The organism is Stenotrophomonas sp. YJH_SMC_130, assembly GCF_059369035.1.
In genome coordinates, this window is the sequence record NZ_JCAFSH010000001.1 from 1 (window position 1) to 221,688 (window position 221,688).

At 66.2% G+C, this 221,688-nt stretch carries 216 protein-coding genes, 14 tRNA genes, 1 pseudogene and 1 riboswitch (1 of these 232 only partly in view); of the genes and pseudogenes, 72 read left to right on the forward strand and 159 right to left on the reverse strand.

Annotated elements, in window-relative coordinates:
- From AC5P5V_RS00005 to AC5P5V_RS00040, 8 genes are all read right to left on the reverse strand, one after another.
- Positions 1-933: Clp protease N-terminal domain-containing protein (locus tag AC5P5V_RS00005; RefSeq protein ID WP_495215783.1), on the reverse strand; the 933-nt coding region annotated here is incomplete at its 3' end.
- A gap of 93 nt (positions 934-1,026) precedes the next feature.
- Positions 1,027-1,596, reverse strand: coding sequence for an Hsp20/alpha crystallin family protein (locus tag AC5P5V_RS00010; RefSeq protein ID WP_236213254.1), 570 nt, complete (start codon positions 1,594-1,596; stop codon positions 1,027-1,029).
- A 32-nt stretch (positions 1,597-1,628) separates the two neighbouring features.
- The gene (locus AC5P5V_RS00015; RefSeq protein WP_236213255.1) at positions 1,629-1,907 is read right to left on the reverse strand and encodes a helix-turn-helix domain-containing protein; all 279 of its coding nucleotides are present in this window, start codon (positions 1,905-1,907) and stop codon (positions 1,629-1,631) included.
- 227 nt (positions 1,908-2,134) lie between these two features.
- Positions 2,135-3,487, reverse strand: coding sequence for a phospholipase D family protein (locus AC5P5V_RS00020; protein WP_150084177.1), 1,353 nt, complete (start codon positions 3,485-3,487; stop codon positions 2,135-2,137).
- Between the two features lie 28 nt (positions 3,488-3,515).
- Positions 3,516-3,878: a M48 metallopeptidase family protein gene (locus AC5P5V_RS00025; RefSeq protein ID WP_011479396.1), complete on the reverse strand. Its 363-nt coding sequence runs from the start codon at positions 3,876-3,878 to the stop codon at positions 3,516-3,518.
- Entirely contained in the window at positions 3,875-6,817 is a 2,943-nt protein-coding gene (locus AC5P5V_RS00030) for a type I restriction endonuclease subunit R (RefSeq protein WP_236213256.1), read from the reverse strand. Before AC5P5V_RS00030 ends, AC5P5V_RS00025 begins: the two co-directional genes overlap by 4 nt.
- Positions 6,814-8,103, reverse strand: coding sequence for a restriction endonuclease subunit S (locus AC5P5V_RS00035; RefSeq protein WP_276574480.1), 1,290 nt, complete (start codon positions 8,101-8,103; stop codon positions 6,814-6,816). Before AC5P5V_RS00035 ends, AC5P5V_RS00030 begins: the two co-directional genes overlap by 4 nt.
- On the reverse strand, positions 8,100-9,923 hold the full coding sequence (locus tag AC5P5V_RS00040; RefSeq protein ID WP_495215786.1) for an N-6 DNA methylase: 1,824 nt from the start codon (positions 9,921-9,923) through the stop codon (positions 8,100-8,102). The genes AC5P5V_RS00035 and AC5P5V_RS00040 overlap by 4 nt, the downstream gene beginning before the upstream one ends.
- A gap of 88 nt (positions 9,924-10,011) precedes the next feature.
- Between AC5P5V_RS00040 and AC5P5V_RS00045 the strand changes: the two genes are divergently transcribed.
- Both AC5P5V_RS00045 and AC5P5V_RS00050 read left to right on the forward strand, forming a co-directional pair.
- Positions 10,012-10,521 carry a hypothetical protein gene (locus tag AC5P5V_RS00045; protein WP_011479400.1) on the forward strand — a complete coding sequence of 170 codons (510 nt, stop codon included), beginning with the start codon at positions 10,012-10,014 and terminating at the stop codon, positions 10,519-10,521.
- Between the two features lie 358 nt (positions 10,522-10,879).
- Positions 10,880-11,362 (forward strand): hypothetical protein, encoded by a 483-nt coding sequence (locus AC5P5V_RS00050; RefSeq protein ID WP_134968055.1) that lies wholly within the window; start codon positions 10,880-10,882, stop codon positions 11,360-11,362.
- 14 nt (positions 11,363-11,376) lie between these two features.
- Here the strand turns inward: AC5P5V_RS00050 and AC5P5V_RS00055 are convergent, their stop codons facing one another.
- A complete protein-coding gene (locus AC5P5V_RS00055) occupies positions 11,377-11,838 on the reverse strand; it encodes a methyltransferase family protein (protein WP_061477972.1) in 462 nt (153 codons plus the stop codon).
- Between the two features lie 146 nt (positions 11,839-11,984).
- Here AC5P5V_RS00055 and AC5P5V_RS00060 point away from each other — a divergent pair, with 146 nt between their 5' ends.
- Entirely contained in the window at positions 11,985-14,006 is a 2,022-nt protein-coding gene (locus tag AC5P5V_RS00060; protein ID WP_134968056.1) for an esterase/lipase family protein, read from the forward strand.
- Between the two features lie 17 nt (positions 14,007-14,023).
- On the opposite strand, the gene AC5P5V_RS00065 is transcribed toward AC5P5V_RS00060, so the two are convergent.
- Positions 14,024-15,247 (reverse strand): cytochrome P450, encoded by a 1,224-nt coding sequence (locus AC5P5V_RS00065; protein WP_229298538.1) that lies wholly within the window; start codon positions 15,245-15,247, stop codon positions 14,024-14,026.
- A 379-nt stretch (positions 15,248-15,626) separates the two neighbouring features.
- On the opposite strand from AC5P5V_RS00065, the gene hchA reads away from it, so the two are divergent.
- The 3 genes from hchA (at position 15,627) to AC5P5V_RS00080 (ending at position 18,306) form a co-directional block, all read left to right on the forward strand.
- Complete coding sequence (gene hchA, locus AC5P5V_RS00070) at positions 15,627-16,499, forward strand: glyoxalase III HchA (protein WP_134968057.1); 873 nt, start codon at positions 15,627-15,629, stop codon at positions 16,497-16,499.
- Between the two features lie 4 nt (positions 16,500-16,503).
- Positions 16,504-17,208, forward strand: coding sequence for a PA1136 family autoinducer-binding transcriptional regulator (locus AC5P5V_RS00075; RefSeq protein ID WP_231352669.1), 705 nt, complete (start codon positions 16,504-16,506; stop codon positions 17,206-17,208).
- Between the two features lie 240 nt (positions 17,209-17,448).
- Entirely contained in the window at positions 17,449-18,306 is an 858-nt protein-coding gene (locus tag AC5P5V_RS00080) for an endonuclease/exonuclease/phosphatase family protein (protein WP_061477948.1), read from the forward strand.
- A 19-nt stretch (positions 18,307-18,325) separates the two neighbouring features.
- Here AC5P5V_RS00080 and AC5P5V_RS00085 read toward each other — a convergent pair whose 3' ends face one another.
- Positions 18,326-18,589, reverse strand: a complete 264-nt coding sequence (locus AC5P5V_RS00085) for a hypothetical protein (protein ID WP_032959134.1) — start codon at positions 18,587-18,589, stop codon at positions 18,326-18,328.
- A gap of 142 nt (positions 18,590-18,731) precedes the next feature.
- Between AC5P5V_RS00085 and AC5P5V_RS00090 the strand changes: the two genes are divergently transcribed.
- Positions 18,732-19,109: a VOC family protein gene (locus AC5P5V_RS00090; RefSeq protein ID WP_134968058.1), complete on the forward strand. Its 378-nt coding sequence runs from the start codon at positions 18,732-18,734 to the stop codon at positions 19,107-19,109.
- Positions 19,110-19,151: 42 nt separating this feature from the next.
- Here the strand turns inward: AC5P5V_RS00090 and AC5P5V_RS00095 are convergent, their stop codons facing one another.
- From AC5P5V_RS00095 to AC5P5V_RS00120, 6 genes are all read right to left on the reverse strand, one after another.
- Positions 19,152-20,573: an efflux transporter outer membrane subunit gene (locus AC5P5V_RS00095; RefSeq protein WP_134968059.1), complete on the reverse strand. Its 1,422-nt coding sequence runs from the start codon at positions 20,571-20,573 to the stop codon at positions 19,152-19,154.
- Entirely contained in the window at positions 20,567-21,304 is a 738-nt protein-coding gene (locus AC5P5V_RS00100) for an SDR family oxidoreductase (protein ID WP_049470334.1), read from the reverse strand. Before AC5P5V_RS00100 ends, AC5P5V_RS00095 begins: the two co-directional genes overlap by 7 nt.
- 63 nt (positions 21,305-21,367) lie before the next feature.
- The gene (locus AC5P5V_RS00105) at positions 21,368-24,538 is read right to left on the reverse strand and encodes an efflux RND transporter permease subunit (RefSeq protein WP_111201968.1); all 3,171 of its coding nucleotides are present in this window, start codon (positions 24,536-24,538) and stop codon (positions 21,368-21,370) included.
- A gap of 127 nt (positions 24,539-24,665) precedes the next feature.
- Positions 24,666-25,889: an efflux RND transporter periplasmic adaptor subunit gene (locus AC5P5V_RS00110; protein WP_049414417.1), complete on the reverse strand. Its 1,224-nt coding sequence runs from the start codon at positions 25,887-25,889 to the stop codon at positions 24,666-24,668.
- Positions 25,890-25,980: 91 nt separating this feature from the next.
- Positions 25,981-26,751: an SDR family NAD(P)-dependent oxidoreductase gene (locus AC5P5V_RS00115; protein WP_053499154.1), complete on the reverse strand. Its 771-nt coding sequence runs from the start codon at positions 26,749-26,751 to the stop codon at positions 25,981-25,983.
- Positions 26,748-26,975, reverse strand: coding sequence for a hypothetical protein (locus AC5P5V_RS00120; protein ID WP_049414419.1), 228 nt, complete (start codon positions 26,973-26,975; stop codon positions 26,748-26,750). The genes AC5P5V_RS00115 and AC5P5V_RS00120 overlap by 4 nt, the downstream gene beginning before the upstream one ends.
- Positions 26,976-27,122: 147 nt before the next feature.
- Between AC5P5V_RS00120 and AC5P5V_RS00125 the strand changes: the two genes are divergently transcribed.
- On the forward strand, positions 27,123-28,154 hold the full coding sequence (locus tag AC5P5V_RS00125; protein WP_061477953.1) for a LysR family transcriptional regulator: 1,032 nt from the start codon (positions 27,123-27,125) through the stop codon (positions 28,152-28,154).
- A 256-nt stretch (positions 28,155-28,410) separates the two neighbouring features.
- On the opposite strand, the gene AC5P5V_RS00130 is transcribed toward AC5P5V_RS00125, so the two are convergent.
- The 6 genes from AC5P5V_RS00130 to AC5P5V_RS00155 all read right to left on the reverse strand — a co-directional run bounded on the left by AC5P5V_RS00130 (position 28,411) and on the right by AC5P5V_RS00155 (position 36,416).
- Positions 28,411-29,106: a YiaD family glycine zipper/OmpA-like lipoprotein gene (locus tag AC5P5V_RS00130; protein ID WP_014646784.1), complete on the reverse strand. Its 696-nt coding sequence runs from the start codon at positions 29,104-29,106 to the stop codon at positions 28,411-28,413.
- Between the two features lie 139 nt (positions 29,107-29,245).
- Positions 29,246-30,661, reverse strand: coding sequence for a cryptochrome/photolyase family protein (locus AC5P5V_RS00135; RefSeq protein ID WP_134969272.1), 1,416 nt, complete (start codon positions 30,659-30,661; stop codon positions 29,246-29,248).
- Between the two features lie 89 nt (positions 30,662-30,750).
- On the reverse strand, positions 30,751-31,365 hold the full coding sequence (locus tag AC5P5V_RS00140; RefSeq protein WP_134969271.1) for an inorganic diphosphatase: 615 nt from the start codon (positions 31,363-31,365) through the stop codon (positions 30,751-30,753).
- A gap of 10 nt (positions 31,366-31,375) precedes the next feature.
- Positions 31,376-32,725 (reverse strand): purple acid phosphatase family protein, encoded by a 1,350-nt coding sequence (locus AC5P5V_RS00145; protein ID WP_229298558.1) that lies wholly within the window; start codon positions 32,723-32,725, stop codon positions 31,376-31,378.
- 14 nt (positions 32,726-32,739) lie between these two features.
- The gene (locus AC5P5V_RS00150) at positions 32,740-33,855 is read right to left on the reverse strand and encodes a phytase (protein WP_495215789.1); all 1,116 of its coding nucleotides are present in this window, start codon (positions 33,853-33,855) and stop codon (positions 32,740-32,742) included.
- Positions 33,855-36,416: a TonB-dependent receptor gene (locus AC5P5V_RS00155; protein ID WP_231352667.1), complete on the reverse strand. Its 2,562-nt coding sequence runs from the start codon at positions 36,414-36,416 to the stop codon at positions 33,855-33,857. Before AC5P5V_RS00155 ends, AC5P5V_RS00150 begins: the two co-directional genes overlap by 1 nt.
- Positions 36,417-36,585: 169 nt before the next feature.
- Between AC5P5V_RS00155 and upp the strand changes: the two genes are divergently transcribed.
- Positions 36,586-37,218 (forward strand): uracil phosphoribosyltransferase, encoded by a 633-nt coding sequence (gene upp / locus AC5P5V_RS00160; protein ID WP_005416149.1) that lies wholly within the window; start codon positions 36,586-36,588, stop codon positions 37,216-37,218.
- Positions 37,219-37,403: 185 nt separating this feature from the next.
- Positions 37,404-37,697 (forward strand): PsiF family protein, encoded by a 294-nt coding sequence (locus AC5P5V_RS00165; RefSeq protein WP_061477959.1) that lies wholly within the window; start codon positions 37,404-37,406, stop codon positions 37,695-37,697.
- A gap of 41 nt (positions 37,698-37,738) precedes the next feature.
- On the opposite strand, the gene AC5P5V_RS00170 is transcribed toward AC5P5V_RS00165, so the two are convergent.
- The 6 genes from AC5P5V_RS00170 to rsmD all read right to left on the reverse strand — a co-directional run bounded on the left by AC5P5V_RS00170 (position 37,739) and on the right by rsmD (position 42,550).
- Positions 37,739-38,626, reverse strand: coding sequence for an MBL fold metallo-hydrolase (locus AC5P5V_RS00170; RefSeq protein WP_134969009.1), 888 nt, complete (start codon positions 38,624-38,626; stop codon positions 37,739-37,741).
- Positions 38,627-38,743: 117 nt separating this feature from the next.
- A complete protein-coding gene (gene ggt, locus AC5P5V_RS00175) occupies positions 38,744-40,474 on the reverse strand; it encodes a gamma-glutamyltransferase (protein WP_134969010.1) in 1,731 nt (576 codons plus the stop codon).
- Complete coding sequence (locus tag AC5P5V_RS00180) at positions 40,471-40,752, reverse strand: YfhL family 4Fe-4S dicluster ferredoxin (protein ID WP_004153175.1); 282 nt, start codon at positions 40,750-40,752, stop codon at positions 40,471-40,473. The genes ggt and AC5P5V_RS00180 overlap by 4 nt, the downstream gene beginning before the upstream one ends.
- 132 nt (positions 40,753-40,884) lie before the next feature.
- On the reverse strand, positions 40,885-41,376 hold the full coding sequence (locus AC5P5V_RS00185) for a hypothetical protein (RefSeq protein ID WP_004153167.1): 492 nt from the start codon (positions 41,374-41,376) through the stop codon (positions 40,885-40,887).
- Positions 41,377-41,435: 59 nt separating this feature from the next.
- Positions 41,436-41,945, reverse strand: coding sequence for a pantetheine-phosphate adenylyltransferase (coaD, locus tag AC5P5V_RS00190; protein WP_005416145.1), 510 nt, complete (start codon positions 41,943-41,945; stop codon positions 41,436-41,438).
- Positions 41,946-41,971: 26 nt separating this feature from the next.
- A complete protein-coding gene (gene rsmD / locus AC5P5V_RS00195) occupies positions 41,972-42,550 on the reverse strand; it encodes a 16S rRNA (guanine(966)-N(2))-methyltransferase RsmD (protein ID WP_231352665.1) in 579 nt (192 codons plus the stop codon).
- Positions 42,551-43,160: 610 nt separating this feature from the next.
- Here rsmD and htpG point away from each other — a divergent pair.
- Complete coding sequence (htpG, locus tag AC5P5V_RS00200) at positions 43,161-45,050, forward strand: molecular chaperone HtpG (RefSeq protein ID WP_495215790.1); 1,890 nt, start codon at positions 43,161-43,163, stop codon at positions 45,048-45,050.
- A 129-nt stretch (positions 45,051-45,179) separates the two neighbouring features.
- Here htpG and AC5P5V_RS00205 read toward each other — a convergent pair whose 3' ends face one another.
- Positions 45,180-45,479 (reverse strand): hypothetical protein, encoded by a 300-nt coding sequence (locus AC5P5V_RS00205; RefSeq protein WP_061477965.1) that lies wholly within the window; start codon positions 45,477-45,479, stop codon positions 45,180-45,182.
- A 129-nt stretch (positions 45,480-45,608) separates the two neighbouring features.
- On the opposite strand from AC5P5V_RS00205, the gene ftsY reads away from it, so the two are divergent.
- The 3 genes from ftsY (at position 45,609) to AC5P5V_RS00220 (ending at position 48,397) form a co-directional block, all read left to right on the forward strand.
- Complete coding sequence (gene ftsY / locus AC5P5V_RS00210; RefSeq protein ID WP_061477966.1) at positions 45,609-46,895, forward strand: signal recognition particle-docking protein FtsY; 1,287 nt, start codon at positions 45,609-45,611, stop codon at positions 46,893-46,895.
- A gap of 102 nt (positions 46,896-46,997) precedes the next feature.
- Positions 46,998-48,122 (forward strand): A/G-specific adenine glycosylase, encoded by a 1,125-nt coding sequence (gene mutY / locus AC5P5V_RS00215; protein ID WP_134967726.1) that lies wholly within the window; start codon positions 46,998-47,000, stop codon positions 48,120-48,122.
- Positions 48,123-48,127: 5 nt separating this feature from the next.
- Positions 48,128-48,397, forward strand: coding sequence for an oxidative damage protection protein (locus tag AC5P5V_RS00220; protein WP_019661206.1), 270 nt, complete (start codon positions 48,128-48,130; stop codon positions 48,395-48,397).
- 67 nt (positions 48,398-48,464) lie between these two features.
- Here AC5P5V_RS00220 and AC5P5V_RS00225 read toward each other — a convergent pair whose 3' ends face one another.
- From AC5P5V_RS00225 to AC5P5V_RS00270, 10 genes are all read right to left on the reverse strand, one after another.
- Entirely contained in the window at positions 48,465-48,914 is a 450-nt protein-coding gene (locus tag AC5P5V_RS00225) for a DUF6491 family protein (protein ID WP_053500546.1), read from the reverse strand.
- A 187-nt stretch (positions 48,915-49,101) separates the two neighbouring features.
- On the reverse strand, positions 49,102-49,815 hold the full coding sequence (gene lolD, locus AC5P5V_RS00230) for a lipoprotein-releasing ABC transporter ATP-binding protein LolD (protein ID WP_032954095.1): 714 nt from the start codon (positions 49,813-49,815) through the stop codon (positions 49,102-49,104).
- Positions 49,808-51,049, reverse strand: coding sequence for a lipoprotein-releasing ABC transporter permease subunit (locus tag AC5P5V_RS00235; RefSeq protein ID WP_005416136.1), 1,242 nt, complete (start codon positions 51,047-51,049; stop codon positions 49,808-49,810). The genes lolD and AC5P5V_RS00235 overlap by 8 nt, the downstream gene beginning before the upstream one ends.
- Before the next feature lie 23 nt (positions 51,050-51,072).
- A complete protein-coding gene (locus tag AC5P5V_RS00240) occupies positions 51,073-51,522 on the reverse strand; it encodes a hypothetical protein (RefSeq protein WP_061480279.1) in 450 nt (149 codons plus the stop codon).
- Positions 51,473-51,721, reverse strand: coding sequence for an FAD assembly factor SdhE (locus AC5P5V_RS00245; protein WP_049413478.1), 249 nt, complete (start codon positions 51,719-51,721; stop codon positions 51,473-51,475). Before AC5P5V_RS00245 ends, AC5P5V_RS00240 begins: the two co-directional genes overlap by 50 nt.
- A gap of 98 nt (positions 51,722-51,819) precedes the next feature.
- Positions 51,820-52,605, reverse strand: coding sequence for a succinate dehydrogenase iron-sulfur subunit (locus tag AC5P5V_RS00250; RefSeq protein WP_005409079.1), 786 nt, complete (start codon positions 52,603-52,605; stop codon positions 51,820-51,822).
- 66 nt (positions 52,606-52,671) lie between these two features.
- A complete protein-coding gene (sdhA, locus tag AC5P5V_RS00255; protein WP_014036803.1) occupies positions 52,672-54,462 on the reverse strand; it encodes a succinate dehydrogenase flavoprotein subunit in 1,791 nt (596 codons plus the stop codon).
- 31 nt (positions 54,463-54,493) lie between these two features.
- A complete protein-coding gene (gene sdhD / locus AC5P5V_RS00260; protein WP_005409077.1) occupies positions 54,494-54,880 on the reverse strand; it encodes a succinate dehydrogenase, hydrophobic membrane anchor protein in 387 nt (128 codons plus the stop codon).
- A complete protein-coding gene (sdhC, locus tag AC5P5V_RS00265) occupies positions 54,877-55,269 on the reverse strand; it encodes a succinate dehydrogenase, cytochrome b556 subunit (RefSeq protein WP_005416132.1) in 393 nt (130 codons plus the stop codon). The genes sdhD and sdhC overlap by 4 nt, the downstream gene beginning before the upstream one ends.
- Before the next feature lie 56 nt (positions 55,270-55,325).
- Positions 55,326-55,496, reverse strand: coding sequence for a DUF1674 domain-containing protein (locus AC5P5V_RS00270; RefSeq protein WP_005409075.1), 171 nt, complete (start codon positions 55,494-55,496; stop codon positions 55,326-55,328).
- A gap of 39 nt (positions 55,497-55,535) precedes the next feature.
- Here AC5P5V_RS00270 and ygfZ point away from each other — a divergent pair, with 39 nt between their 5' ends.
- A complete protein-coding gene (gene ygfZ / locus AC5P5V_RS00275) occupies positions 55,536-56,411 on the forward strand; it encodes a CAF17-like 4Fe-4S cluster assembly/insertion protein YgfZ (protein WP_231352664.1) in 876 nt (291 codons plus the stop codon).
- Between the two features lie 103 nt (positions 56,412-56,514).
- Here the strand turns inward: ygfZ and AC5P5V_RS00280 are convergent, their stop codons facing one another.
- Positions 56,515-57,597: an ABC transporter ATP-binding protein gene (locus AC5P5V_RS00280; RefSeq protein WP_134967727.1), complete on the reverse strand. Its 1,083-nt coding sequence runs from the start codon at positions 57,595-57,597 to the stop codon at positions 56,515-56,517.
- Between the two features lie 352 nt (positions 57,598-57,949).
- Between AC5P5V_RS00280 and zwf the strand changes: the two genes are divergently transcribed.
- The 5 genes from zwf to eda all read left to right on the forward strand — a co-directional run bounded on the left by zwf (position 57,950) and on the right by eda (position 63,949).
- The gene (zwf, locus tag AC5P5V_RS00285) at positions 57,950-59,386 is read left to right on the forward strand and encodes a glucose-6-phosphate dehydrogenase (RefSeq protein WP_061480282.1); all 1,437 of its coding nucleotides are present in this window, start codon (positions 57,950-57,952) and stop codon (positions 59,384-59,386) included.
- Positions 59,383-60,390, forward strand: coding sequence for a glucokinase (glk, locus tag AC5P5V_RS00290; protein WP_061480283.1), 1,008 nt, complete (start codon positions 59,383-59,385; stop codon positions 60,388-60,390). The genes zwf and glk overlap by 4 nt, the downstream gene beginning before the upstream one ends.
- A complete protein-coding gene (gene pgl / locus AC5P5V_RS00295; RefSeq protein ID WP_495215791.1) occupies positions 60,387-61,109 on the forward strand; it encodes a 6-phosphogluconolactonase in 723 nt (240 codons plus the stop codon). Before glk ends, pgl begins: the two co-directional genes overlap by 4 nt.
- A 58-nt stretch (positions 61,110-61,167) precedes the next feature.
- Entirely contained in the window at positions 61,168-63,084 is a 1,917-nt protein-coding gene (gene edd / locus AC5P5V_RS00300; protein WP_061480284.1) for a phosphogluconate dehydratase, read from the forward strand.
- A 205-nt stretch (positions 63,085-63,289) separates the two neighbouring features.
- A complete protein-coding gene (eda, locus tag AC5P5V_RS00305; RefSeq protein ID WP_231352662.1) occupies positions 63,290-63,949 on the forward strand; it encodes a bifunctional 4-hydroxy-2-oxoglutarate aldolase/2-dehydro-3-deoxy-phosphogluconate aldolase in 660 nt (219 codons plus the stop codon).
- Between the two features lie 98 nt (positions 63,950-64,047).
- On the opposite strand, the gene AC5P5V_RS00310 is transcribed toward eda, so the two are convergent.
- From AC5P5V_RS00310 to ispG, 3 genes are all read right to left on the reverse strand, one after another.
- Positions 64,048-64,695: a response regulator gene (locus tag AC5P5V_RS00310; protein ID WP_005416124.1), complete on the reverse strand. Its 648-nt coding sequence runs from the start codon at positions 64,693-64,695 to the stop codon at positions 64,048-64,050.
- Between the two features lie 170 nt (positions 64,696-64,865).
- Complete coding sequence (locus AC5P5V_RS00315; protein ID WP_061480287.1) at positions 64,866-65,645, reverse strand: phosphatase PAP2 family protein; 780 nt, start codon at positions 65,643-65,645, stop codon at positions 64,866-64,868.
- The gene (gene ispG, locus AC5P5V_RS00320) at positions 65,626-66,891 is read right to left on the reverse strand and encodes a flavodoxin-dependent (E)-4-hydroxy-3-methylbut-2-enyl-diphosphate synthase (RefSeq protein ID WP_061480288.1); all 1,266 of its coding nucleotides are present in this window, start codon (positions 66,889-66,891) and stop codon (positions 65,626-65,628) included. Before ispG ends, AC5P5V_RS00315 begins: the two co-directional genes overlap by 20 nt.
- 114 nt (positions 66,892-67,005) lie before the next feature.
- On the opposite strand from ispG, the gene AC5P5V_RS00325 reads away from it, so the two are divergent.
- Entirely contained in the window at positions 67,006-68,232 is a 1,227-nt protein-coding gene (locus tag AC5P5V_RS00325) for an ATP-binding protein (RefSeq protein ID WP_049414674.1), read from the forward strand.
- A complete protein-coding gene (locus tag AC5P5V_RS00330; protein WP_005409063.1) occupies positions 68,229-68,792 on the forward strand; it encodes a response regulator transcription factor in 564 nt (187 codons plus the stop codon). Before AC5P5V_RS00325 ends, AC5P5V_RS00330 begins: the two co-directional genes overlap by 4 nt.
- 32 nt (positions 68,793-68,824) lie before the next feature.
- Here the strand turns inward: AC5P5V_RS00330 and pgi are convergent, their stop codons facing one another.
- From pgi to pcnB, 6 genes are all read right to left on the reverse strand, one after another.
- On the reverse strand, positions 68,825-70,339 hold the full coding sequence (gene pgi, locus AC5P5V_RS00335) for a glucose-6-phosphate isomerase (RefSeq protein WP_049439728.1): 1,515 nt from the start codon (positions 70,337-70,339) through the stop codon (positions 68,825-68,827).
- Positions 70,336-70,716, reverse strand: coding sequence for an aspartate 1-decarboxylase (panD, locus tag AC5P5V_RS00340; protein ID WP_006432456.1), 381 nt, complete (start codon positions 70,714-70,716; stop codon positions 70,336-70,338). The genes pgi and panD overlap by 4 nt, the downstream gene beginning before the upstream one ends.
- 161 nt (positions 70,717-70,877) lie before the next feature.
- A complete protein-coding gene (gene panC, locus AC5P5V_RS00345) occupies positions 70,878-71,717 on the reverse strand; it encodes a pantoate--beta-alanine ligase (RefSeq protein WP_061480289.1) in 840 nt (279 codons plus the stop codon).
- A complete protein-coding gene (gene panB / locus AC5P5V_RS00350; RefSeq protein WP_014646749.1) occupies positions 71,714-72,529 on the reverse strand; it encodes a 3-methyl-2-oxobutanoate hydroxymethyltransferase in 816 nt (271 codons plus the stop codon). The genes panC and panB overlap by 4 nt, the downstream gene beginning before the upstream one ends.
- Positions 72,530-72,563: 34 nt before the next feature.
- Positions 72,564-73,049, reverse strand: a complete 486-nt coding sequence (gene folK / locus AC5P5V_RS00355; protein WP_061480291.1) for a 2-amino-4-hydroxy-6-hydroxymethyldihydropteridine diphosphokinase — start codon at positions 73,047-73,049, stop codon at positions 72,564-72,566.
- Between the two features lie 3 nt (positions 73,050-73,052).
- Entirely contained in the window at positions 73,053-74,426 is a 1,374-nt protein-coding gene (pcnB, locus tag AC5P5V_RS00360) for a polynucleotide adenylyltransferase PcnB (RefSeq protein ID WP_061480298.1), read from the reverse strand.
- Positions 74,427-74,478: 52 nt separating this feature from the next.
- On the opposite strand from pcnB, the gene AC5P5V_RS00365 reads away from it, so the two are divergent.
- Positions 74,479-74,553: transfer RNA gene (locus tag AC5P5V_RS00365), tRNA-Glu, on the forward strand.
- A gap of 537 nt (positions 74,554-75,090) precedes the next feature.
- Here AC5P5V_RS00365 and AC5P5V_RS00370 read toward each other — a convergent pair.
- Complete coding sequence (locus tag AC5P5V_RS00370; RefSeq protein WP_134967728.1) at positions 75,091-76,515, reverse strand: sugar porter family MFS transporter; 1,425 nt, start codon at positions 76,513-76,515, stop codon at positions 75,091-75,093.
- 194 nt (positions 76,516-76,709) lie between these two features.
- Between AC5P5V_RS00370 and fdxA the strand changes: the two genes are divergently transcribed.
- Positions 76,710-77,033, forward strand: a complete 324-nt coding sequence (fdxA, locus tag AC5P5V_RS00375; RefSeq protein ID WP_005409054.1) for a ferredoxin FdxA — start codon at positions 76,710-76,712, stop codon at positions 77,031-77,033.
- A gap of 169 nt (positions 77,034-77,202) precedes the next feature.
- On the opposite strand, the gene AC5P5V_RS00380 is transcribed toward fdxA, so the two are convergent.
- Both AC5P5V_RS00380 and dapA read right to left on the reverse strand, forming a co-directional pair.
- Positions 77,203-77,718 (reverse strand): hypothetical protein, encoded by a 516-nt coding sequence (locus AC5P5V_RS00380; RefSeq protein ID WP_005416115.1) that lies wholly within the window; start codon positions 77,716-77,718, stop codon positions 77,203-77,205.
- A 32-nt stretch (positions 77,719-77,750) separates the two neighbouring features.
- On the reverse strand, positions 77,751-78,644 hold the full coding sequence (gene dapA, locus AC5P5V_RS00385; protein WP_061480294.1) for a 4-hydroxy-tetrahydrodipicolinate synthase: 894 nt from the start codon (positions 78,642-78,644) through the stop codon (positions 77,751-77,753).
- A 164-nt stretch (positions 78,645-78,808) separates the two neighbouring features.
- Here dapA and AC5P5V_RS00390 point away from each other — a divergent pair, with 164 nt between their 5' ends.
- From AC5P5V_RS00390 to AC5P5V_RS00435, 10 genes are all read left to right on the forward strand, one after another.
- Complete coding sequence (locus tag AC5P5V_RS00390) at positions 78,809-79,369, forward strand: glycine cleavage system transcriptional repressor (protein WP_005409051.1); 561 nt, start codon at positions 78,809-78,811, stop codon at positions 79,367-79,369.
- A gap of 79 nt (positions 79,370-79,448) precedes the next feature.
- Positions 79,449-79,928: a peroxiredoxin gene (locus tag AC5P5V_RS00395; protein ID WP_005416113.1), complete on the forward strand. Its 480-nt coding sequence runs from the start codon at positions 79,449-79,451 to the stop codon at positions 79,926-79,928.
- Between the two features lie 84 nt (positions 79,929-80,012).
- A complete protein-coding gene (locus AC5P5V_RS00400) occupies positions 80,013-81,413 on the forward strand; it encodes a PhoH family protein (RefSeq protein ID WP_005409049.1) in 1,401 nt (466 codons plus the stop codon).
- Positions 81,410-81,916: a hypothetical protein gene (locus AC5P5V_RS00405; RefSeq protein ID WP_111201579.1), complete on the forward strand. Its 507-nt coding sequence runs from the start codon at positions 81,410-81,412 to the stop codon at positions 81,914-81,916. The genes AC5P5V_RS00400 and AC5P5V_RS00405 overlap by 4 nt, the downstream gene beginning before the upstream one ends.
- A 12-nt stretch (positions 81,917-81,928) precedes the next feature.
- Positions 81,929-82,597, forward strand: a complete 669-nt coding sequence (locus AC5P5V_RS00410) for a YoaK family protein (RefSeq protein ID WP_134967729.1) — start codon at positions 81,929-81,931, stop codon at positions 82,595-82,597.
- A gap of 107 nt (positions 82,598-82,704) precedes the next feature.
- On the forward strand, positions 82,705-83,514 hold the full coding sequence (gene thiD, locus AC5P5V_RS00415) for a bifunctional hydroxymethylpyrimidine kinase/phosphomethylpyrimidine kinase (protein WP_049412883.1): 810 nt from the start codon (positions 82,705-82,707) through the stop codon (positions 83,512-83,514).
- Positions 83,511-84,437 carry an alpha/beta hydrolase family protein gene (locus tag AC5P5V_RS00420; RefSeq protein WP_061480297.1) on the forward strand — a complete coding sequence of 309 codons (927 nt, stop codon included), beginning with the start codon at positions 83,511-83,513 and terminating at the stop codon, positions 84,435-84,437. Before thiD ends, AC5P5V_RS00420 begins: the two co-directional genes overlap by 4 nt.
- Positions 84,428-84,504: transfer RNA gene (locus AC5P5V_RS00425), tRNA-Arg, on the forward strand. Before AC5P5V_RS00420 ends, AC5P5V_RS00425 begins: the two co-directional genes overlap by 10 nt.
- A gap of 58 nt (positions 84,505-84,562) precedes the next feature.
- A tRNA-Arg gene (locus AC5P5V_RS00430) sits at positions 84,563-84,639 on the forward strand.
- Between the two features lie 32 nt (positions 84,640-84,671).
- Positions 84,672-84,748 (forward strand) — tRNA-Arg (locus AC5P5V_RS00435).
- Between the two features lie 620 nt (positions 84,749-85,368).
- Here AC5P5V_RS00435 and AC5P5V_RS00440 read toward each other — a convergent pair.
- Positions 85,369-86,289 carry a LysR substrate-binding domain-containing protein gene (locus AC5P5V_RS00440; RefSeq protein WP_061480137.1) on the reverse strand — a complete coding sequence of 307 codons (921 nt, stop codon included), beginning with the start codon at positions 86,287-86,289 and terminating at the stop codon, positions 85,369-85,371.
- Positions 86,290-86,429: 140 nt separating this feature from the next.
- Here AC5P5V_RS00440 and AC5P5V_RS00445 point away from each other — a divergent pair, with 140 nt between their 5' ends.
- On the forward strand, positions 86,430-87,131 hold the full coding sequence (locus AC5P5V_RS00445) for a pirin family protein (protein ID WP_061480138.1): 702 nt from the start codon (positions 86,430-86,432) through the stop codon (positions 87,129-87,131).
- Positions 87,132-87,300: 169 nt separating this feature from the next.
- Positions 87,301-88,440, forward strand: coding sequence for an MFS transporter (locus AC5P5V_RS00450; RefSeq protein ID WP_134967730.1), 1,140 nt, complete (start codon positions 87,301-87,303; stop codon positions 88,438-88,440).
- An 81-nt stretch (positions 88,441-88,521) separates the two neighbouring features.
- Here the strand turns inward: AC5P5V_RS00450 and AC5P5V_RS00455 are convergent, their stop codons facing one another.
- Entirely contained in the window at positions 88,522-89,640 is a 1,119-nt protein-coding gene (locus tag AC5P5V_RS00455) for an alpha/beta fold hydrolase (protein WP_231352661.1), read from the reverse strand.
- Between the two features lie 185 nt (positions 89,641-89,825).
- Between AC5P5V_RS00455 and AC5P5V_RS00460 the strand changes: the two genes are divergently transcribed.
- The 4 genes from AC5P5V_RS00460 to AC5P5V_RS00475 all read left to right on the forward strand — a co-directional run bounded on the left by AC5P5V_RS00460 (position 89,826) and on the right by AC5P5V_RS00475 (position 96,706).
- Entirely contained in the window at positions 89,826-91,172 is a 1,347-nt protein-coding gene (locus tag AC5P5V_RS00460; RefSeq protein WP_134967745.1) for a c-type cytochrome, read from the forward strand.
- On the forward strand, positions 91,169-92,095 hold the full coding sequence (locus tag AC5P5V_RS00465; RefSeq protein ID WP_134967731.1) for a c-type cytochrome: 927 nt from the start codon (positions 91,169-91,171) through the stop codon (positions 92,093-92,095). The genes AC5P5V_RS00460 and AC5P5V_RS00465 overlap by 4 nt, the downstream gene beginning before the upstream one ends.
- Positions 92,096-92,210: 115 nt before the next feature.
- Positions 92,211-94,589, forward strand: coding sequence for a TonB-dependent receptor domain-containing protein (locus tag AC5P5V_RS00470; RefSeq protein WP_134967732.1), 2,379 nt, complete (start codon positions 92,211-92,213; stop codon positions 94,587-94,589).
- Between the two features lie 8 nt (positions 94,590-94,597).
- A complete protein-coding gene (locus AC5P5V_RS00475) occupies positions 94,598-96,706 on the forward strand; it encodes a phosphocholine-specific phospholipase C (RefSeq protein ID WP_134967733.1) in 2,109 nt (702 codons plus the stop codon).
- A gap of 109 nt (positions 96,707-96,815) precedes the next feature.
- Here AC5P5V_RS00475 and AC5P5V_RS00480 read toward each other — a convergent pair whose 3' ends face one another.
- From AC5P5V_RS00480 to AC5P5V_RS00495, 4 genes are all read right to left on the reverse strand, one after another.
- The gene (locus AC5P5V_RS00480; RefSeq protein ID WP_134967734.1) at positions 96,816-98,411 is read right to left on the reverse strand and encodes an alkaline phosphatase D family protein; all 1,596 of its coding nucleotides are present in this window, start codon (positions 98,409-98,411) and stop codon (positions 96,816-96,818) included.
- Positions 98,412-98,421: 10 nt separating this feature from the next.
- On the reverse strand, positions 98,422-101,355 hold the full coding sequence (locus tag AC5P5V_RS00485) for a TonB-dependent receptor (RefSeq protein WP_495215792.1): 2,934 nt from the start codon (positions 101,353-101,355) through the stop codon (positions 98,422-98,424).
- Between the two features lie 140 nt (positions 101,356-101,495).
- Positions 101,496-102,518: a FecR family protein gene (locus AC5P5V_RS00490; protein WP_134967736.1), complete on the reverse strand. Its 1,023-nt coding sequence runs from the start codon at positions 102,516-102,518 to the stop codon at positions 101,496-101,498.
- Positions 102,515-103,030 carry an RNA polymerase sigma factor gene (locus AC5P5V_RS00495; protein ID WP_134967737.1) on the reverse strand — a complete coding sequence of 172 codons (516 nt, stop codon included), beginning with the start codon at positions 103,028-103,030 and terminating at the stop codon, positions 102,515-102,517. The genes AC5P5V_RS00490 and AC5P5V_RS00495 overlap by 4 nt, the downstream gene beginning before the upstream one ends.
- Positions 103,031-103,068: 38 nt before the next feature.
- On the opposite strand from AC5P5V_RS00495, the gene AC5P5V_RS00500 reads away from it, so the two are divergent.
- Positions 103,069-103,467: a hypothetical protein gene (locus AC5P5V_RS00500; protein ID WP_134967738.1), complete on the forward strand. Its 399-nt coding sequence runs from the start codon at positions 103,069-103,071 to the stop codon at positions 103,465-103,467.
- Positions 103,468-103,712: 245 nt separating this feature from the next.
- Positions 103,713-104,010, forward strand: a pseudogene (aceE, locus tag AC5P5V_RS00505) (pyruvate dehydrogenase (acetyl-transferring), homodimeric type); the annotation flags it as partial.
- 68 nt (positions 104,011-104,078) lie between these two features.
- Here the strand turns inward: aceE and AC5P5V_RS00510 are convergent.
- Positions 104,079-104,561, reverse strand: coding sequence for a hypothetical protein (locus tag AC5P5V_RS00510; protein WP_061480151.1), 483 nt, complete (start codon positions 104,559-104,561; stop codon positions 104,079-104,081).
- 223 nt (positions 104,562-104,784) lie between these two features.
- Here AC5P5V_RS00510 and AC5P5V_RS00515 point away from each other — a divergent pair, with 223 nt between their 5' ends.
- Complete coding sequence (locus tag AC5P5V_RS00515; RefSeq protein WP_134967739.1) at positions 104,785-107,115, forward strand: TonB-dependent receptor; 2,331 nt, start codon at positions 104,785-104,787, stop codon at positions 107,113-107,115.
- Between the two features lie 119 nt (positions 107,116-107,234).
- Here the strand turns inward: AC5P5V_RS00515 and AC5P5V_RS00520 are convergent.
- The 15 genes from AC5P5V_RS00520 to rlmE all read right to left on the reverse strand — a co-directional run bounded on the left by AC5P5V_RS00520 (position 107,235) and on the right by rlmE (position 122,510).
- Positions 107,235-107,327, reverse strand: a tRNA-Ser gene (locus tag AC5P5V_RS00520).
- Positions 107,328-107,405: 78 nt separating this feature from the next.
- The gene (gene csrA / locus AC5P5V_RS00525) at positions 107,406-107,609 is read right to left on the reverse strand and encodes a carbon storage regulator CsrA (RefSeq protein WP_004152909.1); all 204 of its coding nucleotides are present in this window, start codon (positions 107,607-107,609) and stop codon (positions 107,406-107,408) included.
- A gap of 147 nt (positions 107,610-107,756) precedes the next feature.
- Positions 107,757-110,405 (reverse strand): alanine--tRNA ligase, encoded by a 2,649-nt coding sequence (gene alaS / locus AC5P5V_RS00530; RefSeq protein ID WP_061480153.1) that lies wholly within the window; start codon positions 110,403-110,405, stop codon positions 107,757-107,759.
- A 109-nt stretch (positions 110,406-110,514) separates the two neighbouring features.
- Positions 110,515-111,006, reverse strand: coding sequence for a recombination regulator RecX (recX, locus tag AC5P5V_RS00535; protein ID WP_061480154.1), 492 nt, complete (start codon positions 111,004-111,006; stop codon positions 110,515-110,517).
- Between the two features lie 110 nt (positions 111,007-111,116).
- Entirely contained in the window at positions 111,117-112,154 is a 1,038-nt protein-coding gene (gene recA, locus AC5P5V_RS00540) for a recombinase RecA (protein WP_005416046.1), read from the reverse strand.
- 204 nt (positions 112,155-112,358) lie between these two features.
- Positions 112,359-112,994, reverse strand: a complete 636-nt coding sequence (lexA, locus tag AC5P5V_RS00545; protein WP_005416045.1) for a transcriptional repressor LexA — start codon at positions 112,992-112,994, stop codon at positions 112,359-112,361.
- Positions 112,995-113,176: 182 nt separating this feature from the next.
- Positions 113,177-114,859, reverse strand: coding sequence for a 2-polyprenylphenol 6-hydroxylase (ubiB, locus tag AC5P5V_RS00550; RefSeq protein ID WP_061480168.1), 1,683 nt, complete (start codon positions 114,857-114,859; stop codon positions 113,177-113,179).
- Positions 114,860-114,893: 34 nt separating this feature from the next.
- Positions 114,894-115,388, reverse strand: coding sequence for a CinA family protein (locus AC5P5V_RS00555; RefSeq protein WP_134967744.1), 495 nt, complete (start codon positions 115,386-115,388; stop codon positions 114,894-114,896).
- Between the two features lie 122 nt (positions 115,389-115,510).
- Positions 115,511-116,821, reverse strand: a complete 1,311-nt coding sequence (gene hflX, locus AC5P5V_RS00560; protein ID WP_154350533.1) for a ribosome rescue GTPase HflX — start codon at positions 116,819-116,821, stop codon at positions 115,511-115,513.
- A gap of 14 nt (positions 116,822-116,835) precedes the next feature.
- Positions 116,836-117,111 carry an RNA chaperone Hfq gene (gene hfq, locus AC5P5V_RS00565; RefSeq protein WP_004152891.1) on the reverse strand — a complete coding sequence of 92 codons (276 nt, stop codon included), beginning with the start codon at positions 117,109-117,111 and terminating at the stop codon, positions 116,836-116,838.
- A 97-nt stretch (positions 117,112-117,208) separates the two neighbouring features.
- A complete protein-coding gene (gene miaA, locus AC5P5V_RS00570; RefSeq protein ID WP_154350532.1) occupies positions 117,209-118,162 on the reverse strand; it encodes a tRNA (adenosine(37)-N6)-dimethylallyltransferase MiaA in 954 nt (317 codons plus the stop codon).
- Entirely contained in the window at positions 118,162-119,058 is an 897-nt protein-coding gene (gene folP / locus AC5P5V_RS00575) for a dihydropteroate synthase (RefSeq protein ID WP_134969534.1), read from the reverse strand. The genes miaA and folP overlap by 1 nt, the downstream gene beginning before the upstream one ends.
- A 527-nt stretch (positions 119,059-119,585) precedes the next feature.
- A complete protein-coding gene (locus AC5P5V_RS00580) occupies positions 119,586-119,771 on the reverse strand; it encodes a hypothetical protein (protein ID WP_061480158.1) in 186 nt (61 codons plus the stop codon).
- A 102-nt stretch (positions 119,772-119,873) separates the two neighbouring features.
- The gene (ftsH, locus tag AC5P5V_RS00585) at positions 119,874-121,808 is read right to left on the reverse strand and encodes an ATP-dependent zinc metalloprotease FtsH (RefSeq protein ID WP_005416038.1); all 1,935 of its coding nucleotides are present in this window, start codon (positions 121,806-121,808) and stop codon (positions 119,874-119,876) included.
- 69 nt (positions 121,809-121,877) lie between these two features.
- A complete protein-coding gene (gene rlmE / locus AC5P5V_RS00590; RefSeq protein WP_006431652.1) occupies positions 121,878-122,510 on the reverse strand; it encodes a 23S rRNA (uridine(2552)-2'-O)-methyltransferase RlmE in 633 nt (210 codons plus the stop codon).
- A 65-nt stretch (positions 122,511-122,575) separates the two neighbouring features.
- Here rlmE and yhbY point away from each other — a divergent pair, with 65 nt between their 5' ends.
- Both yhbY and AC5P5V_RS00600 read left to right on the forward strand, forming a co-directional pair.
- Positions 122,576-122,881, forward strand: a complete 306-nt coding sequence (yhbY, locus tag AC5P5V_RS00595) for a ribosome assembly RNA-binding protein YhbY (RefSeq protein ID WP_057495897.1) — start codon at positions 122,576-122,578, stop codon at positions 122,879-122,881.
- Between the two features lie 13 nt (positions 122,882-122,894).
- Positions 122,895-123,269 (forward strand): Mth938-like domain-containing protein, encoded by a 375-nt coding sequence (locus tag AC5P5V_RS00600; protein ID WP_061480160.1) that lies wholly within the window; start codon positions 122,895-122,897, stop codon positions 123,267-123,269.
- A gap of 138 nt (positions 123,270-123,407) precedes the next feature.
- Here the strand turns inward: AC5P5V_RS00600 and AC5P5V_RS00605 are convergent, their stop codons facing one another.
- The 4 genes from AC5P5V_RS00605 to surE are packed head-to-tail and all read right to left on the reverse strand — an operon-like array spanning position 123,408 to position 126,273.
- Positions 123,408-124,190 carry a peptidoglycan DD-metalloendopeptidase family protein gene (locus AC5P5V_RS00605; RefSeq protein WP_005416034.1) on the reverse strand — a complete coding sequence of 261 codons (783 nt, stop codon included), beginning with the start codon at positions 124,188-124,190 and terminating at the stop codon, positions 123,408-123,410.
- Positions 124,187-124,801, reverse strand: a complete 615-nt coding sequence (locus tag AC5P5V_RS00610) for a YqaA family protein (RefSeq protein WP_005416033.1) — start codon at positions 124,799-124,801, stop codon at positions 124,187-124,189. Before AC5P5V_RS00610 ends, AC5P5V_RS00605 begins: the two co-directional genes overlap by 4 nt.
- Positions 124,802-124,819: 18 nt before the next feature.
- The gene (locus tag AC5P5V_RS00615) at positions 124,820-125,497 is read right to left on the reverse strand and encodes a protein-L-isoaspartate(D-aspartate) O-methyltransferase (protein ID WP_134968049.1); all 678 of its coding nucleotides are present in this window, start codon (positions 125,495-125,497) and stop codon (positions 124,820-124,822) included.
- Positions 125,494-126,273, reverse strand: a complete 780-nt coding sequence (surE, locus tag AC5P5V_RS00620) for a 5'/3'-nucleotidase SurE (protein ID WP_061480162.1) — start codon at positions 126,271-126,273, stop codon at positions 125,494-125,496. Before surE ends, AC5P5V_RS00615 begins: the two co-directional genes overlap by 4 nt.
- A 209-nt stretch (positions 126,274-126,482) precedes the next feature.
- On the opposite strand from surE, the gene AC5P5V_RS00625 reads away from it, so the two are divergent.
- The gene (locus tag AC5P5V_RS00625) at positions 126,483-127,022 is read left to right on the forward strand and encodes a Smr/MutS family protein (RefSeq protein WP_134968048.1); all 540 of its coding nucleotides are present in this window, start codon (positions 126,483-126,485) and stop codon (positions 127,020-127,022) included.
- Between the two features lie 70 nt (positions 127,023-127,092).
- Here AC5P5V_RS00625 and truD read toward each other — a convergent pair whose 3' ends face one another.
- The 10 genes from truD to AC5P5V_RS00675 form a co-directional block, all read right to left on the reverse strand.
- Positions 127,093-128,124, reverse strand: a complete 1,032-nt coding sequence (truD, locus tag AC5P5V_RS00630) for a tRNA pseudouridine(13) synthase TruD (protein ID WP_072166692.1) — start codon at positions 128,122-128,124, stop codon at positions 127,093-127,095.
- A complete protein-coding gene (gene ispF / locus AC5P5V_RS00635) occupies positions 128,121-128,618 on the reverse strand; it encodes a 2-C-methyl-D-erythritol 2,4-cyclodiphosphate synthase (protein ID WP_061480165.1) in 498 nt (165 codons plus the stop codon). The genes truD and ispF overlap by 4 nt, the downstream gene beginning before the upstream one ends.
- 34 nt (positions 128,619-128,652) lie before the next feature.
- Positions 128,653-129,351 (reverse strand): 2-C-methyl-D-erythritol 4-phosphate cytidylyltransferase, encoded by a 699-nt coding sequence (ispD, locus tag AC5P5V_RS00640; RefSeq protein ID WP_005416029.1) that lies wholly within the window; start codon positions 129,349-129,351, stop codon positions 128,653-128,655.
- Positions 129,348-129,701: a cell division protein FtsB gene (ftsB, locus tag AC5P5V_RS00645; RefSeq protein ID WP_005416028.1), complete on the reverse strand. Its 354-nt coding sequence runs from the start codon at positions 129,699-129,701 to the stop codon at positions 129,348-129,350. The genes ispD and ftsB overlap by 4 nt, the downstream gene beginning before the upstream one ends.
- A 4-nt stretch (positions 129,702-129,705) precedes the next feature.
- Complete coding sequence (gene eno, locus AC5P5V_RS00650; protein WP_134968047.1) at positions 129,706-130,998, reverse strand: phosphopyruvate hydratase; 1,293 nt, start codon at positions 130,996-130,998, stop codon at positions 129,706-129,708.
- A gap of 96 nt (positions 130,999-131,094) precedes the next feature.
- Positions 131,095-131,424: a hypothetical protein gene (locus tag AC5P5V_RS00655; RefSeq protein ID WP_061480167.1), complete on the reverse strand. Its 330-nt coding sequence runs from the start codon at positions 131,422-131,424 to the stop codon at positions 131,095-131,097.
- On the reverse strand, positions 131,424-131,771 hold the full coding sequence (locus AC5P5V_RS00660) for a hypothetical protein (RefSeq protein WP_134968046.1): 348 nt from the start codon (positions 131,769-131,771) through the stop codon (positions 131,424-131,426). The genes AC5P5V_RS00655 and AC5P5V_RS00660 overlap by 1 nt, the downstream gene beginning before the upstream one ends.
- Entirely contained in the window at positions 131,768-132,598 is an 831-nt protein-coding gene (gene kdsA, locus AC5P5V_RS00665) for a 3-deoxy-8-phosphooctulonate synthase (RefSeq protein ID WP_049412800.1), read from the reverse strand. The genes AC5P5V_RS00660 and kdsA overlap by 4 nt, the downstream gene beginning before the upstream one ends.
- An 89-nt stretch (positions 132,599-132,687) precedes the next feature.
- Positions 132,688-134,352 (reverse strand): CTP synthase, encoded by a 1,665-nt coding sequence (pyrG, locus tag AC5P5V_RS00670; RefSeq protein ID WP_005416023.1) that lies wholly within the window; start codon positions 134,350-134,352, stop codon positions 132,688-132,690.
- A 400-nt stretch (positions 134,353-134,752) separates the two neighbouring features.
- Complete coding sequence (locus AC5P5V_RS00675) at positions 134,753-134,986, reverse strand: hypothetical protein (protein ID WP_019658885.1); 234 nt, start codon at positions 134,984-134,986, stop codon at positions 134,753-134,755.
- Positions 134,987-135,156: 170 nt separating this feature from the next.
- Between AC5P5V_RS00675 and parE the strand changes: the two genes are divergently transcribed.
- The 3 genes from parE to AC5P5V_RS00690 all read left to right on the forward strand — a co-directional run bounded on the left by parE (position 135,157) and on the right by AC5P5V_RS00690 (position 139,359).
- Complete coding sequence (gene parE / locus AC5P5V_RS00680; RefSeq protein ID WP_061478449.1) at positions 135,157-137,046, forward strand: DNA topoisomerase IV subunit B; 1,890 nt, start codon at positions 135,157-135,159, stop codon at positions 137,044-137,046.
- Positions 137,047-137,172: 126 nt separating this feature from the next.
- Positions 137,173-137,751 carry a GNAT family N-acetyltransferase gene (locus tag AC5P5V_RS00685; protein WP_061478450.1) on the forward strand — a complete coding sequence of 193 codons (579 nt, stop codon included), beginning with the start codon at positions 137,173-137,175 and terminating at the stop codon, positions 137,749-137,751.
- Positions 137,752-137,862: 111 nt separating this feature from the next.
- The gene (locus tag AC5P5V_RS00690; protein ID WP_134968045.1) at positions 137,863-139,359 is read left to right on the forward strand and encodes a S10 family peptidase; all 1,497 of its coding nucleotides are present in this window, start codon (positions 137,863-137,865) and stop codon (positions 139,357-139,359) included.
- 312 nt (positions 139,360-139,671) lie between these two features.
- On the opposite strand, the gene AC5P5V_RS00695 is transcribed toward AC5P5V_RS00690, so the two are convergent.
- The gene (locus tag AC5P5V_RS00695; RefSeq protein WP_014646691.1) at positions 139,672-140,793 is read right to left on the reverse strand and encodes an inorganic phosphate transporter; all 1,122 of its coding nucleotides are present in this window, start codon (positions 140,791-140,793) and stop codon (positions 139,672-139,674) included.
- A gap of 13 nt (positions 140,794-140,806) precedes the next feature.
- Positions 140,807-141,433: a DUF47 domain-containing protein gene (locus AC5P5V_RS00700; protein WP_004152833.1), complete on the reverse strand. Its 627-nt coding sequence runs from the start codon at positions 141,431-141,433 to the stop codon at positions 140,807-140,809.
- Positions 141,434-141,725: 292 nt separating this feature from the next.
- Here AC5P5V_RS00700 and AC5P5V_RS00705 point away from each other — a divergent pair, with 292 nt between their 5' ends.
- Together AC5P5V_RS00705 and AC5P5V_RS00710 are read left to right on the forward strand one after the other, a co-directional pair.
- Positions 141,726-143,030: a hemolysin family protein gene (locus AC5P5V_RS00705; protein WP_005416017.1), complete on the forward strand. Its 1,305-nt coding sequence runs from the start codon at positions 141,726-141,728 to the stop codon at positions 143,028-143,030.
- Complete coding sequence (locus AC5P5V_RS00710) at positions 143,014-143,673, forward strand: exopolysaccharide biosynthesis protein (protein WP_053501113.1); 660 nt, start codon at positions 143,014-143,016, stop codon at positions 143,671-143,673. Before AC5P5V_RS00705 ends, AC5P5V_RS00710 begins: the two co-directional genes overlap by 17 nt.
- Positions 143,674-143,785: 112 nt before the next feature.
- Here the strand turns inward: AC5P5V_RS00710 and AC5P5V_RS00715 are convergent, their stop codons facing one another.
- From AC5P5V_RS00715 to AC5P5V_RS00730, 4 genes are all read right to left on the reverse strand, one after another.
- Positions 143,786-144,283, reverse strand: a complete 498-nt coding sequence (locus AC5P5V_RS00715; protein ID WP_134968043.1) for a pyridoxamine 5'-phosphate oxidase family protein — start codon at positions 144,281-144,283, stop codon at positions 143,786-143,788.
- Positions 144,284-144,352: 69 nt separating this feature from the next.
- On the reverse strand, positions 144,353-145,348 hold the full coding sequence (locus tag AC5P5V_RS00720) for an LLM class flavin-dependent oxidoreductase (protein WP_111127140.1): 996 nt from the start codon (positions 145,346-145,348) through the stop codon (positions 144,353-144,355).
- Between the two features lie 190 nt (positions 145,349-145,538).
- The gene (locus AC5P5V_RS00725; RefSeq protein WP_231352657.1) at positions 145,539-146,306 is read right to left on the reverse strand and encodes a sulfurtransferase; all 768 of its coding nucleotides are present in this window, start codon (positions 146,304-146,306) and stop codon (positions 145,539-145,541) included.
- Between the two features lie 252 nt (positions 146,307-146,558).
- Positions 146,559-146,924: a DUF6164 family protein gene (locus tag AC5P5V_RS00730; RefSeq protein ID WP_231352656.1), complete on the reverse strand. Its 366-nt coding sequence runs from the start codon at positions 146,922-146,924 to the stop codon at positions 146,559-146,561.
- 70 nt (positions 146,925-146,994) lie between these two features.
- Here AC5P5V_RS00730 and AC5P5V_RS00735 point away from each other — a divergent pair, with 70 nt between their 5' ends.
- Both AC5P5V_RS00735 and AC5P5V_RS00740 read left to right on the forward strand, forming a co-directional pair.
- Entirely contained in the window at positions 146,995-147,429 is a 435-nt protein-coding gene (locus AC5P5V_RS00735; protein WP_049414258.1) for an FKBP-type peptidyl-prolyl cis-trans isomerase, read from the forward strand.
- Positions 147,416-148,663: a TIGR03862 family flavoprotein gene (locus tag AC5P5V_RS00740; RefSeq protein WP_134968042.1), complete on the forward strand. Its 1,248-nt coding sequence runs from the start codon at positions 147,416-147,418 to the stop codon at positions 148,661-148,663. The genes AC5P5V_RS00735 and AC5P5V_RS00740 overlap by 14 nt, the downstream gene beginning before the upstream one ends.
- Before the next feature lie 39 nt (positions 148,664-148,702).
- On the opposite strand, the gene AC5P5V_RS00745 is transcribed toward AC5P5V_RS00740, so the two are convergent.
- The 4 genes from AC5P5V_RS00745 to AC5P5V_RS00760 form a co-directional block, all read right to left on the reverse strand.
- Complete coding sequence (locus tag AC5P5V_RS00745) at positions 148,703-149,164, reverse strand: GNAT family N-acetyltransferase (RefSeq protein ID WP_134968041.1); 462 nt, start codon at positions 149,162-149,164, stop codon at positions 148,703-148,705.
- Positions 149,165-149,301: 137 nt separating this feature from the next.
- Entirely contained in the window at positions 149,302-150,924 is a 1,623-nt protein-coding gene (locus AC5P5V_RS00750) for an FMN-binding glutamate synthase family protein (protein ID WP_134968040.1), read from the reverse strand.
- A 55-nt stretch (positions 150,925-150,979) separates the two neighbouring features.
- Complete coding sequence (locus AC5P5V_RS00755) at positions 150,980-152,266, reverse strand: nucleotide sugar dehydrogenase (RefSeq protein WP_134968039.1); 1,287 nt, start codon at positions 152,264-152,266, stop codon at positions 150,980-150,982.
- A gap of 143 nt (positions 152,267-152,409) precedes the next feature.
- The gene (locus tag AC5P5V_RS00760; RefSeq protein ID WP_088497736.1) at positions 152,410-152,844 is read right to left on the reverse strand and encodes a BLUF domain-containing protein; all 435 of its coding nucleotides are present in this window, start codon (positions 152,842-152,844) and stop codon (positions 152,410-152,412) included.
- Between the two features lie 131 nt (positions 152,845-152,975).
- On the opposite strand from AC5P5V_RS00760, the gene AC5P5V_RS00765 reads away from it, so the two are divergent.
- A tRNA-Leu gene (locus AC5P5V_RS00765) sits at positions 152,976-153,062 on the forward strand.
- A 21-nt stretch (positions 153,063-153,083) separates the two neighbouring features.
- Here the strand turns inward: AC5P5V_RS00765 and hemN are convergent.
- Complete coding sequence (hemN, locus tag AC5P5V_RS00770) at positions 153,084-154,493, reverse strand: oxygen-independent coproporphyrinogen III oxidase (protein WP_134968038.1); 1,410 nt, start codon at positions 154,491-154,493, stop codon at positions 153,084-153,086.
- Positions 154,494-154,537: 44 nt separating this feature from the next.
- Positions 154,538-154,978: a group III truncated hemoglobin gene (locus AC5P5V_RS00775; protein WP_061478461.1), complete on the reverse strand. Its 441-nt coding sequence runs from the start codon at positions 154,976-154,978 to the stop codon at positions 154,538-154,540.
- A gap of 179 nt (positions 154,979-155,157) precedes the next feature.
- Between AC5P5V_RS00775 and AC5P5V_RS00780 the strand changes: the two genes are divergently transcribed.
- Entirely contained in the window at positions 155,158-155,445 is a 288-nt protein-coding gene (locus AC5P5V_RS00780; RefSeq protein ID WP_061478462.1) for a hypothetical protein, read from the forward strand.
- Positions 155,442-156,491 (forward strand): 4Fe-4S dicluster domain-containing protein, encoded by a 1,050-nt coding sequence (locus tag AC5P5V_RS00785; protein ID WP_134968037.1) that lies wholly within the window; start codon positions 155,442-155,444, stop codon positions 156,489-156,491. The genes AC5P5V_RS00780 and AC5P5V_RS00785 overlap by 4 nt, the downstream gene beginning before the upstream one ends.
- 9 nt (positions 156,492-156,500) lie before the next feature.
- On the opposite strand, the gene AC5P5V_RS00790 is transcribed toward AC5P5V_RS00785, so the two are convergent.
- The gene (locus AC5P5V_RS00790) at positions 156,501-156,737 is read right to left on the reverse strand and encodes a hypothetical protein (RefSeq protein WP_061478464.1); all 237 of its coding nucleotides are present in this window, start codon (positions 156,735-156,737) and stop codon (positions 156,501-156,503) included.
- Positions 156,738-157,095: 358 nt separating this feature from the next.
- Positions 157,096-157,299, reverse strand: coding sequence for a helix-turn-helix domain-containing protein (locus AC5P5V_RS00795; RefSeq protein WP_061478465.1), 204 nt, complete (start codon positions 157,297-157,299; stop codon positions 157,096-157,098).
- Between the two features lie 111 nt (positions 157,300-157,410).
- Here AC5P5V_RS00795 and AC5P5V_RS00800 point away from each other — a divergent pair, with 111 nt between their 5' ends.
- Together AC5P5V_RS00800 and crcB are read left to right on the forward strand one after the other, a co-directional pair.
- Entirely contained in the window at positions 157,411-157,812 is a 402-nt protein-coding gene (locus tag AC5P5V_RS00800) for a helix-turn-helix domain-containing protein (protein ID WP_061478466.1), read from the forward strand.
- Positions 157,813-157,834: 22 nt separating this feature from the next.
- Positions 157,835-157,898: riboswitch (Fluoride riboswitch) on the forward strand.
- Positions 157,899-157,979: 81 nt separating this feature from the next.
- Complete coding sequence (crcB, locus tag AC5P5V_RS00805) at positions 157,980-158,372, forward strand: fluoride efflux transporter CrcB (protein ID WP_061478548.1); 393 nt, start codon at positions 157,980-157,982, stop codon at positions 158,370-158,372.
- Between the two features lie 3 nt (positions 158,373-158,375).
- Here the strand turns inward: crcB and AC5P5V_RS00810 are convergent, their stop codons facing one another.
- Positions 158,376-159,209, reverse strand: a complete 834-nt coding sequence (locus tag AC5P5V_RS00810; protein ID WP_005415997.1) for an AraC family transcriptional regulator — start codon at positions 159,207-159,209, stop codon at positions 158,376-158,378.
- A gap of 182 nt (positions 159,210-159,391) precedes the next feature.
- On the opposite strand from AC5P5V_RS00810, the gene AC5P5V_RS00815 reads away from it, so the two are divergent.
- Entirely contained in the window at positions 159,392-160,468 is a 1,077-nt protein-coding gene (locus AC5P5V_RS00815) for an alpha/beta hydrolase family protein (protein ID WP_134968036.1), read from the forward strand.
- Positions 160,469-160,490: 22 nt separating this feature from the next.
- Here the strand turns inward: AC5P5V_RS00815 and AC5P5V_RS00820 are convergent, their stop codons facing one another.
- The 5 genes from AC5P5V_RS00820 to AC5P5V_RS00840 form a co-directional block, all read right to left on the reverse strand.
- Positions 160,491-160,760 carry a hypothetical protein gene (locus tag AC5P5V_RS00820; protein WP_005415995.1) on the reverse strand — a complete coding sequence of 90 codons (270 nt, stop codon included), beginning with the start codon at positions 160,758-160,760 and terminating at the stop codon, positions 160,491-160,493.
- 218 nt (positions 160,761-160,978) lie between these two features.
- Positions 160,979-161,893 carry an ADP-ribosylglycohydrolase family protein gene (locus AC5P5V_RS00825; RefSeq protein ID WP_134968035.1) on the reverse strand — a complete coding sequence of 305 codons (915 nt, stop codon included), beginning with the start codon at positions 161,891-161,893 and terminating at the stop codon, positions 160,979-160,981.
- A gap of 120 nt (positions 161,894-162,013) precedes the next feature.
- Positions 162,014-162,087, reverse strand: a tRNA-Cys gene (locus AC5P5V_RS00830).
- Between the two features lie 66 nt (positions 162,088-162,153).
- Positions 162,154-162,229 (reverse strand) — tRNA-Gly (locus tag AC5P5V_RS00835).
- 142 nt (positions 162,230-162,371) lie between these two features.
- Positions 162,372-162,447, reverse strand: a tRNA-Gly gene (locus tag AC5P5V_RS00840).
- A 131-nt stretch (positions 162,448-162,578) separates the two neighbouring features.
- On the opposite strand from AC5P5V_RS00840, the gene AC5P5V_RS00845 reads away from it, so the two are divergent.
- A complete protein-coding gene (locus AC5P5V_RS00845) occupies positions 162,579-163,028 on the forward strand; it encodes a hypothetical protein (RefSeq protein ID WP_134968034.1) in 450 nt (149 codons plus the stop codon).
- A 4-nt stretch (positions 163,029-163,032) separates the two neighbouring features.
- On the opposite strand, the gene AC5P5V_RS00850 is transcribed toward AC5P5V_RS00845, so the two are convergent.
- The 8 genes from AC5P5V_RS00850 to AC5P5V_RS00885 all read right to left on the reverse strand — a co-directional run bounded on the left by AC5P5V_RS00850 (position 163,033) and on the right by AC5P5V_RS00885 (position 170,939).
- Positions 163,033-163,953, reverse strand: coding sequence for an HlyD family secretion protein (locus tag AC5P5V_RS00850; RefSeq protein ID WP_061478470.1), 921 nt, complete (start codon positions 163,951-163,953; stop codon positions 163,033-163,035).
- A complete protein-coding gene (locus AC5P5V_RS00855) occupies positions 163,950-164,678 on the reverse strand; it encodes an ABC transporter ATP-binding protein (RefSeq protein ID WP_134968033.1) in 729 nt (242 codons plus the stop codon). The genes AC5P5V_RS00850 and AC5P5V_RS00855 overlap by 4 nt, the downstream gene beginning before the upstream one ends.
- Before the next feature lie 10 nt (positions 164,679-164,688).
- Positions 164,689-165,828, reverse strand: a complete 1,140-nt coding sequence (locus AC5P5V_RS00860) for an ABC transporter permease (RefSeq protein ID WP_134968032.1) — start codon at positions 165,826-165,828, stop codon at positions 164,689-164,691.
- On the reverse strand, positions 165,825-167,288 hold the full coding sequence (locus AC5P5V_RS00865; protein WP_231352655.1) for an efflux transporter outer membrane subunit: 1,464 nt from the start codon (positions 167,286-167,288) through the stop codon (positions 165,825-165,827). Before AC5P5V_RS00865 ends, AC5P5V_RS00860 begins: the two co-directional genes overlap by 4 nt.
- 605 nt (positions 167,289-167,893) lie before the next feature.
- A tRNA-Gly gene (locus AC5P5V_RS00870) sits at positions 167,894-167,969 on the reverse strand.
- Positions 167,970-168,083: 114 nt separating this feature from the next.
- Positions 168,084-169,367, reverse strand: coding sequence for a type II toxin-antitoxin system HipA family toxin (locus tag AC5P5V_RS00875; RefSeq protein ID WP_134969459.1), 1,284 nt, complete (start codon positions 169,365-169,367; stop codon positions 168,084-168,086).
- Positions 169,360-169,686, reverse strand: a complete 327-nt coding sequence (locus tag AC5P5V_RS00880) for a helix-turn-helix domain-containing protein (RefSeq protein ID WP_227200205.1) — start codon at positions 169,684-169,686, stop codon at positions 169,360-169,362. Before AC5P5V_RS00880 ends, AC5P5V_RS00875 begins: the two co-directional genes overlap by 8 nt.
- A 146-nt stretch (positions 169,687-169,832) precedes the next feature.
- Positions 169,833-170,939 (reverse strand): NAD(P)/FAD-dependent oxidoreductase, encoded by a 1,107-nt coding sequence (locus tag AC5P5V_RS00885; RefSeq protein WP_231352654.1) that lies wholly within the window; start codon positions 170,937-170,939, stop codon positions 169,833-169,835.
- A gap of 343 nt (positions 170,940-171,282) precedes the next feature.
- On the opposite strand from AC5P5V_RS00885, the gene AC5P5V_RS00890 reads away from it, so the two are divergent.
- Positions 171,283-171,960: a hypothetical protein gene (locus AC5P5V_RS00890; protein ID WP_134969364.1), complete on the forward strand. Its 678-nt coding sequence runs from the start codon at positions 171,283-171,285 to the stop codon at positions 171,958-171,960.
- Between the two features lie 1,307 nt (positions 171,961-173,267).
- On the opposite strand, the gene AC5P5V_RS00895 is transcribed toward AC5P5V_RS00890, so the two are convergent.
- Together AC5P5V_RS00895 and AC5P5V_RS00900 are read right to left on the reverse strand one after the other, a co-directional pair.
- Positions 173,268-173,540: an NAD(P)/FAD-dependent oxidoreductase gene (locus AC5P5V_RS00895; protein ID WP_231352653.1), complete on the reverse strand. Its 273-nt coding sequence runs from the start codon at positions 173,538-173,540 to the stop codon at positions 173,268-173,270.
- A 9-nt stretch (positions 173,541-173,549) separates the two neighbouring features.
- Positions 173,550-173,693 (reverse strand): hypothetical protein, encoded by a 144-nt coding sequence (locus AC5P5V_RS00900; protein ID WP_209019970.1) that lies wholly within the window; start codon positions 173,691-173,693, stop codon positions 173,550-173,552.
- A 106-nt stretch (positions 173,694-173,799) separates the two neighbouring features.
- On the opposite strand from AC5P5V_RS00900, the gene AC5P5V_RS00905 reads away from it, so the two are divergent.
- On the forward strand, positions 173,800-173,979 hold the full coding sequence (locus tag AC5P5V_RS00905; RefSeq protein ID WP_134969363.1) for a hypothetical protein: 180 nt from the start codon (positions 173,800-173,802) through the stop codon (positions 173,977-173,979).
- Between the two features lie 38 nt (positions 173,980-174,017).
- Here the strand turns inward: AC5P5V_RS00905 and AC5P5V_RS00910 are convergent.
- From AC5P5V_RS00910 to AC5P5V_RS00970, 13 genes are all read right to left on the reverse strand, one after another.
- Positions 174,018-174,093: transfer RNA gene (locus AC5P5V_RS00910), tRNA-Gly, on the reverse strand.
- A gap of 250 nt (positions 174,094-174,343) precedes the next feature.
- On the reverse strand, positions 174,344-174,970 hold the full coding sequence (pgsA, locus tag AC5P5V_RS00915; protein WP_012510614.1) for a CDP-diacylglycerol--glycerol-3-phosphate 3-phosphatidyltransferase: 627 nt from the start codon (positions 174,968-174,970) through the stop codon (positions 174,344-174,346).
- Between the two features lie 18 nt (positions 174,971-174,988).
- The gene (gene uvrC / locus AC5P5V_RS00920; RefSeq protein ID WP_088497723.1) at positions 174,989-176,833 is read right to left on the reverse strand and encodes an excinuclease ABC subunit UvrC; all 1,845 of its coding nucleotides are present in this window, start codon (positions 176,831-176,833) and stop codon (positions 174,989-174,991) included.
- Positions 176,830-178,242, reverse strand: coding sequence for a hypothetical protein (locus tag AC5P5V_RS00925; protein WP_134969437.1), 1,413 nt, complete (start codon positions 178,240-178,242; stop codon positions 176,830-176,832). The genes uvrC and AC5P5V_RS00925 overlap by 4 nt, the downstream gene beginning before the upstream one ends.
- Positions 178,239-178,727: a low molecular weight protein-tyrosine-phosphatase gene (locus tag AC5P5V_RS00930; RefSeq protein WP_231352652.1), complete on the reverse strand. Its 489-nt coding sequence runs from the start codon at positions 178,725-178,727 to the stop codon at positions 178,239-178,241. Before AC5P5V_RS00930 ends, AC5P5V_RS00925 begins: the two co-directional genes overlap by 4 nt.
- Complete coding sequence (kdsB, locus tag AC5P5V_RS00935; RefSeq protein ID WP_231352651.1) at positions 178,724-179,497, reverse strand: 3-deoxy-manno-octulosonate cytidylyltransferase; 774 nt, start codon at positions 179,495-179,497, stop codon at positions 178,724-178,726. Before kdsB ends, AC5P5V_RS00930 begins: the two co-directional genes overlap by 4 nt.
- 75 nt (positions 179,498-179,572) lie before the next feature.
- Positions 179,573-180,592, reverse strand: coding sequence for a tetraacyldisaccharide 4'-kinase (lpxK, locus tag AC5P5V_RS00940; protein WP_134969417.1), 1,020 nt, complete (start codon positions 180,590-180,592; stop codon positions 179,573-179,575).
- A complete protein-coding gene (gene msbA / locus AC5P5V_RS00945) occupies positions 180,592-182,340 on the reverse strand; it encodes a lipid A export permease/ATP-binding protein MsbA (protein WP_061478481.1) in 1,749 nt (582 codons plus the stop codon). The genes lpxK and msbA overlap by 1 nt, the downstream gene beginning before the upstream one ends.
- Complete coding sequence (locus AC5P5V_RS00950) at positions 182,337-182,759, reverse strand: ExbD/TolR family protein (protein WP_005415977.1); 423 nt, start codon at positions 182,757-182,759, stop codon at positions 182,337-182,339. The genes msbA and AC5P5V_RS00950 overlap by 4 nt, the downstream gene beginning before the upstream one ends.
- 3 nt (positions 182,760-182,762) lie before the next feature.
- Positions 182,763-183,425 carry a MotA/TolQ/ExbB proton channel family protein gene (locus AC5P5V_RS00955; RefSeq protein WP_061478482.1) on the reverse strand — a complete coding sequence of 221 codons (663 nt, stop codon included), beginning with the start codon at positions 183,423-183,425 and terminating at the stop codon, positions 182,763-182,765.
- A gap of 3 nt (positions 183,426-183,428) precedes the next feature.
- The gene (locus AC5P5V_RS00960) at positions 183,429-185,828 is read right to left on the reverse strand and encodes a DNA internalization-related competence protein ComEC/Rec2 (protein ID WP_231352650.1); all 2,400 of its coding nucleotides are present in this window, start codon (positions 185,826-185,828) and stop codon (positions 183,429-183,431) included.
- A 59-nt stretch (positions 185,829-185,887) separates the two neighbouring features.
- Complete coding sequence (locus AC5P5V_RS00965; RefSeq protein WP_061478484.1) at positions 185,888-187,231, reverse strand: sensor histidine kinase; 1,344 nt, start codon at positions 187,229-187,231, stop codon at positions 185,888-185,890.
- A 1-nt stretch (position 187,232) separates the two neighbouring features.
- Positions 187,233-187,904 (reverse strand): response regulator transcription factor, encoded by a 672-nt coding sequence (locus AC5P5V_RS00970; protein WP_049415866.1) that lies wholly within the window; start codon positions 187,902-187,904, stop codon positions 187,233-187,235.
- A 176-nt stretch (positions 187,905-188,080) separates the two neighbouring features.
- On the opposite strand from AC5P5V_RS00970, the gene AC5P5V_RS00975 reads away from it, so the two are divergent.
- Complete coding sequence (locus tag AC5P5V_RS00975; protein ID WP_061478485.1) at positions 188,081-188,365, forward strand: hypothetical protein; 285 nt, start codon at positions 188,081-188,083, stop codon at positions 188,363-188,365.
- A gap of 96 nt (positions 188,366-188,461) precedes the next feature.
- Here the strand turns inward: AC5P5V_RS00975 and AC5P5V_RS00980 are convergent, their stop codons facing one another.
- Positions 188,462-188,602: a hypothetical protein gene (locus AC5P5V_RS00980; protein WP_005415970.1), complete on the reverse strand. Its 141-nt coding sequence runs from the start codon at positions 188,600-188,602 to the stop codon at positions 188,462-188,464.
- 182 nt (positions 188,603-188,784) lie between these two features.
- On the opposite strand from AC5P5V_RS00980, the gene AC5P5V_RS00985 reads away from it, so the two are divergent.
- Positions 188,785-189,087, forward strand: coding sequence for a hypothetical protein (locus AC5P5V_RS00985; protein ID WP_134968949.1), 303 nt, complete (start codon positions 188,785-188,787; stop codon positions 189,085-189,087).
- A 126-nt stretch (positions 189,088-189,213) separates the two neighbouring features.
- On the opposite strand, the gene AC5P5V_RS00990 is transcribed toward AC5P5V_RS00985, so the two are convergent.
- From AC5P5V_RS00990 to uvrB, 3 genes are all read right to left on the reverse strand, one after another.
- Positions 189,214-189,288: transfer RNA gene (locus tag AC5P5V_RS00990), tRNA-Val, on the reverse strand.
- A 98-nt stretch (positions 189,289-189,386) separates the two neighbouring features.
- Positions 189,387-189,461 (reverse strand) — tRNA-Val (locus AC5P5V_RS00995).
- 106 nt (positions 189,462-189,567) lie between these two features.
- Positions 189,568-191,592, reverse strand: coding sequence for an excinuclease ABC subunit UvrB (gene uvrB, locus AC5P5V_RS01000; RefSeq protein ID WP_061478487.1), 2,025 nt, complete (start codon positions 191,590-191,592; stop codon positions 189,568-189,570).
- Between the two features lie 128 nt (positions 191,593-191,720).
- Here uvrB and AC5P5V_RS01005 point away from each other — a divergent pair, with 128 nt between their 5' ends.
- Positions 191,721-192,266, forward strand: a complete 546-nt coding sequence (locus AC5P5V_RS01005; RefSeq protein ID WP_134968948.1) for a GspH/FimT family pseudopilin — start codon at positions 191,721-191,723, stop codon at positions 192,264-192,266.
- 52 nt (positions 192,267-192,318) lie between these two features.
- On the opposite strand, the gene AC5P5V_RS01010 is transcribed toward AC5P5V_RS01005, so the two are convergent.
- From AC5P5V_RS01010 to grxD, 11 genes are all read right to left on the reverse strand, one after another.
- Positions 192,319-192,395, reverse strand: a tRNA-Asn gene (locus tag AC5P5V_RS01010).
- Between the two features lie 47 nt (positions 192,396-192,442).
- On the reverse strand, positions 192,443-192,850 hold the full coding sequence (locus AC5P5V_RS01015) for a type IV pilin protein (protein WP_005415966.1): 408 nt from the start codon (positions 192,848-192,850) through the stop codon (positions 192,443-192,445).
- A 23-nt stretch (positions 192,851-192,873) separates the two neighbouring features.
- Positions 192,874-196,641 (reverse strand): pilus assembly protein, encoded by a 3,768-nt coding sequence (locus tag AC5P5V_RS01020; protein ID WP_231352649.1) that lies wholly within the window; start codon positions 196,639-196,641, stop codon positions 192,874-192,876.
- Positions 196,642-196,654: 13 nt separating this feature from the next.
- A complete protein-coding gene (locus AC5P5V_RS01025; RefSeq protein ID WP_134968947.1) occupies positions 196,655-197,176 on the reverse strand; it encodes a pilus assembly PilX family protein in 522 nt (173 codons plus the stop codon).
- A 5-nt stretch (positions 197,177-197,181) separates the two neighbouring features.
- Positions 197,182-198,339: a PilW family protein gene (locus tag AC5P5V_RS01030; protein ID WP_005415963.1), complete on the reverse strand. Its 1,158-nt coding sequence runs from the start codon at positions 198,337-198,339 to the stop codon at positions 197,182-197,184.
- A gap of 8 nt (positions 198,340-198,347) precedes the next feature.
- On the reverse strand, positions 198,348-198,845 hold the full coding sequence (pilV, locus tag AC5P5V_RS01035; protein ID WP_005415962.1) for a type IV pilus modification protein PilV: 498 nt from the start codon (positions 198,843-198,845) through the stop codon (positions 198,348-198,350).
- Positions 198,842-199,357, reverse strand: coding sequence for a pilus assembly FimT family protein (locus tag AC5P5V_RS01040; RefSeq protein WP_005415961.1), 516 nt, complete (start codon positions 199,355-199,357; stop codon positions 198,842-198,844). The genes pilV and AC5P5V_RS01040 overlap by 4 nt, the downstream gene beginning before the upstream one ends.
- A 161-nt stretch (positions 199,358-199,518) precedes the next feature.
- On the reverse strand, positions 199,519-200,907 hold the full coding sequence (ppnN, locus tag AC5P5V_RS01045) for a nucleotide 5'-monophosphate nucleosidase PpnN (RefSeq protein ID WP_019659018.1): 1,389 nt from the start codon (positions 200,905-200,907) through the stop codon (positions 199,519-199,521).
- 252 nt (positions 200,908-201,159) lie between these two features.
- On the reverse strand, positions 201,160-204,381 hold the full coding sequence (locus tag AC5P5V_RS01050; protein ID WP_082783292.1) for a TonB-dependent receptor: 3,222 nt from the start codon (positions 204,379-204,381) through the stop codon (positions 201,160-201,162).
- 232 nt (positions 204,382-204,613) lie between these two features.
- Positions 204,614-205,390, reverse strand: a complete 777-nt coding sequence (locus AC5P5V_RS01055; protein WP_231352648.1) for an SDR family NAD(P)-dependent oxidoreductase — start codon at positions 205,388-205,390, stop codon at positions 204,614-204,616.
- On the reverse strand, positions 205,387-205,707 hold the full coding sequence (grxD, locus tag AC5P5V_RS01060; protein ID WP_005415957.1) for a Grx4 family monothiol glutaredoxin: 321 nt from the start codon (positions 205,705-205,707) through the stop codon (positions 205,387-205,389). Before grxD ends, AC5P5V_RS01055 begins: the two co-directional genes overlap by 4 nt.
- A 121-nt stretch (positions 205,708-205,828) precedes the next feature.
- Here grxD and AC5P5V_RS01065 point away from each other — a divergent pair, with 121 nt between their 5' ends.
- Positions 205,829-206,407 carry a superoxide dismutase gene (locus AC5P5V_RS01065; RefSeq protein WP_032954072.1) on the forward strand — a complete coding sequence of 193 codons (579 nt, stop codon included), beginning with the start codon at positions 205,829-205,831 and terminating at the stop codon, positions 206,405-206,407.
- 75 nt (positions 206,408-206,482) lie between these two features.
- Here AC5P5V_RS01065 and AC5P5V_RS01070 read toward each other — a convergent pair whose 3' ends face one another.
- The 3 genes from AC5P5V_RS01070 to purE all read right to left on the reverse strand — a co-directional run bounded on the left by AC5P5V_RS01070 (position 206,483) and on the right by purE (position 208,598).
- Complete coding sequence (locus AC5P5V_RS01070; RefSeq protein ID WP_019659022.1) at positions 206,483-206,824, reverse strand: carboxymuconolactone decarboxylase family protein; 342 nt, start codon at positions 206,822-206,824, stop codon at positions 206,483-206,485.
- Between the two features lie 125 nt (positions 206,825-206,949).
- Entirely contained in the window at positions 206,950-208,098 is a 1,149-nt protein-coding gene (locus tag AC5P5V_RS01075) for a 5-(carboxyamino)imidazole ribonucleotide synthase (RefSeq protein ID WP_154350504.1), read from the reverse strand.
- Entirely contained in the window at positions 208,095-208,598 is a 504-nt protein-coding gene (gene purE / locus AC5P5V_RS01080) for a 5-(carboxyamino)imidazole ribonucleotide mutase (protein WP_005412808.1), read from the reverse strand. The genes AC5P5V_RS01075 and purE overlap by 4 nt, the downstream gene beginning before the upstream one ends.
- A 58-nt stretch (positions 208,599-208,656) precedes the next feature.
- On the opposite strand from purE, the gene AC5P5V_RS01085 reads away from it, so the two are divergent.
- From AC5P5V_RS01085 to AC5P5V_RS01100, 4 genes are all read left to right on the forward strand, one after another.
- Positions 208,657-208,926, forward strand: coding sequence for a Trm112 family protein (locus tag AC5P5V_RS01085; RefSeq protein ID WP_061478499.1), 270 nt, complete (start codon positions 208,657-208,659; stop codon positions 208,924-208,926).
- Positions 208,923-209,774: a carboxylating nicotinate-nucleotide diphosphorylase gene (nadC, locus tag AC5P5V_RS01090; RefSeq protein ID WP_134969050.1), complete on the forward strand. Its 852-nt coding sequence runs from the start codon at positions 208,923-208,925 to the stop codon at positions 209,772-209,774. The genes AC5P5V_RS01085 and nadC overlap by 4 nt, the downstream gene beginning before the upstream one ends.
- A gap of 182 nt (positions 209,775-209,956) precedes the next feature.
- Complete coding sequence (locus tag AC5P5V_RS01095) at positions 209,957-210,958, forward strand: DUF2272 domain-containing protein (RefSeq protein WP_134969051.1); 1,002 nt, start codon at positions 209,957-209,959, stop codon at positions 210,956-210,958.
- Between the two features lie 67 nt (positions 210,959-211,025).
- Complete coding sequence (locus AC5P5V_RS01100; protein WP_134969052.1) at positions 211,026-211,385, forward strand: DUF3301 domain-containing protein; 360 nt, start codon at positions 211,026-211,028, stop codon at positions 211,383-211,385.
- 86 nt (positions 211,386-211,471) lie between these two features.
- On the opposite strand, the gene AC5P5V_RS01105 is transcribed toward AC5P5V_RS01100, so the two are convergent.
- The 7 genes from AC5P5V_RS01105 to AC5P5V_RS01135 all read right to left on the reverse strand — a co-directional run bounded on the left by AC5P5V_RS01105 (position 211,472) and on the right by AC5P5V_RS01135 (position 217,519).
- Positions 211,472-211,924, reverse strand: a complete 453-nt coding sequence (locus tag AC5P5V_RS01105) for a ClpXP protease specificity-enhancing factor (RefSeq protein ID WP_019659028.1) — start codon at positions 211,922-211,924, stop codon at positions 211,472-211,474.
- Positions 211,925-212,008: 84 nt separating this feature from the next.
- Positions 212,009-212,644 (reverse strand): glutathione S-transferase N-terminal domain-containing protein, encoded by a 636-nt coding sequence (locus AC5P5V_RS01110; protein ID WP_005415948.1) that lies wholly within the window; start codon positions 212,642-212,644, stop codon positions 212,009-212,011.
- A 134-nt stretch (positions 212,645-212,778) separates the two neighbouring features.
- Complete coding sequence (locus tag AC5P5V_RS01115; RefSeq protein WP_134969053.1) at positions 212,779-213,528, reverse strand: cytochrome c1; 750 nt, start codon at positions 213,526-213,528, stop codon at positions 212,779-212,781.
- The gene (locus tag AC5P5V_RS01120) at positions 213,521-214,780 is read right to left on the reverse strand and encodes a cytochrome b (protein ID WP_005408840.1); all 1,260 of its coding nucleotides are present in this window, start codon (positions 214,778-214,780) and stop codon (positions 213,521-213,523) included. Before AC5P5V_RS01120 ends, AC5P5V_RS01115 begins: the two co-directional genes overlap by 8 nt.
- The gene (gene petA, locus AC5P5V_RS01125; protein WP_004151998.1) at positions 214,780-215,400 is read right to left on the reverse strand and encodes a ubiquinol-cytochrome c reductase iron-sulfur subunit; all 621 of its coding nucleotides are present in this window, start codon (positions 215,398-215,400) and stop codon (positions 214,780-214,782) included. Before petA ends, AC5P5V_RS01120 begins: the two co-directional genes overlap by 1 nt.
- 184 nt (positions 215,401-215,584) lie before the next feature.
- Positions 215,585-216,505, reverse strand: a complete 921-nt coding sequence (locus AC5P5V_RS01130; protein WP_231352647.1) for a lytic transglycosylase domain-containing protein — start codon at positions 216,503-216,505, stop codon at positions 215,585-215,587.
- A gap of 45 nt (positions 216,506-216,550) precedes the next feature.
- Entirely contained in the window at positions 216,551-217,519 is a 969-nt protein-coding gene (locus tag AC5P5V_RS01135) for a helix-turn-helix transcriptional regulator (RefSeq protein ID WP_231352646.1), read from the reverse strand.
- An 80-nt stretch (positions 217,520-217,599) separates the two neighbouring features.
- Between AC5P5V_RS01135 and AC5P5V_RS01140 the strand changes: the two genes are divergently transcribed.
- Both AC5P5V_RS01140 and miaB read left to right on the forward strand, forming a co-directional pair.
- Positions 217,600-218,220, forward strand: coding sequence for a glutathione S-transferase family protein (locus AC5P5V_RS01140; protein WP_134969310.1), 621 nt, complete (start codon positions 217,600-217,602; stop codon positions 218,218-218,220).
- A gap of 206 nt (positions 218,221-218,426) precedes the next feature.
- Positions 218,427-219,845: a tRNA (N6-isopentenyl adenosine(37)-C2)-methylthiotransferase MiaB gene (miaB, locus tag AC5P5V_RS01145; protein WP_138952814.1), complete on the forward strand. Its 1,419-nt coding sequence runs from the start codon at positions 218,427-218,429 to the stop codon at positions 219,843-219,845.
- Positions 219,846-219,918: 73 nt separating this feature from the next.
- Here the strand turns inward: miaB and AC5P5V_RS01150 are convergent, their stop codons facing one another.
- Together AC5P5V_RS01150 and AC5P5V_RS01155 are read right to left on the reverse strand one after the other, a co-directional pair.
- Positions 219,919-221,031, reverse strand: coding sequence for an ABC transporter permease (locus AC5P5V_RS01150; protein WP_134969311.1), 1,113 nt, complete (start codon positions 221,029-221,031; stop codon positions 219,919-219,921).
- Positions 221,028-221,688 carry the 3' portion of an ABC transporter ATP-binding protein gene (locus tag AC5P5V_RS01155; RefSeq protein ID WP_134969312.1) on the reverse strand. The gene runs 263 nt beyond the window's last position, so 661 of the gene's 924 nt are visible here — the last part of the coding sequence; its start codon lies off the right edge, out of view; the stop codon is at positions 221,028-221,030. The genes AC5P5V_RS01150 and AC5P5V_RS01155 overlap by 4 nt, the downstream gene beginning before the upstream one ends.

Below are 221,688 nucleotides of genomic sequence, written 5' to 3' on the forward strand. Positions count from 1 at the left end.
CTCGCCGATCAGCACCGGGTTGTTCTTCTTGCGCCGGGCCAGCACTTCGATGGTCGTCTCGATCTCCTGCGCGCGGCCGATGACCGGATCGAGCTTGCCCTCGCGCGCCATCTTGGTGAGGTCGCGCGAATACTTGTCGAGCTCGGGTGTGTTGGTCGGCGTCTCGGCGCGGCCATCCTCGGCCCCTTTGCCGACCACCTTGCTTACCTGCTGGCGCAGCGCTTGCGGCGTGAGGCCGTAACGGCGCAGCAGGTTGGCCGCCAAACCTTCGCCTTCCTCGGCGAGCCCGATCAGGAAATGCTCCGGCCCGACATAAGAGTGGCCGAGTTCGTTGGAGGCCACGAAAGCACGGCTGAGCGCGTCCTTGACCCGGGGCGACACGCCGATCTCGCCCTCGAACGGCTTATCGCCGCGCTTGGCTTCGGATTCTATCTGGCGCTTGAGGTCATCGACCTTGATCTTGAACTGCCCCAGGATGGTCTTGACCACGTCGCTGTCGGATAGCGCCAGCAGCAGGTGTTCGGTATCGACTTCGGCGCGCCCGAACTCTGCAGCGTGTCGGGCGGCCTCCTGCAATAGGGCCTCGGACTGTTCGCTGATACGGCTGGCGAGCCCACTGCCGCGACGGCGCGCGGTGCCCGTACCGGCCGGGGCGGGTTCGCCGAACGAGGCATCGACCACCTCGTCGGTATCGGCCGCCATGGACGGTGCGTCGTCACCGATGCGGAAGAAGTCGCTGCCAAGGAAGTCTTCGAACAGCCCGCTGCGCGAGCCGAACAAGGCTTCCAGCGGTGAGACGGTGCGCTTTTGCTGGCGCACCAGTTGGCGATAGTGATCGTCACACAACAGCATGGTGCTGCGGCGACCATTGAGATTGGCTTCCACCCGCACCGTGGCGGGCTGGCCGCAGACTTGGCATTGTTTTCTGGCCATGCTGATGCTCCTGTAAAGATTGATCTGACGAGGCACCGCCGATCACGGTGCCTCATCTCTTTGTGGTTTTTGAGAAAAACGCGCTGCCCCGCGTCAGCCGTTGATCGGGATCGAGCGCCCCTGCTTGGGGGCACTGGCCTCGCGCTTTTCCATCGTGATCGTGAGCACGCCGTTCTTGAAAGCGGCCTTGATCGTGTCCTGGTTGGCATCGGCCGGCAGGTTCAGAGCGCGCTGAAAGCTGCCGTAGGAGCGCTCCACCCGGTGGAAACCGCCGTCTTTCGTTTCCTGCTCCTGACGCTTTTCACCGCGCACCAGCAGCACGTCATTGTCGAGCGTGATCTGGATGTCTTTTTCCTCGACGCCGGGTACTTCCAGGGCGATCTTGTACTGCTTGTCGGTCTCCTGGATGTCCAGCGCCGGCTTCAGCATGCCCGGCCAGTCCGACGGCCAGCGTGGCATGGCCAGCGTCGGGAAACCGAAGCCTCGAAACGCGTCGTCGAACAGGCGGTCGATCTCGCGATGCAATTGCAGGATGGGACTAACGGGCCCACCCGCCACCGGCAGGTCATTGCGCTGCACCGGCAGCGAGGCAGTGCTCTGTTGTTCTTCCTGCTCCTTCTTGAACCAGTTCCAGGGAGCCAATTTCTTGAAATCAATGTCCATGTCACACCTCCAGAAATCAATTGAAGACTCACTCAATCCGTTTGCCTGCGGCTATGGATAGCGCGCCCAGGCAACACGGGATGTTTCGCTGACTTCGGCTGCTCATCTGTGCGTATCACCTCCTTCTTTCTGCCTGCTTGGATCTGATCATTGATCCATTGATCGATTTCACTTTGACGAAACCGCCACGTCCCGCCGAGCTTGAAGGCCGGAATTTCCCCGTGCGCGGCGAGCCGGTAAAGCGTCCGCTTGCCGACCTTTAAGTAGGTAGCCAACTCGTCGAGTGTGAAGATCGCCTGGCGCGCTGTCATACCACCCCCACAAGTTCCGTCGTCACGCGGCCTCGCTCGAGGAAATTCTTGCAAGACTTTGCAAGATATTGCGCCTAACATGCCGAAAGTCAAGAGTCAACATCCAGCGACCTGCTGGCCGATTGATGTGACTCAAATCTTCAAGGACGGTATGCCAGGGCGGGCCGGTCCGGCGCAGGGGACGGTGGGTTGATCGGGACCTTGCGGGCGCCGCCCACGGCCGCAGATCAAACACCGATCCTCACGTTGTAACCGAGCGCCCGCAGCCCCTTGCTCGTCCGCATGTTCCTTGGTGGATACTCGTCTGGGCGCGCCCAGCCGACGATTTCCCCGAGACTGCTCAGGCCAATGTGCGGAATGGCCCAGTCGTCGCTGCGGATCGCGTTCCAGAGCCGGGCTGAAACACTTCCGTTGCCCCAGACGACGTAGTTCAACAGCTCAAGCACCGTCCGCCCTTCGCGAGATCGCTGCCGCCAGAGCCACTCGCCGAACTTTTCCACCTTGTCGTCGCCGGCCTGCGGTCGGTCGGGCAAGCCTAAGTGCTCGTTTTCCTGCTTGATGGCGTGGTCTCGGATCGCGTGCACCCGGGAAACGGCATCCACGAACTCCTGCTCGGTCAATTTGAGAATGCGATCGCGTGCCAGCAGCTCACGCAGCCGGGGCGACCACTCGTAAATGGTGCGTTCTTCAAACGAGTGGTCGAAGTCGGCGTCATGCCACCACTCCAGCGCGTCGCGCAGCGCCAGCTCAGGGTTCTTCGAGTTCCTGTCGAAGAACTCCTCGTAAGGATGACGGTTTCCATCCTTGACCTGCTTGTAGTAATAGGCGTGCAGGAACTGATCCGCTTGAACGCCGGGGGCCACCGACGCATCAATCCAGCCCGGTTTGGCGCCGGGCGCCGAAACCCTGGATGCGATCGATCGCATCACCTGCAGCGTGTCGTTCCAATCCTGCTCGAACTTCTGGAAGCGCTTCTCAGACGATCGCTTCGTGTCGACAAACACCAGACCGTGGTTCTTCGGCAGCAAGCGGTCCTTGTCGAACTGCTGCTCAAGTCCGTATTCGCGCTTCGACAACTCAGACCGCCGGTCCGCCAAGCGCAGCTGCTCCTGGTAGATCTCCTTGGTCAGAGGCCGGGCACGGTCATCCACTTCCTCAAAGAAGCGCTGCAGCTCACGCTCCATACCCGTTTCGACGAGTTCGTCGTGGGGCAGAAAGGTGCCCGCTTCGATGTTCGATATCCAGGCCCGGTCAGACAGGTTGGCAGACCCGATGTAGGCACCGGCATCCACCCACCAGATGATCTTGGCGTGCAGGATGTCGGGCACGAGCTTGCAGTCGTAGTTCGGGCTGGCCTTGTCGAGAAACCACTTCAACACGGCGGGATCGACAGCCACCGTGTGGTCGTAGCGGCCAAAGAACTCCAGGGGCTTCAGGTGCTGCGCGCAGGCCTCGAACAACTTCATGTTGTCGCGGCTGGCGTAAGCGACGGCCGCGCGAACGCGCGTGCAGGATTCAATCACCTCGCCCAGCAGGTTTTGTAGCAGTTGTTTGTTGAGCGGGCCGGCGATGAAGCGCATTGCAGCAGATCCTTTTGTTATTGCATCGTCATCGGGCATGACCGCTCGGTTTGCGGGAGAGCCGCTCAACGGATGCGCCATCTGCATCGCCTATCTGGCGTTGCTCGATCGTGCGCCAACCCGGGACATGTGCACTCATCAGCGCCTTGAACATCCTCCCGTGGTTCGCGTAACGCAGATGAAGCAGTTCATGAACGATGACGTAATCCTGGAAAGGCTCATCCTGGTCGAGCAAGTCAGTGGCCAAGGTGACGGTTCCCGCCGATGAACAGGAACCCCACTTCCTGCGCATCTCCTGCACCCGAACCACGCGGGGATTCACCTTCAACTTAACCGCCCAGGCCAGTGCGCGGCGTCGCAAGTCCTGCGCCGGGTACAGGGACGATTTCATTCGCCACCCTCCGTGAGCAGCAAACGCACAACGAGATCGACGACCCGTGCCCGCTCGTCCTGCGCCAGCGCGAGGAGGGGCTTGTAGAGCGACGCACGGAGCCGTCGCTGCTCGTCGGCGTTGACCGAGGCATTCGGGAAACGCCCGAGCAACTCTTCGGCATCCTTGGCCAGTGTCATGGGGTCGATGCCCGCTGCCTTGACGGCCGCATCCTCACGCAGTACCCAGGCGACTGCAAAGGCACGAGCAGACAGGCCGCTGTCGCGCGCCGCCTTCATGGCCGCTTCCTTCTCGGCAGCCAACGCCGCCAGTTGGTCCATCGCCGCCAGACCGGTCGTCTTGCGCTCTTCCAGATCCTTCAGGATGCGCTCGGCACGATCTTTCAGCGGTTGCAGCACCGGTGCTGCGGCAGGGTCCTCGTCAATCTCGTGCTGCAGACCGCGCACAAGGTTGAACACTTTGCCCTCATCGGTCCCATCCTCACTGCGCAATGACTTCAGGGTCGCCACATCAAAGGTCACGGTCTTGGTCAATCGTCCAAGACCATGTTGCTCGGCGCTTTCCTCGATCAGACGCCGCGTCTTGTAGGCCAGGTCAGCCACGAACCCGACTTTTTCGGCGTAAGCATTGCGCACGGCCGCATATAGCTGACTGAGCTGCTTGTAGGTCGCGATGTGGTCACGCAGCGCCGGGTCGGGCGAGAGGATCTCCCACAGCGCCTCGACCTCCTTGTAGCTCTCGAAGAAGGTCTTACGCGCCTCGGGCGTCAGGAAGCGTCCGAACACCAGGCGCTCCAGCCGCTCGTCGGGGGTGCCGCCGGCGTCTGACTCCAGGTAGTCCTTCTTGGCCTGCTCGATGCGTTGCAGGAAGTCCTGCAGCAGCACGTCGAGGTCCTCAATCACGCCGCTGACGTCGCTGGAATCGAACTGCAGCGCCTTTTTTAGCTCGCGCAGCACACCGACAAAGTCGACCACCAAGCCGACGCGCTTCTGCACACCGTTCGCGTCTACATAAGGCCGGTTCACCCGTGCAATCGACTGCAGCAGGACATGGTCGCGCATCGGCTTGTCGAGGTACAAGCAGTAAAGCGGCGGCGCGTCGTAGCCCGTGAGTAGCTTGTCAGTGACGATCAGGATCTTCGGGTTCTCGGTGGGCTTCTTGAACAGCAAGCGCACCTGCTCTTCGGCGTCGTCTGAGAGCTGCAACTCGGCCACCAGCGGCCGATCCACCACATCGGCGGAGTTCTCGGTGTAGACCGGCGCGCTCCACTCGGGTGGCAGATGCTTGTCCAGCGCCTTCTTGTACTTGGCACAGGCCTCGCGGTTCACCGCCACCACGAAGGCCTTGTAGCCCAGGGGCAGCACGTTCTCCTTGAAGTGCTCGGCGATGAAGGCCGACACCTTCTCGATGCGGTCGTCCGCCGTCAGGAAGGTGCGCAGCCCCACCGCGCGGTCGAGTACCTTGTTCAGCTCCTCGACATCGGTCACGCCTTCGCTCTCGGCCAGCGCGAAGAACTCCTTGTCCAGCCGTTCGGCGGGCACCGTCATCTCGCTCGGTGCCATCACGTGCTTGATGGGCAGCGTGGTCTCGTCGGCGATACTCTCGGCGATGGAGTACTTGTCCAGGTAGCCCAGCTCATCCTGCGTGCCGAAGATCTTGAATGTGCCTTCGCCCTGCGCCGTGCGCGCGATGGGCGTGCCTGTGAAGCCGATGATCGTCGCCTTGGGCACAGCCGCCATCAGGTAGGTACCGAGATCCTTGGCCACCGACCGATGCGCCTCGTCGATGAACACGTAGACGTTGTCGCGCAGGCAGCTGTCTTTGCGGATTGCCTCGAACTTGTGGATCATCGAGATGATCAGGCCCCGGAAGTCGGCATCCAGCAGGGACTGCAGCTTGGCCTTGTTGTTGGCCCGTTCGACCGCGATGTCCTGCTGCTGCATCTCGCCCAGCAGGCGCTCCACCCAGCCTTTCAACTGACCTTCCAGTTCGGTGCGATCCACCACGAGGATTACCGTCGCGTTGGCGTAGCGCGCCTTGTCCTCCAGGATCTGACGCGCCGCCGTCAGCAGCGTGAAGGTCTTGCCCGAGCCTTGGGTGTGCCACACCAGGCCGCGCGTCTTGGCCGGGTCGGCGCAGCGGTCGAGGATCGCGTCGATGGCGCGCCGCTGGTGCTGGCGCAGTACCGACTTGCGCGTCTCGCCGTCCTGCACATAGAACAAGATCCAGTGCTGCAGGGTGCGCAGGAACTCGGTCGGCTCGAAGAAGGCTTGCACCGCAAAGCGATAGGTTTCCTCCGGCGCCTGCTTCCAGCGTGCCATGTCGCGCCGGTTGGCGTTCCAGGTCACGCCGTACCAGTAGTCGAGCAGGTGCGTCACGTTGAACAGCTGGGTCGTGGCCAGCAGCTCCGGCGTTTCCAGCTCGTAGCGGCGCAGTTGCTTGATCGCGCGTTCGATGGCGTCGCCGTCCTTCGGGTTCTTGTGCTCGACGATCACCACCGGCACACCGTTGACGACGAACATCACGTCGGCCCGGTTGCCTTTACGCGCGGGCGGCTTGATCTTCCACTCCCAGGTCACGTGGAAAACGTTCTCCGCCACGTGCTCAAAGTCGATCACGGCGACAGGCCGATGGCGCTTCTCGGTCTCGTCGTACCACTGACGTTCGCCGCGCAGCCAGCCCAGCAACTCGCGGTTGCCCTCGATGGTGGCCGGCAGCGCGTCCAGGGTTTCCACCACCGAGCGCACGGCGTCGGCGGACATCCAGGGGTTGAACGCGGTGAGCTTGGCTTCCAGCACGTCGCGGAAGAAGGTACCCGCCTCGCCACCACGCTTGGTGCGTGCGTCCTCGGGCGTAATGGACGTCCAGCCGATCTCCACTGCGTGCTTGACCATCGGGAACTGCACTGTGCCGGCTTCGCTGATCTTGAGTGTGCTCACGCCGTGGCCTCCTCGGGTTGCGTCGAGGCCGGGGACAGCGCCGACAGATCCAGATCCGACACGGCGACTTCGCCGGTCATCAGCTTGTGAAGCAGGGACTCAAAGAGTTCCTCCAGCACTTCGCGCTTCGTCCGGTGCAGGTCAATCTTGCGGTCGATAGCGTCGAGGATGGTGACGATTTCGTCTTGCTCGTCCTTCGACTGTGGATACACCACAGGCAAGTCACGGACGATTTCGAGATTGAGGTTCTGCTGCTGTCCACCGTGGGCGAGAGAGCGAATGGCCTCATAGCGCCAAGTGAGGAAGTGGTACAGATAGCGCGGCAACACGGCATCGTCTTTCGGCGTGATGGCTGCGCAGGCTTGATTGCAGGTCGCCTCAATACCCAGGATCGCGACCTTACCTCGAGTGATGCCTTGTCCATACATCGCCATCAGCAACGTGCCAGCGGGTAGCATCTTGGCGGCCGAGCTTTCAAGGCCAAGTGGTGTGATGTGTTCTTCGGTTTCGGTGATGACGCAGTAGTCCACTTCCGTGGTCTTGGCCCAGGGAATCGTGCCGCCCGACCAGAACGCAGGATTGCCACGCGACGGCGTGCCGCCGGAAACGACTGAGTGATGCGCGCCAATAGTCGCAAGCTCCCAACTTTCCGGCACCGGCCCGATCTCGATGTCCTTCTGGGGCTCTCCCCGCAGACCGCGCATGAATAGCTCGCGCATGGCGGCGCGTTTGAGTTCTTGCGCGGTTGCGGCAGCTTTGTCATGAACGGCGATGCTCTCGCGCACCTTGGCGAGCGCCTGTGCAACTGACCGCTGTTCGGGCTTGGGCGGATGGGGTACATCCAAGGCCGCCAGTCGATTGCGAGAAAGATTCGGGATCGTCGTCTTGTTGCCTGCACCCTCGAAGATGCCAAGCTGAGTGAACGCGCTCTGCAGAAAGTACACATAGAAGTGCGCATCAACGTCGTCCTGAATGGGGCGCAGGCGATGAAGGTGGTTTTGGAACGACATTACCGGTACGCGACCATCCCAGACCGCCGATCGTCCAATGTCGCCCCCCTCGCAGACCAACAGATCACCGGCCTTGAGGCTCTTGTCGACCAACTCGTTCGGAGAGATCGACATTTCGTCGACCTGGGTGAGATCGATCTCGTCCCATAGGACATTCGATGTGCGCAGAAACGGTATTTTGTCGGCCCCCGCTCGCGCCGCTGCGGACATCGTCTTTCCGGCACCGATGTCAAACAGTTCGCCCAAGGGGCGCCAATTCCAGTGCGGATTTGTCATAGCGGTGCAAGCAACTTGGCGAGGGTTTGATCGATCTCGTGGGCTTTCTCGTCGAGCAACAGCATGTCCGCGACGATGGCCTTGATGGGGCGGTGGTCAGCATTGCCGCCTTGCGCGACCCAACGGCCAGGGCTGAGGTTGTAGTCGGCTTCTTCCGCTTGCTGCCTGGTGATGACAGCGAGCTCACCCTCGACCGGCTCCCCCTTGACGTACATTGCGGCGAGCGGGCGCAGATCTTCCTCGGGCAGGTAGTTCTTCGGCCTGCCTTTGCTGAAGTGGCGGCTGGCGTTGAGCAGGACGATCTTGCCCTTGCGAGTCGCAGGCTTGCGCTTGTTCAGCACCACAATCACGCCCGCCGCCGTGGTGTTGTAGAAGAGGTTCTCGGGCAGCAGGATCACCCCATCGATCAGGTCCTGATCGACAAACCACTTGCGGATGTTGCGCTCCTTGTCCTCGTTCTTGGAGCCAGAGCCACGTGTCACTGCGCCGGTGTCGAGCACCACGGCGGCACGACCGTGGTCATCCAGGCATGCCAGCGTGTGCTGCAGCCACGCCCAGTCCCCCTTGCCGGTGGTGATGCCGCCCGCCGTGCGGAAACGGTCGAACGGATCGTTGGCAAACAGATCGGCCGCAAACGGCTGATTCCACATGGGGTTGGCCACCACGATGTCGTGCCCGCGAATCTTGCCGCTGGCATCGCGGAATTTCGGGTTGATCATGGTGTCGCCGCGCGCCAGCTCCACCTCCATGTCGTGGATGATGGCGTTCATCTGTGCCACGGCATAACTCTCGGCCTGCAACTCCTGGCCAGAAAGCTTGAGCGGCACGCGACTGGTGGGGTCGAGTTCGCGGGCGACAAGCTGGAGCTTGATCAGCAGCCCCGCCGAGCCGCAGGCGTAGTCGTGGCAGGTCTCACCGGGCTTGGGCCGCAGGATGTGCGCCATCAAGAAGCCGACCTCAGTCGGCGTGAAGAACTCGCCCGCACTCTGACCGGAGCCTTCGGCGAACTTGCGCAGCAGGTATTCGTAGGCGCGGCCCAGGAAGTCGGGCTGCACGTCGGCGAGGCCAAGGCGGTAACGCGGGTCAGAGAAGGTTTCGACCACGCCACGCAGCTTGGCCGGGTTGATGTCGCGCTCGCCATTGCGTTCGGCGGCGAAGTCCACCACGTCGATCACGCCGGACAGCGTCGGGTTCTGCTTGACCACGGCACGCACGGCCTTGGTCAGGTGCTCGCCGATGTCCCGGGGTGCGGTCGGGCGGCCACGGTCGTCGAGCGGCCAGTCGAACGATTCACGCCCGCTGATCACCGCCCAACGGGCTTCCGGGGGCAGGTAGAAACGCAGCAGCGAGTGGTCCGACTCGGCAATCTCCAGGGCGGTGGTGCGGTCGCCATACTCCTCGGCCAGCCGCTCGATCTCATCATCGAAAACGTCGGACAGGCGCTTCAGGAAGAGCAGCGGCAGCAAGTAATCCTTGAACTTGGCCGCATCCTTCTCGCCCCGGATGGAGCAGGCGGCGTCCCACAGCATCTGCTCCATCGGCTTGGTGGTGGGCGCTGCCGCCGCCCGCCCGGTGCGACGCCGGGTCACCTGAGCAGCCGCTTCAGCGGGCGGGGGGCTTTCAGCACCCTCGACCCCGGCCTCTCGCGCCAGCGCGAGGATGGTCTCCTGCGCGGCACGCTGCGGCTTATTACCGCCACCTTCCCATCGGTTGACCGTGGCAAAGGAGACGCCCAGGCGCTCGGCAAGCTGCTCCTGAGTCAGGTTGAGGGCCGCGCGGGTGGCGCGGAGTATCGCTGGAAAGTCGTTTTGTTTTGTCATGTCTGCTATGTTTGTTATATTCTACTTGCTTGTCAAGCAGAATTTGGCGATGGAGTGCACCACCGCCTCCCGGAATAGGAGAGCAGGCATGAGCGGGAACCGATGGGACACGGCTGGCGTGCCGCACAAGGGGTGGACGTGCGTTGACGTCGTCGACTTGCGAGCCGATGGCGGTCCGGCAGACGAAACCGATTACGCCACCTGCCAGATGTGCGGCAACGAGAAGATCCGCTACGTCCACATCATGGAGCATCCGGATCTGGACGAGCACTTCGACGTCGGGTGCGTCTGCGCCGGGAAGATGAGCGACGACTACGAGGGACCGAGGCGCCGCGAGGCAAGGCTGCGTAACCGGGCGGCGCGCCGGACCCGCTGGCTGCAGCGCAAGTGGCGGGTCTCCGCCAAGGGGAACAGCTTCCTCAACCTCGAAGGCTACAACCTGGTGGTCTATCCGACGAAGACGAAGCGCTGGGGCTTCAAGATCGGGGACCGATTCGGTCCGAGGACATACCCGACAGCCAACGAAGCCAAGCTGGCGCTGTTCGATGACTTCTGGGCGGCGACCCAGGATGATGACCGACTGTGGTCATCTGACTGATCTGCGGACGCGGGTTCAATTCCGCAAACGGGAATCGAACTGGCGTCCTGCACGATGCACTTGTCTGGTGACCCCGGCCGGGCAGAACTGGTAGGATTGTTGGCAGTTGGGGCTGGATTCCGCACCTTTCCGCAGGAGTTCGCAGCGGTTCTAAGGCGCTGAGTTACACAGGTTTGGCGCAGGGTTCCACCCCACCACCATCTGTAAGGCCTGTCGAGGCCGCAAGAAGCCGGATCTCCCGTCAACTGGGGTTCCGGCTTTTTTGTGCCTGCACGTCGCGCAGGACGTGTGGCGCATAATCGGGATGACACCTCCAACACAGCAGTCCCTCCATCCGCGACCGCCAGAAGGATCTGCCATGAAAGCCCCCCTCGCGATGTCCCTGCTCCTCACCGCGCTCGCCGCAGCCCCAGCCACGCACGCCGCAGCCCCGGCCATCGCGCCGCCCGGCATCGCCACGCTGGAGGCGCTGCTGGCCTGCAAGGCAGGCTCGGATTTCAGTGCGGCCGACGCCATCGATGCGCTGCAGGCGGCCGGCCTGGCCAAGCAGCCGGGCGGCACGTTCGAGCCGGAGGACAAGCCGGTCGCGCTGTTTGGCGGCACGGTCAGCAGTGCCGATGTGAATGTGGCCGAAGGCGAGAAAGGCCTCTTCGTGTACTTGAACGGCGTCGATCCCAAGCGCCTGGCCAGGGCTTGGTCGGTGACCGAGGTCAACGAGCATGCCAATACCGAGGAACCTTCCTACGTGAAGCGCATCGACAAGCGCCACACCCTGCACGTGATCGCGGGTGACGACTACGAGGGCTATTCGGCGGCGGTGAAGTGCCAGATCAGCCGCTGATGGCGTAGCCGATGCTACAGCCAGCGTGGCACGCGATGACGGTACTGCGCGTACGCCTCGGGAAAGCGGGCCATCAGTGCCCGCTCCTCCGGCAGGATCTGCAGCCAAGTGATGTACGCCAGGAACAGCGGCACCACCAGCAGCGCGATCAGGTTCTGCAGGTACACCATGGCACCAAACAGGACCAGCGCCTGGCCGAGATACATCGGGTTTCGGGTGCGGCGATAGATTCCGCTGGTAACCAGCGCGCTCGACGCCGAAGGTCGCAGAGGATTGACGGTGGTACCGGCGCGTCGGAAAGAGATCTTGGGCAGCAAGTTGAGCACGACACCCAGCGTCACCGTCACCCCTGCCAGCAGAACCGGCACCGGCACCCGAAGGTGCAAACCCGGCCACAGCCAGCGTGCTGCAAAGCCCATAGCGGCGAACAGCAGCATTACCACGGGCGGGGGAATACGGGTTTCCAGCCAGACCATCGCGATCACCGTGTCCTTTCCATTGGCCGCAGTGTCACACGGGAATGGCTGAATCACCCAAGGCGGCCAGGCCCAAACCGACCGTCCGGTCTATTCCGCTTTGACAGGCCCACCGCTAGAGTGGCGCCACCGCGCAGGAGGATCGCATGGCTACCACGGGCTTGGGCTTCATCGGCCGCACGACCCTCATCATCACCGTGCTGCTCACCCTGGGCGGCTGCGCGACGCTGCGCCAGTTCGGGCCGTCGGTGCAGGTCGCTTCGGTTACGCCCGGCCAGTACATCGCGCTCAAGCGCGGTGACATCCTGACCTCCGGCAAGCTCAGCGCGGCGACCATTGAGACCCTGCGCGTGGCCGGGCTCGATGAGGGCGTCTGTGCCAAGCCCGGCCTGCCCTGCATCGAGGCGATGGAAGGCAGCATCGTGGTGCGCGAGGAAGACAAGCGCTCCAGCCTGGCCGAGTTGTGGCTGCAGTATGCGATGACCCTGCCGGCGCCAAAGCGCGAGTACTCGGCATCCGGCCGTGCCAAGACCGCCGTCACCGAGCTGGATGCCGACTTCCAGCCGCGCCTGGATGCCTGGATGCAGGTTGCGCGGCAGGCCTATGCCTATCTGTTCTTCACCGAGCGCACGGCGAACCAGCGCGGCTTCGAAGACCGCCAGACCCAGGTGCGCGATTACTACAACCTGGCGGTGCAGGAAGCCTCGGTGCAGCTTTACAACGCCTATGCCACCGGGCGCGTGCACGGCCAGGCCAGCCATTTCCAGCTGGGCCGCTGGACCTTCGTGCTGGCCCCTTCAGACGAAGCATCGGCGCTGGACCAGCGTACCCCCAGCGAGCTGGTACCCGCCGCCTCGCTGTCGTTCACCGGCACGCTGCGAAGCGTGCATCGCCGCGATGGCTTCGGTGCCGAACTGGTGGCAGTGATGGATGACCCGGCCGGCAGCACGACCACCACGCCTCCGGCGGCGGCGCAGGCGGCGCAGGCAAGACGTTCTGCCACGCAGAGCTGGAGCGAGATGCCCTCGCCATCGATGACGGTGCTATTGCGCTTCTCGGGGAAAAACCTGTGGGAGGTGCTGCACGATGACGAGCCGGAGCTGGAGATCCACGATCCCTACCAGGTTTCGGAAGTGACCCTGCACGGCCAGCAGGTGCCACTGGCGGCCAACTTCACTGCCGGCTATGCTCTGTGGCTGGCCCGCTCCAACTTCAGCCGACAGTCGCTGCGCACGCTGTTCGGCGGCAAGGGTGGCATCGACACGCCGCATCTGTACATGATGCAGCCCTACGACCCGAACCGCCGCGTGCTGCTGATGATCCATGGCCTGGCCAGCAGTCCGGAAGCCTGGGTCAACGTGGCCAACGAACTGCTGCGCGACGACGAGATCCGCCGGGACTTCCAGGTCTGGCAGTTCTATTACCCGACCAACATGCCCATCGCGATGAGCCACGATGCGATGCGCCACACGCTGGCTGAAGTATTCAAGCACTTCGACCCCAGCGGCAAGGCGCAGGCCTCGCATGACATGGTGCTGGTGGGGCACAGCATGGGCGGGGTGATCGCACGGTTGATGATCTCCTCCTCCGGCGACCACCTGGTCGACACCCTGCTGGCCACCGCGCAGATGACGCCCGCCCAGCGCGAACTGCTGCGCACCAAAGGCGCACCGGTGCTGACCTTCCTGCCGGAACCGGAAGTGTCCCGCGTGGTGTTCATCGCCACGCCGCATCGCGGCACCGACGTGGCGGGCACCCGCCTCGGCCGGTGGATCGGCCGGCTGGTGCGGTTGCCACTGACCGTGCTGGAAGACGTCGCCACCATTGCCAACGACGGCCAGATCGACCGCAATGACGGCAAGCACGGCTACCAGATGAACAGCATCCAGAACCTGGACAAGGACGACCCGTTCGTCCGCGCCGTGGCTGACCTGCCGATGTCACCGAAGGTGCACTACCACTCGATCATCGCCCGCGCCAAGGCCGATGGCCCACTTGAGAAGACCGATGACGGGCTGGTGCCCTACTGGAGTTCGCACCTGCCGCACGCGGATTCGGAGAAGGTGATCGTGTCCGGGCACAGCGTGCAGGAAGCTACGCCGGCCATCGTCGAGCTGCGGCGGATCCTGCATGAGGACATGCAGGCACACGGGCGAACGGGAAAGTAAGCCGCCGTCCCGACAGATCAGGCACCGGCCGTACGCCGCGAGAACGTGCCATGCAGCGCCGCCGGAATCGCAAAGCCCTCCATGCGCACCTCGGGCCGATAGTCGGCGCTGGGGGTGAAGCGGAACTCGCGTGCCAGCAGCGCGCACAGCAATACCAGCTGTGCATTGCCGACCGCCGATCCCACGCAGGAACGCGTGGGGAAGCCGTAAGGCACATAGATGCCGGCGGTACGCTTGCGCCGTTCGGGCAACCAGCGATCAGGATCGAACTGCAGCGGGTCATCCCAGTACTTCGCCGAGCGGTGCTGGATGAACGAACTCAACTCGAACACTGTGCCTTCGGCGATGGCCTGCCCTTCCACCTGCAGATCGCAGGCGGCCACCCGGCGGTTGTTGAAGGGCGTGGAGTACAGCCGCATCACTTCCTTCAGGAAGCGCATCGTGCAGGGAATCCTGGCCATCGGCAGCGCATGGATCTCCTCATCCGAGAGCGGCGCGAACTCCTCCTCGATGCGCTGGCGCCAGTGTGGATGCATCTGCATCGCCAACAGCAGGCAGGCGGCCATCATGCCGGGCACGCCGGAAATGGCGATCAGCTGCACGGTGACCAGGTAGGTGACCTTGTCCAGGCCGATGCGCTCTCGCAGGCTCAGCAATGACTGTGCGTAGTCCAGCGCCGAACGTCCACTGCGGAGCCGGCGCTTGAGTTCGGCGGCGATCGCCCGTGATTCGGCACGGCCGATGAGGAAGTTGCGCAGCAGGTGGCGCCGATGGATGACCTGCTCGACCTGGGTGGTGTAGCGCAGATGCAGGGCGCGTTCGATGGCTGCGGTGCCGCGGGCATCGAGCCCGTCGATCACCAGCGGGATCAAGGGATGGGCCATCACTTTCCACACCGCCGGCGTGGCATCCAGCGCGTGCCCGCATACCCCATCCAGAGCCTGCCTCATGCGCGACTGCAGTGCCTCCAGGGTCTGTGCTCCGGTGAGCTCAGCACTGCAGGCGGCGATCAGGCTGCGCACTTCGGTCCAGCGCACGCGCTCGTGACGGCGGAACAGGTCGGCCAGCGACTCGACGACGTACAGCTGCTCGGAATTTTCCTTGTCGACCTTGCCGGCAAGCTCCGGGCAGAACACCCCGATTCCACCGGTTTCCAGCTTCAGCACAGGCCCTTCGCGCTCCACGCGCGCAGCCAGGCGCTCGGCAGCAATGGCGCTGCCTTCATTCGACATCCCTTGCATGCAGTGCGTCTCCGGCAGGAAGGGACTCGAAAGACGAGTCCCTTCGTCTTGCTACCGCTCGATCGCGGGTTTGGCCCCCAGGATCAGAATTCGACCCACAGCGGCCAGGTATTCCACACGCTGCTCTTTTCGTTCGGATGAATATTCAGAGTGACGCGCAATGCTCGGGCGAATCTTTTCATTTTCATTCCTTTGCTTGCTGTGTGGTTATGCCGGGATTATCCCGGCACTGGCTAGATAGCACGACATAATCCCACTGTCCAACCGGCCGGGTGGCGCGCTGCAGCATCCGGGTTGCGGCCGATTGAGGGGAATCCCTCATCGCGCCTGCGCACGCAGCCTCCTATGCTGGGCTCACTTTCCCCCAACGGAGGTCTGCATGAACACGCAAGAGCCCAGCCGCCAGCCCAGCCCCGATCCGGCCGAGCGCGATGCCTTCTTCCCGTCGCCGTATTCGCTGTCGCAGTTCACCTCGCCCAAGAGCGACCTGTCCGGCGCCGACTATCCGGATGCGCGCCGCGATGGCCGCTGGAAGGTGCTGATGATCGCCGCCGACGAGCGCTATCTGCCGACCGCCAATGGCCACCTGTTCTCCACCGGCAACCATCCGGTGGAAACCCTGCTGCCGATGTACCACCTGGACAAGGCCGGCTTCGACATCGACGTGGCGACACTGTCCGGCAACGCCGTCAAGTTCGAATGGTGGGCCTTTCCACACGAGGACCGCGAGATCGGCGCCCTGTACGAACGCTACCAGGCACGCTTCCGCCAGCCGTTGCAGCTGGACCAGGTGGTGGCCGGCCTGGGCGCCGATTCGGACTACGCCGCCGTCTTCATTCCCGGTGGGCACGGCGCGTTGATCGGCCTGCCGGAGAGCGCGGCGGTGAAGGCCGCGCTGCAATGGGCCATGGCCGAGCAGCGCCACATCATCACCCTCTGCCATGGCCCGGCGGCGCTGCTGGCGGCGGGCGTCGACGAAGCCGCGGGTGCCTCGCTGTTCCGTGGCTACCGCATCTGTGCCTTCCCCGACGCAATGGACCGGCAGACACCGGAGATCGGCTACATGCCGGGGCAGCTGCGTTGGTTCTTCGGCGAACGACTGGCCCAGCAGGGCGTGCAGATCGTCAATGAGGGCATCGATGGCAGCGTGCTGCAGGATCGCCTGCTGCTGACCGGCGACAGTCCGCTGGCCGGCAATGCGTTGGGCAAGCTGGCCGCACGTACGCTGCTCGATGCGCTGGCGGGGCGCTGAGCCAATGCCTGCGCTGGTGCCCGCGCTGCTGGAACTGGAACAGGCGCGGACATTGCCTGCGGTGGGCGGCGTGCTGCGCGCCGCCGCCTCGCCCTTGGGCTACGACCGCCTGTTGGTGTTTGCCACCGGAACCGGGCTGGAGCGCGACGCACAACGTGTTTACTGGATTGAAGGTGACTGGTTTGGCGACGGCAGCGGTAGCGGACTCGCCCGCTACCTGCACGCCTGTCCGGTCAACCGCCATGTGCTGGAAAGCAATGCGCCGTTCTTCTGGAGCAAGCGCCACGGCGTGCGTGGCGAGCGCTACCAGGTGGTGAAGCAGCCTCGCGGCGATGGCCTGCATGGGTTGCAGGTGCCGGTGTTCGGCCCGACCGGTCTGGAGGGTGCGGTCAGTTTCGCCGGCACCTCGATTGATGCGTCCGCCAGCGCGCGCCTGCTGCTTGAAATGGTCGGCACGTCAGTCTTCCGCGCGGCGCGGCGGCTTGCCGAAGCGCCGGCCGACATCCGCGCGGGCGCGCTGAGCGCACGCGAACGCGAGGTGCTGCGCTGGGTCGCCGCTGGACGGCGCCAAGCGGAGATAGCGGCCACGCTGGGGCTGTCTGCGCGCACCGTTGAGAACCACCTGCGGCGAGCACGGCAACGACTTGGCGTGGCCACCACCGCTCAGGCAGTGCGCGCGGCAGGCCGCCGTGGCGAGATTGAAGACTGATCAGGATCGAGGCACTTCCTGCTGCCTGATCAGCGTGCTGCATACGCGCTGTGCATCTGCGCGATTGCAGAAGGCAGGCGACGGGATGAGCTACGACCCGTGATCGCCGGTGCGCGGTCCACCGCGTGGGACGTTCATCGCCCGCCCGGCATCCGCGAGCCACCCATCCCTGCATAACGCTGTCCGCGCATTCGTGGCATGCTCCATGAAACCGTTTTCATGGAATGGAGGGATTCCACGATGTTGTCGCGTTTCCGTCGCCCCGCGCTGTCTGCGCTGCTGGCGCTTGCCCTGCCTCTGACCAGCGCCTGGGCCGCAGCCCCTGCGCCGTTGAAGGTGATGTCGTTCAATGTGCGCACCCCGGCCGATACCGAGCCCGGCAAGCGCTGGCCCGATCGTCGCGATGCGATGGTGAAGGTCATCCTTGATGCGCACCCGGCGGTGATCGGTACCCAGGAGCTGGTGCAGGAGCAGGCCGATTACCTCGCCCAGCACCTGCCCGGCTACCGCTGGTTCGGCGAGGGCCGCCGCGGCGGCAGCGGCGACGAGCACATGGGCGTGTTCTACGACAGCAAGGTGCTGGCGATCGAGGAATCAGGCAACTTCTGGCTGTCTGATACGCCCGATGTGCCCGGCAGCATCACCTGGGGCAACCTGTATCCACGCATGGTCACCTGGGCGCTGTTCCGCCGCATCGATGACGGCCGCCGCTTCTATTTCATGGATACCCACCTGCCCTACCGCGACGAGGACGAACCACGCCGGGTGAAAGGTGCCGAGCTGATCGGCAGGCGCGTGGCCGGCCTGCCGGCCGATCTGCCGGTGGTGCTGACCGGTGACTTCAACAGCGAACCCGGCGGCGACACCTACAAGGCATTCACCCGCGTACTGCACGACACCCGTACCCAGGTGAAGACACCGCAGGGCCCGCGACTGACCTTCCACGATTTCACTGGCAAGGCCACCGCGCAGCTGGACTGGGTGCTGGTGCGCGGTTTCCACGCGCGCAGCTTCCTGACCGATGACCGCCGCATCGATGGCGTGCTGCCATCGGATCATTTCCCGCTGGTGGTCGAACTGGACTGGCCGCAGCACTGACCCCGCACGGCAGCCGCAGCTACGGCGGCGGCTGCCGCGACAGCAGGCGATACAGGGCCTGATGCTGATCGCGCGCCTGGCAGATGCGGGCCCCTATCGCCAGGAACACCGCCACGCCGATCAGGCCCAGTCCCAGCATCGAATCCTGCAGGCGCAGGAAACCGACCGCTGCGGCCATCGTCGCCAGCACCAGCAGCACCACGACTGCCACTGACAGCCCCGCACCCGGTGGACCCGGATCGCCGAACAACATCCGTTGGGTATCCCGCCTTCCGTCCGCCATCACCTGTCCTCCCGAGTGCCTGACCCACTAGTTACACGGCGGGCCCGCAATCCGGCAGAGTCAGAAACGTCACCAAGGTGAAGACGTACGCGAAATGCACCGCGCTACCCTGCCGCGTACCCCTCGAACTGCGGAGCAGCACATGGCACACCAGAGCCGGCTGGCTGGATTCATCATCGACTGCCAGGACCTTCCCGCCGACGAAGGCGCCCGTTTCTGGGCCGCCACGCTCGGCCTGCAGGCACAGGCGGCGCGTGCCGAAGGGGGCGCCGAGTATGCCGACCTGCTGGGCGCACCGGCGGGCCTGGACGTTGAAGTCCAGCGGGTCGATCACCCGTCACGGGTGCATCTGGACATCGAGAGCGACGACATCGATGCCGAGGCCGACCGCCTGGAGAAGCTCGGCGCGCGACGGATAGGCTTCGTCAAGCGCTGGTGGGTGATGGAAGCACCGACCGGCCATCGCTTCTGTATCGTGCGCATGCGCGAGCGCGAGGTGCCGGCCAATCAGTGGCCCTGAAAGAGCAAAGGGACGGAAGCCACGGCCTCCGTCCCCCTGAAGTCACTGCACCTGCGCCACGCTCGGTAGCTGCGGTGATTGCCCCCAGCCGCCCAGCGCCTTGTACACGCCCACCACGCTGACGTTGACCTCGGACTCGGCCGCCGCCAACGCATCATCGGCTGCCAGCTGCGTGCGCTGCGCATCCAGCAGGGTCAGGAAGTCCTCCGAGCCCTCGCGATAGCGGATCTGCGCCAGCGATTCGGCACGCCGTGCCGCCTGCGCCTGCTCGACCACGATCGCCAATCGTGCCTGCTGCTTGGAATAGCGGGTCAGCGCGTTCTCGGTGTCTTCCAGGGCCAGCAGTACCGCCTGCTCATACTGCGCGGCCACGCCTTCGGCTTCAGCCTTGCTGGCACGCAGGCGTGCACGCACGGTGCCGAAGTCGAATGCCGCCCAGCTCAGCGACGGGGTCAGCGACCAGGCCTTGTTGCTGCCATTGACCAGGCCGCTGGCATCGCCACCGAGGAACCCGACGAAGCCGGACAGCGACAACCGCGGGAACAGGTCCGCCGTGGCCACGCCCACGCGTGCGGTCGCAGCCGCCAGGCGACGCTCGGCCACGCGCACGTCGGCACGCTGGCGCAGCAGTTCGCGGGTATCGCCCAGCGGAAGTGCCTTGGCGAAGGCCGGTACGTCGTGCGGCGCGAGCATGTCAGTCAGCACTTCCGGGCGCTGGCCGAGCAGCACGGCCAGCCGGTTGCGCGACTGCGCCTCGGCCACTTCCAGCAACGGGATGTCAGCCTCGATCGCCTTCAGGCGGGCACGGCTGCTCTGCACATCCAGCTCGCTGCCTGCGCCCAGCTCCCAGCGCGCCTCGGTCAGCCTCTGCGTATCGCGCAGGTTTTCCAGCGTGTGCTGGGCCACCGCGATGCGCTTCTGCGTACCACGCAACTCGAAGTAATTGCGTGCCACTTCAGCGGCGACCAGGACCTGCGCATCGGCCAGGTTGGCCTGCTCGGCACCGAGGTCGGCGCGCGCGGCTTCAGCAGCACGGCGCTTGCGGCCGAACAGATCCAGCTCCCAGCCGGCGTCGAAGCCGAGCTGGTAGCTTTCACTGAACACCCGCTGCCCACCCAGCTGCGGATCGGGTTGCTTGCGGCGGTCGTAGCTGCCGCCAGCGGTGACGTGCGGAGCCTGGTCGAGGCGGCTTTCCACGAACACCGCGCGGGCCTGGCTGACGCGGGCCACGGCCACGCGAAGGTCCAGGTTGTCCGACAGTGCGCCGTGCACCAGCTGTTCCAGCACCGGATCATCGAACTGCGCCCACCAGCTGGCGACCGGCGAAGCGGTACTGAACACCGGCTGCTGTGCACCCTGCAGGACCACCGGTTCCTGCACCGGGGCCTTGTAGTTCGGGCCGACGCTGACACAGCCCGCCAGCACCAGGCTGGAGACGGCCATCGCCAACGTGCGGATCACCATGGCAGCACCTCGCCCAGGTAGGTGAAGCTGCCGCTGGCACCGGACTCACCGATCAGCGCCATTTCCACGCTGGAGCGTGCACCTTCGCTGATCTCGATTTCGCCGTTGCCACCGTTCATGTCGGTCTTCACGTAACCCGGATGCACGGTGTTGACCTTGATCGGGGTATTGCGCAGTTCGTAGGCCAGGCTCAGGGTCCAGCTGTTCACTGCGGCCTTGGACGCGTTGTAGGCCGGAATCTTGAAGTCGTAGATGCCCGACGAGGGATCCGCGTGCAGGGTCTGCGAGCCGAGCATGCTGGACACATTGACGATGCGTCCGGACTTGGACTGCTTGACCAGCGGCAGGAATGCCTGGGTTACCGCGACCAGCGCATAGACGTTGGTGTCGAAGGTGCGCTTCCAGGTGTCCAGCGACTGCTCCGACGGCGCCTGCGCCGGGTTCTCGATCATGATGCCGGCATTGTTGACCAGGATGTCGAGGCGACCGTGGCGCTGGCGCACCTGCTCGACCGCTTCGGCGATGCTGGCCGCGTCGGTCACGTCCAGCTGCAGGGCTTCGACCGGCAGGCCTTCAGCCTGCAGCTTCAGTGCCAGCTCCACCGCGGTATCGCGCTTGCGACCGGCCAGCAGCGTGTGCACGCCGGCCTCTGCCAGCTGGCGCACGGTTTCCAGGCCGATGCCACGGGTAGCGCCGGTCACCAGCGCGATCTTGTTCTGATGGGTGTTCATGGATGCATGCCTTGTCTGTGGGGAGAGTGGCCGCCGGCCAACGACCGGCGGCGGAGTTCCGTATCAGTGGTGGATGGTCGGTTCGCCGTGCTGCACCAGCTGGCCACCACCGTTGCGGGTGACGAACTTGCGCAGGGCCACGTAGAACACGGGGGTGAGGAACAGGCCGAACAGCGTCACACCCAGCATGCCAGCAAACACGGTGATGCCGGTCACCGAGCGCACTTCGGCGCCTGCACCGTGAGACAGCACCAGCGGCACCGTGCCGGCGATGAAGGCGATGGAGGTCATCACGATCGGGCGCAGGCGCAGGCGGCAGGCTTCCAGCGCGGCTTCAACGATGCCCTTGCCGCCCATCTCCAGCTCTCTGGCGAATTCGACGATCAGGATCGCGTTCTTGCACGCCAGGCCCATCAGCACCACCAGGCCGACCTGCACGAACACGTTGTTGTCACCTCCGGTCAGCCACACGCCGAACAGCGCGGACAGCAGGGTCATCGGCACGATCAGGATCACCGCCAGCGGCAGCGACCAGCTCTCGTACAGCGCGGCCAGCACCAGGAAGGCCAGCATGATCGCCACCGGGAACACGATGAAGGCGGCCTTGCCCTGGGTTGCCTGCTGGTAGCTCAGGTCGGTCCATTCGGTGGTCATGCCCACCGGCAGCACCTTGCCGGCGATCTCGGTCAGCTTGGTCATCGCTTCGGCCGAGGACAGCAGGCGCGGGTCGGCTTCACCGGCCAGGTCCGCTGCCGGATAGCCGTTGAAGCGCAGCACCGGGTCCGGGCCGAAGGTCTGCTTGATGGTGACCATCGAACCGATCGGCACCATCTCGCCGCGGTCGTTGCGGGTACGCAGCTTGCCGATGTCCTCGACCGTCTCGCGGTACGGACCATCTGCCTGGGCGATCACCTGCCAGGTGCGGCCGAACTGGTTGAAGTCGTTGACGTAGGCCGAACCCAGGTAGGTCTGCAACGTGTCGAACAGCTCGGTGAGCTGCACGCCCTGTGCCTTGGCCTTGACGCGGTCGACCTCGGCATCGAGCTGCGGCACGTTGGCCTGGTAGCTGGAAATCGGGAAGGCCATGCCCGGCGTCTGCGCGACGGTGCCCTGCATGGCCTGAACCGCATTCTGCAGCGCGCCGTAACCCAGATTGCCACGGTCCTCGATGAACATCTGGTAGCCATTGCCATTGCCCAGGCCGAGGATCGGCGGCGGCATCATCGCGAACGCGAAGCCTTCCTGCAGGCCGGCGATCTTCTGGTTGATCTCGGCATTGATCTGCGCGGCGGTGCGGCCATGGCGCTCGGCGAACGGCTTGAGCGGAATGAACGCCACACCGGTGTTCGGCGTATTGGTGAACTGCAGCGCGTTCAGACCGGGGAACGAGATGGTGTGAGCGACGCCATCGGTTTCCTGGGCGATCTTGGCGACCTTGCGCAGCATTTCATCGGTGCGTGCGATCGACGAGCCTTCCGGCAGCTTCACACCGGCGATCAGGTACAGCTTGTCCTGGGTCGGAATGAAGCCCGGCGGTACCAGCTTGAAGATCACGCCGGTACCGACCAGCAGGATCGCGTAGACCACGAACACCGCACCGCGGCGGCCGAGGATGCGGGCCACGCCACGCTCGTACTTCTCCGAGCTGGACTTGAAGAAGCGGTTGAACGGACGGAACACCCAGCCGAACAGGCGGTCGATCAGGCGGCTCGGGCCGTCCTTCGGAGCGCCATGGGCCTTCAGCAGGCGCGCGGCCAGGGCTGGCGACAGGGTCAACGAATTGATCGCCGAGATCACCGTGGAAATGGCGATGGTGACCGCGAACTGCTTGTAGAACTGTCCGGTGACACCGGACAGGAAGGCCATCGGCACGAACACGGCACACAGCACCAGCGCGATCGCCACGATCGGGCCGGATACTTCACGCATGGCCTGGTGTGCAGCCGCAGTAGGCGACAGGCCTTCCTCGATGTTGCGTTCAACGTTCTCCACCACCACGATCGCGTCGTCGACCACGATGCCGATCGCCAGCACCAGGCCGAACAGGCTCAGCGTATTGATCGAGAAGCCCAGCAGGTACAGCGCGGCGAACGTACCCACCACCGACACCGGCACCGCGATCAACGGAATGATCGACGCACGCCAGGTCTGCAGGAACAGGATCACGACCAGCACCACCAGGGCGATCGCTTCCAGCAGCGTGGAGACCACGGCCTTGATCGAGTCGCGCACGAAGATGGTGGTGTCATACACCGCTTCGTACTTCACATCGGCCGGCATGGTCTTCTGCATCTCGTCCATCGTCGAGATGACCTGGTCGCGGATTTCCAGCGCGTTGGCACCCGGCGACTGGAAGATACCGATACCCACCGCGTTCTTGCCGTCCAGCTGCGAGCGCAGGGTATAGTCGCCCGCACCCAGTTCCAGGCGGGCCACGTCGGCCAGGCGCACGATCTCGCCATCGGTGCCGCTCTTGAGCACGATGTCGCCGAATTCCTTTTCGGTCTTCAGACGGCCCTGGGCATTGATCAGGGTCAGGAACTTGCTGTCCGGCAGCGGTTCGGCGCCGAGCTGGCCGGCCGAAACCTGCACGTTCTGCTCGCGCATGGCACGCACCACGTCGCTGGCGGTCAGGCCGCGCGAGGCCACCTTGTCCGGGTCCAGCCAGGCACGCATGGCGTAGTCGCCGCCACCGAAGATCTGCGCGTCACCCACGCCCGGAATACGCGCCAGCGCATCCTTGACGTGCAGGCGCGCGTAGTTGCGCAGGTACAGGGTGTCGTACTTGCCTTGCGGCGAGGTCAGGTGCACCACCATCAGGAAGGTCGGCGACTGCTTCTGCGTGGTCACGCCCTGCCGGCGCACGTCCTCGGGCAGGCGCGCCTGCGCCTGCGCCACGCGGTTCTGCACCTTCACCGCCGCTGCGTCCGGGTCCGTGCCCGGGCGGAAGGTGACGGTCATCTGCAGCACGCCGTCCGAGCCGGCCACCGACTTCAGGTACATCATGCCTTCGACGCCGTTGATCGCCTCTTCAAGCGGCGTGGCGACGGTCTCGGCAATGACCTTGGGGTTGGCGCCCGGATACACCGTGCGTACGACCACCGACGGCGGCACCACTTCGGGGTACTCACTGATCGGCAGGATTGGAATCGTGATCAGGCCTGCGGCGAAGATCACGATCGACAGCACCGCCGCGAAGATCGGCCTGTCGATGAAGAAGCGGGAAAAGTCCATGGAGGAATTCCTGGGAAAGGCATTCGGCGGGCAACAGCCACCCCGCCCCTCGCCGGGATGACGAAGGCAGGGAAGGCTGCCGCTGGCGCCGGCAGCTAAGCGGAAACGCGGATCAGGAGACGGCGGATCAGTGCTTCAGGGCAGCGGTGGCATCGCGGCCCGGTGCCGGCGCCGGCTGTGGCTGCATCGCCACCGCCTTGGCCTGCACCGGCATGCCCGGCATGAAGACCTTCTGCACGCCATCGATGATCACCTTGTCACCGGCGGCCAGGCCGTGCTCGACGATACGCAGGCCGTCGGCGGTGCGGCCGAGCTGGATGTCACGGCGCTGGGCCTTGCCATCCTTGTCGACCACGTACACGTACTTGCGGTCCTGGTCGGTCAGCACGGCCTTGTCGTCGATCAGCAGCGCCTGGAACTGGCCGCTGCCAAGCAGCTGCACGCGGGCGAACAAGCCCGGCGTGAACTGGCGATCGGCGTTGTCCAGCAGCGCACGGACGCGGATGGTCCCGGTACTGCGGGCGACCTGGTTGTCGAGGAAGTCGACCTTGCCCGTGTGCGGGTAGCCTTCTTCACCGGACAGGCCGACCTTCACCGGCAGCGCGCTGTCACGCTCGCTCGGGCGCTCGCCCTTGCGTGCCATCTGGGCGTAGCGCAGGAAGGTGCTTTCGTCGGCATCGAAGTAGACGAACACCGTGTCCAGCGAGACCAGCGTGGTCAGCACGCTGGCGCTGTCGCCGGCGGTGACCAGGTTGCCGGCGGTGACCATCGCGCGGCCGGCACGGCCGTCGATCGGTGCCCGCACCTTGGTGAACTCAAGATTGAGGCGGGCTGCATCCAATGCTGCCTGCGCGGCCTGCACGGCGGCGCCGGACTGGTCGGCAGCCGCACGGCGCTGCTCGGCGGTCTCGGTGGAGATCGCCTGCTGCTCGGACAGCCGCTTGGCGCGCTCGGACTCGCTGCGGGCCAGCGTGGCCTGGGTACGGGCGCGGGCCAGTTCGGCGGCTGCCCGATCGTACTCGGCCTGGTAACTGCGCGCGTCGATGGTGAAGAGCACTTCGCCCTTCTTCACTTCCTGGCCTTCGACGTAGTTGACCTTGTCGATGTAGCCGGACACGCGCGGACGCAGTTCAACGCTCTGCACCGCTTCGACGCGGCCACTGAACTCGTCCCACTGGCTGACCTGCTTGACCAGCACCGGCGCGGCGCTGACCTGCGGCGGCGGCGGTGCACCGCCTTCTTCGGCATGGCCGCCGCTGCAGGCTGCAAGCACGGCCGCGGCGAGGATCGACACGCCGGCCATCGCAATGCGATGGCCGAAACGATGTGGGGTGGTATTGGGGGAAGTCATGGCATGCATCCGTACGGAGGGGTGGTACAGCGATATGAGAACGTGTTGCAAAAATCGGCGGCGAATACTGCGACCTCAACCATGGTCGAGGTCAAGCGATGCCTGCGGTGTCGCGCCACAGCGGAGGAACTTCCAGGTGCAGCAGGCCACGCGGCAATTCGGCATCGCTGCTGTCGCAGCGGACGATGGCGCGGTTGTCGCGGCACCCATCAAGCAGGGAGACCACACGACGACCGACCAGCAGCGAGCTGGGCCACTCGATGCAGGCATTGGCCGCGTTGGCCGGGGTACAGACGGGGCTGCAGACTTCCAGCATCTGCGCGCGCACGCCCAGCGCCTGTGCTTCCTGGTGCACCACCTGCGCGTACATGCGCAGCGCGGCAGTGGTGATCGAGGTCTCGCCGTAGCCCGCCCATGGCTTGGCGTTGGCCGGGCTGCCGATCATCACGTAGCGGCGCGCATGCACGTTGTCCTGCAGCAGCGGCAGCAGGTGGCGCACGGCGTGCACGTGCGGCATCAGGTCGGCCTGCATCGCGCCCAGCAGCTCATCGCCGTTGCGGTCGATCACCCGGCCGCGACGGTAGGGGCCACCCATGGCCGCGATCACGGCGGCCAACGGACGCGGGCGCTGCGCGATGCGTTCGGCCAGCGCGCGTGCCGAGCCGTCATCGCTGAGCGAACCCAGCAGCGTCTCCAGTCCGGGCTCATCCGCGAACTGCTCATGCAGCGCGGCCAGCCGGCCCGGATCGCGGCCCACCACCAGCACCGGGCTGCCGGCTTCCAGCAACGCGCCGACCACGCCCTGGCCGACGGCACCGGTACCACCAAGGACCAGGACTTCGGGCGTCAGTATCCCATTCACGGGACATTTCCTCCCAAATCCGGGATAGTCCCGATTCGACGCAGGCGGTCGCCCTTGTGTGGGACCAGGCGGATGGCACCGCCACGCTGCTGACGCATGGGCGCGGTAAACTCACGAAAGTCCTTGTGTACCAAGGAACTCGGACGGGCTTCGACGGTCATCGCCAGGTCCAGGGTGTTCTGGCCGGCGTTCCGGAGTCGGGCAAGAATGTTGCGCAGGCTCATGGCGGACGGGCTCCAATTAACGAATGGCGCCACGATAGACCTCAAACCTTTACTTGATTAGTCCTGATTAAGGGGAATAATCATCCCGCACCCGGTCCAATCATTCTGTCACGATTGTCCCATCCCCGACGTCCAGGACCCCCGACCATGTCGCACGATCTCAACGAGACGCTGATCTTCGTCAAAGTGGTCGAGCAAGGCAGCTTCATTGCCGCTGCCAAATCGCTCGGCCTGCCCAAGACCACGGTCAGCCGCAAAGTGCAGGAGCTGGAAACGCGCCTGGGCGCGCGCCTGCTGCACCGGACCACGCGCCGCCTCGGCCTGACCGAAGCCGGTTCGATCTATCACGAGCACTGCCAGCGCATCGCGCGCGAGCTGGAAGAAGCCGAGAGCGCGGTGAGCCAGCTGCAGTCCGGCCCGCGCGGCTGGCTGCGCTTCACTGTGCCCTACTCGATCGGCATCACCTGGATTGCGCCGCTGCTGGGCCAGTTCCATGCGCAGTATCCAGAGATCCGCCTGGACATGCACATGGGCAACGAGAAGCTGGACCTGATCGCCGGTGAAGCGGACCTGGCGCTGCGCGTGGGTGCCCTGCCCGATTCCAATCTGGTCGCGCGCAAGCTGGGCAGCCTGCGCACGCAGGTGTTCGCCAGTCCGGCCTACATTGAGCGCTATGGCGAACCGCTGCATCCAGAAGAGCTGCAGTTCCATCGCATCCTGGCGATGCGCAAGCCGTACCATACCGGCAACTCGCCGCGCTTCACCTGGCAGCTGGGCGAGAACGGGGGCGAACTGCGCGACTTCCCGGTCACCCCGCTGATGACCGCCAACGACATGTCTGCGTTGAATGGTGCATTGGTCTGTGGCGAAGGCCTGCTGCTGACCGGTGATGTGATGGCCAAGCCGTTCGTCGAATCGGGCATGGTGCGCCGCGTGCTGGCCGGCTGGACCGGCCCGGAAGTGGACTTCAATGCCGTATTCGCCGGCGGCCGCCTGGTCTCGCCGAAGGTGCGTGCGTTTGTCGACTTCCTGGTCGAGAAGCTCAACTTCGATGCCAACTACATGCTGGCGCAGTGCCCCGGCGCGAAGCTGGCGCAGCAGCAGAAGGCACAGGAAGATGCCGCGCTGGAGAACAGTGGCAAGCGGATACTGGAGAAGGTGGCCGCTTCGGCGGCATGACCGGCTCTACATACGCAATCGGTGTGCCGAGCAGGCTCGGCACCTACAAAAATGCCGCCTGCAAGGGCGGCATTTTCGTTCCGGCTGTGTGGCTTTCGGTAGATGCCGACCTTGGCCGGCGCCGTTCGGAGAAGCCGCGACCGGGAACGCTATCGGTGTGCCGAGCAACGCTCGGCACCCACAAAAATGCCGCCTGCAAGGGCGGCATTTTCGCTCCGGCCGATGGCCGGACCGGCTCAAGCAGTAACGCTACGCGTTATTGCTTGAGCGGAATCACGCGAATCTCGACGCGGCGGTTCTTGGCACGGCCGGCGTCGGTGCTGTTGTCGGCAATCGGGTACGACTTGCCGGCGCCCAGCGTTTCGATACGCACGCTCTGCACGCCCTGGCCGATCAGGTACTGCGCGACCGAGTCGGCGCGTTCCTTCGACAGGCGGTTGTTGACCGCGTCGCTGCCGATGCTGTCGGTGTGGCCAACCACCTCGATCATGGTCTGGTTGTACTCACGCAGCGTACCGGCCACGCCATTGAGCGAGCCATAGAACTGCGGCTTCAGGGTCGCCTTGCCGAAGTCAAAGGTAATGCCGTCCGGGAGGTTCAGCATGATGTTGTCGCCCTGGCGCTGCACATCGATGCCGGTGTTGGCGGTGCGCTCGCGCAGTGCGCGTTCCTGGCGATCCTGGTACTGGCCGACGGCGGCACCGCTGAGTGCGCCGATACCGGCACCTATCAGCGCGTGCTGGCGCCGCTCGGTAGCACTGTCGCCGGTCAGCAGGCCGGCCGCCACGCCGATGGCGGTACCGATCAGCGCGTTGCGGCCGGTCCGGTTCTGCTGTTCGGTCGGGTTGCCGTACTGGTCACTCTGCACATAGGAGCCGCCGGTGGCGCAGGCCGACAGGACGGCCGCACTCATCAGGGCCAGTGCGACGTTGCGGGTGGTGTTGCGGATCATGAGGTTCTCCTTGGTTTCCGGTCGGCCGGCGGCTTGCGGGCGCAGAGAGGATAAACAGCCGAATGCGATGTCGGGATGATGATCCGGTGCGCCGACAGGGCCGCGTTCAGCTAACTGACCGGATCGCTCGGGTCACCCTTTACCCCGCCCCCGACTGGCGGTATGCCGCCAGCGCAGCATCGCGGCCCTCTGCCAGGTCCACCATCGGCGTGCGTGGGTAGTCAGGCGCGTGTGCGGCCAGGAGCAGAGGATGCTGCCACGGCGCAAACCGCGCCTTCACCGGCAGCGCCGCCAGCTCGGGCACCCAGCGGCTGATGTAGCGGGCCTGCGGATCGAACTTCTCGGCCTGGGTGACCGGGTTGAACACCCGGAAGTACGGCGCGGCATCGGCGCCGGTCCCGGCCACCCATTGCCAGCCCATCGTGTTGTTGGCCAGATCGGCATCGACCAGGGTGTCCCAGAACCAGCGCGCGCCATGCAGCCAGTGCGCGCGAAGGTGCTTGCACAGGTAACTGGCCACGATCATCCGAACCCGGTTATGCATGTAGCCGGTGTGCCACAGCTCGCGCAGTCCGGCATCAACGATCGGCACGCCGGTGTTGCCGCGCTGCCAGTCGTGCAGTTGCGCTGCAGTCGGCGCCGCCCAGGGGAAGCGGTCAAAACGCGGATTGAGGTTGTCCGTGGGCGTCTTCGGAAAGTGATGCAACAGGTGGTAGGCGAAATCACGCCAGCCCAGTTGCCGCAGATAGCCGTCGATGTCGGCATCGGTGCCGGCACTGCGCAGTCTTTCCAGCGCATGCGCGATGCGCCACGGTGCGATCTCACCGAAATGCAGGTGCGGCGACATCCGCGAGGTGCCCACGCGATCGGGCAGGTCTCGCTGCTCGCGGTAACCGCGCAAGGCGCCGTCCTCGAACACCGACAGCGTCTCCAGCGCACCGGCTTCGCCCGGCTGCCAGTGCTCCCAGAAGCCGGTATCCCAATCCAGCGTCGGTGCAAGCTGGAGATCATCAAGTGCAAGGCCGTCGACCGCGTGTGTCGCCAGTGCTTCCGGTGCGGCCTGCAGCGCCGGCAGGCGCCAATGACTGAGCACGTTGCGCCAGTACGGCGTGAACACCTTGTACGGCTGTCCCTGCTGGGTGGCGATGTCCCAGGGCTCGAACAACAGGCTGCCATTGCAGCTCTGCGCGTCGACGCCCTGCTCGCGCAGCGTGCGCTTGATGGTGGCGTCGCGAGGCTGGGTGGCCGGCTCGTACTTGCGGTTCCAGTACACCGCCTCGGCGCCGGTCTGCTCGATCAGCAACTGCAGGGCCGGCAGGCTGTCACCACTGCGCAGCACCAGCGACGAGCCGCGCGTACGCAGGTCGGCATCCAAGGCACCCAGTGAACGGTGGCGCCACGCATCGGAGGCGGCACCCGGCGTCCACTCCCCCTCTTCGTGCGGCGCGTGGATGTAGACCGGCACCACATGGTGACCGGCGTCCAGCGCGGCATGCAGGGCCGGATTGTCCTGCAGCCGCAGATCACGGCGGAACCATACCAACGCTACCGACACAGGCACTGCCTTCGTTGTGGAAGGCGCACATGATAGCCAGCGGTGGTGAAGGAGATGCGCGCGCCCGGCCATCCAGGCATGGCGTGGGTCTACTGCTTGAATCGCTCCATCGCTTCACTGATCAGCCCGCGCGCCTCGGCGGCGTTGCCCCAACCGTTGAGCTGCACCGGGTTGCGCCCGGCCGGCAGGTCCTTGTAGACCCGGAAGAACGCTTCGATGCGCTGTCTTTCGATCTCCGGCAGATCGGCCAGGTCGCGGATGTTGGCGTAGGTCGGGTCAACCTTGTCGGTCGGCACGCCGATGATCTTCTCGTCGTGCTCGCCGCCGTCGATCATCTTCAGGTAGCCGATCGGCCGGAAGCGTACGATCACGCCCGGATGCAGGGGTTCACGGGTCAGCACCAGCGCGTCCAGCGGATCGTTGTCGCCAGCCAACGTGCGCGGCATCGAACCGTAGTTGGCCGGATAGGCGACCGGCATCGACTGGAAGCGGTCCACATGCACCAGGCCGTCTTCCTTGATCTCGTACTTGGTGAAGCTGCCGGCCGGAATCTCCACCGCCAGATTCACTTCCTGCGGGGCTTCCCTTGGTTGGGCCACCAGGAACGGATGCAGCACGGTATCGGAAGCGGTCACCGCACTGGTCAGCAACAGCAGAGCGGCGCCAATGGCAGCGAGAGGAAGGATGCGACGGGGCGTGGTCATCGGCGTGTCCTCATTCCCAGCAGCGATCGGCGCGACCCTTGGCGGTCTGCGCACGCGGGCAGTCGCGCGGTGCGATGCGGCCTTCGGTCAGCTCCATGCGCTGTTTTCCCCCCTTGGCATCGCGGCGCAGTTCGAAGGCATCGTAGAGACGGCCGGTCACGGTGCGTGCTTCATAGCGCAGGCGCTGCGGGTCGATGTTCAACACCTGGAACAACTGGGTGTCTTCGGCCACCGGATCCATCGTCTTTCGTGCCTCGTCGGAGAGACGGTACTGCTTCGGCCCCGCCACGGTCACCACGTACTGCGGCGTTGCGGCCTGCCCCTCGCCACGGCGGCCATAGGTGTGGTCGTGGCCCTGCAGCACCAGATCGACGTTGTGGCGGCGTACCACCGGCAACAGCGCGTCACGCAACGCGGCGTTCTCGCGCCCTTCGCGCGGCGAGTAGAACGGCTGGTGCAGCAACACGATGGTCCACGGCTGCGGATTGCCGGTCAGCACCTTGTCCAGCCATTGTGCCTGTGCCTTGGCCGTGCCGAGGTCGAGTGCCGAAGTGCCATCGACCACGGCCACGCGCACGCCCTGCGCATCGAACCAGTAGCTGGTCTGCTGCGCGGCGCTGGCGCCATTGCCCGGCAGCGCAAACGTCACCGGCCAATGCTTGCCCAGCACGCGGCGTTCCTGCGGGGTGTCCTCGAACTCCTCGAAATACTCGTGGTTGCCGATGGCCGGGGCCACCAGGGTTTCCTGCGCCAGCCAGCTGGTCGCAGCAAACCACTCGCCCCACTCACTGTCATCCATGTTGTCGCCGCCGCTGACCAGGTCGCCGGCAAACAGGCTCATGCGCGCCTGCGGTGCGGCCTTCTGCGCGGCGCGCACTACCCGGCTGACATGGCTGACGTTCTTGTTCTGGGTATCACCGAAGTACAGCAGGGTCAGCGGCTGGTCGGCCGCGGCCAGTGTGCGCAACTGGTTCCAGGCGCTCCAGCTGCCGTTGCCCTGCACGCGGTAGACGTACTGGGTATCCGGCTGCAGGCCGCTGATGTCGGCGCGATGATGATGCGACAGACCATTCTCGGTCTGTAGCGAACGGGTCGTTGCGCGCACCTGGCGGATGCCCTCGATGGCCGGCGAATCTCCGGCGAGGGCAATCTCCAGCAGCGGTGCCTGCACGCTGCCGTCGGTACGCCAGGCGACAGCGAATCCATGGCTGGGATCGACCGCCGGCGAGGCGACGATGCGGTCAGGTACCGTCGTTGCTGCGTAGTGGCGGCTGCCCGCCGGCACCTGGGTATTCGGTTCGGCCGCTGCGAACGACAGCGACGGCAGCGCCAGCAGCAAGCTCAGCGCCAGCGTACGCATCACGCAGTGCCCGCTCATGCGCCACACTCCAGCGGCAGCGCCAACTGCTTGGCGATGCTCTCCCAGTCGAACGCAACCACGCCCTGGTCGTCGTGCACGGCATACAGCGCACCGTGCGGGAAGCGCACGCTGGCTTGCTGCATCATCCAGATGCCATCGGTGTTGGCCACGGTATTGCCCTGGAACGCACCGACCGGCTTCAGCGTATGCCGGTCGAACAGGTGGAACACGCTGCGCTGCTTGCCCTGTTCGGTAGTGATCCACCAGCCGTCCTTGCCACAGGTGCGCAGGGTCACGCCTTCGGCCTGGGCCTTGAACACGTCGCGACCGAAGGTGGTACCGGTGAAGCGACCTGACAGGGTGTAGACCTTGAACTCGCTGGCGTAGCTCCCGTCCTCTTCGGCGATCAGCAGGCGGTCGTTCTCGGGATCGCCCCAGATCGACTCGACCACGCGCAGCGCTCCCGCCTCGGTGGTATCGCCGATGCTGGCCACCCGCTTCGCGTCGACCTTCTCACCATTGCGGGTCACGTGATACTGGCGCACGCGCTTGTCCAGCTCGGCCAGCGGCGGCAGGATGTCACGCCCCTGTGCATCCTCGCCGTTGTCCCAGGAGTCGGTGACGTAGACGCTGTAGCCATCGGCACGACGGTCGACCCACAGTCCGTAAGGCTTGCGCAGGTCGTCCGCAGCGAACGTCGCCAACGGCGTGAAGTCCGGCAGGCGCAGTACCTGCACGCGGTGATTGTCGCGCTCCACGATCCACAGCAGGTCGTCGATCACCGCGATACCGTTTGGGCGGTCGAACTGCCCCGGTGCGGTGCCGCTGCTGCCGACGTCACGCAGGTGCTGTCCGGTGCTGCCGTCGTAGACCACCAGCTTGTCGGTAGCCTTGGCGGTGGCGATCAGCCACAGTGCGCCGTCCGGTGCGCGCCAGGCCGCCGGCGAGTCGATGTTGTCAGCCGGGGTCATCGGCGAAAGGAAGGCCTCGGCGATGGTGGTCACCACGCGCTCGCCCCCGGCGGCCGGCGCGGCCGCTCCCGCAACCGGATCGCTGCCGGTGGCCGGCGTGCAGCCGGCGACCAGCGTAGCTGCCAGCGCGGCGGCCAGGACGGTGACGCCACGCCCCATCACAGCGCCACCTTCAGGCCCAGCGCATAGGTGCGGCCGTACTCTTCCATCTGCAGGGTGCGCGAACGGGTGCCCTGGTACAGCTCCAACGGCTTGTCCAGCAGGTTCTGCGCTTCGAAGTAGACGCTCACGCGCGGGGTGAACCTGTAGTCAAGCGAGAAATCGAGCTGGGTATTCGGCGCAACGTAGATATCGAACGCGCGGCCCTTGCCGATGCTGTCCAGGTACTCGCTGCGGTACACGGCCGCCAGGCGCGTGCTCAAGCCGTACTTCTCATAGCCGATGTGCGCGCTGTAGACGTGCTTGGAGGCGCGTGGCAGGGTGAAGTCCTCGCCCGCACGGTCCTTGATGCCGGCATCGAACTTCGTATCCAGCCAGGTGCCACTGGCGCCGACCAGCAGGCCATCCAGGCCGTCCGGCAGGAAGGCCAGCTGCTGCTGCCAGTTGAACTCCGCACCACGCACGGTGGCCTTGCGACCATTGATCGGCTGCGTCACATCGAATCCACCGTAGGCCGGATCATTGGTGCGCACGGTTTCGACAATGTAGCCATCGATCGACTTGTGGAACAGCCCCAGCGAAACGATGCCGCTGCTGCCGATGTACTTCTCCACCGACAGGTCGATGTTCTTCGACTCGTACGGATCCAGTTCCGGGTTGCCCAGGCGTACTTCCTCGTCACCGCGGCTGTAACCCACGCGCGGCGAGACGTCGCCGAAGGACGGGCGCGATACGGTCTTGTTGGCCGAGGCGCGCAGCACCCAGTCATCAGCCGCGTCATAGCGCAGGTGCAGGCCCGGCAGCACGGTGGTGTAGCTGCTGTTGGCCACGCGCGGGGTGACGGTGAAGCTGCGGCCGTTGGCGGCCACGTCCACCTGGTTGCCGATCGCCTTGAAGCGGGTGTTCTCCACGCGCACGCCGCCGATGATGCGCAGCGCACCCACGTCCCAGGTACCCATGGCGTAGCTGGCGAAGATGTCCTCGCTGGCCACGTAATCCTCTTCCAGGGACGTCATCGCATTGCCGCCGACGTCCTGCGGGCGGGCGCTGTACTGGCTGCCATTGGCCGCCCAGAAGGCACGCATCGCAGCCGAATCCATGCCGTCGCCGAAGTTGCCGTGGCGATGTTCGGGCGAGGAGGTGGTCCAGCCCGCCAGCGCCACCTTCGGGCCGACGCGCAGTTCGCGCTCGTCCACATTGACGTCGCGGTCGCGCCAGCGGCCCAGCAGGCCGAATTTGATGCTGCTGCTGTCGCCGTCGAAGCGCACGTTGACCTGCGCGCTGTGCTCCTTGTCGTTCACCTGCTTGGGCGAAAGCACGAAGCGGTCGAACGCGTAGTTGCTGTTGTCCAGCCACTGCGGATTGTCGAAGCTGTAGCTGGGCAGGCGGCTGCTCTGGTCCAGGCTGCCGTTGAACGCCTTGCCGTTGAGCTTGAAACGCGCCTCCATCTCGTCGTTCACGCGCTCTTCGGTACGGGTGTAGCCGATCCGGTAATCGACCACGGCGTTGGTCAACTTGTTCTCGCCGCCCAGGCTGGCCGCGAAGGTGTTTTCCTTCTTGGTGCGGTAGCGCATGCGCTTGTCGATCGAATCCTTCGGCATGCCATCCAGGCGGTACTGGTCGGTGCCGGTCTTGACCATCTTCGCGTCGTCGAAGTTGAAGATCACGCGCTGGCGGGTCTCCGCATCGTCGAACTGGCTGTACAGCGTGCGCAGGTAGTACCGGCTGTCTTCGTCCGGCCGCCAGTCGAGGTTGAGGTTGGCGCCGATGCGCTTGCGCTCGATCTCGTACTTGCGGTGCTGCAGGTTGATCGCGGTCACGTCACCGGGGGCGGCATCGTCCTCGCCGTCGTACTCCACTTCGGTGTTGTCCGACTCGAACCTGCGCTTCTGGTAGTTCACGCCCAGCGCCACGCCGAAGGTGTCGTTGAACACTTCGCTGTAGTTGAAGGCCGCCTTCGGGCTGGTCTCGCCGGACAGCTGCTGGTGACTGCCCTCGATCTTGCCACGCAGGCTGCGACCGTCGCGGTCGAAGGCCGAGGCCGATTCCACCAGCACGGCACCACCGATGGCATCACCGGGCATGTCCGGGGTCGGCGACTTCACCACGCGCAGGCGTTCGGTGGAATCGGACGGGATCACGTCCAGCGGCGCGGCACGGCTGGAATCCTCCGGCGTGCCCACGGCGATGCCATCCACGCTGACGCTGTTGAGATTGGCATCCAGGCCACGGATCACCACGAAGCGGCCCTCGCCCTGGTCGCGGGTGACGCTGATGCCCGGCAGCCGCTGCAGCGACTCGGCCACGTTCTTGTCCGGGTACTGGCCCAGCGCATCGGAGGACACCGCGTCTTCGATGGCGTCGCTGCTGCGCTTGAGGTCGACCGCGCGGATCTGCGATTCGAGCTGGGCGCGCACCTCGATACGGTCAAGGTCGACCGCGTCGGCCGCCACGGCGCCGGTGGCGGCTACCGCCTGCTGCCCGGCGGCCTGCAGCGGTGCCGCAGCCCCCATTGCCAGGGTCAGGGCGATGGCAACGGCCAACGGAGTCTTGTTATGCACTGGGAATCCCCATTCCTGTTAAGAATGGGTCTGCACGGTATGTCCGCAAGATTGCATGGCCGTGACATGCGTCTGCACATTTCATGTACGCCGGCCCCGGGCCCGGTTTGGGCTTCGCCGCGCCAATCCGGCAAAATGGCGGCCTCTCTCCCTATTCCCCTTCCCGACCATGAAGATCGTCGAAGTGCGCCACCCGCTGGTGCAGCACAAGATCGGCCTGATGCGCAACGCTGCGCTCAGCACCAAGGATTTCCGCGAACTGGCCAACGAGCTGGGTACGCTGCTGGCCTACGAGGCCACCGCCGACCTGGATACCGAGCCGCACACCCTGGCCGGCTGGGCCGGCCCGGTGACGGTGCAGCGCATTGCCGGCGCCAAGATCACCGTGGTGCCGATCCTGCGTGCCGGCCTGGGCATGCTCAGCGGCGTGCTGTCGCTGATCCCGGCGGCCCGTGTCAGCGTGGTCGGCCTGCAGCGCGATGAAGAAACCCTGCAGCCGGTGCCCTACTTCGAGCGCCTGACCGGCCGGCTGGAAGAGCGCGACGCACTGATCCTCGACCCGATGCTGGCCACCGGCGGCACGCTGATCGCCACCATCGACATGCTCAAGCGCGCCGGCGCCCGTCGCATCAAGGGCATCTTCCTGGTGGCCGCGCCCGAAGGCATCGAAGCAGTGAAGGCCGTGCACCCGGACGTGGAAATCTACACTGCGGCCATCGATGCCCAGCTCAACGACAAGGGCTATATCCTGCCCGGACTGGGCGACGCGGGTGACCGCATCTTCGGCACCCGCGTCGGCTGATCCGGCGAACCGGGGTCGGATCCCTCTCCGCAGGAGAGGGCTCTGACCCGACAACCGTTCGCGGGCGCGCTTCGCCGCAGCACGTGAACGCCCGTGGACGCGGGTGTGGCCGACGCGTGATTCTTCACGTGGCCTTGCCGGCCGGAGGCGAATGCTCCGCGCACCCGCCACCCTTGGAGCTCGCGATGAAGGCCTCATTCCTGCTGGCCGCCGTCCTGCTGGCCGGCCTGCCCCTGGCTGCCAACGCCACCACCCCTCAGCAGCAACGCATGGCCGAATGCTCGGCCAAGAACAAGGGCTTGAAGGGGGATGCCTACAAGACCGCGCAGAGCTCCTGCCTCAGTGGCCAGGCCGCCGAAACCAAGCCGGTCAATACGCAGCAGGAACGCATGCGCAAGTGCAACGCTGAAGCGGGCGCGAAGAAACTGGCAGGCGATGCGCGCAAGACCTTCATGAGCAGCTGCCTGAAGGCGTCGTAACGACGAGTGATGCAGAGCCGAGCCCACGCTCGGCTCTGCCATTACCCCAGGGCGCGCGCCTTCAGCTCGCCCTGTTCGTGCAGGGTCACGAAACGTCCCTTGTCATCACGGCCCAGCTGCGCCAGCGCCACCTGCGGGTCGTGGGTGAAGAACAGCCGCACGTTGCGCGCCAGCTTGTCTTCAAGGAACTGCCGTTTCTCGTCGATCAGCAATTCGGCATTGCGGTCATAGCCCATGGTGATCGGCACGTGCACCCATGAACGACCTGGGATGAGGTCGGCACAGAACACCACGCCACCGTGCGGATCTTCCCCGGCGTGCGCGTGGCCAACGATCTCGGCCAGCATCAGCCCCGGCGTATGCCCATCGCTGTAGCTGAAGCGCACGCTGCGGCCGAGCGCCTTCGAGTACTCGCCATCCACCACTTCCAGGCGGCCACTGGCCTGCAGCAGGCCGGGCAGCTCAGGAATGAAACTGGCCCGATCGCGCGGGTGTGGCTGCACGGCGCGCTGCCAATGCTGCGCACCAACCACATAGGTTGCGTTGGGGAACAGCAGCTCGGGCTCACGCCCTTCGCTCCATGCGGCAAGCAGGCCACCGGCATGATCGAAGTGCAGGTGGCTGAGCACCACCACGTCGATGTCCTCGTGCTCGAAACCCGCTTCGCGCAGTGAATCGATCAGCACGTGCTGGCTTTCCTGCACGCCGTAGCGCTCGCGCATGCGCGGGTCGAAGAACGCACCGATACCGGTTTCAAACAGTACCGTCTTGCCTTCCAGCGGACTGGCAAGCAGCGCACGGCAGGCCAGCTCGATGCGATTGAGCTCGTCCGGAGCCGCCCATTTTTCCCACAACGCACGCGGCGCGTTGCCGAACATCGCGCCGCCGTCCAGGCGCTGCGAGTTTCCACGAATAGACCAGAGTTTCATGCGTCGATTATCGGCGCCGGACCGTTAAATAATCGCTAGAAAGGAAACAGGAAACCCCGCCGGTTGGCGGGGTCCTGGTGATCTGCGGATTGCCGGCCAGTGGCCGGCACCACCACATCAGTGGGCCGGCACGACCTGGGCACTGCCCACCGGATTGCGCGGGTCGCTGCCACCGAACAGCTTGTTCGCCTTGCGGTCCCATTCCACGGTCTGCAGGTTGCCCCACACGTGGCTGGAACCGCGACCGCCGGCGGCGACATTGCCCGGCAGGTCGATCCTGTGGCCCATTGCCTGCAGCTGCTTCACCGTCGCCGCGTCGAACGCATCGTCCTCGGCTTCGATCAGGTCCGGCAGCCACTGGTGGTGGTAGCGCGGCAGCGCGGCAACCTGCTGCGCGTCCAGGCCGGCGTCGTAGCCGAGGATGCCCAGCAGCACCATGGTGATGATGCGGCTGCCACCCGGGGTGCCCAGCACGATCACCTTGTCGCTGTTTTCCATGAAGGTCGGCGTCATCGAGCTGAGCATGCGCTTGCCCGGCTTCGGCGCATTGGCCTCGTAGCCCATCACGCCGAAGGCATTGGGCGTACCCGGCTTCAGCGCGAAATCGTCCATCTCGTTGTTCAGCAGCACGCCGGTGCCCTTGGGAATGAGCCCCGAGCCGTACAGCAGGTTGACGGTCTGGGTGGCGCCGACGCGGTTGCCGTCGCGGTCGATGATCGAGAAGTGCGTGGTCTCGTCGTCTTCCAGCGGCGTCGGGTTGCCCGACAGCAGGTCGCTGGGCGTGGCCTTTTCCGGATGGATGGTCGCGCGCAGGCCCTGTGCGTAGTCCTTGCTGGTCAGCACCTTCTGCGGGATCTGCACGAAGTCCGGATCGCCGAGGAAGAACGTACGGTCGCGGTAGGCACGGCGCATCGACTCCACCACCAGATGGGTACGGTGCGCCGGATCCATCTTCCTGATGTCCCAGCCTTCCAGGATCTGCAGCATGCTGGCCAGCGCGATGCCACCGGACGACGGCGGCGGCGCGGTGGTGATCTTCCAGCCGTTGTAGTTGAACACGATCGGCTCGCGCTGCTTCACGCGATAGCCGGCCAGCTCTTCGGCGGTCCACTTGCCACCGGCCTGCTTGACGCCCGCCAGCAACAGCTTTCCGGTCTGGCCCTTGTAGAAGCCGTCGAAACCTCCAGCGGCCAGGCGCTCCAGCGTCTGCGCCAGCTCCGGCTGCTTGAACAGGTCACCGCTGGCGATCGGCTTGCCGTTGCGCAGATAGACTTCACGCGTGCCGGGATAGCGCTCCATCACTTCACGGCGCGACGCGTAGCCCTTGGCCATGCGGTCGTACACCGGGAAGCCTTCGCGTGCGATGCGGATCGCCGGCTGCAGCGAGGCCGACAACGGCAGCTTGCCGTGCCGGGCCGACAGTTCGACCAGCGCCGCAGGCAGGCCGGGAATACCCGCCGACCAGGCACCGTTGACCGAGCGGTCGCGGTCCAGGTTGCCCTGCTTGTCGAGGAAGGCCTGCGGCGTGGCCGCCGCCGGTGCGGTCTCGCGTGCATCCAGCATCACGTCCTTGCCGGTGGCCGCGTCGTGCAGCAGGAAGAAGCCGCCGCCGCCGAGTCCGGAACTGATCGGCTCGACCACCGCCAGCGTGGACGACACCGCCACCGCAGCGTCGAAGGCGTTGCCGCCCTGCGCCAGGATGTCGATGCCGGCCTGGGTGGCCAGCGCATGGCCGCTGGCAATGGCTGCGCCGTCGGGGCGCTCGGCACGGGCCGGGCTGTCGGCCCAGGCCATCGGGCTCAGCAGCAGGCCGAGCAGCAACAGGGGGCGGACGATCAGCGTCTTCATTCGGATGGGGGCTCCGCATAGAGTTCGGGGTGATCGTGCTGCAGTTGGCGCAGCTTGGCCAGCAGCTGGTCTTCCGTTTCCACGATCTCCGGATCCGGGTCGATGCACTCGACCGGGCAGACGACCACGCACTGTGGCTCGTCGAAATGACCCACGCATTCGGTGCAGCGCGCAGGGTCGATCACGTAGATGGTTTCACCCATCGCAATGGCCTGGTTCGGGCAGGCCGGCTCGCAGACGTCGCAGTTGACGCAGAGCTCGTTGATTTTCAGCGACATGGCGATACTCCTCGCCCGCGCCTTGGGACAAAGGACCGGCCAGCGCGGGCGCGCGGGCCGGTCAGGTCATCAGCGGCGCCCTGGCAGGACGCCGCCCGGGCCATGCCGGAGCATGGCCGCCATGGCTCGGTATTACTTGGCTTCGACGAAAATGTACTCGGCACCGGTCGGCTGGATCGCAGCCTGCACGCGGGCGTTGTCGGCCGACTGGCCGATGAAGACGACGCGCACGCCCTTCATCGAATCCGGCGACACGTCCTTGAACACGGCCTGGATCATGTCAGCCATCTTGCCCGAGGCCGACGAACCGAAGGCCAGCATGTTGCCCGGCTGCACGCCACGGGCCACGGCCTGGGTCGCGCTCTCGGTCTGGCGCTCGTACTTGGCCTGGAAGTCCGGGTCCGATTCCGGGGAGAGGTAGTACAGGAACGGGCTGTTGGTGATGTTGCCCATGTTCTGGATCGCCACTTCCTGCAGGTACTTCTTCCAGCCGGCATCGTCGTCCTTGGACGGAGCGACCAGGGCCTGCTTGGCCTCGTCGACCGGAGCGGCCTCTTCCTTCTTGCAGGCGGTGAAGGCCAGGGCCAATGAAGCGATCAGCATCGCGCGCATGGTGGTGTTCATGGATTTCCTCCCGGAATGGTGCGTGGTGTTGTACGTGATGGGGTGCAGGTACGGCGGGCTTACGACTGTGCCGCCTTCGCTTCGCGGACCTTGCGCAGGGCTTCGAGCACCGCGGCCGGCACGAAACCGGACACGTCGCCGCCCAGGCGCGCGATCTCGCGGACCAGCGAGGACGAAATGAAGCTGTGCTGCTCGGCCGGGGTCAGGAACAGGGTCTCGACCTCGGGAATCAGGTGGCGGTTCATGCTGGCCATCTGGAACTCGTACTCGAAGTCGGACACCGCGCGCAGGCCGCGCAGCAGCACCCCGCCCTGGACCGAACGTACGAAATGGGCCAGCAGGGTATCGAAGCCGATGACTTCGACATTGCCATGGTGGGCCAGGGCGCCACGCGCCAGCTGCACGCGCTGTTCCAGCGGCAGCGCCGGGCCCTTCGACGGGCTCTGCGCCACGCCGACCACGACCTTTTCGAACAGCGGCGCGGCCCGGCTCACCAGGTCGATGTGACCGTTGGTGATCGGGTCGAACGTGCCGGGATAGACGGCGATGCGGCGGTTGGCCACGGTCATGGGCGGTAGCAGATGTTCAGATGAGGTCAAAGTGTAGCAGTGGCACGGCGGTACAGGGCAAAGCGCACCTCACGGGTGCCGCCCTCACGGTGCAGCAGCCAGCCCTGCGGCAGCACCGGCACGTGGCCGGCCGGCGACTCCAGGTACAGCCAGGCGTCGGCGGTCAGGTGCCGCGGCAGCTGGGCCAGCACGTCCTGCCACAGGCCATCGGCGAATGGCGGGTCGATGAACACCAGATCGGCCTGCTGCGCGGGCGCACCCTGCAGCCAGCGCAGGGCATCGGCCTGCACGACGCTGATCTGGTTGGTGGCCTGCAGCTTGGTCACCGCGGCGGTCAAATTACGCCCCAGCTGGGCATCGCGCTCGACCAGGGTGGCGTGGGCGGCACCGCGCGAGACGGCTTCCAGGCCCAGCGCGCCGCTGCCGGCGAACAGGTCCAGCACCCGCGCGCCGCCCAGCCTGGGCATCAACCAGTTGAAAAGGGTCTCGCGCACGCGATCGCTGCTGGGCCGCAGTCCCGGCAGGGTCGGCACCGGCAGGCGGGTATTGCGCCAGCGACCGCCGATGATGCGGACCTGGCCGTCATTGCCCCCGCGGCCGCTCACCGGCGCCCCCGGCGGGGTTCATTCGAGAAATTCAGCATGAGCGGGATTGTAGTTCGGCCGGGCGGCGCCCGGGGACGCGCCAACGCATGCGCGCTGTCGCTCCCACGCTTCGCTGCGCGAAACGCGGGCCCCAGTTACCAGCTTCCACACCCCCGCCGCTTCGCGGCCGCCCCCTGACTCAGGGGGGCTCCACCCCAGACGCGATCCGATGCTCGACATGCAGGCGGGGTCAGATCCGTTTTCCTGCGGAAAACGGATCTGACCCCATTGGATGTATCGATATCTGACAGATGTGCCGACCAACGGTCGGCACCTACCAACAGCCGAGTGAACCTGTCAGAGGCGGGGCGGTGTGGGTTGGCAGGACCGTTGGCGCCATGGATGGCGCCATCGAGCCCCCATGGACGGGTTTACGGCGTGTCCTGCCAACCCACACCACCCCGCCATCCCAAGGATAGCCCGCTGTTGCTATTGCTGTTGCTGTTGCTTCGGCCTCTGCAGGTGCAGGGCTGCAAGCCCTGCCGACCAACCCCTTGATTTCGGGACAATCATCCCTACCCCTTGGCGAGGCCGCACGCGCTGGCGCGGCATTGCACATGGAGCCCTATCGATGACCGAGACCACCCAGACCGAAACCCTTGGCTTCCAGACCGAAGTCAAGCAGCTGCTGCAGCTGATGATCCACTCGCTGTACTCCAACAAGGAAATCTTCCTGCGCGAGCTGGTCTCCAACGCTGCCGACGCCGCCGACAAGCTGCGCTTCGAGGCCCTGACCCAGCCGGCGCTGCTGGAAGGCGACAGCGAGCTGTGCGTGCGCGTCAGCTTCGACGCCGCCGCCCACACCATCACCATCGAAGACAACGGCATTGGCATGAGCCGCGCCGAAGCCATCGCCCACCTCGGCACCATCGCCAAGTCCGGCACCGGCGACTTCCTGCGGCAGCTGTCCGGCGACCAGAAGAAGGATTCGCAGCTGATCGGCCAGTTCGGCGTCGGCTTCTACAGCGCCTTCATCGTCGCCGACGAAGTGGAAGTGACCTCGCGCCGCGCCGGCCTGGCTGCAGCCGAAGGCGTGCGCTGGAGCTCGCGTGGCGAAGGCGATTTCGAAGTGGCCACCGTCGACAAGGCCGAGCGCGGTACCCGCATCGTGCTGCACCTGAAGGAAGGCGAGCACGACTTCGCCGATGGCTGGCGCCTGCGCAGCATCCTCAAGAAGTACTCGGACCATATCGGCCTGCCGATCCAGATGCCGAAGGAAGGTGAAGAAGGCGCCGCCGTCGAGTGGGAGACCGTCAACCGCGCCAGCGCGCTGTGGACCCGCCCGCGCACCGAGATCAGCGACGCCGAGTACACCGAGTTCTACAAGCACGTAGCGCACGACCATAGCGACCCGCTGGCGTGGAGCCACAACAAGGTCGAGGGCAAGCTGGAGTACACCTCGCTGCTGTACGTGCCCGGCCGCGCGCCGTTCGACCTGTACCACCGCGATGCGCCCAAGGGCCTGAAACTGTACGTGCAGCGCGTGTTCGTGATGGACCAGGCAGAGCAGTTCCTGCCGCTGTACCTGCGCTTCATCAAGGGCGTGGTCGATTCCAACGACCTGTCGCTGAACGTCTCGCGCGAGATCCTGCAGTCCGGCCCGGTCATCGATTCGATGAAATCGGCGCTGACCAAGCGTTCGCTGGACATGCTGGAGAAGCTGGCCACCGACAAGCCCGAGCAGTACGCCACGTTCTGGAAGGAGTTCGGCCAGGTGCTGAAGGAAGGCCCGGCCGAGGACTACAACAACCGCGAGAAGGTGGCCGGCCTGCTGCGCTTCGCCTCCACCCGCGGCGACGGCGATGCGCAGAGCGTGTCGCTGGCCGATTACATCGGCCGCATGACCGAAGGCCAGGACAAGATCTACTACCTCACCGGCGAGAGCTACAGCCAGGTACGCAACAGCCCGCACCTGGAAGTGTTCCGCAAGAAGGGCGTGGAAGTGCTGCTGCTGACCGACCGCATCGACGAGTGGCTGATGGGCTACCTGACCGATTTCGACGGTAAGGGCTTCGTCGACATCGCCCGTGGCGATCTCGACCTGGGCGCACTGGAAACCGATGCGGACAAGCAGGCACAGGAAGCTGCAGCAAAGGACAAGCAGGGCCTGGTCGAGCGGCTCAAGACGGTCCTGGGTGACGAAGTGGCCGAGGTGCGCGTGTCGCACCGCCTGACCGATTCGCCGGCGGTGCTGGCCATCGGCGAGCAGGACCTGGGCCTGCAGATGCGCCAGATCCTGGAAGCCAGCGGGCAGAAGGTGCCGGACAGCAAGCCGGTGCTGGAGATCAACCCGGGCCATCCGCTGATCGCCAAGCTCGACGCCGAAGCCGATGGCGCGCGCTTCGACGACCTCGGCCGGGTGCTGTTCGACCAGGCCGCACTGGCCGCCGGTGACAGCCTGAAGGACCCGGGCGCCTACGTGGCGCGCCTGAACAAACTGCTGCTGGAGCTGTCGGCCTGATCGAGGCGGTGGTCGCCGGGCATGGCCCGGCGGTGCCTTGGTAGAGGCCAACCTTGGTTGGCGCCCCAAAAGCGTGCCAACCAAGGTTGGCACCCACCAGGGGCGGCGGTTCGCGCCTGCGGAGGGGGTTCAGGCTTCGCGATCCAGCAGCGAGCCCAGCATCTGGTCCTGGCGGCGGATCACCGAGGCATTGGCGGCGAAGGCCACTACCTCGGCTTTCGCCGCCAGCAGATCTCCCAGCGGTGCACCGACATCGGCGCCGGCGGCAGTCACCGAGGCCTGCACCCCGCCCTGTCCAGTGGCACCGCGCTGCAACTGCAGGCGCTGCGCATCGGGGGTCGCCAGATTGGCCACGTTGTGCGCTGCCACCTGCACGCCCTGCTGGGCCGCACGCATGCCGCCTAGGGCGATTCCCATCACGTTGTTCATGGCGGTCTCCGGGCCGCTCCGCGCAACCCTCCGGACCGGTTAGCGGCCGGCCGGCCGCGACCTTGAGTCCACATCGGCCCGACAGGCCCGAGTGGTAGCATATCCCTCTGATTTCAGCGCCTTTTGCCAATGCTCAGTTTTTTCCGCCGCAAGAAGCCCCAGGATGCCCCCACCACGGAGGCGCCCAAGACCCAGCACTACTCGGCTGAAGAGCTGGCGGCGGCGTTCCCGTCGGCCGCCCCGGCCGAAGACGCACCCACCGCCGCGGTGGTCGAAGCCAAGGCACCGGAACCGGCCACCGTCGCCGTACAGGCCCCCGTCGCCGAAGTGCCTGCCGTGCCAGCTGCGCAGCCGGCCACCGCGTCCGAGGACGTCCAGGCTGAAGCGCTCGCTGCGGCCGCTGTGCTGGCTCCTCTGGCTCCGGTCATTCCGGTCGAGGAACCAACCGCCCCGGCCACCGACCTGCCGGCGCTGGTGGATGCCCCGCCGGCGCCCGCCGGCAAGCCCGGCTGGCGCGAACGCCTGCGCAACAGCGTCATCGCGCGCAGCTTCGGCGGCCTGTTCTCGCGCAACCCCAAGCTCGACGACGATCTGCTGGACGAACTGGAAACCGCCCTGATCACCGCCGACGTCGGCGTGGGCGCCACCACCGATCTGGTCGAGGGCCTGCGCAAGCGCATGAAGTCGCGCGAGTTCGCCGACGCCAATGCGCTGCTGGCCGCGCTGCGCGCCGAGCTGATCGCGATCCTGCAGCCGGTGGCCAAGCCGCTGGTGATCGACCGCAACGCCAAGCCCTTCGTGGTGCTCACCGTCGGCGTCAACGGCGTCGGCAAGACCACCACCATCGGCAAGCTGGCCAAGCGCTTCAAGGATGACGGCCACAGCCTGATGCTGGCTGCCGGCGATACCTTCCGCGCCGCCGCCGTGGCCCAGCTGCAGGCCTGGGGCGAGCGCAACGGCGTGGCCGTGGTCGCGCAGGGGCAGAACGCCGATGCCGCTTCGGTGGCATTCGACGCGCTGCAGGCCGGCAAGGCCCGCGGTACCTCGGTGCTGATCGCCGATACCGCCGGCCGCCTGCACACCCAGTCCGGGCTGATGAACGAGCTGGGCAAGATCCGCCGCGTGCTCGGCAAGATCGACCCCACCGCCCCGCACGAAGTGCTGATGGTGATCGACGGCACCACCGGCCAGAACGCGCTGTCGCAGCTGCGCCAGTTCAATGCCGCAGTGAACGTGACCGGCCTGGTGGTGACCAAGCTGGACGGCACCGCCAAGGGCGGCGTGGTGTTCGCGCTGGCCCGCGAGTTCGGTATTCCGATCCGCTTCGCCGGTATCGGCGAGCGTCCGGAAGACCTGCGTGTGTTCGATCCGGAAGCCTTCGTCGACGCCCTGCTGCCCGAAGCATTGGGCGCCTGATAGATCGCGCAGCCACCGCAATCTGGTGCAGCCACCCATGGGTGGCTCCACCAGGGCGAAGCAGAGCCACCCCATGGGTGGCTGCCTCCTTCCGGAACACTCATGCCCCGCCAGCCGCACGCAAGCGCCGACACTGCCCAGGAAGACGACTTCGTCGCCCGCCTGCTGCACTGGTTCGACGACCACGGTCGCCATGACCTGCCCTGGCAGCACCCGCGCAGCCCCTATCGGGTCTGGCTGTCGGAAATCATGCTGCAGCAGACCCAGGTGGCTACGGTCATCCCGTACTTCCAGCGGTTCCTGCAGCACTTCCCGACCCTGCCCGACCTCGCTGCCGCCAGCAATGACGCAGTGATGGCGCAGTGGGCCGGGCTCGGCTACTACGCCCGTGCACGCAATCTGCATGCCGCGGCAAAGCGCTGCGTGGAACTGCACGACGGCGACCTGCCGCGCGACTTCGATGCATTGCATGCCCTGCCCGGCATCGGCCGCAGCACCGCCGGTGCGATCCTCAGCCAGGCCTGGAACGAGCGGTTCGCGATTCTCGACGGCAACGTCAAGCGCGTGCTCAGCCGCTACCACGGCATCGACGGCTTTCCCGGCCTGCCGGCCATCGAGAAACAACTGTGGGCGATTGCCGAGGCGCACGTCGCGCAGGTGTCGGCCGGGCGCATGGCCGATTACACCCAGGCGCAGATGGACCTGGGGGCGACGGTATGCAGCCGGGCCAAGCCGGCCTGCGTGATCTGCCCGCTGCAGGACGCATGCGTGGCGCGGCGCGAAGGCCGCACCGCTGAACTGCCCACGCCCAAGCCCAGCAAGACCCTGCCCGAACGCGAAGCAGTTGCACTGCTGCTGCGCGACGCCCAGCAGCGCGTGCTGCTGCAGAAGCGGCCGGACACCGGCATCTGGGCGCAGCTGTGGACGCTGCCGCAGGCCGAGGCCGGCAGCGACCTGCAGGACTGGTTCGACGCACATGTCGACGGCTCGCTGGAAGATGCGGAGGAACTGCCGGTGCTGCAGCACACCTTCAGCCACTACAGGCTGCACCTGCAGGTATTGTCACGGAAGGTGCGCGGCCTGCGCGTGGAAGAACCCACGCTGCGCTGGGTCGCCAACGACGAGCTACCCGCATTGGGCCTGCCGGCACCGATCCGCAAACTGCTCGACGGCGCCACGATCAAGACGCCGAAACGAAATTCCAGCAAACCCCGCAACCACGAGTGAGTGCCATGCCCCGAACCGTCTTCTGCCAGTACGAACAACGCGATGCCGAGGGCCTGGACTTCGTGCCCTACCCCGGCGAGCTGGGCCAGCGCATCTTCAACAACATCGGCAAGCAGGCCTGGGCCGCGTGGCTGGCCCACCAGACCATGCTGATCAACGAGAACCGGCTGTCGCCGCGCACGCCGGAACATCGTGCGTTCCTTGAAGGCGAACTGGTCAAGTTCCTGTTCGAGAAGGACGCAGAGAAGCCGGCTGGCTTCGTTCCGGAAGCCTGACCTGCCGGTAGCGCCGGGCCATGCCCGGCGTCCAGGCATCCGCCGGGCATGGCCCGGCGCTACCCGTTTATTTCCCGGATTCCTCGCGCTCCTGCACCTGCGCCTGTCGCAGCTCCTGCTCGGACGCACGCAGGGCCTTCACGTCCAGCTTGCGGATGCTGTTGATGAAGCACGGCAGGCGCGGGCCGCCGGTGGGGTCGCGCACCAGCACCTTGTCGAAGCGCGACGACACGCGGCCCATGCTGCTGGTCAGGCCGATGGCGGTCGCATATGGCAGGTCCTGGCAGGGACCATTCAACTCCAGCAGATAGGCTTCGCTGGGACGGGTCCACACCGCCAGCGCACTGTCGCCCAGCTCGGTCCAGCCATTGAGGCTGCCAAAGAACTGCATGTCATTCTGCGGCGCGCCGGCGTGGGCACGGTACAGATCCAGTTTCTCGGTACTGCTGAGCCGGCCGGTGGTCGCACAGGCGGCCAGTGCCAGGCAGAGTCCGGCCATCAGGATCGGGGTCTTCATGGCGATCTCCTCGGGGAACTGTCGCCATCATGCGCCCGGGCTGGCAACGCCGGCGCGACGGCTCGCGCCCCATTCAGCCGCCGGTCGGCGGCTACTGGCCGGACCACGGTAGACGCCAACCTTGGTTGGCGCTTGCCCTGCAGGAGCAGCCACCCAAGGCCGGCCTCTACCAAAGCGGTCCCAGCGCTCAGACGTCGGCGTGGGCCAGTGCGTGCAGGCGCCCTTCGCGTAGCTCCAGCACCCGGTCCAGGCGCCGTGCCAAGCTGCGGTCGTGGGTCACCAGCACCAGGCTGGTATGACGCGCGCGGTTGAGTTCCAGCATCAGCTCGAACACGGTGCCGGCGGTGCGGTCATCCAGGTTACCGGTCGGCTCGTCGCCGAGTACGCAGGCCGGATGATTGACCAGCGCGCGCGCCACTGCGGCACGTTGGCGTTCGCCGCCGGACAGCTCGCCCGGCTTGTGGTCCAGGCGATGGCCGAGGCCGACCGCTTCCAGCAGCGTGGTGGCCCGGCTGCTCGCCTCGGCCACGGCGGTGCCGGCCAGCAGCACCGGCATCATCACGTTTTCCAGCGCGGTGAACTCCGGCAGCAGGTGATGGAACTGGTAGACGAAGCCCAGCGCCTGGTTGCGCAGCAGGCCGCGCGCGGTATCCGACAGCGCCGACATGCGCTGGCCGGTCACATACACTTCGCCGGCAGTCGGAATGTCCAGGCCGCCCAGCAGGTGCAGCAGCGTGCTCTTGCCGGCACCGGAGGCACCGATGATCGCCACCGTCTCGCCAGCAGTCACGGTCAGGTCCAGCCCATCGAACACCGGGGTCTGCATGCGTCCTTCGGCATAGGTCTTGCCCAGCGCTTCGGCGCGGATCACTTCATCGCCGCGGTTGACGACCTTATTCATAACGCAGGGCCTCCGCCGGCTGGGTGCGTGCTGCCCGCCAGGCGGGATACAGGGTGGCCAGGAAGCTCATCAGCAGCGCGACCACGGTGATCGCCACCACGTCGCCGGTCTGCATGTCGGTCGGCAGGCCGGTGATGTAATAGACATCCTCCGGCAGCAGCTTGACGTTGAACACGCTCTCGATGGCGCCGAGGATGCGCTCCAGGTTGAGGGTCAGGGTGATGCCACCGATCAGGCCGGCCAGCGTGCCGAAGATGCCGATCAACGAGCCCTGCACCATGAACACCTGCATCACCCCGCCCGGGGTCAGGCCCAGGGTGCGCAGGATGGCAATGTCGGCCTGCTTGTCGGTCACCAGCATCACCTGCGAGGACACCAGGTTGAAGGCCCCCATGGCGATGATCAGCGACAGCAGGATGCCCATCACCACCTTCTCCATGCGCAGCGAGTGGTAGAGGTTGGCGTTCTGCTGCGTCCAGTCACTCACGCGGTAGGCACCGCCGAGGCTCTGCGCCAAGTCCACGCCCACTTCCAGCGAACGGTCCATGTCGTGCAGTTTCAGCCGCACGCCGGTGGCGCCGTCACTGCGCAGAACACGCTCGAGGTCCTGCATGTTGGCGAAGCCGACGCCGCGATCGACCTCGTTGTACCCGGCCTCGAAGATGCCGCTGACGGTGAAGCGCTTCATCCGTGGCACCGCACCGGCCGGCGTGCCCTGCACTTCGGCAAAGGTCACCAGCACCTGGTCGCCAACGTCCACGCCCAGCCAGATCGCCAGCTCCTTGCCCAGCAGCAGGTTGAAGCTGCCCGGCTTGAGGCTGTCATAGCTGCCCTTGGTGACCTTCCTGTCGATCACCGAGACGTTCGGCTCCAGCGCCGGATCGATGCCCTGGATGATCGCGCCCTGCACGCGCGGGCCGCTGATCATCGACTGGATCTCGATGTACGGCGCGGCACCCGCCACGCGCGGATCCTTGCGGGCAACATCAACCACCCGCATCCAGTCCGGCATCGGCTCGCCGTCGCGGCTGATGGTGGTATGGGCGGTCATCTGCAGCAGGCGGCTGCGGATTTCCTTCTGGAAACCGCTCATCACCGCCAGGGTGGTGATCAGCACCGTAACGCCGAGCGCGATGCCCAGGATCGATGCCATCGAGATGAAGGAAATGAAGCCGTTGCGGCGCTTGGCGCGCAGGTAGCGCAGGCCGATGGCCACGGGAATGGGTTTGAACATGCAGGCACGCCGGTCAATTCAGCTTATGGTGCCATTGACCGGGGCCGACGGGAAACGCTGCGTGTGGCCACGGCCAGTCGCAGTTCACGTCGCTGCCCTGAATCGAGCACATCCGGCCAGAACAGCAGGCGCCGGCGGCGCCGATCCTCACGCCACAGCAACAACAACCATGGGCCACGCACCACCAGCCGTGGCGTATCGACGTCCCGTCCGGCCACCTGCAATGCCTCGGGAAGCGGAGGCAGAAGCACCTGCACGCGCGGCCTGCGCTGGCGCCAGGCCAGTTCGGCCAAGCCGACGCCCCAGGCCAGCAGCAGCGCGGGCATCAGCAGCCGCGCAGGCAGATCCGAGGCGCGCAACAACCAGGGGGAGGCCAGCAGCACCGCCAACTGGGCGGCGGCCTGCAGCCGCGAGGGGCGCCACTCAAGGCTTGAGGGCGAGGATCTTCTGCATGAGGGGGATCGCGTGCGCATGCGGGCAGGCCTCATAGCCCATGAACCAGCGCCACAACTTATCGTCCTCGCAGTCGAGCAGGAACAGGAAAACCTCGCGCTCTCCGGTCGGTGCAGTGCTCCACTCACGGTCCAGGTAGCGGCCGAACAGCTGGTCCAGTTCGCGCATGCCGCGGCGGCAGCGCCAGCGCAGCTTCTTCAGCAGGACATCGTCTTCCATCGTGCTTCTCCAGATACAGCAAAGCCACGCATGGCGTGGCTCTACTGGGTGGCGCAGCCTCGCGTGACGTGGCTCCACCGGGTACTGCCAGGCCTGTATCAGGCGCGGCGCTCCATCATCAGCTTCTTGATCTCGGCGATCGCCAGCGCCGGGTTCAGGCCCTTCGGGCAGGTCCGGGCGCAGTTCATGATGGTATGGCAGCGGTACAGCTTGAACGGATCTTCCAGATCGTCCAGGCGCGCACCGGTGTCCTCATCGCGCGAGTCGATGATCCAGCGATAGGCCTGCAGCAGGATCGCCGGGCCCAGGTAACGCTCGCCGTTCCACCAGTAGCTCGGGCAGCTGGTCGAGCAGCAGGCGCACAGGATGCACTCGTACAGGCCGTCGAGCTTCTTGCGGTCTTCCGGCGACTGCAGGCGCTCGCGGTCCGGCGGTGCCGGGGTCTGGGTGCGGATCCACGGCTTGATCGAGGCGTACTGCGCGTAGAAGTGGGTCAGGTCCGGAACCAGATCCTTGACCACGTTCATGTGCGGCAGCGGGTAGATCGGCACTTCCTTCTTGCCGCAGTCCGAGATGGCTCGGGTGCAGGCCAGGGTGTTGGTGCCGTCGATGTTCATCGCGCACGAACCACAGATACCTTCGCGGCAGGAACGGCGGAAGGTCAGGGTCGGGTCGATCTCGTTCTTGATCTTGATCAGGGCGTCCAGGACCATCGGGCCACAGGCGTCCAGATCGACTTCATAGGTATCGGTGCGCGGGTTGCTGTCGTCGTCCGGACTCCAGCGGTAGATCTTGAAGGTGCGCACATTCTTGCCGCCGTTCTTGACGGGGAAGTGCTTGCCCTTCGTGATCTTGGAATTCTTGGGGAGTGAAAACTCGGCCATGGCTGCTCTCGTTGGCTCAGGCGGCCCGCGCCCGTGGGCGCGGATTGCATGGTAGGCGGGGTCGGATCAGTACACGCGCGGCTTCGGCGGCACCACGGACACGTCGTCGGTCAACGTGTACATGTGCACCGGACGGTAGTCGAAGCTGCACTTGCCCTTCTCGTCGACGCTGACCAGGGTGTGCTTCTGCCAGTTGACGTCGTCGCGGTCGGGATAGTCCTCGTGCGCATGCGCACCACGGCTTTCCTTGCGCTGTTCGGCCGAGTTGATCGTCGCCACCGCGTTGAGCAGCAGGTTGTTCAGCTCGTAGGTCTCGATCAGGTCCGAGTTCCAGACCAGCGAACGGTCGGAGACCTTCACGTCCTGGAACGAGTCGAAGATCTTGTCCATCTTCTCGCAGCCTTCCTTCAGCGTCTGGCTGGTGCGGAAGACGGCCGCGTCAGCCTGCATGGTGCGCTGCATGCGATCGCGGATGACCGAGGTCGGGGTATCGCCGTTGGCGTGGCGCAGCTTGTCCAGCAGGCCCAGCGCCTTGTCGCAGGCATCGGCCGGCAGCGGCTTGTGCGCGGCACCCGGCTTGATGGTCTCGGCGCAGCGGTTGGCCACCGCACGGCCGAACACCACCAGGTCGAGCAGCGAGTTCGAGCCCAGGCGGTTGGCGCCGTGCACGGACACGCAGGCCGCTTCGCCGATGGCGTACAGGCCCGGCACCACGGCGTTGTCGTTGTCGCCGACCTTCTGCACCACTTCACCGTGGTAGTTGGTCGGGATGCCGCCCATGTTGTAGTGCACGGTCGGAATGACCGGGATCGGCTGCTTGTGCACGTCGACGCCGGCGAAGATGCGGGCGCTCTCGGCGATGCCCGGCAGCTTCTCGTCGATCACACCCGGGCCGAGGTGGGTCAGGTCGAGCAGGATGTGGTCCTTGTGCTCGCCGACGCCGCGGCCTTCGCGGATCTCGATGGTCATCGAACGGCTGACCACGTCGCGCGAGGCCAGATCCTTGTAGTGCGGTGCATAGCGCTCCATGAAGCGCTCGCCGCTGCTGTTGCGCAGGATGCCGCCTTCACCGCGGACACCCTCGGTGATCAGGCAGCCGGCGCCGTAGATGCCGGTCGGGTGGAACTGCACGAACTCCATGTCCTGCATGGCGATGCCGGCACGCATGGCCAGGCCGCCACCGTCGCCGGTGCAGGTGTGCGCCGAGGTGGCGCTGAAGTAGGCACGGCCGTAGCCGCCGGTGGCCAGCACCACGCCCTGGGCGCGGAACAGGTGCAGCGTGCCATCGGACATGTCCAGGGCCAGCACGCCGCGGCAGGCGCCTTCGTCGTCGAAGATCAGGTCGAGCGCGAAGTACTCGATCATGAAGCGCGCATCGTGCTTCAGCGACTGCTGGTACAGGGTGTGCAGCATCGCGTGGCCGGTACGGTCGGCCGCCGCGCAGGTACGCTGCGCCGCCGGGCCTTCGCCGTACTTGGTGGTCATGCCACCAAACGGACGCTGGTAGATCTTGCCTTCGGCGGTGCGCGAGAACGGCACGCCGTAGTGTTCCAGTTCGATGATGGCCGGGATGGCCTCACGGCACATGTACTCGATGGCGTCCTGGTCGCCCAGCCAGTCCGACCCCTTGATGGTGTCGAAGAAGTGGTAGCGCCAGTCGTCCTCGCCCATGTTGCCGAGTGCGGCCGAAATACCGCCCTGGGCGGCAACGGTGTGCGAACGGGTCGGGAAGACCTTGGTCAGGCACACGGTCTGCAGGCCCTTGGCGGCCAGGCCGAACGTGGCGCGCAGGCCGGCACCGCCGGCGCCGACCACGACCATGTCGTACTTGTGTTCGGTGATCTTGTAAGCGGACATCTAATCTGGATTCCTGTGTAGGTGCCTGGGCTCAGGCAACGCCGAGGGCGATGCGGCCCACCGCAAACACACTGACGATCATGCCGAGCACGGCGACGAACTTCACCGCGGTCTGCAGCACCAGGGCCAGCAGCGATTCGTGGATGTAGTCTTCCAGCACGACCTGCATGCCGAGCTGCGCGTGCCAGAACATGGCGATCAGCAGGCCGATCAACGGCACTGCATTCCACGGCTTGGCCACGGCGGCGGCGGCGGTCGCGTAATCCGAGCCCAGCAGGCCCAGCACGAAGACCAGGAACCAGATGCCCAGCACCACCAGCGCGGCAGCGGTCAGGCGCTGGTGCACGAAGTGCTCGGTGCCGGTCTTGGCCGAGCCCAGGCCGCGCACGTTCTTCAGCGGGGTACGGAACTTGCTCACGCGGCACCTCCGAACATCACATAGGCCCACACCAGCAGGGTGATCACCAGGCTGCCGATGACCGACAGCCAGCTGCTGCGGATGAAGGCAGGGATGCTGAAGCCGATGGCGAAGTCCTGCACCACATGGCGGATGCCATTGCACAGGTGATAGGCGAACGACCATGTCCACGCGAACAGGAACACGCGGCCATACCAGGCCCCGGCATGGCCGGTGAAGCAGTTCCAGGACTCGGGCCCCATCATCAGGGCCAGCAGGCCGGCAGCGATGATGAGGGCACCAACAGACAGAAAGATGCCGGTGGCTCGATGCAGGATCGAGGTGGCCATCTGAATCTGCCAGCGATACACCTGAAGGTGCGGGGAAAGTGGGCGTTGTCTGGTCGCCATTCGCTGGGCTCGTTGTCTCGGCTGGGCGGCACGCGGCCGCGTTGGCTCAATGCTGATCAGAAATCGATGCAGCGTCCGTTTTTCTCCCAATCGCCATACCGCACCGGATCAAGTCCGCCGCGGCCGCCGAATTCCTCTGCTTTTTCCTGTTCCACAGGCACGGGTGCCGCGGGGACCAGCGGGGCTTCAGATTCGTCGTCGGGAGTGGGGGTTGTTTGGCCTATCATGTTCGGTCTCGCAACGCACAAATTTTAGACCTCGTTCACGTGCCTGACAACCTGCCCCCTGCTTTCGTCGGATATCCGCGCCTGCCCGGCCACCAGCTGCTGAGCCTGCAGGGCCCGGATGCGGCCGCCTTCGCCCACGCCCAGTTCAGCAGCGACGTCACCGCGCTGCCCCTGCTGCACTGGCAGTGGAGCGCCTGGCTGAGTGCCAAGGGCCGCACCCTGGCAGTGTTCCAGCTGCTCCGGCTGGCCGACGATCACGTGATGCTGGTGCTGGCCGACGGCGATGCCGATGCGATTGCGTCGCAACTGCAGCGCTTCGTGTTCCGCCGCAAGGTGAAGGTGCAGGTGCGCAGCGATCTGGCGGTGGCCGGCGCGTTCACCGCACCCGAGGCCGCCAGTGGCGCCGCGATTGCGCAGACCGCAGGTGACGGTTGGGAGCTGGACCTGGGCAGCGACGCCTTGCCGCGGACCCTGCGCATCGGGGCGACGGATGCCGTTGCATCCGGCAGCGAAATCGATGAAGCCGCCTTCGCCCTCGCCTGGCGCCAGGCCGACCTGCGCTACGGATTGCCGCGCTTGGACGAAAGCCAGCGCGAAGTGTGGACCCCGCAGCAGCTGGGCCTGGACCGCCTGAATGGCTACAGCGTGAAGAAAGGCTGCTACCCAGGCCAGGAAATCGTCGCCCGCACCCACTTCCTCGGCAAGGCCAAGCGCGCGGTGCAGCTGCTGCATACCGCGGCACCGGCGCAGGCCGGCGATGGCGTGCTGCAGGACGGCGCGACGCTGGGCACGGTCGCCAGCGTGGCCGGTGAACTGGCGCTGGCGGTGCTGCCGCTGGAGGCCAGCGACGCCGAGCTGCAGGTGGGTGGTGCGGTGGCGCAGCGTGTGCCGCTACTGGATGGATTGGCGCGCTGAGGTTCACGCCGGGCACGGCCCGGCGCTACCGCCGCCATGGTGGGTGCGGACCGTTGGTCCGCACCGCAACGAAGCAGCCGAGCGTGGGCTCGGCTCTACAGCGTCAGAGGCGCTCGCCGGTTTCCGGGTTGAAGAAGTGCAGCCCCTGCGGGTGAATCGCCACGCGGATCTGCTCGCCCACTGCTGGCAGCGACTGCGGTGCCACGCGCATGGTCAGCGCATGCTGGCCACTGCTCAGATTGACGAAGATCTCGTTGCCGACCGGCTCGATGCCTTCGATGCGCGCGGTGAATGCATGCGCATCATCGGCAGCCGCCGGCTGCAGGTGCTCCGGGCGCACGCCCACCGCGATCGGCTTCTGCAGCCATGCCGGATCGATCATCGCCTGGCCCAGCGGTGCACGCCATTCGCCGTCGACCACGCTCACGCCGCCGGCATCGCCCTGCAACGTGCCACGCAGCACGTTCATCGCCGGGCTGCCGAGGAAACCGGCCACGAACAGGTTGGCCGGGCGATCGTACAGCGCCATCGGCGTATCGATCTGCTGGATGATGCCGTCCTTCAGCACCACGATGCGCTGGCCCAGGGTCATCGCTTCGACCTGGTCGTGCGTCACGTAGATCATGGTGGTGCCCAGCTTGCGGTGCAGCTGCGCGATCTCGGTACGCACGCTGTGCCGCAGCTTGGCGTCGAGGTTGGACAGCGGCTCGTCGAGCAGGAATACCGCCGGCTCGCGCACCAGCGCCCGGCCCAGTGCCACGCGCTGGCGCTGGCCACCGGACATCGCCTTGGGCAGCTTGTCCATCATCTCGGTCAGGCCCAGCGTCTGCGCCGCCTCGGCAATGCGCTTGTCGATGGTCGCCTTGTCATGCCCGCGCAGCTTCAGGCCGAAGGCCAGGTTCTCGGCCACGGTCATGTGCGGGTACAACGCGTAGCTCTGGAACACCATGGCGATGTCGCGATCCTTCGGCGCCACGTCGTTGACCATGCGATCACCGATGGTCAGCGTGCCGCCGCTGATCTCTTCCAGGCCCGCCACCATCCGCAACAGGGTCGACTTGCCACAGCCGGACGGACCGACCAGCACCATCAGCTCGCCATCGGCGACCTCGAAGCTGGCGTCCTTCACCGCGACCTGGCCGTTGTCATAGACCTTGCGCACACCCTGCAACTGCACTTTTGCCATATCACCTATCCGGTCCGCCCGAAGCCGGGCTGTCTTTTGGGACTGCCTCGGCCCTCCCGATGGCAGTGATGATTGCGCGCTTGCGGCATGACGGCGAGCACTGCAATCGAATACAGTTGCCCATTCTGCCATGTAAACGTTTTCACGTGGCACTATCCGATGATCGGTGCGCACCGATCTGCGTCGGCGGTTGAACGAAGGTTCCGCCGAGGTAGTGGTTTCGAATGGAACGGTCTTCCGCAACCCCGGAGATCGCCCCTGACGAACCTCGGACAGGCAGTTGCGCGGATGTCCCCCGAACCCAGCCATGAAGCGATTGACAACGATGTCACCCGGATCTGAAACTCGAGCGATGCACGACACCCTCTTCCTGTTCGGTGCCACAGGTGATCTGGCCCAGCGCTACCTGTTCCCTTCGCTGCTTCGCCTGCTTGGCGACGGCCTGCTGCCGGAGGACTTCCGCATCCGCGCACTGGCCCTGTCCGGGCATGACACCGAAGCCTTCCATGACATCCTGCGGCCGCGCCTGCAGCAGGCCATGCCGATGGCCACGCAGGACGACATTGCTGCCCTGCTGCGCCGCATCGACTACCGTTCGGTGGACCTGCGCGACGTCGACTCGGTTGCCGCCGCGGTCTCCGACCTGGTGCACCGCAAGTGCGTCAGCTACCTGGCCATTCCGCCGGGCCTGTACATTTCCACCTGCGAAGGCCTGGCCAAGGGCGGCGCCCTCGCCGCCCCGGCACGCCTGATGCTGGAGAAGCCGATCGGCAGCGACAGCCAGAGCGCCGAGGAAATCATCAGCACCATCGGCCAGTGGATCGACGAGGACCGCGTGTTCCGCCTCGACCACTACCTGGGCAAGGCGGCAGTGCAGAACCTGATCGCGCTGCGCTTCGGCAATACGCTGCTGGAAGCGGTGTGGAACCGCAACTACATCGAATCGGTGCACATCCTGGTGGCCGAGAGCGAAGGCGTGGATGGCCGTGACGCCTACTATGCCCGCTCCGGCGCGCTGCGCGACATGGTGCAGAGCCACATCCTGCAGCTGCTGTGCATGGTGGCGATGGAGCCGCCGGCGTCGCTGGAGGCCGACCGCATCCGCGACGAGAAGGTCAAGGTGCTGCGCGCCCTTCGCCCGCTCGACGCGAAGCACGCCGCGCGTGACAGCATCCGCGGCCGCTACACCGCCGGCACCATCAACGGCCAGCCGGCGCAGGCTTACCAGCCGCCGGAAGGCAGCGACGTGGAAACCTTCGCCGGTGTCACCGCGCATATCGACAACTGGCGCTGGAGCGGGGTGCCGTTCCATCTGGTCACCGGCAAGCGCCTGCCCGAGCGCACCACCCGCGTGGTGGTCACGCTGAAGCCGGTCACCCATTGGCTGTTCGAGCGCCCGCAGCGCGCGCAGGCCGCACCGAACCGCCTGGTGTTCCAGCTGCAGCCGCAGGAAAACATCGAACTGGGCCTGATGAGCAGCCTGGCCGGCCCGGAATGGGGCGCGCTGGAACTGCATCCGCTGGAACTGGAACTGTCGGTGCCAACCGGCCTGCATCGCCGCATCGCTTACGAGCGCCTGTTCCTGGACGCCTTCAATGGCAATCACACGCTGTTCGTGCGCGACGACGAAGTGCGTGCAGCGTGGGCCTGGATCGACAGCGTGGCCGACGCCTGGAAGGACGCCAAGCTGCCGCTGGAACCCTACCCCGCCGGCCAATGGGGCCCGAGCAATGCCGGCGAGTTCCTGCCGCAGGGCGTGGACGCACCGGACAGTGGAGCGTCGGCATGAGGGCCAGTTCGCAGCCGGTGCTGGTGGCCGACATCGGTGGCACCAATGCCCGCTTCGCCCTGGCTGACACCTCGCAGGACGCACCTCTGCAGAAGGACAGCATCCGCGAGTACGCGGTGACGGAGTTCCCTTCGCTGGGTGATGCCGCGCGCCACCATCTGGAACAGATCGGTGCCACCGCAAGCCGCGGCGTGTTCGCAGTGGCCGGTCGCGTTGATGGTGATGAAGCACGCATCACCAACCATCCGTGGGTGATCTCGCGCAGCCGCACCGCAGCGATGCTCGGTTTCGACGAACTGCACCTGATCAACGACTTTGCCGCACAGGCGATGGCGATCTCGCTGCTGCAGCCCGAGGACGTGGTCCAGGTCGGCGGTGCCGCCTGGGTACCGGGCAAGCCGGGCCAGCCGCGCAACTACGCAGTGATCGGGCCGGGTACCGGCCTCGGCGTGGGCGGCCTGATCATGCGCCACGGCCGCTGCTACCCTCTGGAAACCGAAGGCGGCCATGTCAGCTTCCCGCCGGGAACCCCGGAAGAGATCCGCATCCTCGAGATCCTGTCCGAACAGTTCGGCCGCGTCTCCAACGAGCGCCTGATCTGTGGCCCCGGTCTGGTCAACATCCACCGCGCCGTGTGCGAGATGGCCGGTATCGACCCGGGCCAGCTGCAGCCGGTGGACGTGACCGCCCGCGCCCTGCACGGTGATCCGCAGGCAATGCGCACCGTGGACGTGTTCTGTGCCGTGTTCGGCGCCATCGCCGGTGACCTGGTGCTCACCCAGGGCGCCTGGGATGGCGTGTTCCTGACCGGCGGCCTGACCCCGAAGATGCTCGATTCGCTGCAGCACTCTGGTTTCCGCCAGCGCTTCGAACACAAGGGCCGCTTCTCCTCCATCATGGCGCGCGTGCCCTCATTGGCGGTGATGCATCCCCACGCCGGATTGCTGGGCGCCGCCGCCTATGCCACCGACGCCGAACGTGACGCACCAGGAGTTGCCGCATGAACCCCAGCTTCCACGACGATCGCATCGAGTTCATCCAGCACGGCGACGCCGACGGCTGGATCGAGGCGGTGGCCGCTGAGATGGCACGCACCCTCAACCACGACATCAATGAAGTGGGCCGCGCCCGCATCCTGTTGTCCGGCGGCACCACGCCGGCCCCGGTCTATCAGGCACTGGCCGAGCTGGACGTGCACTGGGACCGGGTTGAAGTGAGCCTGGCCGACGAGCGCTGGCTGTCGCCGCAGGATCGCGACAGCAACGCCTGGCTGGTGCGCGAGCACCTGCTCAAGCGTACCGAGGGCGCCCACTTCGATCCGCTGGTACGGATCGGCAAGCCACTGCCCGAATGCGTGTACACCGCCAACCTGCAGGCGCAGCACAGCCAGCCGCCGAGCCTGGTAGCGCTGGGCATGGGCAACGACGGGCACACCGCCTCGCTGTTCCCGGGCTCGAAAGACCTCGCACGCGTACTGGAAAGCACCCTGCCCTACGCCGCGCTGGATGCCACTGGCTGCCCAGGCGCGAACCAGTGGCCGCTGCGCATCACGCTGACCCCGCACGGCCTGCGCCAGTGCCGCCAGCGCCTGTTGCTGCTGCGCGGCAAGCAGAAGCTGCAGGTACTGCGCCAGGCGCTGGACAGCAACGATGCCCAGCAGTATCCGATCCTCAATGCGATCAACCTGGAAGGCGCGCGCCTGCGCGTCCACTGGGCTGATTGATGTCGGCGGCGGCGCCGTGCCGCCGCTTGCCTCTCGCCACCACGAACGCCGGTAGCCAATGAGCCTCCATCCTCAACTGCAAGCCATCACTGAGCGCGTCATCCGCCGCAGCGCCGCCTCGCGCGCCGCCTATCTGGCCGCGATCGATGCCTCCCTGCGTGAGGGCCCGTTCCGCAGCCGCCTGAGTTGCGGCAACCTCGCCCACGGGTTCGCCGCCTGCGGCGGCACCGACAAGAGCCGCCTGCGCGGCGGCGTGACGCCGAACCTGGGCATCATCACCGCCTACAACGACATGCTGTCGGCGCACCAGCCGTTCGAGACCTATCCCGAACAGATCCGCGACATCGCCCGCGAGCTGGGCGCCACCGCACAGGTCGCCGGCGGCGTCCCTGCAATGTGCGACGGTGTCACCCAGGGCCGTGGTGGCATGGAGCTGTCACTGTTCTCGCGCGATGTCATTGCCCAGGCCACGGCCATCGGCCTCAGCCATGACATGTTCGATACCACCGTCTACCTCGGCGTGTGCGACAAGATCGTGCCGGGCCTGCTGATCGGTGCGCTGGCCTTCGGCCATCTGCCGGCGGTGTTCGTACCGGCCGGCCCAATGACCCCGGGCATCCCGAACAAGCAGAAGGCCGAAGTGCGCGAACGCTACGCCGCCGGTGAGGCCACCCGCGAAGAGCTGCTGGAAGCCGAGTCCGCGTCGTACCACGGTGCGGGCACCTGCACCTTCTACGGCACGGCCAACTCCAACCAGGTGCTGCTGGAAGCCATGGGCGTGCAGTTGCCGGGCGCCTCGTTTGTCAATCCGGGCACGCCGCTGCGCGACGCCCTGACCCGCGAGGCAACCGAACGCGCGCTGGACATCACCGCACTGGGCGACGACTTCCGCCCGCTGGGCCGGATCATCGACGAGCGCGCGATCATCAATGCGGTCATCGCGCTGATGGCCACTGGTGGTTCGACCAACCACACCATCCACTGGATCGCGGTGGCGCGTGCGGCCGGCATCGTGCTGACCTGGGACGACTTCGACGAACTGTCGCAGCTGATTCCGCTGCTGGCCCGTGTCTATCCGAACGGCGAGGCCGACGTGAACCGTTTCGCGGCCGCTGGCGGCCCGGCCTTCGTGTTCGGCGAGCTGATCAAGGCGGGCCTGATGCACGGCGACCTGGTCAGCGTCGCGCGTGGCGGCATGGCCGACTATGCGCGCGAGCCGCAGCTGCGTGACGGCCGGCTGGTCTACCTGCCGGGCCTGGAACACAGTGCCGATGACGAAGTGGTGCGTGGGGTCGACAATCCGTTCGAGCACCAGGGTGGCCTGCGCCTGCTGCGCGGCAACCTCGGCAAGTCGCTGATCAAGCTGTCGGCGGTGAAACCGCAGTACCGGACGATCGAAGCACCGGCGGTGGTGGTCGATGCACCGCAGGTATTGAACAAGCTGCACGCCGGTGGCCTGCTGCCGCAGGACTTCGTGGCGGTGGTGCGTTACCAGGGTCCGCGTGCCAACGGCATGCCCGAACTGCATTCGCTGGCACCGCTGCTGGGCCTGCTGCAGAACCAGGGCCGGCGCGTGGCGCTGGTCACCGACGGCCGCCTGTCCGGTGCGTCGGGCAAGATCCCAGCGGCCATCCATGTGACGCCGGAAGCGGCGCGCGGTGGCCCGCTGGCCAAGGTCCGCGAGGGCGACATGATCCGCCTCGACGGTGAGGCCGGCACGCTGGAAGTGCTGGTGGACGCGGCGGAATGGGCAGCACGTCCGCTGGCGCCGAACACCGCGCCGGCCGCGCATGACCTGGGCCGCAATCTGTTTGCGATCAACCGTCGCGTGGTGGGTCCGGCGGACCAAGGGGCGATTTCGATTTCGTGCGGGCCGGCGGCGGCCGATGGCGGGCCGTGGGACTACGACGCGGAGTATGAGCTGGGGCACGATGCGGCAGCGGCGGCGGCGCCGCATGAGGCGAAAGACGCCTGACGCGAAAAGCCGCGGCAGGCTTCCCGGCTTCGGCAGTAGAGCGCCCTGGCCGGGACACGCCGTAAACCCATCCATGGGGGCTCGATCGCGGCATCCATGCCGCTCACGGTCCCGGCCAGGGCGCTCTAATGCCCTTGGACAATTCCCGGCGCGTCATTTGCGCTGCGGCCACTGAATCAAGAAGAGCAAAGGCAAGGGCAAAAGCATGGGTATCGAACGACATCAGGTGAAGGCGGCGGAGCTGTTGCATGCGGCGGGCATCCTGCCCGTGGTGACGATTCATACGCTGGACCAGGCCCGCGCGGTGAGTGCGGCGCTGCTGGAAGGTGGTCTGCCGGCGATCGAGCTGACGCTGCGCACGCCGGTGGCGATGGAAGCGCTGGCAATGCTCAAGCGCGAGCTGCCGGACGTGGTGGTGGGTGCCGGTACGGTGCTGACCGTGGAGCAGATGCAGCAGTCGATCGATGCGGGTGCGGACTTCCTGGTGACCCCGGGGACGCCGCCGGCGCTGGCTGATGCACTTGCCGCTGCGCCGCTGCCGGTGGTGCCAGGTGCGGCGACGCCGACCGAGCTGCTGTCGCTCTACGCCCGCGGCTTCCGCGTGTGCAAGCTGTTCCCGGCCACAGCCGTGGGCGGGCTGGCGATGATCAAGGGACTGGCCGGCCCGGTGGCGGACCTGAAGCTGTGCCCGACCGGCGGCATCACCGAGAACACCGCCGCCGAGTACCTTGAGCAGAAGAACGTGGTCTGCATCGGCGGTTCGTGGATGGTACCGGGCAACTGGATCGCCGGCGGCGAATGGGACAAGGTGCGCGCCAGCGCCGCCGACGCGGCGAAGATCATCAAGCGCGTGCGCGGCCTCTGAGCCCGAAGCAGGTGTAGAGCCGAGCCCATGCTCGGCTCCACTCCAGCGGAATGGAGAGCAGCCGAGCATGGGCTCGGCTCTACGGAAGACCGAATCCCTTACAACGGCCGCGCCGGATCCACCAGCCCGTACTGGCTGGCCATGCGCGCCAGCGCGATGTTGTCGTGGATCCCCATCTTCTCGAACAACCGCGCCTTGTGCGTGTTCACCGTCTTGGCACTCAGGCTCAGGCGCCGCGCGATGTCTTCCTGGCGCAGGCCCTGGGTCAGCAGCAATGCTACTTCCAGTTCTCGCGGCGACAGGCTGTCGAACGGCGAACCATTGCCCTCCACCGTCGACAAGGCCAGGTTCTGCGCGATGCTGGTGCCCAGGTAGCGACGGCCCATGGCCACATCGCGCACCGCGCGCAGCAGCTCCTGTGCATCGCAGCCCTTGCCGATGTAGCCCGCGGCCCCCGCCTCCAGCAAGCGCTTCGGCAGCGGCCCGTCTTCCAGCACCGACACGATCACCACGCGGGTGTTGCGGTGGCTGCGGACGATGCGCTCGGTCACTTCCATGCCACTCACACCGGGCAGGTGCAGGTCGCACAGCACCACGTCCGGCAGCAGCTGGCGGACGTCGCGCAGTGCGTCTTCACCGGTCTCGGCTTCGCCCACCACCTCGATGTCGGTCTCCCCCGACAGGATCATCTTCATCCCGGTGCGGACCAGCGCATGGTCATCCACCAGGTAGACTCGAATCGTCATTCACGTACCTCTTCGAATGCGGCCATTGCAGGTCAAGCTAGGCAGGACGCCGATACCCCTGCAAGCGCGTTCGGGACGCGATCCGGGCGTTCTGCCTTGCGCATCACAGTAACGCGCGTTGTGCTTGCCCCCTGTCTTGCAGAACCTGCTGCAACGAAACAACTGATCTATTACGTAGACGCCGCGGAAGGGTCATCCACGTCACCCCCCTGTGATGATGCTTCGCTGGCCGTCGCTGGCGGCGAATCCCGACGTCGCCAAGGATGCCGGCGACTGAACATGACCAGATAGCACCCTACCACCCAAACCAGCGCGGCACACCATCCGGCCAGGATGTCCGAGGGATAATGCACGCCCAGATAGACCCGTGAGACGCTCACCAGCAGGCTGAACGGGGGCGCCAGCAGCAGTACCGGCCAGCGCCAGCGTGTATTCCAGGCCAGCAGCACCAGGGTCGCGGCAAGGGTCATCGAGCCCATGGCGTGCCCGCTGGGGAAGCTGAACGTCGATTCCGGCGCAATCGACTCCCACAGGCTGGGGCGCTGGCGCTGGAAGAAGTGCTTGCTGCCCATGTTCAGCAACGCCGATCCCACGAAACTGACCGCGACGAAGGTCGCCTCGCGCCAGCGCCGGTAGCCCAGCAGCGCACCGATGATCAGCACGTCAGCAGGGATCAGGAACCACTCGTAGCCCAGTTTCGAGATGAGCACGAAGAAGCGGTCCAGCCATGGCGAATGCAGGCCATGCATCTGCCACAGCAGCGGCGCATCGAAATGGAACGATTCAAATTCGTGCACTTCGTCCGCCAGGGCGACGAAGCCGGCCAGCGGCAGCAGCACGCCGCCGAACAGCAGGACCAGGCGCCAGGCATTGCGCGCCATCCAGTGGCGGAAACCGGAGGCGGACTCCGGTGCGGCGAGGATCGCAGGCTTATCCGGCGCTTCGGACATATTTGTGTTCGACGTAATCGTCGATCAGGGCGACGAACTCCTGGGCGATGTTGTCGCCACGCAGGGTCACCTTCTTCTCGCCATCGACGAATACCGGTGCCGCCGGCGTCTCGCCCGTGCCCGGCAGGGAGATGCCGATGTTGGCATGGCGCGACTCACCCGGCCCGTTGACGATGCAGCCCATCACCGCCAGGGTCATGTTCTCCGCACCCGGGTGGTGGATCTTCCACAGCGGCATCTTCTCGCGCACGTGGTTCTGCACCACTTTGGCCAGTTCCTGGAAGAACTCGGAGGTGGTGCGGCCGCAGCCCGGGCAGGCCGTGACCAGCGGCGTGAAGGCGCGCTGGCCGGTGGTCTGCAGCAGTTCCTGGGCGACGATCACTTCCTGCGTGCGCGACTGGCCCGGCTCCGGGGTCAGCGAGATGCGGATGGTGTCACCGATGCCTTCCTGCAGCAGCACGCTCAGCGCTGCCGACGAGGCGACGATGCCCTTGCTACCGATACCGGCTTCGGTCAGGCCCAGGTGCAGGGCGAAGTCCGAGCGCTGGGCCAGGTCGCGGTACACCGCGATCAGTTCCTGCACGCCACTGACCTTGGCCGACAGCACGATGCGATCGCGCGGCAGGCCGAGTTCCACCGCCTGCTCGGCCGAATCCAGGGCCGAGCGGATCAGCGCTTCGCGCAGCACGCGGCCGGCATCCCAGGGCTGTTCGCGCAGGCTGTTCTCGTCCATCAGCTTCGCCGCCAGGGCCTGGTCCAGCGAGCCCCAGTTGGCGCCGATGCGCACCGGCTTGTTGTAGCGGATCGCGAACTCGATCAACTGGGCGAACTGCAGGTCCTTCTTCTTGCCGAAGCCGACATTGCCCGGGTTGATGCGGTACTTGGCCAACGCTTCCGCACATGCCGGCTCGGCGGTGAGCAGCTGGTGGCCGTTGTAGTGGAAGTCACCGATCAGCGGTACATCGATACCCATCATCGCCAGCTTGTCGACGATGCGCGGAATGGCCGCAGCGGCTTCCACGGTGTTGACGGTCAACCGCACCATCTCCGAGCCGGCACGCCACAACTCGGCCACCTGCTTCACGCTGGAGGCCACGTCGGAGGTATCGGTGTTGGTCATCGACTGCACCACCACCGGCTTGCCGCCGCCTACGGTGACCCCGCCGATCTGGACGGCATGGGTCTGGCGACGGGGCCAGGCGGTGGCATCGGAGGGGGGAGTCGGGCGGGTGACGGCGTCGTGCATGGGCGCATTCTACCGCCCACTCCCGCATTCGGGGTGACTCGCATTCAGCCTGCGGCACGGCTGCGGCCGATTGTCGCAGGCATGTACACGCATGAACGCATACGATGAGCGTGAATGACCGGTCCCGACGCCCCGTTTCTCCGTACCCTGTGCAGCCTGCGCTGGCTTGCCGTAGGCGGCCAGGCCGCCACCATCCTGGTCGCGACCTGGGTGCTGGGCCTGCCGTTGCCGCAGCTGCCGTTGTGGGCCGGCGTGGCGGTGCTGGCCCTGTTCAACGTCTACACCCAGCTGCGCCCGGAAGCGGCCGACACTGCGCCGCTGACCGCATTCGGCCATATCCTGGTGGACGTGATCATCTTGACCTGGATGGTGGGCTGGAGCGGCGGCATGGCCAACCCGTTCAGTTCACTGTTCCTGATCCTGATCGCGCTGGCCGCGTTCGCCCTGCCCCTGCGCTGGGCACTGGCGGTCGCGCTGGCCTGCCTGCTCGGCTACGCCGCCAGCGGCATCTTCGGGCAGGCGCTGCCGGACGGCTACTTCCGCGCTCAGGACCTCAATCGCTGGGGCGTGGTCGCCAACTTCCTGATTTCCGCCACAGTGGTGCTGGCCTTCTCCACCCGCCTGGCACTGGCCCTGCGGGAGCGCGAACTGGAACTGTCGGCGCTGCGTGAGCGCTTCGCCCGCAACGAGGGCATCGTCGCCCTGGCCACCCATGCCGCCTCGGTGGCACATGAACTGAACACGCCGCTGGCGACCATGACCCTGCTCGCCGACGATGTCGCCGAGCGCAGCGAAGAGCCGGAAGTGCGCGAGGACATGGAAACCCTGCGCGAGCTGCTGGTGCAGTGCCGCGAGCGCGTGCTGGCACTGGCCGCACCGGCTTCGGCCGATGCACCGGGTCGCAGCCACTCCAGCGCCCAGCAGGTGCTGGAGCAATGGCGCCTGGTGCGACCGACCATCGACCTGCATCGCAACGACGATGCGCCGCTGCGGCTGCCGCTCGACCCGGGCGTAGGCCACCTGCTGATGGTCCTGCTCAACAATGCCGCCGATGCCGGCGAGAAGGCCGGCCGGCCGCGCGTGGACCTGGACCTGCGCATCGAGGGCGACGACCTGATCGGCGAAGTACGCGACTACGGCCATGGTTTCGACGCCCGTGCCGCCGTGCTGCCGGGCAAGCTGTTCGGCAGCAGCAAGAGCGAGGGCATGGGCGTCGGCCTGGCCCTGTCCCATGCCACCATCGAACGCCTCGACGGCGAGATGTGGATGCGCCCGGCCCAAGGGGCCGGCAGCCGCGTCGGCTTCCGCCTGCCGCTGGCCCCACGCGAGGAAACCCCATGAGCGCCTCAACCCTTGGTCTGCTGGTCGACGACGACGAGCTGTACCTGCGTACCCTGCAGCGCAGCCTGGCCCGCAAGGGCCTGGAAACACAGACCGCACAGGATGCCGCCAGTGCCCTGGCACTGGCCCGCCAGCATCCGCCGGCGTTCGCGCTGATCGACCTGAAGCTGGGCAGCGATTCCGGCCTGGCGCTGATCCAGCCGCTGCGCGCACTGCGCGCGGACATGCGCATCCTGCTGGTGACCGGCTATGCCAGCATCGCCACCGCAGTGGAGGCGATCAAGCTGGGCGCGGATGATTACCTGCCGAAGCCGGCCACGGTGCCGATGATCCTGCGCGCGCTTGGCGAGGAGGACGACGGCCCGGCCGACGACGGCGAAATGGAAGTGCCCGATGCGATGACGCCGATCAGCCGCCTGCAGTGGGAACATATCCAGCAGGCGATGCACGAGACCGGCGGCAACGTGTCAGCGGCCGCACGCCTGCTCGGCATGCACCGGCGCTCGCTGCAGCGCAAGCTGGCCAAGCGGCCCAGCCCGGAACGCGATCCGAGCCGGTGAGACGCCACGCCGTGCACCGGTAGTGCCGGGCATCAGCCCTTCAACTGCGCCAGGATCTCGCGGGTCATCGGATCGGCAACCGCCACATCCTCGCCCTGCAGCGCCGGCAACAGGCCACTGGCCAGCTGCTTGCCCAGCTCGACACCGAACTGGTCGAAGGCGTTGATGTTCCAGATCACCGACTGCACGTATACAGCGTGCTCGTACATGGCGATCAGTGCACCCAGCGCCTGCGGGGTCAACGCGTCGAGCAGGATCAGCGTACTCGGCCGGCCTCCCGGGTAGTCGCGGTGCGGATCTTCGCTGCCCTGGCCATTGGCCAGCGCTTCGGTCTGCGCCAGCAGGTTGGCCAGCAGGGCCTGGTGATTGATCGTGTAGGGATCATCGTTGTGCACGCAGCCGATGAAATCGGCCGGAACGATGCTGGTGCCCTGGTGCAGCGCCTGGAAGAAGCTGTGCTGCACGTCGGTCCCTGCCCCGCCCCACCACACCGGCACGGTGTCGACGGTGACCGGCTGGCCGTCGCGCTGCACGCGCTTGCCCAGGCTTTCCATCACCAGCTGCTGCAGGTAAGCCGGCAGCAGCGCCAGGCGCTGGTCGTAGGTCATCACCGCGTGCGTGGCATGGCCCAGCAGGTTGCGGTTCCAGATGTCGGTGAGGCCGTGCAGCACCGGCAGGTTGCGCTCCAGCGGTGCATCCAGCGCATGCGCATCCATCTGCGCGGCGCCTTCCAGCAGCTGCTCGAAACGCTCGAAGCCGATCGCCAGCGCGATCGGGAAACCCACCGCCGACCACAGCGAATAACGGCCACCGACCCAGTCCCACATCGGCAGCACGCGATCGGCGGCGATCGCGAAGGCCTTGGCAGCGCGCTCCGGATTGGCGCTGACCGCATACAGGCGCTCGCTGCCGCCCAGCCAGTCGTGCAGGATCTGGCCGTTGAGCAGGGTTTCCTGGGTACCGAAGGTCTTGGAGATCAGGATGCCGGCAGTCTTCGCCGGATCCAGCGTGGCCAGCGTGCGCTGCATGGCGGCGCCGTCCACATTCGACACGAAATGCACACGCAGGCGCGCACCGGTGACCGGGCGCAGCGCATCGGCGACCAGGCGCGGGCCGAGGTCGGACCCCCCGATGCCGACACTGACCACATCGGTCACGCCACTGTCTTCCAGCGCGCGCACCAGCACGCCCATGCGCTGGCGGATGCCGCGCGCGGTGGCATAGGCCTCGGCCGCCACCGGCGCATCGACCACGTCGCCACGCAGCGCGGTATGCAGCGCGGCGCGGCCTTCGGTCAGATTGACCTGCTCGCCGCGGAACAGGCGGGTGATGGCGCCGCCGACATCACGGTCGGCGGCCAGCGCCAGCAACGCCTGCAGCGCCGCGGCATCGTACTTCTGGCGGGCGAAGTTGACGTACAACGGACCGACCCGCAGCGCCAGGTCCTGCACGCGGCCGGGTTCGGCGGCGAGCAGGCTGGGAATGCTTGCGCCCTTCAGGCGCTGGGCGTGGGAATGCAGCGAGTCGAATCCGTTGTTCGTTGTCATGCGGCCTGGGTCGGGATCGTGTCGTTGGTGTGGGTGATCTGGTTGTTGCCATCAACGTACACCAGCTTCGGCTTGAAGCTGTCAGCTTCCTGCTCGGTCATGCTGGCGAACGCGGCGATGATGATGATGTCGCCGACCTGCACGTGGCGCGCGGCGCCACCGTTGAGCGAGACAACGCCGCTGCCGGCTTCGGCGCGGATGGCATAGGTCGAGAAGCGCGCACCGTTGGTCACGTCCCAGATATGCACCTGTTCGAACTCGCGGATGCCCGTGGCAGCCAGCAGGTTGTCGTCGATGGCGATCGAGCCTTCGTAGTTCAGCTCGGAATGGGTGACGGTGGCGCGGTGGATCTTGGTCTTGAGCAGGGACAGGTGCATGGGGGCGCTGCAACGGCAAAGGAAAGAGCGGATTCTAGCACCCGCACAGCGCGGGGCATTACGGCCGGCAACCTGTTCAGGTAGGCGGTGAAACCGGGGGCGGATCCCTTTTCCCCTGGGAAAGGGATCTGACCCCATGCATCGCGCGGCACAGCCGGAACTCAGAACTCCAGGTTGTCGATCAGCCGGGTGGTACCCAGCCGTGCGGCGATCAGCGCCACCCGGCCGCCGCCGTCGAAGGTCGGCTCGGCCAGCTCCGGAGTGCGCAGCACCGCGTAGTCAACCTGGAAACCGGCCGCCTGCAACGCGGCAGTGGCCTCGGCCTCGATGCGTTCACGTGCCTGCCCGGCCACGTAGCCTTCGCGCATGCCCAGCAGGGTCCGGTGGATGGTGGTCGCGACCGGACGCTGTTCGGCGCTCAGGTACTGGTTGCGCGAGCTCTTGGCCAGGCCGTCCTCGTCGCGCACGATCTCGGCGCCGACGATCTGGACCGGGAACGACAGCTCGGCCACCATCTGCTTGATCACGGCCAGCTGCTGGTAGTCCTTGCGACCGAACACGGCCACGTCCGGCTGCACCTGCAGGAACAGGCGTGCCACCACCGTGCAGACGCCATCGAAGTGCCCCGGACGGCTCGCACCTTCCAGCACTTCACTCACGCCCGGCGCGTGCATGCGCGTGGTCTTGTCCACGCCCAGCGGGTACATCGCCTCGACGCTGGGCAGCCACACCGCATCGCAGCCTGCCTGCTCCAGCCCGGCCACGTCGGCCTCGGGCGTGCGCGGGTAGCGGCTGAAGTCCTCGTTCGGCCCGAACTGGGTCGGGTTGACGAAGATGCTCGCCACCACCTTGTCGGCGTACTGGCGGGCCAGGGCCACCAGCGAATGGTGGCCCCCATGCAGGTTGCCCATGGTCGGCACCAGCGCCACGCGCAGGCCCTCGCGCTTCCACTGGGCGATCTGCCCGCGCAGCGCGCCGAGCTCGTTGAAGGTCTGGATCATTGGGCGTAGGCGTGCTGTTCGTCGGGGAAGCTGCCATCGCGCACGGCGTCGGCAAACGCGCGGGTGGCACCGGCCACCGAGCCGCCTTCGGCAAGGAAATCCTTGACGAACTTGGGACGGCGATGGCCACTGTCCAGGCCGAGGAAATCGTGCAGCACCAGCACCTGGCCATCGCACTGCGGGCCAGCACCGATACCGATGGTCGGCACATCCACCGCAGCGGTCACTTCGGCGGCGACGGGGGTCGGCACGCATTCGAGCACCATGATGCTGGCGCCTGCGGCGGCCACCGCCCTGGCATCCTCCACCAGCTGGCGCGCAGCATCGCCGCGGCCCTGGATCTTGAAGCCGCCCAGGCGCAGCACCGATTGCGGGGTCAGGCCCAGGTGCGCGCAGACCGGAATCTCGCGCTCGACCAGGTAGCGGATGATGTCGACCTTGAAGCCGGCACCTTCGATCTTGACCATCTCGGCACCGGCCTGCAGCAGCTGCAGCGATGCATCCAGCGCGCGTTCCGGGGTGGCGTCGGCGCCGAACGGCAGGTCGGCCACCAGCAGCGCTCGCTGCAGTACGCGGGCCACGGCGCGGGTGTGGTAGACCATGTCGGCCACGGTCACCGGCAAGGTCGAATCATGGCCCTGCACGACCATGCCCAGCGAATCGCCGATCAGGATCAGATCAACGCCATTCGCGTCGAAAGTGCGGGCGAAGCCAGCGTCGTAGGCGGTCAACATGACCAGCTTCTGGCCATTGCGCTTGGCCTCGGCCAGGGCGGGAACGGTCCAGGGCTTGCTGTCTGCGTGGGTGCTCATGTGCTGATAACCGGGGGAGATAACCCGGTCATTATCACCCTATCGGCGCAATCCCGCAGGCATCCACCCGCACCACTGCATCCCGCACGCTGCCATGACCGGGAATGGCCAGATCAGGCGCGATTTCGGCCAGCGGCACCAACACGAAGGCGCGCTCGTGCAGGTAGGGATGGGGTACCTGCAGACCGGGCTGATCGAGGACCTGCGTGCCATACAGCAGCAGGTCCAGGTCCAGCGCGCGCGGCCCCCAGTGCACCGCCGGATCGCGCACGCGGCCAAAGCCCCGCTCCAGCGCCAGCATCGCCTGCAGCAACTCATCGGCCGGCAAGGTGGTTTCGACCGCAGCCACGGCATTGACGAACGGCGGCTGGTCTTCATTGCCCCAGGCCGGCGTTGCATAGAGCCGCGAGGCCTGTCGCAGGCGCGTTCCCGGCAGGCCATCCAGCGCGGCAATCGCCGCGCCCACGGTCGCGGCCGCGTCGCCAAGGTTGGCGCCGAGGCCGATCCAGGCGAGGGTCATCGCTTACTCGCCCGCCGCAGCAGCACCGGGACGTCGACGGCGACGGCGGCGCTTGCGCGGTGCCCCGCTCTCGTCATCGCCGTCTTCACTGTGCATCGCATCCAGCGACGACTCCAGCTCGCGACCGGACTGCGCCTGTGCTTCGCGCCAGAACTCGACATCCACTGCATGCTCGGACGAAGCGACCTGGCGCAGGCTGAGGAAATCGAACGCGGCGCGGAAGCGCGGGTGGGTCAGGGTACGGAACACGCGCTTGCGCTGGCGCGAGCTGAAGCGCGACTGCAGCAGCCAGATCTCCTGCATCGGCAGCGAGAAGCGGCGCGGCAGCGCGATGGTGCTGAGCTGCTGCACGGTGACCCGGTCGGCGGCGCGGCGCTGCGCCTCTTCCGGTGCCACCCCCTGCTTGAGCAGGGTCGCCTGTGCGCGGCAGAACGCCGGCCACAGCAGCAACGCGAACAGGAACGCCGGCGAGACCGGCTCGTCGTTGGCCACGCGGACATCGGTGTTGGCCAGGCCTTCGACCAGCATGCGGCGCAGCGCGCCGGTGCGGTTGGACTTCAGCGCCTTGGCGCTCTCCGGGAACAGCACGTCCAGCAGGCCGTAACGCTCAAGGCCTTCGAAGCTGGCCACACCGTGCCCGGACAGGAACAGCTTGAGCACTTCCTCGAACAGGCGCGCCGGCGCGGCTTCATTGAGCAGGCCGGCCAGGTGCGGGATGGGCGCAGCGGTCCCCTCTTCGATCTGGAAGCCGAGCTTGGCCGCCAGGCGCACCGCACGCAGCATGCGCACCGGGTCTTCCCGATAACGCTGCTCGGGATCGCCGATCAGCTTCATCAGGCGCGCCTGGACGTCTTCGAAGCCGCCGGTGTAATCACGCACCGAGAAGTCCTCGATGGCGTAGTACAGGGCGTTGCAGGTGAAGTCGCGGCGGATGGCGTCGTCTTCGATGGTGCCGTACACGTTGTCGCGCACGAGCATGCCGTTTTCCATCTCGCGGTCGCCGCTGCCGTCATCGCTGTTGGCACGGAAGGTGGCGACTTCGATGATTTCGCGGCCGAACACTACGTGGGCGAGGCGGAACCGACGACCGATCAGGCGGCAGTTGCGGAACAGCTGCTTGACCTGTTCGGGCGTGGCATCGGTGGCCACGTCGAAATCCTTGGGTTGGCCATTGACCAGCAGGTCGCGCACCGCGCCGCCGACAAGGTAGGCGCCGAAGCCGGCATCGCGCAGGCGATAAAGCACGCGCAGGGCGTTCGGGCTGATGTCCTTGCGGGAGATCGTGTGCTGGTCGCGCGGGATGACGCGCAGGCTGAACGGTGATGTAGCAGGGGAAATGATGTTGGCGCTTCCGGTTGAAGTTTCGGGATTGCCCAATGGCATCGAGGTGCATATACTAGCGCTCCTGCCTCGGCAGCGACACAGTTACGCTCCCTTCGTCTAGTGGTTAGGACGTGGCCCTCTCAAGGCTAAAACAGGGGTTCGAGTCCCCTAGGGAGCGCCAGTCGCCGCAGCAGGAACCGAAAAAGCCCGCCTTGTGCGGGCTTTTCTGTTTTCCGGGGTTTGCATTGGCATCGGTCGGCCTGGTCGCAGTAGCGCCTCCCTGTCCCTGCGCGGGAGGGGGCGGGCCACCCTGGCCTGGACACGCAAAAGCCCATCCATGGTGCTCGATGGCGCCTTGCTCGCGTGCGCTGTCCTGCGCACGCGGCAAGACCAGGGTTGGGCTCCTGCCCAACCCGTCGGGCGCATGCGCCCAACCCATGGCGCCAACGGTCCAGTCAAGGGTGACCCACCCCCTCCTGACAGTTTCCCGCGACGGCGGCACGAACAGCCTCGTTCCTCCGCAGCCAATTCAATCCCGACGCGCAGACCTGCGTCCGCCACCCGCAATGTGTCGAGAGGCTGCAGGCCAGCCGATCCAGGACCGTTGGCGCCATGGATGGCGCCATCGAGCCCCATGGATGGGTTTACGGCGTGTCCTGGATCGGCTGGCCTGCAGCCTCCCCACGGAGAAAGGAGGCGCTGAAACACGGGCCGGCCGTCAGCCTTCCATCTGCTCCAGCTCCTTGCCCTTGGTCTCGCGCACGTAGCGGACCACGAAGACGATCGAGAGGATCGCCGCGACGGCGTAGATGCCATAGGCGCCGGCCAGGCCGATGCCGGCCAGCAGCATCGGGAACGTCACGGTGATCGCGAAGTTCGAGGTCCATTGCGCCGCACCCGCCACCGCCAGCGCCGGGCCGCGGATCTGGTTGGGGAACATCTCGCCCAGCATCACCCACATCACCGGGCCCCAGGACATGTTGAAGAACACCACGTAGACGTTGGCTGCCACCAGCGCCAGCCGCCCCATGCCATCGGACAGCTGCAGGCGCCCATCGACAAGGCTGCCGCTGGCAAACGCCGCCACCATCAGCACCAGCGCCACCGACATGCCGACCGAGCCGATCCACAGCAGCGGCCTGCGCCCAATGCGGTCGATCAGCAGTACCGTCAGCAGGCAGGCACCGATGCTCAGCGCGCCGGACAACACGTTGATCAGCAGCGCGTCGCTTTCCGAGAAACCCACCGCCTGCCACAGCACCGCGCCGTAGTAGAACACCACGTTGATGCCGACCAGCTGCTGGAACATGGCCAGGCCGATACCCACCCAGAGGATCGGGCGCAGCTTGCCAGTGGCCTTGTTGCGCAGGTCGCCGAAGCGCGGCTTGTGCTGGTCCTGGGCCAGGCTCGCCTCGATCTCGGCCTGCTTGGCGGTGGCCCCGGCCTCGCCGTACAGCCGCGCCAGCACCGCCCTCGCCTGCCCCTGGCGCCCCTTCAACACCAGGAAGCGCGGGCTTTCCGGGATCACCAGCAACAACAGCAGGAACAGCCCCGAGGGCAGCGCCTGCATCCAGAACATCCAGCGCCAGGCCTCATGGCCCAGCCAAAGGGGCGCGGTCGAGGCGCCGGCGGCACGCGCCAGCAGGTAATTGCTGAGGAAGGCCGCAAACAAACCGCAGATGATCGCCATCTGCTGCACCGTGGCCAGCCGGCCGCGGTAACGCGCCGAGGCGACTTCGGCGATGTAGGCCGGTGACATCACGCTGGCCGCGCCCACCGCGAAACCGCCCAGCACGCGGGCGGCGATGAACAGCCAGGACGCGTGGGCCGCGCCGGCACCGAGCGCCGAGACAAGGAACATCAGCGCGGACACGATCAGGACACCGCGGCGCCCCAGGCGATCACCCAGCCACCCGGCCAGGAAGGCGCCGATCGCGCAGCCCAGCAGCATCGAGGCGACTTCGAAACCGAGCGCCGCCTCACTGGAGTTGAAGGCCTGGCGGAGGCCATCGACCGTGCCATTGATGACACCACTGTCGAAACCGAACAGGAATCCACCAAGGGTGGCCACGCAGCTGATCAGGACGATGAATGCAGTGTTCTCACCGCCCTGGGGCGCGGTGCTGGGCTGGGTTTGGGACATGGACGATCCTGCTGGGAAGGGAGTCCGGCCACGGTGGGCGACCGAGTGCCCCGCAGCGTCGCACAGCCCCCGCCGTGCCGCCAATGACTCCCACGGTCGCGCCTGCCAGACGCCCGTTTTCCGCCCCGCGCCGACACCGGGGGCCAACCTGTTCTAGAATTGGCGGGTTCAGGAATCGATCCACCCCCAAGCCCATGCCCTTTGTCGTCACCGAAAACTGCATCAAGTGCAAACACACCGATTGCGTGGAAGTGTGCCCCGTGGATTGCTTCCACGAAGGCCCGAACTTCCTGGTGATCGACCCGGATGAGTGCATCGACTGCACCCTCTGCGAGCCGGAGTGCCCGGTCAATGCGATCTTCCCGGAGGACGATGTTCCTGCCGGACAGGAAGGCTTCGTTGCCCTCAACGCCGAGCTGGCGAAGGAGTGGCCGGTGCTGACCGTGCGCAAGGACCCGCCCGCCGACGCCGGCGAATGGGATGGCAAGCCGGACAAGCTGAAGCTGCTGGAGCGCTGAGAAGCGCCTGCTGCGACAACGAAAAAGGGCGCCTTGGGCGCCCTTTTCCATTTCCGGTAGCGCCGGGCCATGCCCGGCGGATCCTGGGCCGCGCTTCAAGCTCGCCGGGCATGGCCCGGCGCTACCCAAGGCGGGTGCGGACCAAGGCCCGCAGCCACCCGACCAGCCCTTACTGGGCGAGCTTCGCCTTCAGAGCGGCGATCAGCTTCACCGGCGCTTCGGCGGTGGCCGGCAGGCCACGCGGGTCAACCGCGGAGATGTAGGCGCCGGCATCGACGGCCACTACGCGGACCAGGAAGTTGCTGCCCTCGTAGGCCACGTCGTACGAACCCAGCAACTGCGCGCGGCTGGCGATGGTCACGCCCTCCACGCCTTCCAGCGCGGTACCGACCTTGGCGAAGGCTTCATCCTTGCCACCGGCAATGGTGAAACCGGTGCTGCCGGCTGCCGGAGCCGCAGCAACCGGCGCCGCCGGCTTGGTGGCCGAGGCCAACGTCGGCACCTTGTTGTCGGTGGTGGCATTGGGCAGGTTCAGGTCCGGCGGCACTTCCAGCGGACGCATTTCCGGGGCCAGGGCGTAGTCGCCCTTGGCGCCGCGCTTGAAGCAGCCGGTGGTGCCGGCAGCGACCGCCACAGCAAGCAGGGCATAGGACAGCACGCGGACGGTGGAAACGGATTGACGCATGTGAATCTCCTGGGTCAGACCAAGACGGAAGGTCAGTGGCTGGAAAGGGCTTCGAGGGCGGCGATGTCGCCGGCAAGATGGTCGGCAGCCGGATGATGCGCTGCCGACAACGGCAGCAGTGGCAGGCGCAGGTCGTGACCGATGCCGATGCGGCGCAGCAGCGCCTTGACCGGGATCGGGTTCGGTTCGACGCCGCAGAAATCATGGAAGGGATGCAGGCGCGCATCCCACGACGCGGTGGCTTCGTGGTCGTGTGCGGCGGCCAGCTCGCACATCCGGCGGTAGGCACCGGGAAGCACGTTGGAACCCACTGAGATCAGGCCGTCGATACCGGCCTGGATCGAACGCGCGGCCGTACCGTCGTCACCGCTGAGCACGGCGAACTGTGGGCTGCGCAGAGCGAGCAGCGCCTGCACCCGGCCGGTGTCACCCACCGCCTCCTTGATGCCGACGATGTTGGGGTGGCTGGCCAGCTCGGCCACGGTCTCAGGCTGCATGTCGCAACCGGTACGGCCGGGCACGTTGTACAGCACGACCGGCAGCCCACCCTGGTCGGCCACCGCACGGTAGTGCGCGATCAGGCCGGCCTGGGTGGGGCGCACGTACGGCGGCGTGACCACCAGCGCGTGGCTGGCGCCGAGGGCGGCGGCACGACGGGTCTGTTCGATGGTCTTGGCAGTGCCCGAAAGACCGGTACCGGCCATGACCGGAATGCGGCCGCCGATGCGCTCGACCGCGCTGGCCAGCAGCAGGTCGTACTCGGCGTCGGTGAGGGTTGCCGCTTCGCCGGTAGAGCCGGCTACGACAACACCATGGACGCCACCTTCCAGTTGCAGGTGCAGCAGGCGCTGCCAACCGTCGGGATCGAGGGCGCCGTCGGCCCGGAACGGGGTCGCCAGCGCGGTGATGAGGCCGGAAAGGGACAAGGACGTGCTGCTCTTGGCTGGGAAGGGAAAACGCCCGCCACGAAAGGCCGGGGGCGACTTGAATGTTACTTGCGGCGCGAAAGCACGGGCAAGTATGCTGGACACCGGTGGATCCCCGCCTCTGGCGGGCATTCAGACTAACGCATGCATTACCCGGAATCGCCTTGACCGACACCACCCCGCGCCCCGCGCCGAGCGAAAACCACCTCCTGATCAACGCCTATACGACGCATCCGGAGTCCCCCCTGCTGTCCGTCACCCGCCGCATCGCCGACAGCGGCTGCAATCTGGTGGATGCACGCCTGGCCACGGTCGGCCGCGATGTCTCGGTCACCGCCCTGGCCACCGGCTCCTGGGACTCGGTGGCCAAGCTTGAGGCGATGCTGACCCGGCTGGAGCGCGAGGAAGGCCTGAAGCTGGTCTGGTACCGCACCGCCGCCAAGCAGGCGCAGTCCAACCTGCTGCCGTACATCGTCGAAGTGATCGCCGCCGACAAGCCGGGCATCCTGTTCCAGCTGGCCGACTTCTTCGACCGCCAGGGCATCACCATCGAGAACCTGCAGAGCACGCGCTACCGCGCCATGCAGACCGGCGCGGAAATGTTCAGCGCACAGGTCACCATCGGCGTGCCGGCCAACATGCATATCGCCGCGCTGCGCGACGATTTCCTCGAGTTCTGCGACCACCTGAACCTGGACGCGATCATGGATCCGATGAAGTTCTGATTCTTCGCGCGTCTCTCACGGGCGCGTGGCGTTTCATGTAGCTGTAATGGCAAGAACCCAGGCTCGACAGAAGGACCTCATGAACAACGGCGACACCCTGGACAGCACCACCCTCTCCCTGCCGCTGGCCCTGTCCGGCGGCGACCAGGCCACCCTCGGCGACTATGCCGGCCAATGGCTGGTGCTGTACTTCTATCCCAAGGACAGCACCCCGGGCTGCACCACCGAAGGCATCGACTTCAACGCCCTGCTGCCGAAGTTCAGGAAAGCCGGCGCCGTCGTGCTGGGCGTCTCGCGCGACTCGGTGAAGTCGCACGACAACTTCTGTGCCAAGCAGGGCTTCAATTTCCCGCTGGTCAGCGATGGCGACGAAGCGCTGTGCACCGCCTTCGACGTGATCAGGATGAAGAACATGTACGGCAAGCAGGTACGTGGCATCGAACGCAGCACCTTCCTGATTTCCCCCGACAGCCGCATCGTGCAGTCCTGGCGCAAGGTCAAGGTTGCCGGCCATGCCGATGCCGTTCTCGCCGAACTGAAGGCCTCCCAGTCCAAGTGAGTCCCACTGCCTACTGTGTCTGCCATCACCCTGCCCCGCAGCAGGCCGTGGTGGTTTTTCCCTGTCCGTAACCAGGAATCGACGATGACCCGAGGCAAGCGCATCTACGTGCTGGATACCAACGTGCTGATGCACGATCCGACCGCGCTGTTCAAATTCGAGGAGCACGACATCTACCTGCCCATGCAGGTGATCGAGGAGCTGGACAACGGCAAGAAGGGCACCTCCGAAGCGAGCCGCAACGCCCGCCAGGTGAGCCGCTTCCTCAACGAGCTGGTACAGGAATCCGGCCTGGACAACCTGGCCGACGGCATTCCGCTGCAGCGCCCCAACGGCCTGCAGCTGCGCGGCAAGCAGAGCGCCGGCAAGCTGCGCTTCCAGACCAGCCATTTCGACGCGGGCAAGAGCTTTGGCAAGGTCATTCCGGACAATGCCATCCTCGGCGCGATCCTGGCCCTGAAGGAAGAAACCCCCGACCTGCCGGTGGTGTTCGTCTCCAAGGACATCAATCTGCGGATCAAGGCCGCCATCGCCGGCATCGTGTCCGAGGACTACGAGAACGATCGCGCGCTGGACGATTTCAGCCTGCTCTACACCGGCGCTACCGAGCTGCCGGAAGACTTCTGGAAACGCCACGGCGACGACCTGCGCAGCTGGAGCGACAAGGGCCGCTCGCATTACGAAATCCAGGCGCAGGACGGCGAGGAGTGGTATCCGAACCAGTACGTCTACCTGCCGGGCGAGGATGAAGTCGAGCTGCGCGTCAGCCGCGTGGTCGGCGATGGCAAGGTGGTGCTGTCGCTGGTCGATGATTTCCGCCACGGCAGCCACGCCGTGTGGGGCATCAGCGCACGCAACCGCGAGCAGAACTTCGCCCTCAACGCACTGATGGACCCGGAGATCGACTTTGTCACGCTGCTGGGCACCGCCGGCACCGGCAAGACCCTGCTGGCACTGGCCGCCGGCCTGGCGCAGACAATGGACCAGCAGCGCTACCGCGAGATCATCATGACCCGCGCCACGGTCAGCGTCGGCGAAGACATCGGCTTCCTGCCCGGTACCGAGGAAGAGAAGATGACGCCGTGGATGGGCGCGTTGACCGACAACCTGGAAGTGCTCACGCACAACCAGGAAGGCGGCACATGGGGCCGCCAGGCCACCAACGACCTGCTGGCCAGCCGCATCAAGATCCGCTCGATGAACTTCATGCGCGGCCGCACCTTCCTGTCGCGCTACCTGATCCTGGACGAGGCGCAGAACCTCACCCCCAAGCAGATGAAGACGCTGATCACCCGCGCCGGCCCCGGCACCAAGATCGTCTGCCTGGGCAACGTCGAGCAGATCGACACCCCGTACCTGACCGAGACCACTTCGGGCCTGACCTACGCGGTGGACCGCTTCAAGAACTGGCCGCATAGTGCGCACATCACCCTGCGCCGTGGCGAGCGTTCGCGCCTGGCCGATTACGCTTCGGAGGTGTTGTGAACCGCTGCACGCGCCTGTTGTTGCCCACGGCTGCGATCACCCTCGCCGCCGTGCTCGGTGCCTGTACGACCACGCGCGGCCCGGCCAGCGTGCCCACCGCCGAGCGCACCGGCCAGTCCTGGGTGGTCACCCGCCCGATCATCGCCGCGCAGGTGCTCGACACCTGCTCGCGCCCCAGCCCCGGCCGCGAGGCCGGGCGGGTGTCGGGCTACTGGGCGCCCAGCCGGCAGCAGGTCGACCAGCTGGAGGCGAAGCTGTCGTCGCTGGAAGCGCAGGTCCCGAAGGTGCTGGGCTTCGACCGCCAGTACGTCGGCATCGAAAGCGCCGGCAAGCGGCTGATCTACATCAACGCCTTCCACCTGCCCGACGACAGCGGCATCAATCCGGCCCGCGAAGCGATCCGCGTCTGCGATGGCGGCGCACAGTTCTGGGGCGCCGTGTTCGACCCGGCCAGCAACACCTTCAGCGAGCTGCAGTTCAACGGCGGCTTCGGCGGGCCCTGAGGGGCCTCGCCGATGGGAATACGCCTGCCCACCTGGGTCTGGATCGGCGCGGTCGCACTCTCGTGCGTGGCCGGCATGGTCAACGTGGTCGGCTTCCTCGGGTTCGAGCATCAGGCGGTCAGCCACATGACCGGCAGCACCAGCCAGCTCGGCATGGCATTGGCCCAGGGCGACTGGCGCGCGGTCGGCCACCTGTGGGGCCTGCTGATCGCGTTCTCGCTGGGCGCGATGCTCAGCGGCCTGCTGATCCAGGACAGCACCCTGCAGCTGGGCCGGCGCTACGGCGTGGCACTGGCGCTGGAATCGGCTCTTTTGCTGGTGGCCATTCCGCTGTTTGAAGAGCACCAGATCTGGGGCGCACTGGCGGCCGCCATGGCCTGCGGCCTGCAGAATGCAATGGCTACGACCTTCAGCGGCGCGGTGGTGCGCACCACCCATCTCAGCGGCATGTTCACCGATCTCGGCATCGGCCTGGGCCACCTGCTGCGCGGGCTGCCGTTGCAGGTACGACGACTGACCCTCAGCGGCCTGATCATCAGTGGCTTCCTCGCCGGCGGCGTGATCGGCGCTTGGCTGTTCACGCGCTGGCAGTACGACGCCCTGCTTGCTCCCGCCCTGCTCACCGGCCTGACCGGCCTGGGCTATGTGATGTACCAGCAGTGGGCGCGTTGGCGGCATTGAGGGCCGCGCTGCGGGGGTCAGATCCCTTTTCCTGCGGAAAAGGGATCTGACCCCATCTACCGGCAGTGACGCTACCGCCTTTGCGGTGACCACGGCACAATCGCCTGATGAGCCCGACCACTCCCGTATCCGCCCTCACCATCGCCGGCTCCGACTCCGGCGGTGGCGCAGGCATCCAGGCCGACCTGAAGGCCTTTGCAGCACATCGCGTGCACGGACTCTCCGCGATCGCCGCACTGACCGCACAGAACACCCGTGGCGTCATCGCCGTGCATGTGCCGCCGATCGATTTCCTGCGTGCACAACTGGATGCCTGCTTCGATGACTTCGACATCCATGCGGTGAAGCTCGGCATGCTGGCCAACACCGAAGTGATCAATGCCGTCGCAGATGCGTTGGAGCGCCATCGCCCACCACACGTGGTGCTGGACCCAGTGATGGTCGCCACCAGCGGCGCGCGCCTGCTGGAAGACAACGCTCTGCAGGCAATGCGTGAGCGGCTGATCCCGCTGGCCACGCTGATCACCCCGAACACGCCGGAAGCGGAGCTGCTGGCCGGACGGAAGATCGGGAACGGCGATGACGCCGAACAGGTGGCCTCCGCCCTGCTCGACCTGGGTGCCGGTGCGGTGCTGCTGAAAGGTGGCCACCTGCAGGAAGGCAACCGCGTAATCGACCGCTACTTCGACGGCGTCAGCAGCGAAGAATTCATCCACGCCCGCCTGCCGCTGGATGCGCACGGCACTGGCTGCACGCTGGCCTCGGCCATCGCCGCGCAGCTGTGCAACGGCCTGAGCCTGGCCAACGCCTGCGAAGCCGGCATCGACTACGTTGCGCGCGGCCTGCAGCAGGGCTATGCCCCCGGCCGCAGCGAGGTACTGGTGCTCGACCACTTCGGCGCGGCACCGCACGCATGAACCTGACGCCGGCCCTCCTTCCAGTGCAGTGCAACGACGGGCATCGCTACGAAGTGATGGCCTGCATGCCCGCACAGCCCATCGCCCGCTTGTTGTGGCTGCCAGCGCTGGGTGTGGCCGCGCGCCACTACCTGCCGCTGGCACAGGCGCTGGCAGCGAAGGGCGTGGCGGTCTACCTGCATGAGTGGCGCGGCAACGGCAGCAGCTCACTACGCCCGTCGCGCGCGCAGGACTGGGGCTATCGCGAGGTACTCGAGCAGGATCTGCCGGCCAGCCAAGCGGTCATGGCGGCCGCAGACGAGGAAGCAGGCCCCCTGCCCTGGATCATCGGTGGCCACAGCCTGGGCGGGCAGCTGGCCTGCGTGCACGCCGGCCGCAACCCTCTGCACTTCCATCACTTGTGGTTGGCGGCCAGCGGCTCACCGTTCTGGCGTGGATTCCCGCCACCGCGCGGCTGGCTGCTGCCACTGGTCTACCGCTTCCTGCCGTGGATCGCGCAGCGCCAGGGCGTGCTGCATGGCCGTCGTCTCGGCTTCGGTGGCACCGAAGCACGCGGACTGATCGCCGACTGGGCGCGCGTCGGCCTGAACAACCACTACGCTGCCGCGGGCATGGGTGAAGACCTCGACGCACAGATGACGCGCGTGCACGGCAGCGCACAGGCCGTACTGATGGAACACGACTGGTTGGCTCCGACCGGATCGATGCAGGCGTTGCTGGCAAAGCTGCCGAATGTGGACGCGAAGCTGCGCGTGCTGTCCGCGCAGGAACTGGGCACGCGCGCCGATCATTTCGCCTGGCTGAAGGCACCGGATGCCGTGGCGAACAGCTTTTTCATTCAGTTGGATGAAAATTTTCACAAAACTGTTGACGGTGTGCGCCGACATCCGCATAATTCCGCTCCTGTCGCAGGGCGCCCGTAGCTCAGTTGGATAGAGTACCTGGCTACGAACCAGGCGGTCGGGAGTTCGAATCTCTCCGGGCGCACCACTCGACAGGTTTTCAGCATCCTCCGCTGGAAATGTTTTAAAATTTGATTGTGTACCGCGCGCCCGTAGCTCAGTTGGATAGAGTACCTGGCTACGAACCAGGCGGTCGGGAGTTCGAATCTCTCCGGGCGCACCATACACAGTCGGCACAACAAGTTTATGTAATTGGCGCCCGTAGCTCAGTTGGATAGAGTACCTGGCTACGAACCAGGCGGTCGGGAGTTCGAATCTCTCCGGGCGCACCATTACACCGAAACAGCAGGCCTCGGCCTGCTGTTTTTTTATGTGTGTTTTTTCGGCAGGGCTGCGCCCTGCACCTGCAGATGCTTCAAGCCAAGGCAACGACAACGGCAACAGCAAAAGCTGGCATTCCGTGCTTTGGCGGGGCGGTGTCGGAGTGCGGGGACGCCGCAAGTACGTCCCTGTAGGCTTGGCAGCCGCATCCATGCGGCTGACACCCCGCACTCCGACACCGCCCCACCTTCGACAGGTTCACGCGGCTGTTGGTAGGTGTCGACCTTGGTCGACACATCTGTCAGATATCGAGTGAATTCATCCACGCATGGCATGGATCTATCGTGTCGACCAAGGTCGACACTTACCAGAGCAGTACGCCGTTCCGACAGATCGCGGAAAACTGTCGAAGGCGGGGTGGGTCCGGTTGCGGGGGCGTGAGCCGCATGGATGCGGCGACCGAGCTTACATGGACGTACTTGCAGCGCCCCCCGCAACCGGACCCACCCCGCCATCCCTCAGGAAACCAGCTTTTGCTTTTGCTTTTGCTTTTGCTTTTGCTTCGGCTTCGGCTTCGGCTTTGGCTATGGCTGTTGCTTCGGCGGGTGCAGGGCGCAGCCCTGCCGTACCCCTACCCCCGTGCCATTGCCTGCCACCACTGCGACAGCAGCTCCGGCCTGCGCAGGCGCTCGCGCCACCAGCGCAATGCCGCGCCATCCTCACCGGTGCGCCAGGCCAGCCAGAACGTTTCCTCCGGCTTGTGTTCCTCCACCTCACGGATCACCAGCTGGCCACGCGCCACAGCAGCGCGCGCGCATGGCTCGGGCAGGAAGCCGAAGCCCACCCCTTCGCACTGCAGCTTCAATTTGCTGGCCATGTCTGGCACGGTCAGCATCTCCTGCCCCATCAACAGGCCCACCGTGCGCGGCAGCAGCCTGCGCGCCGAATCGGAAACGGCGATCGCGCAATGCTCGACCAGCTGCTCACGGCCCAGCACGCCCTGCACGTTGGCCAACGGATGATCGGGTGCCACCGCGAACACGAACGCCACCGTTCCCAGCGGCTCGACCACATAGCCGCCACCACTGGGCCCTTCGCCCGGCGCGCCGACCAACAGGTCGGCACGGCGGTCGAGCAGGGCCTCCCAGGTGCCGGACAGGGCCTCGCCGATCAACCGCAACCGGGTTGGTGCCTCGGCCTCACGGAATGCGGCGATGTCCGGCCCAAGCAGCCAGGTCGGGAACACCGAGTCCACCGCCAGGGTCAGTTCGGTCTCCCAACCCGACGCCACCCGGCGCACCCGCAGCTCCAGCTCGCGGGCAGCGCGCAGCAGGTGTCGGCCTTCGTCCAGCAGCGCGCGCCCAGCCTCGGTCAGCTCTGCACGTGGGCCGACCCGGTCGAACAGCTGCACGCCCAGATCCTCCTCCAGCTTGGCCACGGTATAGGAAATCGTCGAGGGCACCTTGTGCAGGGCCTTGCCGGCGGCGGCAAAGGAGCCACGGCGGTCGATGGCATCCAGGATCTGCAGGGCATCGAGGCTGAGCTTGAGCATTCGAATTTTTCGATGATGGTCGTCAAAACTATCCGTTTTTCAAACCTCGGACGCAAGCGGATACTTCTCTCCAACGGGGAAACACAGCGGTCACTGGCCCACCCCGCCCCATCGAAACCATCGAACAAGGAGATTCCCTCATGCTGCAGATCCGCAAGAGCGCTACCCGTGGCCTGGCCGAGCATGGCTGGCTGTCCTCGCGCCATACCTTCTCCTTCGCCAACTACTACGACCCCCGTTACGTCAGCTTCGGCCCGTTGCGGGTGATCAACGAAGACAAGGTGATCGGCGGCCAGGGCTTCGGCACCCACGGCCACAGCAACATGGAAATCATCTCCTACGTGCTGGGCGGTGCACTGGAACACAAGGACTCGATGGGCACCGGTTCGGTGCTGCGCTACGGCGACGTGCAGCGCATGAGCGCCGGGAGCGGCGTCACCCACAGCGAGTTCAACCACTCGGCCGACGAGACCGTGCACTTCCTGCAGATCTGGATCTTCCCGGACACCGAGAACATCGTGCCGTCGTACGAAGAGACCCACTTCTCGCCGGACAGCAAGCGCGGCCAGCTGCGCCTGATCGCTTCGCCGGACGGCGCCGACGGTTCGCTGCGCATCCACCAGGATGCCCGCATCTTCGCCACCATTCTTGATGGCGGCCAGAAGCTGCATCACGCCCTCGGCAACGGTCGTGGCGCCTATGTGCAGGTGGCGCGTGGCCAGCTGCAGGTCAACGGCATCACCCTGGAAGCCGGTGATGCGCTGCAGGTCAGTGACGAAGCCCAGCTGACCCTGGAAAACGGCAACGACGCCGAAGTGCTGGTGTTCGACCTGCCGCTGTAAACACGCCCTGTCCTGAAGACGTGGCCCGGCGATGCGGAAAGGCATCGCCGGGCCCGCTGCGCCTGATGGACGGCCCGCAATCGTATTCGGCCTTCGGTGACCCGAATGCCCCTTGCCCGATGCGACTGGAAACGCTTTCATGGCAGTGTTTATCCGGACCCGCTCTCGCATGACGCCTTCATCTCCGCGTGCCCAGCAGCACGCCACCCGTGCCGCCTTCTTCATTCCTGGATTCGCCACCGCCGCGTGGGCGCCGATGGTGCCTTACGCAAAGGCCAAGGCCGGGCTGTCGGACGCCAGCCTCGGCGCCGTGCTGCTGTGCCTCGGGCTCGGCTCGCTGCTGGCGATGCCGCTGGCAGGTGCACTGACGGGGCGGTTGGGTTGCCGCCGGGTGATGGTGATCACCTGCGCGATGATGCTGTGCGCCCTGCCCTTGCTGGTGCTGGCACCCTCGCCGGTGTCGCTGGGCGCGGCGCTGTTCGTGTTCGGTGCCGGCGTCGGTGCACTGGATTGTGCGATGAACATGCAGGCGGTGGCGGTCGAGCGCGATGCCGGGCGCGCGATGATGTCCGGCTTCCACGCCTTCTACAGCATCGGTGGATTCGTCGGCGCTGGCTGCATGACCGGGCTGCTGATCCTCGGCACGCCGCTGTGGCTGGCCGCGCTGGTTTCGGTGGTGGCACTGCTGCTGGTTGCGATGCTGTCGGCGCCGCATTGGCGTCCGCAACGGATCCTGCACGAAGGCCCCTTGCTGGCACTGCCGCATGGCGTGGTGCTGTTCATCGGCGTACTGGCCTTCGTGGTGTTCCTCGCCGAAGGCTCGATGCTGGACTGGAGCGCCGTGTTCCTGGCCGAAGTGCGGCAGGTGCCGCGTGACCAGGCCGGGGCCGGCTTCGCGTTGTTCACCCTGGCGATGACGGCAATGCGCCTGTTCGGTGACGGCATCGTCGAGCACCTCGGCCGCACCCGCACCCTGGTCTTTGGCGGTATCACGGCCGCGGCAGGCTTCACCCTGGCCACACTGGTGCCCTCGTTTCCGGTGGCGCTGGCCGGATACGTACTGGTCGGGCTGGGCTGCGCCAACATCGTGCCGGCGCTGTTCTCGATGGCAGGCCAGCAGCGGGTGATGCCGGAAAGCATCGCAATCACTGCCGTGACCACACTGGGTTACGCCGGCATCCTCGCTGGCCCGGCTGCGATCGGCGCCGTGGCGCACGCCACCAGCCTCGGCTTTGCCTTCCTGTGCGTCGCCGTACTGCTGCTGGGCGTAGCCGCCTCCGCCCGCTCACTGGCCCGACGCGTGGCCTGACAGAAAATGGGGACGGAGGGGATTAAGTCGCATCTGCCCCGAGTGTGCTGCAAACGACTTAATCCCCTCCGTCCCCATTTTTCAGCCGTGTGCCAGCCATTCGGCCTGGGCCGGCAGCTGTGGGGCTGGGCACGTGCTCTGCGGGTGGTGCTCGTCACGCGCCATCCAGTCGTCGACCACGCCGGCCAGCAGGTCCAGCCGCAGCGGCAGGGTGATGTGGTCCTCGCCGCGCATCTCGATGTAGTGCGCGCGCGGATTGGCCTGGGCCAGTTCGCGGCCCTGGCTGACCGGAATGTGCTGGTCGCCCTGCCCGTGCAGCAACAGCACGCAGGCGCGGGTATCGGCCAGCGCACGCGCGACGTCGACGCGGTCCAGATCGACATCGATACGGCGGCTGGCGGCGGCGATCACCTGGTTGATGTCCTGGCCGCCGTAGCGCCAGCGCGCGTAGGAGGCGACCGCCTGCGCCTTCAGGCCTTCCGGCTGCAGCCCCATCAGGTGCGGAATCATCGTGCGGATCGCTACACCGGCATTGGCGAACGATTCCATCGCCACCACGCCTTCCACCTGGTCGCCGAGCTTGTCGGCGGTGAATACCGCTGTGGCGGCGCCATAGGACACGCCGAACAGGTACAGCGGGCCGGTTACTTCGCCGCGCGCGCGCAGCTCGCCGATGACATCGACCACGTCATCCGATTCATAGGTGCCATAGCCGGACGGTCCTGCACCGGACTGGCCATGGTTGCGCAGGTCGAGCGTGACCACGCGGTAGCCGGACTCGGCCAGCTGCAGCGACCATGGCAGCATCGAATCACCGTTCATCATCCAGCCGTGCAGCAGCACTACGGTGCCGCGCGGCGTCTGCGCACGGAACGGCTGCGGCACCGCCAGGCTCAGGCCGGTATCCAGCGGCAGGCCGTTCTCGTGGCGCTGCGGCAGGTAGTGGTAACGCGCGCCGTAATCGCCGGGATCGAACACACGCCAGAAGATCGGCACGCCATCGCGGCCCGGCGCGAAGCCATGGCGGTTGGGCAGTTCGGCGATGGCCGCGGCGATGCGCGGGCGATCGAGCAGGGTCGATACACCACCTGGCGCGATCAGCCGATCGGCGAGCGAGGTGGACGAGGCATTGATGGAGGAGGAGCATGCAGCCAGCCACAGGCCGGCGCACGCCAGCAACAGCAGCAGCAGGCGCTTCATATCACGTCATAGGGATGAATCAGACAGGCTGGGACGTTAACGCCCCGATAGACCGGTCATCTATCGCGCGCGGATGACGACTTGATGACAGCGCAGGAACGATTCAGCTTGGTGTACAAGCTGTATCCGTTCAGTCATTGATCCGGATCAATGAATACGCCGGCATGCTTGCCCACAGTGCCCCCATGCGCACCTCGTTCAAGCTCGCCATTGCCCTGGCCGCCACGCTGGCCGCCGCCTATGGCATCGCCCGCAGCACGCCCTACTGGTTCGCACCTCGGCAGGCCGCGCAGGTCGACATCCACGACCCGGCGCTGATCGCACAGGGGCAGTACCTGTCGCGCGCCGCCGACTGTGCGGCCTGCCACACCGCGCCGGGCGGCAAGCCGTTCGCCGGTGGCCTCGGCATGCAGACGCCGATGGGGACGATCTACTCGACCAACATCACGCCCGATCCGCAGACCGGCATTGGTGCCTACGATTACGCCGACTTCGAACGCGCGGTGCGCCGTGGCATCCGCCACGATGGCCAGCCGTTGTATCCGGCAATGCCGTACGCCTCGTACGTGGTTGCCCGCGACGCCGAGATCAAAGCGCTGTACGCCTATTTCATGGGCTCGGTGCAGCCGGTGAAGCAGGACAACGCCGACAGCACGATTCCATGGCCCGCCAACATGCGCTGGCCTCTGGCATGGTGGCAACTGCTGTTCGCACGCCCACGCAGCTTCAGCCCGGATCCGTCGCTGGACGCCGGCAAGCAGCGTGGTGCCGAACTGGTGGAAGGCCTGGCGCATTGCGGTGCCTGCCACACGCCACGCGGGCTGGCGTTCCAGGAAAAGGCGATGGCCGATGATGGCAGCCGCCAGTTCCTGTCCGGTTCGGTGCTGGAAGGCTGGTACGCGAAGAACCTGCGCAACGAATCGACCGGCCTGGCCAGCTGGAGCGAAGGCGAGATCGTCGACTTCCTGCGCACCGGCCGCACCGATCGTTCGGCGGCTTTCGGCGGCATGGCCGATGTGGTCGAGCACAGCACGCAGTACCTGTCCGACGCGGACCTGCTGGCGATGGCGCGCTACCTGAAGCAGCTGCCCGCCCGCGAAGGACGCAGCGCACAGTGGTCGCCCGGCACCGACACCACCACCGCCGCACTGCGCAGCGGCGACTACCGCGTGGCCGGTTCGCTGGCCTATGCCGAGCACTGCCAGGCCTGCCACCGCGCCGACGGCCGCGGCATGCCTCGCGTCTATCCGGCCCTGGCCGGCAACTCGATCGTGTTCGCTGACGATCCCAGCTCGCTGGTGCAGGTGACCCTGATCGGCGGCCGCACGCCACAGACCCCGCACGACCGCATGGCCTTCACCATGCCAGGCTTCGAGCAGCTGCCGAATGCGCAGCTGGCACAGATCCTGACCTTCATCCGCAGCAGCTGGGGCAATCAGGCCAGCGCAGTGAGCGAGGTCGACGTGGCGCGTATGCGCCGGGTGGTGCGCGACAAGCCGGTGCACTACGTTCCGCAGGAGACCGCACAATGAAGCGTTCGCGCACGCGTTCCCGCCTGCTGATCGGCAGTGCGATCACCATCGTGCTGCTGGCCGGCGCCGGTACCCTCGCTTACCGTCATCTGTACCCGGATCTGGATGCCGCCGTGACCGGCACGATCGATATCCTCGATGCACAGGGCAAGGTGGTCGGCCACTACCACGCGCCCAGCGCCGAAGAAATCGCCGGGCTCGGCAATGCCGAGTCGGTGATGCTCGGCCGCCGCCTCCTCAACGAGACCGCACGGCTGCTGCCGGACAATGTCGGCAACGATCTGAACTGCAACTCGTGCCATATGGCCGAGGGCAAGCGTCCATTCGGAAACCACTACTTCAACACCGGTGGCGGCGCTTATCCGCGTTACATGCCGCGGCCTGGCAAGGTGATCGGGTTGACCGAACGCATCAATGGCTGCCTGCAGCGTTCGATGAACGGCAAGCCGCTGCCGAAGGACGCGCCACAGATGCGCGCGATGCTCGACTACATGGCGTGGCTAAACAGTGCAGTGCCGGACGGTGCAAAAGTCGCCGCGCCAAGCGAAGGGCCCATCGACAGCACGCTGGCCCCGGATCCGATCCGCGGCCAGGCGCTGTACGCCACGCAGTGCGCTGCCTGCCACGGCGACAACGGCGAAGGCCGGCGCGACGCCAGTGGTGACATCGCCTTCCCACCGCTGTGGGGCGACCACAGCTTCAACATCGGCGCCGGCATGGCGCGCCTGTACAAGGCGGCCGGTTTCGTCAAGCACAACATGCCACCGGCAGTGACCCGCGAACCTCCGCTGGGGCAGCAGGTGATGCCCGACCAGGATGCGGTGGACATCGCCAGCTACTTCATCAACCAGCCGCGGCCGGACTTCGCCAACAAGGGCAAGGACTGGCCGCGCGACCCGAAACCCAAGGACGCGCGGTACTGATGCCGGCAGCAGGTGCCGGCCGTCGCACAACACGATTCCTGCATCGCCACGTCATGCCGATGTCATTGGCACTGCCGACACTCCGGGGCTTCCCTCTTCTGAAGGTCCGGTCTCGATGCGAACGTCTGCGCGCTTTCCCCGTGTCTCGCTGCTTGCCCTGCTGATCGCCCCCGCACTGGACGCCCTGGCCGAAGCACCGCAGGGCGAGACTGCCGAAGCGCGCAGCAGCGATGCGCGAACCCTTGACCAGGTACAGGTGATCGGCCAGGCCACCAGCTACGCCAAGACGGCGGTGCGCGCGGAAACGCTGAACCGGCAGACCGTGATGAGCAGCGTCAACGACGCGCTCAATGAAGTGCCCGGCGTGGTGGTCAGCGAAGCCGATGCCACCGGCTCATCGGTGTGGGGCACGCAGATCAGCATGCGTGGCTTCGTCACCAACCGCGACACACAGCAGATCGGCACTACCATCGACGGCCTGCCCAACGGCGGTTCGGGTTACGGCGGCGGCTCGCTGGCCAACCGCTACATCGACACCCTCGATCTGGAGACAGTGGAAGTCAGCCAGGGCACCGCTGATATCTCCTCGCGCTCGAACGAAGCGCTGGGCGGCACGCTCAACTTCCTCACCAGCGACCCGCTGCAGGACAGCCGCCTGCGTTTCGTGGTCGGCGCCGGTGACAACGAGGCGCGCAAGTACTACGTGCGCTACGACACCGGCCTGCTCGGCGGCCACACCCGCGCCTGGGTCAGCGCCTCCTCGTCGAAGGTGCATGACTGGATCGACGGCACCGGGCACGCCAGCAACGACCACATCGCCGGCAAGTTCATCACCGAACTGGACCGCTGGACGCTGACCGGCTACCTGTCCTACAACGATGCGGACGAGCCGGAATACACCAGCGTCTCACCGAAGGGCTTCGCCACCAATCCTGATCGTGACAACCTGGTCGGCACCCTCACCGGCATTCCCTACCTGGACCAGAACTACCGTTCCGGCTCGCGTGCGCTGCGCGAGAACACCTTCGGCTACCTGCGCGCGGCCTTCGACGGTGGCAACGGCTTCAAGGCCTCGGTGGCGGCTTACGGACACCGCATGGAAGGTCGTGGCGACTGGCTGCCACCTTACCTGGCACAGGTCAGCGACGATGGTGCCGGCCGCCCCGAATCGGAGTACATCGGTGGAAAGACCGTGTACGGCGGCAGCAACCGTGGCCAGATCTTCTTCGTCAATCCCGACGGCAGCGCCGCGCAGCGCCTGGCCAACTGCACACCGCGGCTGGGTTTCACTGCCGAATATGATCCGAACTGCTACGCCGGCAACGTGCTGGGCGCGCAGTCGTATCGCCACACGCACTACGACAACGACCGCATGGGCGTGACCGCCGACGTCGAGTGGCGGCAGACCTTCGGCACGGTCGACAACACGATCCGTGGCGGCCTGTGGGTGGAGAAGCTGGACCGATCGGCACGCCGCGACTGGCATCGCCTGCTCAACGTCGGCCAGGATATCGCCTTCGACCATCAACCGTACTGGGTACAGTTCGAGGACAAGTACAAGGTTGACGAGCAGATGTACTACGTCGAGGACGTGGCGAGGTTCGGGCCGTTCAGCGCACGCCTGGGCGTGAAGCAGTTCTTCGTCGACCAGTCGCGCCGCCGCGTGATCGGTGCCAGCGAGCACGTCAGATCCGATTCCAGGTCCGACCCGCTGCTGTCCACCGGCTTGACCTGGGCGCCGGGCGTGGAAGGCATGGAGCTGTTCGCCGGCTTCTCGCAGAACTTCGCCGCGATTCCTTCCGGCGTGCTCGGCGAGACCGACCCGCAGCGCTTCCGCAACGTCGAGCCGGAGACCGCTGACAACATTGAAGTGGGCATGCGCATCAGCCGCTGGCCGCTGACCGCCTCGGTCACGCTGTACAACATCAAGTTCGACAACCGCATCGTCTACCTGCCGGCCGGCTTCGTCAGCGGCATTGACTACCTGGGCGAGACCGACGGTGTCTACGAGAACTTCGGCGGCGTGGAAAGCAACGGCCTGGAAGCGGCGTTCGGCTATGGCTGGGACAACGGCTGGCGCCTCAACGCCGCCTATACCTACAACCGCTCCAAGTACCTGGGCAGTGGCGATGCCGCGCGTGATACCCAGCTGGGCATCGTCGACGGCGCCAAGGTGATCGGCCAGCCCGAACAGACCCTCGTCCTGTCGGCAGACTGGCAGGGTGAGAACTGGAACTTCGGCCTGTCCGGCCGTTACCTGGGCACGCGCTATCTCGACGCCGCCAACGTCAACAAGCTGCCGTCGGCCACCGTGTTCAACGCCAACATCGGCTTCGACCTGCAGGGCCTGTCGCCGCGCCTGAAGGGCATGGGCGCCAACCTGGTGGTGAGCAACCTCACCGATAAGCGGTATCTTGCAGGGGTGGACGGCCGCGACAACGCCTTCATCGGCGCTCCGCGCACCGTCGGGATCTCTTTCCGCGTGGACCTGTGAGTGAGCCCGTGACCGATATCGGCCGACGCCGGTTGTTGCAGGCCGGCGTTGCCGCCGGCCTTTCTCCGCTGCTGCCCAGCATCGCCCGGGCCGCAGCGATCGCCCCCGCCACGCAGACGCGCAGCCTGGAAGACCTGCAGCACATCGTGGTGTTCATGCAGGAGAACCGTTCGTTCGACCACTACTTCGGCACGCTGCCGGGCGTACGTGGCTTCGGTGATCGGTTCGTCGCCCCGGCCGCCGCGCTGCAAGCAGGTGGCCGCGTCCGCAGCCTGTGGCTGCAGCCCGATGCCAGCGGCAAGCGCGCGATCGCGCCGTTCCCGCTGGATACCGCCGCGCACTTCGGCTACATGCGCGTGGAAGGCACGCCGCATACCTGGCCCGATGCGCAGCGCGCCTGGGACCAAGGTCGCATGGGGCAATGGCCGAAGGCCAAGCAGAACCACTCGATGGGCTACTTCCAGCGCAGCGACCTACCGTTCCAGTTCGCGCTGGCCGATGCCTTCACGATCTGCGATGCCTACCACTGCGCAATGCAGGCCGGCACCAACCCGAACCGGGTGTTCCTGTGGACCGGCCACAACGATCCGCAGGCCCACGCTGGTGGCCCGGTGATCGCCAACTCGCACGACAATTTCCCTGAACAGGGTGGGCACCCGGCGTCGTACCGCTGGACCAGCTATGTCGAGCGCCTGCAGAGGGGCGGCGTGTCCTGGCAGATCTACCAGGACATGGCCGACAACTTCACCGACAACCCGCTGGCGGGTTTCGAGGCCTTCCGTCAGGCCCACCGCGCGGCGCCAGGGCATGACCCGCAGCTGCGCGCGCGCGGGGTCAGCACGCGGGGCCTGACGCAGCTGCGCCAGGACGTCATTGACGGGCGCCTGCCGCAGGTCAGCTTCATCATCGCCGACGCGGCCGGCAGCGAACATCCCGGCCCGTCCAGCCCGGCACAGGGCGCGGCCTATACCGCACGCGTGCTGGATGCGCTGACCGCCGATCCGGACGTGTGGAGCCGCACCGCCCTGCTGCTGATGTTCGACGAGAACGATGGCTTCTTCGACCACATGCCGCCCCCTGCCCCGCCTTCGCCGGTGGACGGTGGCTGGGCGGGTGTGTCCTCGGTCAGCACCGAAGGCGAGTACCACCGACACCCGGCACCGGGTGACGAAAAGTACGATCTCGCCGAACTGCGCGGGCGCCCGTACGGTCTGGGACCGCGCGTGCCCCTGTACGTGATCTCGCCGTGGAGTCGCGGCGGCTGGGTCGATTCGCAGGTGTACGACCACACCTCGGTCATACGGCTGATCGAGCGCCGCTTTGGCGTGGCCGCACCGGACATCTCGCCGTGGCGCCGCGCGGTCTGCGGCGACCTCAGCACTGCGTTCGACTTTGCCCAGCGCGATACCCGCCCGTTCGTCTGCGGCCTGCCCGACGTGAGTGCGGTTGCCGCACGCGCCGCTGCCTTGCCGGGACGCACCGTGCCCACGCTGCCAGAGGGGCTGAAACCAGCGAAACAGGAAAGCGGTGTACGCCCGGCGCGCGCCCTACCCTATCGTCCGCAGGCATCGATTGCCGCAGTCGATGCCTCGGGTGTGGATCTGACGCTGTCCTGCGAAGGCGCGGCGGCCGTGCTGCATGTCTACGATCGGCTGCGGCTGGATGCGGTACCACGCCGCTACACGCTGCTGCCAGGTACGCCACTGCGCGAGCGCTGGCCGCTGGACGCCCAGGGCCGCTATGACCTTTGGCTGCTTGGTCCGAACGGCTTCCACCGCCACTTCCAGGGTGCGGTCAAGGCGCCTGCCGTGCAGGCTTCGATCGAGCGCGCGGACGGCCAGCTACGGCTGCACCTGCGCAATCTGCACAACAGCGCGCAGAATGTGCGGGTGCAGGCCGGCGCCTATGCCGGGCACATGCCGGAGCAGGCGCTGGTGCTGCCGGCGCATGCTGAGGCCACGGTGGCGTGGGACGCGGCGCCCACCGCAGGGTGGTACGACCTGCGCATCGGTGCGGGCGACAGTGCACTGCGACTGGCCGGCCGCGCCGAGGATGGGCGCCCCGGCACCAGTGACCCGGCAATGGGCAGCGAGCCATTGCGGTTCGAGCACGATTGAGGAGCCCTCTGTAGAGCCGAGCCCACGCTCGGCTACTTCTCGCCCTGGTCGCATTGCACCGAAAAAGCAGCCGAGCGTGGGCTCGGCTCTACAGCGCAGACCGGTAGATTCAGGCCTCCTGCAGCCCCGGCCGGCCGTGCTCCACCGCGTAGCGCTTCCAGCTCTGCAGCGCGCCATTCGGCTGCATTACGGTATCCAGCGTCTTCATGTCGCCGATCCACGCATCGCGGGTGACATCGCACAGCACGTAGCCACGCTTGTCGGTGGTCGCTTTCAGATAGGGGCTGTGCGCAATCTGGTTGCTGGCATACGCGTCCACACCCTGGCCATCGGCGCCGGAAGTGATCGACGTGGCGAGGAACTCGCTGGAGATCACGCCCGAGTCACGGTGGTCCTGCACCAGATCACTCGCATAGTGGCGATGCGCGTCGCCGCAGGCAGTCACTACGTTGCCGAAGCCCACCTTCTGGATGTGGTCAAGCAGGCGCCGGCGGCTGTCCAGATAGCCTGACCACTGGTCGTCGGACGATTGCACCACGCCGTCCTTCTCGCGCATGTAGTTGCCCAGCGCCACCTGGTGGGCGATCGTGTGCCAGCGTGGTGCAGCATCGGCCAGGCCGTCGAACAGCCAGCGCTCCTGCTTCGCCCCCACAATGCTGCGCTCTGGCGATTCCACCTCCTCACGCAACGCCATGTTCACCTGCTTGCTGCGGTACTGACGGGTATCGAGCAGGTGCAGGTCCATCAGCGTGCCGTAGCGTGCGCGCCGGTACATCTGCATGTGGCCATCGCGCGGGAATGCCGAGCGGCGCAGTGGCATGTTCTCGTAGTAGGCCTGGAACGCCTGTGCGCGACGCAGCAGGAACACTTCGCTGGGCGTGTCATCCTGGTCTTCGGCACCGGCCCAGTTGTTGTCCACTTCATGGTCGTCAAAAGTGACGAACCACGGTGCCGCCGCATGCGCGGCCTGCAGGTCGGGATCGCTCTTGTACTGGGCGTAGCGGCGGCGGTAATCATCCAGCGTGTAGATCTGCGGGCCGACGTGGTTGCGCAGGTTGGTGAACGGCTGGCCGTTCATCTTCCGCAGGCCCGGCTGGCTTTCGCCTTCGTAGATGTAGTCACCGTAGTGGAAGACGAAATCCAGCGGTTCGTCGGCGATGCGCCGCCACGCGGTGTAGTGGCCTTCTTCGTAGTGCTGGCAACCGGCCACCGCAAAGCGCACACGATCCACTGCGGCCGTGGCTGCGGGCAGCGTGCGGGTACAACCGACCGCACTGGCGTGGCCGCCTACGGTGAAGCGGTACCAGTAGGGCCGTCCGGGCGCCAACCCGTCCAGCTCCACGTGCACGGCGTGGCCGAGTTCGGGATGCGCCATTGCCGAACCCTGGCGCACCACCTTGCGCATGCCATCGTCTGCTGCCAGTTGCCATTCGACCGCCATCGGCCGGGTCGGCATGCCACCGCCGAACACCAGCGGTTCGGTCGCCAGGCGCGTCCACAGCACCACGCCATCGGCCGAGGGATCACCCGAGGCCACGCCCAGGGTGAAGGGTGTGCTGGCAAAGCGCGGCTTGGCCAGCAGGTTGCGCGGGTTCAGCGCGGTGGCATCGGCCTGCGCGGCCAGTGCGTGCGCCGTGCCCATCCAGGCCCCGGCGGCCGACAAGCCGGCCAAGGCCAGGAATCGCCTGCGATTGATCGTCTCCACGGGTGAACCCTCAGTTGTAGATGATGTGGAAATAGAAGAAGCGGCCGTAGTCGTCGATCTCAGTTCGGAAACGCCCGTTCGGACCGGTGCTGTAGGTTGGCTGGGTGTTGAACAGGTTCTTGGCCTCGTACTTCAGCGTTACGTGCTTGCCGACCTTGTGGCTGAAAGCCATGTTGAACGTCATGTATGGGTCGTAGTACGAATCCAGCCATTCGGTGTCACCGAAGTCGACCAGCATCCGGCTGCGGTAGGTTCCGGACAGGCGCAGTTGCGAGCTCTTCCACGGCATGCGCCAGATCACCGACCCATTGAGCGACCAGTCCGGCTGGTACAGCAGGCGGTCCAGGCGCCGCTCGGTGCCATCGGTGATGCGGTAGTTGGTCTGGCCTTCCAGACGCGTCGCGTTGAAGTACATGTCGAAGCGCTGGCGGCCCCACTGCAGATTGCGATTGGCCACCGCGAACTCAACGCCACGCAGCTTCGACTCGTCGGTGTTCATCGGCTGGGTGACCCGGTAGCGGGTGTCCCCCACGTTCTCGAACGTGGTCAGGGTGTAGATATCGTCCTTGATCACCTTGTCGAACAGCGCTACCGAGACCAGGCCATTGTTGCCGTTGAAATACAGGTCCCACGCCAGGTCGACGTTGGTGGAACGGCGCGGCTGCAGGTTGGCATTGCCCTGCTTGATGGTGCAGAAGCCCCTGCCCTCCTCGTCATCGCCACAGCTGGTGCTGGTGGCCTGGGCGATGTTGCTCGGCGTCGGCCGGCCCAGCGTACGGCTGGCGGAGAAGCGCAGGCGCTGGTCCTCGCTCAGCTTGAACGTCGCATTCAACGAAGGCAGCAGGTTGTTGTAGCCACCGCTCGTGTTGCGGAAGGCGGAGGTATACGTACTGCCGCCATCATCGCTGAACGGGCTGTAGGCATCGAAGCGGGTGTGGTCGTAACGCAGGCCGCCGATCAGCAGCAGCCGGTCCCAGGCGTAGTGAGCGGACACATAGGCATTGGTGATGTCCTCCACGTACTTGTAGTCGCTGGTGAAGTTGGCATTCGGATACGCCGCATTGTTGTTGCCCAGCTTCGGCAGCAGTTCCTCGTTCCACTTGCGGTTGTCGATCAGAGGGAAGCCCGGCACGCTGCCCAGCAGCGTCGACCCCGGGTACAGGTAGTCGTTGAGCGTGGCACTGCTCCTGAAGTAGTCGAAGTCGATGTCCTGCCAGATCTTCAGGTGGCGGTACTCGGCACCGGTGGCCAGGCCGAAGCCACGCGCATCGGCGTCGATGTTGTAGCTGAAGTCCGCGCGCAGGTTGTCGATGCTCTCCTTGGCATCGCGCGGGGAGACATAGGCCTGCGCCGGATTGAGCTTGAACGCGGAGCTGGTCAACAGGCTGGAATCAGAAACCGCTACCGCGTTTGGGAACCCGTGACTGTCATTCTCGTAGTCGACGAACAGATTGCTTGGATAGGCACGCACACCCCAGTAGACCTGGTTGTTGTGGAAGGTCTCTTCGGTGTGGCCACCACGCAGGGTCAGGCGCGAACGGTCGCCGACGTCCCAGTTGAAGCTGGCGATGGCGCCACGGTTGCTGCGGTCCCAGCGGTCGTGACGGTTCTTGATGTAGATGCTGTTGATCTGGGTGGTGCCGCTGTCCTCGGTCTGGTTGCGGATCGGAAACTTGGCGTTGCCATACAGATCCGTCTTGTTCATCGTTGAGTTCTCGTAGAACCGGTACGAGTACAGCAGCAGCGATGCGTAGAACGGATCATCCGAGGGCTTCCACTCAAGCTTGGCGGAGCCACCGAAGTTGGTGATGAAGTTGGTATAGGTGCCGGTACTGAAGTTGCCAGGCGCACGCAGGCCGTTCCAGCCCTTGGCCTCGTCCGGACCCGTGGTGCCGTCGGTGAGGTATTCTCCAGCGTCGTTGTAGTAGTAGTTCGACTCCACCCAGCGCTTGACGCTGTTGCGTGAACGCTGCTCATAGCGTGCCACCGCAACGATGCCGAATTCCTGGTCGGCGCCGAACTGGTTGGAGAACACCATCTTGGCGCTCTTGCCGAAATGGCCCAGGGTCTCGTGGTTGCCGCCGGCGCTGCGCTCGACGTTGGTCTCGGCAGTGGAATAGATGCCTGCCACATCGGCAAACACGTACCTGCCGGACCGGTCGAAGGCACTACGGCTGATGATGTCGATCACACCGCCGATCGCATCCGGTGCCTGCTCCGCACTGAAGCTCTTGTAGATGTCGGTTCGGGTACCGATGTCGCTGGGAATCAGCTGCAGGTTGTTCATGCGCTCCCCGGAGCCACTGCCCCCCACGCTGGCGATCGCGATGCCATCGATGGTGGTGTAGTTGAGTTTGGCCTGCACGCCGCGCACGGTCACGTAGCGTGGTTCGCCGGCATCCTCCACCGCACTCAGGCCTGGAGCGGCCATCAGGCTCTCGGCCAGGGTCTCGTCGCCGTAGCTGTCCATCTCGTCGTAGACCACCGAATCCTTGATCACCGGCGACGACTTCTTCTGGTCGATGACCTCATGCGCGGCAATCACCTTCACCGTGCCCAGGGTCGGCGCCAGCACCGCCCCGGCCTCGCGCGGCATCGGCGCGGCTGGCTTCGGCGCATTGCGTGCGGGTGCCGGATCGATGGCGATGACATTGCCATCCACCACGGTGTAGCCAAGACCGGTACCCGCCAGCAGTGCGTCCAACGCCTGCTTGACGGTGGCGCCCCGCGGCACAGCCCCGGCCATGTGCGCTTCGCCGCTGCCCGAGTACAGGAACTGCACGCCGGAACTGCGCGACAACTGCTCAAGCGCACGTGCCAGCGGTTGCGCCGCGATCGCCGCCGACACGCGGGTTTCAAGGCCATCGGCAGTGGCCGCGGCCGCCATTGGCACGCTGCAGGGAGACAGGGCGAGGATGATCGACAGGTAGAGCGTGTTGCGCATCACGGGTCCTTGGAAGAGAAAAGGCTGCGAGGTCGCCGCGTGACTTGGCAGCGGCTTCTCCCAAGTAAGAGCCCGCATCCACCGAAGTGGAGAACACGGATTCGATGAATTTTTTCTGACAGCTCACGACCGCGCGGGCCTCAGCGACTGCCGACCCGCACTGTGTCGGCTTCGCGCCTCACCACGAAGCGTGGGTCGCGTTCGAGGAAGGCCTGCAGCGCACCGATGCGATGCGCATCGAGGCTGCCCGACAACCGTGCCGATGCTGCGCCTTCGTCCAGCACGCGCACCTGCACCTGGTTGTGCCGGTTGAAGGCAGCTGCCACCTCATCGAGCCGCTCATCGAGGAAGGAGACTTTGCGCTGCTGCCAGTCCAGCAGCATCGACAGCGGCATGTCCACTGACTCGACGGCATGGCTTCGCGCGTCGACCTGCACCACCCGGCCCTGCTCCAGCTGGGCCAGGCGGCGGGCACCCGCGCCCTGGCTCCAGACCTCGACCTCGCCGGAGACCACGCCGATGCGGGTGCTCTGCAGCCGTCGCGATACATCGAATACAGTGCCGATATCCCGGATCTCCAGGCCGTTCACTTCCACCTCGAACGGACGGCGGTCGCGGGCGATGTCGAACGTGGCCTCCCCCTGCAGCAGCTCCACCCTTCGACTGAACCAGCTCATGCGTACCCGCAGTCGGCTGTCCGCGTTGAGCCGCACCTGGGTCTGGTCGGGCAGCACCAGGTCGCGGAGTTCACCATGCCCGGCACTGTAGAGCTGCTGGGTGGGCATCATCTGCGAAACCAGGCCCACGCCGAGCAGGGCAACACAGGCCGCGGCAGAGACCGTCCACCAGCGCACGCGACCGCGACGCAGCACGGCGCGGGGCGGCGCGTGCGCACGACCGAACAGCGGCACCACCTTGGCGGCGACCTGCTGCGGTGGCACCAGCGCCGCATCAGCCAACGGCGATTGCAGCGCCTCGCCCACCTGCCGGTGCAACGCGAGCGCGCGCATGTAGGCGCGAACATGCTCGGGCGAGCGCTTCATCCAGTCCAGGAACGCGACACGCCCGGCCTTGTCCAGCACCCCCTCGCGATTGCACAGGAACCAGTGCGCCGCCTCACGTTCGATCGTGTCGTCAGGCCTGCGTGATGGATACCGATTCATGTGAGCTCCCTGGCGCCCAGCGCCTTCCTGCAGGCCTCCAGCCCCTTGCCGATATGCTTGCGCACCATGTGCACCGACACCTGCAGCTGCTGGCTGATTCCCGGGCAGTCCAGCCCGTCGCGGTAGTGCAGCTCCATCACCCGGCGCGTGGTCGCCGGCAACCGCGCGATGGTGCTGCGGATATCGTTCCAGCGCTGCGCACGCTCGAATTCGCCCTCGATGTCTTCTTCGCTTTTCAGCACTTCGGCCAGCAGATCGACGTCTTCCAGCGGCGGTAGCGACGACCGCACGCGGGCGTGCTCGCGTGCCAGGTTGGCCGCCACGGTGAACAGGTAGGCTTCCGGGTTCTCGACCGCGTCGGCATCCTCGCCGGTGCTGCGCAGCAGCCGCAGGTAGACCTCCTGCGCCAGGTCTTCGGCATCCTCGCTGGCCGAACCGCGACGCAGGAAGAAGCCACGCAGCAGCCGGCGCCGCAGTTCGTAGCTCTTCTCCCAGATCCTCACGCTGTTCACGGCCGGCCAACCACCCCGAGGCTGGAAAGCCCAGCAGGGTGACCGCCATCGATGACAGTGGCGTTTCAACGACCGGAAGGCAGCCGCTAGAATGCGGCCCCTGCAATGTCCGGGCAGCCCGCACAAGGAGTGCTCCCATCAACGCACGCACCGCCATCAACACCTTCAGCAGCCTGCTGTTCCTGCTGCTGGTCGCCCACACCACCGCCTACCAGCAGCAGATGTGGCCACCCAGCCGGGTCATCCATGTGCATCCGGTAATCGTCGTCCTCGCCTATGCGCTGGGTGTGCTCACGCTGCTGTTGTGGATCGGCGGTCGTCGTGCGCCGGAACCCGCCCAACGCCTGGCGCGCTGGTTGCCCATCGTCGCCTGGTGCCTGCTGGGCATCGGCGTGGCGATCATCCCGGTGTTCCTGCCGGGGCTGTCCCCGGCCTGATCAGAGGCAGCGCCCAGCGCATCGGCCCCTGATACGGCGCGCGGCACCAACCCTTGCTTGCCAGAGACCCAAGCCCCGCCCGCCTACCGAAGCGCGGGGGGCAGGCCTACGCTTGTCTTCTCGGTGGCCGCCACGGTCGCCCTTCGCGTCACGGCGCCCGCCGTTGCGACCCCGCTCCAGTGCTGTGCACCCTGCCGGTGTTGTCGCCCAGGCAGACGTCCGACCGGCGCCCTCTGGAGACAGCCATGAACCAAGCCCTCATTCCCTTCGATACCGACCCGCTGGAAACACGGGAGTGGCGTGAATCGCTGCAGGCGGTGATGCAGGCCGGTGGCCGGCCACGCGCGCACTACCTGATCGATCAGCTGAGCGGGCTGGACACCCAGCAGCACGACGACCTGCATACCCGCGCATGGACGGCCGGGCGACCTGGCCGTCGAGCGCCGCCTGAACGCGATGATCCGCTGGAACGTGATGGTCATGGTGCTGCGTGCTGGATGCAGGACGCCATGGGCAGGTATGGCATCGACACCGGCAAGCGCGACCGGGCCCCGGTGTAAGGCGGCGGTGTTCACCACGCCCGTTGTGCGGGCGTGGTGAACGCAGGATCGCTACGGCATGCGTTTGAACAGGTTGGTCTGCAGGATCGGCGTCCCGTCGTGAGCGTAGAACGCCTTGGTCTCGGTCATCGTCGCCTGGTCATCGGCCACGGTGTAGATACGGGTGGAGGCCGGCGTACCGTGGTCCACCAGCTGCATCACCAGGGTGTTCGGCGCCGGCAGCTTCAGGTTGGCCTTGTCCGCGCCATAGGTGCCGGACAAAGGGCCCGGCGTACCGTCCAGCGCCAGCGTGCCGTCGGACTTCATGGTATTGCCATCATGCAGGACGATATCCACGTGCGAGCTCCAGCGGCCACCACCGGCGTCCTTGAACTCCAGCACCACACGCTTCGGACGCTGCGCCTCGGGCAGTGCCGAGGTCGCGGTGTCCAGCGACCAGCGCCCCAGCAGCGGCGACGGGGACGCTTCCACCGCCAGTGCCAACCCGGCCGGCAGCGAACACGCACACAACAACACAGCGGACAACAGCTTCATACGTTGCTCCGTTCCAGTGAAGAAGGTGCTGCGTGACGCGTTGTGGGGCGCAGCGCTTCGGATCGTGCACAGCATCGGGGCCCCGCACAAGGCAGGGCGCTGAACGCGCGGCAACCTCGTTCGCGCCTCCCGCGATTCAGGTCTGGCGGCAAGGCCTCATCACGTCCTTGTCGATACAAAGCGTTACGTTATAACATTTCACTCCTATTTCACGAGTCCTGCCATGCGTCGCCACCTGCTTGCTGCCGCCATCCTGCTCGCTGTCCACACCGCCCACGCTGCGGACGCGCCTACCCTTCCCACCCTCCAGGTCCAGGCCTCCCCGCCCTCGCGCGTCGACAGCCGGGTCACCGTCGACAATCCACAGGCACAGAACCGTACCCTCGGAAGCCTGCTCGAACATGTCTCCGGCGTGCAGAGCAGCGCCTTCGGGCCGAACGCGGGCGCCCCGGTCATCCGCAGCCTCAGCGGCAACCGCGTGCAGATCCTGCAGGATGGCCAGTCCATTCTCGGCATGAACGCGATCAGCGGCGACATCAACATTCCGTTCGATCCACTGTTCGTGCGCAGCGTCATCGTCAACAAGTCCTCCGATACCGTGCGCTATGGCGGCAATGCGATCGGCGGCAGCGTGGAGATCGATTCCGGCCTCATCCCGCGCAGCATGGAAGACACGGAGCAGTCGATGGAGCTGGTCCTGCGCCAGGGCTTCAATGCCGCCGACGCGCAGGGCTTCCGCATGAACTTCAACAACCAGCGCAACCTCTCGACCAACCTGCAGGTCTCGCGTCAGCGCATCTCGCACTACGACATCCCGGGCAACAGCAAGGCCGCCGTCTGCAACACCCGCCTGTTCCCGCCGAGCGGCGGCGTCAACTCGGCGCTGGCCGACAGCTGCCAGAAAGAGGCGCGCGTCCAGCAGATCTACAACAAGGCCTCGCAGCCCTACATCGACCAGTTCATGAGCGAAAATCCGGACTGGGCCGATGGTGACTTCTCGTTCTACACCAACCATCCGACCTCGGTCTGGCAGCGCCGCACCTACATCAATCCGGCCAACCCGGCCTACGTGCCCGGCACGCCGTCGTACGTGCAGAAGCAGATCAACAACGATGTCACGCCCGACTACCATCACCGGCTGGGCAACAGCTACGCACGCAACTCGCAGGTGGCCTTCGGCTCGACGCTGTTTTTCGACCGTGGCTACGTGGGTGTCAGCATCGATACCAAGGACAGCGAATACGGCGTGCCGGGATTCTCGATGCAGAACCTGTCGTTCGGTTCGAACGATGCCGATGGCCTGCCGGTGGGCGTGGTGATCAAGCAGGAACGCTACGCGCTGGACGCCCTGCTGCGCGATCCGCTGCCGTGGTTCGAGCGCGCGGAGCTGCGAGTTTCCAGGCTGGACAACACGTCGGGCGAGCGCCTCGGTGCATCCAAGGCCAATGACTACGACTTCGAAAGCTCCCAGGCCGAGCTGCTTCTGAGCCATCAGCGCGTCGGTCCGCTCAGCGGCCTGCTCGGCTTCAGCCACCAGTCGCGCCAGGTCACCGGCAGCGGTTCACTGCGCTACCTGCCCGACGTCGACACCCGCAGCAACGCGGTGTTCCTGAAGGAGACGCTGGACTTCGGCTGGGCCAGTTTCGATGCAGGCGTGCGCCACGAGCGCGTTGACCATGACCTGCAACCAAGCCGCTTCAAGACAGCGCGCAATGCCGCCAACACGAAATTGCAGGACCGCGACTACCGGCTCAACAGCTACACCCTCGGATCGTATGTCGAGCTCGGCCCCTTGTTCGCCGCCAAGGTGCGCTACGCATCCTCGCAGCGCGCACCGGAGATCAACGAGCTGTATGCCAGCAACGCACACTATTCGGTGATGACCCAGGAAGAAGGCAACCAGAACCTCAAGCCTGAGCGCGCGAAGAACCTGGAGCTGACCGGCCTGTTCCACATCGGCGGTTTCGAGCTGTCGGCCACCGCTTACCGGATGAAGTACGAGAACTATCTCTACCTCGGCCATTCCGGCCTGCAGACCGCCAACCGTCTGCCGCTCAAGTACTGGAAGCAGACCGACACCACGGTGAAGGGTTTCGAGATCGACGCATCTCAGGTGCTGGACCTGGGCCGGTATGGCACGTTGAACATCTCTGCCTTCGCCGATCTGGTGAAGAACAAGGCCGACCACCCCGATCCGCTGCGCGCCCACAACGATGGCGAGTACCTCCCGAACATGCCGACCAACCGCTACGGTGCCAACCTGCAATGGCAGCGCGAAGGCTGGAAGGCGCAGCTGTCGAGCACCTGCTACGACACGCAGAAGTACCTCGGCCGCAACGTCAGCGAGGAAATCCCGCTGGACGCGTTCAACCTGGTTGATCTGCAGGTCAGCCGCGAACTGCCGGTGCGCAGCAGCTACATCGCCGGCATGGAAGTGTTCGTCAACGGCAGCAACCTGCTCAATGAGGAAGCGCGTCCACACAACTCGCCGCTGAAGTACATCGCGCCGCTGCCGGGGCGGGGCTTCCAGGTGGGTGTGACGGTAAAGCTCTGAGGAGAGCCTGATTCGGTCGCCATCAGCGATCAATGATCGCTGGATGGCACGCCTGGACCCTGCACCCGCGCAAAGAAAAACGCCTGCAGATCGAGGATCTGCAGGCGCTTCTTTGTATCTGGCGGAGTGAGAGGGATTCGAACCCTCGATAGAGCTTTTGACCCTATACTCCCTTAGCAGGGGAGCCCCTTCGGCCACTCGGGCATCACTCCGGGGTTTTCTCCGCGTCTGGTGCGTCGCACCTCAGCGGGGCGTGAATCATAACGTTAATCGAGTGCGAAGGTAAAGCGTTATTCGGCAGAATTTTCGCTACCGGTGCCACCGGCTTCATCACCACGCTGGATGCGCTGATAGATCTCTTCGCGATGCACAGCGACGTCCTTCGGCGCAGTGATGCCGATACGCACCTGGTTACCCTTGACGCCAAGCACGGTGACGCTCACCGAGTCTCCGATCATCAGGGTTTCGCCGACGCGGCGAGTCAGGATCAACATTTTTGTAAGTCTCCATGGAACCGTGTGGAAGGGTATCCCCCACCGGCTTGACGCTCCGTCAAGAAGCGCTACCACGACAAAGGGAAAAGATTCGCAATGGTACCGTCAGCCGTCCCGCTCCTACAAGGAGGGGGACGGCCAGGTTCATCACAGGCGGGGGCTGACCCATTCGACGACTGCAGCCAGCGCAGTGGCAAGGGCGGGCCCGTCCTCGCCACCACCCTGGGCGAGGTCCGGGCGTCCGCCGCCCTTGCCCCCGATCTGACCGGCGATATGGGACAACAGTTCCCCGGCCTTGACCTTGCCCATTGCGCTGCCGTTCACGCCTGCGACCAGGGCCGCCTTGCCGTCCTGGGCGCCGGCCAGCACGATCACCGCGTCGCCCAGCTGCTGCTTGAGGCGATCCATGGCGTCACGCAGGGCCTTGGCGTCGAAGCCCTCCAGGCGGGCAGCCAGCACCTTCACGCCAGCGACCTCGACGGCCTGGCCGGACAGGTCGGCCGTGGCACCCGCAGCAACCTTGGCCTTCACGGCCTCCAGTTCGCGCTCCAGCTGCTTCTGGCGCTGGCCGAGGGCACGGATCTTCTCGACCACGTCGGCGGCGCTGCCGCCGAGCAGCTCAGCGGCCTCGGCCAGGCGGGCCTCTTCGGCGTCCACGTAGTCCAGCGCGCCCTGGCCGGTCACGGCCTCAATGCGGCGCACGCCCGCGGAGACGCCGCCCTCGGAGGTGATCTTGAACAGGCCGATGTCGCCGGTACGGTTGACGTGGGTACCACCGCACAGCTCGGTGGAGTAGTCACCCATCTTCAGCACGCGCACGTGCTCGCCGTACTTCTCGCCGAACAGGGCCATCGCGCCGAAGTCCAGCGCTTCCTGCATGCCCATGGTGTGCACTTCGGCGGCGTTGTTGGCGCGCACCTGCTGGTTGACCTTGCGCTCGATCACCGCCAGTTCGTCGGCACTGATCGGCTGGAAGTGCGAGAAGTCGAAACGCAGGCGGTCCGGGGCGACCAGCGAGCCCTTCTGCTGCACGTGGGTGCCCAGCACTTCGCGCAGGGCGGCGTGCAGCAGGTGGGTGGCCGAATGGTTGAGGATGGTGGCGCCGCGGCGCTCGCCATCGACCTGGCCGGAGAGCACGTCGCCGACCTTCAGGCCGCCGCCGGACAGGGTGCCGACATGGCCATGGAACTGGCCGGCGAACTTCTGGGTGTCTTCCACGACCATGCGCACGCCGTTGCCGGTCAGCACGCCGGTGTCGCCGACCTGGCCGCCGGACTCGGCGTAGAACGGGGTCTGGTTGGTGATGACGATGACTGCGTCACCCGCATCGGCCGACTGCACCGGACGACCGTCCTTGAGCAGGGCCAGCACGCTCAGGCCGTCGGCCTGCAGGCGGTCGTAGCCCAGGAACCGGGTCGGGCTGAGGGTCGCCACCAGCTCGGCTGGCAGGGTCACGCCGCCACCGAACTTGCCGGCCGCGCGCGCGGTCTCGCGCTGCTGCTCCATCGCGGCATCGAAGCCGGCGATGTCGACGGTCAGGTCGCGCTCGCGGGCGATGTCCTGGGTCAGGTCGAGCGGGAAGCCATAGGTGTCATACAGGCGGAAGGCGTCAACGCCCGGGATCACGCCATTGCTGGCCTTGCCGGCCACGTCTTCGAAGATCTTCATGCCGGCATCGAGGGTTTCGGCGAAACGCTCTTCCTCGGCCTGCAGCGCACGGATGACGGTGTCCACCGCCGCCGGCAGTTCCGGATAGGCCTCGCCCATCTGCTCGACCAGCGTCGGCACCAGCTTGCTGAAGAACGGCTGGCGCACGCCCAGCATCCAGCCGTGGCGCAGGGCGCGGCGGATGATACGGCGCAGCACGTAACCCCGGCCTTCGTTGGACGGCAGCACGCCGTCGACGATCAGGAACGAGCAGGCGCGGATGTGGTCGGCAATCACGCGCAGCGACTTGTTCTCCAGGTCGGCGGTGCCGGTCAGCTCGGAGGCCTTGCGGATCAGCGCCTGGAACAGGTCGATCTCGTAGTTGGTGTGCACGTGCTGCAGGATCGCAGCCAGGCGCTCCAGGCCCATGCCGGTATCCACGCACGGCGCCGGCAGCGGCACCAGGGTGCCGTCGGGCTGGCGGTCGAACTGCATGAACACCAGGTTCCAGATTTCGATGAAGCGGTCGCCGTCTTCATCCGGCGAACCCGGGGGGCCGCCGGCGATATGGTCGCCGTGGTCGTAGAAGATCTCGGTGCACGGACCACACGGACCGGTGTCGGCCATCTGCCAGAAGTTGTCCGAAGCGAACGGCGCACCCTTGTTGTCGCCGATGCGCACGATGCGCTCTTCCGGCACGCCGACCATGTCGCGCCACAGCGCATAGGCTTCGTCATCGGTCTGGTAGACGGTGACCAGCAGGCGTTCGGCCGGCAGCTTCCAGACCTGGGTCAGCAGTTCCCAGGCCCAGGCGATCGCGTCCTTCTTGAAGTAGTCGCCGAACGACCAGTTGCCCAGCATTTCGAAGAAGGTGTGGTGGCGTGCGGTGTAGCCGACCTGGTCGAGATCGTTGTGCTTGCCGCCCGCGCGCAGGCAGCGCTGCACGTCGGCCGCGCGCACGTAGCTACGCTTCTCCGCGCCGAGGAACACGTCCTTGAACTGCACCATGCCGGAGTTGGTGAACAGCAGGGTCGGATCATTGCCCGGCACCAGCGGCGCCGAGGGCACGATGGTGTGGCCTTTGCCCTTGAAGAATTCAAGGAAGTCGCTGCGGATCTGGGATGTCGTGAATTTGGCGGATGCGTTCATTGGGGGCTGGCAGTCTGCGGGCCGGCGGACCCGGACCACCGGCCGTGTTGGCCAGAGTCGCGAGGGACCGCCGAAAACCTAAAGGGTATCAGGCCCGGCGCCGCCAGTCTCAGTCGTCCGGGTCGTAGCGGGTCGCACGGCGGATGCTGTCGCCGTCGAAGCCCCGTCGGGCCAGCAGATCGGCGGCCTTGCGCCGCTGCGTCAGGTCCTGCGGACCGGCCTCGCCAAAGCGTCGGCGGACCAGATCACGGGCGTTCTCCTGCCAGTCGCCTTCGTAGCTGTCCATCGCTGCAGCAATCGCGGCACTGTCCAGGCCGTGGGTCCCCAGCTCGGCGCGGACATGGATCGGCCCATAACCGGTGTTGGCGCGCATCCTCACCAGGTTCTCGGCAAAACGGGTGTCGTCCTGCCAGCCCGCCTCGGTCAGCTTGGCGACAGCGGCCTGCGCGGCTTCGTCTTCGATGCCACGGGCGGTCAGCTTGCGGGTGAGTTCCTTGCGCGAGTGCTCGCGGCGGACCAGCAGGCCCAGCGCCCGTTGGACGGGAGTCTGCTCACGCTGCCGGCGCTTGCGGCCGGTGGGAATGTCTTCGGCGTCGGACATCGGTGCTCCAAGGGTGGCGCCGTCCTTGGCGCCCTGCCCATCCCTGGGCGATTCGAACCTGCGGGACAGGGCGACGTCACTGACGGCGCCGCCCTGCCCCACAGCAAGCCTTACTCGTCGTCGCCTTCGTCGTCGCCTTCCTCGCGGGCCGCTTCGGCCGGCTGGAATTTCTCACGCAGCTCGGCCTCGAGCTTGGCGGCGACGGTCGGGTTGTCGCGCAGGTAGCCGCGGGCATTGTCCTTGCCCTGGCCAATGCGTTCTTCACCGTAGCTGTACCAGGCGCCGGCCTTCTCGACCAGCTTGGCATCCACGCCCATGTCGATCAGTTCGCCCTCGCGGCTGATGCCTTCGCCGTACAGGATCTCGGTGATGACCTGCTTGAACGGAGGCGCCAGCTTGTTCTTGACGACCTTGATCTTGGTCTGGTTGCCGATGATCTCATCGCCCTTCTTGATCGCACCGATACGGCGGATGTCCAGGCGGACCGAGGCATAGAACTTCAGCGCGTTGCCACCGGTGGTGGTTTCCGGGCTCTGGCCCGGCATCATCACGCCGATCTTCATGCGCAGCTGGTTGATGAAGATCACCAGGGTGTTGGAACGCTTGATGTTGCCGGTCAGCTTGCGCAGCGCCTGGCTCATCAGGCGGGCCTGCAGGCCCGGCAGCTGGTCACCCATTTCGCCTTCGATTTCGGCCTTCGGGGTCAGCGCGGCGACCGAGTCGACCACCAGGATGTCAACCGAGCCCGAACGGACCAGCATGTCGGCGATTTCCAGCGCCTGCTCACCGGTGTCCGGCTGCGACAGCAGCAGGTCGTCCACGTTCACGCCCAGCTTCGCGGCGTAGATCGGGTCAAGCGCGTGCTCGGCGTCGATGAAGGCCGCGGTACCGCCCATCTTCTGGCATTCGGCGATGGCCTGCAGGGTCAGGGTAGTCTTGCCCGAGGATTCCGGGCCGTAGATCTCAACGACACGGCCCTTCGGCAGACCGCCAATGCCCAGTGCGATGTCGAGCATCAGCGAACCGGTCGGGATGGCTTCGACGGGCTCGACCACGCGGTCGCCCATGCGCATCACCGAGCCCTTGCCGAACTGCTTCTCGATCTGGCCCAGAGCAGCAGCCAAGGCGCGCTTCTTGTTCTCGTCCATCGTATTGGTCCTTGCAGAGGTCATGTCGTTGGGGGTGCTGTCTTTGGGGGTCTTCTTTGCCATGGGTTCACTTTAAGTCGGACGTATCGCACAGGCTGAGATTCTGCCCGGCGCTCTGAAAAGAATTATCGGACATCCGTACCAACCTCAGTGGAACCAGAGAATCGCCACAAAAGACCGCGGGGTAATGCACTATGGAGCGGGTCAACGATTGGGCCGAAGCAGGCCGCAATAGAGGCCTTCGATCGCAAAATCCTGGTCCGGCAGCACCTCGATCGGCTTGTAATCGGGATTGCGTGGCAGCAGGCGGATGCGGTCCTTGGCGATCTTCAGCAGCTTGACGGTGATCTCGTCATCGATGCGGGCCACCACGATCTGCCCGGAACGGGCGTCGCGAGTGCGGTGTACGCCGATCAGGTCGCCGTCGAAGATGCCCTCGTCGATCATCGAGTCGCCCTGCACTTTCAGCAGGTAGTCCGGCGCCGGCGAGAAGAACACCCGGTCCAGCACCACGAAATCGTCGGAGCCGATGTCGGCACCGATCGGCAGGCCGGCAGCGACCCGGCCCAGCACCGGCAAGCGCAGCACGCTGTCCGGAAGGCCCGGCTCGGCGAGCTTTTCGACCGGCGGTGCCTGCACCAGACGGATGCCGCGAGCCTGGCCCGGGATGCGACGGATCGCACCGGCCTGCTCCAGGGCTTCCAGGTGGTACTGGGCCGCGCGCACGCCCTTGAAGCCGAACGCACGTGCGATTTCAGTCTGCGACGGCGGTGCGCCTTCGCTCTCGATACGCTCGGCGATCAACTGCAGGATCGCCTGCTGGGTGTCGGTCAGGTCCATGGTTAGTAGTATTACTACTAATGCGCACAACTGCAAGTGCCGGGTCTGTAGTGCCGAGCCATGCTCGGCAGTTGGGCCAATGGCCGGGCGGCAAAGGCAAAAAGCAGCCGACCAGCGATTGGCCCTACAGGAATCGCGCAGCGATTCCGCGGTTCCAGTGGGGAACCGCTGCGGCAAGCACACTATGTGTGCTTGCCGCTCCTCCATATCGAGTACAGGATCCACACGCCACAGAAGCCGGCGCCGATGAACCCGCACACCCCCAGCGCCAGCAGCCAGCGACTGGAGACCCCGCCAACGCTGTGCATGACGATCGAGGACCCGATGATCAGCGCGGCGGTGACGATACCCATCACCAGCCGGTTCGCTGCCCGATTCACCTGTTCGCCGAAGCCCTGCAGCGCGGTGGTTTCCACCTTCAGCTGGAGGCGGCCGCGGCGTGCGGCCTGGACCAGCTTGCGCAGGTCGCGCGGCAATTCCCCGGCGAAGTCGACCAGGCCCAGCAGGCTGCGTCGGCCACGCTTGAGCAGCGCCCTGGGCGCATAGCGCTGCAGCACCACCCGTTCAAGGAACGGGCGCGCGGCACTGGCCATGTCGAAATCCGGGTCCAGCTGGCGACCCATGCCTTCCAGGGTCAGGAACGCCTTGATCATCAGCGCCAGATCGGCCGGCAGGGTCAGGCTGTAGCTGCGCAGCAGCTGGGTAATGTCACCCAGCATCAGGCCGATGCGCAGGTCCTTCAGCGGCACGCCGCGATACTGGTCGACGAACTGGCTGATGTCGTGCTGCAGGCGGTTCTCGTCCACTTCCACGCCGCCGGCCCAGTCCAGCAGCACATCGGCCACGCCCTGCGGGTCCTGCTCGACCAGCCCGTGCAGCAGCTGCGCGACCTGGAAGCGGCGCACTTCAGACAGCGCGCCGACCATGCCGAAGTCAATCACGCCGATGCGGCCGTCACGCAGGTAGAGGATGTTGCCGGGGTGCGGGTCGGCGTGGAAGCAGCCGTCCTCCAGCACCATCTTGAGCACGATGCCGGCACCGCGCCGAGCCAGTTCGCGCCGGTCCAGGCCCGCCGCATCGACGCCGGCCAGGTCACGCCCGGGAATGCCGTCGACGAAGTCCTGGACGTTCAGGCTTTCGCAGGTCCACTGCCAGTGCACGCTGGGGATCAGGATGTCGTCACGACCACTGAAGTTGCGCGCGATGCGCTCGGCGTTGCGGCATTCGGCGGCGAAATCCAGCTCGCGGCGCAGCGACACGGTGAACTGCTGCACGACCTCGGCTGGACGATAGCGGCGCAGGTCCGGCAGCCGCGCCTCGACGATTTCGGCCAGGCGCGCCAGCAACCGCAGGTCGGCCTCGACCACGTCGCGGATACCGGGGCGCCGCACCTTCAGCACCACCTCGCGGCCGTCATGCAGGCGCGCGCGATGGGCCTGCGCCAGCGAGGCGGCGGCCATCGGGATTTCATCGAGGAAGGCGAACACGTCTGCAGGCGAGGCGCCCAGGTCGGCCTCCAGCTGCTCGCGGATATCGGCATACGGCAGCGCGGGTACCGCGTTCTGCAGCTCGGACAGTTCAGCGATCCATTCCGGCGGCAGCAGGTCGACGCGCGTCGCCAGCACCTGCCCGAGCTTGACGAAGGTCGGGCCGAGATCCTGCATCGCGCTGCGTACGCGCACCGGCGCGGTCATCCGCAGCAGTTCCTGGCGATCCTCGTTCCAGTGCAACAGGCGCCCTGCGCGCTCCAGCGTGGTGGCCAGGCCGATGCGCCGCACCACGTCACCGAAGCCATAGCGGATCAGGACGACCGCAATTTCCTGCAGTCGGCCCAGGTCACGGACCGTGCCCAGCGTTTCCCACATCATGCGTGCTCCGGACGATTACCGGAGCAGCATGTCACAGCTGGGCGTCGATGCCGCGCAATGCCGCCGCTACGGTTTGCCGGCGGATGGCTTCGCGGTCGCCCTCGAACTGGAACAGCTCGGCGCGGGCGTAGCCGCCGCGCCGCTTCCAGCCGATCCAGACGCTGCCGACCGGCTTGCCAGGGCTGCCACCGCCCGGTCCGGCAATGCCGGTCACCGCCACCGCGATGCCGGCACCGGAATTGACCAGCGCACCCGACACCATCTCCAGCACGGTTTCGCGGCTGACCGCACCGTACTGCTCCAGGGTCTGCGCCCTCACGCCCAACAGCCGCTGCTTGGCTCCGTAGCTGTAGACCACCATGCCGCAGTCGAAGAATGCCGACGAACCTGCGATGTCGGTCATGCACTTTGCAATCCAGCCACCACTGCAGCTTTCAGCGGTCACCAGCTGCAGCGAGGCCTGCTGCAGGCGCTGCCCAAGCGCGGCGGACTGGATATTGAGTTCAGCGTCGGTGGGGATGGACATCGGCATGACGGTGGGGTGAAGAACCTGCACGTTGTACCGCAGATGACAGCCAGATGTCGCGCCCCTCCGGCACGGTCGCGTTGCCGGCCAGCGGCCGGCACTACCGGGCATCGGCCGCTACCTCACCACTCCGGCAGTTTCTCCGGCAGCAGCGCCCGGATCGGCGCGCCGTCGGCACTGGCGGCAAGCTTTTCAGCTTCGGCGATCGGCAGGTCGACCTGCAACAGCCAACCGTCTTCATCAGCCTGCTCGCTGCGGATCACTTCCAGCTGGTGCAGGCGCGCGCGCAGGCGGCCGGCATCCGGCGGCAGGCGCAGTTCGCCGGAGACATGCTGCAGGCCCAGGCGCTTGCCCAGCACCGCCTGCAGCAGCTCCAGCCCCCGCCCGTCACGCGCGGAAATCCAGACCCGCTCACGACGCGACTCATCCGGGATACCGTCCTGGCCATCGTGGCGCACGTCGGCGCCGTCGATGCGGTCGATCTTGTTGAACACCAGCAATTGCGGCAGGTCACCGGCACCGACTGCGGTCAGCACCTCGTCAACCTGGGCGATGCGCTCCTCGCGGTGCGGATCGGCAGCGTCGACCACATGCAGCAGGAAGTCGGCCTCGCGCGCCTCGGACAGGGTCGAGCGGAACGCCGCGACCAGATCATGCGGCAGATCGCGGACGAAGCCGACGGTATCGGCCAGCACGACGTTGCCCCCCGGCACCGCGATGCGGCGCACGGTCGGATCCAGCGTTGCGAACAGCTGGTCGGCGGCATAGGCCTCAGCGCCGGTCATGGCGTTGAACAGAGTCGACTTGCCGGCGTTGGTGTAGCCCACCAGGGCCACGCGCGGCAGCTCGCTGCGCACACGCGCACGGCGCATCTGGGTGCGCTGCACTTCGACCTTTTCCAGGCGCTTCTGCAGCTGCTCCACCCGCTTCTGCAGCAGGCGGCGGTCGGTTTCCAGCTGGGTTTCACCCGGGCCGCGCAGGCCGATCGAACCGCCGCGCTGGCGCTCCAGATGGGTCCAGCCGCGCACCAGCCGCGTAGCCAGGTGGCGCAGCTGTGCCAGTTCGACCTGCAGCTTGCCTTCGTGGCTGTGCGCACGCTGGGCGAAGATGTCCAGGATCAGGCCGGTGCGGTCGATCACCCGGCGCTCGAGGAAACGTTCCAGGTTGCGCTCCTGGCCCGGGCTCAATGCATGGTTGACCAGGATCAGGTCGGCCCCGCTGGCGTCGGCCGCAGCCTTGATCTCGTCCAGCTTGCCGCTGCCGATCAGGGTTGACGGATTCGGACGGTCCAGGCGCGCAGTGATCGTCGCGGCGATGCTGGCCCCGGCCGAGCGGGCCAGATCACCGAATTCTTCGAGCACATCGTCTTCCAGCTTGCCGAAATGGGGCTGGATCAACAGGGCGTGTTCACCCTTTTTCGAGCGGTCAAACATTCACCGCTCCGGTATTACTCGTCTGCTTCATCACCTGCCTGACCACCTTCACCCGACTGCACGTACCCACCGCCCGGACCGACCTTTACGTTGCGTGCCGGAACGACGGTGGAAATGGCATGCTTGTAGACCATCTGACTGACCGTGTTGCGCAGCAGGACCACGAACTGGTCGAACGACTCGATCGTGCCCTGCAGCTTGATGCCGTTCACCAGGTACACCGAAACCGGCACGCGTTCGCGCCGCAGTGCGTTCAAGAAAGGATCCTGCAGCGATTGCCCCTTGGACATTGCACACTCCTGATTATTGTTCTTATTGGGTTGCCGACGGTTGCCGCGGCCCCCGAGCCGCCCGCCGACCGATGGATGTTACACGGCTGGCAGGGATTCAGCGTGCGACGAAGGTCGACACCGCGCTGGCCAGGCGCTCCCCATCAACATGGGGGTCGAACCAGCGCGCATCAAGCTCGCCGCGCAGCCAGGTCAGCTGGCGCTTGGCCAGTTGCCGGGTGGCGAAGATCGCCTTGTCACGGAAACGGGCGGCATCCCCCTCCCCATCCAGGTACTCCCAGGCCTGCCGATAGCCGACCGCGCGCACTGCCGGCAGGTCCAGGGGCGCCGCCACGGCAGCCATTTCCGGCATCGCGCGCAATGCCCGCACCTCGTCGAGAAACCCCTGCCCCAGCATGGCGTCGAAGCGCGCCTCGATGCGCTGGTGAAGAACCGCACGGTCGCGTGGGGCGAGGATCAGCTTGAGGGTGCGCACCGGCAATGGCGCTACGCCCGGCCGGCGCTGCCATTCAGTAATGGGGATACCGGTCAGGCGATAGACCTCCAGCGCCCGCTGGATGCGTTGCGGATCGGTGGCATGGATGCGTGCGGCGGCGGCCGGGTCGACCTTGGCCAGCTCGGCGTGCAGTGCCGCCCAGCCACGCTCGGCCGCCTCGGCGCTGAGCGCTTCGCGCATTGCCGGGTCGGCCTCCGGCATCGGCGACAGGCCCTGCAGCAGCGCCCGGAAGTACAGGCCGGTGCCACCGGCCAGGATCGGCGTCCTGCCACGCGCCACGATGTCGGCCACGACCCGCCCGGCATCGGCGGCGAACTCGGCCGCCGAGTAGGTCTGCCAGGGGTCACGCAGGTCCAGCAGATGGTGCGGCGCCTGCGCGCGCTCCGTCGCATCGGGCTTGGCCGAACCGATGTCCAGGTGGCGGTACACCAGTGCCGAGTCGACGCTGACGATTTCCCCACCCAGCTGCCGTGCCAGGGCGATCGCAGTGGCGGTCTTGCCACTGGCGGTCGGCCCCATCACGGCGATCGCCAGTGGCCGCCGATCGATACCCATCAGTCTTCGTCCGGCCAGCGGATTGTCGGCGCAGCGTCGGCGCGCGGCGTCGGTACGGCTTGCACCGCCTGCCAGATCTTCAGCGCATCAACTGTGGCCGCCACGTCATGCACGCGTACGATGCGCGCGCCACGCTGGACTGCGATCAGGTGCGCGGCCACCGAGGCCGCTACCCGCTCGGACGGCGTATCGCGACCGGTCAGTTCACCGAGACTGCGCTTGCGCGACAGGCCGGCCAGCATCGGCACGCCCAGCTCCAGAAAGCGCTCCGAACGCGCCAGCAGGGTCATGTTGTGGCCGGTGGTCTTGCCGAAGCCGAAACCGAGGTCGATCAGCAGGTTCTTCTTCGCGATGCCTGCCATCTCGGCAGCGAACAGGCGCTGCACCAGGAAGCCGTGCACCTCGGCGACCACATCGTCGTAGTGCGGATCGGCCTGCATGTGGCCCGGTTCGCCCTGCATGTGCATCAGCACTACCGGCACGCCGGTTTCCGCGGCGGCGTCCAGCGCCCCCTCCTGGCGCAGGCCGAAGATGTCGTTGATCATGCCGGCGCCAGCGGCCACGGCCGCGCGCATCACTTCCGGCTTGAAGGTGTCGATGCTGATCGGCACGTGGGTCCGGGCCGCCAGCTGCTCGATCACCGGAATCACCCGGCCCAGCTCCTCCTCGACCGATACCGGCGTGGCGCCCGGGCGGGTCGATTCGCCGCCGATATCGAGAAGGTCCGCGCCCTCCTCGACCAGCTTCAGGCCATGAGCGACTGCGGCCTCGGTGGTGTCGTGCGCGCCACCATCGGAAAACGAGTCCGGGGTGACGTTGACGATGCCCATGACCTGGGCACGGTCGAGGCGCAGGATGCGGCCGGCGCAGTCGAGCTGGGGCGAGGTATCGAACATGGGCAATCCTGCTGGGACAACGAAAGGTAGTTTAGTTCGGCAGGGCGGCGCCCTGCACCCGCAGAGGCCAGAGCGACAGCAACATCCGGAGCAACAGCGGGTTCACTGAAGAATGGCGGGGTGGGTCCGGTTGCGGGGGCCGCTGCAAGTACGTCCATGTAAGCTCGGTCGCCGCATCCATGCGGCTCACGCCCCCGCAACCGGACCCACCCCGCCTTCGACAGATTTCCGCGATCTGCAGTAGATCCACGCCATGCGTGGATGAATCTCCATCGGAATCGAATATTTCGAATTGGAATCGAAATGCATCCACGCATGGCGTGGATCTGCCGTGTCGACCAAGGTCGACACCCACCAACAGCAGCAGAAACCTGTCAGAGGTGGGGCGGTGTCGGAGGGCGGGGTGTCAGCCGCATGGATGCGGCTGACACCCCGCCCTCCGACACCGCCCCGCCAAACCACGGAATACCGCTGTTGCTGTTGCTCTGGCTCGTAGCAGGTGCAGGGCGCAGCCCTGCCGACACCCTTCAACGGCGGCGGCGCCTGCGGTCCACGTACAGGGTCCTGGCGATGCTCAGCACGATGCCGACCGCGATACCCACCACGCAGCCCAACAGCAGATTGTCGGCTCCGAGGCCCACACCCACGCCGACCACGGTGGCGATGACCATTTCGGCGGTGTGGGAAATCGGTTCGGGCTTCGGGGCAGACATGCGGGCTCCAGCGTCAGTTCGGTTCTTCGGAATGGGCCGGTAGCCCGGAAACGACGAAGCCGGGTTGCCCCGGCCTCGTCTGGTGTCACGTACAGCGGGCCGTCAGTGCGATTCGGCCGGGCCCGCGATCGGCGGCAGCGGACGGGCGTCGCCGCCCTTGTCGTTGCCACCATCCTTGTTCGACTTGCTCCAGCCGGCCGGCGGCGGCGGATCGCGGCCTTCCATGATGGCGTCGATCTGCGGCGCGTCGATCGTCTCGTACTGCAGCAGCAGCTGGGACATCGCGTGCAGCTTGTCCAGGTTGGCCGTCATCAGCTCGGTGGTGCGCGCGTAGGCTTCGTCGAGGATCTTGCGCACTTCCTCATCGATGCGACGCGCGGTGTCGTTGGACACGCTCTTGTGCTGGGTGACCGATCGGCCCAGGAACACCTCGTCATCCTCTTCGCCATAGGCGATCGGGCCGAGCTGGTCGGACAGGCCCCACTTGGTGACCATGTTGCGGGCCATCTTGGTGGCGCGTTCGATGTCGTTGGAAGCGCCCGTGGTGACCTTGTCGGCACCGAAGATCAGCTCCTCGGCCACACGACCACCGTACAGCGAGCACAGCTGCGACTTGATCGCCACGCGGTTCATCGAATACTTGTCGCCTTCCGGCAGGTACATGGTCACGCCCAGCGCACGGCCGCGCGGGATGATCGTGACCTTGTAGACCGGGTCGTGCTCGGGCACCAGGCGGCCGACGATGGCGTGGCCGGCTTCGTGGTAGGCGGTCAGGGTCTTCTCTTCTTCGCTCATGGCCATCGAGCGGCGCTCGGCACCCATCAGGATCTTGTCACGGGCACGGTCGAAGTGGTCCATGCGGACTTCCTTCTCGTTGCCACGCGCGGCGAACAGGGCAGCCTCGTTGCACAGGTTGGCCAGATCAGCACCGGAGAAGCCCGGGGTACCCCGCGCGATCACCATCGGCTCGACATCGTCGGCGAGCGGCAGCTTGCGCATGTGGACCTTCAGGATGTGCTCACGGCCCTTCACGTCCGGCAGGCCAACCACGACCTGGCGGTCGAAACGGCCCGGACGCAGCAGCGCCGGGTCCAGCACGTCCGGGCGGTTGGTCGCGGCGATCACGATCACGCCTTCGCCACCCTCGAAACCATCCATTTCGACCAGCAGCTGGTTCAGGGTCTGCTCGCGCTCGTCATGACCGCCGCCCAGGCCGGCGCCACGGTGGCGACCGACGGCGTCGATTTCGTCGATGAAGATGATGCACGGGGCATGCTTCTTGGCCTGCTCGAACATGTCACGCACGCGGCTGGCGCCGACGCCGACGAACATTTCCACGAAGTCCGAACCGGAGATCGAGAAGAACGGCACCTTGGCTTCGCCGGCAATGGCCTTGGCCAGCAGCGTCTTGCCGGTACCCGGCGGGCCCACCATCAGCACGCCGCGCGGAATCTTGCCGCCCAGCTTGGTGAACTTGGACGGGTCGCGCAGGAAGTCGACCAGTTCACCCACTTCTTCCTTGGCCTCGTCGCAGCCGGCGACGTCGGCGAAGGTGACCTTGATCTGGTCTTCGCCCTGCAGCTTGGCGCGCGACTTGCCGAAGGACATCGCACCCTTGGCACCGCCGCCCCCGCCCTGCATCTGGCGCATGATGAACAACCAGAAGCCGATGATCAGGATGACCGGCAGGAAATTCATCAGGATCGCGCCGAGGGAGATGCCGCTGGACGGCTCCTCCTGCACGATCTCCACGTTCTTGGTGCGCAGCACGTTGATCAGGTCGCGATCGAACGGTGCGGTGATGGTGGATGTCTGCCCGCCGCGGGTAGTGTAGGTCAGCTGGCTGGTACCGCCGCGCATGTCGCCGCCGAAGGCGACCTTCTGCACGTTGCCGCTGTCCACCTGGTCCAGGAACTGCGAGTACGACGCACCCTGCGCGCCGGCTCCGGAGGACTTCGGCGAGAAGCTCTGGAAGACCACCATCAGCACGACGGCGACGACCACCCATAGCAGGAGGTTCTTGGTCAAGTCGTTCATCCTCATTGGCTCCGGTGTTCCTCTCAGTGCTGGCGTTGCGTGGGGGTCGAACTTGCGTACATTGCGAGCTTACTTCATGTGGGCGCGTTTTCCCTGACCCAAGGCGTACACCTCGGGAGAGCGCTTGCGCGAGGCTTCCGGCTTGCGGATGGAGACCTTGTCGTACCGGCGGCGCATCTCGCGCACGTAGTCGTCAAAGCCCTCGCCCTGGAACAGCTTGATCAGGAATGCCCCACCGGTCTTCAGGTGGTTGTCGGCAAAATCCAGGGCCAGCTCCGCCAGGTGCATCATCCGCGGCTGGTCGACCGCGCCTACACCACTCTTATTGGGGGCCATGTCCGACAGCACAAGGTCTACCGGCTGATCCCCGAGCATGGCTTCAAACTGCGATAGGACGGCTTCTTCCCTGAAGTCACCATGAAGGAACTCCACGCCGGCCAGCGGCGGCATGTCCAGGATGTCCAGGGCCAGCACGCGGCCGGTGTCGCCAATCTGTCTCCGAACCTGCTGAGACCAGCCGCCCGGTGCCGCGCCGAGGTCGACCACCACCATGTGCGGCTTCAGCAGCCGGTCACGTTCAAGCAGCTCTTCGAGCTTGTAGGCGGCGCGCGAGCGCATGCCTTCGGCCTGCGCCTTCTTCACGAAGGGGTCGGAGAAGTGTTCCTTGAGCCAGCGCTGGCTGCTTTTGCTGCGGGTAGCCATTGAAAATAGGGGCTGATGGGGTCCTCATGATACCCTGATCGCCCCATTCAACCGTGTTTTCCTGCATGTCCATCGCCCTGACCGCCTCCCAGACCCGTTTCCTGCGCGGCCAAGCCCACGACCTGAAGGCCCTGCTGCAGACCGGCGGCAAGGGCGTGACCCCGGCCTTCATCGCTGAGCTGAACGAAGTGCTGGAGCGCCACGAACTGGTCAAGGTGAAGGTCGCCGCCGAGGATCGCGACGCCCGTGACGTGATGATCGGCGAGATCGTCGAAGCCACCGGGAGCGCGCTGGTGCAGCGCATCGGCCACGTCGCCGTGCTGTACCGCCCGAGCAGGGAACAGCGCCAGATCGTGCTGCCGCGCGGCTGATCGCCCTACCGTCATGCAGCTGAACCACGAACCACCCGACTACGCCTACAGCCTGCGCGCCGCCGATGGCCGCTCGGCCAAGGTCAATGACCAGGTGCTGGACGGCAGCTTCTTCCTGACCCCGGACCAGCTGGTCGCGCATTGGCCGGTGGCGAGTGCCGCTGCGTTGCAGCTGGCGGACCTCGAGCCGATCCTGGCGCTGAACCCGGCGCTGATCGTGCTGGGTACCGGTGACCGCCAGGTGTTCCCGCCGGCGGTGGTGATGGCCGCCTGCCTGTCCCGCGGCATCGGCCTGGAAGTGATGAACAATCCGGCTGCCGCACGCACCTTCAACATCCTGGCCGGCGAAGGCCGCAAGGTCGCCGCCGCCTTCATTCTCGAAGGCTGACGTGGCGTCGCCGGGCATGGCCCGGCGGTACCCTGGATCACACGTACTCTGTAGCGCCCGAGCCCATGCTCGGGCGGCGCCGCGACGCGGCGCGGAAAGCCGCCGGGCGTGACCCGGCGCTACCCGATCACACGGTGATCAGCGTGCCGGCAGGTACTGCTGCGGATCGACCGGCTTGCCGTTGTAGCGAATCTCGAAGTGGACCATGTCGCGGTTCGCACCGGTGCGGCCCATTTCGGCGATCTGCTCGCCAGCCTTCACGCTCTGCCCTTCATTCACCAGGCGCTTGCGGTTGTGACCATAGGCGGACAGCCACTGGTCGCTGTGCTTGATGATGATCAGTTCGCCGTAGCCGACCAGGCCGGCACCGGAGTACACCACCACACCGTTGGCGGTTGCCTTGACCGGCTGGCCGCTGGTGCCGGCGATGTCCACGCCCTGCTTGGTCGCGTCACCGGCCACGTAGCGGCCGACGATCGCGCCATCGGCTGGCCAGCGCCAGGCGATGTTGCTCTTCACCGGCCCGACCGGCGCCGGGGCCGGCGCGGTGCTGCCGCCACTGCTGCCAGCCGAACGCGGCGGGGTGACCACCGTGGTCGGCGCACGGCCGCTGGTGGCCCCCTGCGGATACAGGCGGATCACCTGGCCGGGGTAGATGGTCGACGGGTTGTCCAGACGATTCCAGGCAATCAGGTCGGCCGGGGTGATGTCATGGATGCGGGCCAGCGCATAGATGGTGTCGCCCTTGCGCACCACCACGGTCTGCCCGGGCTTGGGTACCGAGGTCTTCGGCGTGGTCACGCCACCAGCGTTGCCGCCGCCCGGGCGGACCACGGTGGCGGTACCGCAGGCGGCCAGTGTGGAAACCAGCAACGCCAGCGCGCCGATGCGCACTCCCTTGCTCAGACGATCAGGATTCATGCGAACTTCGACCTCCATACAAGCCAGGCGATCAGCACCACCACCAGCACGGTGGCGATCCAGCCCAGCGGTTCAATCCAGCGACGCAGCGCCGCTTCGGCACGCGCACCACCGATACGGATGACCGCGGCCAGCACGAACACGCGCTTGCCACGACCGATCAACATGCTCAACAGGTACTGCGGCATCGGTACGCCGACGATACCCGATGCCCACGTGAAGACCTTCATCGGGATCGGCATGAAGCCGCCCAGCACCAGGAAGGTGAACACCGCCCACGGTGATTCGGCCATCTTCGCCTGCACGGTGGTGATGCCCTGCTCGATCGCTGGAAGCATGCCCAGCGCCTCGAACACTGGCTTGATCGCCTCGAAAGCGTAATGACCCAGCGCATAACCAACCAGCGCGCCGACCATCGAGCCCGCCAGGCTGAGGGTGGCGAACCACCAGCCACGCTTGGGCTGGGCCACGCACATCGGTGCCAGCATCACTTCCGGCATCACCGGGAAGATGATCGCTTCAAAGAAACTCAATACCGTCAGATAGGTCGGCGCGCGTTCGTGCGCCGCCCACTTCATCGCCCGCTCGTACAGCGGCCCGAAAATCTTCATGCAACCCTGCTCCGTGGATTAGTCGAGCATGCCAGACAGCAGCGGCACGAACGTGACCGGCGCCAGCACGCGTTGTTCGATGCTGCCATCGGGCTTGCGGTCCAGCTGCACCAGCGACTGTCCGCCCGGGCCACCCACCGGCGCCACCAGGCGCCCCCCTTCAGCCAGCTGCCCGACCAGTTCATCGACCAGTGCAGGCGCCGCGGCGGTGACCACGATGGCATCGAACGGACCGTGCTCGGCCCATCCGGCGCGACCGTCGTCATGCTTGGTGCGGATGTTCATGCCCAGTGCGCGGAAGCGCTTGCGTGCCTGCCGCAACAGGTCACCGATTCGCTCCACGGTGTAGACCTCCAGGCCCAGCGCGCCCAGGATGGCGGCCTGGTAGCCCGAGCCGGTGCCGACTTCCAGCACGCGCTTCGGCGCGACCTGGAGCACCGCCTCGGTCATCCGGGCGACCACCCAGGGCTGCGAGATGGTCTGGCAATGGCCGATCGGCAGCGCGGTGTCCTCATAGGCACGCGAGGCCAGTGCTTCATCGATGAACAGGTGGCGCGGCACTACCCGGATTGCGTTCAAGGTGGACTCGTCGACGATGCCAGCGTCGCGCAGGCGATCGACCAGACGGTCACGCACGCGCTGCGAGGTCATGCCGATGCCGACAGCTTCCGGCTGCAGTCGCAGGCGTGGACTCATGCCGGCCGGTCCAGCGCGGCGCTGAGGCCACCCACCCAGCTGGCCACTTTCTCCAGCGCCTGGTAGCGGGTCAGGTCCACCTGGATCGGGGTGATCGAGATGTGGCCGGTACGCACCGCGTGGAAGTCGGTGCCCGGGCCGGAGTCCTGTTCGCGCCCGGCAGGGCCGATCCAGTACACGTCGTTGCCGCGCGGATCCTTCTGCGCGATGCAGCCTTCGGCACGATGACGGTTGCCAAGGCGGGTGACCTCGAAGCCCTGGACCTCGCTCCACGGCAGATCCGGCACGTTGACGTTGAGGATGGTGTCGGCCGGCAGCGGATCGGCCTTGAGCCGGGCCACGATCTCCACTGCGGCACGCGCGGCGGTGTCGAAGTGCTTCGGATCGTGGTTGCGGGTGACCAGCGAGACCGCCACCGCCGGCAGGCCGAGGAAGCGGCCTTCCATCGCCGCCGAGACGGTGCCGGAATAGATCACGTCGTCGCCGAGGTTGGCGGCGTTGTTGATGCCTGACACGACGATGTCCGGCTCGAATTCAAGCAGGCCGGTCAGCGCCAGATGCACGCAGTCGGTCGGCGTGCCCGCCACCGAGACGGTGTAATGGTCGATGCGCTTGAGCCGGATCGGAAGGTCCAGGGTCAGCGAGTTGCTGGCACCGGAGCGATCGCGGTCAGGCGCGACCACCGTGACTTCGTGTCCGGCCTCCCGCAGCACCGAAGCAAGCATCCGGATGCCTGCGGCGTCGACACCATCGTCATTACTGACCAGGATTCGCATCTTCGATTTAACCGCTTGATTTTCCAAGAATTCGATTCCGTCACCGTGCAGTGTGGGCGGGACCGTCGTACTCCCCTGCGGAAGCCGTCGACCCTGCAAGGGCATCGTCTATTGTGCCGCATGCGAGCCGCCGGTCCTACCCTGCCGGCGGTCACGGCCGACATCGAACCGTCATAGGCAGACCCGCGCCGGCGGTTTACCCTGTGCGCATGTCGCACCCTGAAGACGAAGATCCGGCCGCGCTGTTCCGTGCGGCCATCGGTGAAGTGACGCCGCTGCGCAAGGATGCCGAACCGGCGCCTGCTGCGCCCCGGCCGAAGCCGCGCGCACGCATGGCCGAACGCGACGACGCCGAAGCCGCGGGCGAGTTCGCCCGGCTGCTGCGCGACAGTACGCCGCTGGAAGCGGGCGACGTGGCCAGCTACCGCCGCGACAACCTGCCACCGCGCCTGTTCCAGCGTCTCAAGCGCGGCCAGTATTCGGTGCAGGATGAGCTGGACCTGCACGGCGCCACCGCCGCGCAGGCGGAAACCCTGCTGCGCCAGTTCCTGCTGGAAGCGCATGCACACGAGTATGGCTGCGTGCGCATCATTCACGGCAAGGGCCTGCAGTCCGATGGCGGTGCACCAGTGCTGAAGAACCTGGTCGATCGTCTGCTGCGGCTGCGCAACGACGTGCTGGCGTTTCATTCGGCGCCGGCCGGGCAAGGCGGCACCGGCGCGATGCTGGTGCTGCTGGCACGGCGTTGAGAAACAGGGACGGAGGGAATCAAGTCGTTTGTGCCACAAACGAGTTGACTCCCTCCGTCCCCTTTTTCTGTCAGGCCTGCGCAGCGTCTTCGACGGGGCCGAGTTCGTGCAGCACGGCGGTGGCGTAGCAGCCCGGCGGCAGCGCGAACGAGAGTTCCAGTACATCACTGGCCAGCCACTGATGCTGCAGCAGCGCCGGGCGCAGGCGCAGCGCGCGGCGCTCCTGTTTCAACCGTGCGTCTTCCAGGCCAGCGCGCAGCGCCTTCGATTCCTCGTCGTCCAGCGCGGCCAGCTCCAGCTCACGTGCAGCGTCGGCGCTGCGCAGCTCGCCTTCGCCCCACAGCGGCGCGCTGGGATGGATGTCGAAACGCGCCAGGCGCTCGGCCAGCACGTCGGTGTAGGGTTCGGGGCCGAACACGCTGCGGCTGCCATCGAGCATCCACACTTCACCGTCCAGCGGTTGATCCCAGTTGCCCTGCTCCACGCGCGCGGCGAGCACACGATTGAACAGCGCCGAGCGCGCGGCTGACAGCAGCAGCGAACGCTGGTCCTTGCGCATGCGGCGGCCACCGAACATCGCCAATGCCGCAGGCACGTTGCCGCCGTCGCGGCCGAAGCGCTGCTCGCCAAACCAGTTCGGCAGGCCGCGCCCGGCGATCTGCTGCAGGCGCTCGCTGATCGCCGCAGCATCGCCCTGCACCTCGCGCAGCACGAGCCTGAAGCGGTTGCCGGCCAGTGCGCCACGCTGCAGCTTGCGGTTGTGCCAGGTCGCTTCGAGCACTTCGATCTCGTCACTGGCCAGCTCGGCCAGGTCCGGTGCGATGCGCTTGGGCAGGTGCACGCTGAAACGCTGGGTGGTGACCGCATGCCGATCCTTCATGCCGGCGTAGCTCACCGCCATTTCCGGCAGGCCCGCCCACTTGGCCAGCAGCTTGGCCACATGCACGGTGTTGGCGCCGCGCTTGCGGATGTGCAGCAGCAGGTGCTCGCCTTCACCGGTGGCCTCGAAGGCCGGCAGTTCATCGACCTGGAAATCGTCCGGCGTGGTGCGGATGCGTGCCGTCAACAGCGGCGCACCAAACGCCAACGGCAGCGGGATCATGCCGCCACCAGCAACACGACCGCCTGCGCGGCGATGCCTTCACTGCGGCCGGTGAAGCCCAGCTTCTCCGAGGTGGTGGCCTTGACGCTGACCGCGTCCAGCGGCAGCTGCAGCAACCCACCAATGCGCTCACGCATGGCCAGCGCATGCGGGCCAACCTTCGGCCGCTCGCAGATCACGGTGATGTCGGTGTTGCCAACGCGCCAGCCACGCTCGCGCAGCAGGCTGTCGCAATGGCGCACGAAATCGCTGCTGTCGGCGCCCTTCCAGCGATCATCGCTCGGCGGGAAATGCTGGCCGATATCGCCCAGCGCCAGCGCACCGAGCATCGCATCGCACAAGGCGTGCAGGATCACGTCGCCGTCGCTGTGCGCCAGCACGCCGCAGCTGTGCGGCACGTTCACCCCGCCGAGCATGATGTGATCGCCTTCACCGAAGGCATGGACGTCGTAGCCCTGGCCGATACGGACGGGCGGGAACGGTGCGGTGCTCATGGATGCAGCCCTTGCAGCAGGGCCGCGCAGGCAGTCAGCCGGCGCGGCGGGAAAGTACGAATTCGAACCGGTCCAGATCGGCCGGGGTGGTGACCTTGAAGTTGTCCTCGCTGCCTTCCACCAGCAGCGGGCGCTGGCCCTGGCGCTCCATGGCCATGGCCTCGTCGGTGACTTCAACACCGGCAGCGGCGGCGTCAGACAGCGCGCGGCTGAGCTGGTGGCGGCGGAACAGCTGTGGTGTCAGCGCACGCCACAGCCGCTCGCGCGGTTCGGTGCCATCGATGCCACCGTCGTCGCCCGCACGTTTGAGGGTGTCGCGCACCGGTGCGGCCAGGATCGCCCCGACCGGATCGGCACGCCCGACTTCAAGCAGGCGGCCAAGATCGGCCAGCGACAGGTTGGGTCGCGCGGCGTCGTGGACCAGCACGAATTCGTCGGCGCGCACCGAGTCCGGCAGTGCCTGCAGCCCGGCCAGCACCGAGGCGGCACGGGTCGCGCCACCGATGCAGGTCAGTACCGGTTTGCCGGCCCATTCGCTCCAGCCCGGCCAGTCGCCATCGTCCTGGCCGATCACCACCATTGCGCCGGCCACGGCCGGATGCGCCAGCAGCGCGTCCAGGGTATGGGCGAGCAGGATCTGCCCGCCCGCCTGCAGGTACTGCTTGGGCAGCGGCGCACCAAAGCGGGCGCCACGGCCGGCAGCCGGAACCACCACCCAGATCGCCGCGCTCATGGAACGTCCGCCGGGTGATCGCCGGCCTGGACAGTGACGCCTGCAGCGGGCTGCGCCGGACGGACCGGCGCATCCTCGACCACGCGGTAGAACTTCTCGCCGGGCTTGATCATGCCCAGCTCGCTGCGCGCGCGTTCCTCGATGGCGGACTGGCCTTCCTTGAGGTCCTTCACTTCGGCGGCCAGCGCGTCGTTGCGCTGCTGCAGGCCCTCATTGTCCCGCTCCTGGTTGGCGACCTGGGCTTCGAGCATCATCACTTCACCCGAATTGCCCGGACCGAACCAGAAGCGGTACTGCAGCCAGCCCAGCAACAGGGCCAGCACCAGCAGCATCCAGCGCCAGTCGCGCATCGGCTCAGCGCTTCAGCGAAACGAACGCGTCACGACCGGCGTAACGCGCGCCGGCGCCGAGGGCTTCCTCGATGCGCAGCAGCTGGTTGTACTTGGCCACGCGATCGCTGCGGCACAGCGAGCCGGTCTTGATCTGGGTGGCGGTAGTGGCCACCGCGATATCGGCGATGGTGGTGTCTTCGGTTTCGCCCGAGCGGTGCGAGACCACGGCGGCATAGCCGGCGCGGTCGGCCATGGCGATCGCTTCCAGGGTTTCGCTGAGGGTGCCGATCTGGTTGACCTTGATCAGGATCGCGTTGGCGGTGCCCGAGTCGATGCCTTCCTGGAAAATCTTCGGGTTGGTCACGAACAGGTCGTCACCGACCAGCTGCACCTTCTTGCCGATGCGGTCGGTCAGCAGCTTCCAGCCCGCCCAGTCGTTCTCGGCCAGGCCGTCTTCGATCGTGATGATCGGGTACTGCGCGGCCCAGTCGGCGAGGAAGTCGACGAACTGTTCGGAGGTCAGGCGCTTGTTCTCGCCGACCAGGTTGTACTTGCCGTTCTCGAAGAACTCACTGGAGGCCACGTCCAGGCCCAGCAGCACGTCTTCACCAGCGGTGTAGCCAGCCTTGCCGATCGCTTCGAGGATGGTGTCCAGCGCTTCGACGTTGCTGCGGAAGTCCGGCGCGAAGCCGCCTTCGTCGCCCACCGCCGTGCTCAGGCCGTGGCCCTTCAGCACCGACTTCAGCGAATGGAAGATTTCGGTACCAGCGCGCAATGCTTCGGAGAACGAGGTGAAGCCCACCGGCAGCACCATGAACTCCTGGAAGTCGACGTTGTTGTCGGCATGCGCGCCGCCGTTGATGATGTTCATCATCGGCACCGGCAGCGACGGCGCCACGCCGGTCCGGGCAGCCAGGTACTGCCACAGCGCCTGCTTGCTGGATGCGGCGGCGGCGTGCGCGGCGGCCATCGAAACACCCAGCAGCGCGTTGGCACCCAGCCGCCCCTTGTTCTCGGTGCCGTCCAGATCGATCAGGCGACGGTCGAGGCCGGCCTGGTCGGTGGCTTCGAAGCCCTTCAGCGCGGCGGCAATCGTGGTGTTGACGTTGTCCACGGCCTTGCGCACGCCCTTGCCCAGGTAACGGGTCTTGTCGCCGTCACGCAGCTCGACCGCTTCCTTGGTACCGGTCGAGGCGCCGGAGGGAACCGCGGCGCGACCGAACGAACCGTCCTCCAGGATGACTTCGGCTTCCAGCGTGGGATTGCCACGGCTGTCGAGGATTTCACGGGCGTGGATGCTGCGGATCGTACTCATGGTCGGGCCGGTTACCTGTCTGGAGAGGGGGCGACAAAACGAATGCCGCGTGATTATCCCCGGCTGCCCGCCACTTGCCAAATGGCGCAGGCGCCGTCAGGCCAGAGTGGCCCCGATCACCATCAGGATCAACGACACCAGTACCACCAGCAGGCCACCGGCAATGGCGGCCAATACGCCGCCGCGGCGGCAACGCCAGGCCATCACCATCGCCACCAGGCTGCCAACAAAGGACAGCACGAGCATGGTCAGTGCAGCCAGGATCCAGTACTGCATGGCCTGCATGCCATGGCTGCCATCCCCGGGCGAACCGAAACTGGCGGCGAAGGCGAATACAGCTGCCATCAGGCCGGCCCAGGCAAGAACAGCCAGCGCCAGCGCGATCAGGCCCCAGGGCCGATCACGGGTTGCCAGGGTCGCATTCATCAGAACAGCCCGTAGAACAGGGCACCAAGCCACAGCGACAGCAGGACGATCGCCAACCCGGCGGCCACCTTGCCACGGTTCAGGCGCCAGGCCAGTACGGCGGCAGCGACGCACCCCACGGCGCCGACCAGCTCTGCCACCAGCAGCGCAATGAAGTACGCCCGAAGATCGGGCGCGCTGCTGCCATCACCCGGTGGCCGCACCGATGCAGCACCGATCAGCACCAGGCAGAACATGCCCACGGTGAACACCACGGACAGCCCCAGCGCGATCAGGCCCCACGGCCACTGTCTCCAGTGCCGGCGGTGACGCTGGGTTTCCAGCGCCACCCACGGGTCACGACTCACGCGAAGCGCGAGAAACCGTGCTTCTTGGTCACCGCGTCGAGTTCCATCAGCGTCTCGAGCAGGGCCTCCATCTGGTCCAGCGGCCACGCGTTGGGACCATCGGACAGCGCCTTGGACGGGTCCGGATGAGTCTCGGCGAACAGGCCGGAGATACCCACCGCCACGGCGGCACGGGCCAGCACCGGCACGTGCTCACGCTGGCCACCGGAACTGGTGCCCTGCCCGCCCGGCAGCTGCACCGAATGGGTGGCGTCGAACACCACCGGGCAACCGGTCTCGCGCATCACCGCCAGCGAACGCATGTCGCTGACCAGGTTGTTGTAGCCGAAGCTGGCACCGCGCTCGCAGACCATGATCTGCTCGTTGCCGGTGGCCTTGGCCTTCTCCACGACCGGCTTCATGTCCCACGGCGCCAGGAACTGGCCCTTCTTGATGTTGACCGGCTTGCCGGCCGAGCACACCTTGCGGATGAAGTCGGTCTGGCGGACCAGGAACGCCGGGGTCTGCAGCACATCCACCACCGAGGCCACTTCGTCCATCGGGGTGTACTCGTGGACGTCGGTCAGCACCGGCACGCCGATCTGCTTCCTGACCTCGGCCAGGACCTTCAGGCCCTCTTCCATGCCCGGGCCGCGGAAGGCGGTACCCGAAGTGCGGTTGGCCTTGTCGAAGCTGGACTTGAAGATGAAGTTGACGCCGAGCTTGTCGGTAATCTCCTTCAGCTTGCCGGCGGTATCGAGCTGCAGCTGCATCGACTCGATCACGCAGGGGCCGGCGATCAGGAACAGGGGCTGGTCCAGCCCGACCTCGAATCCACACAGTTTCATGGCGTTTCCTTGTTGTCCGCAGCACCGGACAGGCCGGTGCGCTGGGGGTTGAAGCATGCAGGATGGGGGCCGAAGCCCCCATTCACAAGTCAGGCGCGCGCTTCGGAAAGCAGCTTGCCGCCGGCCTTGCGCTCGCGCGCGGCACGGATGAAACCGATGAACAGCGGATGGCCGTCACGCGGCGTGGACAGGAATTCCGGGTGCGCCTGGCAGGCCAGGAACCACGGGTGGGCGTCGCGCGGCAGCTCGACCACTTCCACCAGGGTGTCGTCCATCGACTTGCCGGCGATCACCAGGCCCGCATCTTCCAGCTGGGTGCGGTAGCGGTTGTTGAACTCGTAGCGGTGGCGGTGGCGCTCGGCGACCACGTCCTTGCCGTACAGCTCGCGGGCCAGCGTGCCCGGCTTCAGGCGCTGCTCCTGCAGGCCCAGGCGCATCGTGCCGCCGAGGTCGCTCTTGTCGTCACGCTTCTCGACATCGCCGCTGGCGGTGCGCCATTCGGTGATCAGGCCGATCACCGGGTTCGGCGACTGGCGATCGTTCTCGGTGCTGTTGGCACCTTCCAGCCCGACCACGTTGCGCGCGTAATCGACCACCGCCGCCTGCATGCCGTAGCAGATGCCGAAGTACGGCACCTGCTGCTCGCGGGCGAACTTCGAGGTCAGCACCTTGCCTTCGAAACCACGATCACCGAAGCCACCCGGCACCAGGATGCCGTCGACATCGGCCAGTGCGGCCATGTCGGTGCCTTCCAGGTCCTGTGCTTCCAGCCACTTCAGGTTGACCTTGGTGCGCTGGCGCAGGCCGCCGTGCTTCAGTGCTTCGCCGACCGACTTGTAGGCGTCCTGGTGATCGACGTACTTGCCGACCACGGCGATGGTCACTTCGTCCAGCGGGTGCAGGGTCGCATCGACCGCGTCTTCCCACATCGACAGATCGACCGGACCGGCCTTGTCGGCCAGCTTCAGCTGGTTCACCACGATTTCGTCCAGGCCCTGTGCATGCAGGCCGGACGGGATGCGGTACAGCACGTCCACGTCCGGCACGCTGATCACCGCACGCTCGGAAACGTTGGTGAACTGGGCGATCTTGCGGCGCTCCGAATCCGGCACCGCCTGCTCGGAGCGGCACAGCAGCACGTCCGGCTGGATGCCGATCGAGCGCAGCTCCTTCACCGAGTGCTGGGTCGGCTTGGTCTTCAGCTCACCGGCGGCGCCGATGTACGGCACCAGGGTGAGGTGCATGAACAGCGCCTTCTCCGGGCCACGTTCGGTGCGCACCTGGCGGATCGCCTCCAGGAACGGCAGCGACTCGATGTCGCCCACGGTGCCGCCGATCTCGACCAGTGCCACGTCGTAGCCTTCGGTGGCTTCGTCGATGCAGCGACGGATCTCGTCGGTGATGTGCGGAATGACCTGCACGGTCGCGCCCAGGTAGTCGCCGCGGCGCTCCTTGCGGATCACGTTCTCGTAGATGCGGCCGGTGGTGACCGAGTTCTTGCGGCTGAGGCGGGTTCGCACGAAGCGCTCGTAGTGGCCCAGGTCGAGGTCGGTCTCCGCGCCGTCGTCGGTGACATAGACCTCACCGTGCTGGAACGGGCTCATGGTGCCCGGGTCGACGTTGATGTACGGGTCGAGCTTCATCATCGTGACCTTCAGGCCACGGGCTTCGAGAATGGCGGCCAGCGACGCGGCGGCAATGCCTTTGCCGAGCGAGGACACCACGCCGCCGGTTACGAAAATCAAGGGAGTCATGGCTGCAAGCATCCTGTCTGGAAATGGAAAACGGCAGCACCACGCGCACCCGGAGGGCGGGCATGGTGCTCAGAGGGGGTTTTCCGGTTCGCTGTAGCAGCGAGGGAGGTGCGGATCCGTGCGGCGGCAGGCGCCGGACCGGAACCATCGTGCGAGGTCGGGGCGGCCGTGCCGGCCAAATCGACCGTCACCTGCGACCCGCCTTGCTGGAAGCCACGCTTGGCCGCTCCAGCCCATTCGCAAAGGGTGGACACGCACTTACTCCCGGAAAGCCATAGTTTACAGATTGATGGCCGCCAACCCAAGAGGCTGACGCCACGTTCCTAAAAAGAAACGCCCCGCTGAGCGGGGCGTTCCGGAGCGCAACCCTTGTCGCAAGGGCGCCTGGCAGGCCGCGGGATCAGCGCTTCTTGCGCGCTTCCTCTTCCTCTTCCTGCTGCGGGGCCGGCTGGCCCTGCGCCTTCATCTGGGCATTGGCCTGGGCCCGGCGCTTGGCCTTGGCATCGGCCTCGGCCTGGGCCTTGTCGGCCTGATCACCCTGTTGCGGGGCCGACTGGCCGGCGTTCTGCGCCACCACCAGCGGCACTGCAACAGCGGCAGCGGCCAGGATCGCAATGGTCAGCAACTTCTTCATGGAGTCCTCCTCGCGGTATGGCTTGGACGTTCTGATCCAACGGAGCGCCGGCGTTCAGATTCCAGCGGCTGCCATTTTACCCCCTCTGCGTCGCCGAGACTGAACCGCAGGCGTGCAAAATCCCGTGCCAGACCCCACACTTGCCCGTCGCTCCAAGCTTTCGAAGACAGATGAACGCCCGTTATAACGCCGCCGATATTGAAGTCCTGTCCGGCCTTGACCCGGTCAAGCGCCGTCCCGGCATGTATACCGACACCGCGCGCCCGAACCACCTGGCGCAGGAAGTGATCGACAACTCGGTGGACGAAGCCCTCGCCGGCCACGCCCGTTCGATCGAGATCACCCTGTACAAGGACGGCAGCGTGGAGGTCAGCGATGACGGCCGCGGCATGCCAGTGGACATCCATCCGGAGGAGAAGATCCCGGGTGTCGAGCTGATCCTCACCCGCCTGCACGCAGGCGGCAAGTTCAGCAACAACAACTACACCTTCTCCGGCGGCCTGCACGGCGTCGGCGTCAGCGTGGTCAATGCGCTGTCGACCCTGGTGGAGGTGCACATCAAGCGCGACGGTGCCGAACACCGCATCACCTTCCGCAACGGCGACCGTGCCACGCCGCTGGAAGTGGTCGGCAGCGTCGGCAAGAAGAACACCGGTACCCGCGTGCGCTTCTGGCCGGACCCGAAGTACTTCGATACGCCGAAGTTCGCGGTGCGCGCGCTCAAGCACCTGCTGCGCGCCAAGGCCGTGCTGTGCCCGGGCCTGACTGTGAAGCTGACCGATGAAGCCACCGGTGAAGTCGATACCTGGTACTACGAAGACGGCCTGCGCGATTACCTGAAGCTGGAGCTGGGCGATCGCGAGATGCTGCCGGCCGAGCTGTTCGTCGGCAGCCTGAAGAAGGACACCGAGGTCGTGGACTGGGCAGTGGCCTGGCTGCCGGAAGGCGAGCTGGTGCAGGAAAGCTACGTCAACCTGATCCCCACCGCCCAGCACGGCACCCACGTCAACGGCCTGCGTACCGGCCTGACCGAGGCGCTGCGCGAGTTCTGCGACTTCCGCAACCTGCTGCCGCGTGGCGTCAAGCTGGCCCCGGAAGACGTGTGGGACCGCGTGTCGTTCGTGCTGTCGCTGAAGATGACCGACCCGCAGTTCAGCGGCCAGACCAAGGAGCGCCTGTCCTCGCGCCAGGCGGCCGGCTTCATCGAAGGTGCCGCCCATGATGCCTTCAGCCTGCTGCTCAACCAGAATGTGGAGCTGGGCGAGAAGATCGCGCAGATCGCCATCGAGCGTGCCAGCGCGCGCCTGAAGACCGAGAAGCTGGTCGTCCGCAAGAAGGTCACCCAGGGCCCGGCCCTGCCCGGCAAGTTGGCAGACTGCATCAGCCAGGACCTGTCGCGCACCGAGCTGTTCCTGGTGGAAGGTGACTCGGCAGGCGGCAGCGCCAAGCAGGCCCGCGACAAGGATTTCCAGGCGATCATGCCGCTGCGTGGCAAGATCCTGAACACCTGGGAAGTCTCGTCCAACAGCGTGCTGGCCTCGGAGGAAGTACACAACCTGGCCATCGCCATCGGCTGCGATCCGGGGAAGGACGACATCAGCGGCCTGCGCTACGGCAAGGTGATCATCCTGGCCGACGCGGACTCCGACGGCCTGCACATCGCAACGCTGCTGACCGCGCTGTTCCTGAAGCACTTCCCGGCGCTGGTCGATGCCGGCCACGTGTTCGTGGCGATGCCGCCGCTGTTCCGCATCGACGTAGGCAAGCAGGTGTTCTATGCCTTGGACGAAGAAGAAAAGCGCTCGATGCTGGACAAGATCGAACGCGAGAAGATCAAGGGCGCCATCAACGTGACCCGCTTCAAGGGCCTGGGCGAGATGAATCCGCCGCAGCTGCGCGAGTCGACCATCCACCCGGATACGCGCCGCCTGGTACAGCTGACCGTGGACGATGGCGAGCAGACCCGCTCGCTGATGGACATGCTGCTGGCCAAGAAGCGCGCGTCCGACCGCAAGGGCTGGCTGGAGTCGAAGGGCGACCTGGCTTCGCTGGAAGTCTGATCCCTCGCGGGGTCGGATCCGTTTCCCGCCGGGAAAGGGATCCGACCCCATCCGCCCCGGGCATTCCGCCCCCATCGGCAAACCCGGCGGCGCCATAATGCGCGTCCATCCGCGTGGACCACCGTATTGGCCAGCCACTCGCTGCTGTTCCCCGACCTGCCGCTGCACAGTGCACGGCTGGTCCTGAGCCCGATCCGCCGTGACGACGCCGCCGCGCTGTTTACGCTGCAGTCCAATCCCGATGTGATGCGCTGGTGGAATCATCCGGCCTGGACGCGACAGGCCGAGGCGCGCGAGCAGATCGACGATGATCTCGCAGCCCATGCCATCGGTACCCAGCTGAAGCTGGCCGTGCGCGAATCACTGGAAGGTCCACTGCTGGGCATCTGCGTGGTGTTTGCAGTGGACCGCACTGCAGCCCGCGCCGAGATCGGCTACCTGCTGGCACCGGATCGCCAGGGCCAGGGCTACATGCACGAGGCCCTGCAGCAGGTACTGGCCTACCTGTTCGGCACCCTCCACCTGCACCGCGTGGAAGCCGAGATCGACCCGCGCAACGCACCCTCCGCGCACGTGCTCGAACGCCTGGGCTTCCGCCGCGAGGGAGTGCTGCGCCAGCGCTGGCGCATCCAGGGGGAACTGGCCGACTCGGCCGTCTACGGCCTGCTTGCCGATGACAAAGCGGCAGCCGCCCTGCCCGCTTGACCCAAGCTGGCCAATCGCGGCCGCAACGCCGGGGCCATGTCTTTGGACACATACGGCAAGGGCCGCCACCGGCCTAGCATCGGAATCCCCTTCCGCTGCCCAGCCGGTGCCATGAAGTCTCTGTTGCACACTGCCGCGCTCTGCGTCGGCCTGCTCATCGCCCCAGCCAGCGTGCTGGCCGCGCCTGATGCCGACGCCAAGCCCGATCCGAAAGACGACAAGACCGAGGCACCTGCGTTGCCCGCAGACGCCTCGGCCCGCCAGAGCATGCGCCTGGCCGGCCGCACCCTGGACTACACCGCCACCGTCGGCACCCTGCCGGTACGCGATGCCAAGGGCAAGGTGATTGCCGACGTGGTGTTCACCGCCTACACGATGCCGGGCAAGGACCGGCCGGTGACCTTCGCGCTCAATGGCGGCCCCGGTGCATCGTCGGTCTACCTCAACATGGGCGCGATCGGGCCCAAGGTGGTGACCTTCGGCTCCGAGGGTGACAGCGCGTCGGCGCCGGCCACGCTGCACGACAACCCCGGCACCTGGCTGGACTTCACCGATCTGGTGTTCATCGATCCGGTCGGCACCGGCTTCAGCCGCGCGCGCATCGGCGACGACGAAGCGAAGAAGGCGCTGTACAACCCCAGCGCCGACATCGAATACCTGTCACGCTCGATCTACGACTGGCTGCTGCGCAACCAGCGCATGGCGTCGCGCAAGTACCTGACCGGCGAGAGCTACGGCGGCTACCGTGGCCCGCGCATCACCCACTACCTGCAGACCCGGCTGGGAGTTGCGATGAACGGCCTGGTACTGGTCTCGCCGTACCTGAGCCCGACCCTGGAAGACAACGCCGATGTCTCGCCGATGGCGTGGATGCAGACCCTGCCGTCGATCGCCGCCGCGCACCTGGAGCGCCAGGGCAAGCTGACCGATGCAGCGATGCGCGACGTGGTGGAGTACACCCGTGGCGACTACGCCACCGCGTTGATGAAGGGCCGCAGCGATCCGCAGGCGACCGAGGCAATGCTGCGCCGGGTGACCGAACTGACCGGGCTGGACCCGCAGTTCGTGCGCCGTGCCGGTGGCCGGCTGGAAACCCAGGCCTACCTGCGTGAAGTGTTCCGCGACAAGGGCACGCTGGGCAGCCGCTACGATTCCAACGTGACCGCGTTCGATCCATTCCCGAACGATCCGGAGCAGCGCGCCAACGATCCGCTGCTGGACAGCATCATTGCGCCGACCACCACGGCGATGGTCGACTTCGTGACGCGCGTGGTCGGCTGGAAGGTGGATGCGCGGTACCAGGCGCTGAACTACGACGTGAACCGGCTGTGGGACCGCAATGGCGAGCTGCGCGATGGCGCGGTGACCCAGCTGCGCCAGGCCGTGGCGATCGACCCGAACCTGCAGGTGCTGATCGTGCATGGCTGGAATGACCTGTCGTGCCCGTTCATGGGTTCGATCCTGACCGTGGACCAGATGCCGACGATGGGCAGCAATCCGGACCGGGTGCAGGTGCGGAGCTACCCGGGCGGGCACATGTTCTACAGCCGGGCGGACAGCCAGGCGGCGTTCCGGAAGGATGTGCAGGCGCTGTTCCAGCGTAATTGAGGGGTTCGGCCGGGCCTGCGGCCCGGCACCCGCTGACTGCAACGGCAACTGCAACTGCAAAAGCTGGCTTCCTGAGGGCTGGCGAGGTGGGGTGGGGTTGCAGGACACGCCGTGAACCCGTCCATGGGGGCTCGATGGCGCCATCCATGGCGCCAACGGTCCTGCAACCCCACCCCACCCCGCCGCTGACAGTTTCCGGGCGCTTGTGGGGCGTGGTCGATCGTCTGCTGTTGATGCAGAAGCATTGTTTCTCCCATGAAAAAAGCCCGCCGGTAGTCGGCGGGCTTTTTCGTGTGCACCTTGGCGTGGCGATCAGGTCCAGCCGAACAGCTCGAACAGCTTCAGGATCAGGTACGCACAGCCGCCTGCCGCGGGAATGGTCAGGATCCAGGCCCAGACGATGCGCTCGATCACGCCGAACTTCAGCGAGCGCGGGTTCTTGGCGAAACCGACGCCCATGATCGCGGTGGAGATGCTGTGCGTGGTCGAGACGGGCATGCCGAAGTGGGCGGCCAGGGTCAGGATGGTGGCCGAGCTGGTCTCTGCGGCGAAGCCGTGGATCGGGTGCAGCTTGACCATCTTGTGGCCCAGGGTCTTGATGATCTTCCAGCCACCCGAGGCGGTACCGGCAGCCATCACCACCGCACAGGTGAGTACGATCCACATGGCGATGCCGTCACCGGCGTGCGCGTCCGGGTGCATGAAGGCCAGCCAGGACGGCAGATCGTTCAGTGCGCCGGTGGCTTCGGCACCAATCAGGGTCATCGCGATGATGCCCATGGTCTTCTGCGCGTCGTTGTGGCCGTGGGCGAAGCCCATGTAGGCCGCCGAGGCGATCTGCGCCTTGCCGAAGAAGGCATTGACGATGCGCGGACGGGCCAGGCGGCCGATGGCGCCACCGATCTTGGCCAGGCCGGCGATCAGCGCCCACAGCAGCACCATCACCACGATGCCGAGCAGGAAGCCGGCGATCGGCGAGGTGATCATCGGCACGAACACCTTCCACAGCAGGCCCTTGTTCTGCGCCCAGCTGCCCAGGCGCTCCGACCAGATCAGCGCGTCCCAGTTGTTGTGGGCCGCGGCCAGGCCGGCACCACAGAGGCCACCGATCAGGGCGTGCGAGGACGAGGACGGCAGGCCCTTCCACCAGGTGATCAGGTTCCAGATGATGCCGCCCAGCAGGGCGCACAGGATCACCTGCGGAGTAACCTCGACCACGTTGGTGTTGAGCAGGCCCGAGGCGATGGTCAGCGCCACCGCCGTACCGGTCAGCGCACCGATGAGGTTCATGAAGGCGGCCAGCATCACCGCCCAGCCGGGCGAGAGCACCTTGGTCGCCACTACGGTGGCAATGGAGTTGGCAGTGTCGTGGAAGCCGTTGATGAACTCGAAGACGAGCGCGGCCAGGATCACCACCAGGACAAGGGTCAACATGCGGCGGCGTCCGTCAGCTGTTCTTCAACACGATCTGGTACGCCACCACGCCGGCCTCGCGGCAACGGTCGATGGCCTTTTCCAGAATCTCGAAGAATTCCTTCAGCAGGAACATCTGCAGGTTGTCCAGGCGACCGGAGTAGATGTCGCGGTACAGCTCGAGCATCAGGCGGTCGGCCTCGTTCTCCAGTGAGCGCAGCTTCTCGTTCAGCGCGGTCATCCGGTCCAGGTTCATGTGGCGCAGGTCGGCCACCATCTCCACCACCACGCCGGCGGCCTGTTCCAGCATCGCCGCGCGCGGCGCGAAGTCGATGTGCTCCAGGTGGGTCGTGGCCAGCGAATAGCGATCGGCGAACTTCTCGATCTGCTTCGGAATCTTGTACAGGGCCGAACCCAGCGCTTCGATGTCTTCGCGCTCGATCGGGGTCATGAAGCTGTCCACCAGCGCCTGGCTGATCTTGTCCGAGGCCGCGCGTTCGCGCAGGCGGGCCAGCTTGAAGGCGTCCAGCGCGGGCTGGCGGTCGGCCTCGCGCAGCATGGAATGCAGCGCCTTGGCGGCATCGGAAGCCGCGACGGCAGCCTCATCGAGCAGGGTGTAGAACTGTTTGCCGGAACCGAAAATGGTCTGCAGAGAGAACATTGAGAAACCTGTCAGCCGTCGCGGGAAGGACGGCACCAGAGCGAATTATGACGGCTAGATGACCATCACGGGTATCCCCGCGCCCTTTCCGGGCTCTGGGACCCCCAACCTGAACAGGCGGTTGCCACCCTGCCACGCCCCTTTGCTAAGATGCCAGCGCGCCTCCGGGCGCACCTTATGGACGACGACCCTTATCCCCCTGCGCCGCGCCGGACCCTGTTCCTGAGCGCCAGCCGCCATCGCAAGCACCCGCCCTCCCTGCCACCAACCGGGGACGACGCCCGTGTTTGAAATGATCCTGATTGTCTTCGCGCTGGTTCTACTGAACGGCTTCTTCGCCATGTCCGAGATGTCGGTCATGACCTCGCGCAAGAGCCGCCTGAAGCAGATGGCCGCCACCTCCAAGCGCGCCGCCAAGGCGCTGGAGCTTTCGGAGAAGCCGGAGAGCTTCCTGTCCACCGTGCAGATCGGCATCACCGTGATCGGCGTGCTGACCGGCTACCTCGGTGGTGATGCGATCGGCGACGCGATCGCCGGCTGGCTGCAGGGCCTGATGCCCGGCTTTGCGTACGCGCGCGAAGTGGGCACCGCCCTGGCGGTCTCGCTGATCACCTTCATCACGCTGATCTTCGGCGAACTGGTGCCCAAGCGTCTGGCCCTTACCCGCTCCGAGGCCATTGCCGGCCTGGTCGCGATGCCGATGAGCTGGCTGGCCAGGCTGGCCCTGCCCTTCGTCTGGCTCCTGTCCAAGACCACCCAGCTGGTACTGAAGGTGCTGGGCCTGGGCAAGGACGAGGCCGCGCAGGTGACTGAAGAAGAGATCCGGATGCTGGTGGCCGAGAGCCACGAAGCTGGCGTGATCGACGCCCACGAGCGCGACATGATGAACCGCGTCATGCGCCTGGGCGACCGCACCGCCGACAGCCTGATGACCCCGCGCAACCGCATTGCCTGGCTCGACACCCAGGCCGGGCTGGAGCGCAATCTGGACATCATGGCCGAGCACGAGTTCTCGCGGTACCCGGTGTACCGCGACAACGACATGGACGTGGTCGGCGTGCTGGAGCTGAAATCGCTGGCCACGCGCATGGCGCGCGGCGACAACGCGCTGTTCCAGACCCTGCGCGAACCGCTGTACGTGTCCGAATCGACCCACGCGATGAAGCTGCTGGAGATCTTCCGCGAGGAGCAGCAGTCGATGGCGCTGGTGGTGGACGAGTACGGCGAGATCCAGGGCCTGGTGACCATCAGCGACCTGATGGGCGCCGTGGTTGGCCGCCTGCAGGCGGTGGAGAATGCCGATGAAGACGCACTGGTGGTGACCCGCGAGGACGGCTCGCTGCTGGTCGACGGCTCGCTGCCGATCGAGGACCTGCGCGAGCTGATCGGAAGCAACGACCTGCCCGATGCCGAGGATGGCGACTACTACACGCTGGCCGGCATGTGCATCCATTACTTCGGCCGCATCCCGCACGCAGGCGAGTACTTCGACTGGGCCGGCTGGCGCTTCGAGGTGGTCGACCTGGACGGCGCGCGGGTGGACAAGCTGCTGCTGCGCACGTTATCCGACGAGCAGGCCGATGAGCTCACCGCCTGAGGCCGGCCAGGGCCAGGGCGCGCAGCGCCCGACCTACCGCAACGAGGGCATCCGCACCCTGCTGGAGATGTTCGCCTCCGGCGATCCTGCCGAGCACATGCCGCTTGGCCAGATCCTCAGCAACCTGCAGCAGAGCGCGTTTGGCGTGTTCCTGTTCGTGGCGATCCTGCCCTCGTTCATCCCGATCCCGGGCATGGGGGGTGCGGTCAGCGGCCCACTCGTGGTCCTGATCGGACTGCAGATGCTGTGTTGCCTGCGCCGGCCCTGGCTGCCGGGTTTCATTGCCCGACGCGGGCCGAAGCGCGGCACCATGCACCGCTTCCTGGACCGTATCGATCGCCCGTTGCGGCGGCTGGACAGGATGCTGAAACCTCGCCTGCCGCAGTTGCTGACACCGCTGCCCGCGCACGCCTTCAGCGGCCTGCTGCTGGTGCTGCTGGGCATCCTGCTGTCATTGCCGATTCCGTTCACCAACTTCCTGTTCGGCTTCCAGCTGCTGCTGTTCTCGCTGGCGCTGCTGGAGCGCGATGGTGCATTGATGCTGTTCAACTGGATCGCAGCGCTGGTGGCGATCGCGTTCTTCGGCTTCAGTTCGGGGCAGCTGGTGGGCTATACAGTGGAACTTTTCCAGCGCTGGTTCTGAAGCGGCATCCGGTAGAGCCGGCCGATGACCGGCTGCCACGTTTCCAGGGTCGCCGGCCAACGGCCGGCACTACCGGCATCCGCTAGATCCACGCAACGCGTGGATGCGGCAATCACCGAAGGTCGACGAATCCGTTGTCCGCCAGCGGTGCCGGATCGTCCTGCACCGCCGACAGCACGAAGTTCAATGCCTTGCCCAGCAAGGTGCCCGGGCCATCCCAGTATTCGGCGCTATCGGCGCGCACGTGGATCAGCCGAAGGTTGGGGTCTTCCTTGCCGGCGGGGAAGAACAGCTTCATCGCCGGCGACCACAGCTCTTCGATCTTCGCGCGATCATCGACAACCCGCGCCCGCCCCGCCACAGACACATAGGTGTTCTTCGATGGCGAGGCATAGGCCACATTGACGCGCGGGTCGAGCGCGATCTCAGCCACCTTCGGGCTGTCGGCGGTGATCACGAACCACAGGTCACCGTCGAAGGCGACCTGCTGGGTGGCCAACGGCCGGCTGTAGAGCCGCCCGTCGACGCCGGTGGTGGTGAACATCGCCACCTCCACGTCCTTGATCAGTTCAGCCAGCTGGGCAATGTGTTCGGCACGGGTCTCGGCCATGGTGGGAACTCCAGAAAGGGGAGCTCCCATCAGACGCGGATCGGCCGCAACGGGCCGTGACGCGATTGTTCAGCCCGCGTGGCGGCCATGCCAGGCGTTCATCGCCAGCTCGAAGGAACGCAGGCGCGCACGGTGGTCATACAGGTTGGCAGTGAGCATCAGCTCGTCAGGCTTGTGCCGCTCAACGAAAGCGGCGATACCCTCGGCCACCTGCTGCGGATCGCCCAGTACAGTGCAGGCCAGGGCCCGTTCCACGCCGAGCTTTTCGTGCGGCTCCCAGAAGGCTTCAATGTCGTCGATCGGCGGCGGGATCTTGCCCGGCCGGCCGCGGCGCAGGTTGACGAAACTCTGCTGTTGGCTGGTGAACAGGCGACGCGACTCGGCCTCGCTGTCGCTGGCAACAACGTTCAGGGCCAGCATCGCGTGCGGCTGCTTCAACGTGGCCGAGGGGCGGAATTCGCGGCGGTACACCGCCAGCGCTTCGTCCATCACGTCCGGCGCGAAATGCGAGGCGAATGCATACGGCAGGCCCATCGAGGCGGCCATGCGTGCGCCAAACAGGCTTGAACCGAGGATCCAGGTCGGGACCCGCAGGCCACCCCCCGGAACGGCCTGCACCGCCTGTCCAGGCTGGACCGGCTCGAAGTAGTGCAGCAGCTCGCGCACGTCCTGTGGGAACTGGTCGGCGCTATCGAAATAGCGGCGCAGTGCACGCGCGGTCGGCTGATCGGTGCCCGGCGCACGGCCCAGGCCAAGGTCGATGCGGTCCGGATACAGCGAGGCCAGCGTTCCGAACTGCTCGGCCACCTGCAGCGGGGCATGATTGGGCAGCATGATGCCGCCCGCGCCGACACGGATGCGCCGGGTGCCACCGGCAACATGGCCGATCAGCACGGCGGTGGCGGCACTGGCGATGCCGGGCATGTTGTGGTGTTCGGCCAGCCAGTAGCGGCGGTAGCCCAGCGCATCGGCATGCTGCGCCAGTTCCAGCATGTTGGCGAAGGCGGCGGTGGTGTCACTGCCCTCGCAGACCGGGGCCAGGTCAAGGATCGACAACGGGATCATCAGGCGGTTTTCCGTCACAGGATCACCCCTGCATGGGGGCGGACGGGCGCAGCGGCCAGTGACGGTGGCGGGATGCTGATTCCCGTAGGGCAGGTTCAGCGCCCACCGGATCGTGGAGCCGAGCCCATGCTCGGCTGCCTTTCGTCGACCAACAGCGGCCGAGCATGGGCTCGGCTCTACAGAAATGCAGTCAGAACGCGCTGGGGCGCGGTTCGGGCAGCGGCTGGTCGACCATCGGCTTCAGCTCGGCATCCAGCGCCACGCGCTCATCGAACACGAAGCAGCGGCCTTCGTAGCCTTCGCCACCCACCTCCTCGAAGTAGCCGAGGATGCCGCCATCGAGCTGCAGCACATTGTCCATGCCGTCATTGACCATCCACAGCGCGGCCTTCTCGCAGCGGATGCCGCCGGTGCAGAAACTGACCACGGTGTTGTCCCGCAGCGCATCGCGATGCGGCGCCAGCGCCTCGGGCAGGTCGGTGAACTTGCGGATGGGCAACACCAGCGCATCCTTGAAGGTGCCGTACTCCACTTCCTGCAGGTTGCGGGTATCGAGCATCACCACCGGCTTGCCGGCATCGTCATGCCCCTGCCGCAGCCAACGCTGCACGGTGGCCGGATCGACCGACGGTGCGCGCGGATAGTCCAACGGCTGGCCGTCATCGCGACGGAAGCTGATGATCTCGTCCTTGACCTTGGCCTTCAGCCGCGCGAACGGCTGGTGCTCGCTCAGGCTGGTCTTGACCCGCATGCCGGCGAAACGCGCATCGGCACGCAGCGCTGCATAGAAGCCCTCGACCGCCTCCGGCGCCCCCGCCAGGAACAGGTTCAGCCCCTCGCCGGCCACCAGGATCGTGCCGCGCAGCTGCGCCGTCCCGGCACGGGCCAGCAGCTGGTCGCACAGGGCCTGGGGAGCGTCGATGACGGCGAAATGATAGGCAGCGGTATTGGCGATCATCCCGCCATTTTAGCGCCAGACCGCCCCAGGGTCAGATTTACCCGTTCATCCACGGATGGCGTGGATCAACTTCAGATCGCGGGAACTGTCAGAAGCGTGGCGGTTTGGGTAGGCGGGACCGTTTGATCTGGCCCCCAAAGATGGGTTTACGGCATGACCCGCCTGCCCACACCGCCGCGCCATCCCACGGAAACCCGCTTCTGACGTTGCCGTTGCCTCTGCGGGTGCCGGGTGCAACCCGGCCGAAACCCGTTACCCCCGCAACAGCAGGAACGGCAGCAGCACCAGCGCCGCCGCGCCGGCCATCGCCAGCAGCACCAGCACCACATAGGCCGGCCGGCGCCGGAACAGGCTGCCAAATGTCTCCGCCGTCCCCTCGCGCAATGCCTGCTCGCGTTCAGCCCGCACGCGCACGCCGCGCGCCGCCTGGTACTCCGCCATCAGCGCCTTCCCACGCGGATGATCAGCGTCGTCGCGCAGCCACAGGCCACCATTGGAAATGCCCCACGGGCTGGGTTCGGTGCGATACCAGGCGATGCCGTGCTGATCGAGCAGCGTGCAGACATCGGCATATTCGTCGTCGCCGACATTGCGCAGATTGAGCAGGAGTTTTGCCATGGCCCCATGATACCCGGCGCCGATGCGCTACCCTTGCCGCCCTCGCCCCGCGCCCTTCTGGAGACGCCCGATGCGCCGCCTGCTGCTTCCCCTGCTGCTGTCCCTCGCCGCCGCTGGCTGCTCGACCGAACCATCCGGCCCGCCGCCCGGCGGCACGCTGACCACCTTCGAGCGGATCGATACCGTGCCCGGCACCGGCGCCGAAGCCATCGCCGGCAGCAAGGTCACGGTGCACTACACCGGCTGGATCTACGACAACCGTACCGAGACCAGGCACGGCAAGACCTTTGACAGCTCCTTCAAGCACGGCGAGCCGTTCACCTTCGCGCTCGGCGCCGGCCAGGTCATCCGCGGCTGGGACGAGGGCGTGGCCGGCATGAAGGTCGGCGGCAAGCGCACGCTGATGATTCCGCCGGACTACGGTTACGGGGACCGCAAGGTCGGCCCGATTCCGGCGGGCTCGTCGCTGGTGTTCGACGTCGAGCTGCTCGATGTCAAACCGTAATGCCGCCATGCCCCATCGGGTCGTCGTCATTGGCGGCGGCCCGGCCGGCCTGTTCGCCGCCGAACGCCTGCGTGCCGCTGGGCTGGAGGTCGACCTGTACGAGGCCAAGGGGTCGCCTGGCCGCAAGTTCCTGATCGCCGGTAAGGGCGGGCTCAACCTCACCCATTCCGATCCGCGGCCGTTGTTCGACAGCCGCTACCGCGAGCAGGCCGCTGTGGTCGGCAGCTGGCTGGACGGCTTCGACGCACAGGCACTGCGTGACTGGGCCGCTGGCCTGGGCGTGGAAACCTATGTGGGCAGCTCCGGCCGCGTGTTCCCGGTCGACCGCAAGGCGGCGCCGCTGCTGCGCGGCTGGGTGCGCCGGTTGAAGGATCAGGGTGTGCGCCTGCATGCCAACCACCGTTGGATCGGCTGGAGCGACGACGGCGCCCTGCGCTTTGCCACTGAGGCGGGGGAAATCGATGTGCACCCCGATGCCACGGTACTGGCGATGGGCGGCGGCAGTTGGCCGCAGCTGGGCAGCGACGGCGCCTGGGTCGTGCCACTGCAGGCGCGTGGCGTGGACATCGCGCCGCTGCAGTCAGCCAATTGTGGCTTCGACGTGGACTGGACGCCGTTCTTTGCCCAGCGCAATGCCGGCGCACCATTGAGGCCGGTGGTCGCGCACTGGATCGACCTGGCTGGACAACCGCGGTCGCTGCAAGGCGAGTGCGTGGCCAGCGAATACGGCATTGAAGGCAGCCTGGTCTACGCGTTGGCCGCCGACCTGCGCGAGACCATCAACCGCGATGGCCACGCAATGCTGTGGCTGGACCTGGTGCCGGGTCGCGACGAGGCGCGCCTGCTGGCCGACCTGTCACGTCCGCGCAAGGGCCGAAGCTTCGGCGAGCACCTGCGCCGCCAGGCGGGTCTGGATGCGGTGAAGGCCGCACTCGTGTTCGAGATTCTTGGCAGGGAGGCCGGCAACGACCTGCCGGCTGTGGCCGCCACGCTCAAGCACCTGCCGCTGCGCCTGCTGCGCCCAAGGCCGATGGCCGAGGTGATCAGCACCGCCGGTGGCGTGCGCCTGGATGCGCTGGATGATGGCCTGATGCTGCGGGCCGTTCCTGGCGTGTTCTGCGCCGGTGAAATGCTGGACTGGGAGGCCCCCACCGGCGGCTACCTGCTGACCGCGTGCTACGCCAGTGGCCGGCGTGCCGCCGAGGGCGTGATCGGTTGGTTGGCCGGGCGGTGACGCCTGCCGTGTAGCGTCGAGCCCATGCTCGACGGCACATCACCACGGCCTGCGCATGCTCACCGAGGCCAACGCCACACCGCTGGGATGTGCATAGGCTTCCTCACCCACGCTGACAAAGCCCTGCCGTTGATAGAACGGCACGGCGTTGAGCGAGGCCGACAGCACCACCTCGCGCTCACGATCAGCCATCGCCAGCAGGCGCTGCATCAGCGCCCGGCCAATGCCCAGGCCGCCATGATCCGGATCGACGAACAACGCATCGACTTCATTGGCATCGACATCAAAGACGCCGAAGCCGAGCAGGCCACCCTGCCCGTCCTCGGCCACCACGCAACCGCCCTGCCCCAGCAACCGCGCATACTGCGACGGTGGCGGCGAGGCCGACCACGGTGCAATGACCTCGGGTGGGTAATGGCTGCTGCAGGTCTCGCGCACGCAGCGCGTGCGCAACGCCCACAACATGGCCACGTCATCCATGGTGCCGGTCCTGAACTGCATGACATCTCCTCGTAGAGCCGAGCCCATGCTCGGCTGTTCTTCGTTCCGACCTCGCGATGACTGATCGAAAGGCAGTCAAGCATGGCTTGACTCTACAGCAAGGCAGCCGAGCATGGGCTCGGCTCTACAACATCACGCTACCGCGACTTGCTGGCGCGCAGAGCCTGGATCTTCGGCGGCGGCTGGAACGAGTCGCTGCGCGCATCGGCCCAGAATGCATGGAACACCGCATGGTCGGGCACCTTGTGCAGCAGCTCGCCCGGTTCCAGGTAGCGGTAAAGCGACGCCAGCGAACGGATTTCCACCGGCGACACGCGACGCAGGATGTGCTCCGGCCCCAGCTCGGCCGGATCGTTCAGGCCCGCCGCGCACAACAGTTCCTTCAAGGCATGCAGCGTGTGCTCGTGATAGCTGTACACACGGGTGGCCTTGTCCGGTGCATCCAGATGCTTCCAGCGCGCAGGGTCCTGGGTCGCGATGCCGGTCGGGCATTTGTCGGTGTGGCAGCTCAACGACTGGATGCAGCCCAGCGCGAACATGAAGCCTCGGCCGGCATTGCACCAGTCGGCACCCAGCGCGATGGTGCGCGCGATGTCGAACGCACTGGTGATCTTGCCAGCGGCGCCGATGCGGATGCGCTCGCGCAGGTCCAGGCCGACCAGGGTGTTGTGCACCAGCAGCAGTGCTTCATGCATCGGTACGCCGACATGGTCGACGAATTCAGCCGGCGCCGCGCCGGTGCCTCCCTCGGCACCATCGACCACGATGAAGTCCGGCAGCAGCCCGGTTTCCTGCATCGCCTTGGCGATGCCGAACCATTCCCAGGGGTGGCCGATGGCCAGCTTGAAACCGACCGGCTTGCCACCGGACAGCTCGCGCAGCCGGGCCACGAACTGCAACAGTTCGACCGGCGTCGAGAATGCCGAGTGACGCGACGGCGATACGCAGTCCACGCCCATCGGAACACCACGGGTCACCGATATTTCGGCGGTCACCTTTGGTGCCGGCAGCACGCCGCCGTGGCCCGGCTTGGCACCCTGCGACAGCTTGATCTCGATCATCTTGACCTGGTCGTGGGTAGCGTTGGCGACGAAGCGCTCTTCGCTGAAACCACCCTTCTCGTCACGGCAGCCGAAGTAGCCCGAGCCGATTTCCCAGACCAGATCGCCGCCCATCTCGCGGTGGTAGGGCGAAATCGAACCTTCGCCGGTGTCGTGGTAGAAGCTACCGCGCCGCGCACCTTCGTTCAGTGCGCGGATCGCGTTGGCCGAGAGCGAACCGAAGCTCATCGCCGAGATGTTGAACACGCTGGCCGAATAAGGCTTGGCGCAGTTCGGCCCAATCAGCACGCGGAAATCATGCTTGGCAATGGAGGTGGGAGCCAGCGAATGGTTGATCCACTCGTAATCCACCGCATAGGTACTGCGCAGGGTACCGAACGGCACCGTGTCCATTTCGTTCTTTGCGCGCTGGTAGATCAGCGCACGCTGCTGGCGCGAGAACGGCACGTCCTCCAGGTCGCTCTGCACGAAGTACTGGCGGATTTCCGGGCCGATTGATTCCAGGCCATAGCGGAAATGCGCCATCACCGGATAGTTGCGGCGCAGCGTGCTGCGCTTCTGCAGCAGATCCCAGGTCCCCAGCGCCACCATCGCGGCAGTCAGGCCGACGCCCCAGTACCAGGCCGGCCAGATCGTGGCCAACCACAGGCAGATGGGAAACATCAGGATGGCGAGCAGGTAGACGATATACCGGTGCATGGCGTTCCTTGGTTGCAACTGCCTGCGAGTCTACCGCGCCGGCCATCACCGGCGTTTACAGGCGACCGTCAACCACGTTGCGCGGCCAGGCCGATTTCACGTCGTAGACGATGCCGCCGGGCGCCAGCAGCGCCTGGATTGCGGCGTCATCCATGGCTTTGAATCGGGCATGGGCCACTGCCAGAACTACGGCGTCGTAACTCCCCGCCAACGGCTCGGCCAGCCAGTGCACGCCCGCGTCGGCCAATGCCGCCGGGCCGACCCACGGGTCGCTGACCTCCACCTGTGCGCCGGCATCACGCAGGCGCTGCGCCAGTTCCAGCGCGCGGCTGTTGCGCAGGTCCGGGCAATCCTCCTTGAAGGTCACGCCCAGCACCAGGATACGCGACTGCGCAGGTGCGCGGCCGCGTTCGGCCAGCATTGCCAGCACACGCGACGCCACGTGCTCACCGACGCGGTTGTTGACCTGCCGCGCGGTGTGGATCAGGTCCGGGTGGTAACCCACGCTCTCGGACTTGTGCAGCAGGTAGTACGGGTCCACGCCGATGCAGTGGCCGCCGACCAGGCCCGGCCGGAACGGCAGGAAGTTCCACTTGCTGCCGGCGGCGTCAAGCACATCCTGGGTGTCGATGCCGAGCCGGTCGAAGATCAGCGCCAGCTCATTGACCAGCGCGATGTTGACGTCACGCTGGATGTTCTCCACCACCTTGGCCGCTTCGGCCACACGCATCGACGGCGCCGGGAAGGTACCGGCGGCGATGATGCGCTGGTACAGGCCATCAATCACCGCAGCCACTTCCGGTGTCGACCCCGAGGTGATCTTGCGGATATCGGCCAGGCGCCGCTGTCGGTCGCCGGGGCTGACCCGCTCCGGGCTGTAACCACAGTAGAAGTCTTCGTTGAAGCGCAGTCCGGACAGCTGCTCCAGCAGCGGCACGCAGACCTCTTCGGTGGTGCCGGGGTACACCGTGGATTCGTAGATCACCAGGTCACCCGCACGCAGGTGGCTGGCGATCAGCCGCGTCGCCGAACGCAGCGGCTCCAGATCGGGCTGCTCATAGGCATCGATCGGGGTCGGCACGGTAACGATGTAGACATTGCAGGCATCGAGCAAAGCCGGATCGCTGCCGTACTGCAACTGCTGCGCACTGGCCAGCTCATCGGCCTCCATTTCCAGCGTATGGTCCTGGCCGTCACGGAGCTCGGCGATGCGATCAGCATCGATGTCGAAGCCGAGCGTCGGCCAGTGCCGGCCGAAGGCCACCGCCAGTGGCAGGCCCACGTAGCCCAGCCCGATCACCGCGAAGCGCGGCGACGCTGCTGCCGCAAGCGGCGCGCTCAACGCCGCATCCCATGCAACGGCTGAAATCGCATGCGTACTGCCATGGGCATGGCCGACCTACTCATTCGCTTTGCCACTCCGGGAAGATCCATGCCAGAAAGGCTACAGCCTAACGGCCCGGGTGCCCGGCCGCCAAGGTGGGGTCAGGAACCCAATGCGACCGCGGCCGGCTCCAGTTCGCCATCGGCGCCGGTCCAGGCCTGCAGCAGGCGCTCGAAGCCACCGCCGCCAAGCACGAAGCCCGGCCATGAGGCGTCGACGATCTGTACCAGCAGTTCTGTATCAATGCGCCGGGTCCCCATCGACCAGCGCGGGAATGCCCGCTGCGCCACCGGCGCGCGGCACAGCACCTTCAGTTGTCCATGGCTGCGCGCATTGGCGATGCGCTGGTACACCGAATCGATGCCATCCTCCGGGCCTTCCAGGTACTGCAGGAAACGGCTGCCATCGAACATCAGCACACCCGTGACACCGGCTACTCGGTTGAATGCCGTGGCATCGGCCAGCAGGCGGTCAAGATCGGTTGTCTGCAGGTCGGCGCGGGCCTCGCTGGCATAGGCAATCGCGTGCAGCGACATCGGGTGGCTCCCCCCCTGGGAACGAGGCTTTGGACTATGACATGAATGGGAGCGACAGTTAAGCACACCGCCGCTCCACTGCAATCCGGTCGGGATTCTGCAGCTGGGCTACAATCGGCGCCGCGCTGCAGGCCCGGATGGCGAAACTGGTAGACGCATCGGACTTAAAATCCGCCGGGGGCAACCCCATGCCGGTTCGATTCCGGCTCCGGGCACCATCGCACTTTTCACGACGAACGTCAGATTGCACGCGAGTAGCGCGGCTGCTCGCAGGCGGCACGCAGGTACGGGTCGAAGCACATCGCCAGCAGCCGCAGCAACGGCCGTCCAGGCTCGCTGGCGCGCACTACACCGTCACGGTACTCGGCGAGGCCGTCTTCCTGCAGCCGCTGCACCGAACGCAGGTCTTCGGCGAAGTACTGCTCGAAATCCACGCCATGGCGCTGGCCCAGCACCGCACCGTCCACCTCGCCCTGGCACATCAGCTGCTGGATCAGTTCTGCGCGCAGCTGGTCGTCGGCGCTGAGCGCCACGCCGCGCCACACCGGCAACTGACCCTGGTCCACGGCATCCTCCCACGACGGCAGGTCGCGCGGATTCTGGCTGTAGGTGGCACCGATGTGGCTGATCGCACTCACGCCCAGGCCGAGCAGATCGGTATCGGCGTGGGTGGTATAGCCCATGAAATTGCGATGCAGCTGCCCGGCGCGCTGCGCACGTGACAGATCTTCTTCCGGCAATGCGAAGTGATCCATGCCAATGTACTGGTAGCCGGCCGCAGAGAGTTTCTCCACCGCCAGGCCCAGCAGCGCCAGCTTGTCTTCCGGCGAAGGCAAGTGGCGTTCGTCGATCTGCTTCTGTGCGCGGAACAGATGCGGCAGGTGTGCGTAGCCGTACACCGCCAGGCGATCCGGGCGCAATGCCAGCACCCGCTCCAGGGTGCGGCCAAACCCTTCCAGGCTCTGTCCCGGCAGCCCATAGATCAGGTCGACGTTGACCGAACGCATGCCGCTGTCGCGGCAGGCCTGCAGGATGTCCAGCGTCTGCTGCACGCCCTGCACGCGGTTGATCGCTTCCTGTACCTGTGGGTCGAAGTCCTGCACGCCCAGGCTGGCGCGGTTGAAGCCCAGCCGCGCCAGCATGGCGACATCGCGGGTATCGATGAAGCGCGGATCGAGTTCGATCGAGAAATCGCGCTGCGGCGAATCGCTGAAATCAAAGCGCCGGCGCAGTCCTTCAACCAGCGCGGTCATCGCCTCGGCCTCGAGGAAGTTCGGCGTTCCCCCGCCCAGGTGCAGCTGGATGACCTCACGGCCGTCCTCGAACTGCGGCGCCAGCAGGTCGGCCTCGGCCAGCACACGCGCGACGTAGCTGTGGCCACGGCCGCGGTCGCGGGTGATCACCCGGTTGCAGCCGCAGTAGAAGCAGGGGCTGGAGCAGTACGGCACATGCACGTACAGCGACAGCGCGCGGGCCAGCTGGTTGCTGTCGGCGATTGCCTGGCGCAGTGCCGGCGCATCGAAGCCATCGTGGAAATGAGGCGCGGTCGGATACGAGGTGTAGCGCGGCCCCGGCCGGTCATGCCGGCGCAGCAGGTCGGGGTCGAAGGTCCAGGCAAGACCGCCGGCGGCGGGAGAGAACGTGTCCATGCCGCCAGCATCGCGCCGGGCGTACCCGACCGCCTTGACCCAGATCAATCGCGGGCGGGGATTCCCAGCACCGGCAGGCCGACCTGCGGCCAGCGCAGCATCTGGTAGCGCTTCCAGAAGGTGTCACCGATGCGCGTGGCGACGTCGTTGGCCAGCACCTGCATGGGCGGGTTGCCGCACTCGGCGGTGGTGATCCGGAACAGCACCAGCCAGCGGTCGAACAGGTCCTTGTCCAGCTCGATGGCCATGTGCTTGGACATCGGCGAGCCCTTGAAGCGGCGCGTGCCGCGCAGCATTGCCGACCAGAAATCGACCAACTGCGCCAGGTGTTCCGGCCAGTCGTGTACGTGCGCCTCGAACACAGGCCCCAACCGCTCTTCCTCGCGCACGCGCGCATAGAAGTCGTGGACCAGGCGGGTCACTTCCTGCTCGGTGCACAACCCGGGCGAGGCGACGGGCAGGACGGGCGGCGGCGTTGCGTTCATCGGGGCACCCAAAGCTTGCCGGCAGTGTGCCGTAGCCGGCCGGCACCGCCGTTGATCCAGATCAATGTCGGCGCAGTTCGCTGCACCTAGGCTGGCACGCCTGCAGGAAGCATGCCCTGCGGATGCTGCGCCAGCCTCGGCGGAGTATACGCGCCGCCCTCATTCCGATCCGGGACAGCATGAACAGACCCTCTCCCAGCCGCCGCCAGCAGCTGATCCACCACTGGGGCGCCATCCTCTGGCCCAGCTTCATCGCTGCAGGCCTGGCCAGCGTGGTGTTCTTCGCCTTTGTCGACCCGCTGCGTCTGCAGGCGATCAGCTTTCCGGGTACGGCGATCAGCCGCGAACTGGGCTATACGGCAGGATTCTTCATGTTCTGGTCGGTGACCGCACTGTCCAGCGCGGTCACCTGGTACCTGCAGCGACCGATGCCAAGCGACGACGACGACGAGCTGCCGCTGGGATGAGTACGCCCTGCACCGGAATCCCACGCCGCTGGCATTGGCGCGCCGCGCTCAGCATGCTCTTGCTGGCCTTGTTCTATGCCCTGCCATGGCTGCGCTGGAATGGGCGGCAGGCCCTGCTGCTGGACATCAACGCACGGCGCTTTGACCTGTTTGGCTGGACATTGTGGCCCAGCGATGTCGGCGTGCTGATCGGGTTGCTGGCGGTGCTGGCGGTCGGCCTCGCGCTGCTCACCCACCTCGCCGGCCGCATCTGGTGCGGCCACGCCTGCCCGCAGACGCTATGGCGCTGCGCCTTCGACTGGATTGCGCGCGCCATGGCCCGGGCCTTGCCAGCGCCCGGCGTGAGCCCTGCCACCCAGGTGGCATGGGGGCTGCTGTCGCTGTGGACCGGCATCACGTTCGTCGGTCTGTTCAGCCCGATCGAAGAACTGGTGGCCGCCGCGCCGCATGCCGGCTGGAGCGGCTGGGAAACCTTCTGGGTGCTGTTCTATGCCGCCGCCACCTGGGGCAATGCCGGCTTCCTGCGCGAGCAGGTGTGCCGTTCGCTGTGCCCGTTCGCGCGCCTGCAGCCGCTGCTGACCGATCCGCATACACCGCGCATGTTGTACGACGCGCGCCGCGGCGAACCGCGCGGCATGCGTCCGTCGGGGCTGGGGGGCGTGCTCGGACGCGGCCGTGGCCTGCTCGACCCGACCACCGCACAGGACTACGTGTTCCGCGCTGCACATCCGCTGCTGGCCGGACCGATGCCTACCTTCAGCGCCGACCGCCTGGGCGACTGCACCGATTGCGCTGCCTGTGTCAGCGCCTGCCCGATGCAACTGGATATCCGCCAGGGACCTCAGGCCGATTGCCTGGCCTGCGGCGCCTGCCTGGAGGCCTGCTCGCAGCAGCAGCACCAGGCCGGTTTCGGCCCGGGGCTGGTACGCTACTGCAGTCCGCAGGCCATGGCCGGGCAACCGCGGCAATGGTGGCGACCGCGGACCCTGGCACTGCTGTCGATGCTGCTGGCGCTGTTGGCCTGCGGCGCCTGGCGCCTGCTTTGAATCAACGGATCAACGCTGCCCGTTGGCGTGCGGCGGCACCAGCTGCGCTCGTCGGACGATGCCCAGCTGCTCGATGATCAGCGCCATTTCATTGGTGACTTCGGTACGCTCGGTCCCCTGCGGGACCAGGCGGTCCAGCACCTGCTGGTAGGTATCCCAGAACGCCGGACCGCATCCGTGTTTGTGATAACTGGCTTCCAGTTCGCGGCGTACCCGTTCAGCCAAGCCATGCATGCCGTATTCCATACGACCTCCGTTGGACTTGTTCTGCATCGTTGACGGTCTACCGACTCACTTGCGAGCTACTGAAAGACTCCCGGACTTCACGTCCGGTTGATCCCAATTAGTCATAGATTTCACGACAGGTCAATTACATACCGCGACTTTCGTGATTGAAATTATTAATCGTTCACGAAACCACATACGGGGAGACGGGGTACCCGGATGGGTCGGACCCGACACACTGCTCCGATTTCCCGGCCCCGCTTTGGTAGGCGCCATCGATGGGCAAGCCCCGTTCCATCGAAGTTTCCAATGTTGCTAAGCATACTTAGCAAATACTGTTTAGAGTGCTATATGCGACAAAAGGCGGCGTAGTTGAGGCTTACTCGCCCTGCGTAGCCTCAGTCGCGGGGAACAGGTTGGGATAGCGCTGATGCAGGATGTATTGGCGTAGCGCAGGAATCGGAAAGTTCTTGGGCCATTGCGACACGGCAGATCGGCTTATGCCAAAAAAGCGCGCCAGTTCGGCATCGGTCCGGAAACCCAGCCGGGCGCGTACCTGCCCCTTGCTCCAGAATTCGGTCACGGTCGGTCCTTCTGTTAACCAGACTTATTCTTGGAACAAGGGAACTTTGCGATCCACGCGTTAAGCTGGCTTGCATAGATGAATACTCTCGGCCAACGACTCGCCATTGCCATGAAGAAAGCCGGGCACCCTCGCCCGGCCGATCTGGCCCGCGCCGCCGATTCGACGACGGCAACCATCAGCAACTGGCTCAACGACCATGTCAGCCCCGCCCATGTGAAGGCCGAACAGCTGTTCCGCATCGCCGATGCGGCCAAACTGGACGCGCGTGAACTGCTGTACGGCGTGAGTGGGCTTGGCGTCGGTGAGCGGGGCAATACCTATATTCCCAGCCAGGCCCACTTGGATGTCTGGCAGGACGCCTACGAACTGGTCAGCCATCTGGTGGAGGAGAAGGGATTGCAGATCGACCATCGCCGCCACGCGGCCCTGGACCTGCTGGCCTTCGAACTGCTGATGGACGGCTTCAGCCGCAGCAAGGTCATCCGGGTGCTGACGACCTCGATGACGTGAATGCACCGCCACTGGTAGCATGGTCGCGGATGGGGATGGGGCTCCCCCGATAACCGCCCGAAAGGGCTGATGGCTCCTGCCAGGACGAACCGGTGTTCGTCGATGGCGGGTCGTGCCTGCTGTCGGCGTTCGCCATCGAATCAGCGAACCCGCAACCGAGGCACGTGATGCACGCATTGAACAATTATCTGCTGGTCTTCATCGGCGGCGGGCTCGGCGCCTGCCTTCGCTATGCCTGCAACCTGATCGGTGCGCGGGTATCAGTCGGCAGCCCGTGGCCATGGTCGACCTTCCTGATCAACATCAGCGGTGCACTGCTGATGGGCGTGCTGGTCGAAGCCTTCGCCCTGCGCAATGGCGCCTCGCCGCAGTTGCGCCTTCTGCTGGCCACCGGCGTCCTCGGCGGCTACACCACATTTTCCACCTACGCACTGGAAATCGGACTGCTGCTGCAGCGCGGCCAGCATGGCCTGGCGGCGCTGTATGCCGGCGGTTCGGTGGCACTGGGCCTGGTCGGCCTGTTCGGTGGCATGAAACTGGCCCGGCTGGTGCTGGGCTGAGGCTCAGCCCGCGCCGGCGCGGGCCTGTCCGCGCCACTCCCGCGGCGACTGTCCGGTATGTGCCTTGAATGCGCGCGACAGTGCTGCTTCGCTGCCATAGCCGACGTCGTCAGCGATCCGCTTCAATGGGCGCCCTTGGCGCAGCGCCTGCTGCGCCAAGCCCACCCGCCAGCCCTGCAGGTACTGGCCCGGAGTAGTGCCCATCGCCTCACGGAAACTGGCAGCAAAGACGCTGCGTGACATGCCGGCGACCTCGGCCAGGTCTTCCAGGGTCCAGGACTGTGCGGGCGCTTCATGCATCGCCACCAGCGCCAGCCGCAGCCGCGGATGCCCCAGCCCGGCAAACAGGCCACCACGCATCTCGCCCCCTTCCATCAGCTGCCGCAGCACCTGGATCATCACCACCTCGAACAGCCGGTTGACCATCGCCGCACGCCCGCAGCGCTGCTCGAAGGCTTCTTCGAACAGCAGCTCCAGCGCTGCGTTGCCGCCGTACAGATCGGCCAGCGGCAGGCAGATGAAATCGGGCAACGCCGCGCTGATCGGGTTGAGCCGCCCGCCCTCGAAATGCAGATTGGCGCAGGCCATGTCGGCGCCGTGCTGCGGATCGGTACTGAATCGATGCGGCATCGGCCGTGGGTACAGCAGCAGGCTCGGCACCTCGACCTGGACGGTCTGCTGGCCATGGCTGACCTGCAACGGGCCACGTCGCACCAGATGCAGCTGCCCGGCGTCATCCTCGCCCGCCAGCGAGTTGATGCCGCACAGCGCGCCGGCATGGAACACCGAGGCAGTGACCGCAAAGCGTTCAAGCAGAATGGCGAGCCGGTCGACCATGACGGGACCCTGGGTAAAGTAGAAAGAGATCAAGGCGACACATCGTATCGGAATCCTCCCGTAGCGGACGTGATCAACTCCGGGAGCGGGCGCCCCCCAGCCCGCCCTTCCTGCGGCAGTGCAGCGCGCGCAGGCTGCTGGCGGGGTCTAAGCTGATGCCATTCCCGGATGGAATGCCCGTGATGTGTCGCTTGCTACGATGTGCCCTCACCCTCGCCCTGCTATTCCCTGCGACACAGGTGATGGCCGCACCCGCTGCATCACCGCGCACGTTCAGTGGCGAGCTGCAGAGGGCCCCGTGGCGCCTGGACGTTCCGGCTGACTGGAACGGTGACCTGGTAATGCTGGCGCACGGCTACGAGCCGGTAGGCATGCCACGTGCTACGCCGATGGCTGCCAATGACGGCACCGCGCCACTGCTGGCGGCAGGCTACGCCGTCGCGCAGAGCGCCTATGCCAGCCAGGGCTGGGCGGTGGCCGATGCGATCACCGACATGGAACGCCTGCGCCGGCATGCAGTGGCTGAACTCAAGCATGTGCGCCATATCTGGATGCTGGGATTTTCGATGGGCGGCGCCGTGACCCTCGCCAGCCTCGAACGGTTCCCGCAACACTACGCTGGTGGCGTGTCGCTATGCGGCGCCAATCTTAGTGGCGAACAGATCGCGAGTGATATGCTGACCACGCTGGTCGCTTTCGATTACTTCTTTGCCAAGGCCGAAGGCCTGCCGGCTGCGGGACTGGTCTCACGCGACGCGGCTGCGCTGCCACAGGGCGAACTGTACCAGGGCATCTCCAATGCGCTGCAACGCAGCCCCTCGCATGCCGCGTTGCTGGCACAGCGGCTGCAGGTGTCCGCTGATGCACTGGCCGGCACGATCAGCCTGCATGCACTGGTCCTGCACGAACTGGCCACGCGCAGTGGCGGCATGCCGGTGGGCAACAGAGGTGTGGCTTACAGCGGCTTCGGTGACGACATGGCGTTCAATGCCGGCGTGCAACGTGTCGACGCCGTGCCTGCCGCGCAGGCCGCTGTCCGCAGGGAGCTGGCATTGAGCGGTGCGTTGAGGCGACCGCTGGTGATCCAGTTCAACAACTACGACCCGACGATCGTGCCGCGCATGCAGACGGTGTATCCGCAGACGGCCGCACGGGCCGGCGCCCGTCCGCTGCCACAGGTGCTGCCGCCCGTTGGCGAAGGCCATTGTGGCTTCTCCGGCGCGCAGATCATCGAGGCGTTGAAGGCCGCGCAGCGTTGAGCAATCGCGGCCCACGCGCAGGTCAGCCGCCCAGCGTGCCCATCGTGAAGGTGTAGCCCGAGCTCATCAGGAATTCGCGCATGCGCATTTCCGCGCGCCGTGGTGAGGCCAGGTTGGCCGGCGCGTACAGGGCATACACCAGGCCCGACCCTTCGATATGCTCGCGGCGCACCCCGCAGCGGGCGGTTTCCGAGGCGATGACCCATCCGTCCTTCAGCCGATCCGGGCCAATGGATTGCCCGTTCTTCAAGCGGAAGGTCAACCAGCGCACATCTGCCGTGACTTTGCTCATTTCCGTTTCGCTCCGTGGCTGGAACGACGCGTGATGTCCTTGCTCGCCATTGCGGCTCCCTGAGACGTGGAACTCGACCATAGCGCCTTTCCATGTCGTGGCCGGCTGAGACTGGCGACCGGGGCGCGGCGAACGGCTGCAGGTGAAGCAGCGCGGCGTCGGAAATGGCGGCCGCAGGGAGCGCCCTGCCGGCGCAGTTCACAGGCAGGGAACCCGACTCACGCAGCGCGGTCGCTGCCCTGGTTCAAGGCGTGCAGCGCATCGGCCAGCGCCTGGATTTCGGCACGCAGGGCCAGCCGCTGCAACCACCGCCCGGGGATTCCGCGCGCACCATGGAATGCGCCCGCCAGCTGCCCCGCAATGGCGGCCGTGGTGTCGGCGTCCTCGCCAAGATTGGCCGCCTCGAGTACGACGGCTTCAAAGGTGTCGTGGCGATCAAAGCACCAGAGTGCAGCTTCCAGACTGTCGACAACATAGCCATTGCCACGGATCTGCTCACGCGCGGCACCGCGGTAGCCGCCCGCCGCGATCTGCTGCAGCCGCACGCTCTCGACGGGAACATTGCTGAGATCCAGCACCCCGTCGCGGGTGCCACCTGCCAACGCCCGCTCCAGCGCGACCACCAGCAAGCGGCACGCCTCCAGGCACTCCTGCGCAGCGTGCGTGGTTCGCGAACTCAACGCGGCCATGGCCTGCAGATCGGGGGTCCCGGCGTAGCGCAATGCCACCGGCGCCAAACGCATGATCGAGCCATTGCCAGCGCTGCGCGGGTCGTCACTCCCCGCCAGCGGATGGCCATCCTGCAGGAACCGGTCGATGGCAGCCCGCGTTGCCATACCGATATCGAAGCACTCGCCGGTCGCACTCCAGTACCCATGCCGGTACCAGTTGGCGTAGCGGTTCATCTGATCGTGCACATCGAAGGTGTCACAACGCACCAGGCTCTCGGCCAGGCACATCGCCATGGAGGTATCGTCGGTCCATTGCCCCGGCTGCAGCTGGAACGGCCCACCGCCCACCATGTCGGTGATCGGGGTGAAGCTGCCACGAGGCTTGAACTCCAGCGTGGTACCGACGGCATCGCCGCACGCCAGGCCGAGCAAGGCGCCGCGGAAGTGGTCAATCTGGTTCATCAGGCAAGTGTAGCGCCGCCGCCTCCGTCATGACTGACCGCCAGCCGCGCAACGATCGCGCGAGCGGGAAAGCGATCGCAGCCAACAAAAAAGCCCTGACCGGAGTCAGGGCTTTTCAATTGGAGGCCTCAAGCGGAATCGAACCGCTGTAAACGGATTTGCAATCCGGTGCATAGCCACTCTGCCATGAGGCCAACGTACTGCGCGCCAGGAACCTAGCCCTGACAAGACAAAACCCCAAGATGGGGCCTGTCGGAACATGGAGCGGGAAACGAGACTCGAACTCGCGACCTCAACCTTGGCAAGGTTGCGCTCTACCAACTGAGCTATTCCCGCGTAAGCCGACATGCTACCGGAAATCCGGAAAACACACCAGCGATTTCACTTTTCTGACTGCGCGTAAAGCCTTGTGGCCCAACGTGCCCCGCCTTGCCGGGGCGGGAGAAAAACAAGGCCCCTACCGGGGCCCTGTAGAATCTGGAGCGGGAAACGAGACTCGAACTCGCGACCTCAACCTTGGCAAGGTTGCGCTCTACCAACTGAGCTATTCCCGCAGATTCTTCGACCTGCGTCGAAGGAGCGCTATTGTGTCCAAATTCCTTCACGCCGTCAACAGTCTTCACATCATGCGGTCACGAGCGTCCGGGCTGGGGTACGCTGCCCCGCCCAAGCACGGACACCGCCGATGCCTAGACGCTACGTCCGCCTGTTCTGGTTGCTGGTCGCGCTGACCTGGTTGGCGCTGATCGCCGCACTTGTCAATGCTGGCTTCACCCCAGACTACTGGCTGCTGCATCGCCTGGAAGGCGCCCAGCTGCCCTACCCGACCAGCACCGTCATCGTGTTCGCGTTGCTGGGCACGGTTGAACTGGTGGTGGCGGCGCTGATCGTGCGCCCGTGGAAGCTCAAACGCCTGTGGCTGCGCCTGCTTATCGCCTTCGCCCTGCTGCTGGTGTGGTCGATACCGTGGATGCTGTCGGCGATGCACCAGCCGCCGGTACAAGGCATGCACCTGCTGTGGTTGCTGCTGCTGGACGTGGGATTGCTGCTGGCGCTGTGCGTGGTGTCGGCGGTGAGCGCGTGGCGGGCGCTCTGCCGGCGCGGGTCACCACAGACTCCCCCGCCGCAGCGCTAGAGACCTACTTCCGGAACTCCACCCGCACATGCTGGCCGAAGCGTGCCTTGGCCTCGCCGTCAAACTCCAGCACGCACTCCACCACCTTGGCCACGCCACGCCCGGCATCTTCAGGCAGGCGTGCCTGCGCGAACACCGGGCTGATGCGTACCACGCGTGCAGGTGGCAACGTGCCCGTGTTCTCCGCACCATCACTGTCCGGCACGACAGCAGCCTTCATGCCCACCTGCACGGCATCGGCGTAGGCGGCGCTGAGCTCGGCACGCACCTGCAGCGGGCGCGCCGGCAGCAACGAGATCGCCGGCTTGCCCGCCTGCACGAAGGCACCGACGCCCGGCACCTGGCCGACCACGGTGCCGGCTTCCGGCGCGCTCAACGACATCTGCTGCAGTCTCAGCTTCGCGTGCTCCAGCTTGTGCTGCGCCAGGTCGACCTGCGCACCGGCCACCTCGACATCGGCACGCACACCGGCCAGCTGCTGTTTGGCCGCATCGGCCTGCTGGTTCGAGGACACACCTTCACTGGCGCCCGTGGACAGTCGGGTGGCGTTGCGCTCCAGTTCGCGCAGCTGCGCCTGGCTGCCCTTCAGGCGGTCATTGGCCAAGGCCAGATCGGCGGTGGCCATTGCCACTTCCTGCTGCAACAGGGCGCCATCCAGCGACAGCAGCAGCTGCCCCTTCTTCACCGTGGCGCCTTCCTTCACCGGCGCGGCAGTGATCGAGCCATCCACCGGCGGTGCCAGTGCGATCAGGCCACCTTCGATGTCAATGATGCCCCGTGCCACGGCGACCTTGCCGGCGGCGGCAGTACCCGCCTTGCCTGAGGGGGCCGATGCGACGGTGGGCGCTTCCCTGGAACAGGCGCCGAGCAGCAGTGCCGCGGACAGGGCCAGGCTGAGGGGAAGCAGATGCGACGTCTTGGTCATGGGGCGGACTCTACGGTTTCGTTCTGGCGGCGGTCATCACGGACCATGCCGTCTTCCATGGCGATCACCCGATCGGCATGCCGGATCAGGCGCGGATCGTGGCTCACGCACAGCACAGTCGCGCCATGCGCCCGCGCATAGCGATGCAGGATGTCGATCACGCGCTGACCGTTCTCGGCGTCCAGCGCGCTGGTGGGTTCGTCGGCGAAGATCAGCGTTGGCGACTTGGCGAAGGCACGCGCCACCGCCACGCGCTGTTTCTCGCCACCGGACAGCTGCGCCGGGCGCATGTGGCTGCGGTGGCTGAGGCCGACTTCTTCCAGCGCCCTGCGGGCCAGCGGCTCGCTTTCGCGATTGCGCATGCCGCGGTAGCCCAGTGGCAGCTGTACCTGCTCCAACGCAGTCAGTGCCGGGAACAGGTTGAAGCCCTGGAACACGAACCCGACATGGTGCAGGCGGAAACGCTCCACTTCACTGCGGGTCATGTGGCCCACGTCCTGGCCCAGCGCGTGCACGCGACCGCCATCGGGTGCGGACAGGCCGGACAGCAGCGACAGCAGTGTGCTCTTGCCGCAGCCGGACGGGCCCGACACCAGGGTCAGCTCGCCAGGATAGATGTCCAGCGACAGGCCACGCAGCACCGGCACCTGCACATCACCGGACATGAAGCCTTTTTCCAATGCGTCGGCCTGCAGGGTCGGGACGACGGCGCGTGCGGAAGTCATCGGCCGGTCCTCAACGCAGCAGCAACGATGGATCGGAGCGGACGACACTGCGCACCGCCATGATGCTGGAGAGCATGGCCATCACCGCGACCAGCGCCACGCAGCCGAGGATCACCATCGGCGTCAGCTGCACCGGCACGCGCTGGGTCTGCGCGATCAACAGCACCACGGTACTGAACGCCGCCGCCAGCAGCATGCCCACGCCACCGATCAGCAATGCCTGCTCGAACACCACCCGCGCCAGCGCATAGCGGCCTGCACCGAGTGCATTGAGCGTGGCGTACTCGCGTACCGAGCCGGCCACCACCGAGGCGAACGACTGGTTGGTGATCACCGCACCGACGAAGCAGACGATGACGGCCATGAACAACACGGCGATCCCTGCGCCGGTATCGAACAGCCAATACTGCTGCGAACGGCTGGCGAACGCCGGCGCGGTCCAGAACTCGACCGGTGTGGCCTGGCCCATCGACGCGGCCAAGCGGTCACGCACGCGGTCGGCCAGGTCCGGCGAGCGCAGGCCCGCCACGAAATAGGTGCTGCCCTCGTGCGGGTCAGTGCCGGCGATGGCGCGCGCGGTGTCCAGCGAGGCCAGAACGTTGACGCCACCGAGGCCGCGCAGGCCCGATTGTGCGGCGACCACGCGCACTGCCTTGCCATTGATCCAGGCACGGTTGTTCTGCAGGTCCACGCCCAGCGTATCCAGATCGGCGCTGTCGACGATCACCGCACCCGGCTCGCGCAGCTGCGCGCGCAGGTTCGCAGGCAGGATGCGCGCGAACATCATCGCGTCGTCCCGGGTGGAGATGCCGGACAGGTACACCGACACATTGCCGGTGCCCTGCGCGCCGGACCGCCATTCGCCGTCGACCCACTCGTAGGGTTCGACGCGGGTGACATCGGGGTCCATGCGCAGGTGGCTTTCCACATCGGCGCTGATCGCATGACCGTAGTTGACGCTCTGGGTGCCGGGAAAACCGGCCCAGAGATCGGCCGAGGATGCCTTCACGTAGATCGCGGCGGTACCGAAGATGCCCAGCACCAGTGCCGCCTGCACGATCAACAGTACACCGGCGAAACACATCGCCAGCACCACCGGCAGGAAACGGCGCCACTCATAGGCCAGGGTCTTGCGCGCGAGTGCGATCATTGCGGTTCGCCCTCACCCTCGGCAGGCAGCGGGGCACCGCCGAGGGCGCGGTACAGCGATGCAAAGGCCAGCACGCGCGCGCCCTGCGCAGCGATCAGGTCGGCCTGCGAGGCGAGTGCGGCGCGTTGCGTATCCAGCCCGTCGAATTCGCTGGACAGGCCCAGCTGCACCTGCCGCGCCTGCCGCTTGACCTGCTGGTTGGCGGCATCATTGGCCGCACGCAGCGATTGGATGCTGCTGTCCTGGCGCGCCAGGCTACCCAGTGCACCTTCCACTTCGCTCACGCCTTCCAGCACGGCCTTGCGGTAGCCGAGCAAGGCGGCGTCCAGTTGCTTCTCGTCGGCATGGAACCGCGCGCGACGCTGGCCCCAGTCCCACAGCGGAATATCGATGTACGGGCCGATCGACGGGCTCGAATCGGAATTGGAGCGGGCGTTCTGGGTGAGGTTGTACGCGTACAGGATGGAGCCGCCAAGGCTGATCCGCGGATACATTGCAGCGCGCGCCGAACCCTTGCTGGCCGCTGCCTGCATCACCTCTGATTCGGCCAGCAGAATCTGCGGGCGGTGGCGCAGCAGATCCGCAGGGACCTGCTGCAGCGTGAACGCACCCAGCGTCGGCGGGGTGCGGTAGGCGTGCCAGGCCGGATCCGGACGCTCGCGGCCCAGCAGCAATGCCAGCGCACGGGCGGCGTTGTCGGCGTTTTCCCGCGCCTGCGCGATGGCCGCACGGGTGGCCGCCTGCCGCGCGCGCAGCCGTTGCAGCTCGCCCGGCTCATCCAGACGCAGCCGCTGACGGACCAGCGCCAGCTGTTCGCCGCGGTCGTCCACAGCCTGCTGCCGGGCCAGCAGGTCCTGCTGGGCCTGTGCCACGGTAAGGTCCAGATAGCTGCGCACCACGTCGGCAATCACCGCCACCTGTGCGGCATTGCGCAGCGCCTCGGCATTGCCGGTCGAGGCCTGCGCGCTCAGCTGCGCGCTCTCGGCGGCGCCGAACAGCCCCAGGTCCCAGATCGCTTCGATGCCTGCATGGAAATAGGTGTCGACCGCGGCGGCGTCCTGTACCTGCTTGGCGCTGGCCGAGATCTCCGGCAGGAAGCGCGAATCCGAGGCGCCGGCGACGATCCGCACTGCCTGCAGGCGCAACGTGGCCTGCTGCAGATCAAGGTTGCCTGCGATGGCCTGGTCCACCAGTCCGTCCAGCGCCGGGTCGGCCAGCACCTTCCACCACTGCCTGGCGTCCACCGCCACACCCAGCCCCTGCGGCACCTGGGTCCAGGCGCTGGGTGTGCGATCAGGCAGGTCCGGGACGGACACCGACATGCAACCCGCCAAGGCCAGGGTTGCCAACAACGCGCCGGGGCGCAGCACTGCCTGCAGGGAGAGTCCACGCCCTGTCCTGGGCGCTGCCACTGAAGTGATACGCCTGACCACCAGCCCGCCAACGTGTAGAAGGAGCATGAAGGCTACCGCGCGATTGTGGAGCGAACATGGAGAAATCGTCCGAAAAAGGTCACAGCACGCGTGCGGTTCAGGCAACGCCGACCCAGCCTTTCACTACGCTTTCAATGCGTTCCCGGCACGGAACACTGGACGACTTTCACGGCGTATTGCACATTGCCGCAATTCCTTGCTTCGATGCTGCACGACCGTGAAACACCCTCGCCGTTGGCTGCTGATTGGCTCGATCACGACAGCGACTGTCGGTGTGATCGTGCTCGTCCTGACCACCCCACTGGTCTCGAACGCCCTGCTGCTACTGATGGAGCGCAGCAACTTCATTCCCGCCGAATCCTCGATCCTCACCTTCGAGCCGTATGCGATCAACGACGGCTCGTCGAACTACTGGTTGTATGGGAAGGACCGCACCTACTACTACCACTTCACCTACGAGGATGACGTTCCCTACGTCTACATCCCGCAGGACAACCGCTGCCCCGGTTTCGACCGGCAGAATGCCCGGACCTGGTGCAGCGCCCTGCCCGGCAAGGCACGCTGGCGCGGTGGTGGTGCAACCGGTGTGACAAACGAAAAACGCCCCCTTTCGGGAGCGTTCTTCTTGAATCTGGAGCGGGAAACGAGACTCGAACTCGCGACCTCAACCTTGGCAAGGTTGCGCTCTACCAACTGAGCTATTCCCGCAGATTTCGTTCGACCTGCGTCGAAGGAGCGCTATTGTGTCGATATTGCTGCACGGCGTCAACAGGAATTTTCGGCCGCATTGTGGGGCGGCGTTCAGGCCCTTGGACCCGGCCCTCAGGTCCGCAGGCCACGCCGGACTTCCCGCAACAGAGCTACGTTCTCGTTGATGCGCCCCTGGATCATGATCAAGGTATCTTGAGCAATAACGTTTGAGTACATGCTGTTGGCGATTTCCGTGAATTGGCTGGCCACGTCGCAAATGCTGCCAATCGCCAGGCTGGCGTCCCCGTGCTGCACTTCTGCCTCTTCGGCAAGGCGAAGCAGGTCAGCACGGGAAATCTCCAGTGCCTCCCCCATGACGTCCATCTGGTGATATCCGTTGGGTCCTTCGCAGAAGGTCACGTCGTAGGCCGGAGCCAAACGCCATTGCCCATCTGGCGACATGATGTAGGCAAAGTTTTTCGGATGATCGTCCCGGTTGTTGAACGCAACGTTGAAGACCGCACGTTCGAAGGCCACGGCCATTTGCCGCACGTCATTGGTGCACAACCGGGTCGCGCGCAGGAAGTTGACATAGTCCAACGACCCCGCCGTCTGGTAGTTGGCGCCCGTGAATGCAGCAAGACTCTGCATCGGCACACGCAACCCATCGTGGCGATCAAAGCGCTTGCTGGCGAACGCGGCCAGTCCGTTGGGCAGGCTGAAGTACTGCGTGTCCGGGGTCTCGATGCCACACCTGCGCAGACACTCGGCGTAGACCATTTCGATGGCGCACACCTCGGCATGCTCTTCTCTGGCCGGGAACTTGATCAACCAGGCTTCGAAGCCGGGCGTGACGGCCGTGGTGAACGCGCCCGATCGCGGATCGCGATAGACCAGGGCCTTGGGCCTTGCACCTTGGGGCGAACCACCCACCAGCAGCAAGGTCTGCAGGAATTCACCGCCTTCTCCGTGGAGCACCTGCTGCACTTCCGCGGAAAGCTGCTCTAGCGGTATATGGACCTTCGGCGCCTCACCTTCGGGCGCCACGGGCTCAAACGTCATGGCCCCCATCGCGTTGCCACCGACATAGGCCAGCCGCTGGAGCGGGCCAATGCGTGCTGCGTTGATTCCGCGGCGCCTGAACATGCGGTCCATCAGCAGCATGCCCCAGCCGTCTGGCAACGCGTCATACACAGGCCCTGGCAGTTGCAGCTGATGGTCCGGAAAATCCCGCCGCAACGGAGGGCCGGCCAGCGGCAGCTTGTACGAAGACAGTTCCAGTCCCCTTCGCCGGGCCTCGTTGCTGTACTCGAACGCGACCAGCGGGCGACCGGTCAGGGCGATGCTGGAGATCAGCGTTCCCCAGTGCCATCGCTCTCCCCACCCTTCGTAGAAGACCTTCACCTGTTCAGGCATTACGGGGCTTCCTCTTCGTCCGGAGGCGGTTCGCGGCCTCTTCGTAGCGCCGAATGTCTTCGATGCTGTCCAACTTTGGCTGGAACAGGCCTTCGAGCTCGTTGATCCGACCAAGGACCATCGCCACGCGGACCACCGCCTCGAAGCCAACATTGCGCCCGGCCTCCAGGTTGGACACGGTGTTGGTACCAATGCCGGCACGCCCGGCCAGATCCGACTGTGTCATGCCCAACGCCATGCGTTCTGTACGCAAGCGCCCGCAGAGTCGCTTGACGACCTCGCTGGGCTTGCTGAGGCTTAAATCCAACATAGCGTGCATGATCCCCTATCTATGCTATTTAGCACCCAAAATTATAGAATTAACCCCAACTCCATTCAATTGATTTAACTCCCGAATTTTGTGTTTTATTTGCGCATTCAGCTATATAAATACAGAATTCTGGAATTACATTGGCAAAGCGCGCGTCACGTGCGCAGGCCACGGCGGTGGAAGTAGACCTGCTCGGCAATGCGCCGCGTGGCCGCCGTGTGCAGCAGTGCGTTGAACGGCCAGTCGGCCTGCAGATGATCCATCGCCCAGCGCAGCAGGCGCTTGCCATGGAACGCCGGCGCCACCTGCCGCGCCACCCGTTCCGCATCCGGCCCCTGCCCACGCAGATGGCGGGCCATCGCCTCGCCGACCGCCCAGCCGTGCCGCCACGAGGAGTGGATGCCCCCTGCGGAGAGCGGCGAGACGATGCCCGCCGCGTCGCCGGTCAGGATCACGCGTTGGCCGGTGATCGGCCCATCCGGCCGGCCGCAGGGCACCAGGCCGGCGCGGGTGGCCGAGGGACGCGCAGATGGCGGGATGCCGACCACATCGCGCACATACTCAAGGAAACCATCAATATCCGGCGGCCGCGCCTGTCGCGGATCATGGCGCAGGGCCAGCCCGACCTGCAGGCCGGTTGGATTCTGCGCGACCCAGCCGATGTAGCCCGGTGCAAAGCGCTTGCTGACGAAGCAATGCAACGCGTCGCCCTCTGTCACCTGCAGGCCGGCGAACTCACGCTCGACGCCGTAGAGGTTGTCACGCACCTGGCCAAGCCCGGTGCGCTGGGCAACGCGTGAGCGTGCGCCATCTGCGCCGACCAGATAGGCGCAGCGCCCTGTCCCTTCGACCTGCCAGCCGTCACCACAGCGGCGAGCGTCGGTGAAGGACTGCTGCAGGCGCAGGTCGACACCGTTCGCGCGCAGTTCGCTGGCCAGCCAACGCATCACGTTCGGCGTATCGGTGGTGAGGAAGTAATAGCCCGGTGCGGCCAGCAATACGCTGCGCAGGTTCGGCGCATAGAGGCGCACGTTGGCGACCCGCTGCACCAGATGTTCGGGCATGCGCCCCAGCCAGGTCTGCTCCATCGCTTCCTTCACCACGATGCCGGTGGTGTGCAGGCGCTCGCCGGGGTCGGTCCTGCGTTCCAGCACGCAGACGCGCAAGCCGTATTGAGCAGCGGCCAGCGCGCAGGCGGCACCGGCGAAGCTGGCGCCGACGATGACCACATCGTGGTCGTAGGCGGAGGGAGTGTGAGGCATTGCGGCATCGCCGTGGAGAGTCGGAGATGCAGCTTCGCTAGCGCGGATGGAGGGGCGATGGAGTGTGGGTGAAGTGGGGATGAAGCATGCAATTTGCCAATGGGAAAACGTCTTCAGTTTCGGGATCGCTTTTCTGCTTCGACTCTTTGCGCATCACCTCATCAGGAAACGCAACCTACCCTCCTGATGCATTCATTCTTACCTATTCAGCATATTCTGCAACTAGTTGCATGTTTGATCCTACTTCGAGCATCTATAACGAAATGTCGCGATTCCATCGCTCTGGCAGCACTATCGAATGTCACTTCGCACAACCCATTGGGCCTCGACAGGACCTCTCATCTTGGCAACCGGCCGCACCACCCTTTCACTGCTATTGGTTTCGATGGCATTAATCACATCGGGATGCCGGACGGCAGCTGTCATCAGCAAGGAAATTGCACTTTCCACGACCAAGCGCGCATCTTCGAGAACATTCAACTTGACAGCCCAACTGCCGGCACAGCTGCACATGACTCTTGTCGCACACTATGCACCACGAGATGCGAAAGATCTGAACTGCAGCGGAGTAACTTCCTTTGTGAGCAACATCCCCGGCCCGAGATCTGTCACAAAGGCATTTCATCTATCCAGCCCGGATGAATCCAAGCCATCACGTGTAAACATCCCCGTGCATTACTCCATCGGAGCTTGCAAACTGCCACTGGAAGCGGTCGGACTAACACTCCAGAACGAACCTAGAAAGAGCGCAATCAATTCAGGGGAGTACCGCTTCCATCTACATGTCCGAGATGCAACAGAAGACGCTACTTATCTGAATGCGGGGATCAAGGAGCTTCGACTCACCCAGCACTGCAAGCAACTCGTTCATCAAAGCAGCTCTTCCAAGGAAGAGTTGAGGAAGTTACTGATCTGCGACGGGAAAAAAGAGGTCAATCTTGATCGTAAGAATCTTAAAGAAATGAGCGTTCGCCTACACGTTACGCTGGACCCGATCGAAGCTCCTCTCTATCAGAAATGACAAGGATTGTCAGGGAGCGCTGCTGATCCACGCACCATGCATCGCAGCCAACGAAGCACCGCGCGCTACGAAAGGACCGCCGCATCAGACTCCGACCTTATGAATCAGCATGAGGACCGCCTCGTCCTGTCGTCTACCTTCTTGATGGATTCAATTTCGCGACCTTCCGTCTGCTTCCGGCCAGTGCAGAACAACACCGAATAGGCCTCTGCTGAGTGCACAGAAGAATTCAGCCTGAACACATACGCCAAGCCTGGCCGCAGTTCCAACACTCTCTCCCTTCCTCTCAAGGGTTCGACAGCGTATGAGCTGGGCACACGCCCATATGAGAAGCAGTCACCGGGTTTCAGCATCAATGGTGCAGCACCATCCTTCAGTTCAATGCTCCAGACCCCATCGTTCTGATCACTGGCTTCAGACAGCGTTGCCCAGCCTATGGGGAAAGGTGATCGGGCCTTTTTCGGAAGGCAGATCGCAGGCCGCCCATCAATAAGGGAAACTTCGGCTTGCTTGTCATATCCCAGAGGAGTCGCATGCGCATTGACAGAAAAAACGAGCATCCCGACGGCAACCAACGGTCGAATCATCATGGAACTCCGGATGTAGATGAATAGAAAGTTTCGGCGTCCATTCATATCAATGAAGCTGGCATGCCAACGCCCGTCCATTGAGCGATGAGCATCGCGCCGTGCAGTCAATATGCAGATGGAAAAGTAGCTGAGCGCAAGGGGCCCACCAACACAGCTTCTCCATCAACTCGTACTTTCTTGGTTCTTCCTTGCCCATCACGTCAGCAATGGCAACTGTACCAAGGGGCAAGCCCGGCTGAACTCACTGTGAGAGAGAGGTCGCTTGCGAAAGCGCTACCGATGCTCTGGATATCGCACAACGCCGAGGTCTCTGCCATGTCAGCTGACCATTTGCGACATTCTGCGCAGCTGTCGAGCACTACGATCAATTCATTCAAAGTTGCCTGCGTTGTTCACTCGCCACCGACGTCCACCTTGCATCCAGGCACAACCGTTTTGTCCGACGACCAACAGGTAGGTGCCGTCCGCAAAGCTGACGCCAACGATGACCATGTCGAGATCCCAGGTGGAGAAAGATCACAGCATCCACTATCGGGCAGAAGCAACGCCCCCGTCCGAGAACGTTGCTTGCAGGACTTCTTTGCGCCGTCAGGCCACCACAATCCGCAGCGAATCTGCAGACGCCAGGATCTCCGCACGCTCACCCGTGGGCGGATAGATCCATTCGGTGTTGATCCGGGTCCTGAGCGCCTTGGCTTCAGCGCCGGACAGCGTTACCTAGCGATCCCAGCCCTCGGTGTAGACAGCACCCCACGGCCCCAGGTCCAGGCAGGTCACGTACTTGGGCTGCGCATACGGAATCATCGCTTCCCCGGTCAGGTCAGCCGCGGCGTTGTGTCCGGCGGAGCGCCCCAGGTTCATCGCGTGCTGGCAGGACATCATCGCCACGTTGCCCTCGTCATCGGTGGCGGCATGCGCGCAGTCCCCGGTGGCGAACACCGCGTCGACACTCTTCGCCTTGAGAGTGCGATCCACATGCAGGCGACCCACCGCATCGTGCTAGCCAGGAATCTGAGCAGTCAACGCACTGGCACGTGCACCGGCCGTCCAGACAACGGTGGCGGCGTCGATGCGTTCTCCGTTTTCCAACGTCACGCCCTCCGCATCCACGCGAGCGACGCCCGAGCCCAGACGCCAGGACACACCCAACTCCCTGTGGGCGCTGCGCGCTGTTTGATGGTGCCCCACCCGCTGGGCCAACCGCGGTGTGTGCGTCATCCACGCGGTGATGATCAATGCGCAGAAGGCCATGCGCGAAGAACTGGCACGTTCCAAGCTGCCCTCGATTGCCGAGGGCGTGCAGGGCAAGGGACGCCCGGCGAGTTTCGCCGGTGATGTGCAGGAGTGGTTCGCGGACCGCCAGGTGGCATGCGTTGGCGCGCGACGGCGCAGGACAATGATTGATCTGCGCGGGTACCGCCGCGCATAACGAAAAACGCCCCTTTGCGGGAGCGTTTTTCTTGAATCTGGAGCGGGAAACGAGACTCGAACTCGCGACCTCAACCTTGGCAAGGTTGCGCTCTACCAACTGAGCTATTCCCGCTTGGGAGGCGAAATTCTACCTGTTCTGGAAATGGCGTCAAGCGCTTTTTGAGGGGCTACCGAGGCACCTGGCACCGCGTATCCACGCATGGCGTGGATCTACTACGGCGTCTCGGCAAACTGATGGATCCGCCCCCTCCGTGGATGCGGCATTTCCAGTAGATCCACGCCATGCGTGGATAGGCGCATCGATGGGGTCAGAGCCCTTTCCTTCGGAAAGGGGTCCGACCCCGGGGCTCAGACCCCGGGGCTCAGTTGCCCAGCTTCTTCTGCCGTGCACGCTCGCGCGCGGCACGCTCGTCATCGCGCAGGCTCGGCCAGGCAGCGTGCAGGTACTGCAGGCCCGACCACAGGGTCAGCACCGCGGCAATGGCCAGGGTCCAGTCGCCGATATGGAACACCGGCCAGCCCATCCAGATGTCTTCCACCGGCACGTTCGGGGCCACCGAATACAGCAGGCACAGCAGTGCGACCATCTGCGCGGTGGTCTTGACCTTGCCAATCATCGCCACACGCACCTTGGCACGCTGGCCCAGCTCGGCCATCCATTCGCGCAGCGCCGACACCGCGATCTCACGGCCGACGATGACCGCCGCCCAGAACGCCATCCACGGCGTCGGATGGCCCTGCACGATCAGGAACAGTGCCACTGCCACCATCAGCTTGTCCGCGACCGGGTCGAGGAAGGCGCCGAAGGCCGACTCCAGCTGGTAACGGCGTGCGATCCAGCCATCGAGCCAGTCGGTGATCGCGGCCAGGCCGAAGATCGCCGCCGAAGCGAAGTTGGTCCAGGTGTAGGGCAGGTAGAACACCAGCACCAGCACCGGGATCATCACGATCCGCAACAGCGTCAGCCAGGTGGGCAGGGTCAACTTCATGCTTGCGTGCTTCTCTCTCTACTCGGCCGCATCAGGCGTGGCCAACCCGTGCAGGTTAGCGTAGATACGTGCCGCGAGGGCGTCATTGATGCCTTCCACCTTGGCGATTTCCGCTTCGCCAGCGGCTTTCAGGCCCACCAGGCCGCCGAAATGCTTGAGCAGGCTGGCGCGGCGGCGCGGCCCGATGCCGGGGATGTCCTCCAGCTTGCTGGTCATCCGCGCCTTCTGCCGGCGGCCGCGGTGGCCGGTGATGGCGAAGCGGTGCGCCTCGTCGCGCACCTGCTGGATGAACTGCAGCGCCGGGTTAGCGGCGCCGGGGCGCAGCTCGCGGCCGTCGGGCATCACCAGCGCTTCATGCCCGGCGCGGCGCTCCACGCCCTTGGCCACGCCCACCAGCAGCACACCTTCCACGCCCAGGTCGGCCAGTGCGGCCTGCGCCTGCGCCAGCTGCCCGGCGCCGCCGTCGATCAGCAGCACGTCCGGCAGCACGCCCTGCTCTTCCACCGCACGGCGGAAACGGCGGTCGATGGCCTGGCGCATGGCGGCGTAGTCGTCGCCCGGCTCGATGCCGCTGATGTTGAAGCGGCGGTACTGCGCGCGTACCGGACCGGCGGCGTCGAACACCACGCACGAGGCCACAGTGGCCTCGCCCAGCGTATGGCTGATATCGAAGCACTCGACCCGCTTGACCGGCTCGGCCAGGCCCAGCATCTCGCGCAGTGCATCGCTGCGCGCATGCTGCGCATTGCGGCTGTTGAGTTCAGTGGCCAGGGTGAGCTGCGCGTTGCGGCTGGCCAGCTCCACGTAGCCGGCGCGCTCGCCGCGCACGTTCCACTTCAGCTGCACCTTGCGCTCGGCCGAGGCCGACAGCGCCGCGACCAGCAGGTCGGCATCGGGAATCTCGCGATCCAGCAGGATCTCGCGCGGCGGCTCGAATTCGATGTAGTACTGCGAGACGAACGCGGCCAGCACTTCCTCCGGACTCTCCTCGCCGTTGGTACGCGGGAAGAACGGGCGGGTGCCGAGGTTGCGGCCATCGCGGAAAGCCAGCAGCAGCACGCAGGCCTGCGAACCCTGCATGGCCACCGCCAGCACGTCCAGGTCGGCGGCGCGGCCGTCCACGTACTGGCGCGTCTGCATGCTGCGCAGCGAGGAGATCAGGTCGCGCAGGCGCGCGGCCTGCTCGAACTCCAGCGCCTCGCTGGCGGCCTGCATCTGCTCGCCCAGCTCGCGGGTCAGTTCGTCGCTCTTGCCTTCCAGGAACAGCGCAGCGCGGCGCACCGACTCGGCGTAGTCCGGCGCCGGTACCAGCTCCACGCAGGGCGCGCTGCAGCGGCCGATCTGGTACTGCAGGCACGGCCGCGAGCGGTTGCGGAACACACTGTCTTCGCAGCTGCGCAGCTTGAACAGCTTGTGCATCAGGTTCAGCGTTTCGCGCACTGCCGTAACGCCGGGATATGGCCCGAAATAGCGGCCGGGAATGGCGCGCGGGCCACGATGCAGGGCGATGCGCGGCCAGTCCTCGCGGGTCAGCAGCACATGCGGGTAGGTCTTGTCGTCGCGCAGCGAGACGTTGTAACGCGGCGACAGCGACTTGATCAACTGGTTTTCCAGCAGCAACGCCTCGGCTTCCGAGCGCGTCACGGTCACGTCCATGCGCGTGATCTGCGAGATCATCGACATGATCCGCGCGTTCTTCGGGCTGCCATTGAAATAGCTGCCGACCCGGTTGCGCAGCGCGCGCGCCTTGCCCACGTACAGCAGGGTGTCGTCGGCCGCGTACATGCGGTACACGCCGGGGGCAGTGCTGAGCTGGGCCGCGAAGGCCTTGCCGTCGAAGGCCGGGGCGGGAACGTCGGTCATTCGCTGATCGGCACTTCGCTGAGCACGCCGCTGTCGGGGTCGAATCGCAGCACGGCATGGGCGTCGGTCTCGGCAATCCACACCGCGCCTGCGCCCACCGCCAGTCCAGCCGGGCCATGCAGGCGGCGCGGCAGCGGCTGGGTGGTCAGTTCGCCACCGCCCAGGCGCAACGTGCGCAGGCGACCGTTGCCGGTGTCGGCGATCCACAGCAGCGGGGCGTCCGCGCCCAGTGCGATCGCCTGCGGGAACTGCAGGCTGGCCTGCGCGCGCGGGCCATCTTCACTGCCGAAGCGCCACGGCCCCTGCCCGACCAGGGTCTGCACCAGGTCACCACGCAGTTGCAATGCACGGATCGAGGATCCCAACGCATCGGCGACGTACAGCACCTGCTGCACCACGGCCAGCGCGGTCGGTTGCGCGAAGGCAGCCAGATGGCCACTGCCATCACGCTCGTCGATGGAACCACTGCCGGCGCGCCATTGCAGGCTGCGCTGGCCCAGGTGGTAGCTCCAGATGCGGTTGTCGCCGGCCATCGCGATGTGCAGCTGGTTGTCGGCGATGGCCAGGCCAATCGGATGGTCCAGCGAGACCTGCCGCGCCTGCGCGACCGGGCCTTCCACCGGCGCACCGGGTCGCCCGTTGCCGCACAACGTGTCGACGATGCCGGTCAGCAGGTTGATACGGCGCACCGCGTGGTTGCCGGTGTCGGCGACGTACAGCGAATCGCGCTCCAGCACCAGCGCCTGCGGGCGGTGGAATGCCGCTTCGGCGAGGTTGCCGTCCATGAAATCGGCGGTGCCGAGGCCGAACTGGCGCAGGATGCGTCCGCCATGGCTGCATTCGAGAATGCGGTGATGGCCGCTGTCGGCGATGTACAGGCGTTCGGTGCTGACCGCCAGCCCCTGCGGGAAGCGCAGGGCCTGGCGCGGTTCCGGATGCAGTTCGCTGCCGCCGCGCGGCGGCGCCGAAGGTGCACCCTGGCACAGCGCGTTCAAGGCGCGCTCCAGTTCACCGGGCGCGCCCTGCCCGACCAGCCGTTGCTGTTCGCGGCCCTGTGCGTCCAGCAGCACCATGGTCGGCCAGGCGGTAACGCCGAAGCGGCGCCAGCCATCCCAGTCGGCATCGAGCAGCACGGGCATGGTCAGGCCCTGACGGCGCAGCAGCTTCAGTGCGGCCGTGGCATCGCGTTCGAAATCAAAACGCGGCACCTGCAGCACCAGCGGCTGCAGCTTGCCCGGGTGGCGCGACAGCCATTGGCCGAACTCGGCCAGGCGTTGCGCACTCCAGGCGGAGACCGCATTGACGAACAGCAGCGCGACCGGCCGGCCGCGCAGTTCGGTCAGGGTGCAGGGGGTGGCATTGAGCCAGGTGGCGAATTCGGGCAGGTCCGGGACGGGCTGGACGTTCATGACCTGATTATGCCGGAGTCGGCGTCATGCAACAGTCGTGCCACCGCACGTTTTGCAGCATCGTCGACCAGCGACCAGACCTGTTCGAAATGATCGCTGCCGCCGGTGTAGGGGTCAGGGATGGCTACCCGCCCCTGCCCGCCGGACCAGGGCAGGTACAACGCCAGCCGTTCACGCTGGGCCGCCGACGCCAGGCGCCCGGCATCACGCAGGTTGGTCTCGTCGGCACACAGGATCCAGTCGAAACGGTCGAAATCCACGGCCTGCAGCTGACGTGCGCGCAGGCCGCCGATGTCCACGCCGTGTCCGGCCGCGCAGGCGATCGCGCGGCGGTCCGGCGGCTCGCCCACGTGCCAGTCGCCCGTGCCGGCCGAATCGACCTGCACCCGCCCGGCCAGCGGCGAGGCATCCAGGCGTGCGCGCAGCGCCCCTTCGGCCATCGGCGAACGGCAGATGTTGCCGAGGCAGACGACCAGCAACTTCATCGCGCGGCCATCGTCTGCAGCAACGCTTCGGCGCGCTCCAGGTCCTCGGGCGTATCGATGCCCGGCGGGAACGGCTCGGGCGAGATCGCCACGCTGATCGGGTAGCCCGCTTCCAGCACGCGCAGCTGCTCCAGCGATTCGACCTGCTCCAGCTGGCCCGGCGGCATCGCCGCGAACTGCTGCAGGAAGCCGGCGCGATAGCCATAGATGCCGATGTGGCGCAGCCAGTGGTGACCGGCCGGCAACGTGTCGCGGCTGCGTGCGAAGCCGTCGCGGTGCCAGGCGATCGGCGCGCGGCTGAAGTACATCGCCTCGTTGCGCACGTTGCTCACCAGCTTCACGACGTTCGCGTCGAACAGGGTGTGTGCGTCCTCGACGGTCGTGGCAAGAGTCGACATCGGCGCAGTGCCAGCGACCAACGCATCTGCCACCGCGCGGATGCCGGTCGCCGGCGCGAACGGTTCGTCGCCCTGCAGGTTGACCACCACCGTGTCATCGGCCCAGCCGGCAATGCGTGCGCACTCGGCCAGGCGATCGGTGCCCGAGGCATGCGTGGTCGCGGTCATCGCCACCTTCACCTCGGCCAACCCGGACAGTGCATCGGAAATGCGTTGGTCGTCGGTCGCCACCCAGACCTCGCGGGCACCGGCCTGCAGCGCGCGGCGCGCCACATGCAGCACCAGCGGCTCACCGCCCAGCGGGCGCAACGGCTTGCCCGGCAGCCGCGAGGCGGCAAAGCGGGCCGGAATGGCGACGACGAATTCGGTCATGCGGGCGGTTCTCGGCAGGCTCGTTACAACGGGAATGCGGCCAGCGGCGCGTGAATGCAAGCGCCGCGGCGCCGCTCAGTTCGGTCGCAGCTTGTCCAGGCGATCGGTCAGCGCCACCCAGAACGCGGCGGGCAACTCGGCGCGCAGCGGAACCGCGTAGTGCCAGTCGTTGCCGAACGCCCGGCATTTCACCGCATCCTTTTCGGTCATCAGTACCGGCAGCTGGCTGCCGAAGGACAAGTCCTGCGGCTGGTAGGCCTGGTGGTCGGCGAATGCATGCGGCACCACGCCGATCCCGCGCGCGCGCAGCATGTCGAAGAAGCGCTGTGGATGGGCGATGCCGGCCACCGCGTGCACGCGCTGGCCCTTGAAGTACGCCAGCGGGCGCGCGCGGCCACCGGCCAGCGGCTGCGCACTGTCGATGTGCAGGGCCATTGGCCACTGACCGAAGCCACAGGCCTGTGCCGCGGTCCCCTCATCGGCCTGGCCGAGGTTGACCACGCGGAAATCGCACTCGCTGGCGCGGCTGACCGGCTCGCGCAACGGCCCGGCCGGAATCATCCGGCCATTGCCATAGCGACGCTGGGCATCGACCACTTCGATCTCGATGTCGCGCGCCAGCCGGTAGTGCTGCAAACCGTCGTCGCAGACGATCACATCGCAGCCGGCCTCGATCAGCGCCTTGCCCGCAGCAACCCGATCACTGTCCACGCGCACCGGCACGCCGGTCTTCCAGGCGATCAGCACCGGCTCGTCACCGCCTTTCGCGGTTGGCGTGTCGGCCTGCACCCACAGCGGCTTGTCGGCGTCTTCGCGACCATAGCCGCGGCTGGCCACGCCCGGCTTCCAGCCGGCCGCACGCAGGCGTTCGACCAGGGCAATCGTCAGCGGCGTCTTGCCGGTACCACCGGCGGTGATGTTGCCGACCACGATGACCGGCACCGGCAGCGAGTGGCGCTTGCGCCAGCCACGCCGATAGGCGCGCCGGCGCAGTGCGGTGACACCTGCGTACAGCGGCGCCAGCAGGCGCATCGCCCACGGAACGGGGGTGCCGTCATACCAGTACGGCGGGGTCTGGGTGCCCTTGCCGGCCATCAGTCCTGCCTTTCGCGGAACTGCATGCTGTGCAGATGCTGGTACAGGCCGCCCAGTTCGAGCAGCTCCTTGTGCGTGCCGCGTTCAACGATGCGGCCGTGATCCATGACCAGTACCTGGTCGGCATGCTCGATGGTCGACAGCCGGTGCGCGATGACCAGCGTGGTGCGTTCGGGCATCAGGCGCTGCAGCGCGTCCTGCACCAGGCGCTCGGATTCGTTGTCCAGCGCCGCAGTGGCTTCGTCGAGGATCAGGATCGGGGCGTCGCGCAGGATCGCGCGGGCAATGGCCAGGCGCTGGCGCTGGCCACCGGACAGCAGCGCGCCGTTCTCGCCCACCGGGGTCTGCAGCTGCTGCGGCATGCGTGCGATGAACTCCCACGCGTTGGCGGCCTCGGCCGCCGCGCGGATCTGCTCGTCGGTCGCTTCCATGCCATAGGCGATGTTGGCGGCGATGGTGTCATCGAACAGCATGACCTTCTGCCCGACCATTGCCACCTGCCGGCGCAGGTCGGCCAGCGGGTAGTCGTCCAGTGCCACGCCGTCGAGGGTGATGACACCGCCGCTGGGCTCGTAGAAGCGTGGCACCAGCCGGATCAGGCTGGTCTTGCCACTGCCGGAACGGCCAACAATGGCCGTCACCGTGCCTGGCCTGGCAACGAAGCTGATGTCGTCCAGGGCGATGCCGCTGTCCTCGCGGTAACGCAGCATGACGTGGTCGAACGCCAGTTCGCCCCGCACGCGCTGCACGCGTCGCTGCCCCTGGTCGCGCTCCACTGGCATGTCGAGGATGCCGAACAGGCGCTCGGCAGCGGACACACCGCGCGAAATCGACGTCTGTACGCTGGTCAGACGGCGCAGCGATGGAATGATGGCCATCATCGATGTCATCAGGCCCATGAACTGGCCGGCATTGAGCCGGCCCGCCAGGGCTTCGCGGGTCGACACCCAGACGATCACCGCCAGCGCCAGTGCAGCCAGGAACTGCACCACGCTGGAGGCGGCGGCGCGGGTGACCTCGACCTTCATGTTCAGCGCCAGCATGCGGTTGGCCAGGCGCGAGTAGCGCGAGATCTCATGCTGCTGGGTGCCGTGCACCTTCACTTCCTGCTGCGCGGCCAGCGACTGCTCGGCAGTCTGCGCCATGGTGCCCATGCCGTCCTGGATGCCACGGCTGATGCGCCGGTAGCGCTTGCCCACGTAGGACACGATGCCACCGATCAGCGGCACCACCAGCAGCATCGCCAGGGTGACCTTGACACTCATCTGCAGCATCACCGCCAGCATCGCGATGATGGTGAGGGTGTCGGCCACCACGGTCTTCAGCGCGTCGGCGCTGGCCTGGGTGACCTGCTCGGTATCGAAGTTCAGGCGGCTGACCATCACCGGCGTCGCTTCGGTATCGAAGTGCGACGACGGCAGGTGCAGGTACTTCTGCAGCACCTGCTCACGCAGGTCGCGGACCACGCTGCGACCGGTCTTGGCCAGCGTGTAATCACTGACCCAGGTGGCCACGCTGCGCATCAGGAACAGGCCGAGGATGGTCAGCGGCAGCACCACGGCCGCGCGCGGCTGCGGGTCGACGAAACCTTCGTTGACCAGCGGCTCCATCAGCTTGGTGAAGTGGTAGCCGGCCAGGGCCTCGACCACCATGGCGATGACCGCGCCCACCATGAACACCCAGTAGGTGCGGGTGTAGCCCAGCAGACGTTTGTAGATCGGCCACACCGGCGCGTGATGGGAACTCATGGACGCACCTCTGGCGCAGTTGCAATGGCGATACGACGGAAACCGAGTTGACCGAGCGCGTCCTGCGCGGTCACCACGGCCTGGTAGGGAGTGCGTGCGTCGGCGCGCAGCAGCACGGGCTGGCTACGGTCACTGCCGGCCACGGACGCGATGGTCTGCTTGACCGACTCGACGTCGCTGCGCAGCACTTCCTGGTCATTGATGAAATAGCGGCCTTCGGCGTTGATCAGCACGCTGAGCGAACGCGGCGGCTCGTTGTTGGGCTGCTGGCTGGCGGTAGGCAGCTGCACCTGCAGCGTCGAGCGCGCATCGAAAGTGGTGGTGACCACGAAGAAGATGATCAGCACCAGGATGACGTCGATCAGCGGGACCAGATCGATATGCGGTTCATCCTGGGAGCGGTCATTGCCGATACGCATCGATCAGGCCTTCGCCGCAGCGGCGTTGGCCGGTCGCGCCGGCGCGACCGGGTTCATCACCCCGGGGCGACCGTCGAGCGTGTCCAGCAGGGCACTGGCTTCCTGCTCCATTTCCACCACGTAGCCGTGGATGCGGCCCTTGAAGTAGCGATGGAACATCAGTGCCGGAATGGCCACGATCATGCCCGTGGCGGTGCACACCAGCGCCTTGCCGATACCGCCGGCCAGCTGGTTCACGTCGCCCACCCCATGGTCGAGGATGCCCAGGAACATCTGGATCATGCCGATCACGGTGCCCAGCAGGCCCAGCAGCGGGCCGGCCGAGGCAATGGTGCCCAGCGCGTTGAGGAAACGTTCCATGCGGTGCACCAGGTGGCGGCCGGTGTCCTCGATGCGCTCGCGGATCTGGTCGCGCGGACGATTGCGCGCTTCCAGCGCGGCCGCCAGCAATGCCCCCAGCGGCGAGTTGGCACGCAGGGTCTGCAGGTGCGCCGGGTCAAGCTTGCCGCGTGCGGCCCAGTTGCGCACTTCCTGGCCGAGGCCGGGCGGCAGCACTTCAGTCCGCCGCAGGGACCAGAAACGCTCCAGGATGATCGCCAAAGCCAGTACGCCCAACAGCAGCAGCGGCACCATCGGCCAGCCACCGGCCTTGACCAGTTCCCACACGTTTCAACCCTCCGGCCCAACGGCCGCTTGTTTGATCGGCGATAGGATAACAGCCGACCGCGCCCGCCCAGCGGCATCCCACCACCGGGATGCATGGATACGCTGTTCACGCAGCTGCAGCCCTTGTGCGCCAAGCCATACGCGGATCGCCCCGGACTCCGCAGTGGACACCACCTCGGCTCCCTGCGCCTGCCAGCGCCGGACCACGTCCCGGCGCGGGTGGCCGAAGCGGTTCTGGTGCCCGGCCGAAACCAGCGCCAGCCGGGCTGACACCGCCGCCACCCAGGGCGCGCTGGAGCTGCCGCCGCTGCCATGGTGCGGCACCAGCACCACATCCGCCTTCAGCGCCGCCGGAGACGCCCGCAGCAGCGCCTGTTCGGCCGGGCGGCCGATGTCCCCGGGCAACAGGACCCCACCATGCGCGCTGGCCACGCGCAGCACGCAGCTGTCCTCGTTTTCAGCCCGCTGGCTGCCGGCATCCGGGTGCAGCACCTGGAAGTCGACGCCGTCCCAGTGCCAGCGCAGGCCGCGCTGGCAGCGCCCGGCCCCGGCGATCGCGCTGCCCGGCGGCGCCAACAGGGGCAGCTCCGGCAACTGAAGGCGCAGGCTCGGCAGGTTGCCGGCATGATCGAGATCGTCGTGACTGATCAGCACGCGGTCGGGCCGTGCCTGCCCCAGCGCCCGCAATGACGGAACCAGGACCCGCTCACTGCCCTCACCCCCGATCGGCGGTCCCACGTCGTACCAGAGCGCATGCCGCGCGGTACGCAGCAACACCGCCGTGCCCTGCCCGACGTCGTGCACCAGCAGCTCCAGCTCCCCCTCGGCCGGCCGCTCGCGCAATGGCCACAGCAGCGGCAGGCACAGCAGGAGGCCAGCCAGCCAGCCCCCGGCACCGCGTGGCAGCAGCCACCAGAACACGCCCAGCAGCGCCGCCGGCACTGCCCAGGCCGGTGCCTCGGCCAACCACCACATCGCCTGTGGATGCGCCGCCAGTGGCTGCAGGGCCTGCCAGCTGATTTCGAACAACCACGCCGCTGCACGCCACGCCCAGCATCCGGCGCCGTCATGCAGCACCTGCAGGGCGGTGCCCAGCAGCGACAAGGGCACCACCAGCAATGTCCACCACGGGATGACCGGCAGGTTCACCAGCGGCCCCAGCCAGGCGGTGCCGCCGAACAAGGCGATGCCCAGCGGCAACAGGCCGACGCTGGCCACCCCTTGTGCGGCTAGGAACCCGCGCAGGTTGGCGACCACGCCTCGCGGACGTCCCTGCGGCAGGCACCAGACCAGCCACAGGACGCCGCCGAAGCTGAGCCAGAAGCCCGCGGACAGCACTGACAGGGGCGCCGGCAGCAGCAGCGCCAGCGCCGCCAGTGAAAGCCCCTGCACGAGACCCAGTGGGCGCCGCCCACTACGCGCCAGCGCCACCAGCCCGATCATCAGTGCGGTGCGCACGGTCGGCAATTCACCGCCGGCCAGCACCGCATAGCCCGCTGCGGACAGGGCCGCGGCGCAGGCCGCCGCCTGGGGGCGTGGCCAATGCCGGCCCAGCAGCGGGCACAGCCACCACAGCCCTCGGCACAGCAACGCCCCCAGTCCCGCCACCACCCCGACATGGAACCCGGAAATGGCCACCAGATGGGTCAGGCCCAGCGCCCGCAACTGATCCCAATCGGCGTCGGACAGGCCACGTGTATCGCCCAGGGCAAGCGCCTGCACGAAGCGCGCAGCTGGATGGGCCACCTGCGCGGCGATGGCAGCGCTGGTGCGTTCACGCCACGCCGGCAGGCCATGCGCGGCCTGAAGCTCACGCGCGCTGGTCGGCGCCCGAACCGTGCCGTTGCCGGACACGCCGCGCAGCAGCGCATGGCGTTCACCGTCGAAACCACCGGGATTGATCCGCGAACGCGGCGCCCGCACGCGCAGGGCCAGATGCCACTGCGCGCCGGCCAGGACCTGATGGCGCCCACGCCCGGCGTCGGTGGCGTCAGCGGCACGCCAGGCATCGTTCCAGGTGACCTGCAGGCGCTTGCCGCGCAGCGATGGCAGTTCGCTGCTCTCGCTGACCTGCAGCAGGAAGCGGGTGTGCGCGGCTCCATGGTCCGGCAGATCGATGACCCGTCCACTGACCACCACATCCCGTGCTGGCTGGCCTGGCGGCAGCTGTTCCTGCATTGCCCAGTGTCCGTGCATCGCCGTCCATCCGGCGCCCAGCAGCACGACCGCGGGCAGGCGCCCCCGCCAACGCAGGCCCCACCCTGCCATGCCAAGCACGATCATCACCATGCAGCCCCACAGCGGCGGCAGCTGTGGCAGCTGCACGCAGGCCAGCGCCCCCAGTGTCAGCGCCGCAGCGGCGCCACTGCCCAGCAAGGGAGACGGGGAACGCTCGACGGCCATGGGTCCAGCCTGCCGCTACCGGCGGCAGGTTGCCTATCGGGACTTGCCCCGCAAACGCGTCAGCGCCGGACGCTGCCGCGATGGAAATTGACCCGGAAGCTTGCGCCGCCCCCCGCAGCCTCACCGACACTGACCGAGCCACCGTGGTGCTGCACGATCTCCTTCACCAGATGCAGGCCCAGGCCACTGCCGCTGCCCGCCGCGCGCAGGCGATGGAACGGCTCGAAGATCGCCTCGCGGTCGCCCACTGGAATGCCCGCGCCCTGATCGCTGACTTCCAGCAAGCCACGCGCATCCAACCGCACGCAGATGGTGCCACGGCCACCACCATGCACGATCGCGTTGTGCACCAGGTTGGCAATCACCCGCCCCAGCGCCAGACTGTCGCCGTGGATCCACACCGGCGATTCCGGCGCGTCCACTTCGAATCCATAGCCGGCGCCGACCACCAACGGCGCCAGGTCCGCGGCGGCCTCACGCACCAGCAGCGCCAGGTCCAGCCGCTGCAATGCGCCGACATTGCGGTCAAGGCGCTGCAGATCGAGCAGGTGCTCGGCAACATTGCCCAGCCGCGCCACGTCGGTCAGCAACTGCGATTTCAGCTCACCCTGTGGCAGCTGCGCCAGGCGCGCCTGCACCACGGCGATCGGCACGCGCAGCTCGTGCGCCGCGTCGGCGAGGAACTTGTCGCGCGCGGCGTAGCCCTGCTGCACCTTGTCGATAGCATCGTTGAACGCTTCCACCAGCGGCGCCACTTCCGTGGAGACCAGCCGCGCATCCAGCCGCGCACCGGGCTGGCCGATATCCAGTTCCTTGGCCTGCTGCGCAGAACGGCGCACGCCGCGCATTGCACGGTGGATCACGGTCGGCATCACCAGCAGGGTGACCACGATCAGTGGCAGGAAGAACCACAGGCCGATCAGGCGCAGCACCATCAGCGCGCCATCCAGCAGCCCGCCCTTGGGTGCGCCACCGACCATCACGGTGATGCGGCGCCCGTCCTCGTTGCGGATCATCACCCGCGCCACGTCCAGGTAAGGGGGCACCAGCGAGCCCAGTTCCGTGGCGCCCACGGTCGGCAGCCGCGCGAGCATCGGCGCGTGGATCGCTGGGATGGTGCCGCGCTCCAGCCACATGCCCTTGTCATCCACCGCGGCGAACCAGAGATTTCCACCGGCGTTGGCATCGAGCTTGTCCCAGCGCGCCTGGTCCAGCACCAGGCGGCCACCTTCGCTGTGCACCGCCTTGGCCACCGCCTCGGCAACGAACATGTCCATGCCCCAGGAGTCCTTGTCACCCCAGGTCAGGATCAACGCGACCACCGCGAACAGTACGGTGAAGGCCTGTGCCAGGAACAGGCGCCAAGCCAAGCCAAGGGTGATCGAACGGATCGGACGGGCCATCTCAGGCCTCCGCCAGCAGGTAGCCGACGCCCCGGATCACGTGGATCTCCACCCCCGCCCCGGCCTGCTGCAGCGCTTTGCGCAGCTTGGAGATATGCGCATCGAGCGCATTGGACTGGATCTCATCATCGAACCCGTACACTGCAGCCTCCAGGGCACTGCGGGTCACCGTGCGGCCCTGCCGCATCGCCAACGCCTGCAGCACCAGCACCTGCCGACGTGGCAATGCCAAGGGCTGGCCCTCCACCTGTGCCTGCAGCGATTCGAAATCGAACTCGAGCCGCCCCAGCCGCAGGCTCGGCGTCACCATCGCCGAAGGCCTGCGCGATACCGCGCGGATGCGTGCCATCAGCTCCTCGATCGCCACCGGCTTGACCAGATAGTCATCGGCACCGACGTCCAGGCCTTCGACCTTGTCCGACAGCGTGCCCTTGGCGGTGAGCATGATCACCGCCAGGTTCGGCCGCAGCGCACGCGCCGACGCGACGAATCCAGCACCATCGCCATCGGGCAGCTGGCGATCGAGCAGCAGCAGCTGGTGCACCGGTTCGCGCAACGCGAGCGCGGCCTCGGCCAGGCTGCCGACCACATCGGCGACCACGCCCTGCCGCTCCAGGCCCGATTGCAGGGCGCGGGACAGATCAGGATCGTCTTCGACCAGGAGGATGCGCATCAGGAACTCGTCTACCGGAAACGCTGCCGATCATAGTGCCTGGGGCCATGGTTTTGCGCCCATGCATGCCAGCGGTTGCAGGCGCAATGTTCTGACAATGTTGCCCCTTCAGCATGCGCAGCCATCACCCGCAATGTGGCCGAACGATGCTGTCGCTGCCCCTGACAAGGACCCCCATGGCCTCCGTCTCCCCCACCGCAGAAGCCCACGCGATCCTGCGTGCACCGGACCTGGACAGCGCAGAACGCGCCTATCTGGGACTGATGCCCGACCTTGAACATGTGAATGCACTGGCCCGCCGTGCAGTGAGCCTGTCACGCGTTGCCGACGCGGCACGCGGCTATGCGTTGGCGATGACTCTGGTCGGACTGCGCCTGCAGGAGCTGGAAATGGGCGAGCCAACGGCCAGGGAACATCGCCAGGCCACCCTGCGCAGCCTGCGCCAGGCCTTCAGCGCCTGACAGCACCCGCACAGGCACTGCCGCCGCACCGGCGGCAGCGGGAGTGATCGGGTCAGCAGGACCCGCCACCCGGCAGGCCTGGCGCGGCAGCGTCATTCAGCGCAGCGTGGTCCACGCCAGCAGCGCGCTGAGGATTGCGACCCAGATCACTGCCTTGAACGTGCCTTCCAGCATGTTGCCGCCGAACAGGCGTTCCAGGAGCGGGTTGGGCCTGGACACCGGGACGTGATCACTCATGCGGCAGCTCCTTGCAGTAATGGCGCGTTTGCGCAGCAGCGCCGAGTCTACGCCTGCGCGGCCCGGATTCATCGCCATCTGCCTGCCTTTGGCGGCCCAATTCCCGCCTTCGTCGCAGGCCGGCTGCGATGCCCGGCCGACCCTGCCAGCCTGCACGCACTTTCCCGCTGGAGCACCGTGCCATGCCGATGCTTGCCCTGATCCTGCTGTTCTCCAGCCTGTTCGGCGACGGCTGCGGGCCCACCGAGGATGCCCTGCGCAGCCAGATCCTGCGCACCGAGGATCGGCAGGCCATACATGAAGCGCAGCCCCTTCAGCTCTATCACCTGCGCCAGGACCGCGTGCTGCGGCTGGGCAGCCAGCAATCGCCAGACGACACTGGCGCCAGCCCTCATCCGGCACTGGTCCGGGTAGGTGTGGCGCAGCTGTGGGAACGCGTCGACGGCCAGTGGCGCATCCAGCGTTCGATCAGCATTACCCACTGATTTCATGCCAATGAACCGGCACGGATGCAGCTTCGCGGGAACGCCAGGCTCGCCGGAACGAAAAAAGCCGGCCCCGGGGCCGGCTTTCATCGTTTCCACCGCTTCACCGGCAACGCCGGGAGCAGGTGGTGGGCGGTACAGGGTTCGAACCTGTGACCCCTACCATGTCAAGGTAGTGCTCTACCGCTGAGCTAACCGCCCATCGTGTTCTTGCCGCCCGAAGGCTGGCCTTGCTACGTAAAAACCCGGCGCCAGGGCCGGGCTTTGCAGTTCACGACAACTCTCTTCCGAGGGTTTCGTGGTGGGCGGTACAGGGTTCGAACCTGTGACCCCTACCATGTCAAGGTAGTGCTCTACCGCTGAGCTAACCGCCCGTTTTGCTTCTGCATTTCCGCGATTGCGTCGGTGCAGGCCGCGTATATTACGGATGCGGGCCGTGAAGCGCAATACTTTTGTGAAGATGATGCTGCACTGCCACGTTCAGCCCAGGCTGGCTTCCTTCAGCTGCCGGATCTGGTCACGCACCCGTGCGGCATCCTCGAATTCCAGGTCCTTGGCGTGCTGGTACATCTGCTGTTCCAGCGCCTTGAGACGGGTCGCCAGCTGCGCCGGAGACAGCGAACGATAGTCGGCCGCTTCTTCGGCCACACCCGCCCGGCCCTTGCCCTTACCCTTCTTGGCTTCCTTCTCGGCGGCATCCGAACGCGCGCCTTCAAGGACATCGACGATCGGGCGCGCCACCGAGCGCGGCACGATGCCATGTTCTTCGTTGTACTCGACCTGCTTGGCACGGCGCCGGTCGGTCTCATCGATCGCCGCCTGCATCGAGCGGGTAATCTTGTCGGCGTACAGGATCGCCTTGCCACGCACGTTGCGTGCGGCGCGGCCGATGGTCTGGATCAGCGAGCCGGTGGAGCGCAGGAAGCCTTCCTTGTCGGCATCGAGGATCGCCACCAGCGATACCTCGGGCATGTCCAGGCCTTCGCGCAGCAGGTTGATGCCGACCAGCACGTCGAACTTGCCCAGGCGCAGGTCGCGGATGATCTCCACGCGCTCGACCGTATCCACGTCCGAGTGCAGGTAGCGCACGCGGATACCGTGTTCGGTGAGGTACTCGGTGAGGTTTTCAGCCATGCGCTTGGTCAGCGTGGTGACCAGCACGCGGTCGCCCGCCTTGATGCGCGCGTTGGCCTCGCTCATCAGGTCGTCGACCTGGGTACCGACCGGCCTGATCTCCACCACCGGGTCGATCAGGCCAGTCGGGCGCACCACCAGTTCGGTGATCTCGTCACCGGCTTCACGCAGTTCATAGGGCCCGGGCGTGGCCGACACGTAGATGCTGCGCGGACAGCGCTCCTCCCATTCCTCGAAGCGCAGCGGGCGGTTGTCCAGCGCCGACGGCAGGCGGAAACCGAACTCAACCAGGGTTTCCTTGCGCGAGCGGTCCCCCTTGAACATGGCGCCGATCTGCGGGATGGTCACATGCGATTCGTCGATCACCAGCAGCGCATCCGGCGGCAGGTAGTCGAACAGGGTCGGTGGCGGCTCGCCGGCATTCTTGCCGGTCAGGTGCCGGGAGTAGTTCTCGATGCCGTTGCAGTAACCGACCTCGGCCATCATCTCCAGGTCGAACTGCGTGCGCTGGGCCAGGCGCTGCGCCTCCACCAGCTTGTTCTGCGCGTAGAGCTGCTCCAGCCGCTCCTTCAGCTCTACCTTGATCGTCTCGATCGCCGCCAGCACGCGCTCGCGCGTGGTCGCATAGTGGGTCTTCGGGTAGACCGTGAAGCGCTGCATGTTGCGCAGCGTCTCGCCGGTGAGCGGGTCGAACAGGGTGATCTTCTCGACCTCGCCATCGAACAGTTCGAGGCGCAGTGCTTCGCTGTCCGACTCGGCCGGGAACACGTCGATCACTTCGCCGCGCACGCGGAAGGTACCGCGCTGCAGCTCGTACTCATTGCGCGTGTACTGTAGCTGGGTCAGGTGGTTGATCAGGTCGCGCTGGTCGATGCGCTCGCCCTTGGACAGGATCAGGCGCAGTGAAAGGTAGTCTTCCGGCGCACCCAGGCCATAGATCGCGGACACCGTGGCCACCACGATCGCGTCCGGGCGCGACAGCAGGGTCTTGGTCGCGGCCAGCCGCATCTGCTCGATGTGTTCGTTGATCGAACTGTCCTTCTCGATGAAGGTGTCCGACGACGGCACGTAGGCTTCGGGCTGGTAGTAGTCGTAATAACTGACGAAGTACTCCACCGCGTTGTGCGGGAAGAACGCCTTGAACTCGCCATACAGCTGCGCCGCCAGCGTCTTGTTCGGTGCCATGATCAGCGTCGGCTTCTGAACGTTCTGGATGACGTTGGCGATGGTGTAGGTCTTGCCCGAGCCGGTCACGCCCAGCAGGGTCTGCTTGGCGATGCCGGCCTCGAAGTTGCTGGTCAGCTTCGCGATGGCGTTGGGCTGGTCGCCCGCCGGCGAATACGGCGAGACAAGTTCAAAACTGTCGCTCATGGTGTTGCCAGTTCCCGGGAAGGGTGAGTATACGGGGCGAGGAGTGACGGCCGGCTGAGGGGTTGCCGGGCAGACCGCTACGGGGATTCCCGATGGCGGCCGCACAGCCGGGCGCGGAGGCTGGATGCATGCACACTGCCCAAGCCCCCTGCCCGCTCGGCCCCCGCTCTGCGCGGGGCGTGCACCTGACCGAACTGCTGGTGGTCATCACTGTGCTGGCGGTGCTGCTGGCCGCGTCCTGGCCGGCGCTGCAGCCCCTGCTGCTGCGGCAACGCGCCGATGCACTGCAACTGACCCTGCATGCCAGCCTGTCCGGCGCACGCAGCGAGGCCGTGCGCAGACGGGAGCTGATCGGCCTCTGCGCCAGTGTCGATGGCCGGCACTGCAGTGACGACTGGAGCGCCGGCTGGATCATCTACCGCAGCGGCGACCAGCGCGGGGAGCCTGCCTCGCCGGAGGCGATCCTGAGCCACCACACCGGGCGCTCGGACGTCTCGATCCTTGCCCAGGCCAGCAGCGGGCGACCGCTGCTGTTCTTCCAGGCAGATGGACGCAGCCCGGGGGCCAACCTGACCCTGCGCATCTGCGCGGGCAACCAGCTGCATGGCGCATTGATCGTCAACAATGGCGGCCGCGTCCGGAGCGAGCGCGTGAACCGCGATACACCCTGCTGAATGCCTGCGCAGAAAAGCAGAAGCCGCGATTTCTCGCGGCTTCTGCAGTGTCTGGCGCCCGAAGTTGGACTCGAACCAACGACCCCCTGATTAACAGTCAAGTGCTCTAACCGGCTGAGCTATTCGGGCGGGGAGGCGCATTGTACTGGTCGATTACAGGAAGATCAACACCTGTTTCACCAGCAGCTGGCAACGCCACCGTCGGCCGTCTTGCGGTTGGCCTGGTCCACGCTCAACTTGCCACAGCTGTCCTTGGCCTGCGTGCCCTGCGGGGTGGCGGTGATGGTGAAGCTGGTGCCGTCTCCCTTGTAATCCAGGTTGTAGCGCGCAGTCCCTCCATCACGCGGCGACACCTTGGTCGGCAGTGCGTAGCCGGTGTAGGAGTTGTTGCTGGTGTGGTAGCGCTCCGCACGCTGCGCATACTCGGCCAGGTCCGCCTTCACCACGGCGCGATGCGATCGGCGCACGTACTCCTGGTAAGACGGAATGGCGATCGCCGCCAGGATGCCGATGACGATCACCACGATCATCAATTCAATGAGCGTGAAGCCAGCCGCGCGGCGAGGCATGGGAGTGTGCAACATGGGCGTGGATCCTCGCACTTGGGTTACTGGAGCTGGCGCCAGGACTGGCGACCGCACGGGTAAGGCAGATACAGCGACTGGCTGCCCGCAGCACCCACCGCCATCCAGCAGGAACTGCCACCGGGCGGTGCCTTGTTGTCCGTCGGACGTGGCAACACCGACAGCGAAACGTCACGCACCGGCGCGGTTCCTCCTGTCTTCAATGCAATGGCCGCGGTGCCGGAGGCGGGTCGGCTACCGGTCGGCGAGCCATAACGGACGTTCTCCAGCATCGGCAGGCCGCTGATCGACGACAACCCGAACAGCCAGTTCGAACCACTGGTCGAACAGCCAACCGTTTCCATGTTGGGTACATAGGTCGGCATGAAGACAATGCCACTGACCAGGATCGGGTTACCTACTGCGCGTTCACCGTTGCGGGCAGGCAGCTGGATCATCCAGCCGCGGGCGTTGGCCGGCGCCGCACCCGCGGTGATCTTGCGCTCATCAACGCCTGCAGCGGCGGCCGCGGCCGTGTACGGTACCAGGTTGGCAGCGGTCACCGTCGAGGTCACCGTCTTGCCCGACAGATCGTTCACGGCGTACAGCGCCTGCTGCGACTTGTCATCCTTGTCGCTGGTGAAGGAGAAGCTGCCGGTGCCGAAGTAAAGCATCACGCCGCCCGAAGGACCGGTCGCGGCGGTCATGCCACCGGTGATCGGCTGACGGTAGGTCCTGTTGGAGGAGTCCTGGGCAACCTGGCTGGTGAACATCGGCACGGTCAACGTGGTATTCGCACTGCTGGTCAGGTCGAACTTCCACACGGCGCCACGCTGATCGGCGGCATAGACGGTGTCGGCCAGGCCATCACGACCGCGCGCATCCTGGTTGGTACCGGTCCAACGATCGACAACGACCACATTGCCCAATCCGTTGTCACCGGAGATGCCAGCGCCCGAGGTACCCTCGACGGCTTCGATCATCCGGATGTCGCCACTGGCCATATCGACCACGAACAACACCGCCTTGCCGTTGGCGCTGCCGTAGCCATTACCGAAGATCGCCTTCCAGGCCACGCCGGTGCCACTCTTCACCGGCACGATCACCGGCTTGCCCAGCACGAAACCGATGTTGTTGCGCACCTCATCCCGCAGCGACGAATTGATGTCACTGATTTCCCACAGCACGTTGCCGGTGCCGAAGCTGCCCGGCGTGGTGACGTCCAGTGCGAACACCGAACGGCCACCCGCACCCGTGGTGCCTACCAGGCTGGTCTGCCAGGCGGTACCGTTGAAGGTATCGGACACCGTCACCGGACCATCGACGTAGTAACGATGACGGAAGGTCTGGTCGGCCGTGTCGGACTTGTAGGGGAACAGCAGGTTGGCCATGTGGCCCAGCGCGGTGGCCGGGATGTAGGCAAAGCTCTCCGTGCCACCGGTGCCGTCCTGCCTGGCATCGGCCTTCATGCCGCCGTCGAAGGCGTGCAGCATGCCGTCATTGGCGCCGACATAGACCATGTACCGCTGCGACTTGGCCTTGGTGGCCAGGTAGTCCGTATAGCTCTTTGCGTAGGTGCCACCCAACTGGCGGTAACCGTAGTCGTCCAGCGGCGAGCTCACCACCGGCGCCGAATTGACGATGTCACCCAGCGGCGTGGTGCGGTCACGATACTTGCCACCGTTGCGGACTTCGGTCGAGCTGTCGGCACTGAGATAGTTGATCGCGCTGGCCAGATCAGCCTTGATCGCCGTCAGCTTGTCGGTGGAGCACACCAGCATCGTCGCGTACTTGCCGTCAGGCTTGCTGCACAGGTCCTGCAGGCTGATGCGGGCGCTGTTGAAATCCACGGGCGAACCCAGCTTGTTGGCGACGATCCGGCGGCCGGACGATGTCAGGCGGCTGGAGGCTTCCCACACCTCGGTGAGCTCGGCCACTTGGTTGGCGTTGACCTTGACGCTGGACGCGGTCAGCTTGCTCGACCAATCAGTGCCGCTGTTGGTGATGTCATAACGCGGGGTGACCGCCAGCGAACCGGTACCGATGCGTGCACCACTGATACCGATCGTGCCTGAAGGCGACGCACCACCGGTGATCGAGGACAGTACCCGGCGCATGGCCTCGGTGACGTCGGCCGGCGTCTGCGCATTGATGAACTCGCCACGGCTGTTGACGGCCGCGTGCCACAGTTCATCGATGACCGTACCGTCGTCGACATTCAGCGGGTTGCCGTTGCCAGCCCAGTTCGGCGGGTTCTTGTAGGGATCGTCGGTCGCTGCCTGGTTGACGCCATAGATCTTGCCCTGCGCGCCCAGGGTCACGCCGTAGAAGTTCATGTGCAGGTCGGTCTGGCAGTCCAGGCGCTTCCAGTCCGGGCTGCTCTTGTCCAGCGAACTGCACTTGTCACTGACCGGCACCTGGCCGGCCGGGAAGCTGGTGCCGGTGCGCAGGGGTGTGCGGGCGCCGGCATAGGCCGCCGCCGCGATGTCGGCGATGGTATTGCTGTAGCCATCGGCGAACGGAATGGACGGCAGGTGCGTGGAATTCACCGAGTCCGCATCACCGAACGATCCGTTGGGTGCATTGCCGGAGTTGGTGTAGCCGTCGGTGAACAGCATGCCGCCATTGCGCTGGCAGGCCAGCTGCACGGGGGCGTCGGCATCGGTACGACGGAACTGGTCGACCAGATATTCAACCGCGCGGCGGTTGGGCGTGCCGCCATTGCCGGTGAGCGTGTAGATCTGCTTGTAGAGATCGGCACGATTGGTGACCATGTCATACATGGTCGCGTTGCTGAGCTTGTTGATGGTGAAGTAGCCCACGCGCATCGTATCGACGCTCACCAGGGCGGCAGTCGACGAACCGACGATGGCCAGCACGCGATTGCGGTGATACTGGAACCAGTTGGAGAAATTCTGGATCGCGGCGTTGTAGGCGGCCGGGCTCGAGTAGTTGCCCGACTTGATCTGGTAGCGGCGCAGGTCGCAGCCCGGACCACAGGCATCCTTGATCACCGGGCGACTGGCGTCGTCGGTCTTGTATCCGTCCGGTGTAGGCGCTGCGGCCGGCAGGTAGAAGGTGGCCGGGAAGTAGCTGATCGCGTATGTGGTATTGCCGGTGTTGCTGATCGCAGCGGTCTTCCACCCGCCATCCCGCCAGCTGTCGACATAGTATTCATTGCCGGTGCCGGAAAGGTCGGGAATCCGCATGCCGCTGACGAACTGGAACTTCTCCGACGTCTCGGCGCGATTGACGGTCATGTTGTACACGGCATTGTAGCCGCGCTGCCCGGACCGGGGATCGGCGCGGGTCTGGGTGATCGAGGCATTCGGCCACAGCGTGCCGTCGGCATTGGTCCACGGCCGGTAGGTCACTGCCGGATTGAAGTAACTGGCGTTGTAGACATGCGAACGCGCGAAACCGTAGATGTCCAACGGCGGAATGGCCCGGCCCGGTGAATACTCCTTGTTGAATTCCGCGTGCGGGTAAAGGTAGAGGTAACAGTCCACCGAGTTGTTGGCACACGCCGAGCCCACGCTGAAGAAGCTTCCGTCGTTGTTGAAGAAGCTGTTGGTGTTGCTGTTCCAGCGCATGCGGCCGTCACCACCGGGGAACATGCGCTCGAAGTTCATCGAACCCGAATCGTCCACCGCCATGATGAACGCCGGTGTCGCGCGGGTCTGCACGTTCATCGGCTCCTGTGCCAGTACGCCCTGCGCCTGTGCGGCAAACAAGGTATGCGCCAGATAGCCGCCAGCGGCCAACACGGCAAGGCCAACGCCTGCCAGGATCCTGCGGTTGCGAGTGTTCATGGGTTCCCCACCCTCACAGCTTGAATACGGTATCGATCGCCGCACGCGACGTCGCATCACTGGTGGTATCACCGGCATAGGTCGTGATCTGGTAGACCGGCGTTGGCTTCTCCACCGACTTGCCCATGTCCAGCGCACCCTCCCCCTGGATGCAACCCTGGATCTCACGGACATAGATGGCCGGCTTGCTGCCCAGCTTGGTTTTCGCGACCCAGGCCGACGGATCGAAGCCGTCATCGCACTGCTGGCTGATGTCGGCGGACGCTACGGCCGGATTGGCACCGGCATCCTTGCGATTGGCGATGTTCTCCACCGCGTTCTCGGCGCTGCGTGCCGCGCCTTCGGCGTTCTGGAACGCCATGTTGGTCGCCCGGTAGCCGGCCGCCATGCGCTCCTGCATGCCGGCCACCTGCATGCCGATGACGCCCAGCAGGGCCAGCAGCACCAGCATGATCAGCGCGACGTAGAGAACGGCACCCTGCTGTCGTGCGTGGGCAACGAAGGGACGGCGTCGGGAGGAAGGATGAGTGCGCATGGTCGTCAGTTCCCGAACAAGCGGTTGCGCAGCGCAACGGACGCTTCATAGGCGCCCCGATGGCGCTGGTCGTAAGGATCGGCCGGGGCAAAGCCCACCCCGAGGATGGCCGGATAGGTGGCCGCGCTGCCCGGTGCCTCGGCCGACGCACGCTGCGGGCTGCGCGCCAGCAGGCCGACCTGCACCATGCCGACGCGGCGCCACTGCCCTGCGGCGGTGGCATCGGTACCGGTGCTGACCGCACTGGCCACGCGCTGGTCGACGATGCGACCGGTCGGCGGCGTGGGCAGGGCGATATCCGGGGTGGCATCCAGTCCGTACAGGAACTGCATGTTCTCGATGCCTTCCACCAGCTCCTCGCCATCGGCGTAGCCGCCGGCGCCATTCGCGCGTGCCCGGTAAAGCGCCGGCTCGCCATTGGGATTGGTCGCGATGTAGTACGCCATGCCATCGGCGCGATACAGCATGGTCATCGCGTTGTTGATCGAATAGTTGCTCAGGTCGACCTTGTCCACCTTCACCGTCGAACCGCTGATGGTGGCCGGGAACACGTCGGCACGGGTGCAGTCGGCTATGCCGAAGACCGTCGGCGCACCTGCGGCGTTGGCCTTCAGCCGGGCCATGCCATCACTGGAGACGGTCAGCGTGGTCGCGCCCGCGGCCACGGAGATGCCGGTCACCACGGCCCCTTCCGGACTCATCAGGCGCAGCACCAGGATGTCGCTGCCCGGCAGTGGCGCCGGCTTGAGGTTGGCGATGCTCTTCGGCACCGACTGCGCCGCGCTCCACGCGCGGCCCAGGGTCAGGGTGGCGCCCGGCGCCGTACCTGCTGCCTCATACCCCTGCACCGGAACCGAGAAATCCTGCGGGTCGCCACTGCCCGAGCTGATGCCCAGGTGATAACCGACATCGCCGGTGTTCTTGACCACATGAGCCTGGTCGTTGACGCAGCCGAAGTGGCCGGCCATGCGCAGGTCACGCTGCAGGAAGTCCAGCGCGAAGCGCGCGTTCTCCTGGGTACGGGCCGCACCTTCGGACAGGCGCGATGCCGCACGCGAGGCGATGAAGATCTGGGTGACGCCCAGCATCAGGACCAGGCCGATGACCATGGCGATCATCAGTTCGATCAGCGACAGGCCTCGGGTGCGCGAAATTGGACTCATGGGCATGTTCACAGGAAGGTCGTCAGGCCGAAGGTGGTAAGGCTGTCGGGGTCCTTCGGATCCCAGCGCTGGTCACCCCAGCTGATGGCCACGGTGACCTCGCCGGTGCTCTGCACGAAGGTCACCTGTGCGCTGGCCTTCTCGCCCAGCGTGCGTGCGACCTCGCACTGCCAGCGCGCGACGTTCGCCTGCGGCGTCACGGCGGCGCCGGTCGGCCAGGCGCAGGCGCCGCTGGGCTTCACCGAGCCGGCCGAGAACGAGGCCGAGGAATAGGCGCCACCGGCCAGGGTGTCGGTGCGCTGCGCGCGCATCAGTTCGATCAGGTCGTTGGCCAGGTTGGTCGCCTGGGTGCGGTAGTTCGCGCTCTGCACGAAGCGGACGTTGGTGGTCTGCAGCAGGGCGAAGCCCAGCAGCCCGAATGCCAGGATCAGCACCGCCACCATCACTTCGATCAGGCTGAAGCCCCCCTGCGACGAACGCGGGCGGGCCAGGTTGCGGCGGCTCATGAGCAGGTTCCCTTGGTCACCCGGACCTGGCCGGATTGGTTGATCGTCAACGTGCTTTTCGATTCGCCGGCCTTGCACGCATCCGGCGACAGCACCAGCGTCTGATCGGCGACCGCCCTGCGCCGGCCGCGCCCGTCGAAGGCGATGACCGCGCCCGGCGGGCCAACTACGCTCAGCTGCGGATTGCCCTGTGAAAAGCGCAGCGCGACGTCATTGCTGCCCATCTGGCCGTCGCCATCCAGGTCCGACCAGGCCAGTACCCCCTTGGACCAGTCGCCATCACAGGCTTTGCCATCGGCGCTGCCACAGACGCCGCCACCGTTGCTGTTGCGGATGCCTTCGCTGCGGGCCAGGTTGGCCAGCGCGATCAGCTCGTTGTTGGCGGTCGCCAGCCGGTTCGAGCGGATCATGCCGCGGAAGCTCGGATAGGCGATCGACGCCAGGACCACGAAGACGGCCAGCGTGACCATCAGTTCAACCAGCGTGAAGCCGTTTTGCCGGCGCAAAGACATTGGACGCTCCCCAGCGTGTTGGTGGCCACGATGGGCCATCGCCCCGCCACCGGCAAGCGGCGGCAGGATGAACGGTCAATCCGGGGCGACGGGCGTCAAAGGCTTGACGACCCGCCCTCCCCTGCCAGTGCCGGCGCGATCCCCATCACGCCGGCCCGGGTTCAGGCCAGCACCTGGTAGCAGGGCTGGTACTCGCCGGAGATCTTCATCCGGCGCTGCTCGACGAAGGCGCGCAGCAGCGCATCCAGCGCCTGCATCATGTCCGGGTCGCCGTGGATCTGGAACGGCCCGAACTGCTCGATGCGGCGCATGCCGTCTTCCTTCACGTTGCCGGCGACGATGCCCGAGAACGCGCGGCGCAGGTCGGCCGCCAGCGCGTGCGGGGCACGCCCGTGGTGCAGGTCCAGCGCCGCCATCGCTTCGTGGGTGGGTACGAACGGCTGCTGGTACTCCCACGGAATCTCGATCGACCAGTTGAAGAAGAACGAGTCCTTCTGCGCCAGGCGGTGCTCGCGCACGCGCTTGATGCCGGTGGCCATCTTCTTCGCAACCGCCACCGGGTCGCCGATGATGATCTCGTAGCGCTCGGCAGCCGCATCGCCCAGGGTCAGGCGGATGAAGCGATCAATCTGCTCGAAGTACGGTGCCGCTACCGTCGGGCCGGTCAGGATCAGCGGGAACGGCAGGTCCTTGTTCTCCTCGCGCAGCAGGATGCCGAGCAGGTACAGGATCTCTTCGGCGGTACCGACGCCACCGGCGAACACGATGATGCCGTGCCCGATGCGGACGAAGGCCTCAAGGCGCTTCTCGATGTCCGGCATGATCACCAGGTGGTTGACGATCGGGTTCGGCGACTCGGCGGCAATGATGCCCGGCTCGGTCAGGCCGATGTAACGCGTCACGGTACGGCGCTGCTTGGCATGGGCGATGGTGGCACCCTTCATCGGGCCCTTCATCGCACCGGGGCCGCAACCGGTGCAGATGTCCAGGCCGCGCAGGCCCAGCTCATAGCCCACCTGCTTGGTGTACAGGTATTCGTCGCGCGAGATCGAGTGTCCGCCCCAGCACACCACCAGGTTCGGGTCGCCCGGATTGAGGATGCGCGCGTTGCGCAGCAGGCCGAACACCGCGTTGGTGATGCCCTCGGATGACTCCAGCTCGGCCGCGTAGGCCGGGCCCATTTCGATGGCCATGTAGGCCAGGTCGCGCACGACGGCGAACAGCAGTTCGGCGACACCGCGGATGATCTCGCCGTCGACGAAGGCCATCGCCGGTGCGTTGACCAGATCGATGCGCACGCCGCGATCCTGCTGCGCCACCTGGATGTCGAAATCAGGGTAGAGGTCGCGCGCCGCGCGCGGATCGTCCGAGGCGCTGCCGCTGGTCAGCACGGCCAGCGCGCAGCGGCGCAGCAGCTCATGCATGCCGCCGGCGGAGGCATCGCGCAGGCGTGCCACTTCGGCCCGCGACAGCACGTCCAGCCCACCGCGCGGGTAGATCCGCGCATCCTGTACCGGCAGCGCACGGGCTGATTTTTCGTTCGTGGTCATATCCAATTTTTCGCTTCCTTCAAGGTTTCCGACTGTACTGCCGCCCCCTTAAAAAGCAAAACGGCCGGGAAGCCCGACCGTTGGATGTGTGCTGCCCGCGTTCGCCATTCCGGGACCGCATCGGCGGCGTTGGCACCGCGCACATTTCTGGATGCTACGCCGTTCCCCGACACCCTGCAAGAACTTTCGCCTGAACGGAAAACGGCCGGGTTTCCCCGGCCGTTTCCACTTACCACTTCAAGCGCTGACGGATCAGAACTTGTACTTCAGGGTCAGCTGCATCGACCAACGCGACACGGCGGTGTTGCCCTTGTCGTTGTTGTTTTCCTGCACCGACGGGTTGTCGGTCGAACCAGTGAAGGAGTACACGTACTTGCCGGTGGCCGGATCGATACCTGCGTAGTTGGCAACGCGACGGGTCGAGTAGAAGCCGTAGTCGTCGATCAGGCCCCACTTCTTGTTCAGCAGGTTGCCGACATTCATGATGTCCAGGGCGACTTCACCCTTGTGACCCTTCATGAAGCCCGGGAATTCCTGGCTGACGCGGACATCGAAGCTGTTGACCCACGAGGCGCGGTGGCGGTTGGCCGGGACCACGCTGCCACGGTAGGCATCGAGTTCCGGGTTCTGCGCCAGCCAGTCGAAGAACTGCTTCTCCATCGCGGCACCGCCGGTGAACAGCACGTCGCCCGGACCCTTCGGCACGTAGAACAGGTCGTTGGTGGCAGCACCGTCGCCGTTGGCATCGTTGTAGAAGATGTAGCTGTACGGACGGCCCGAACGGCCTTCGTAGAACAGGCCGACGCGGGTGGCGTTGTCACCGAAGAAGTTGTGCTTCCACTCCAGGGTGCCGGTGACGCGGTCCTTCATCGCATAACGCGAGTTGTAGGCCACGTTCTCGTTGGCATTGAAGATCAGCGTGTTGTTCCAGTTCGAGGTGTTCTGCGAGCTGGACAGCGGGCTGACCTCGGTCGACTTGGTGTAGGTGTAACCCAGCGACCAGCCCCAGTTCTCGGTCAGCGGCTTGGCCAGCGAGAAGGTGGCCTGGGTGCCGCGGCCCTTGTCGGTGTTGCGCAGGACCAGCACATCGCCGATGTCGGACGGACGGTTGGCGCGGTCAACAGCACCCTTGGTACCGGTCGACATGCCGTAGTCGACACCCTTGTCGATACGGGTATTGGCCTGATTGCGGCCAGCGGCGTTCCAGTAGATCGCGCGGCCATCCTGACCGAAGGCGGTCGGCGCCGACACGTCCAGACGGTCGAAGTAGATGCCGTCCTTGACCTTGGTGAACAGCACTTCGGCCGACGCCACGATGCCGTACCACGGCAGCTCATGGTCGAACGCCAGGTTGGCCTTCCACACCGACGGCAGGCGGGTGCCCGGCGCGATGATGTCAACGTTCTGACGGGCCGAAGCCGGGCCACCGGCCGGGATGTACGGGTTGTTGCCGTCCGGGGTGAAGGCACCGGCCGGGATGCTGCGCTCGTCGTACTCGATGTAGTTCAGGCCGGTGTTCTGGTAGGCACCTGCCAGCCATACGTTCGGGGCGGCGCCGCCGAACAGGCCCACGCCACCGCGCAGCTGGGTCGGGCGATCGCTGTCGAAGGTGTAGTTGAAGCCGACGCGCGGCTGCACCAGGTTCTTGTCGACCAGCTTGGTATTGTTGAAGCCGTACAGCTGCTCGATGCGCGGGTTGTACAGGCGCTGGGTGCTGAAGTCAGGCATGTCGATGCGCACGCCGAACATCAGGTTCAGGTTGTAGTTGATCGCCCAGGTGTCCTGCACGAACACGCCGGTGTTCTTCAGGGTGAAGTCGGCCGGGATGTCGCTGCGGCTGCCATCGGCGCGCGGAGCACGCAGCTGGTAGCGCGAAGCCTTGCCCGCCAGGAAATCGTTGACGCTGTTGAATTCGTACACGCCGTTGAGGTTGCGGCCGTAGAAGTTCATCAGGTCATTCTTCGAGTAATCGAAGCCGAACTTGACGGTGTGGTCACCGATGTACCAGGTACCGGCACCAAAGGCGCTCAGTTCCTTCGACTCGACGATGTTGACGTGGGTGTTCTGTTCGGTACCGACGTACAGCGAATCGTTGCCCGACTTGATGCGGATCTGCGGCATGTCGACCAGCGGGACGCGGTTGGCCGAGTAATCCTTGTGCGAGACCTTGAACTCGGTCGAGAAGTTCTCGGACCAGTCACTGAACAGTTCGCCCATCCAGGTTTCGTACTGGGTCGGCTGCTGGTACCAGAAGTTGCTCAGCGAGATGGCGCTGCTGCTGACCTGCGGGAAGCGAACGACGTTCTGCTCCATCTTGTTGTAGCGCAGGGCCGCACGGTGGTTCTCGTTGATGTTCCAGTCCAGCTTGACCGCATACTCTTCGATCTCGGTCTTGCTGTTCGGCGCCGTCAGGCTGCCCGGGTCGTAGCCCAGCTTGCCCAGGAAGTTCTGGACGTCGGTGATCTGCTGCTGGGTGATGGTGCCACGGCCGATCGGCGTGTCGCTCAGGGCGACGCCGGCAGCCGAGCGCTCGTACTTTTCATAGTTGGTGAAGAAGAACAGCTTGTCCTTGACGATCGGGCCGCCGAAGGTCATGCCGTAGGTCTTCTCGTCCTCGAAGCCGTTGAAGTCCTGCTTGTCACCTTCCAGGCGCGAGCGGACCATGTCCTTGTCGCGGTACGAACCGTACACGGTGCCGTGGAATTCATTGGTACCCGACTTGGTCACGGCGTTGATCACCGCGCCGGTGCCACCGGCGATGGTGGTGTCGTAGTTGGCCAGGTCGATGTTGATTTCCTGGATGGCGTCCATCGACACCGGCTGACGCTCGGTCGGCAGGTTGTTGGAACCCAGGCCGAACGGATCGGAGGCGCTGATGCCGTCGATGCGGATGGCGTTGTAACGGGTGTTCTGGCCGCCGGCCGAGATCGCGCCGTCCGCCTTGCTGACCTGCGAGATGCGCGGGTCGAGACGCACGTAGTCCTGGATGTTGCGGCTGGCCGACGGCAGCGCATCCATCGTTTCGCGGGTCACGTTGGTGCCGGTGCCCATCTTGTTGGCACTGAACAGGTCCAGGCCGCCGGCGGTGGCAACAACGTTCACCGCGTCCAGGTTGGTTGCAGCCAGGTCACCGCCCAGGTTGGCGTTGACGGTGTTGACCTGGTTCAGGTTCAGGTAGACACCTTCCTCGGTCTTGGTGCCTTCACCGGACTTGGTGATGGTGATGGTGTACGGACCACCCACGCGCAGGCCGCGCGCGTTGTATCGGCCCGACGCATCGGTGGTGGCACGCGAAACAGTGCCCGACTCGGTGTGCGTGATGGTGACTTCAGCGCCGGCGACAGGCTGGCCTGCAGCGGACATCACCTGGCCGCCGACACCGGCGGAGGTGCTGCTCTGGGCGAAGGCGGGAGCGGCAGCAAGTGCAGCCACGAGACCAAGGGTAAGCTTGGACATCCGGAGTGGGTGGGTCATTTTTCGGTAGCCTCGATGCGAGTTGGCGATGGCGGAAAAAAAGCGCATCCAAGCAGCCCTGCGGGTGGCTGATCGGAGAGTTATCTGGGGTTCCCTACCGCTCGGCTGAAGGCAGCCCTAACGGTTAACACTAGATTAACACGCTACGCCATCAATGTGACGGTTGTGCGACAAACGGCACCGGTTCGCAACGCAATCGTGACGGGTTCTTCACTCCGCCTTCCCACGGGGCTCACCTTTCCCGAGGCGTCTCACTGGCATCGAGAATCTGCCCGCGCCAGGCGCTCCCAGCGGCGGACAGCAGGGTCACCGCAGCGGCCGCCGCGGCTTCCGGGCCTTGCGCAGCCGGGTCCTGGTCCACGGAATAGGCGCGGGCCCGAAGCGCCGTGCGCAGGGGGCCGGGGTACAGGCCGCTGACCCGGATGGGACTACGGCCCAGTTCATCGTGCAGGCTGGCGATCAGGCCACGCAGGCCGTGCTGGGCCACGCCATACCCCCCCCAATAGGCCTGTCCGACCCGTTCGGGAGCATCGACCGCGAACACCAGAGCGGCATCCTCGCGTTGCCGCAGCAGCGGCAGGCAGGCCTGGGCCAGCCAGGCCGGCGCGGTCAGGGTGACATGGACCGCACGGGCGAAACTGGCCGGGTCAGCCAGTTCAAACGGAGTCAGCCCGGGGAAATGCGCGGCGCAGACCAGCAGTCCATCCAGCCGCCCCAGCTCGCGCTGCAGGGCCTGGGCCAGTTCGGCATAGTCATCGGGGCTGGCGCCTTCCAGGTCCAACGGGTACAGAAGCGGTTCCGGACCGACCGCCTGGACCTGGGCATAGACCCGGTCCAGCCGGCGCGGCTTGCGTCCCAGCAGGACCACGGTGGCCCCGGCTGCAGCTGCGGCGACCGCCGCGGCACTGCCCAGCCCTCCCCCGGCGCCGGCGACCAGTACGACGCGATCCTGCAACGGGCGGCCATCGATCGCCCCGTCAGTCGGTGACGTCGACGGCCAGGCACTCATCCCTGGGTCGCCTCTTCGACGATGCGCTTGAGCTCGCCGGATTCAAACAGTTCCATGACGATGTCGCAGCCGCCGATCAACTCACCATTGATGAACAGCTGCGGGAAGGTCGGCAGATTGGAAAAGCGCGGCAGGTTGGCGCGGATCTCCGGCTCTTCGAGCACGTTGACAGTGCGCAGGGTGACGGCGCCGGCTGCCATCAACGCCTGCACGGCGCGACTGGAAAAGCCGCACATCGGGTATTGCGGGGTGCCCTTCATGAACAGCACGAGCGGGTAACGATCGACCTCGGCCTGGATTTGCTGCATTACCGCCACAACCACACTCCTTGCTTCGCCGGACAAACCGACCGTGATGGTCGGCTAGACTGCCCACGGTAGCCGCCATTGTAAGCGGATGGAACAGGCTGCCGCCGCCCCCCTGGCCACGAACCTGTCCATGCCCGTCGAATTGCCTGCCCTGCCCTACCTCCCCGGCTCCCTGCAGCCCCACCTGTCCGCGCAGACCGTTGAGTTGCATCACGGCCGCCACCACCGCGCCTACGTTGACGCGGTCAACGCCGGCACTCTCGGCACCGAGTGGGAGGAGGCGTCACTGGAAGAGATCGTGCGCCATGCCCAGGGCACGCTGTTCGATGCGGCCGCCCAGGCCTGGAACCACGGCTTCTATTGGCAGTGCCTGCGCCCGCGCGGCGGCGGCGAGCCGCAGGGCCGGCTGGGCGAGCTGGTCAAGCGCCAGTTCGGTGATGCGCAGCGCCTGCGCGAGGAATTCAACCGCACCGCGCTGGGCCTGTTCGGCTCGGGCTGGGTGTGGCTGGTGCAGCACCCCGGTGGCCAGCTCGGCATCCAGGCCACCCGCAACGCCGGCACGCCACTGACCGGCGAAAGCACCCCGCTGCTGTGCTGCGATGTCTGGGAGCACGCCTACTACACCGATTACCAGAATGATCGCGCGCGTTACCTGGATGCCTTCTGGCAGATGGTCAACTGGGAATTCGCCGAGAGCCAGCTGCGCTGACTGCCTGTAGAGCCGAGCCCATGCTCGGCTGGCCGGACAGCAGCCGAGCATGGGCTCGGCTCTACAGATGAAGCGTCACGCGTTCTCGTGCGCAGCCACCGCGTCCATCACCCGCGCCGAGTACACCAGCGCCGCGCCGGCGTTGAGCGACACCGCCACGCCCAGTGCTTCGGCGATTTCCTCGCGGCTGGCGCCATGCTTCAGCGCAGCGTCCACGTGCACGGTGATGCAGCCGTCGCAGCGGGTGGTCACCGCCACCGCCAATGCGATCAGCTCACGGGTCTTGGCATCCAGGTGGTTGGTCTGGGCACCGGCATTGGCCAGGGTGGCGTAGCCCTTGACCGTGTCCGGCGAGAGCTTGCCGATCTCTCCGATGCGGCCCTTCAGTTCCTTGCGATAGGCATTCCAGTCGAGCATGGTCGTGACTCCTGTGAAAGGAGCGCCACGCTACCACCGGCAATGGTGCGCCGATGCCTGCACCGGCGCGCCACACCGTTGCAGGCATACAAGGTTGTGCCGGCCATTGGCCGGCACGCCCGGGCTCAGCGGTTGCGCAGCGCGTGCACTGCCGGCGCCACCTGGGCCTGGCGGTCCAGCTCCAGGCCGACCTGGTCCAGCGCATCGGCCAATGCAGCGGCATCATCGTCGCGCAACGTGGCGTGGCCGACCTTGCGACCTTCGCGCGGCTCCTTGCCGTAATCGTGCCAATGGCCACTGGCCTGACCCAGCACCGGCGCCGGATCGGGCATCTTGCCCAGCCAGTTCAGCATGCAGGCATGGCCGAGCATGCGGGTGCTGCCCAGTGGCAGGCCCAGCACGGCACGCAAGTGATTCTCGAACTGCGAGGTCTCGCTGCCTTCGATGGTCCAGTGGCCGGAGTTGTGCACGCGCGGTGCCATCTCGTTGGCCAGCAGTTCGCCGTCGCGACAGAACAGCTCCAGTGCGAACACGCCCACATACTGCAGGTGCTCGGCGACGCGGCGGGCATAGCCGATCGCTGCCTGCCGCTCGGCGTCGGACAGCACCGCCGGTGCCACGCTGGCCGACAGCACGCCGTCGACATGCCAGTTGCCGGTGACCGGCCAGGCTTCGAAGCTGCCATCGCGGCCACGCACGGCCACCACGCTGACCTCGCGCTGGAAGGCCACGAAGCCCTCCAGGATCAGTCCGGTGCGCTCCACCTGGGCACCGAGCGCATCCCATGCGGCGTCGATGTCGGCTTCGCTGCGCAGGCGGAACTGACCCTTGCCGTCGTAGCCGAGGCGGCGGGTCTTGAGGATGCACGGCAGACCGAACTCAGCCGCCTTCGCCGCCAGCTCGTCGCGGTTACGGATGTCGGCGAAGGCCGGCAGCGGAATACCCAGCTGCTGGAACAGGGTCTTCTCGCTCAACCGGTCCTGGGCCACCGCCAGCGCGGCCGGCGGCGGATAGACCGGCACGCGGTCGGCCAGGAACTGTGCACTGTCGGCAGGTACGTTCTCGAAATCGAAGGTGACCACATCGACCTTGGCGGCGAAGTCCGCCAGGGCCTGGCGGTCATCGAAGGCGCCCACGGTGAGCGGCGCCAGCGGGCCGCTGCAGGCGTCGGCGGCCGGGTCGTACAGTTCGAAGCGAAGCCCCAGCGGCGCACCGGCCAGGACCATCATGCGGGCGAGCTGGCCGCCGCCCAGGATGCCGACAGTCAGGCTCATTGGCGCGGATCGTCGTGGGCCATCACGTCTTCGGTCTGGCGTGCACGGAAGGCATCGAGCGCCTGGCCGATCGCCGGCTGGTCGCTGGCCAGCATCGCCGCCGCGAACAGCGCGGCGTTGGAGGCGCCGGCGTTGCCGATGGCGAAGGTGGCGACCGGGATGCCGGCCGGCATCTGCACGATCGACAGCAGGGAATCCATTCCGTTGAGGGCCTTGGACTGCACCGGCACACCCAGCACCGGCACGGCGGTCTTGGCCGCGATCATGCCCGGCAGGTGCGCGGCCCCGCCTGCACCGGCGATGATCGCGCGCAGGCCACGCGGGCCCGCCTGCTCGGCGTAACTGAACAACACATCCGGCGTCCGATGCGCGGACACCACCTTCACTTCGAACGGAACACCCAGGGCTTCAAGCTTCTGGGCGGCGTGCTGCATGGTTTCCCAGTCGGAACGGGAACCCATGACGATGCCGACAAGCGGCGCGATCGGATTGGGGGTCATTGGCCGTCACCTGCCTTAAAGACGTATTCTAGCCGTCTTCCACGCAAGACGAAGAACCATGGATCGCAAGCTGCTCGACCTGCTGGTGTCCCCGGACACCCGCCAGCCCCTGTCCCTGCTGGATGGCAAGGGCCTGGAAGCCCTCAACAAGGCCATTTCTGCCGGCACGGTGACCAAGGCCGATGGCAACCCGCTGGCGCAGCCGCTGCGCGAGGCGCTGGTCACCCGTGACCGCAAGCAGGTGTTCCGCGTCGACGACGGCATCCCGGTGCTGCTGGCCGAGGAAGCCGTTCCGACCGCCCAGATCGCCGACTTCCCGGCCGCATGAGCACGCTGCCGACGCCAGATGCGGCCGTTGTCGCCGCCGATGTCGCGCGCGCGCTGGCCGAGGACCTGGGCAGCGGTGACGTCACCGCCGCCCTGCTCCCCGACCAGGCGGACAGCGCCTACCTGCTGTGCAAGCAGGATGCGGTGATCGCCGGGCGCCCCTGGTTCGACGCCACCCACCGCGCGCTCGACCCTGACGTGCGCATTGAATGGCACATCGCCGAAGGCGATGCCGTCACCGCCGGCACCGTGCTGGCCCTGCTGCACGGGCGCAGCTGCAGCCTGGTCAGTGCCGAGCGCACGTCGCTGAACTTCCTGCAGACGCTGTCCGGCACCGCGACCACCACTGCCCGCTACGTGGCCGCGGTGGCCGGTACCGGTACCCGCATCCTCGACACCCGCAAGACCCTGCCCGGCCTGCGCCTGGCACAGAAGTACGCGGTGCGCTGCGGCGGCGGCGAGAACCACCGCTTCGGCCTGTACGACACGGTGATGCTGAAGGAGAACCACATCCGTGCTGCCGGTTCGCTGGCCGCGGCGGTGGCCGCCGCACGCCGGCAGTGGCCTGCGCTGCCACTGGTGGTCGAGGTTGAAGACCTGGCACAGCTGCGCCAGGCGCTCGAAGCCGGTTGCGAACGCATCCTGCTGGATGACTTCAGTCCCGACCTGCGCCGCGAGGCGGTGCGCATCACGGCCGGGCGCATTCCGCTGGAAGTCTCCGGCAGCGTCGGCCTGGGCGGCCTGCGCTCGATCGCCGAGGATGGCGTCGATTGCATCTCCATCGGCGGGCTGACCAAGCATGTGCAGGCCATCGATCTGTCGTTGAAGCTGGGCCCGCCGCCGGCTTGAGGCCTGCAGGGCCTTGTAGAGCCGAGCCCATGCTCGGCTGCTTCTCGATTTGCGGCGCGCCCTGCACGCGCTTCGCGCGATGAGCCGAGCGTAGGCTCGGCTCTACACGAGACGGGGCGCCTTCACGGCTCGGCTACGCCAGCCTCTGCGACGCTGCGGGCATCCCCCCACAGGAGCCGCGCATGCGCCGGATGCTCTTGCCTGCCTGTCTGCTGCTCGCGGCAGCCCCCTTGTCCGCCGCAGCCGCTGAAGCCTGCGATGTCCCTCCCCGCTTCGGCCTGAGCCCATTGGCGGTGGCCATCCGCAATACCGCCTGCAACGAGCACCGGCTGTGGTTCCGGCCCTTCATCGATCGCGATGGCCGCGCGGCGAGTCTGAGTGTCACCGAGGCGGAGAACGAACACCTGGCCGACAACGGGCTGATTGCCTGGCAGCGCGTGGCCGGCTACTGGCGCAACAGCGGCACGCTCAACGCGATGGGCAGCATCGCCGGTGCCAGCAGCTGCGTGGCACCGCTGGGTACGCGCTACACCGACAGCGACTGCCGCGCCTTCCTGATCGACAATCCGTGGTCGGCCGCTTTCATTTCCTGGGTGATGGTGCAGGCCGGCGTTCCCGGCTTCAACACGTCGCCGCGCCACATCGACTACATTCGTGCCGCGTACCAGGGCGGCCCCTCGGGCGTGCCGTACCGGCTGGTCGATCCCGCGACCGCAAAGCCCGCACCGGGCGACCTGTTGTGCTTCCTGCGCGACCGCAGCACGACGCTCAGCTACAGCGGGCTGGTGCAGGCGCTGGGCAACGGTTCGGTGGGCCACTGGAAATCACATTGCGAAGTGGTGGTGGCCGCCAACCTCGGCGGCGACCAGACCCTGTACCTGGTCGGTGGCAACGTGATGAACACCGTGGCGATGCGGTTGCTGCCGCTGGACCGCACCGGGCTGATCAAGCTGCCCCCGGCACGCGAACGCAACAGCACCGGCATCGACCCCAGCTGCACGCCGGGCCGCGAGGACGAATGCAGCTTCAACCGCCAGGACTGGGCGGCCCTGCTGCAGCTGACCGCGACATCACCCGTGGTGATGCCCTCGCCAACTGCCACACCAATACAGACCGCTCCGGCGCCGCAACCGGTGATCGTGCCCGCGCAGCCAGTGCCCGACGAACCACAGCCGCGGCGGTGAATGCAGCGCTTGATCCAGCGCGCGTTCGCCGCCATCTTTGCCGGATCGACCTCTGACGGCTGACGCCATGCCTACCCTGCTGCTGTTGCTGATTGCCGGCGGAATCATCTACTTCTTCTGGAACGCCGCACGCTCGGCCGCCGAGCGCGCGGTCGAGCTGGGACGCAATGCCTGCCGCGCCGCCGACGTGCAGTGGCTGGACCAGGCGGTGCACGCCACCGGCCTGCGACTGTCGCGTGGCGAGGATGGCCGACTCGGTTTCGAGCGCACCTTCAAGTTCGAGTATTCCTACGATGGCATCGATCGCCACGTGGGCCGCATGGTGCTGCGTGGCGACCAGCTGATTTCGTTCACCGGCCCCGGTGCCGCGCGGATCAGCCAGATCCGGCCGGATGTGGAGGATGTGGAGGATGCCGAGGATGCCTAGGGTTTGAAGATGTGCCGGCCAACGGTCGGCACCCACCGCCAGACGGGCCAAGAAAAACGCCGCCCATCGGGGCGGCGTCGGAATGGTTACTTGACCACGCGCAGGTTCGGGCGGCCCTTCGGCGGCGGGCTGGCCGGCGGCGTATCGTCCGGCGGCGTGCCTTCCTCGTGCAGCAGCTCATCGCTGGTCGGTGCGGTTTCGCTGCCCGGAATGTCATCCGGCAATGCCATGCCCTGCCCCGTCTCGCGGGCGTAGACGGCCAGCACGGCGCTGATCGGCACCTGCACCGGGTAGCTGGTACCGGAGAAGCGCGCCGAGAAGCTGACCATCTCGTTGTCGATCATCAGCCGCACGACAGCACGTTCGGCGATGTTGAGCACGACCCGGCCATCCTTGACCGCCGAAGGCGGGACCTGCACGCCGGGGACGCCGGCGTCGACCAGGATGTGCGGGGTCAGCTGGTTGTCGTTGATCCATTCCACCAGCGCCCGCAGCAGGTACGGGCGGTGGCTGGTCATGTGGAAGAAGTCTTCGGTCATGCGTGAAGTGTACGCGCCCGGCGCCCCGCCGGGGCGGATCGTCTGCACGCCGGTCGGCCTGCAGACGGGTAACGCGGGGCCGGATCAGACCGGCAGATCGCGCAGTTTCTTTTCCTGCTCGGTCAGGCTGCGGACAAATCCCGGATGGCGGAAGATGCGGTTGCCGTAGTCCTCGATCGCCTTGCCATCCTTCGGCAGCGGCACATCCAGCGACTGCAGGCGCCAGATGATCGGCGCCATCGCGCAGTCGGCCAGGCTCATTTCCGGATTGAGGAAGAACTTGCTGGCCTTGAACAGCGGCAGCGAGGCGGTCAGCAGTTCCTTCAGGCGCTTGCGCCCGGCCTCGGCCTGGGTCTTGTTGCCCAGCTGGATGGCCTGCACCTGCGGCACCCAGTCGTGCTCGATGCGCAGCATGGCCAGTCGGATGCGCGCACGCGACAGCGGGTCGACCGGCATCAGTGGCGGATGCGGGTAGCGCTCATCCAGGTACTCGCTGACCACCGATGCGGCGTACAGCACCAGCTCGCGTTCGACCAGGGTCGGCACCGAGTGGTACGGATTGAGGTCGATCAGGTCTTCAGGCGGGTTCTGCGGATCGACCGGAACGAAGTCGAAGGTGACGCCCTTGGCCGCCAGGACCAGGCGTACACGGTGGCACAGTACGTCGTCGTTCGAGGAAAACAGCGTCAGTGTATTGCGCATGCGTACGCTCGCCGCCATCAAAGGCTCTCCCACGACAGGAGACCGCCTGCCGCATCGGCGCCGCCGGCACCGTGCCAGCGGTCGACTCCTCCCCGAGTGTGCAACCGACCATCACAAAAGCCAATAGGCCCATGCGATGGCCGGCGGCAGAATCAGTGAACGTCCTTCCAGTATTCCTTCTTCAGCAGATACAGCAGGAAGGTCAGCAGGGCCAGGAACAGGATCACCCACACGCCCAGCTGCTGGCGCTTGAGTGCGGCCGGTTCGCCGGCGTATTCGAGGAAGTTGGTGATGTCCCGCACGGCCTGGTCGTACTGCCCGGCATCGACCGATCCCGGCGTTTCAATCTTCAGGCCGGTCACCGGCGGGTCCATGCCGGGCGCTTCCGCCTTGCCGCGCACCGCATGCTGCAGCCCCTGCATCTCCCACAGCGGGTTGGGCATGGAGGCGTTGGCGAACAGCGCGTTGTTCCAGCCCAGCGGGCGGCTGCTGTCCAGATAGAACGATTTGAGATAGGTGTAAACCCAGTCACTGCCCCGCACGCGCGAGATCAGGCTGAGATCGGGCGGCATCTTGCCGAACCACTTCTCCGCGTTTTCCTTGGGCATCGCCACCGGGATCGGGTCGCCGATCGCCGAGCCGGTGAAGTTGAGGTTGTTCATCACCTCTTCTTCGGTCAGGCCCAGGTCCTGCGCCATCCGCGAGTAGCGCAGGTACTTCAGCGCATGGCAGCCGGAGCAGTAGTTCATGTACAGCTGCGCACCCCGCTGCAGCGAGGCGCGGTCACCGAGGTCGTTGCCGGCCTGCAGCAGCTTGGTGCCGCCCTCGGCGGCGGAGGCCAGGAAACTGCCCAGCATCAGGGTGGCCGTCAGGGCCAGCCGGACCATCCAGCGCTCAGTCATGCGTGGTCACCCTCTCCGGTACCGGCTTGGTCTTGTCCAACCTTGTCCATAGCGGCATGGTGATGAAGAACGCGAAGTACAGGAAGGTCAGCACCCGCCCGATGTAAGTTTCATGCACGTCGGTGCCCGGGCCGGAGCCGATCACGCCCAGCCACACGAAGCACACCGCCAGCACGCCCAGCATCACCTTCGAGATCCAGCCGCGGTAGCGCACCGACTTCACCCTGGCCTTGTCCAGCCACGGCACCAGGAACAGGATCGCAATGGCCGAGAACATCACCAGCACGCCACCGAGCTTGTTCGGTACCACGCGCAACATCGCGTAGTAAGGCGTGTAGTACCAGACCGGCTTGATGTGTTCGGGGGTCACCAGGCGGTTGGCCTCGGTGAAGTTGTCGTGTTCCAGGAACAGGCCACCGAAGCCAGGTGCGAAGAAGATGATGAAGGCGGCGATGATCAGCAGGAAGCCGGCGCCGACACCATCCTTCAGCGTGTAGTACGGGTGGAACGGAATACCGTCGGCCGGCGCATTCGGCGACCAGCGGTTGCCCTTCGGCCCCTTCTTGATCTCCACGCCATCGGGGTTGTTCGACCCCACTTCGTGCAGCGCGCCCAGATGCAGCACCACCAGCAACAGCAGCACCAGCGGCAGTGCGATGACGTGCAATGCGAAGAAGCGGTTGAGCGTGGCGTCACTGGGCAGGTAGTCGCCCATGATCCATTCGGTCAGGCCGTTGCCGATCACCGGTATCGCGCCGAACAGCGAGATGATCACCTTGGCGCCCCAGAACGACATCTGGCCCCACGGCAGCACATAGCCCATGAAGGCTTCGGCCATCAGCACCAGGTAGATCAGCATGCCCAGGATCCACACCAGCTCGCGCGGCTTCTGGTAGCTGCCGTACAGCAGGCCGCGGAACATGTGCAGGTAGACCACGATGAAGAACAGCGAGGCGCCGGTGGAGTGCATGTAGCGGATCAGCCAGCCCCACTCCACATCACGCATGATGTATTCGATGGAGCCGAACGCCTCCGCGGCGCTGGTCTTGTAGTGCATCGTCAGGAAGATGCCGGTGACGATCTGGTTGACCAGCACCAGCAGTGCCAGCGAGCCGAAGTAGTACCAGATGTTGAAGTTCTTCGGCGCGTAGTACTCGCTGACGTGCTTGCGATAGACCGGCATCAGGCCCGGCGCGCGGGCATTGACCCAGTCGGCGACGCCGCTGGCGGTACGGCTGAGGATATTGGCCATCAGGCAGCCCCCTGCGGATCGACACCGATGATGATGGTGTTGTCGTCCTGGTAGTGGTGCGCGGGCACCTTCAGGTTGATCGGCGCCGGCACATCCTTGAAGACGCGGCCGGACATGTCGAAGCGCGACTTGTGGCAGGGGCAGAAGTAACCGCCCTTCCACTGCGGGTCATAGGGCTCGGGCCGGATCTCGGCGACCATTTCCGGCGAGCAGCCCAGGTGCGTGCACAGGCCGACCAGCACGGAGATGTCCGGCTTGATCGAGCGCAGCTCCGGGTTCTGCTTCAGCACGTAGTCCGGCTGCTGGTCCTTCTCGCCGGACTCGGGGTCCTTGAGGCGGCCATCCAGCCCGTGCAGTGCATCCAGGATCGCCTTGGACCGCTTGACGATCCAGATCGGCTGGCCACGCCACTCCACGATCAGCCGTTGGCCTTCCTGCAGGGCGCTGATGTCGGCCACGACCGGTGCACCGGCAAGCTTGGCACGGGCACTGGGATTCCAGGATTTGATGAAAGGAACGGCGGTGAATCCGACGCCGACGGCGCCAACCACAGCAGTGGTGGCAGAAAGAAAACGCCGACGTCCGGTGTTGACTGGATCGTGTACCCCATCGTTGGCCATCCGGCACTCCGATATTGATTAGGTAGCTTTAAGGCTGCCAGCGGATCCGGTGGGGGCCAGAGCCGCATTGAATCATGGGCGAGTGTAGCGGAACCGTCGCGCGCCACACAACGCTCTTTGCAAGGAGTGCCGACTGACAGTCGGCACCCACCTGTTCAAGGGAGTGCCGACCAACGGTCGGCACCTACTGGTGACTCAGGGCGGTGCGGTAACGCTCGGCCAGCTGCCCGACCCGGCGCACGTAGTACTGGGTCTCGCTGTAGGGCGGCACGCCACCGTGGCGGTCGACCGCGCCTTCGCCGGCGTTGTAGCCGGCCGCAGCCAGGGTCAGGTCGCCATTGAAGCGCTTCAGCAACCACGCAAGATACTGCACACCACCACGGATGTTCTGCGCGGCATCGTAGGAATCGCTGACCCCGAAGCGGGCCGCGGTCGGCGGCATCAGCTGCATCAGGCCCTGCGCGCCGGCGCGGCTGAGCGCGGTCGGGTTGTAGGCCGATTCGGCGTGGATGATGGCACGCACCACGGCCTCCTCGACGCCGAACTCGCGTGCCGCCGAGGTGATCTCGGTCTGGAACGCGGTGGTGTTCAGGCGCACCGAACCGAAGTCCACGCGCGGGTTGACGCCGCACGCGTAGCAGCGCTCCATGAAACTGTAGCGGATGGTGCGCACCGGACCGAGGTTGGCCACCTGGGTCGGCCGCGCACTGGTGTAGTGGCGCACCCCATCCTTCATGAAGGAATAGACCTGGCCGCTGACCATCCGCCCGGCCCGCGAGGCCGTCGGTGCCGCGGCAGGCGCGGGTGCAGCAGGCGTCGGCACGACCGCAGCGGGCGCAGCAGCGCTGGCCGCCACAGCGACCGGATTGCGTTCGATGCTGGCCACCGAGGTCGGCGCAGGCTTCGGTGCGGCCACCACGGGGCGCGGTGCCGGGCGGGTATCGCGGCTGTAGCTGATGCTGCTGCAGCGCGCGCCGGCCACTCGCTTGCTCACGTAGCTGGTGACTCCGTCGCCGCCCTGGCACTTGTACAGGGTGCCGGCGCTGGCCGGCGCAGCGGTCAGCGCAGCGATGATGATCGCCGTTGTCCCCAGTATCCCCTTCATGCCGCGAGTGTCCCAGCTTCGCCGGGGCTTGCCAAGCGACGCGGCTCAGCCTGTGACCGGTGGCACAGCCAGCACCTGGCCCAATCCGGCCAAACGCTGTGCCAGCTCATCGCGCAGGCCCGGCGGTGTGGTCCACAACGCCACCGGCACCCGGTCCAGGCTGAGGATCTGCGCCAGCATCATGCCGCCGCTCTCGGCGCCCATGCGCAACAGGCAATGGTCGGCGCCATCAGCCTCCAGCACACCACACCACGGCGGGATGCGCCCTTCCAGCTCGGTGCGGCTGCCGGCCAGGCGGACGATGGCCTGCAGTGCGAAGGGCGCCTGGCTGACCGCCTGCCGCACCATCACGTCCGGGGGCACGGGCGTGCGTCGATGCATGCCCGGCCCGGCGCATTCGCGCACCGCGCCCATCCGGTCCACGCGCAGGGTGCGCCAGTCCTGCCGGCCCAGGTCCCAGGCCAGCAGGTACCAGCGCCGCCCGTAGTTGACCAGGTGCTGCGCCTCGACCTCGCGCTGGGTCACCGCCTCCTGCGCACTGCGGTACTCGAAGGCCAGCCGTGACGCCTGCCGGCAATGCTGGGCCAGCCGTCCCAGAAGGCGTGCGTCGGTGGAGGGAAGGTCGGACAGGGTGGCCGTCGCCGCATGCACCTCGCCGGCCTGCTGGCGGCGGCGGGTCGGTACCAGCGGGTCGAGCTTGGACAACAGGCCCCGCGCGGTGTCGTCGATGCCGGCGACGGACGCGGACGCGGCACGCAGGGCGATGGCCAGGGTGGTCGCCTCCTCCTCGTCCAGCAGCATCGGCAGCACCGGCGCCCCAGCCCCGAGCTGATAGCCGCCGCCGACCCCCGAGGAGGCCCGCACCGGATAGCCCAGTTCGCGCAGGCGTTCGATATCACGGCGGATGCTGCGCCGGTCCACGCCCATGCGCTCGGCCAGCTCAGCCCCGGACCACTGGCGGCGGGCCTGCAGCAGGGCGATCAGGCGCAGCAGTCGATGGGCGGTATGGCGCATGAAGAATCGAGGACAGAAGTCGTCCGCAATGGTGCCCCAGGATGGCTTCCAGTTCACCACCCACCGCAAGGAGCAATGCCATGACCTCACGCCAGATCACCCTGTACCACGCTGCCCGATCCCGCTCGAGCGGCGCCGTGGCCCTGCTCGAAGCGCTGGGTGCCGACTACCGCATGCAGGTGCTGGACCTGAAGGCCGGCGCCAACCTGGCCCCGGCCTATCTGGCCATCAACCCGATGGGCAAGGTGCCGGCCATCGTCCACAACGGCGCGCTGGTGACCGAACAGGTGGCCATTTATCTGTACCTGGCCGACCTGTATCCGGAAGCCGGGCTGGCGCCGCCGATCGGCGACGCCCTGCGCGGGCCCTACCTGCGCTGGATGGCCTTCTACGGTGCCTGTTTCGAGCCGGCGATGATCGACAAGGCGATGCACCGCGAGCCGCCGCCGCGCATGATGTCGCCGTACAACGACGCCGAGACCGTGCTGCAGGTGGTCGAGGCCCAGCTGGCACAGGGTCCCTACCTGCTCGGCGAGACGATGAGTGCCGCCGACGTGCTGTGGGGCAATGCGCTGGCCTGGACCACGGCCTTCGGCCTGGTGCAGCCTGCGCCGGCCACGGCTGATTACATCGCACGGATGAGCGCGATGACCGCCTTCGACCGTTCGCGGCAGATCGATGCGGAGCTGGCGGCGGCATAAGCAGCGCCGGAGCAGCGCCGGCCGGCTTTCCTTGTAGAGCCGAGCCCACGCTCGGCTGGCTTCAGTAGAGCCAGGCCATGCCAGGCTGCCCCATGGGAAGCGGGAAGAGCAGCCGAGCGTGGGCTCGGCTCTACAAGGGCGCGGCGGCTGGCGCGGGATGCGGGTAGAATTGCCCGCTTTCCCGCCACCCGAATGGATTAAGCGCCATGACCGGGACGCCAGACGTCTTTCCGCCCGCCACCCCGGGCGGTACCCCGCTCGTTGCCCTGCCCGCTGGTCCGCGCAAGCCCGACCAGGTCAAGGGCAAGCTGTACATCAAGACCCACGGTTGCCAGATGAACGAGTACGACTCGGCCAAGATGGCCGACGTGCTTGCCGCCAGCGATGGCCTGGAACTGACCGACAGCCCGGACGATGCCGACGTCATCCTGGTCAACACCTGCTCCATCCGCGAGAAGGCGCAGGAGAAGGTGTTCAGCCAACTCGGCGTGTGGAAGGGCCTGAAGAACAAGGGCCGCGAGGTCATCATCGGCGTGGGCGGCTGCGTTGCCTCGCAGGAAGGCGAAGCGATCATCAAGCGCGCCCCGTTCGTGGACCTCGTGTTCGGCCCGCAGACCCTGCATCGCCTGCCGGAACTGATCCGCGCGCGGCGCGAGCAGAAGCGCCCGCAGGTGGACATCAGCTTCCCCGAGATCGAGAAGTTCGACCGCCTGCCCGAGCCACGCGCCGAAGGTGCCTCGGCGTTCGTGTCGATCATGGAAGGCTGTTCCAAGTACTGCTCGTTCTGCGTGGTGCCCTACACCCGTGGCACCGAAGTCAGCCGCCCGTTCGAGGACGTGGTGGTGGAAGTGGCGCAGCTCGCCGCGCAGGGCGTGCGCGAGATCAACCTGCTCGGCCAGAACGTCAACGCCTATCGCGGCCCGTATGGAGACGGTGAGTTTGCCGACCTCGGCCTGCTGATCCGCACCATCGCCGAGATCGATGGGGTCGGCCGCATCCGCTTCACCACCTCGCACCCGCTCGAGTTCAGCGATTCGCTGATCGATGCGTTCCGCGACGTTCCGCAGCTGGCCAACTTCCTGCACCTGCCGGTGCAGGCCGGCAGCGACCGCGTGCTGTCGGCGATGAAGCGCGGCTACACCGCGCTGGAATTCAAGTCGAAGATCCGCAAGCTGCGCGCGGTGCGCCCGGACATTTCAATCAGCTCGGACTTCATCGTCGGTTTCCCCGGCGAGACCGATGCCGACTTCGAGAAGACCATGAAGCTGATCGAAGACATCGGCTTCGACCACAGTTTCTCCTTCATCTATTCGCGTCGACCGGGTACACCGGCGGCTGATCTGGAGGACACGATCAGCGATGCCGAGAAGCACGCCCGCCTGTCGCGCCTGCAGGAGCGCATCAATGCGCACGCCGCCAGCATCTCGCAGAAGATGGTTGGTACCGTGCAGACCGTGCTAGTGGAAGGGCCATCGCGCAAGAATCCGAACGAACTGACCGGCAAGACCGAGAACATGCGGTCGGTGAATTTCCCGGCGCCTGCGCGCCTTATCGGGCAGTTCGTGGATGTGGTGATCACCGAAGCGCTGACCAACTCGCTGCGTGGGCGCGTGGTGGCGGAATAAGGTGTGCCGACCAACGGTCGGCACCTACCGGAAATGATGCCGGCCAGCGGCCGGCACTACCGAATGACGGGCCTCAATCCAATCGCTTGCGGAAACGCAGGATCGCCAACGTCATCATCACCACGATGAAGGCCAGCAGCGCCAGCGCGTCGTGCCATAGCTCCCACAGCGAGGCGCCGCGCAGCATGATGCCGCGCACCAGGCGCAGGAAGTGGGTCAGCGGCAGCACCTCGGCCAGCCACTGCACCGGCCGCGGCATGCCGGCGAACGGGAACATGAAACCCGACAGCAGGATCGACGGCAGGAACAGGAACAGCGTCATCTGCATCGCCTGGAACTGCGAACGCGCGCGCGTGGAGATCAGCAGGCCCAGCGCCAGGTTGGCCAGCACCAGCAGCACCGCGGCCAGGTAGATGTCCAGCAGGCTGCCGCGGATCGGCACCTGGAACAGCCAGGTACCCAGCGCCAGCACCAGGGTGGTCTGCAGCAGGCCGATCGCTGCATAGGGCAGCACCTTGCCGACCATCAGTTCGCTGCGCGATACCGGCGTGGCGATCAGCAGTTCCATGTTGCCGCGCTCGCGCTCGCGTACCACCGCCACCGCCGTGAACATCACCAGGGTCATGGTCAGGATCACCCCGATCAGGCCGGGCACGATGTTCACCGCCGAGCGCCGTTGCGGGTTGTAGAAACTGGTCACGCTGACCTGGCCACTGGCAATGCTGCCTTCGCGCAACGGCCGCGTATTGCTGGTCGGGCGCGTATCCAGTGGCACCTGCGCCAGCTGGATCGCCGCACTCTGCACCACGGTATCGCTGCCATCGACCAGCACCTGTACCGCTTCGCGTCCATCGAAGCGGCGACGCTCGAAGTCGGCCGGCACCACGATGCCGACGCTGATCTCGCCGCGGCGCAGCGCCTGCATCAGCTGGCCCGGGCTGTACGCTTCAGTACGCGGCGTGATCACCCCGGTGGCGACCATGTCCTGCACCAGCGCGCGTGAGGCGGCGCTGTTGGCCTGGTCGGCGATACCCGCATCGAGGTGGCGCAGGTTGAGATTGATCGCATAGCCGAACAGCAGCAGCTGCATCACCGGAATGCCGACGATCATCGCCAGCGTGACGCGGTCGCGGCGCAGCTGCCGCAGCTCCTTGAGCATGATCGCCCACAGCCTGCGCAGGTTCATGCCGCTGGCTCCCTGCCACGGCCACGGGTGGCGGCCACGAACACGTCCTCCAGGTTCGGTGCCACGCTTTCGATATGCGCTTGCGGGTCGGCGCTGGCCAGCGCGCGCCGCAGCGCCGCGACATCCGCTGCGCCTTCGTTGCACAGCACGCGCAGATGGGTGCCGATCTGCGCCACGCTCAGCACGCCGGGCAGCTCGGCCAGCACGCGGCTGGCCTGGCGTGGCTGCGATGACGTGACCTGCAGCGTTCGTCCTTGCAGCCGTGAACAGAGCTCGGCCGGCGTGCCGTCGGCCACCAGTGCGCCGCGATCAAGGATCGCCAGGCGATGGCAGCGCTCGGCTTCGTCCATGTAATGGGTCGACACCAGCACCGTGGTTCCCGCGTCGGCCAGTTCGAACAGGGCCTCCCAGAAATCGCGGCGCGACTCGGGATCGACCGCGCTGGTCGGCTCGTCCAGGAACAGCAGTTCGGGCGAATGCACCACGGCGCCGGCCAGGGCCAGGCGCTGCTTCTGTCCACCACTGAGCGTACCGGCCAGCTGCGGCTGCCGGTCCTGCAACCGGTACTGCTGCAGCAGCGCATCGACCCGTTGCCGGGCCTGGTTGCGCGGCAGGTCCTGGATGGCGGCGAGGAATTCCAGGTTCTCGCGTACCGAC

What these genes read in the sequence shown, in the direction of transcription:
- AC5P5V_RS00130 (WP_014646784.1), bottom strand. Translation starts at nt 29,106, where the DNA reads ATGATCCGCAACACCACCCGCAACGTCGCACTGGCCCTGATGAGTGCG.
- AC5P5V_RS00985 (WP_134968949.1), top strand. Translation starts at nt 188,785, where the DNA reads ATGCCGATGCTTGCCCTGATCCTGCTGTTCTCCAGCCTGTTCGGCGAC.
- AC5P5V_RS00105 (WP_111201968.1), bottom strand. Translation starts at nt 24,538, where the DNA reads ATGGACTTTTCCCGCTTCTTCATCGACAGGCCGATCTTCGCGGCGGTG.
- AC5P5V_RS00165 (WP_061477959.1), top strand. Translation starts at nt 37,404, where the DNA reads ATGAAGGCCTCATTCCTGCTGGCCGCCGTCCTGCTGGCCGGCCTGCCC.
- AC5P5V_RS00960 (WP_231352650.1), bottom strand. Translation starts at nt 185,828, where the DNA reads ATGGCCGTCGAGCGTTCCCCGTCTCCCTTGCTGGGCAGTGGCGCCGCT.
- ispD (WP_005416029.1), bottom strand. Translation starts at nt 129,351, where the DNA reads ATGAGCGCGGCGATCTGGGTGGTGGTTCCGGCTGCCGGCCGTGGCGCC.
- AC5P5V_RS00075 (WP_231352669.1), top strand. Translation starts at nt 16,504, where the DNA reads ATGCCTGCGCTGGTGCCCGCGCTGCTGGAACTGGAACAGGCGCGGACA.
- AC5P5V_RS00465 (WP_134967731.1), top strand. Translation starts at nt 91,169, where the DNA reads ATGAAGCGTTCGCGCACGCGTTCCCGCCTGCTGATCGGCAGTGCGATC.
- miaA (WP_154350532.1), bottom strand. Translation starts at nt 118,162, where the DNA reads ATGGGTATCGATCGGCGGCCACTGGCGATCGCCGTGATGGGGCCGACC.
- AC5P5V_RS00905 (WP_134969363.1), top strand. Translation starts at nt 173,800, where the DNA reads ATGCGCGAAGAACTGGCACGTTCCAAGCTGCCCTCGATTGCCGAGGGC.
- AC5P5V_RS00925 (WP_134969437.1), bottom strand. Translation starts at nt 178,242, where the DNA reads ATGAACGTCCAGCCCGTCCCGGACCTGCCCGAATTCGCCACCTGGCTC.
- AC5P5V_RS00695 (WP_014646691.1), bottom strand. Translation starts at nt 140,793, where the DNA reads ATGTTGACCCTTGTCCTGGTGGTGATCCTGGCCGCGCTCGTCTTCGAG.
- AC5P5V_RS00020 (WP_150084177.1), bottom strand. Translation starts at nt 3,487, where the DNA reads ATGCGCTTCATCGCCGGCCCGCTCAACAAACAACTGCTACAAAACCTG.
- ftsH (WP_005416038.1), bottom strand. Translation starts at nt 121,808, where the DNA reads ATGAACGACTTGACCAAGAACCTCCTGCTATGGGTGGTCGTCGCCGTC.
- recX (WP_061480154.1), bottom strand. Translation starts at nt 111,006, where the DNA reads ATGTCCGACGCCGAAGACATTCCCACCGGCCGCAAGCGCCGGCAGCGT.
- AC5P5V_RS00140 (WP_134969271.1), bottom strand. Translation starts at nt 31,365, where the DNA reads ATGACCACGCCCCGTCGCATCCTTCCTCTCGCTGCCATTGGCGCCGCT.
- AC5P5V_RS00485 (WP_495215792.1), bottom strand. Translation starts at nt 101,355, where the DNA reads ATGCGCAACACGCTCTACCTGTCGATCATCCTCGCCCTGTCTCCCTGC.
- AC5P5V_RS00655 (WP_061480167.1), bottom strand. Translation starts at nt 131,424, where the DNA reads ATGAATGCGACCCTGGCAACCCGTGATCGGCCCTGGGGCCTGATCGCG.
- AC5P5V_RS00490 (WP_134967736.1), bottom strand. Translation starts at nt 102,518, where the DNA reads ATGAATCGGTATCCATCACGCAGGCCTGACGACACGATCGAACGTGAG.
- AC5P5V_RS01055 (WP_231352648.1), bottom strand. Translation starts at nt 205,390, where the DNA reads ATGAGTGCCTGGCCGTCGACGTCACCGACTGACGGGGCGATCGATGGC.
- AC5P5V_RS00440 (WP_061480137.1), bottom strand. Translation starts at nt 86,289, where the DNA reads ATGCTCAAGCTCAGCCTCGATGCCCTGCAGATCCTGGATGCCATCGAC.
- AC5P5V_RS00225 (WP_053500546.1), bottom strand. Translation starts at nt 48,914, where the DNA reads ATGAAGACCCCGATCCTGATGGCCGGACTCTGCCTGGCACTGGCCGCC.
- recA (WP_005416046.1), bottom strand. Translation starts at nt 112,154, where the DNA reads ATGGACGAGAACAAGAAGCGCGCCTTGGCTGCTGCTCTGGGCCAGATC.
- AC5P5V_RS01100 (WP_134969052.1), top strand. Translation starts at nt 211,026, where the DNA reads ATGCCTACCCTGCTGCTGTTGCTGATTGCCGGCGGAATCATCTACTTC.
- AC5P5V_RS00395 (WP_005416113.1), top strand. Translation starts at nt 79,449, where the DNA reads ATGAACAACGGCGACACCCTGGACAGCACCACCCTCTCCCTGCCGCTG.
- folK (WP_061480291.1), bottom strand. Translation starts at nt 73,049, where the DNA reads ATGACCCTCGCCTGGATCGGCCTCGGCGCCAACCTTGGCGACGCGGCC.
- AC5P5V_RS00080 (WP_061477948.1), top strand. Translation starts at nt 17,449, where the DNA reads ATGTTGTCGCGTTTCCGTCGCCCCGCGCTGTCTGCGCTGCTGGCGCTT.
- AC5P5V_RS00725 (WP_231352657.1), bottom strand. Translation starts at nt 146,306, where the DNA reads ATGATCGCCAATACCGCTGCCTATCATTTCGCCGTCATCGACGCTCCC.
- AC5P5V_RS00325 (WP_049414674.1), top strand. Translation starts at nt 67,006, where the DNA reads ATGACCGGTCCCGACGCCCCGTTTCTCCGTACCCTGTGCAGCCTGCGC.
- surE (WP_061480162.1), bottom strand. Translation starts at nt 126,273, where the DNA reads ATGCGAATCCTGGTCAGTAATGACGATGGTGTCGACGCCGCAGGCATC.
- AC5P5V_RS01015 (WP_005415966.1), bottom strand. Translation starts at nt 192,850, where the DNA reads ATGTTGCACACTCCCATGCCTCGCCGCGCGGCTGGCTTCACGCTCATT.
- AC5P5V_RS00790 (WP_061478464.1), bottom strand. Translation starts at nt 156,737, where the DNA reads ATGGAATACGGCATGCATGGCTTGGCTGAACGGGTACGCCGCGAACTG.
- upp (WP_005416149.1), top strand. Translation starts at nt 36,586, where the DNA reads ATGAAGATCGTCGAAGTGCGCCACCCGCTGGTGCAGCACAAGATCGGC.
- AC5P5V_RS00280 (WP_134967727.1), bottom strand. Translation starts at nt 57,597, where the DNA reads ATGGCAAAAGTGCAGTTGCAGGGTGTGCGCAAGGTCTATGACAACGGC.
- AC5P5V_RS00015 (WP_236213255.1), bottom strand. Translation starts at nt 1,907, where the DNA reads ATGACAGCGCGCCAGGCGATCTTCACACTCGACGAGTTGGCTACCTAC.
- AC5P5V_RS01075 (WP_154350504.1), bottom strand. Translation starts at nt 208,098, where the DNA reads ATGAGCCTGACTGTCGGCATCCTGGGCGGCGGCCAGCTCGCCCGCATG.
- AC5P5V_RS00860 (WP_134968032.1), bottom strand. Translation starts at nt 165,828, where the DNA reads ATGATCGCACTCGCGCGCAAGACCCTGGCCTATGAGTGGCGCCGTTTC.
- AC5P5V_RS01030 (WP_005415963.1), bottom strand. Translation starts at nt 198,339, where the DNA reads ATGAGTCCAATTTCGCGCACCCGAGGCCTGTCGCTGATCGAACTGATG.
- AC5P5V_RS00705 (WP_005416017.1), top strand. Translation starts at nt 141,726, where the DNA reads ATGATCCTGATTGTCTTCGCGCTGGTTCTACTGAACGGCTTCTTCGCC.
- AC5P5V_RS01050 (WP_082783292.1), bottom strand. Translation starts at nt 204,381, where the DNA reads ATGACCCACCCACTCCGGATGTCCAAGCTTACCCTTGGTCTCGTGGCT.
- lpxK (WP_134969417.1), bottom strand. Translation starts at nt 180,592, where the DNA reads ATGGCCGGCAAGGGCACCCAGACCCCGCCGTACTGGTATGACGGCACC.
- lexA (WP_005416045.1), bottom strand. Translation starts at nt 112,994, where the DNA reads ATGGACCTGACCGACACCCAGCAGGCGATCCTGCAGTTGATCGCCGAG.
- nadC (WP_134969050.1), top strand. Translation starts at nt 208,923, where the DNA reads ATGAGCACGCTGCCGACGCCAGATGCGGCCGTTGTCGCCGCCGATGTC.
- AC5P5V_RS00800 (WP_061478466.1), top strand. Translation starts at nt 157,411, where the DNA reads ATGAAGAAAGCCGGGCACCCTCGCCCGGCCGATCTGGCCCGCGCCGCC.
- AC5P5V_RS00700 (WP_004152833.1), bottom strand. Translation starts at nt 141,433, where the DNA reads ATGTTCTCTCTGCAGACCATTTTCGGTTCCGGCAAACAGTTCTACACC.
- zwf (WP_061480282.1), top strand. Translation starts at nt 57,950, where the DNA reads ATGCACGACACCCTCTTCCTGTTCGGTGCCACAGGTGATCTGGCCCAG.
- AC5P5V_RS01005 (WP_134968948.1), top strand. Translation starts at nt 191,721, where the DNA reads ATGCACACTGCCCAAGCCCCCTGCCCGCTCGGCCCCCGCTCTGCGCGG.
- AC5P5V_RS00420 (WP_061480297.1), top strand. Translation starts at nt 83,511, where the DNA reads ATGAACCTGACGCCGGCCCTCCTTCCAGTGCAGTGCAACGACGGGCAT.
- pyrG (WP_005416023.1), bottom strand. Translation starts at nt 134,352, where the DNA reads ATGACTCCCTTGATTTTCGTAACCGGCGGCGTGGTGTCCTCGCTCGGC.
- AC5P5V_RS01130 (WP_231352647.1), bottom strand. Translation starts at nt 216,505, where the DNA reads ATGAAGGGGATACTGGGGACAACGGCGATCATCATCGCTGCGCTGACC.
- AC5P5V_RS00745 (WP_134968041.1), bottom strand. Translation starts at nt 149,164, where the DNA reads ATGCAGTTCAGGACCGGCACCATGGATGACGTGGCCATGTTGTGGGCG.
- AC5P5V_RS00090 (WP_134968058.1), top strand. Translation starts at nt 18,732, where the DNA reads ATGGCACACCAGAGCCGGCTGGCTGGATTCATCATCGACTGCCAGGAC.
- AC5P5V_RS00125 (WP_061477953.1), top strand. Translation starts at nt 27,123, where the DNA reads ATGTCGCACGATCTCAACGAGACGCTGATCTTCGTCAAAGTGGTCGAG.
- AC5P5V_RS01085 (WP_061478499.1), top strand. Translation starts at nt 208,657, where the DNA reads ATGGATCGCAAGCTGCTCGACCTGCTGGTGTCCCCGGACACCCGCCAG.
- AC5P5V_RS00100 (WP_049470334.1), bottom strand. Translation starts at nt 21,304, where the DNA reads ATGAACACCCATCAGAACAAGATCGCGCTGGTGACCGGCGCTACCCGT.
- yhbY (WP_057495897.1), top strand. Translation starts at nt 122,576, where the DNA reads ATGTCCATCGCCCTGACCGCCTCCCAGACCCGTTTCCTGCGCGGCCAA.
- kdsA (WP_049412800.1), bottom strand. Translation starts at nt 132,598, where the DNA reads ATGAAACTGTGTGGATTCGAGGTCGGGCTGGACCAGCCCCTGTTCCTG.
- AC5P5V_RS00095 (WP_134968059.1), bottom strand. Translation starts at nt 20,573, where the DNA reads ATGGTGATCCGCACGTTGGCGATGGCCGTCTCCAGCCTGGTGCTGGCG.
- AC5P5V_RS00170 (WP_134969009.1), bottom strand. Translation starts at nt 38,626, where the DNA reads ATGAAACTCTGGTCTATTCGTGGAAACTCGCAGCGCCTGGACGGCGGC.
- hemN (WP_134968038.1), bottom strand. Translation starts at nt 154,493, where the DNA reads ATGGACACGTTCTCTCCCGCCGCCGGCGGTCTTGCCTGGACCTTCGAC.
- folP (WP_134969534.1), bottom strand. Translation starts at nt 119,058, where the DNA reads ATGTTCGATACCTCGCCCCAGCTCGACTGCGCCGGCCGCATCCTGCGC.
- pgi (WP_049439728.1), bottom strand. Translation starts at nt 70,339, where the DNA reads ATGACAACGAACAACGGATTCGACTCGCTGCATTCCCACGCCCAGCGC.
- AC5P5V_RS00780 (WP_061478462.1), top strand. Translation starts at nt 155,158, where the DNA reads ATGAACAGACCCTCTCCCAGCCGCCGCCAGCAGCTGATCCACCACTGG.
- AC5P5V_RS00055 (WP_061477972.1), bottom strand. Translation starts at nt 11,838, where the DNA reads ATGGTCTGGCTGGAAACCCGTATTCCCCCGCCCGTGGTAATGCTGCTG.
- uvrC (WP_088497723.1), bottom strand. Translation starts at nt 176,833, where the DNA reads ATGACCGACGTTCCCGCCCCGGCCTTCGACGGCAAGGCCTTCGCGGCC.
- AC5P5V_RS00850 (WP_061478470.1), bottom strand. Translation starts at nt 163,953, where the DNA reads ATGACCAAGACGTCGCATCTGCTTCCCCTCAGCCTGGCCCTGTCCGCG.
- AC5P5V_RS00815 (WP_134968036.1), top strand. Translation starts at nt 159,392, where the DNA reads ATGTGTCGCTTGCTACGATGTGCCCTCACCCTCGCCCTGCTATTCCCT.
- AC5P5V_RS01095 (WP_134969051.1), top strand. Translation starts at nt 209,957, where the DNA reads ATGCGCCGGATGCTCTTGCCTGCCTGTCTGCTGCTCGCGGCAGCCCCC.
- AC5P5V_RS01065 (WP_032954072.1), top strand. Translation starts at nt 205,829, where the DNA reads ATGCCCGTCGAATTGCCTGCCCTGCCCTACCTCCCCGGCTCCCTGCAG.
- hfq (WP_004152891.1), bottom strand. Translation starts at nt 117,111, where the DNA reads ATGTCCAAGGGGCAATCGCTGCAGGATCCTTTCTTGAACGCACTGCGG.
- AC5P5V_RS00400 (WP_005409049.1), top strand. Translation starts at nt 80,013, where the DNA reads ATGACCCGAGGCAAGCGCATCTACGTGCTGGATACCAACGTGCTGATG.
- AC5P5V_RS00980 (WP_005415970.1), bottom strand. Translation starts at nt 188,602, where the DNA reads ATGAGTGATCACGTCCCGGTGTCCAGGCCCAACCCGCTCCTGGAACGC.
- AC5P5V_RS00370 (WP_134967728.1), bottom strand. Translation starts at nt 76,515, where the DNA reads ATGTCCCAAACCCAGCCCAGCACCGCGCCCCAGGGCGGTGAGAACACT.
- AC5P5V_RS00085 (WP_032959134.1), bottom strand. Translation starts at nt 18,589, where the DNA reads ATGGCGGACGGAAGGCGGGATACCCAACGGATGTTGTTCGGCGATCCG.
- AC5P5V_RS00185 (WP_004153167.1), bottom strand. Translation starts at nt 41,376, where the DNA reads ATGAACACCACCATGCGCGCGATGCTGATCGCTTCATTGGCCCTGGCC.
- ftsB (WP_005416028.1), bottom strand. Translation starts at nt 129,701, where the DNA reads ATGCGCGACTGGCGCTGGATGCTGCTGGTGCTGGCCCTGTTGCTGGGC.
- petA (WP_004151998.1), bottom strand. Translation starts at nt 215,400, where the DNA reads ATGGCCAACGATGGGGTACACGATCCAGTCAACACCGGACGTCGGCGT.
- uvrB (WP_061478487.1), bottom strand. Translation starts at nt 191,592, where the DNA reads ATGAGCGACAGTTTTGAACTTGTCTCGCCGTATTCGCCGGCGGGCGAC.
- AC5P5V_RS01135 (WP_231352646.1), bottom strand. Translation starts at nt 217,519, where the DNA reads ATGCGCCATACCGCCCATCGACTGCTGCGCCTGATCGCCCTGCTGCAG.
- AC5P5V_RS00515 (WP_134967739.1), top strand. Translation starts at nt 104,785, where the DNA reads ATGCGTCGCCACCTGCTTGCTGCCGCCATCCTGCTCGCTGTCCACACC.
- AC5P5V_RS00555 (WP_134967744.1), bottom strand. Translation starts at nt 115,388, where the DNA reads ATGTCCATCCCCACCGACGCTGAACTCAATATCCAGTCCGCCGCGCTT.
- AC5P5V_RS00065 (WP_229298538.1), bottom strand. Translation starts at nt 15,247, where the DNA reads ATGCAAGGGATGTCGAATGAAGGCAGCGCCATTGCTGCCGAGCGCCTG.
- AC5P5V_RS01105 (WP_019659028.1), bottom strand. Translation starts at nt 211,924, where the DNA reads ATGACCGAAGACTTCTTCCACATGACCAGCCACCGCCCGTACCTGCTG.
- AC5P5V_RS00605 (WP_005416034.1), bottom strand. Translation starts at nt 124,190, where the DNA reads ATGAATCCTGATCGTCTGAGCAAGGGAGTGCGCATCGGCGCGCTGGCG.
- AC5P5V_RS00180 (WP_004153175.1), bottom strand. Translation starts at nt 40,752, where the DNA reads ATGTCGCTGAAAATCAACGAGCTCTGCGTCAACTGCGACGTCTGCGAG.
- AC5P5V_RS00025 (WP_011479396.1), bottom strand. Translation starts at nt 3,878, where the DNA reads ATGAAATCGTCCCTGTACCCGGCGCAGGACTTGCGACGCCGCGCACTG.
- AC5P5V_RS00220 (WP_019661206.1), top strand. Translation starts at nt 48,128, where the DNA reads ATGCCCCGAACCGTCTTCTGCCAGTACGAACAACGCGATGCCGAGGGC.
- hflX (WP_154350533.1), bottom strand. Translation starts at nt 116,821, where the DNA reads ATGTTTGACCGCTCGAAAAAGGGTGAACACGCCCTGTTGATCCAGCCC.
- AC5P5V_RS00810 (WP_005415997.1), bottom strand. Translation starts at nt 159,209, where the DNA reads ATGGTCGACCGGCTCGCCATTCTGCTTGAACGCTTTGCGGTCACTGCC.
- AC5P5V_RS00330 (WP_005409063.1), top strand. Translation starts at nt 68,229, where the DNA reads ATGAGCGCCTCAACCCTTGGTCTGCTGGTCGACGACGACGAGCTGTAC.
- AC5P5V_RS00675 (WP_019658885.1), bottom strand. Translation starts at nt 134,986, where the DNA reads ATGAAGAAGTTGCTGACCATTGCGATCCTGGCCGCTGCCGCTGTTGCA.
- AC5P5V_RS00120 (WP_049414419.1), bottom strand. Translation starts at nt 26,975, where the DNA reads ATGAGCCTGCGCAACATTCTTGCCCGACTCCGGAACGCCGGCCAGAAC.
- AC5P5V_RS00625 (WP_134968048.1), top strand. Translation starts at nt 126,483, where the DNA reads ATGTCGCACCCTGAAGACGAAGATCCGGCCGCGCTGTTCCGTGCGGCC.
- fdxA (WP_005409054.1), top strand. Translation starts at nt 76,710, where the DNA reads ATGCCCTTTGTCGTCACCGAAAACTGCATCAAGTGCAAACACACCGAT.
- AC5P5V_RS00470 (WP_134967732.1), top strand. Translation starts at nt 92,211, where the DNA reads ATGCGAACGTCTGCGCGCTTTCCCCGTGTCTCGCTGCTTGCCCTGCTG.
- parE (WP_061478449.1), top strand. Translation starts at nt 135,157, where the DNA reads ATGAACGCCCGTTATAACGCCGCCGATATTGAAGTCCTGTCCGGCCTT.
- ppnN (WP_019659018.1), bottom strand. Translation starts at nt 200,907, where the DNA reads ATGACCACGAACGAAAAATCAGCCCGTGCGCTGCCGGTACAGGATGCG.
- AC5P5V_RS01040 (WP_005415961.1), bottom strand. Translation starts at nt 199,357, where the DNA reads ATGTCTTTGCGCCGGCAAAACGGCTTCACGCTGGTTGAACTGATGGTC.
- eno (WP_134968047.1), bottom strand. Translation starts at nt 130,998, where the DNA reads ATGAGTACGATCCGCAGCATCCACGCCCGTGAAATCCTCGACAGCCGT.
- hchA (WP_134968057.1), top strand. Translation starts at nt 15,627, where the DNA reads ATGAACACGCAAGAGCCCAGCCGCCAGCCCAGCCCCGATCCGGCCGAG.
- AC5P5V_RS00820 (WP_005415995.1), bottom strand. Translation starts at nt 160,760, where the DNA reads ATGAGCAAAGTCACGGCAGATGTGCGCTGGTTGACCTTCCGCTTGAAG.
- AC5P5V_RS00730 (WP_231352656.1), bottom strand. Translation starts at nt 146,924, where the DNA reads ATGGCAAAACTCCTGCTCAATCTGCGCAATGTCGGCGACGACGAATAT.
- AC5P5V_RS00460 (WP_134967745.1), top strand. Translation starts at nt 89,826, where the DNA reads ATGCGCACCTCGTTCAAGCTCGCCATTGCCCTGGCCGCCACGCTGGCC.
- mutY (WP_134967726.1), top strand. Translation starts at nt 46,998, where the DNA reads ATGCCCCGCCAGCCGCACGCAAGCGCCGACACTGCCCAGGAAGACGAC.
- AC5P5V_RS00720 (WP_111127140.1), bottom strand. Translation starts at nt 145,348, where the DNA reads ATGATCCCGTTGTCGATCCTTGACCTGGCCCCGGTCTGCGAGGGCAGT.
- AC5P5V_RS00615 (WP_134968049.1), bottom strand. Translation starts at nt 125,497, where the DNA reads ATGAGTCCACGCCTGCGACTGCAGCCGGAAGCTGTCGGCATCGGCATG.
- ftsY (WP_061477966.1), top strand. Translation starts at nt 45,609, where the DNA reads ATGCTCAGTTTTTTCCGCCGCAAGAAGCCCCAGGATGCCCCCACCACG.
- AC5P5V_RS00205 (WP_061477965.1), bottom strand. Translation starts at nt 45,479, where the DNA reads ATGAACAACGTGATGGGAATCGCCCTAGGCGGCATGCGTGCGGCCCAG.
- glk (WP_061480283.1), top strand. Translation starts at nt 59,383, where the DNA reads ATGAGGGCCAGTTCGCAGCCGGTGCTGGTGGCCGACATCGGTGGCACC.
- AC5P5V_RS01110 (WP_005415948.1), bottom strand. Translation starts at nt 212,644, where the DNA reads ATGGCGGCGAGCGTACGCATGCGCAATACACTGACGCTGTTTTCCTCG.
- edd (WP_061480284.1), top strand. Translation starts at nt 61,168, where the DNA reads ATGAGCCTCCATCCTCAACTGCAAGCCATCACTGAGCGCGTCATCCGC.
- AC5P5V_RS00010 (WP_236213254.1), bottom strand. Translation starts at nt 1,596, where the DNA reads ATGGACATTGATTTCAAGAAATTGGCTCCCTGGAACTGGTTCAAGAAG.
- AC5P5V_RS00580 (WP_061480158.1), bottom strand. Translation starts at nt 119,771, where the DNA reads ATGTCTGCCCCGAAGCCCGAACCGATTTCCCACACCGCCGAAATGGTC.
- AC5P5V_RS00825 (WP_134968035.1), bottom strand. Translation starts at nt 161,893, where the DNA reads ATGAACCAGATTGACCACTTCCGCGGCGCCTTGCTCGGCCTGGCGTGC.
- ggt (WP_134969010.1), bottom strand. Translation starts at nt 40,474, where the DNA reads ATGAAGACGCTGATCGTCCGCCCCCTGTTGCTGCTCGGCCTGCTGCTG.
- AC5P5V_RS00455 (WP_231352661.1), bottom strand. Translation starts at nt 89,640, where the DNA reads ATGAAGCGCCTGCTGCTGCTGTTGCTGGCGTGCGCCGGCCTGTGGCTG.
- AC5P5V_RS00855 (WP_134968033.1), bottom strand. Translation starts at nt 164,678, where the DNA reads ATGACTTCCGCACGCGCCGTCGTCCCGACCCTGCAGGCCGACGCATTG.
- AC5P5V_RS01150 (WP_134969311.1), bottom strand. Translation starts at nt 221,031, where the DNA reads ATGAACCTGCGCAGGCTGTGGGCGATCATGCTCAAGGAGCTGCGGCAG.
- AC5P5V_RS00270 (WP_005409075.1), bottom strand. Translation starts at nt 55,496, where the DNA reads ATGATAGGCCAAACAACCCCCACTCCCGACGACGAATCTGAAGCCCCG.
- csrA (WP_004152909.1), bottom strand. Translation starts at nt 107,609, where the DNA reads ATGTTGATCCTGACTCGCCGCGTCGGCGAAACCCTGATGATCGGAGAC.
- AC5P5V_RS00050 (WP_134968055.1), top strand. Translation starts at nt 10,880, where the DNA reads ATGAAAGCCCCCCTCGCGATGTCCCTGCTCCTCACCGCGCTCGCCGCA.
- AC5P5V_RS00930 (WP_231352652.1), bottom strand. Translation starts at nt 178,727, where the DNA reads ATGAAGTTGCTGGTCGTCTGCCTCGGCAACATCTGCCGTTCGCCGATG.
- ispG (WP_061480288.1), bottom strand. Translation starts at nt 66,891, where the DNA reads ATGCACGACGCCGTCACCCGCCCGACTCCCCCCTCCGATGCCACCGCC.
- AC5P5V_RS00610 (WP_005416033.1), bottom strand. Translation starts at nt 124,801, where the DNA reads ATGAAGATTTTCGGGCCGCTGTACGAGCGGGCGATGAAGTGGGCGGCG.
- AC5P5V_RS00740 (WP_134968042.1), top strand. Translation starts at nt 147,416, where the DNA reads ATGTCAAACCGTAATGCCGCCATGCCCCATCGGGTCGTCGTCATTGGC.
- lolD (WP_032954095.1), bottom strand. Translation starts at nt 49,815, where the DNA reads ATGAATAAGGTCGTCAACCGCGGCGATGAAGTGATCCGCGCCGAAGCG.
- AC5P5V_RS00750 (WP_134968040.1), bottom strand. Translation starts at nt 150,924, where the DNA reads ATGCACCGGTATATCGTCTACCTGCTCGCCATCCTGATGTTTCCCATC.
- AC5P5V_RS00950 (WP_005415977.1), bottom strand. Translation starts at nt 182,759, where the DNA reads ATGCGTATCGGCAATGACCGCTCCCAGGATGAACCGCATATCGATCTG.
- AC5P5V_RS00245 (WP_049413478.1), bottom strand. Translation starts at nt 51,721, where the DNA reads ATGGAAGACGATGTCCTGCTGAAGAAGCTGCGCTGGCGCTGCCGCCGC.
- AC5P5V_RS00145 (WP_229298558.1), bottom strand. Translation starts at nt 32,725, where the DNA reads ATGCGTACGCTGGCGCTGAGCTTGCTGCTGGCGCTGCCGTCGCTGTCG.
- AC5P5V_RS00735 (WP_049414258.1), top strand. Translation starts at nt 146,995, where the DNA reads ATGCGCCGCCTGCTGCTTCCCCTGCTGCTGTCCCTCGCCGCCGCTGGC.
- ubiB (WP_061480168.1), bottom strand. Translation starts at nt 114,859, where the DNA reads ATGTGGGAAACGCTGGGCACGGTCCGTGACCTGGGCCGACTGCAGGAA.
- AC5P5V_RS00410 (WP_134967729.1), top strand. Translation starts at nt 81,929, where the DNA reads ATGGGAATACGCCTGCCCACCTGGGTCTGGATCGGCGCGGTCGCACTC.
- kdsB (WP_231352651.1), bottom strand. Translation starts at nt 179,497, where the DNA reads ATGACCGAATTCGTCGTCGCCATTCCGGCCCGCTTTGCCGCCTCGCGG.
- pgsA (WP_012510614.1), bottom strand. Translation starts at nt 174,970, where the DNA reads ATGAAGTTGACCCTGCCCACCTGGCTGACGCTGTTGCGGATCGTGATG.
- AC5P5V_RS00975 (WP_061478485.1), top strand. Translation starts at nt 188,081, where the DNA reads ATGGCCTCCGTCTCCCCCACCGCAGAAGCCCACGCGATCCTGCGTGCA.
- AC5P5V_RS00380 (WP_005416115.1), bottom strand. Translation starts at nt 77,718, where the DNA reads ATGCGTCAATCCGTTTCCACCGTCCGCGTGCTGTCCTATGCCCTGCTT.
- coaD (WP_005416145.1), bottom strand. Translation starts at nt 41,945, where the DNA reads ATGACCGTGGCCAACCGCCGCATCGCCGTCTATCCCGGCACGTTCGAC.
- AC5P5V_RS00250 (WP_005409079.1), bottom strand. Translation starts at nt 52,605, where the DNA reads ATGGCCGAGTTTTCACTCCCCAAGAATTCCAAGATCACGAAGGGCAAG.
- AC5P5V_RS00775 (WP_061478461.1), bottom strand. Translation starts at nt 154,978, where the DNA reads ATGAACGCAACGCCGCCGCCCGTCCTGCCCGTCGCCTCGCCCGGGTTG.
- AC5P5V_RS00885 (WP_231352654.1), bottom strand. Translation starts at nt 170,939, where the DNA reads ATGCCTCACACTCCCTCCGCCTACGACCACGATGTGGTCATCGTCGGC.
- AC5P5V_RS00235 (WP_005416136.1), bottom strand. Translation starts at nt 51,049, where the DNA reads ATGTTCAAACCCATTCCCGTGGCCATCGGCCTGCGCTACCTGCGCGCC.
- pilV (WP_005415962.1), bottom strand. Translation starts at nt 198,845, where the DNA reads ATGAGCCGCCGCAACCTGGCCCGCCCGCGTTCGTCGCAGGGGGGCTTC.
- AC5P5V_RS00710 (WP_053501113.1), top strand. Translation starts at nt 143,014, where the DNA reads ATGAGCTCACCGCCTGAGGCCGGCCAGGGCCAGGGCGCGCAGCGCCCG.
- AC5P5V_RS00690 (WP_134968045.1), top strand. Translation starts at nt 137,863, where the DNA reads ATGAAGTCTCTGTTGCACACTGCCGCGCTCTGCGTCGGCCTGCTCATC.
- thiD (WP_049412883.1), top strand. Translation starts at nt 82,705, where the DNA reads ATGAGCCCGACCACTCCCGTATCCGCCCTCACCATCGCCGGCTCCGAC.
- sdhC (WP_005416132.1), bottom strand. Translation starts at nt 55,269, where the DNA reads ATGGCGACCAGACAACGCCCACTTTCCCCGCACCTTCAGGTGTATCGC.
- AC5P5V_RS00445 (WP_061480138.1), top strand. Translation starts at nt 86,430, where the DNA reads ATGCTGCAGATCCGCAAGAGCGCTACCCGTGGCCTGGCCGAGCATGGC.
- AC5P5V_RS00110 (WP_049414417.1), bottom strand. Translation starts at nt 25,889, where the DNA reads ATGACTTCCCCCAATACCACCCCACATCGTTTCGGCCATCGCATTGCG.
- AC5P5V_RS00970 (WP_049415866.1), bottom strand. Translation starts at nt 187,904, where the DNA reads ATGCGCATCCTCCTGGTCGAAGACGATCCTGATCTGTCCCGCGCCCTG.
- AC5P5V_RS00150 (WP_495215789.1), bottom strand. Translation starts at nt 33,855, where the DNA reads ATGGGGCGTGGCGTCACCGTCCTGGCCGCCGCGCTGGCAGCTACGCTG.
- AC5P5V_RS00875 (WP_134969459.1), bottom strand. Translation starts at nt 169,367, where the DNA reads ATGCCTGAACAGGTGAAGGTCTTCTACGAAGGGTGGGGAGAGCGATGG.
- ispF (WP_061480165.1), bottom strand. Translation starts at nt 128,618, where the DNA reads ATGAGCACCGCACCGTTCCCGCCCGTCCGTATCGGCCAGGGCTACGAC.
- panD (WP_006432456.1), bottom strand. Translation starts at nt 70,716, where the DNA reads ATGCACCTGTCCCTGCTCAAGACCAAGATCCACCGCGCCACCGTCACC.
- AC5P5V_RS00715 (WP_134968043.1), bottom strand. Translation starts at nt 144,283, where the DNA reads ATGGCCGAGACCCGTGCCGAACACATTGCCCAGCTGGCTGAACTGATC.
- AC5P5V_RS00045 (WP_011479400.1), top strand. Translation starts at nt 10,012, where the DNA reads ATGAGCGGGAACCGATGGGACACGGCTGGCGTGCCGCACAAGGGGTGG.
- AC5P5V_RS00310 (WP_005416124.1), bottom strand. Translation starts at nt 64,695, where the DNA reads ATGACGATTCGAGTCTACCTGGTGGATGACCATGCGCTGGTCCGCACC.
- AC5P5V_RS00600 (WP_061480160.1), top strand. Translation starts at nt 122,895, where the DNA reads ATGCAGCTGAACCACGAACCACCCGACTACGCCTACAGCCTGCGCGCC.
- purE (WP_005412808.1), bottom strand. Translation starts at nt 208,598, where the DNA reads ATGACCCCCAATCCGATCGCGCCGCTTGTCGGCATCGTCATGGGTTCC.
- AC5P5V_RS01025 (WP_134968947.1), bottom strand. Translation starts at nt 197,176, where the DNA reads ATGCGCACTCATCCTTCCTCCCGACGCCGTCCCTTCGTTGCCCACGCA.
- panC (WP_061480289.1), bottom strand. Translation starts at nt 71,717, where the DNA reads ATGATCCAGACCTTCAACGAGCTCGGCGCGCTGCGCGGGCAGATCGCC.
- AC5P5V_RS01020 (WP_231352649.1), bottom strand. Translation starts at nt 196,641, where the DNA reads ATGAACACTCGCAACCGCAGGATCCTGGCAGGCGTTGGCCTTGCCGTG.
- AC5P5V_RS01140 (WP_134969310.1), top strand. Translation starts at nt 217,600, where the DNA reads ATGACCTCACGCCAGATCACCCTGTACCACGCTGCCCGATCCCGCTCG.
- AC5P5V_RS00450 (WP_134967730.1), top strand. Translation starts at nt 87,301, where the DNA reads ATGACGCCTTCATCTCCGCGTGCCCAGCAGCACGCCACCCGTGCCGCC.
- truD (WP_072166692.1), bottom strand. Translation starts at nt 128,124, where the DNA reads ATGATCCCGCTGCCGTTGGCGTTTGGTGCGCCGCTGTTGACGGCACGC.
- AC5P5V_RS00510 (WP_061480151.1), bottom strand. Translation starts at nt 104,561, where the DNA reads ATGAAGCTGTTGTCCGCTGTGTTGTTGTGTGCGTGTTCGCTGCCGGCC.
- miaB (WP_138952814.1), top strand. Translation starts at nt 218,427, where the DNA reads ATGACCGGGACGCCAGACGTCTTTCCGCCCGCCACCCCGGGCGGTACC.
- AC5P5V_RS01120 (WP_005408840.1), bottom strand. Translation starts at nt 214,780, where the DNA reads ATGGCCAATATCCTCAGCCGTACCGCCAGCGGCGTCGCCGACTGGGTC.
- pgl (WP_495215791.1), top strand. Translation starts at nt 60,387, where the DNA reads ATGAACCCCAGCTTCCACGACGATCGCATCGAGTTCATCCAGCACGGC.
- AC5P5V_RS00965 (WP_061478484.1), bottom strand. Translation starts at nt 187,231, where the DNA reads ATGGCCCGTCCGATCCGTTCGATCACCCTTGGCTTGGCTTGGCGCCTG.
- AC5P5V_RS00315 (WP_061480287.1), bottom strand. Translation starts at nt 65,645, where the DNA reads ATGTCCGAAGCGCCGGATAAGCCTGCGATCCTCGCCGCACCGGAGTCC.
- AC5P5V_RS00035 (WP_276574480.1), bottom strand. Translation starts at nt 8,103, where the DNA reads ATGACAAATCCGCACTGGAATTGGCGCCCCTTGGGCGAACTGTTTGAC.
- alaS (WP_061480153.1), bottom strand. Translation starts at nt 110,405, where the DNA reads ATGAACGCATCCGCCAAATTCACGACATCCCAGATCCGCAGCGACTTC.
- eda (WP_231352662.1), top strand. Translation starts at nt 63,290, where the DNA reads ATGGGTATCGAACGACATCAGGTGAAGGCGGCGGAGCTGTTGCATGCG.
- crcB (WP_061478548.1), top strand. Translation starts at nt 157,980, where the DNA reads ATGCACGCATTGAACAATTATCTGCTGGTCTTCATCGGCGGCGGGCTC.
- panB (WP_014646749.1), bottom strand. Translation starts at nt 72,529, where the DNA reads ATGAGCACCCACGCAGACAGCAAGCCCTGGACCGTTCCCGCCCTGGCC.
- AC5P5V_RS00865 (WP_231352655.1), bottom strand. Translation starts at nt 167,288, where the DNA reads ATGCTCCTTCTACACGTTGGCGGGCTGGTGGTCAGGCGTATCACTTCA.
- AC5P5V_RS00060 (WP_134968056.1), top strand. Translation starts at nt 11,985, where the DNA reads ATGGCTACCACGGGCTTGGGCTTCATCGGCCGCACGACCCTCATCATC.
- msbA (WP_061478481.1), bottom strand. Translation starts at nt 182,340, where the DNA reads ATGAGTTCCCATCACGCGCCGGTGTGGCCGATCTACAAACGTCTGCTG.
- AC5P5V_RS00880 (WP_227200205.1), bottom strand. Translation starts at nt 169,686, where the DNA reads ATGCACGCTATGTTGGATTTAAGCCTCAGCAAGCCCAGCGAGGTCGTC.
- AC5P5V_RS00785 (WP_134968037.1), top strand. Translation starts at nt 155,442, where the DNA reads ATGAGTACGCCCTGCACCGGAATCCCACGCCGCTGGCATTGGCGCGCC.
- rlmE (WP_006431652.1), bottom strand. Translation starts at nt 122,510, where the DNA reads ATGGCTACCCGCAGCAAAAGCAGCCAGCGCTGGCTCAAGGAACACTTC.
- AC5P5V_RS01070 (WP_019659022.1), bottom strand. Translation starts at nt 206,824, where the DNA reads ATGCTCGACTGGAATGCCTATCGCAAGGAACTGAAGGGCCGCATCGGA.
- AC5P5V_RS00760 (WP_088497736.1), bottom strand. Translation starts at nt 152,844, where the DNA reads ATGTCGCTGCACGCGATTGCCTATGCCAGCGAGGCCCGCGCCGACCTG.
- AC5P5V_RS01115 (WP_134969053.1), bottom strand. Translation starts at nt 213,528, where the DNA reads ATGACTGAGCGCTGGATGGTCCGGCTGGCCCTGACGGCCACCCTGATG.
- htpG (WP_495215790.1), top strand. Translation starts at nt 43,161, where the DNA reads ATGACCGAGACCACCCAGACCGAAACCCTTGGCTTCCAGACCGAAGTC.
- AC5P5V_RS00845 (WP_134968034.1), top strand. Translation starts at nt 162,579, where the DNA reads ATGCCTAGACGCTACGTCCGCCTGTTCTGGTTGCTGGTCGCGCTGACC.
- AC5P5V_RS00240 (WP_061480279.1), bottom strand. Translation starts at nt 51,522, where the DNA reads ATGCGCACGCGATCCCCCTCATGCAGAAGATCCTCGCCCTCAAGCCTT.
- sdhA (WP_014036803.1), bottom strand. Translation starts at nt 54,462, where the DNA reads ATGTCCGCTTACAAGATCACCGAACACAAGTACGACATGGTCGTGGTC.
- AC5P5V_RS00040 (WP_495215786.1), bottom strand. Translation starts at nt 9,923, where the DNA reads ATGACAAAACAAAACGACTTTCCAGCGATACTCCGCGCCACCCGCGCG.